Raw genomic sequence first — 226,700 nt, 5'->3', positions numbered from 1 at the left:
GCCGCGAGCGAGGGCAGGGCCGCGACGCGCACGCGACCCTTTCGGCGCTCCACATGGTCGGCCAGATCGCCCATGGCGCTGCCCATGTCGTCGAGCAGGCGGCGCGCCGAACTCTCGAAGAGCCGGCCTTCGGGCGTGAGCTGCACGCTGCGCGTGTCGCGGTCGAACAGGCGCGTGCCGATGGCGTCTTCGAGCGTGCGGATCAGCGCACTGAATGCGGGCTGCGACAGGTGGCTGGTCTGCGCCGCGCGCGTGAAGTTGCGGTGCTCGGCCAGCGCGAGAAAGGCGCGCAGTTGCCGCGTGGAGAGGTCCGGCATCTTTCTCATGTCTCTTGGCCTTGTTATTTGAAAAGCAGATCAATCGATCCGAATTTCCGATTTTACGGATCACATCCGTTTGCCTACATTGCACCTCGATGAATGCCCAATCACTGCCTCCTTTGCTGATCGGCTGCGCAGCTGGTTTCTCCGGCGACCGCACCGATGCGGCCGGGCCGGTGGTCGACACGCTGATCGCGCGGCTCGCCGATGGACCCACGGGGCAGCGCGGTTTCCTGATCTTCGAGACGCTGGCCGAGCGCACGCTGGCGCTGGCGCAACTGCGCCGCCGCGACAACCCCGAGGCCGGCTACGAGCCGCTGCTCGATGCGATGCTGCGGCCGGTGCTGGCGCGGTGCCTGGCGCACGGCATTCGCATCGTGAGCAACTTCGGCGCGGCCAATCCGCGCGCCGCGGCACGCCACATCGCCCGCATGGCGCGCGAGCTCGGTGCCGATGCGCCGCGCGTCGCGGTGGTGGAGGGCGATGACCTCTCCGGTGAAGAACACCGCGCGCTGCTCAGGGATGCCCTTGGCGTGCAGGTCGAAGGCCTGCGCATCGTCAGCGCCAACGCATACATCGGCGCCGAGCCGATCGCCGCCGCGCTGGATGCGGGCGCGCAGATCGTGGTGTGCGGCCGCGTCGCAGACCCGTCGCTCACCGTCGGCCCGGCCCTGTCGCACTTCGGCTGGCGCGCCGACGACTGGCATCGCCTCGGCCGCGCGACGATGGCGGGCCATCTGCTCGAATGCGGCGCGCAGGTCTGCGGCGGCTATTTCGCCGACCCCGGCTACAAGGACGTGCCGGGGCTCGAGGCCGTGGGCTTCCCCATTGCCGAGATCGATGCCGATGGCCACTGCACCATCGGCAAGGCAGACCACACCGGCGGCCTCGTCAGCGAAGCCACGGTGAAAGAGCAACTGCTCTACGAAGTGCACGACCCGAGCGCCTACCTCACGCCCGACGTGATCGCCGACATCGCCGAGGCCGAGGTGCGCGCGCTGCCCGGCAAGGACCGCGTGGAGCTTTCGGGCGTGCGCGGCCATGCGCGGCCGAGCCACTACAAGGTGAACGTCTGCCACGAAGGCGGCTGGCTGGCCGAAGGCGAAATCTCCTATGCCGGCCCGCGCGCCGAAGCCCGCGCCCGGCTCGCGGCCGACGTGCTTCGCAAGCGGCTCGACGGCCTCGCGTTGCGCGTCGACCTGGTCGGCGTGCTGAGCATCTTCGGCGACGACGCAGGCCGCGCACTCGCAGACACGCCTGACGCCGGCCTGCGCGATGTGCGATTGCGTGTCGCCGCCACGCACGAAGACCGCGCCCAGGCCGAGCGCCTGGCGCGCGAAGTGACGGCGCTCTACACCTGCGGCCCCGCGGGCGGCGGCGGCGTTCGGACGGCGCTCACGCCGCGTCTCAACACGCTCTCGTGCCTGCTGCCGCGCGAGGCGGTGCCGGTGCGATTCGAACTGCTCGACGCAAAGGTGCTCGCATGAACACGGCCGACATGATCGAAGTCCCCCTCTACCGCGCGGCCCACGGCCGCACCGGCGACAAGGGCGACCGCTCCAACATCAGCGTGATCGCCTGGCGCGCCGAGTTCTACCCGCTGCTGCTCGAACAATTCACGCCCGCGCGCGTGGCCGCGCAGTTTCGCCACCGCGCGCCGTCGCACGTGGAGCGCTTCGAGCTGCCGAGATTGCACGCGATGAACTTCGTGCTCGATGCGGTGCTCGATGGCGGCGTGAACGATGCGCTGAACCTCGATGCGCACGGAAAGGCGCTCTCGTTCCTGCTGCTCGACATGCCGATCCTGATACCGCGCGCGCTCGAGCCACTGCTTGCAGGGCCGTAGCGGCGGCGTCCTCCTTTTCCTTACCCATCCATCCGGAGACAAAACAATGAAACGACTTCCCCTCGCCGTCGCAGCCACGGCACTCGCGCTGGCCCCTCTGCTGGGCCACGCGCAGGCCTTTCCCGAGAAGTCGATCACCTTCGTCGTGCCCTTTGCGGCCGGCACGGCCACCGACCAGATCGCGCGAGCGCTGGGCAACAGCATCACGGCCGAGACCAGGCAGCCCGTCATCATCGACAACAAGGCAGGCGCGAGCGGCTTCATCGCCTCGCAGAACGTGGCCAAGGCGCCGGCCGATGGCTACACGGTGCTCATCACCACCAACACCACGCACGCCGCCAACGAGCACCTGTTCAAGAAGTTGCCCTACGACCCGGTGAAAGACTTCGCCCCGGTCGCCGCGCTCGGCAAGGGCGGGCAGATCATGGTGGTGAATCCGTCGTTCCCCGCCAAGACCGTGGCGGAGTTCGTCGCGCTGGCGAAGAAGGAGCCGGGCAAGTACAGCTTCGGCAGCGGCAGTTCGTCCAGCCGGATGGCGGGCGAGTTGCTGCAGCAGATGGCCGACATCAAGCTCCTGCACGTGCCCTACAAGAGCAACACGCTGGCCGTGACCGACCTGCTCGGCGGGCAGATCCAAATGATGATCACCGACACCGCCACGGGCCTGCCGCAGGTCAAGGGCGGCAAGCTGCGCGCGCTGGGCATGTCCAGCGCCAGCCGCTCGCCGCTCGCGCCCGACGTGCCAACCATCGCCGAGGCAGGCGTGAAAGGCTACGAGATGGGCTACTGGTTCGCCGCCTACGCGCCCGCCAAGACGCCGCCCGCCGTCGTCAAGCGCCTGAACGAACTGCTCGTGAAGGCCGCGAAGAGCGAGTCGGCCAAGACTGCGTTCTACGAACCGACCGGCACCGAGGTGTTCACCACCTCGCCCGAGGAGCTGGCGAAGTTCCAGGCCGGTGAGTCGCAGAAGTGGGGCCGCATCGTGAAGGCCGCCGGCATCGAAGCCGAGTGACCCGCGCGGCCTGCGCGCCCAGTCCCATGACAGACAACTGCTTCTGAAAAAGCACATCCGTTCACGCTGAGCTTGTCGAAGCGCTGCGCAAAGCTTCGAGAAGCTCAGCCCGAACGGTGCTGATTTGATCGACCCCTAAAAACACAGGAGACAAACCATGAAACGCTGGAGCCTTGCGGCTGCCACGGTGGCTTCAGCCGCCCTTTTTCTGAGTGCCTGCGGCGGAAGCGGCGGCGGAGGCGGGGGTTTCGTGCTGCCGCCGACCGGTGGCACACCGCCACCCGTGACCCAACCACCGGCCGCCACCGCGCCGAAGTTCAGGCTCGCGATCGCCAAGACCGAAGACGTGCCCGGCACCTTCGGCAGCGTGGGCGCCTACGAGAAGATCAGCGGGACCTTCACCGGCGAGGTCGACCCGAAGGACGCGCGCAACGCGATCATTCAAGACCTTTCGCTCGCGCCGCTCAATGCCAACGGCAAGGTCGAATACACGTCGGATTTCGTGCTCTTCAAGCCCAAGGACATGACCAAGGCCAGCGGCGTGCTGCGCTACGACGCGCCCAACCGCGGCAACATCGTGAACCTCGATCCGTACTTCGCCTCGCGCGGCTACGTGTTCCTCACGGCCGCATGGCAGGGCGACGTGCCCGCGGCCGCCGGCAAGCTCACGCTCAATGTGCCGGTCGCGAAGAACGCCGATGGCAGCAGCATCACCGGCACCTACCGCGCCGAGCTGCTGCCCACGGTGGCGACGAACGATTCGCTGCCGCTGCCCGGTGGCCCCTTCAACGCCGCGATGCAGGCCTACGCGACCGCCAGCCTGGACAACACTCGGCCCGGCTACGTGCTCACCCGCCGCATCAACGAGGGCGATGCGCGCCAGCTCATTCCCGCAAGCGAGTGGAAGTTCGCCAAATGCGGCGCGGGTGCACCGTTCCCCGGCACGCCCGACGAAACCAGCGTGTGCCTGAAGGACAAATGGGACCCGGCCTACATGTACGAGCTGGTCTACATCGCGAAGGACCCGAAGGTGATGGGCCTCGGCCTCGCCGCGCTGCGCGACATGATCACCTTCTTCCATCGCGATGCGAGCGATGCCGCGGGCACGGCCAACCCTGTGGCCGCGGCCGTCAAGAACACCATCGCCTCCGGTGTCTCGCAGTGCGGCAACTTCATGAAGACCTTCGTGCACCTGGGCTTCAACGAGGACCGTGCGGGGCAGAAGGTGTTCGACGGCGTGTTCGCGCAGATCGCGGCGCGGCAGACCAACATCAACATGCGCTTCTCGATCCCCGGTGGCGGCGGCGGTGTGCGCAGCGACCACACGGCCTTCGGCCAGGCCGGCACGCGCGGCCTCTCGAAGGACTACGTGGACGACGTGGCCCAGCGCCGCGGCGGCATCCTCTCGCGCTGCGAGGCGAGCGGCACCTGCCCCAAGCTCTTCATCGGTTTCAGCGGCACGGAGTTCTATGTGCTGCAGGGTTCGCCGCTGCTCACCGATGCGTGGGGCACCGCCGACCTCGTACAGCCGGGCAATGCGCGCATCTACTACTACGCGAGCACGCATCACCTGCTGGGCCTTGCGTCAATGCCGGGCGCCAACGCGGGCGCGCTCTACACGACCAACGCAAACACGGGCGTCATACCCGTCGTGCGCGCGCTGTACCAGAACCTCGAGGAATGGGTCGTGAAGGGAACGACGCCGCCCGACAGCCAGGTGCCCAGGCTCGCCGACGCCACGCTCGTGCGCCCGGCGCAGGTCAAGTTCCCGGCCATTCCGGGCGCGAGCTACACCGGCCTGGTCAACACCTTCTCGTTGCTCGACTGGGGTCCTGGCTACCGCCCGCAGGACGAGACCGGCATTGCCACCCAGGTACCGCCCGCGTACCTGGGCCGCGACTACGCGATCCTCGTGCCGCAGGTCGATGCGGACGGCAACGACATCGCCGGCATCCGCAGCCTCGACGTGGCTGTGCCCGTGGGCACCAACACCGGCTGGAACTACACGAACAAGCCGGCCACCGTCGACCAGGCCGGTCTCTTCGGCGCGTACTTCCCGTTCGTGAAGACGGCCGCGTTGCGCGCCGGCACCGCCGACCCGAGGCTCTCGCTGCAGGAGCGCTACACGGACCAGGCTGGCTACCTCGCCGCGGTGACCAGCGCGGCCAACGACCTCGTGGCCAGGCGCTTCATGCTGCGCGTCGATGCCGACGCGGCGATTGCGAACGCAGCCGCCAACCCCGTGCTGCCCTAGTCAATCTGCAATGTGCGCCGCGAACCCGGTGCGGCCCGGCGCAACCTCGGGCCGCAGCGTGAGGGCAGGGATCTCGTAGTCGCCCGCGTTCTGCGGCCGGAACGCGATGGGCGCCGTCGTCCACAGCGCATCGAGCCGATCGCCGAGGTCTTCGATGATCCGCGCATAGGCCGCGCCATCGACCTTCCCCGTGCGGTGCACCACGAAAGGCGGCAGCACGTCGAAGCCCGGGTAGTAGAGGATGCCGTGGTGGATGGGAAAGAGCAGCTCGTCCATCGGCCCGTTGATGCCGCGCGGGCTGTAGTGCGGCGCCCAGCCGCCGGTGGTGACCACCAGCATCGCGCGCTTGCCCGCCATCACGCCCTGGCCGAAGCGGTCGCCCCAGTGCGTGTCGGAGTGCTCGCCCACGCCGTAGGCAAAGCCATAGGCGTACACCCGCTCGACCCAGCCCTTGAGGATGGCGGGCATCGAATACCACCAGAGCGGAAACTGAAAGATCACCGCATCGGCCCACAGCAGCTTGGCCTGCTCGCCGGCGATGTCGGCGGGCTGCGTGCCGGCCTCGTAGGCGCGCTGCGAATCGAGCACCGGATCGAAGTGCGCCCCGGGCTCGACATGCGCGAAGTCCGCCGCATCGAGCGGCGCCTTCCATTGCATGGCGTAGAGATCGGACACGCGCACCTCGTGCCCGGCTTGCGTGAGGCGATCGACCATGAAGCTTTTGAGCGAGCCGTTGAGCGAACGGGCTTCGGGGTGGGCGTGGACGAGGAGGACTTTCACGATTGAATTGCCTGTTGAATGAAGGACATGCGCGCAGGTTAGAAGCGGTGGCGATATATTGGAAATGAATAGTTCGAATTCCAGCCATTGCCATGAACAATTTCAGCCGTCTCGACCTCAACCTGCTCCTCACGCTCGACGTGTTGCTCGCCGAGCGCAACGTCACCCGCGCCGCCGAGCGCCTGAACCTATCGCAGCCGTCGGTGAGCGTGCAGCTTGCCAAGCTGCGCGAGGCCTTCGCCGATCCGCTGCTGGTGCCCGCGCAACGCGGCATGCGGCCGACGGCGCGCGCCGACGAACTGCGCGAGCCGCTGCGCGAAGCGCTGGAGTCGCTGGGCCGCGCGGTGGCGCCCACCAAGCCCTTCGACCCCGCCGAGGCGACCACCACCTGGCGCGTGGCCGCGGCCGACTATGCCGAGTCGGCGATCCTGCTGCCGGCGCTCGCGGGGCTGCGCAAGGCCGCGCCGAACACGCGGCTGGCCGTGGTGGAGGCCGTGCCCTCGCGCATGGCGCGGCAGCTGGAGCACGGGGAGATCGACCTCTTCTTTCACACGAGCGTGGGGGCGCCGCAGGGGCTGCATCGGCGGGTGTTGTTCAACGAGCGCTATGTGCTGGCGGGGAGGGCGGAGCATCCGCGGCTCAAGCGCCGGCCGACGCTCGCGCAGTTCTGCGCGATGGAGCATGTGGTGGTGTCGCTGGCCGGCGGCGGCTTCGCCGGGCCAACGGACGATGCGCTGGCGCAGATGGGTCTGACGCGGCGCGTGGCGCTGTCGGTGCCGCACTTTCTTTTCATGATGTCGGTGCTGGCGCAGACCGACATGGTCGCGATGCTGCCCGAGCGGCTGGCGCGCGGCGCGTCGGGGTTACGGGTGGTGGAGGCTCCGCTGGAGGTGCCGGGGTACGAGATGGCGATGCTGTGGCATGAGCGGAGGCATCGGGATGCGGCGCATCGGTGGGTGAGGGAGTGGATTGCAGCGAGTTGTGACGGGGCGAGGTGATCGCGATTGGGCAGACGCTGCGGTTCGGCTTGCGCTGAATCGGTCCTGGCCACCTGGGAATTTCGGGGCATCGGACCGATTGCGTTCCGCATGAATCACCGCATGCTACCTGGCACCGCGCATCGACGTCTCGAGGCGCGGCGCAGTCGAAGTGAGCCAACGATCAGGCCGGGCCGCGCTTGAACGACTCTTTCCGCTCCTGACGCTCCGCGTTGAACGAATCGCTCAGCGTTGCGCTGAGGTCTTCCCGTCGCATCTCCTTGCCGCATTCCTTGCACATCGGACCCAATCCCGGATCCTTTCCGCACGGAGCGTGCCTGTAGCGTATGGCCACCTCCTGCTTTTCGGACTTGCACCAAGTCTCGCCCCAGGCGCGAAATGCCAGGAAGACGGGGTAGAACCCGTTGCCCATCTCGGTGAGGTAGTACTCGTTCCGCAGCGGCCTTGTGCTGTACGGCCGGCGTTCGATCATCCCGTCCGACTCAAGCTTCTTGAGCCGACCCGCCAGCATCTGCGGCGTGGCCTGTATCTGCGCCTGAATCTCCTCGAAGCGATGGCTCCCGAGAAACAACTCGCGCAGGACCAGAACGGTCCAGCGATCACCGACGATCTTTTGGGCCAACGCCACAGGGCAGACGGTGTCCTGTGCCCCCGACGGCAACGCACTTTCAGCCATTGTTTTCCTCAAATATCACGTGACTATGATAATCATAGGTATAGTCGCCGTGTTCGCGACAGGGCCTCGCAACCGGTCGCGAACCGCGGAATCAGCCGATGCACCGCGAATGGAAGCTATGCAGAAAGGTTTTCGAAATGTCTGAAGCTACAAAGCTGAATCTTGCCGCAGTCGCCGACCGCTACGCTGCGGCGTGGCTCTCTCACGATCCGCAAGCGATTGTCGCGCTCCATGCACCTGACTCCACCTTCCAGGCGCATGGCCGCAGCGGGCAGGTCAAGGGCGAGGCTGCGCTGCTCAAGGAGTTCGCGGGGGTGTTCGAGCTCTATCCCAATTTCGGCGTCGAGATACGCCGGCTTCTTCTTGGCGACAGGCACTGGACCCTCGATTGGGACCTGACATTCCAACCGCCCGGCAAGGAGCCCAGAAAGTTCCACGCGCTCGACGTCGTGGAAGTAGACGACGCCGGTCTCGTCACAAGAAAGGACACCTTCTTCGATTTCGCGCAAGTCAAAGCGGCGCTCGAAGCGAAGTGAGGAACAGAGCATGACGAACCCGACGATCTCCGTCGCCGCACCCGTGACGCCGCTCTTCGCGCGGCCCTTGGTCGGCGCGTTGCCGGTCGAACATCTGTGCGACCTCAGCATCGACCTCGAAGTGGGCCAGGTGATCAAGACCCACCTCGGGACCCGCCTGACCTTCGTGGTCACGGGAGGACGCTTCGAAGGTCCGCGCTTCCGCGGCGAGATGCTGCCGGGAGGCGGCGATTGGGTCCACGTCGGTGCCGACGGGATCAGCCGCATGGATGTTCGCGCGACATTGCGCACCCACGACGGCGTGCTCATTCACTATGACTCGCAAGGCCTCCTCAGGTACCCGGCAGATGGCCGTGCGCGTCTGGCCAAGGGCGAGCGTCTGTCGTTCGATGAAACATACATCCGTCCCACGCCCCGGTTCGAGACGTCCGACGAGCGCTACGCATGGCTCTCCGGAATGGTCACTGTCGGCTACGGCGAATACGGGCCTGGCCGGATCGACCATCGGATGTACTGCATCCTTTGATACGTGACCTGCAAAGACGCGACGAGCAATGCTTCGCCTGACGCCTCGCTGCATCAGGATGCTTGCCGGGGTGCCGCGAGGGCGCTCGGAGCATCCCCTTGCGCGCCTGGATCGGATCGGAGGACCCGGAAGCGTCCGGCATCGGCAGGATCGCGGTCGGCGACCTGCACCGGGGCCGATGCCCATTGCCAGACGCTGATCCCTGGCACACGAGAAAACCGGATGGTTCCGCGGGTACCTTCGACGACGACCAGCGGCCACGCGTCTGCAATTCGCGCCCGATCTTCGCCGCAGGTCTGAATCATGCGGGCGAGGACCGCGACGGTGTCGTAGCCCTCGAATGCCACGAAGGAGGGAGGTCCGCCAAGGCGTTCCTGCAGTGCCACTTCCGTCCGTTGGCCGAGCGGGCTCAGCCGCTCGGGGAGGTAGCGCAAGAACGGTACGGCAGCGCCTTGGTCTCCCAGCAACTCCGCCCACTGCGCAAGCTCGGGCTGCCCCGCCGGCGCGCCCATCCACAGCCCAGCCAGTCGTGCGTCCTGTCGGACCGCCTGGACGAGCGACACGGCCGGTTCGGGATACCCGACCAAGAGAAGAAGGGCAGTGGCCTCGCTGCCAGCGAGTTCGTTGCAGGCGCTCAGGGGCTCCAGACTTCCCAATTCCACGAGGGTGGCACCTCGCTGGCTCAAGTGATCGTGCAGGATGCCGATGCCCGCTGCCCAGTAGACGCTCGGCTGGCTCGCAACGGCAATCCGCTGGTGACCCGCTTCGAGCAGATGGTCCGCGTAGATCCGCCAGCCGCGGGATTGCGGAGGGGCAAGGCGCGCAACCCATCGGCTGGGCTGTTCGGTCAGCGCATCAAGTACTGCGGAAGAACAGAGAAACGGAAGGCCGATCGCTTCGGCGCGGGCAGCCGCAGTTCGGGCAACCACGCTGTGGTATTCCCCTGCCAAGGCCACCACGCCCAGGGCAGCCAGCTCGTCCACGGCGCCGGAAGCCTTCTGGGGATCGGCCGCAGTGTCGCGAACGATCAATTCGAGACGCCTGCCATCGATGCCGCCGGCGTCATTGACATCGGCGACCGCCAGCTCGAGCCCGGCCAGCAGGTGCTGGCCGGCTTCAACCCAACCGGGCCGTGTCAGGGGCACCAGCGCACCTATCCGGACTGCAGACGAATCTGCGGGCTCGATATCAAGAAGGGTTGTCACAGGCTCACTTCCTTGCGTTGGTTGCGCCAACGACCGTTGGCGCTTTTCGAGGATTTACGTGCCCCGGCATCTGAGGCGGCACGGGCGCCGCATTCCAATGCAAAACGAAGGGCAGACGTCGACATCGGTGTGGAGGATAGCTTTAGAGGGGCTCATCCGGAACTGCTGAACGCAGCCTCCGCGCGGACGACAACGGCGTTCCGGGAACGGCGACACAGCTTCGCAGAACCTCGTACTACTCCGCAACCCACAAGCCACATAGAGTCCAACGGCGCCGTCAATCGAACCAACAAAGAGATGGCTTGGGAGGGGCCCAACGGCGATCTCGGTGGCGAGCGGTCTCGTGAGAGCCGCCCTCGTCGTGGCCAGCCTGCTCAGCCACCCGCAAAAACGATCGGTGACTGCGCCGGATCGAGAGGGCTGCGCCCTGCGCATTCGGCACACGCTGCTGCGGAGTTCGGCGCGCTGCGCAAGACCGACACAAGTGGTGTTCTACAAATCTATCGAACGGAGAGTGGCAGTGAAGTTGATATTCCTGATCGGATTCATGGTGGCGAACGGCTTGGCCAACGCGCATGCGCAAGCCAGGCCGGAGGCACCGGGCGCGGACCTCATCGTGCACAACGCCAGGATCTTCACCGGCAATCTTGCACAGCCCGAGGCATCCGCGCTGGCGGTCAAAAGCGGGCGCATCTACTCGGTGGGCACGGATGCAGAAGTGCTGGCCTTGAAGAAGGCCGACACCCGGGTGATCGACTCCCGCGGCCGGCGGCTCATACCGGGCATCATCGATGCGCACACCCATGTGCTCAACGAGGGCGGCTACAACTACACCTTGCGGTGGGAAGGCGTGCCGACGCTGCGTCGGGCGCTGGCAATGCTGAGCGAGCAGGCCGGACGAACACCGGAGGGCCACTGGGTCAAGGTGATCGGGGGCTGGTCTCCTTACCAGTTCGAAGAGAAGCGCTTCCCCACCCTGGACGAACTGCGCCAGGCCGTCCCACATCGCCCGCTTATCGTGCAGTACGCCTACAACCGCGCATTCATGAACCAGAAGGCGATGGATGCCCTGGGCGTGGGAACCGACAAGTTTCCCAAGGTGCCGGGCACCGAGTTGGAGAAGGACGAGCAGGGCAGGTACACCGGCCTCGTTCATGGCTACACCTTCCTGTTCATCGCGCTGGAGACCATGGTTCCCCAGCTTTCCTTCGACGAAGAGGTGAGCTCGCTGGTGCAGACGATCCACAGCGTGAACCGCTTCGGGGTCACGTCCATCGTCGATGCCGGCACGGGCTTTCGCGGGTATCCCAAGGCACTGCCCACCGTGAACGCACTGGCCCGGGACAACCGCCTCAACATCCGCATGCCGTTCGTGGACATCCAGTTCGCAGAAAGCGGCGTGGTGGATGCGCAGCTCGAAGCAATCACGCGGACTGCGCCGATCAGCCCCGGGCACAACCTGCACCCGCAATTGGCACACGGCCATGTCTACCGGGGCGCCGGCGAGTTGCTTTCGGTGGATGTCCACGATCACGAGAACTTCGATCGTCCGGCGGTCATCGTCCCGCCGGAAAAGATGCGCGAACTCGTGGAGCGGGATGTCGCCAAGCTGGTTGCGCGGCGAATTCCTTTCCGCGAGCACATCAGCTACGACGAGAACATCACGCCTTTCCTCGATGCGCTCGAGAAGCTCAATCAGAAGATGCCGCTCGATGGCCTGCGCTGGAGCATCGAACACGCCGAGACCATCAGTCCCGCGAACATCGCCCGGGTCAAGGCGCTGGGCGGCGGCATCGCACTTGACACCAAGATGGCGCTGCACGGCGACGCCTTCGTCAGGACCCACGGCCGCGACAAGGCATTGCTGACACCGCGCCTGCGCCAGCTCGTCGACAGCGGTATCCCCCTGGCCATGACCACCGACGCCTTCCGCGCGGCCTCGTTCAACCCGTGGGTCGGCATCAGCTGGATGGTGTCGGGCAAGTCGGTCGCCGGAACCGAAGTGCTCGCCAAGGACAACCGTCTTTCACGCGCCGAGGCGCTGAAGCTCTTCACTCGCAACGCAGCGTGGTTCATGAATGCCGAATCGGAGCTGGGCATGATCGCGCCGGGCCACCTTGCCGACTTCGTGTTGCTGGACAGGGACTATTTCGCGGTTCCGGAATCCGAGATCAGGTCCATCTCCTCGATGTTGACCGTCATGGATGGCCGGGTGGTCTACGGCGCGCAGGACTATCGCTCGCTCTCGCCCTCATTGCCCGAGATCCTGCCCACCTGGTCACCGATCAAGCACTACGGTGGCTACTTCCAGCCCCGATGAGGTCAGCCTCCAACGGTGTTCCTTGTCCTGCAACTCTGCTTCCCTCCTTGTGGCGCTAGCGGACCGGAGGCAGCGAACCTACGATCGACCAATACAAGGAGTGAACCATGCAAGCCATCGATACCCGGAACAGAAGCATCGTCTATCGCACCCGTGGACAAGGCCATGGCGGGATCACGCGCCTGATGAGCCCGTCCGACCTCGGCGAGAGCCTGAAGCCATTCGTCTTCCTGGACATCTTCAACATGGAAAAGCCGCTGCTCGATGCGATGCGCGCCGGCGCCGGCATGTCGATCCATCCGCACTCGGGCATCGCGACGGTGACCGTGCTGACCGAAGGCCAGATGAAGTTCGACGACCCGGCCGCGGGCACCGGGACGCTGGCGTACGGGGGTGTCGAATGGCTGCGTGCAGGCAGCGGCGTGTGGCATGGCAAGGAGCTCACGCCGCAGAGCGAGTCGTTCGTGCAGGGTTTCCAGCTGTGGGTCGCACTGCCTCCTGAACTGGAGAACGGCGAGCCCGAAAGCCGCTACATCGAGTCGAAAGACGTGCCATCCGCGGGGCCTGCCCGGGTCATTCTGGGAGAGCACGCGGGTGTGCGCAGCCCGACGCCTGCGCCCGCAGGCATGAACTACCTGCTAGCGACCTTGCAGGCCGGCGAGTCATGGACCTACCAGCCGCCGACCGGCCACACGGTCGGCTGGCTGGCGGTGGCAAAGGGAACCCTGCAAACCGAGACGTCCGTGCACGCCGGCGACATGGTGATCTTCGAAGACTCGGAAGATGCGATCACCGTGCAGGCGGGACCGGATGGCGATGCGGTATTCGTGCTGGCATCGGCTGTTCCGCATCCGCATGAACTGCATCTGGGCAACTACTCGGTCCATACCTCCGCACAGGCGCTGGAGACCGGTGAGCGTCGCATCGAAGAGCTTCGCCAGCGCCTGGTCGCCGCAGGAAACCGACGCACCAGCACCGGGAACGTGCCGGTGTTTCGCTGACCTGGCACGGTGAGCCCCGGATTGCCGGGGCTCATCTTGAACAAGGTTGGGAGCCCACCTGTTTCGTCGTCAACTCCGGCTGGTGTTCACCGGGCGAGATCGCCGATCAGTCCTTGAGGCAAGGCCAACTCGTTGGCAGCCGGCGACTGATCGCAATACTCGACCAGGAGTTCGATCAGGACGCGGATCTTCTTGGCAGGATGCTGTCCCGGCGGCCGGATGACATAAGCGCCAGCGGGCGGCGGTGGATGGCGTTCCATGACCGGCACGAGTGCGCCCGCGGCGATGTAGTCCTTGGTGAGCCAGTCGGGCACGTACGCGATGCCGAGCCCCGCGACTGCGGCGGCGACCAACGCCGTGCCGTTGTCGGCCTTGAACCGCCCTTGCGGTCGCACAGTGATGACCCGGCCGCCATCGGTCAGTTGCCAGGCTTCGGTGCCCTGCATCAAGGCTTCGTGGGCACCCAGTTCATCCGGTGTCTCTGGCGCGCCATGCACGGCGACATAGCCGGGGCTCGCAACGAGCTTTCCGTTGATCGCACCGACACGTCTGGCAATCAGGTTGGAGTCCTCCAGATAGCCAACCCGTATCGCACAGTCGAATCCCTCCGCAATGAGATCGACAAAGCGATCGCTGTAGCAGGTCTGGACCTGAAGCTGAGGATGGCGCCGCGCCAACTCAGCGAGCATGGGAGCGAAGTGCGTCGGGCCGAACGTCAGCGGCGCGGCGATTCTCAGGCGGCCGCGAAGGTCCCCATCGGGCAGGATCGTTTCGCTGCCCACGTCGAGCTCGGCGCACGCCCTGGCTGCGAAGTCACGGTACGTGGTGCCCGCTTCAGTCAGTGCGGCGCCGCGCGTGGATCGCGCAAGGAGCTGGACACCCAGTTCCGTTTCGAGCCGCAGCAGGCGTCGGCTCACCATCGACTTGGAAATGCCCAGCCGGACGGCAGCAGCCGAGACACCTCCCGCATGAGCGACTTCCACAAAAGTGCGCAGGTCTTCGATGTCCAAACAGGTGTTCCTCGTAGTGCGACAGAGCTCGCCCGAGGATGGTACTACCGGGTAACGCGCGCGATCGGAATACTCCTGCGAGGCGCCAGCGCCAGAGGCGAATCTTCGCAAGCAACCATCCCGCGAGAGCGGCAATACAGGAATCAGCAATGACTTTACGCAACGGTCTTTCCTCACTACTCCGGCCCGAAGATTCGGTACTGGTCTTGATCGACCATCAGCCTTACCAGCTCGCGAATCTGAACAGCCACGAACCGCAGATGGTCATCAACAACGTGGTGGGACTGGCAAAGGCCGCCAAGGCCTTCGGCGTTCCGACCATCCTGACCAGCGTGATCGCCGAACGGGGAGGGCTCCTCTTTCCCCAGATAACCGACGTGTTCCCCGGCCAGGAGGTCATCGACCGGACCTTCATCAACACCTGGCAGGACAAGAAGACAGTGGACGCGGTGAAGGCGACAGGCCGCAAGCAGCTGATCATCGCCGGCCTGTGGACCGAGGTGTGCGTTGCGATGCCGACGATTCAGGCGCTCGGCGAGGGCTGGGACGTGACCGTCGTCACCGATGCGTCCGGCGGCGTTTCCGTGGAGTCGCATCAGGTGGCCATCCAGCGGATGGTCGCGGCCGGCGCGAACGTCATGACCTGGCTCGCGGTGGCTTCCGAATGGCAGCGCGACTGGGCCCGGGCCGACAGCGCTGCCGAGATAACGAAGGTGGTCGTGCAACACGCTGGCGGCAGCGGCATCGCGTTCCTGTGGGAGCAGCAACTGCTCAACACCCCGGTGCCCGCCAAGGCGTGATGCGTGAGAGGCCGCTCGAGGCCATTTCTTCGAGCGGCCTTTAACGCTCCTGTATTGGCGCATCCGCCGGCTCAGAGCTGATCAACGGACTAAAGCGCCCTGAACGTTCCGTGCACGCCCAGCGGAAGGGCATAAGGAAGCCGGACTTGCGCAACCGGCCCATCACCGACGTGATGCACATTGAACACGGAGAGCACCGTCTGCCTGGCCACGGTATCCAGCGCAGTGCCGACGGCCCATTGCGAATTCCTGCCCGCGTACACATGCTCCTCGGCAATCCAGTCGTCGCCGAAACCGTAGGACTGGATGGTTCCTTGCTTCACGTTGAAGCTTGCCAGGTCTCCCCAGTCGGGCATTCCGCTCGATCGCGTGCGGTTGCGAGCCACGCAAAGCACCTGCTCGTAGTCGCGCCCGGAAAGCGCGGGGTCGATGACCGGATATTCGCCTTCCAACGCATCGAATCGGGTGACCTGCGGCAACTTGCCCGCGCGCAGCTCGACCAGCGTCATCACCGGCCCCTGCACATGCACGTACTTCCCGCGCATGACGTTCCAGCCAGTGGCCATCGCCTGCGGCTCCGCGTTGGCAAAGACGTCGAAGCGAATCACCTCGTCGGCGTCTTCCCAGGCGTTGCCCACGTGGTGAATGATCCATGGCGGAAGCTGGTACCAGGTCTGGCTCCAGCTTCGCTTGTCGATCACCAGCACGCGGGTGCCGAGTTCCGGCGCCCAGTTCACCGAGAGCCCGAACGCCTTTCCGGCGATCAGCTTTTCCCTGTCGAACAATGCGGGAGGAAGCAGAAAGATCAGATGGTTCTGGGTGACCGCAAAGTCGTGCATCGGCGGCAAGTCCTTCACCGCGAACCGGCGGCATACCTCCACCGCTCCCGTGGCCGACAGCTTGTAGACGCTCAACTCCGATGCGATGGGGTCCGATCCAAAATTCCACAGGTCGCCATCGCCATTGGTGCCGACCTTCGGGTGCGCCGAAAAAGGCCTGAGCAGTTCGGCGCTGTCCGCGCGATAGATGCCCTTCGTCTCGAGCGTCTCGGGGTCCAGCTCGTGGGGCGACCCGGGTTCCCACAGCGCCAGCAGCCGGCCCGCGTGATAGACCGCGCTCAGGTTGGCGGAGTTCATCTCGTCGATGTCGGTATTGAGCTCGGTTTTTCCGGGCACTGCCGAACCGAATGCGCTGAGCAGGTATTCGCCGGCAGCTTCCTCGGCCTGGAACTTCTTCGTGCGCACGAAGCGGCCGGTGTGGGTCACGGTGCCATCCGCAAAGCGAAAGGCCTGGATCATGCCGTCGCCGTCCCATTTGTGGGCATAGCGGCCCGCGCCGCGGTCGTGCATGGCGGGGCCGTTTCGGTACAGCACGCCATGCAGGTCCTTCGGCAACTTGCCGGTGACCTCGAGCGGTCCGGTCTGCATGTCGGCGCTGACGGGTGTTTCATAGCCCACCGTCCAGGGCTTGTGCCGCCGGGCCTGAAACGCCTTCCTGATGTCACCGTCTTGCCAGCTCATTGTTCCGCCTCACTTCTTGTTGGCTCAGTGTGGAGTGTCCGTTCTTTGCTGCCCGACACGGTTTCGATTCTGCGCCGTCAGGCGCCGATGCGTTCGGCTTGTTGCGCGATGAAGGTGCGACGCGGCGCACGGGCACCGAATCGCCGCCAGCAGATGCCAAACTGATCCTCGCTTGCGAGGGCAGAGCCGAGGGGCGATGGCTGCTTTCCGACGTCAATAAAATGACCGTTAAGCGGCTTAAGAGTCACTTTATTGCGTATTTCAGATGTGGCGAGAGCGCCTATCCAGGTAGCCCCGTCCTGCGCACATCGCGCTGCGCCAGCACCGCAAGATCGCTCTCGTCCTTGAGCCCCACGCCGGTCAGCCCGCGCTTGAGGGATTCGCGCATCAGCCACGCCAGCTTGAACGCCGCGGCTTCATACGGCAGGCCCTCTGGGCGCACGTTGGAGATGCAGTTGCGCGCCGCATCGTTCAGCCCGCGCTTGGGCGAGTGGGTCAGGTAGATGCCCAGGCTGTCCGGCGAGCTCAGGCCCGGGCGCTCGCCGATCAGCATCACCGAGAGCATCGCGCCGAACAGCTCGCCCACCTCGTCGGCGAGCGCCACGCGCGCCTGCGTGGCGATGACCACGGGCGAGAAGCGCGTGTCCGCCGGCAACTGCGAGCGCAGGGCGGCGAGCAGCGGTGCGGCGTGACGTGCGACGGCAAGCGAGGAGAGTCCGTCGCCGATGACCACGCAGACATCGCAGCCGTAGCGCCCGATGCCGCGCAGGCGCCCGTCGTCCTTGTCGTCGAGCTGGCGGCCCAGGTCGGGGCGGCGCAGGTAGGTGGTGCGGTCTGCGGCGCGGCTGCGGGCGCGGGCGACTTCCCAGTGCTGCGAGGTCAGCGTGCTTTCGAGCGCATCGACATCGAGCGCCGAATGGATCGCATCGCGCGCCATCGCATGCGCCCAGCCGAAGCGCAGCGTCTCGTCGGTGGGCATGCCGGCACCGGCACGGCCGAGTGCCAGGCGCGCCGGTGTGGCCGAGCGCCATTGCGACCAGGGATTGGGTGTGACGGCGTCGCTCATGATCCGAGAGCCTTGAGCCCGCCCATGTCGGCCAGCAGGCGGTTGGAAGAGGGGGGCGCAAGCTGCCCCGCGGCATCGGTGATCTGCATGCGCTGCAGCCACGCCTCGAATTCGGGCGCGCGCTTCAGGCCCAGCGTCTGGCGCAGGAACAGGGCGTCGTGGAACGAGGTGCTCTGGTAGTTGAGCATGACGTCGTCCGCACCCGGGATGCCCATGATGAAGTTGATGCCTGCGGTGCCCAGCAGCACGAGCAGGGTGTCCATGTCGTCCTGGTCGGCTTCGGCGTGGTTCGTGTAGCAGATGTCGCAGCCTATGGGCAGGCCGAGCAGCTTGCCGCTGAAGTGGTCTTCCAGGCCCGCGCGGATGATCTGCTTGCCGTCGTAGAGGTACTCCGGCCCGATGAAGCCGACCACCGTGTTGATGAGCAGCGGCTTGTAGCGCCGCGCCAGCGCATAGGCGCGCACCTCGCAGGTCTGCTGGTCGACGCCGAAGTTGGCATTGGCCGAGAGCGCGCTGCCCTGGCCCGTCTCGAAGTACATGACGTTGTCGCCGACGGTGCCGCGCTTCAATGCGAGCGCGGCGGCATGGGCCTCGTCGAGCAGCTCAGGCGTGACGCCGAACGAGAGGTTCGCCTTCTCGGTGCCCGCGATCGACTGGAAGACCAGGTCCACCGGCGCGCCGGCTTCCGCGAGCTTGAGCGTGTTGGTCACGTGCGTGAGCACGCAGCTCTGCGTGGGAATCCCGAAGCGCTGGATCACCTCGTCGAGCATGTGCAGCAGTTGGCCCAGCACCGGCATGCTGTCGGAGGCGGGGTTCAGGCCGATCACCGCATCGCCCGCGCCGTAGAGCAGGCCATCCAGCGTGGACGCGGCCACGCCGCGCAGGTCGTCGGTCGGGTGGTTGGGTTGAAGCCGCACCGACAGATGGCCCGGCAGGCCGATGGTGTTGCGAAAGCGGGTGACCACGCTGCACTTCTTCGCGACCGAGACGAGGTCCTGGTTGCGCATGAGCTTGGACACAGCCGCGACCATCTCGGGTGTGAGGCCGGGCGCGAGCGCAGTGAGCGTGGCGGTCGTGGCTTCGTCCGACAGCAGCCAGTTGCGGAAGTCGCCGACCGTGAGGTGCGACACCGGCGCGAAGGCCTCTGCGTCATGCCCGTCGATGATGAGCCGCGTGATGTTGTCGCTCTCGTAGGGTATGAGCGCTTCGTTGAGGAACTGCTTGAGCGGCGTGTCGGCCAGCACATGGCGCGCGGCCATGCGCTGCTGCGCCGTGGCGGCGCCGACGCCCGCGAGGTAGTCGCCGGAGCGCGCGGGGCTGGCGAAGGCCATGACTTGCTTGAGGTCGTCGAAGGCGAAGACCTGTTCTGCGATGGTGGTGCGGTAGCGCATCGTCTTTCAGCGTGGGGGTTCAGGCGTTGGTGGCCGTGGAAGAAAGCATCTCGTCGGGCGCGGCCGCCTTCCGCTGTGAAGAGGTGAGCAGAAAGTAGCCGTAGGCCGCAGCCATCAGCACCAGGAACAGCACCGTGAGCATGAAGTTGAACCACACCATCGCGCCGAGGCACACCACGCCGAGGCCGAGCGCGATCGCAGGGAAGACCGGATAGAAGGGCGCGCGGTAGGTGCGCAGCAGGTCGGGCTCGCTCCTGCGCAGCTTGAAGAGCGCGGCCATCGAGATGAGGTACATCACGATCGCGCCGAGCACCGCCATGGTCACGATGTTGGCGGTGAGCGTTTGCCCGCCGAACTGCACCCACTCGTCGCTGAAGATCGCGACGACGCCCACCACGCCGCCGGCCAGCAGCGCGCGGTGCGGCGTGTCGAAGCGCGGGCTCAGGCCCGCGAAGTAGGCCGGCAGGTAGCCGGCGCGCGCCAGCGCGAAGATCTGCCGCGAGTAGCCCATGATGATTCCGTGGAACGAGGCGATGAGCCCGAAGAGCCCGATCCACACCAGCATGTGCAGCCAGCCGCTGTTGTCGCCCACCACTGCTTTCATCGCCTGCGGCAGCGGGTCGTTGATGTTGGCGAGCTTGCGCCAGTCACCCACCCCGCCCGCGAAGATCATCACGCCGAAGGCCAGCACCACCAGCGTGACGATGCCCGTGGTGTAGGCGATGGGAATGGTGCGGTGCGGATCGCGCGCTTCTTCGGCCGCCATGGCCGCGCCCTCGATGGCCAGGAAGAACCAGATCGCGAACGGAATCGACGCGAAGATGCCCGAGATCGCCGCGCCGTTGAGCACATCGCCGCCGGCCCAGCCGTTGGCGACGAAGTTGGCCATTGTCCAGCCCGGCGTGACCACGCCCATGAACACCAGCAGCTCGAAGATGGCGAGCACGGTCACGAAGAGTTCGAAGGCCGCCGCGATACCGATGCCGATCCAGTTGAGGCCGATGAAGATCACGTACGCCCCGAGCGCGAACCACTTCGGGTTGATGCCGGGGAACTGCACGTTGAGGTATGCGCCGATGGCCAGTGCGATGGCCGGCGGCGCGAAGACGAATTCGATCAGCGTCGCAAAGCCCGCAACGAAGCCGCCGGTCGGCCCGAACGCGCGCCGCGCATAGGCGAAGGGACCGCCCGCATGCGGAATGGCGGTGGAGAGTTCGGTGAAGCTGAAGATGAAGGTGGTGTACATCGTGGCCACCAGCACCGTGGCGACCAGGAAGCCGAGCGTGCCGGCGGTGTTCCAGCCGTAGCTCCAACCAAAGTACTCACCGGAGATGACGAGACCCACCGCGATGCCCCAGAGCTGGATGGGGCCGAGCACCTTCTTCAGGTGGCCCGTGCCGGAGTGAACAGCGGCTCCGGCCGGCGAGGCTTCGGTGGAATGCATGGGGCTTCCTCTCTGCGTGAATGTTGACAGTGCGCATTCAGCAAAGCAAGGGCCGTTCCACTACATACATCGCCCTACATGACGGTGCGCAGGCGCTGGCCATAATCGAGGTCTTTCAATCCCCGAGGTGTTTCGTGAAGTCTCTTTTCTGTGCCGCACTCGTGTCCGTCTTCGCCATCCCCGCAGCGTTCGCGCAATCCGCGCCGGTGACCACGCCCAGCGGGCTCGTCTACCAATCGCTCAAGGAAGGCACCGGCGCATCGCCCGCCGCCACCGACACCGTGAAGGTCCACTACCGCGGCACCTTCCCCGACACCGGCAAGGAATTCGACAGCTCCTACAAGCGCGGTGAACCGACCGAGTTCCCGCTCAACGGCGTGATCCCGTGCTGGACCGAAGGCGTGCAGAAGATGAAGCCGGGCGGCAAGGCCAAGCTCACCTGCCCGCCCTCGATCGCCTACGGTTCGCGCGGCGCAGGCGGCGTGATTCCGCCGAACGCCACGCTGAATTTCGAAGTCGAGCTGGTGTCGGTCACCAAGCGCTGAGTTCGAGGGTCTTGATCGTGAGACACCGCGGAACCGGCCTTGCCGGGCCGCTGGTGTCGCCCCCGGCGAGGGGGAGGGCAAAGCGACACGAAGTGCGCCAAGCCTGGCGGCTTGCTTATATCTGCGCAGAGCCGCCGTCGACGAAGAGTTCCGTGCCGTTCACGAAGCTGCTGTCGTCGGAAGCAAGAAACACAACGGCCTTCGCGATCTCGTCGGGTGTGCCGACCCGGCCCAGCGGGATCGTCTGTGCCTGCATTTCGATGAAGCCCTTGACCTGTTCCGGCGTAAGCCCCAGCAGTTCATAGGCCGGGGTCGGCACCACGCCGGGACTGACCGCATTGACACGGATGCCGACATCCTTCAGGTCCACCGCCCAGCTGCGCGCGAAGCTGCGCACCGCCGCCTTGGTCGCGCTGTAGACGCTGAAGGCCGGCGTGCCCTTGATGCTGGTGATCGATGCGTTGAGCACGATCGATGCACCCTTGGGCATCAGCGGCAGCGCCTTCTGCACGGTGAAGAGCAGGCCGCGCACGTTGGTGCCGAAGGTCTTGTCGAAATGCTCCTCGGTGATCTGGCCCAGCGGCACGAGGCTGCCGCCGCCGGCGTTGGCGAACAGTACATCGAGCCGGCCTTTCTGTTCCTTGATCGTGGCGTAGAGGCGGTCGAGGTCGGCGAGCTTCGAGACATCGCCGAGCACGCCGGTCACGTTGCGGCCGATGGTCGTCACCGCCGCATCGAGTTCCGCCTGGCGGCGGCCCGTGATGAACACGTGGGCGCCTTCGGCCACGAAGCGTTGCGCGGTGGCCAGGCCGATGCCGCTGGTGCCGCCGGTGACGAGGGCGACTTTGTCGTTGAGCTTGAGTTGGGACATGACTTCTTCCTTGGGAGTTGCTGCAATGCAGCGTTGACGATGAAGCGAAGTTTGGGCGCGCCCCCGTCCAAGACCAAGAGGCCGCCCGGTACATGTTTATTTCCGAATCACTAATAATCCGGCGATGGACCAGATCGCCGCCATGCGCGTCTTCGCCCGGGTGGTAGAGGCCGGCACCTTCACCCGCGCGGCCGACTCGCTGCAGTTGCCCAAGCCCACCGTGACGAAGATGGTTCAGCAGCTCGAGACGCACCTGCGCGTGAAGCTCTTGCAGCGCACGACCCGGCGCGTGACCGTCACGCCCGAAGGCGCGGCCTACTACGAACGCACGGCGCGCGTGCTGGCCGAGCTCGAAGACATCGAGTCGGACCTCACCAACGCGCAGGCCAATCCGCGCGGACGGCTGCGGGTGGACGTGGGCTCGTCGTTCGCGAACATGATCCTGATTCCGCAGCTGCCTGCGTTCTACGCGCGCTATCCGGAGATCGAGCTGGAGATCGGCGTGAGCGATCGGCCGGTGAACCTCGTCGGCGATGCGGTGGACTGCGTCATCCGTGCCGGCGAATTGGTGGACCAGTCGCTGGTGGCGCGCCGCATCGCGAACCTGCGCTTCGTGACCTGCGCCACGCCCGCCTACCTCGCGCGCCACGGCATTCCGACGACGCCTGCGGACCTGGGCGACGGCACGCATCGGGTGGTGGGCTATTTCTCGTCGCTGAGCAACCGCCCGATTCCGCTGCGCTATGCGCATGGCGAGGAGCGCATCGAGATCCACGGCCGCACCGTGGTGGGCGTGAACGAGAGCACCGCTCACCTCACGGCGGTGCTCACCGGGATGGGCGTGGCGCAGACCTTCGACGTGATGGCGGAGCCGCACCTCGCGAGCGGCGCGCTGGTCGAGGTGCTGCAGGCCTGGGCGCCGCCGACCTATCCGCTGCATGTGGTGTACCCGACCAACCGCCACCTGAGCGCGAAGCTGCGGGTGTTCGTCGATTGGGCGGTGGAGCTCTTCGCTCCCTATAACGACGCCAGCAGGCGCTGAAGCGCCTGCGGCTTCAACGTCTTCATCCCGGCTGGTATTGGTACAGCCAGGTCTCCGTCAACGTCTGGTCGCCGTTCTTCAGGTAGAGCCGCATGTCGATGGGCTCGTTGCCTTCGGGCGTGAAGTCGAACTGCGCCCGCCAGTGGCCGGGCACGCCGTTGGGCACGGCCTCGGCGAAGACGTACGAGAACTTGCCGCGCGCCGCCGTGAGCACCAGCTCGGGCTTGACGCCGAAGGGCACGGTGGTGAGCGGCTGGCCGATGAACTCGACCATGAACTTGCGCACGCCCTGCGGACGCGGCTGGCCGGGCTGGCCGCCGCGTCCGATGCGCGTGGCCACGCAGCGCGCGAGCGGCGAAGGAAAGGGCTCCTGGTCGGTCCAGTGCAGCCGGTACTGCAGGCTGTAGCTCGCGCCCGCCTTCGCATCGGCCTTGGGCACCCAGAAGGCGACGACGTTGTCGTGAATCTCGTCGTCGGTCGGAATCTCGATGAGCTGCACCGAGCCTTCGCCCCAGTCGCCCAGCGGCTCGATCCAGAGGCTGGGGCGCTTTTCGTAGTTCACGCCGTCCTGGTAGTGGTCGAACGAGCGGTCGCGTTGCAAGAGCCCGAAGCCGCGCGGCCTGGTGTCGGCGAAGGCGGAGGCGCGCGTTTGCGTCGGGTTGTTGAGCGGGCGCCAGATGCGCTCGCCCGCGCCGTTCCAGATCGCGAGGCCGTCGGAATCGTGCACCTCGGGTCGCCAGTCGATGGCGGTGGGCTTGATGGTCTCGGAGTACCAGTACATCGAGGTCAGCGGAACGAGCCCCAGGCGCGCCACATCGCGGCGCAGGAACAGGCGCGAATCGATGTCCATGATCACCGCCTTGCCGCGCTGCATCACGAACTTGAAGACGCCCGTCACGCTCGGCCCTTCGAGGAGGGCGTAGACCGTCATCGAAGTGGTGTTGTTCGCGGCCGGCGTCTCGAAGTAGAAGCGGGTGAAGGTGGGGAATTCCTCGGGCTTGTCGGGCACCGCGACGTCGAGCGCGAGGCCGCGCGCCGAAAGGCCGTACTGGTAGAGCTCGCCGATCGCGCGGAAATACGAAGCGCCGAGGAAGGCGACCCAGTCGTTCTTCTGCCAGTCGAGCTTGCCTTGGTCGCCCAGGCGGCTTTCCTGCAGGCGAAAGCCCGCGAAGCCCGCGCCTGGCGGCAGCGCGCGCGCGGGGCTGTCGGGCGGCATCGAGAAGTAGTCGGGGCTGTAGAGCACCTCGCGGGCGAAGGCGTCGCCGTCGGTGTTTTCCAGAACGTGCATGCGCACCGGCGTCTGGAAGAAGCGGCCCAGGTGGAAGAAAGTGACGGGGAACGCGCCGGGGCCTTCGCGGAAGAGGGCGTTGGCCGGATCGAACTTGATCTTGCCGTGCGCGTCGTAGTCGATCTTCTCTAGCACGTCGGGGGCGAGCGGCGTGGCGGCGACGTAGGGCTGCGCGGCCAGCCGCTTGGCCTGTGCGACAAGCCGATCGAACGAGAAGGGCGACGGCTGGCTCAGTTGCAGGCCGTTGGCGGCCAGCGCCTCTTCGGGCAGTCCAAGGGCGGCGAGTGCGGCGGCGGCACCACCTGCGGCAAGGAAGGAGCGGCGATCAAGCATGTGTTTCTTGAGGGTTTCGGTTCTTTGGGGGGAAGGAAAAACGAAGCGAGGCGCGGAATTTATTTTCCGCGATGGGACAGCCGCCAGCATGCCGCATTTGCAGGTCGCCCCGCGTCAGCCATTCCGCGCAACGCAGGCCGGACAAAGCCGCCGATTCGAAAAATTGTGCGTTTATGTATCGGCGACCTTCAGGATGTCCACGGCGCTCAGCGCGTACACCGCATAGAGCGGCACGCCGAAGACCATCCGGAACACCGGGCCGAGCAGCGTGTAGGCCAGGCCCAGGCCCTCCATCACGCGGTAAGTGCCGGTCAGACGCAGGCGCGGGTGCGGCTCGGTCAGGTCCGCGGGGCGGCGCAGGCCCCAGAGAAACTCGGCGCCCGTCGGCCGCACCGACGGATGGTTGCGCGCGCGCCCCGTGGCGATCCAGCACATGGCGTCGAACGCCAGCACAGAGCCCGCGGGTGCCCGCTCGCCGAAGGCCGCGAGCACCGCTTGCACGGTCTCGGGCTTGAGATACATGAACACGCCCTCAGTGAAGAGGAAGACCGGCTGCGCATTGCGCTTCTTCGGCAGGCCCAGCTGCTCCCACCAGTTGGGAGAGGTCAGGTCGAGCTCGCGCAGGTCGTGGCGCGGATGGGTCTCGGGAATGAGTTCGCGGCGCAGCGCGAGCACCTCGGGCAGGTCGGCATCGGTCATGCGCGACTTGTCGTCGTCCAGCCACTGGAAGTAGTGGCTCAGGCCGCAGCCCATGTTCACCACGCGCGCACCGGGATGGCGTTTCAGAAAATCCTGCGCGAGGCTGCGAAAGCGCCGCGTGCGCGCCAGGATGCCGTAGATGGTCGCCCGGTCTTCGGGCAGGGCCTGCCCGTCGTCGCGGATCTTCTCGAGGATGGCCGCGGCATAGGCGTCGCGCACGGCCACCTGAGGAAAGATGGCGTCGCCCGACGCACGCGCCGCCAGGGGAATCCGCAAGGTGGAGGGAACAGCCGACAGGCGCCGAGCGAGCTTGCTGGTCGTCATGAATGCAGGAGCGGAGTCATGCGCGAAGTCTCACGGCTCCTGCGCGCCCGGGCAAGTCAGTCTTTCGTACCGCCTTGCCGGCCGGGGGCGGTTACCTCTTCGCCTTACTTGGCGGTCGGCATCACGAACTCGGCACCCTTGGGCGTGCTCTCGGGCCAGCGCTGCATGATCGACTTCTGCTTGGTGTAGAAGCGCACGCCTTCTTCGCCGTAGGCATGCATGTCGCCGAACAGGCTCTTCTTCCAGCCGCCGAAGCCGTGCCAGGCCATCGGCACCGGGATCGGCACGTTGATGCCCACCATGCCCACCTGGATGCGGCGGCTGAACTCGCGCGCCACGTTGCCGTCGCGGGTGAAGCAGCTCACGCCGTTGCCGAACTCGTGGTCGTTGATGAGGTCCACCGCGTCCTTGAAGTTGGCCACGCGCACGCAGCTGAGCACCGGGCCGAAGATTTCTTCCTTGTAGATGCGCATCTCGGGCGTGACGTGGTCGAACAGCGTGCCGCCCATCCAGAAACCGTCGCCGCAACCCTCGCCGGCCTTGCTGCCGTCGAATGAACGGCCGTCGACCAAGAGCTTCGCGCCTTCCTTCTCGCCCTGTGCGATGTAGCCGGTGATGCGCTCGTGCGCCGCGCGCGTGACGATCGGGCCCATCTCGGCCGCGAGGTTGGTGCCGTTGAGCACCTTCAGCGTCTTGGTGCGCTCGATGAGCTTCGGAATGATCTTGTCGGCCACGTCGCCCACCAGCACCGCCACGCTGATCGCCATGCAGCGCTCGCCGGCCGAGCCGTAGCCCGCGCCGATCAGTGCGTCGACGGTCTGGTCGATGTCGGCGTCGGGCATGACCACCATGTGGTTCTTCGCGCCGCCCAGGGCTTGCACGCGCTTGCCGTGTCGCGCGCCGGTTTCGTAGATGTAGTTGGCGATGGGTGTGGAGCCGACGAAGCTCACGGCCTTGACGTCGGGGTGCTCGATCAGGGCATCGACCGCGACCTTGTCGCCCTGCACGACGTTGAACACGCCGTCGGGAAGGCCCGCTTCCTTGAACAGCTCGGCGATGCGCAGCGACGGGGTCGGGTCGGTCGGGCTGGGCTTGAGCACGAAGGTGTTGCCCGCGGCAATGGCCACCGGGAACATCCACATCGGCACCATCACCGGAAAGTTGAAGGGCGTGATGCCGGCGACCACGCCCAGGGGCTGGCGCAGCGTCCAGTTGTCGATGCCGGTGCTCACCTGGTCGGTGAAGTCGCCCTTGAGCAGTTGCGGGATGCCGCAGGCGAACTCGACGATGTCGATGCCGCGCGAGACCTCGCCTTGCGCATCGGTGAAGACCTTGCCGTGCTCGGCGGTGATGAGGTGGGCGAGCTCGTCCTTGTGCTCGTTGAGCAGCTGCAGGAACTTGAACATCACGCGCGCGCGGCGGATCGGCGGGGTGTCGGCCCAGGCCGGGAACGCGGCCTGTGCAGCGGCGACCGCGGCATCGACCTCGGCACTGGCGGCCAGGTGGACGTTGCCGGTGACCACGCCGGTCGCCGGATTCGTCACTGCCTGCGTGCGGCCCGACTGGCCGGGCGCGTGCTGGCCTGCGATGAAGTGGGCGATCGATCCGGGCTTTGAGGATGCAGAGGTCATGGGAGGGCCAAGAAGTGGTGAGGAAGGCGCCAAGTCTAGGAAGGCGAGGGGTGCCTGCCTATACTCCAGCGCTGAATTGTTTGTTCGCCAAACTGAACAATGGAACCATGGATACCAAAAAAGCCGAGTCGCTCTGGGCCCATCTGCACTGGCTGATCGTGCTCGGCCAGCAGGGCAGCTACACCGCCGCGGCTGCACGGCTGGGCGTGAGCAAGGCGGCGATGAGCCAGCGCATCACCGAGCTGGAGCGGGCGGTGGGCGTGACGCTGGTGCGCCGGACCACGCGCAGCATGCGGCTCACCGAGGCCGGTCAGCGCCTGGTGGACCAGACCCGCGAGCCCTTCGAGCAGATCGCGCATAGTTTCCTCAACGCGCGAGACCTGGCGGGCGAGCCGCGCGGGCTGATCCGGGTCACGGTGCCGGTGGCCCTGGGGCGGCAGCAACTGGTGCCGAGGCTGACCGACTTTCTCCTGGCCCATCCGTCGATCCGCATCGAGATGGAGTTCTCGGACCGGCTCAGTTCGCTGGCAATGGAGGGCTTCGATCTCGCGATCCGGCATGCGGCCGCGCCGCCCGACACGCACGTGGCCTGGCGGCTGTGCGCCACGCGCTCGGTGCTGGTGGCCAGCCGCGCGTACCTGCGCCGCAAGGGAACGCCGCTCACGCCGCACATGTTGGCCGCGCACGACTGCCTTCACTATCCGCGCGGGCAGGAGACGAACGTGTGGTCCTTCGAGCGGCGCGGCGGCCGCGCACGCCAGGCCGAGCGCATGACCGTGCCCATCGACGGGCCGCTGGCAGCGAACAACAGCGAGGCGCTTCGTGATGCCGCCCAGGCGGGCCTGGGCATCGCGCTGCTGCCGGACTTCAGCGCGCAAGCGGGCCTGCAGGCAGGCAAGCTGGTGGAAGTGCTGCCCGAATGGCGGCCCACCGGGGCTTTCGCGGATGAGATCTACGCCATCCGCCCGTATTCGCTGCACATACCGCGGGCCGTGACCCTGTTCGTCGAACACCTGCGCGAGGCGCTGAAGGCGGGGTTCGAGGTGTGAGCGTACGGCTCAGAGTTTCTTTTTCATCGAGGCGAGATAGAAGCCTTTGACGTAATCATCGATGCGGCCGTACTCCTCGTAGCCCTGCTTGAGATAGAAGCCGCGGGCCTGCCACTCGAAGGTTTCGAGAGCCGCGCCGTGCGCACCGAGCTCCGTGGCGCGCCGCTCGGCTTCTGCGAGGAGGCGCGTGCCCAGTCGCTGGCCGCGTGAGGCCTCGGCCACCCAGAGCACGTCGATGCGCAGCCAGTTGAGGAAGACGTAGGCGCGCAGTCCGCCCACGAGTTCTCCATTCGCGTCCCATGCGTTGAGGCACACCGGCTGTGCCTGCGGGTATTCGCCGACGAAGCCGTAGTTGAACTGCCGCAGGTGCCGGCCGAGCACGCCGCTCCGGACTTCTTCTTCGGTGGCGGTCGAGATGGTCGCCGGTGTCTGCCTGGTCATCGCCGGATCATGAATCGCACCAGTGCCGAAAGTCATGGGTCGGCGAAAAGAAAATTTTTGACATGTTATGTCGGCACACATATAGTGATCCCATCGAAGCACCGCTCGCTTCCAACGGTACGCAACCACAAGGAGAGGTATGCAATCACTGCTCGATCAACTCAAGGGCCTCGATGCGCTGGCGGGCGCCGCAATGGGTGGGCTGCCGGTGCAGCTGCAGCCCATTCCGGGCAGCACGCCCGTGGTCCAGGTGAGCATCGAGGGGCGCGACGAGCTGCCTATCTTCATTACCAGTTCCGACATGCAGATCATCTGCATCTGCTACCTCTGGACCGAGGATGAAGTGAAGCCGGAGCGGCGCACCGAGCTGCTCGAATCGCTGCTCGACCTGAACCCGTCCGTGCCGCTGTCGTCGTTCGGCCGCGTCGATGGCCGCTACGTGCTCACCGGTGCACTGGGGCGCAATGCGAGCGTGGAAGACGTCGCACGCGAAGTGGCCGTGCTCAGCGACAACGCGCTCGATGCGCTCGACGCCCTGTCCGAATTCCTGAATTAAGCGGAGATCCACATGACCGTCATCAAGAAGCTTGTCACCCTGCTGCGCGGCAGCGCGCGCGAAATCGGCGAGAGCGTGGTCGACAGCAACGCCACGCGCATCTACGAGCAGGAAATCATCGACGCCAAGCACAGCATCGAGAAGGCCAAGGGCGACCTCACCGGCGTGATGGCCAAGGAGATGCAGTCGGCCCGCCAGATCGAGCGGCTGAAGAACGAGATCGCGCGCTACGAAGGCCTCGCGGTGGAGGCGCTCAACAAGACGCAAGAGGGCCTTGCGCTCGACGTGGCCGCCAAGGTCGGCACCATCGAGCAGGAACTCGAGGAGCAGGCCAAGGCCCACGCTTCGTATGCGCTGCAGGTCTCCAGGCTCAAGGAGCTGATCAAGTCGGCCGAGGCGCGCATCCGCGAGCACGAGCGCGAGATCGGCATCGCCAAGACCACCGAGAGCGTCTACCGCGCCACGCAGTCGATCTCCGAGAACATCGGCAGCGGCGGCTCGCGCCTGGCCAATGCGCGCGAATCGCTCGAACGCATCCGCGCCCGCCACGAAGACCTGGCCGACCGCATGACCGCCAGCCAGGCGCTCGAGAACGAACTGGGCCACCAGGCGCTCGAGAAGAAGCTGGCCGCCGCGGGCATCGGCAACGACGCAGACCGCACCGGCAAGGTGATGGAGCGCATCCGCGCCCGCCAGGCCAACCCGGGCGGGACCGCTTCGGAATGAACGTGCGGGTCAAGCCGGTTCGCTGGCAGGGCTCGGACGAGGCGATACGCGCCGTCCAGGTGGCGTTCGACGTGGAGGAGGCCGTGCTGGAGGCGGTGCGCACGGCGGCGTTCGAGCAGCACGTGTCCACCTCCGACCAAATCCGCCAGCTGCTGGGCCTGGCGACCACGTCCAAGCCCAAGCGGCCGCGCCTGACGGTGTCGCTCAGTGGGGCAGACTACGAATTTCTGGCCAGGCGCTACGGCCTGGCCGCCGACGATCGGCTGGCCATCAAGGAGAGGGCCACGCGCGACCTGATTGCATTTGCAAGTGGTGGAAAGAAGGGCGCCGGCGCGGGGAAGCCGGGCCGCAAGTAGAACAACGAACAACAACCCGCACGCGGGAGGATCAATGGGCAATTTCATGGATGCGGTGACGGGGTACCCCACCGCGATCTACACGGTGCTGCTGGGCGTCGTGGTGATCTATTGGGTGCTCGCGGTGCTCGGCATGGTCGACATCGAACACAGCGGCATCGACGTCGACCTGCATACGCATGCCGACGGCGACTCCAGCGACGTAGGCCAGCTCGCAAGCTACGTCGTGGCCTTCGGCCTGAACGGCGTGCCGTTCTCGGTGGCCGTGAGCCTGCTGGTGCTGGTGGCGTGGACGGTCTCGTGCCTGGGCGGCGAGTGGCTCATGCCGCTGGTGCCCACGATGCTGCTCAAGCTTGTGGCCGGCACGGTGCTGCTGGTGGCCAGCGCGGCCATCGCCATTCCCGTCACGGCCGTCGCCATCCGGCCGCTGCGCGGCCTTTTCGTGAGCCACACGGCCGTGAGCAATGCCGGGCTGGTCGGCCAGGCCTGCCGCGTGGTCACCGGCGTGGTGAACGAGAAGGACGGCCGCGCCGAAATTTCCCGCCGCGGCGCGAGCCTGAACATCCGCGTCTGGGCTCCCACGCCCAACACGCTCAAGCGCGGCTCGCACGCGCTCATCCTCGAATACGACGAGGTGGCGGGGCGCTACCTCATCGCGGCGCACGAAGACATCGTCTGATCACGCGCACCCCTTACTGTTCGTCCGCTCTCAAAGCAAATCTGGAGAAAAAATGGAGCCCATCATCTTTGCCGTGGTCATACTGGCCGTCGTCATCCTCGGCCTGTTCGCGATGTTCGCCAAGTTCTATCGCAAGATCGAACAGGGCCACGCGCTCATCGTGAACACGCTGCGCGCCGAGCCCGAGGTGACCTTCACCGGGCGGATGGTCTACCCGATCATCCACAAGGCCGAGCTGATGGACATCTCGGTCAAGACCATCGAGATCGACCGCTCGGGCAACGAAGGCCTCATCTGCCGCGACAACATCCGCGCGGACATCAAGGTGAAGTTCTTCGTGCGCGTGAACAAGACCGCCGACGACGTGCTGAAGGTGGCGCAGGGCATCGGCTGTGCGCGGGCTTCCAACCACGAGACGCTCGAGGAATTGTTCTCCGCCAAGTTCTCCGAGGCGCTCAAGACGGTCGGCAAGTCGATGGACTTCGTGGACCTCTACCAGGCGCGCGACGGCTTCCGCGACCAGATCATCAGCCAGATCGGCAACGACCTCTCGGGCTACGTGCTGGAAGACGCGGCCATCGACTACCTCGAGCAGACGCCGCTGTCGGAGCTGGACGCCAACAACATCCTCGATGCACAGGGCATCAAGAAGATCACCGAACTCACGGCGGTCGAGCATGTGCGCACCAACGAACTGCGCCGCAACGAGGAAATGCAGATCAAGAAGAAGAACGTCGAGACGCAGGAAGCGCTGCTCGAACTCGAACGCCAGCAGGCCGACGCCACCTCGCGCCAGCACCGCGAGATCGCCAGCGTGCGTGCCCGCGAGGAGGCCGAGACCGCCAAGATCCAGTCCGAGGAGCGCACGAAGTCCGAGACCGCGCGCCTGCTCTCGGAGCAGACCGTGGCCGTGCAGCAGGAGAACGTGCAGCGCGAGAAGGAAGTGGCCGAAAACAATCGCAAGCGTGCGGTGGCCGTCGAGGAAGAAAAGGTCACGCGCGCCCGCGACCTGGAAATCGTCGACCGCGAGAAGGAAGTGACGCTGCAGCGCATCGAGAAGGACAAGGCCGTCGAAGTGCAGAAGAAGGCCATTGCCGACGTGATCCGCGAGCGCATCGTGGTCGAGCGCACGGTGGCCGAGCAGGAAGAAGCCATCAAGGAACTGCGCGTGGTGGCCGAGGCCGAGCGCACGAAGAAGTCGGTCGTGATCATGGCCGAGGGCCAGGCCGACGAGAAGATGGTGATCGACGTGAAGGCGGCCGAAACCCAGGAAAAGCGCGCACGCCACAAGGCGGCCGAAGAGCTGACGCTGGCCGATGCCAAGCTGAAGGTCGCCGAGCGCGATGCCGAGTCGAAGAAGCGCGAGGCCGAGGGCATGGAAGCCCTGTCCGCCGCGCCGGGCCTGGCGGCTGCCAAGGTCGAGATCGCCACCGCGCAGGCGCGCCTGGCCACCTTCGAGGCCGAAGCCTCGGGCAAGGAAAAGCTGGGCCTGGCCGACGTGCACGTGCGCCAGGCCGATGCCGACGCGATCCTCAAGGCCGGCCAGGCCGACGCGCAGGTGATCGAGGCGCGCTCGCAGGCCGAAGCCGCCGGCATGCGCGCCAAGTTCGATGCCGAAGCCTCGGGCAAGGAAAAGCTCGGCCTCGCCGACGTGAGCGTGCGCACGGCCGATGCCGAAGCCACGCTGAAGTCCGGCCAGGCCGATGCGCAGGTGATCGAAGCCCGCTTCAACGCCGAGGCCAAGGGCCTGCACGAGAAGTTCGAAGCCATGAAGTCGATGAGCCCCGAAACCCGCGACCACGAAGAGTTCCGCATGCGCCTGGAAAAGTCGCACATCGAGACCCTGAAGGGCATCGATGCGCAAACCTCCATCGCCAAGGAACAGGCCGATGTGCTGGGCACCGCGCTCGCGAACGCCAAGATCGACATCGTGGGCGGCTCGGGCGACTACTTCGACAGCTTCGTGCGCTCGCTCTCGGTGGGCAAGGGGATCGACGGCGTCATCTCCAAGAGCCAGGCGGTGCAGGTCGCCTTCAAGGACCAGCTCTCGGGCGAACGCGACGTGGTGAAGGACCTGCGCGACATCGTCGGCGCCCTCGGCAATTCGTCGGGCGAGATCCAGAACCTCAGCGTGGCCTCGCTGATGAGCCGCATTGCCGCAGACGGCACCGAGAGCCAGAAGTCGGCGCTGCAGAACCTGATCTCCACCTTTCGCCCGTTGAACGGAAGCGCGCAATGAACCCGAGCCTGAAGTGCAGCTGCACCGGGCACGCATCGATGCAGCCGGTGGCGCTGGCCGAGGCCCTGCTGGGCGTGCAGTGCGTCGACTGCAGCGGCATGGTGATGGCCATGGACGACTGGCGCGCCTGGAAGGCCGCCGACCCGAGCCGCGTGCCGCATGCGGTCGACGACGAAGTCATCGAGGTGTTCGACATCGCGGCCGTGCGGCATTGCCCCGAATGCGACCGGCTGATGCAGCGCCTGCGCGTGAGCGCCGGGCCCGACTTCCGCATCGACCGCTGCGTGTCGTGCCAGAACCTGTGGTTCGACGCGGGCGAGTGGCGCGCCATCGTGAGCCGCGGCCTTGCCGGCCGGCTCGACGAGTTGCTGTCCGACGGATGGCAGCGGCGCCTGCAGACCGAGGAGGTGCGCGAAGCGCGCCTGGCCGCGCTGCGCCGCCGCTATGGCGACGACTGCATCGACGAGCTGGACCGCATCCGCGCCTGGCTCGACACCCAGCCTCACCGCGACGAACTGCTCGCACTGTTGCGCGCGGACTGATCGCGCCGATCCATGCAATCCACTGACGAAACGGGAGCGCCGCCCGGCGCCCAGGCGCAGACCCCCGCCGACCAGACCGAAGCCCTGGTGTCCGGCAGCGGCAGCTACGACCTGCTGAAAAAGCGGCTCGAGACCCAGGGCGAGGGCCTGCTCAAGAAGACTCAGGCGCTCAACGAGCAGCGCCTGGCCGAGTTCGGCCGCTCCGACCAGACGCTGATCCTGCGCACGCGCGCGCGCACCGAGAACAACGCCGTGGCGCGCGACATCGTGCGCATCGGCGACCTGCTGCTGTTCGGCTACAACGTGTTCATCGGCCTTCGCAAGGAAACGGCCGTGGGCGACGTGTTCGGCCTCTACCGGCTCGCGACGCCGGGCGAAGCCGCCACGGAAAACGACGAGCTGCAGCCCGTGCCGCTGGCCGGTAGCTTCCTGGAGGACACGCGCTTCGTCTCCGACTTCCGCGAGCTCTACGCCTACTACAAGCAGGCCACGCTGCTGCAGCTGCGCGTGACGCAGGACAAGCTGCTGGCCGCGTTCCAGATCGGCCAGCAACTGCATGACGTGCGCGTGTTCCGCTGGGCCATCGAGCGCGACGGCAGCATCCACTACATCGACAACCGCGGCGAGCGCGACATCGCCTTGCCCGCGAGCCACGATTTCGAATGGACCGTCGCCACGCGCGAAGACCATGTGGGCGGCAAGCACCCGCACGTGAACGTGCTCGATACGGTGTTCGTCGAAACGCTGGGCGGCGACCTCACGATCAAGATCGAGAACAACACCGAGACGGGCCTCGGGATCTACAGCGAACCGGTGGAGGACAAGAGCCAGTCGCTCACCGACGCCGAAATCGCCTGGGCCAAGCTCGGCATGCTGATCCTCTTGCGCGTGAAGCCCTACCGCGAGCAGGTCACGCGCTACCTGGTGTTCAACATCCGCACGCAGCAGGTCGAGCGCATCGATGCCGTCGGCGGCTCCTGCGTGCAGCTGCCCGAAGACCACGGCATCATTTTCCCGGGCGGCTATTACCTGCAGTCGGGCGAGTACAAGCGCTTCGACCTGCCAGCCGAGGTGGTGGAGCACCTGCGCTTCAAGCGCATGCTTCGCTCGCCCAATGGCGAGGACGTGGCCTATGTCTTCTACGACCCGAAGCCGGGGCGCTACGCGCTCTTCAACTACAACCTGATCGACAAGAAGCTCGCCACGCCGATCATCGCCAACGGCTACGCGCGCTTTGCCGACGGCCGCATCCTCGTGTTCCACGACAACGACGGCGAGCCGTCGCGCGTGCACCCGATGCAGCTGTGGCAAACGCCGTTCGCCAGCGACGAGCATGTGAGTGCGCAGCCGCCGGCCACCGGCTTCTTCGGAAAGATCGGCAACGCCGAACTGGTGCGCGGCGTGAGCGACCTCATGGGCATCGCCCGCGCGGTGCGGGAGCAGGCACCCACGCGCGCCGCCTACGAAGACCTGATCCGCCAGTGCACCCGGGTGAGCGACGCCTACTTCTGGCTCGACGCGCCCGAAGCCGCCGGCCTCATGGGCGAGCTGCGCAGCATTGCCGACGTGGCGCGCAGCACGCTGGCCGAGTTCGAGAAGGTCGACACCATCCGGCGCGAAACCGCGCGCGCACTGGCCCGCGCCGAAGACGCGCAGCATGCGCTGCTGGTCGACATCGCCAGCACCATCTGGCGTGCGCCCGACGATTTCGTGAAGGCGCTCGGGCGCCTGCGCGAGCGGCGCGGCGCGCTGCAGATGCTCAAGGAGCTGCGCTACGCCGACCTGCCGCGCATCGCCGCGATGGACGCTGCGCTCGAGGTGGAGCAGCAACGCATCGGCGAGCGCGCGATGCAGTTCCTGGCGGCCGACACCGCATTCAACGGCCAGCGCCAGGCGCTGGACAAGCTTGCGCTCGAGCTGCCCAACTTGGCTACCTCGCCCGCGCTCGGGCAGATGCTCGCGACGCTCGACGAGCAGGCCGCAGGCCTCGATCTGCTGACCGAGCAGCTGGGGAGCCTGCCGGGCGGCGATGCCGTGATACGCACCTCGATCCTGGACCGCATCTCGCTGATCTATGCCGACATCAACCGCATGCGCGCCGATGCGCGCGTGCGGCGCAAGTCGCTGGGCGCGACCGAGGCGCGCGCGGAGTTCGGCGCGCAGTTCAAGCTCTTCAGCCAGGCGGTCGAGAACGCGCTGGAATTCGCCGACACGCCCGAGAAGTGCGACGACGCGCTCACGCGCCTCCTGGCTCAGCTCGAAGAAATCGAAGGCCGCTTCGCCGAGCAGGAAGATTTCCTGGCCGACATTGCCGAGAAGCGCGAGACCGTGTACGAGGCGCTCTCGGCGCGCCGCCAGAGCCTGGTGGAAGCCCGGCAGCGCCGCGCCCAGGGCGTGGTCGATGCGGCGGGACGAATCCTCGACGGCATCCCGCGCCGCATCGCGCAACTGGCCGACCTGACGCAGGTGCACAGCTATTTCGCGGCGGACCCGATGATCGGCAAGCTGCGCACGCTGATCGTGGACCTGCGCACGCTGGGTGCCGCGGTGCCGGCCGACGAGCTCGACACGCGCCTGAAGACCGCCCGCGACCAGGCCCTGCGCTCCATCCGCGACAAGCGCGAGCTGGTGAGCGAGGGCGGCGACACGCTGCGCCTGGGCCGCCACGCCTTCACCGTGCATCGCCAGCCGGTGGACCTCACGCTGGTGGCCCGCGACGAGGGCATGGCCTACCAGGTGACGGGCACCGACTACCAGAGCCCTGTGGACGAGCCCCGCCTGCTGCCGCTGCAGCGCTACTGGAACCAGTCGCTGGTGTCCGAGACGCCGGAGCTCTCGCGCGCCGAGTACCTTGCCGGCCGGCTGCTGGAGGCGCTGCTCGACGGCAAGGCTGAGCGCACCTGGGCCGAGGTGCTCACGCTGCTGGCCGAAGACCCGCTGCATCCCCAGCTGCTCGACATGGTCCGCCGCTTCGCTGCCGCGCGGTACCAAGAGGGCTACCAGAAGGGCATCCACGACGACGACGCGCTGCGCCTGCTGGGCGCGCTCGTCGGCATGCAGGACCAGGCGGGCCTGCTGGCCTGGGGGCCGACCGAGCGTGCGTTGGCCTTGCTGTACTGGCAGCACGGGCACCTGATCGCGCACCGCGAATCGCTGCTGCGCCGCGCGCGGGCCGCGATGCAGATGCAGACCCTGTTCGGCCGGCGCGATGCGCTGGAGCAGCTCGAAGCCGACACCGCGCGCGCGTTGAAGCACTTCGCGCACGACGTGGTGCCCGACATGCTGCCGCTGGCGCAGGACGCGAGCGAAGAAGAGCGCGATGCGCACGACGGCCGCGTGTCCACCTTGTGCGACCAGGCCGCCGCCTACCTCGTGCGCGAGCTGGCCGGTGAGCGCGGGGGCGAAACCTGGGCCGTCTCGGGTGCAGGCGAAGACCTCGCCGCCGCGCTGCTGCGCGAACTCGAACGCAGCGGCCGGCGCGACGCCTGGCAGCACGACCTCGATGCCGCGCCGCCCGCGGAGCGCTGGCGCCTCGCGCGCGACTGGGTGCGCGCCTACGCCGTGCACCAGGCGCCGCAGTCGATCGACTGGGTGGACGACGCGGCCAGCGTGCTGGCCATTCCGCTGCAGCGCACACGCATCAATGCGGCGCTCGACCGCACGGTAGAGGGTTTGCGCGGCGAGCATCCGCGCGTGGCCGAAGGCCGCCTCACGCTGAACCTCAACGACTTCTGGCGCCGCTTCCTGTTCCACACGATGCACGCGGTGCCGGGCTACGAGGCGCTGCACCGGCTGCGCCACGAGCTGCTCGAGCGCGAAAAGGCACGGCTCAAGCTCAGCCAGTTCCAGGCCAAGCCGCTCTCGACGTTCGTGCGCAACCAGCTGATCGACGAGCTCTACCTGCCCATCATCGGCGACAACCTCGCCAAGCAGATCGGCTCGGCGGGCGAGGGCAGCCGCACCGACCGCATGGGCCTCCTGCTGCTGATCTCGCCGCCCGGCTACGGCAAGACGACGCTGATGGAGTACGTGGCGGACCGGCTCGGGCTGATCTTCGTGCGAATCAACTGCCCGGCGCTCGGCCATGGCGTGACCGCCATCGACCCGGCCAACGCGCCCAACAGCGCGGCGCGGCAGGAGTTGGAAAGGCTCAACCTGGGCCTCGCGATGGGCAGCAACGTGATGCTGTACCTGGACGACATCCAGCACACGAGCCCCGAATTCCTGCAGAAGTTCATCGCGCTGGCCGACGGCACGCGACGCATTGAGGGCGTGTGGAACGGCGAGCCGCGCAGCTACGACATGCGCGGCAAGCGCTTCGCGATCGTGATGGCGGGCAACCCCTACACCGAGTCGGGCGACGTGTTCAAGATCCCGGACATGCTTGCCAACCGCGCCGACATCTACAACCTGGGCGACGTGCTCTCGGGCCGCGAGGCGGCGTTCGCGCTCTCGTACATCGAGAACAGCCTGACCTCCAACCCCACGCTGATGCCGCTGGCCTCGCGCGACCCGAAGGACGTGCAGCTGCTGGTGAAGATGGCGCAGGGCCACGACGTGCCGAGCAGCGCGCTCTCGCATGCCTACAGCGCGGTCGAGCTGGAGGAAATCAAGGCGCTGCTGCAGCGGCTGTTCCGGGCGCGCGACCTGCTGCTGAAGGTGAACCTCGCGTACATCGAATCGGCCGCGCAGCAGGAGGCCTACCGCGCAGCGCCGCCGTTCAAGCTGCAGGGCAGCTACCGCAACATGACCAAGCTCGCGGGCAAGATCACGCCGCTGATGCGCGACGACGAGCTCGATGCGCTGCTGCGCGACCACTACCGCGGCGAGGCCCAGACGCTGACCACCGGCGCCGAGGAAAACCTGCTGCGCCTCGCGCAGCTGCTGGGCAGCCCGACGCCGGAAGAAAGCGCGCGCTGGACCGCCATCTGCGACGAATTCGTGCGGCAGCGCAAGCTTGGCGGCGCCGACGTGGACGGCAGCCAGCGCATCGCGAGCAGCATGCTCGACGTGGCGCGCGCGGTCGATGCGCTCAAGCCTGTGCCCCCGCCGGTCGCCGAAGGGCCGAGCGAAGGCCAGCGCCTGGCCGACGCGATGCTGCAGATCGCGGTGACCTACCGCGAGTTGATCCTGCCGCTGGTGACCGCCACCGAACGACGGCTCGAGCTCGACCGCTCGATCAAGCAGGACATGGAGCGGCTGGCGGCCGAGGTGCAGGCCACGCGAGCGCCCAAGCGCGCACCCCCGACCAAACCGGACAAGGACCACTGAGACATGCAGGCCAACGCCACTTTTGCACCCGCGTCCGGCGAGCCGCAGGCCGCATTGCCCGAACTGCTCGCGCAACTCGACGCCACCATGGCCGACGCACGCCTGAGCGACGACGAGCGCCGCGTGCTGGTGCACACCCTGCGCGAAGCCTCGCCGCCCGAGGACGGCCTGCGCCAGCTGCGCAACCGCGCCTTCGACCTGGTGCGCGCGCGCACGGCCGACCCCGAGCAGCTGTCGCTGCTCAAGTGGCTCGAAGGCGTGGTGCGCGCGATCGACACCGGCCGCTCGCCCGATGCCGTGGCGGTGCGCTCGCAAGCCTTCTTCAGCCCGGGCACCGCCTGCCTGCAGGCCATCAACCAACAGCTGAAGGCTGCGAAGCGCTCGGTGGACCTGTGCGTCTTCACGCTGTCGGACGACCGCATCACCGCCGAGGTGCTGGCTGCTCAGCGGCGCGGCGTGGCGGTGCGCTTCATCACCGACAACGACAAGGAGTTCGACCGCGGCAGCGACGTCGGCCAGCTGCGCGCGGCCGGCATCCCGGTCGCGGTGGACCGCACCGAGGCGCACATGCACCACAAGTTTGCCATCTTCGACGGCGCGCGGCTCATCAATGGCAGCTACAACTGGACGCGCAGCGCCTGCGACTACAACGAGGAAAACGTGATCCTGAGCAACGACCCGACGCTCGTTCGCCGCTTCGCGGACGAATTCGACACCTTGTGGAAAGAACTGCAGGCCGACTGATGGCGAGACGAATCGACTACGACTGGGAGCTGCCTCCCGAGATCCAGCAGCGGCTGGGCGGCACGACGTACGGCGCGCAGCGCATCATCCACGAGCAGGGGCACCTGATGGTGATCCTGCACGAGCCGCCTGCCGGCACCGGCGCCGAGCGCAAGCCTTCGGTGTTCCTGCGCAAACCCGACGGCGCGTGGCTGCACAAGGGCAACAACCCCGGCGAACGGGCGCTTGCCAAGCTGCTCGAGAGCTACCGCGCGGCGTTCAGCACCTTCGAGATCCGCCATCAGTCGGCCGAGACCTCGGAAGACCTGTTCCAGATCCTCGGCCCGCTGATGCCGCTCACCCGTGCCGCGCGGAACATGCAGGACACGCTGCAGGCAGCCCGCGAGGCCGTCAAGGACGACCAGATGCTCGTCGACCTGCGCGACCTGGCCGTCGAGATATCGCGCGGCTTCGAGCTGCTGCTGGCGGACACGCGCATGTCGCTGGACTACCGTCTCGCGCATGCCGCGGAGGCGCAGGCGCGCTCGGCCATGGAAATGAACCGCGCGCAGCACAAGCTCAACACCATCGCGGCGCTGACCTTTCCGCTGATGGCCATCGGCGCGGCCTTCGGCATGAACCTGCACAGCGGCGCGGAGAACCTGCCCGGCTGGGTGTACTGGGTGATCTTCGCGGCAGGCATCTGGCTGGGCGTGATGCTGCGCGGCTGGGTCAAGGCGCCGGTGGCGCCGGCGGTCGTGCCAAGGCCGGCGTCCGCGCTGAAGAAGAAGTAAGCGAAGAGGGCGGTGAACGGGTGGCCTTGCCGGCCCTCGCGATTCGCGAGGGCTCGTTGCCAAACGGGCACTTCTCTTCATCTCGGTCTGATCCTAGAGTCGCCCGTGTCCGCACAACGAGAAAGCTTCCCATGATCGACCACCTGGATCACCTGGTGCTCACGACCGCCGACGAGGAGGCCTGCGTGCGCTTCTACGTCGACGCGCTGGGCATGACGCTGGAGACCTTCGGCGCAGGCCGCAAGGCCTTTCGCTTCGGCAACCAGAAGATCAACCTGCACGTGAAGGGGCACGAGTTCGAGCCGAAGGCCGATGTGCCCACGCCCGGTGCGCTGGACCTCTGCTTCATCGCGAGCGTGCCGCTCGAAGCGGTCGTCGAGCGCCTGGGCGAGAAGGGCGTGTCGATCATCGAAGGGCCCGTGATGCGCACGGGCGCCACCTCGCGCATTCGCTCGGTCTACATGCGCGACCCCGACTTGAATCTCATCGAGATTTCAGAGCTCGCGCCCTGAATTTCTCGTCCGATGAAGTCGTGCCCGGGCTACGCCTTGACGCCGAGCACCGACAGGATGATCGCGGCCAGCGTCAGGATCACCGGCAGGCGGTGCGTGGCGATGGTGTGGACCTGGGCGACCGACAGCCGGGTTTGCTGAAGGAGGTTCTTTTCGGAATGAAGCGCTGTGGACATATCGAGTACTCCTGAGTGACTGCGAACGTCTTGTTCGCATGTGTTCGAAGATAGGCCTGCGGGCGGGAAACGGCACAGCGCTTTCGACGATGCGGCGTTTCCGTTTTCGCAACGATCGGGCGTTCAGGTCCTGGAACTTCCCGCCGCCTCCAGGATCAGGTTGGCGATCCGGTCCGGGTGCGAAATCAGTGAAAGATGGCTGGAATCGATTTCGATCGTCCTGGCCTTCATGCGCTGGGCCAGGAAGCGCTCCAGCTCGGGCGAAGTGGTGCGGTCCCTGGTCGACACCGCGTACCACGAGGGCTTGGTGCGCCAGGCGGCCTGCGTGGTACGCGAGGCGAAGAGCGTGTCGGAGATGCGGCCCTGCACGGCGTACAGCACGCGCGCCCTGGCCGGATCGAGATCGCCTGCGAAGTCGCGCAGGAACGCTTCTTCGTTCAATTGCGCAAAGCCGTTCGCCTTGACGAGGCCGGCGCTGGCCGGCGGCGTGGGGAACTTCGCGGCGAGCGCGCCGTAGTCCTCGCCGGCATCGGGGGCGCGCGCGGCCACGTACACCAGCGCCGACACCTTGGGGTCGACACCGGCTTCGCTGATCACCGTGCCGGCCCACGAATGGCCCACCAGCACCGTCGGGCCATCCTGCAGGGCCAGGATGCGCCGCGTGGCCTCCACGTCGTCGGCCAGCGAGGTCAGCGGGTTCTGCACCGCGGTGGCCTTCAGGCCCGCCTGCTGCAGCCGCCCGATCACGTCGGACCAGCACGAGCCGTCGGCGTAGGCGCCATGCACCAGCACCACGTTGCGCACGCCCGGTGCCAGCGTCTGCGCAAGGCCGCGGGTGGAGAGGGTGGATGCGGCAACGCCTGCGACGATGGCGGCGGAGAAAGAGCGGCGGTTCATGGGTCTGGGTCCTTGTGCGGAGAGCTTGGTGAAGGGGAGTCGATGTCCCGTACTCTCGGCGCCGTGCGTTCCGCGCGCATTGCGGCGGCCCGGCCTTCGATGCAGATGAAGCGGGCGCGGATTACAGACGAAACATGAAAGCCATGAAGGCCGGCCGCCGCCCTAGCCTGCTATGAGCTTCTGCACCAGCTCCGCGGTGGTCGCCGCCGCGTACTTGCGCATCAGCCGCGCACGATGCAGCTCGACCGTGCGGTGGCTGATGCCGAGCGCCTTGCCGATCTCCTTGGAGGTCAGCCCCTGCATCACCTGCGCGGCCACCTCGCGCTCTCGCGGCGTGAGCTCGGCCTTCACCGCGCGGCGCGAGCCCAGGTCCTCGAAGGTCCAGATGCCGGCCTCGTGGGGCGCCGCGCGGTTCATCGCGTGGCCGGTGACGTGGCACCAGAAGGTCTCGCCGGCCATCGCGCCGTGCAGGCCGCCCAGGCGCTTCATCATGCGGTTGTCGGCGTAGTTGCCGTTGGCGTTGAGGAACGGCTCCATGCGCTTGCCGATGCGCTCGAACTCGGCCACGCTCGGGTACAGGATGCTGAACGAATGCCCCACCAGCGCGGAGGGCGTTGCGCCGAAGATCTCGCACACCCGCTGGTTGCACGCCACGATGGTGCGGTTGCTCGAGACGACCATGCCGACGGGTGCATGCTCAAACGCCAGCCTGTAATCGATCTCGGGCATCGGGGGTCACCATTACGAAATACTACGTATGCGGGTACGTAGTATCGTTGACGGCTTCCCACCCAATCACCTACCCACTTCACCATCCATCAAGGAGCCCGAGTGAACAAGATTTATCCCTCCGCAGACGCGGCACTCAAAGGGGTCGTGGCCGACGGGCAGACGCTCGCGGTCGGCGGCTTCGGCCTGTGCGGCATTCCCGAAGCGCTGATCGAGGCGCTGAAGGACTCCGGCGTGCAGAACCTCACCGTCATCTCGAACAACGCGGGCGTCGACGGCTTCGGCCTCGGCAAGCTCCTGGAGACGCGCCAGATCAAGAAGATGATCGCCTCGTACGTGGGCGAGAACAAGGAGTTCGAGCGCCAATACCTCGCAGGCGAGCTGGCTCTCGAATTCACGCCGCAGGGCACGCTGGCCGAAAAGCTGCGCGCGGGCGGCGCGGGCATCCCGGCCTTCTTCACCAAGACCGGCGTCGGCACCCAGGTGGCCGAGGGCAAGGAACTGCGCGAGTTCGACGGCGAGACCTACGTCATGGAGCGTTCGCTGGTGCCCGACGTGGCACTGGTCAAGGCCGACGTGGCCGACAAGTCGGGCAACCTGCGCTTTCGCCTCACGGCGCGCAACTTCAACCCGGCCGCCGCCATGGCCGGCAAGCTCTGCATCGTCGAGGTCGAGAAGATCGTCGAAGTGGGCGAACTGGCCCCCGACGACATCCACCTGCCGGGCATCTACGTGCATCGCATCGTGCTGAACGCAACGCCCGAGAAGCGCATCGAGAAGCGCACCGTGAGCGCCGCGGCGCCGGTCGATGCGGCCGCCGCCAAGGTCGAGGCACAGGCCGCCATCGCGCAGGCCGCGGCCGGCAGCGAGCAGCCCGTGCCGACGGTGCCCGTCAACAAGAAAGAAGGAGCCTGATATGCCCTGGACCCAAGACCAGATGGCGGCCCGTGCCGCGCAAGAACTCGAAGACGGCTTCTACGTGAACCTGGGCATCGGCATCCCGACGCTGGTGGCCAACCACACCGGCACCAAGGAAGTGTGGCTGCAGAGCGAAAACGGCATGCTGGGCATCGGCGCCTTCCCGACGGAAGACAACGTCGACGCCGACCTCATCAACGCCGGCAAGCAGACCGTGACCACCATCCCCGGCTCGGCCATCTTCGGCAGCCACGACAGCTTCGCGATGATCCGTGGCGGCAAGATCAACCTGTCGATCCTCGGCGCCATGCAGGTCAGCACCGAAGGCGACCTCGCCAACTGGATGATCCCCGGCAAGATGGTCAAGGGCATGGGCGGCGCGATGGACCTGGTGGCCGGCGTCAAGCGCGTGATCGTTCTGATGGAGCACGTGGCCAAGAAGAAGGACGGCACCGAGGACTTCAAGATCCTCGAGAAGTGCACGCTGCCGCTGACCGGCGTGGGCGTGGTCGACCGCATCATCACCGACCTCGCGGTGATGGACGTGGTGCCTGAAGGCCTGAAGGTGATCGAGCTGGCGCCCGGCGTGAGCTTCGATGCGCTGCAGGCGAAGACGGGTGCCAAGCTGATCCAGTAAGGTCCGGAGCACGTCGCACGTCGCTGCATGACACGACAAGGGCCGCCGATGCGGCCCTTTGTCATTGATGGATGAGAAACTGCGCGCATGGCCTACCTCGACACCGACAACCTCCGGACCATCTTCCTCGACGACGAGGCCCTGCGCGTGCGGCGCCTGCAGCGACAGCCGTGCGGGATGCTCCGTATCACGAGCGGTCGCATCGTGGCCTGCGATCCGCTTGTGCAGCCCGAGCGCGAGCCGTTCATCCGCAGCGTGAACGGACGGGGCGCATTTCCGGTCGAGGTGCTGCAGCACGAAGGACGCCATGCGCTGGCGGTGCTCTGGCTGCGCGAGCGGGGCGGGTCGACGGTCGCCGACCTGCGCTGGGAGCCGGCGCTGCTCGACGGGCAGTCGCAGGACGAGCTGGGCGACGACGAGTTCTACGGCTACCCCGTCGATGCCGGCGTCGGCTGCTTCATGGATGCGGAATGCGCCGCGGCCATCGCCGAGCGCGAGGCGCGCGAGTCCGCCAACCCCGACTACGTCAGCTACTACGACGACGTGCTCGACACCGAACTGGGCGTCAAGGACATGGCGGACCATTACCCGCTGGGCGAGGGCAGCGCGAACAACGTGCTCATCTTCAGCTCAGGCTGGGGCGACGGCAGCTATCCGAGCTTCTGGGCACTCGACGCCTCGGGCGAGCCCGTGGCGCTGGTGACCGACTTCATGACGATGCAGGGCGGCGATGCGCGCAGCGAGGACGAAAAGCGCGACGACGCCTATGCGGCCAGCCTTTCCCCCGAGCGACTGGCGGCGCTGGAGGCCTTGGGTGCCGCTGCGGTGAATGGCGACGCGGCCGCCATCCGGCCATTGCTCGACGCCGGGCTTGCCGGTGCGAACGACATCGTTCCGTCGCTCGGCGAAACCGCGCTCCTGAGCGCGATTCGCATGAACCGGCTCGAAGCCTTGCGCGTGCTGCTTGGCGCAGCGCCATGCCCTGCCATGCCCGAGCAGTTGCGCATCGAAGGCAAGGCGGAAACCTACCTGGCCTTTGCGCAATGGCTCAAGAAGCCGCGCGTACCGGGCCTAGTCGAACTGCTTGAAAAGTCCGAGGCCATCGCCGCAGAGCCCGCTGCTGGCAGGAGCATCTGGAAACGCCTCTTCTCGTGAGCGGCTAGGTGCCGAGCGCGGCACGCACCTTGTCGCCGAGCCCGCGAAGCCGTTCGACCGGCTCGTTCGAAAACACGAAGCGCAGGTACTGCGCACCGTGCACGTCGCCCCAGCCTTTCATCGCCGTCGCGCAGACGCGCGCTTTCAGGAGCCGCTCCGACAGCGTCTGCCCGTCGATGCCGAAATCGCTGGTTCGCAGCAGCAGCGACCATCCGCCCGCCGGAACGCCGACCGGCAGGCCCTTGAGTTCACCCAGCACCGTGTCGCGCCGTCGCTCCAACTCGGCCACGTACGGCGCGAGCGTGCGAGCCGATTGTTCCAGCGCCGTCGCCACCGCGTCCTGCGCGATGCCCACCGGCACGACCACGTTGGCGAGCGACACGGCCACCAGATCGGGCATGTAGCTCTCGGGCGCGATGGTCCAGCCCACCCGCCAGCCGATCATGCGCAGTTCCTTGGCCGACGAGCCGACGGTGATCGTGCGCTCGGCCATGCCGGGGAGGCTCGCCGGGTGAATCACTTGGCGGCCGTCGTAGAGCAGGCGCTCCATGGCCGTGTCGAGGATCAAGGTCAGGTCGTGCTGCACGCACAGCGCTGCTATGGCGCGCCAGTCGTCCTCGTCGAAGAAGCCGCCGGACGGCATCGACGGCGACATCAGCAGCATCACGCGCACACGCGGTCCGATGGCGGCTTGCAGTGCCGCGCGATCGAGCTTCCATTCGCCGCCGGGCGTGAACTGGAAGGGCACGTACTTAGGCGTGCCTCCCGCCAGCCGGATGCGATTGAGCAGGCCCGCGTAGGTCGGGTCGGTCACCAGCACCTCGTCGCCCACCTCGACCGTTGCGAGCAGCGCGTTGAGGATGCCCGAGAGCCCGCCCGCGGAGATCACGCAATGGCGCGGGCCGTAGTCCACGCCCGAGACCGCAGACACATGCCGCGCGGCGATCTCGCGCAACCGCGACTGGCCGACGAAGGGCAGGTAGCTGTTGTCCGAATCCTCCGAGGCGGCGCGCACGGTACGTGCGATGGCTTCAGGGTCCGGAGGGATGTCGACGTCGAGGTTTTCTAGGCGGAGAAAGGGTGGGCCGTCTGCATCGTCCGCGATGGCGCCCATGCGGTCGACGCCGATGCCTGCGATGTGTTCGAGCCGGGCGGGGCGATGGCGGGGCATGCGTGTCTCCTCGATGGCTACAGAGTCGATTTGCGCGGACGCGGCTGCCGCTGCTGCGCGACTGCCTTGTCCTCCGGTTTTTCCGCATTCTGCGGCAGCAGCACCGGTTGCTGCGCCTGCGCTGTCTCGCGCAGGAAGTTCCACACGGCCTGCATGCGCACGAGGTGCTTGGTCTCCGCGGGCATCGACATCCAGAACGTGCGCGTGAAGTTCGCCTCGCCCCGCAGCACCGGTTTCAGCGCGCCGTCCTTCTCTGCGATGAACGCCGGCAGCACCGCGATCCCCGCGCCCGCCGCCACCGCCCGGTGCTGCGCGAGCACGCTGGTGCTGCGCAGCGCAAACGCGTCGGGCCGGTGCAACTCGTCCAGGTACTGCAACTCCTTGCTGAACAGCAGGTCGTCCACGTAGCTGATGAAGGTGTGGCCGCGCAGGTCTTCGCGCGTCCTGATCGGGTTGTGTCCGGCGAGGTATTGCTTTGACGCATAGAGCCGCAGCGTGTAGTCGGTGAGCTTGCTCACCACCACCGGGCCGCGCGCCGGGCGCTCCAGCGAGATCACGATGTCGGCCTCGCGCCGCGACAGGTGTACCAGCCGCGGCATCGCGAGCAAGTCGATGGTGAGCTTGGGGTGCTGCGCCGCGAAGAGCGCGAGCTGCGGCGCCAGCACCACCGTGCCGAAGCCTTCGGTGGCGCCGATGCGCACGAGGCCCGAGAGGCCTTCCTGCGAGGCCGGCGCAGTGCTCTCGACGGCCTGGAAGGCGCTCTCCATCGCCTCGACCTGCGGCTGCAGCCGGCGGCCCGCTTCGGTGAGCCGGTGGCCGCCCGATTCGCGCGAGAAGAGCGGTGCGCCGACTTCCTTTTCGAGCGACTGGATGCGCCGCGCTACCGTGGTGTGGTCCACCTCGAGCCGGCGCGCCGCGCTCATCAACGTGCCGGAACGGGCCAGCTCCAGGAAGTAGCGCAGATTGTCCCAGTCCATGGATGTGCGTCTCCTCGTGTTCGCTTGTAATCGCCTGTGACGGCTCGCACCAGGACTCTGCATTTTTGCAAAGCCGTGGCGCATATTTGTCTATTGTCATGGCAAATCTGCAAAGCTAGGATGCGGGTTGCACCGGCACCGACCGGTATCGCCTTTTCAGATTTCGCAGAGATTCACAGGAGACAAAACCATGGACGCCACCACCACACCCTCGACCGAAGTCGCCACCGTCAAGCTCTTGATCGGCGGCAAGCTGGTCGAGTCCAAGACCACCGAATGGCGCGACATCGTCAACCCGGCCACCCAGCAGGTGCTGGCCCGCGTGCCGTTCGCCACGCAGGCCGAGCTCGACGCCGCCGTGGCTTCCGCCAAGGAAGCCTTCAAGACCTGGCGCAAGACCCCCATCGGCACGCGCGCGCGCATCTTCCTGAAGCTGCAGCAGCTCATCCGCGAGAACATGGGCGAGCTGGCCGCGATCCTCACGGCCGAGCAGGGCAAGACGCTGCCGGACGCCGAAGGCGACGTGTTCCGCGGCCTCGAAGTGGTCGAGCACGCATCGAACATCGGCAACTTGCAGCTGGGCGAGCTGGCCAACAACGTGGCCAACGGCGTCGATACCTACACGCTGCTGCAGCCGCTGGGCGTGTGCGCCGGCATCACGCCGTTCAACTTCCCCGCGATGATTCCGCTGTGGATGTTCCCGATGGCCATCGTCACGGGCAACACCTTCGTGCTGAAGCCCTCCGAACAAGACCCGATGGTCACCATGCGTCTGTGCGAACTGGCGCTCGAAGCCGGCATCCCGCCGGGCGTGCTGAACGTGATTCACGGCGGCGAAGCCATCGTCAACCTCATCTGCGACCACAAGGACATCAAGGCGATCAGCTTCGTCGGCTCGACGAAGGTCGGCACGCACGTCTACAACCGCGCCACGCTGGCCGGCAAGCGCGTGCAATGCATGATGGGCGCGAAGAACCACGCCATCGTGATGCCCGACGCGAACAAGGAGCAGACCCTCAACGCATTGGCAGGCGCCAGCTTCGGCGCCGCTGGCCAGCGCTGCATGGCGGTGTCGGTGGCGGTGCTGGTGGGCGATGCGCGCACGTGGGTGCCGGAGCTCATCGCCAAGGCCAAGACGCTGAAGATCGGCGCCGGCACCGAGAAAGGCGTGGACGTGGGCCCGCTGGTTTCGTGCGCCGCGTACGACCGCGTCAACAATCTCATCGAACGCGGACTGGCCGATGGCGCCAAGCTCGAGCTCGACGGCCGCAAGCCGACCGTGCCCGGCTACGAGAAGGGCAACTTCGTCGGCCCGACGATCTTCACCGGCGTCAAGCCCGGCATGACGATCTATGACCAGGAAATCTTCGGCCCCGTGCTGTGCGTGGCCGATGCAGAGACCATCGACGAAGCGATCGAGCTGATCAACAGCAACCCCAACGGCAACGGCACGGCGATCTTCACGCAGTCGGGCGCCGCGGCGCGCCGCTTCCAGGAAGACATCGACGTGGGCCAGGTCGGCATCAACGTGCCGATTCCGGTGCCGGTCCCGATGTTCTCGTTCACCGGTTCGCGCGCCTCCAAGCTCGGCGACCTGGGCCCGTACGGCAAGCAGGTCATCATGTTCTACACGCAGACCAAGACCGTGACCGCACGCTGGTTCGACGACAGCACCGTCTCGCACGGCGTCAACACCACGATCAGCCTCAAATGAGGCGCGGGTTTCGCGTCGCGGCCTGGGGTGCGGTGGCGGCGCTCGCCTTGTTCGCCGGCAGCGCGCAGGCCGCTGGCGATGCCGGGCCGGACGACTGCAATCCCAATGGGGACCAGCAGCAGATGAACGCCTGCGCGGCGCGCGACTTCCGTGCGGCCGATGCCGCGCTGAACATCCGCTACGGCGAGGTGATGAAGACGCTCTCGCCGCAGATGCGCGTCGCACTGCGCAACGAACAGCGCACCTGGCTCAAGGGCCGCGACCCCGCGTGCAAGCGGGCTTCGAAAGCGAGCGAAGGCGGCTCGATCTGGCCGCTGGTGTTCAGTTCATGCCTGGAGAAATCGACCCGGAAACGGACCGCCGAACTGGACCGCTGGAAGGGACGCGAACAATGAACTTCGAACTGTCCGAAGAACAAAACGCCTTTGCGCAGACCGCGCGCGATTTCGCACAGGCCGAATTCGCGCCGCATGCGGCGCAGTGGGATGCGGAGGCCATCTTCCCGAAGGAGGCCATCGCCAAGGCCGGCGAGCTGGGCTTCTGCGGCCTGTACGCGCCCGAGCGCGTCGGCGGCCTCGGGCTGCCCCGGCTCGATGCGGCGCTGGTGTTCGAGGAAATGGCCGCGGTCGACCCCTCGACCACGGCCTTCATCACGATCCACAACATGGCGACGTGGATGCTGGGCACCTGGGCGACCGACGCGGTGGCCGCGCAGTGGGGCGAAGACCTGACCAGCGGACGCAAGCTCGCGTCGTATTGCCTGACCGAACCGGGCGCGGGCTCGGATGCCGGTTCGCTCAAGACGCGCGCCGAGCTGCAGGGCAGCGAGTACGTCATCAACGGCGGCAAGGCCTTCATCTCTGGCGCCGGTTCCACCGACGTGCTGGTGCTGATGGCGCGCACCGGCGGCGCGGGCGCGAGCGGCATCTCGGCCTTCGCGGTGCCGGCCGACGCGCCCGGCGTGAGCTACGGCAAGAAGGAACACAAGATGGGCTGGAACAGCCAGCCCACGCGCACCATCAACTTCGACAACGTGCGCATCCCGGCCGACAACCTGCTGGGCAAGGAAGGCGAAGGCTTTCGCATCGCGATGAAGGGGCTCGACGGCGGGCGCATCAACATCGCGACCTGCTCGGTGGGCGCCGCGCAAGGCGCGCTCGATGCAGCACGCCGCTACCTGCACGAGCGCCAGCAGTTCGGCAAGCCGATCGCGAGCTTCCAGGCGCTGCAGTTCAAGCTGGCCGACATGGCGACCGAACTGGTCGCCGCGCGGCAGATGGTGCGGCTCGCCGCATCGAAGCTCGATGCGGGCCATGCCGACGCCAGCACCTACTGCGCGATGGCCAAGCGCTTCGCGACCGATGCGGGCTTCAATGTCTGCAACGACGCGCTGCAACTGCACGGCGGCTACGGCTACCTGAGCGAATTCCCTCTGGAGCGCCTGGTGCGCGACACCCGCGTGCACCAGATCCTGGAAGGCACCAACGAGATCATGCGCGTGATCGTTGCGCGAAAATTGCTGGAAGGGGACAGCGATATCCGCTGACGCCCCGCATCCGGAACCCCTCAAGACAATGACCGACTCCGTAGTTCTCTTCGACGAAATCAAGACCGCCGGCGGCAAGCGCTTCGGCGTTGCCACGCTCAACGCACCGGCCTCGCTCAACGCGCTCTCCGTGGACATGGTGCGCCTGCTCACGCCCAAGCTGCGCGAATGGGCCACGGACGACGGCATCGTCGGCGTGCTGATGCAGGCAGCCGGCGAGAAGGCCTTCTGCGCGGGCGGCGACCTGCGCCAGCTCTACCAGACGCTGCTGGAATGCGGCCCCGCGCGCAACACCTACGCCGAAGACTTCTTCCGCGAAGAGTACGAGCTCGACTACCTGATCCACACCTTCCCCAAGCCCTTTCTCTGCTGGGGCCACGGCATCGTGATGGGCGGCGGCGTGGGCCTCATGTCGGGCTGCTCGCACCGCGTGGTGACGACGCAGAGCCGCATCGCGATGCCCGAGATCGCCATCGGCCTGTACCCCGATGTGGGCGGCAGCTGGTTCCTGCGCCGCACGCCCGGCCGCACCGGGTTGTTCCTGGCGCTCACGGCCGCGAACCTCAACGCGTCCGATGCCATCTTCTGTGGTCTCGCCGATGTGCTGGTGCCGCAGGAGCGCAAGGGCCAGGTGATCGACGCCATCGCCGCCGCCGCTTGGGCCGGCGAGGGCAAGGCCGACCGCGCCACGCTCTCGCGCATCCTCGCGAAGGCGGGCGAGGGCGCCGAGCTGCCGGCCTCGAAGGTGCGCGAGCACTACGACGCCATCAACGCGCTGATGGCCGGCGACGACCTGCTGGACATCGCCAATCGGCTGCGCGACCTGCAGAGCGACGACCCGTGGCTGCAGTCCGCCTCCAAGACGTTCGTGAAGGGCGCGCCGAGTTCGGCCGCGCTGAGCTTCGAGCTCTGGCAACGCGTGCATCGCATGTCGCTGGCCGAGGTGTTCCGGCTCGAATACTGGGCGTCGCTCGGCTTCTGCGCGCACAAGGACTTCGCCGAGGGCATCCGCGCAGTGCTGATCGACAAGGACCGCAACCCGCGCTGGAACCCCGCAACCATCGAAGAGATCACGCCCGCTTTCATCGACGACCATCTGCGCCCGCGCGGCGAGATGCCGGCGGAGTTGGCCTCGCTCGTCTGACACCGCATTCCATAAAGACAACGGAGACAAACGCATGAAGATCGCATTCATAGGCCTCGGCAACATGGGCGGGCCGATGGCCCTGAACCTGCTCAAGGCCGGCCACACGCTCAGCGCCTTCGACCTCTCGGCCGACGCCTGCAGGAAGCTCGGCGCCGAGGGGCTGCCGATTGCCAAGTCGGCCGCGGAATCCGTGGCCGACGCCGAAGTCGTCATCAGCATGCTGCCGGCCAGCGCGCACGTCGAGGGCCTGTTCCTCGGCGGCGGGGGCAAGCCCGGCCTGCTCGACAGCATCCGCGCCGGCACCCTCGTGATCGACAGCAGCACCATCGCCGCCGCCACGTCGCGCAAGGTGGCCGAAGCGGCGCAAGCCAAGGGCATCGCGATGATCGATGCGCCCGTCTCGGGCGGCACCGGCGGCGCGATCGCCGGCACGCTGACCTTCATGGTCGGCGGCGAGACGCGCGACCTGGAGCGTGCGCGCCCGGTGCTCGAGAAGATGGGCGCCAACATCTTCCACGCCGGCGCAGCGGGCGCGGGTCAGACCGCCAAGATCTGCAACAACATGCTGCTCGGCATTTTGATGATCGGCACGTCCGAGGCGCTGGCGCTGGGCGTGGCCAACGGGCTCGATCCGAAGGTGCTCTCCGAAATCATGCGGCGCAGTTCGGGCGGCAATTGGGCACTGGAGAAGTACAACCCGATGCCGGGCGTGATGGAGACCTCGCCCGCCTCGAAGAACTACGCGGGCGGCTTCGGCACGGACCTGATGCTCAAGGACCTGGGCCTGGCCCAGGAAAACGCGGCTGCCGTGCGCGCCGCCACGCCCCTTGGCGGCCTCGCGCGCAGCCTGTATGCGGCCCACAGCCTGGCCGGCCACGGCGCGCTGGACTTCTCCAGCGTGCTGAAGCTGGTGCAGAAGCCTTCCTGATCGTGTGAAACCTGAGTGAGGCCCCGTCCTTCAGACGAAGTAGGCCTTCACGGCCCACAGGACGCCCAGCACGACGGCGACCAGCACGACGAAGAGCAGCCAGGCCCGGGTGAATGCCTGGGCCTCCGTGACGGGGGCGGAGGCAGCCGCTGGTGGCGGGCTAGGGACGGCGGGCGGTTGTGGGTTCATTCCCGACTGTACCCCGCGCTGCGCCCGCCGCGGCCGGTTTCACCGGGGCATCGAGCCGGGCCATCGCCAGCAGGATGCCGGCCGCGACGAGGTTCGCGCCGATGCTGGCCACGATCGGCAGCAGGTAGCTGCGGCTGATGTCGAAGGCGAAGCCCGCCGCGCTCGGCCCCACCAGGGTGCCCACGGCCACGCTCGTGTAGAGCACGCCGATGATCGCGCCGATGTTGCGTCCTCCGAAGTAGTCCATCACCAGCGCCGGCAGCAGCGCGACGAAGCCGCCGTAGAACACGCCGTAGGCGAACGCGAACACGGCCAGCCCCCAGAACCCGCCGGACACGGCCCACACCACCAGTGAGAGCGCCATGCCCGCTGACATCAGCGGCAATGCGAACTGGCGGCCGATGCGGTCGGCCAGCCCGCCGAGGAAGAAACGGCCCGCCGTGCTGCCGACGCCGATGGCGCCCAGCAGCAGCACCGCGGAGGTCGAGGGCACGCCGTGGTCGAGCGCATAGGGCACGAGGTGGACGAAGGGAACGAACAGGCCGAACGAGCTGATGAGGCATGCCGCAAAGAGGCAGGCGAAGCCCCGCGACATGACCGCCTCCCGCACCGTCGTGCCCGCCGGCTTGGCCGACGGGGCTTGCGGCTGCGGCGGATCGCCGTCGGGCCCGAGCCCGCGGTCGCGCGGGTCGTTCTCGATCAGCAGCGCCATGCCCACGCCCACCACCGCGGCGAGCGCGCCGAGCGCCAGGTAGGCGTGGCGCCATCCGATGACGTCGATGAGGACCGAGGCCAATGGCGGCATCACCAGCGTGCCCACGCCGATGCCGCTGACCGCAAGCCCCGACGCGAACCCGCGCCGCCTGACGAACCAGCGCTGCACCGCGCCGAGCACTGGCACATACGACGCGCCGACGCCCAGGCCCACGCCGAGCCCGTAGGCAAGGTAGATCTGCGTGAGGCTCTGCGCCTGCCCCGCGAGGGCCAGGCCCAGCCCGACCAGCACCATGCCCGCGACGGCGAGACGCCGCGAACCCCAGCGGTCCGCCAGCGGGCCGCTGATGACGCCCAGGCCGAAGTAGAGAAAGCCCGCGAGTGAGAACACCAGCGAGACCGAGCCGCGCGAGGCGCCGAAGTCGCGCTGCAGCGATTCGAGAAAGGCGCTGAAGGTGTAGGCGCTGCCGAAGCCCACGAGGGTCACGGCGAACGCGCCCGCGACCACGAGCCAGCCGCGGAAGATGCGCGGGCGCGGCGAGGTGGATGAAGGGGTCAAGGGGGAGGTCTCCATGGTCTTCTTCAGTCCAGCGGACGGCGGCGGTGCCATGCGGTCACGCCCTGGAACGCCGCGCCGGCGCGCACCAGCGTGGCTTCGTCCATGTGCGCCGCGACGAGCTGGAAGCCAAGCGGCATGCCCGCATCGGTGAACCCGCCGGGAAGTGTGATCGTGGGGTGGCCGGTCATGTCGAAGGGCGCGGTGTAGCGCAGCAGCGCGGACACCAGTGCCGGCGTTTCGCCGAGGGCCTGCATGGCCGCGACGGTGGGCGATGCGAAGGGATGCACGGGAACCAGCAGCAGGTCGATGCCGGCGAAGAGGGCCGAGACGCGGCCGCGCAGCGCCATGCGGCGCAGGCGGATTTTCTGGAGCTTGGTTCCGCTCACGGCATGGCCGGCTTCGATGACCGAGGCGAGCACGGGGCCGTAGGCGTCCTTGTGCGACGGGTAGGTCGCTTCGTGCGCCACCGCGGCTTCCACCGCGCAAAGCGGAAACCAGTCGGCCACCGCTTGCGTCACATCGGGAAAACGCAGGTCGACGAGGCGGGCGCCGAGCGCGCGCAAGGTCTCCGCGGCGTCTTTCAGCATGGCTTGTGTCTCGGGGTCTGCGCCACCGGTGTTCCATGCGGCGTCGATGCCGATGCGCAGGCCCCGCACGCCCTGGTCCGCTGTCGCAAGGTAGTCGGGCACGGCGCCGAGCGCGGCGGTCGGGTCGTTCCCGTCACTGCCCGCGATCGCGCCGAGCAGCACGCCGGCATCGACCGCGCTGCGCGCCATCGGGCCGATGTGGTCCAGCGAGGCCGCGAGTTCAAACACGCCGTGCCGGCTCACGCGGCCCCAGCTCGGCTTGATGCCGGTCACGCCGTTGGCCGCAGAGGGAAAGCGGATCGACCCGCCCGTGTCGGAACCCAGCGAGCCGTAGCAGAGCCCCGCCGCGGTTGCCACGCCGGAGCCGCTGGACGACATGCCGGGCCAGTGGTCCGCATGCCACGGATTGCGCGGCGGCACGATGGACGGATGGTGGTCGGAATACGCGCCCTCGGTCAGCTGCAGCTTGCCGAGCAGCACCGCGCCGGCTTCCTTCAGGCGGCGCACCACGGTCGCATCTTGGGCAGGGACGTGGTGCTTGTGGATCGCCATGCCGCCCGCGGTGGCGAAGCCTGCGCTGAAGCAAAGGTCCTTCACCGCAATGAGCACGCCGTGCAGCGGGCCGCGGTACCGGCCCGCGGCGATCTCCGCCTGCGCCGCTTCGGCCTGCGCCGCTTCGGCCTGCGCCATTGCAGCGTCGGCCATCACCAGCGCGTAGCTGCGGAGGGCACCGTCCAGCGCGGAGATGCGATCGAGCTGGGCGCGCAGCACCGCGACCGGAGAGACCTGGCGCCTGCGGATGCGCGTGGCCAGTTCCGTGAGCTCCAGATAGTGGAGGGGGTCGCCTGATTGATCAGAATATCTAAGCTCAGGCAGATCGTTTGTGTGCAGCAACGTGGTTTCCTGTTCGACTCTGTTGTGCCAATATTCCCCTTAAAGCAGCTGACCCGCAAACCAGAATTTCTGAATCTTTCGAATCAGATTAACTAAATGACAGAGCACCAACTTCCCCCGCTCAACGCGCTGCGCGCCTTCGAGGCCACTGCCCGCCATCTCTCGGTCAAGAATGCGGCTGACGAGCTGTGCGTGACGCCCGGCGCGGTGAGCCAGCTGATCAAGACACTGGAGGTGCACCTGGGCGTTCCGCTTTTTCGTCGCGTGAACCGCGGCATCTTCCTCACCGATGTCGGCCAGGCCTATCTGCCGCCGGTGCGCAATGCCTTCCGGCAGATCAGCGATGCCACGCGCCGTGTCGCGGTGCCCGAGGACACGGGCATCCTCACCGTGAGCGCCACGCCGTTCTTCGCTTCCGCATGGCTGGTGCCGCGGCTCAAGGGCTTCCAGGATGCGCATCCGGAGATCGACCTGCAGGTGGTCAGCAGCACCGCGCTTGCCGACTTCTCGCGCGATGGCGTGGATGTCGCGATCCGCCACGGCCTGGGCCGCTATCCGGGCTTGAGCAGCCAACGGGTGCTGACGGTGGAGATCGTGCCGGTCGCGGCGCCTGCGCTGGTCGAGCGCCTGGGCATGCCCGAAACGCCGGCCGATCTTGCGCGCTGGCCGCGCGTGAACGATGCCGAACGCAAGGCGTGGGCGCTGTGGTTCGAGGCGCAGGGCATCGAGGCCGCGCGCCCGGCGCGCGGTCCGTCGTTCGACGATTCGGGCCTGCTCCTGAAGGCTGTGCTGGCGGGGCAGGGCGCGGCCTTGCTGCCCGCTGCAGTGGTGGCCGACGACCTCGCAGAGGGCCGGCTCGTGCAGCTCTCGGAGGTGAGCTGGCTTGAAGACTTCGCCTACTACCTCGTCTGCCCGGAGAACAACCACGACCGCCCGAAGGTCGCGGCCTTTCGCGGATGGATCCTTGTGGAGGCGAACCGGAAGATCGCTCGGTCGCGGAAGAAGGCGCCCGCTACAGCAACTCGATCCCGGGCAGGCTCTTGAAGCAGCTCTCGCGCGTGATGCGCACGAAGTCGGCGAGCCACGGCTGTTCGGATGTGCCCTCGGTGCAGGCCATGTAGAGCCGCCCAGTCAGCCCCTTGCTGCCGACGCGGCGCGCGGTGACGTAGCCGCGGTCCAGGTAGTTCTGCACCGCCCAGAGCGGAAGGGTCGCGACGCCGCGCCCGCTCGCCACCAGTTGCAGCATCGCCACCGTGAGCTCGGTCGTGCGCCGGTGCGCGGGCTCCACGCCAGCGGGGGCGAGCACCTGCCGCACGATGTCGAGCATGTCGTCGGGCACCGGGTAGGTGATGAGCGTCTGGTCGGCAAAGTGCCGGGCCGTGAGGTGCGCCTTGGCCGTGAGCGCATGGTCGTTGGCGAGCAGCGCGACGATCTCGAAGCGGAAGAGCGCGTGGTAGTCGACCGATTCATCGGGGTCTTCCTCGGAGACGATGGCAACTTCGGCGCGGTTCTGCATCACCAGCGCGATCGGGTCGGGGTGGAAGCCCGAGACGATGTCCAGCTCGATTTCGGGCCAACGCTGGCGGAAGGCGTCCATCGCAGGCATCAGCCAGTCGAAGCAGGTGTGGCACTCGACCACGATGCGCAACTGGCCGCTGCGCCCGAGCGCGAGCCGCGCCACATCGCGCTCGGCTTCCTCGATCAAGGGCAGCGCGGTGTCCGCCAGTTGCAGCAGCCGCAGGCCCGTGGTGCTGAACTGCGGCGGCACCGACTTGCGCTCGAAGAGCTGCGCGCCATAGCGGTCTTCGAGCAGCTTGATCTGGTGCGACAGCGCCGACTGCGTGAGGTTGAGCAACTGCGCCGCACGCACCAGGCTGCCGGTGTCGCGCAGCGCGATGAGCGTGCGCAGGTGGCGGATTTCGAGAATGGACTGCAACATGAATGAATTTCAAGCGAAAGAGCAAAAGGTTTCGTTTGAATCATATGCCTCAAAGCTCGACCATTGCGGATTCCCAAGATTCACGCGACCTGATGACTGCAATGACCACCCGTACCCACACCCTCGGCTTTCCGCGCATGGGCGCCAACCGCGAACTGAAGTTCGCCCTCGAAAAGCACTGGCGCGGCGAGATCGACCGCGCCGCGCTGGAGGCCGTCGGCGAGGAGCTGCGCGCGCGCCACTGGCAGGCCCAGCGCGATGCGGGGCTCGACTTTGTGACCGTCGGCGACTTTGCCTACTACGACCAGGTGGCCAACCACATCCAGTTGCTCGGCTGCGAGCCGGCGCGCTTCGACTTCTCCGGCGACGAGCCCGAGCTTTCGCGCTACTTCAAGATGGCGCGCGGCGTCGAAGATGAGGTCGGTCATGTGCACGACGAGCACTGCAGCCACGGCGCGGAAGGCACTTTCGCGCTGGAGATGACCAAGTGGTTCGACACCAACTACCACTACCTCGTGCCCGAATTCACCGCGGCCACGCAGTTCGCGTTGTCCTCGGCGCGGCTCTTCGACGAAGTGGCGCAGGCGCAGCAGGCCGGGCATGCGGTCAAGGCCGTGCTGCTCGGGCCGCTGAGCTTCCTGTACCTGGGCAAGGAGAAAGAGGTCGGGTTCGACCGCTTCTCGCTGCTCGATTCGCTGCTGCCCGTGTACGAGCAGGTGCTCGCGCGCCTGAAGCAGCAGGGCGTGGAGTGGGTGCAGATCGACGAGCCCATCCTCGGCCTGGACCTGCCCGACGCCTGGCGCAACGCGTTCGAGCGTTCGTATTGGCAATTGGCGCGCAGCGCGCCCAAGCTGCTGGTGGCGACGTACTTCTCTGCGCTCTCGGACAACCTGCGCCTGGCCTGCCAGCTGCCCGTGGCCGGCCTGCATGTGGACGCGGTGCGTTCTCCGCAGGAGCTGACGGGCGTGACCGACTGGCTTCCTGCGCACAAGGTGCTGTCGGTGGGCATCGTCGACGGTCGCAACATCTGGCGCACCGACCCCGATGCCGCGCTCGCCACGCTGCGCCCGGTGGTCGACAGGAACCGCGGCGAACTGTGGATCGCGCCGTCGTGCTCGCTGCTGCACGTGCCGTTCAGCCTCGCGGCCGAGACAAGGCTCGATGCCGAGCTCAAGTCGTGGCTCGCGTTCGCCGTCGAAAAGCTCGATGAGCTGCGCGTGCTGCGGGCCGTGCTCGACGGCGGTGAAGCCTCCGTCGCGAACGAACTCAAGACGGCTCGTGCCGCCGTTGCTGCGCGCCGCAGCAGCCCACGCGTGCACCGTGCCGACGTGGCGCTGCGTCTTGCGCGCAGCGTGGCCGGCGACGAAGCCCGTACCTCGGTCTTTCGGCAGCGTCAGTCGGTGCAGCGCACGCGCTTCGCCTTGCCCGCGCTGCCGACCACCACCATCGGCTCGTTCCCGCAGACCTCGGACATCCGCGCCGCGCGCGCCGCCTTCAAGCGCGGCGAGCTCGATGCGGCCGGCTACCGCGAGAAGATGCGGGCCGAGATCGCGCTGGCCGTGCGCAAGCAAGAAGAACTCGGCATCGACGTGCTGGTGCATGGCGAGGCCGAGCGCAACGACATGGTCGAGTACTTCGGCGAGCAACTCGACGGCTTCGCCTTCACCGCCAACGGATGGGTGCAGTCGTACGGCTCGCGCTGCGTGAAGCCGCCGGTGATCTTCGGCGACGTGGCGCGACCGGCTGCCATGACGGTCGAATGGACCGCCTACGCGCAGAGCCTCACCAGGCTGCCGATGAAGGGCATGCTGACCGGCCCGGTCACGATCCTGCAGTGGTCCTTCGTGCGCGACGACCAGCCGCGCGCGACCACTTGCGAGCAGATCGCCTGGGCGATCCGCGACGAGGTGGTGGACCTCGAAGGTGCGGGCATCGGCATCATCCAGATCGACGAGCCTGCGATCCGCGAAGGCCTGCCGCTGCGCCGCGCGGGGTGGCCCGCGTACCTGAAGTCGGCCACGCGCGCCTTCCGCATCAGCGCCTCGGGCGTGCGCGACGAGACGCAGATCCACACCCACATGTGCTATTCGGAATTCAACGACATCCTGCCGGAGATCGCGGCGATGGATGCCGACGTGATCACCATAGAGACCAGCCGATCCGACATGGAGCTGCTGCGCGGCTTCGGCGGCGAGAAGGACGCCGGGGGCTTTCGCTACCCGAACGAGATCGGCCCGGGCGTGTACGACATCCACTCGCCACGCGTGCCCTCGGTGGACGAGATCGTGCGCCTCATGCGCAAGGCCGCGGTCGTGGTGCCGCACGAGAACCTCTGGATCAACCCCGACTGCGGCCTGAAGACCCGGGGTTGGCCTGAGACCGAGGCGGCGCTGTCGAACATGGTCACGGCCGCGAAGCTGCTGCGCAAGGAACTGGCGGCGGGCTGAAGCCCCGGGGAAGGAGGGTGGTCGTGGCGAGCGCCAATAATGGGGCCATGACCGTCTCTCCCCTCGCAGCCAAACGTCTCGTCCTCGTCTTTTCGCTGCTGCTCGCGCCGGCCATGGCCTGGGCGCAGGGCCGCGCGGAGGCACTGCTGCAGTTCGAAGGCGTGCAGGCGCGCTACCAGGCCGCGTATGCGACCGGCGCCGTATCGCGCGATGCGCGGCAGTTGCTGGACCCGCCGGATCAGGCCATCGCCGACAAGGCGCTAGCGGCGCTGGACACGGCCGCATCGCGCTCGTTCGATGTGAAGGCTTCGGTGGCTGCCATCCAGCAGGAGGTGGCCGCGGCAGGCAAGGGCGCCGCCGCGCCGAGCCCGCAGGTTCAGCAGGCCGTGGCGCGTTTCGCGAAGCTGCGCACCGATTACGCGGCGATGGACGACGCAGCCAAGGTCGAGTTTTTCAACCGCGAGCGTGCGAAGCCGGCCGACCCGGCGCGCACCGAACTGCTCGAGCGCATGGCCGTGGCCGACACGCGCGAAGTCGATTTCTCCAGCCAGTTGCTGCTCAGTTCCGTCGTCAAGCAACTGGCCCGCGGCAATGCCGGCCAGTTCACCTCGCTGCCCGACCGCACGCTCGACATGGCGATCGACACGCTGTGGTCGCGCGGCATCACGTCGCCGCGTCCGCGCAACCTGTTGACGGTGGCGCGCGAATTCGAGAAACAGGTCACGCAGGCGCTGCTCGCGGCCTTGCCCGATGCGGACGTCGCGGCCTTGCTCGCCTGGCGCAACGACCAGCAGGCCGCTGCCGAGCGCGAGGCGCTGGTGGGCGCCTACCGCGCCGAGGTCAAGGGGAGCGGCGCCGTGGCGATCCGGACGCTGGTGCGCGGCTGGCCCCGCTCTTGAGTGCGGCGCGCGCGGCGCCGTACCTGTCCGGCGCCGCGGCATAGGGCATGAAGCGGCTCTGGTTCTCGTCCACATCGAGCGGCCGGCCCACGAACGGGAAGGCGCGTTGCGGGCAAGCCTCGCGCTCGCACACCTTGCAGCCCGCGCCGATGGGCGTCGGAACCTCGGGATCGCGCAGGTCCATGCCCTTGGAGTAGACGAGCCGCGTCGCGTGGCTCACGTCGCAGCCCAGGCCGATCGAGAAAGTCTTGTTGGGCGAGCCGTACCCGCGATAGCCGTGCGACACGGTGCGCGCGATCCAGAGGTAAGCGCGGCCGTCGGGCATGCGTGCGAGTTGCGTGAGCACCCGGCCCGGCTGCGCGAAGGCCTCGTACACGTTCCAGAGCGGGCAGGTGCCGCCGGTTTTCGAGAAGTGGAAATGCGTGGCCGACTGGCGCTTGGAGATGTTGCCGGCGCGGTCGACGCGGATGAGAAAGAAGGGCACGCCGCGCGCCTCGGGCCGCTGCAGCGAACTCAGGCGGTGGCAGATGGTTTCGAAGCCGACGCCGAAGCGGCGCGCGAGCTGGTCGATGTCGTAGCGCAGCAGTTCGGCCGCTTCGAGGAACACGCCGTAGGGCAGCAGCAGCGCGGCAGCGAAATAGTTCGCAAGGCCGATGCGCGCGAGCGACCGCGCGGTGTCGCTCGACAGGGGCGCTTCGGCGACCAGGGTATCGATCGCGTCGCCGAGTTCGAGAAAGGCCAGTTGCGTCGCGAGCTGGAAGGCGTGCTGGCCCGGTTCCAGGTAGCGCGAGAGCCTGAGCACGCGCGTGGCCGGATCGAAGCGGCGTTGCGCGCCGCCTTCGTCGTCTTCGGCCGGAATCACCTGCACGCCGTGCGCTTCCAGCAGGCGCTGCGCCAGTCGGTCGCCGGGGTTGCCTTCGCGCAGCCGCCAATCGGCGGAGAACGCCTCGGCGGCGTTGTCGAGCGGGGCGATGTGGTTCTGGTGCGCAAAGAAGAAGTCGCGCACTTCCTCGAAGGGCATCGGCCGTGCCTGCGGCATGCGCGCGAGGTCGCCGCGGCCATCGCCCAATTCGCCGGCAAGTGCCTCGAGGCGTTCCATCGCGTCGCGATGCCGCTGGTGCAGCGCGACCAGTGCGCGGCCCACCGCGGGCATCTGCGTGGCGACTTCGCGCAGCTCGGCGAGCGCGACCGCGTCGCCGCCCGGGTTGTCGGCCAGCGCCTCGCGCAGGCTCGCGACGAGGCGCGCTTCCTCGTCCTCCGAGAAGGCCTGGATATCGACACCCAGCGTGGCGTGCAGGCGCAGCAGCACGGGCACGGTGAGGGGCCGCTGGTTCTGCTCGATCTGGTTGAGATAGCTCGGCGACAGGCCCAGTTGCTGCGCGAGCGCGAGCTGGCTCAGGCCGCGCTCTTCGCGCAGGCTGCGCAGCCGCACGCCCATGAAGGTCTTCTTCATCGTTCGATCCGTTCTTCGATATGCACGTGGTTCGCGTGGTTCGCCGAATTCGCAAGATTCGCAAATTCGCGGTGCCGCGTTCGCAATCATTCGCCAATTTAGCCCTTCATTATGGACAGCATCTTGCGTAAATTGCGAATCATGCAAAACGCTCGCGGCACGGTCCGGTTGATCGAGGTGGTGTTCCCGGAACACACCAACCACTACGGCACGCTGTTCGGCGGGCAGGCGCTGCAGCTGCTGTCGAAGGCGGCATTCCTCAGTGGCCGCGGGTTCGTGCGCGGCGACGTGGTGATGGCCCGATGCGGAGAGGTGGTGTTCCATGCGCCGGTGCGGCTGGGCAGCACGCTGGTGCTCGATGCGCACGTCTCGCGCGTGGGCCGCAGCTCGCTCAGCGTGCGCGTGGCGGGCAGGGTGCAGGACGTGGCCACCGAGGCGCTCACCCGCGTGCTCGACGGCGAATTCGAGATGGTGGCCGTGGATGCCGCCGGACGCCCGGTGCGGCTGGCAAATACGCCGCGCCTTCATGAACAGACATTCGAGGAGACCGTATGACCCTGACCGCAGACAGCCAGAAAGCCACTAGCTTCAAGCCCAAGAAATCCGTCGCGCTTTCGGGCGTGACCGCGGGCAACACGGCGCTGTGCACCGTGGGCCGAACGGGCAACGACCTGCACTACCGCGGCTACGACATCCTGGACATCGCCGACGTTTGCGAGTTCGAGGAAATCGCGCACCTGCTGGTGCACGGCAAGCTTCCGACCGGCGCCGAACTGCGCGCCTACAAGGGGCGCCTGAAAGCGATGCGCGGCCTGCCCGCGAGCGTGAAGGAGGCGCTGGAGCGCCTGCCCGCGAGCGCGCATCCGATGGACGTGATGCGCACCGGCGTCTCGGCGCTCGGCTGCGTGCTGCCCGAGAAGGACGACCATTCGCTGCCGGGCGCGCGCGACATCGCCGACCGCCTCCTAGCTTCGCTCGGCTCGATGCTGCTGTACTGGTACCACTGGTCCACGCAGGGCCGGCGCATCGAGGTGGAGACCGACGATGACTCGATCGGCGCGCACTTCCTGCACCTCTTGCATGGCCGCGCGCCTTCTGCGAGCTGGGAGCGCGCGATGCACACCTCGCTCAACCTCTACGCCGAGCACGAGTTCAACGCCTCGACCTTCACCGCGCGCGTGGTGGCGGGCACGGGCTCCGATGTGTACTCGGCCATCACCGGCGCCATCGGCGCGCTGCGCGGCCCCAAGCACGGCGGCGCCAACGAGGTGGCCTTCGAGATCCAGAAGCGCTACGACACGCCCGACGAAGCCGACGCGGACATCCGCCGCCGCGTGGAGGCCAAGGAGGTCGTCATCGGCTTCGGCCACCCGGTCTACACCGTCTCGGACCCGCGCAACGTGGTCATCAAGCGCGTGGCGAAAAAGCTCTCGGAAGAGGCCGGCTCCACCCGCATGTACGACATTGCCGAACGGCTCGAAACTGTCATGTGGGACGCCAAGAAGATGTTCCCGAACCTCGACTGGTTCAGCGCCGTGAGCTATCACATGCTGGGCGTGCCGACCGCGATGTTCACGCCGCTCTTCGTGATCGCGCGCACCAGCGGCTGGGCGGCGCACATCATCGAGCAGAGGCAGGACAACAAGATCATCCGGCCCAGCGCCAACTACACCGGCCCGGAAGACCTGGTCTTCGTGCCCATCTCGGACCGCCGCTAGCGCCTCCGCACCGCTTCGCATCGTTTACTGCAACAGAGAAGAACCATGTCCGCTCCCATCAGCAACGTCCGCCCCGAACCCGACCAGGTGCTGGTCGACATCGTCGACTACGTGCTCGCGCACCGGCAGATCACCAGTGCTCTGGCCTATGAAAGCGCGCGCCACTGCCTGATCGACACGCTGGGCTGCGGTCTCGAGGCGCTCGAATATCCGGCCTGCACCAAGCTGCTCGGACCGGTCGTGCCCGGCACGGTGGTGCCCCATGGCGCGAAGGTGCCCGGCACGCCGCACCAGCTCGATCCGATCCAGGCCGCATTCAACATCGGCACGATGATCCGCTGGCTCGATTTCAACGACACCTGGCTCGCGGCGGAGTGGGGTCATCCGAGCGACAACCTCGGGGGCATCCTGGCCACGGCCGACTGGCTGAGCCGCAATGCCGTAGCCGCAGGGCGTGCGCCGCTCACGATGCGCGACGTGCTCACCGGGCTGATCCAGGCGCACGAGATCCAGGGGTGCCTGGCGCTGGAGAACTCGTTCAACAAGGTCGGGCTCGATCACGTCGTGCTGGTCAAGGTGGCATCGACCGCGGTGGTGGCGCGCCTCATGGGCCTCTCGCGCGACGAGATCGTCAATGCTGTGTCGCTCGCGTGGGTCGATGGCCAGAGCCTGCGCACCTACCGCCATGCGCCCAACACCGGCAGCCGCAAGAGCTGGGCCGCGGGCGATGCGACGAGCCGCGCGGTGCGCCTGGCGCTGATCGCCAGGACCGGCGAGATGGGCTACCCGAGCGTGCTCACCGCCAAGACCTGGGGCTTCTACGACGTGCTGTTCAAGGGCCAGCCCTTCAAGTTCCAGCGCCCCGCATCCGAATGGGGAAGCTACGTGATGGAGAACGTGCTGTTCAAGATCAGCTTCCCGGCTGAGTTCCACAGCCAGACGGCGGTGGAGGCGGGGATGGCGCTGCATGCGCAACTGCAGAAGTCCGGCAAGACGGTGGACGACATCCGCCGCGTGACGATCCGCACGCACGAGGCCTGCATCCGCATCATCGACAAGAAGGGACCGCTGAACAATCCGGCAGACCGCGACCACTGCATCCAGTACATGGTGGCGGTCCCGATGATCTTCGGTCGCCTGACGGCCGGCGACTATGAAGACAGCGTGGCGAACGACCCGTGCATCGACGCGCTGCGCGACAGGATCGTCTGCGTGGAAGACCCGAAGTTCACCGCTGATTACCACGACCCCGACAAGCGCAGCATCGCCAACGCGCTGACCGTCGAGTTCAAGGACGGCACCAGCTTCCCGGAGATCGTCGTCGAGTACCCGATCGGCCACAAGCGCCGCCGCGCGGACGGCATCCCGCTGCTCGAAGCGAAGTTCCGGACCAACCTCGCGCGCCGTTTCGCGCAGAAGCAGCAGCAGGCGATCCTGGACGTGTCGCTCAATGCGAGGAAGCTCGAGGCGATGCCGGTGCACGAGTACGTCGACCTGTACGCATCGGCCGCCTGATTCGCCCTGTGGGAGGCCCCGGAAAGAGGGGCGTGGCATCATGAAAAAGCCCGGTCCGCCGGGCTTCTTCATACCCCACTACAACACAGGAGAACCACATGATTCCATTCCGCCTCGCTTCACTGGCCATCGGGCTCGCGGCATCGGTACTGGCCCAGGGCGCTTGTGCACAGGCGTGGCCGACCAAGCCGATCCGCCTCGTCGTTCCGTTCTCGGCCGGCGGAGCCAACGACCTGATGGCGCGCGCCGCGGCCGAGGGCGCATCCAAGCAACTCGGCCAGCCGGTCGTCATCGACAACAAGCCCGGCGCGGGCGCCATCCTCGGCGCCGACGTGGTCGCCAAGAGCGCGCCCGATGGCTACACCTTCCTGGTGAGCGCGGCGGGCGTGGTGTCCAACAGCATGATCAAGAAGAACATGCCCTACAAGGACGACGCGCTGGTGCCGGTGGCCATGATCGCGCTCGCACCGTCGGTGGTGGTCGTGCCCGCCAACGCGCCCTACAAGGACCTCAAGGAGTTCGTGGCCGCATCGAAGAAGTCGGCCAACGGCTTCCATTGGGCGACGGCAGGCACCGGCAGCACGCCGCATTTCGTCGAGGGCATCCTGGAGACGAAGTACGGCGGCAAGCTCGACGTGGTGCCCTACAAGAGCGGCTCCGAATCGATCACCGCGGTGCTGGGCAACCAGGTCGAGGCGACGTCGGAGGCCAGCATCGTGGTGCTGCCGTACATCAAGAGCGGCAAGCTGCGGGCGCTCGCGGGCACGTGGACGCAGCGCATCTCGGCGTATCCGCAACTGCCAACGGCCGCGGAAGAGGGCTTCCCCGAGATCCGCATCGCGCACTGGGCGGGCGTCCACGCGCCGCGCGGCACGCCCGATGCCATCCTCGACAAGATGGCCGCGGCCATCGACGCCGCCATGAAGACGCCGGCCACCGCGGAGCACTTGAAGGGCATGGGCATCGAGCCCATCGGCGGCACGCGCGCCTCGTTCACCAAGTTCGTCGACGAAGAGCGTGCGCGGCTGGGCGGCGTGGTCAAGGCCACGGGCATGAAGGAAGACTAGGAACCCAATGAGCACGAACACCAACGAATCCACCCGGAAAACCCTGCGCAAGCTGGCCGAGGCGCGCCGCGGCGTGCTGGTGCCGGGCGCGTTCAACGCGATGTCGGCCCGCGTGATCGAAGACCTCGGCTTCGAGGCGATCTACATCACGGGTGCGGGCGTGACCAACATGTATCTCGGGCTGCCCGACCAGGCCTTCATGGGGCTGCATGAAATCGCCGAGCACACCGCGCGCATCCGCGATGCGGTGAGCCTGCCGTTGCTGGTCGATGCCGACACGGGCTTCGGCAATGCGCTCAACGTGCGGCACGCGGTGCGCGTGCTCGAGCGGGCGGGGGCCGACTGCATCCAGCTCGAAGACCAGGTGAGCCCCAAGCGCTGCGGCCATTTCTCGGGCAAGGCGGTGATCGACACCGACGAGATGCTGGGCAAGATCAAGGCGGCGGTCGATGCGCGGCAGGACAGCGATCTGCTCATCATGGCGCGCACCGATGCGGCCGCCGTGCATGGCTTCGAGGCCGCGATCGAGCGGGCGCAGAAGTTCAGTGAGGCTGGTGCGGACATCCTCTTCGTCGAGGCCGTCACCCTGGCCGACGAAGTGCGCGCGATGCCGAAGCGGCTGGGCAAGCCGCAGCTCATGAACATGGTGATCGGCGGCAAGACGCCGACTTTCGGCGCCGAGGAACTCGGCCAATTGGGCTACGGCTTCGTGCTGTACGCCAATGCCGCATTGCAGGGCGCGGTGGCTGGCATGCAACGTGCATTGACTGTTCTGCGCGACACCCGGCGCCTCGATGAAGACCCGGCGTTGGTTGCGCCGTTTGCGGAGCGGCAGCGTCTGGTTGGCAAGCCGCTGCTTGACGAGCTAGAGAAAAAGTACGCAAACTAGCCGGGTTTTTAGCGACGAAACGGCCACTTGACTTAGCCTCGTCACAAAGTTCCCGGTCATTGTTTCAGTTTCATGAACACTGCGATTCGATTGGATAGGGTTTTCCCTTGGAATCGTGGTGCAAACTTCAGGGCATCCAAAGCCCAATCAAGAAGGAAATTGAAATGAAGACCTCGAACATCCTCGCCGCCGCCGCTCTCTCCCTGCTCGCCGCCGCTGGCGCCCATGCAGAAACCTATGAAGGCGTGCAACCCCTGACCTCCGGCTACAGCCGCGCCGACGTGGCGCCCCAGGCTGCTGCTGCCGCCCGCGCCGGCAACGAATACAGCGATGCTGCTTCGTCCGCCGTGGCTCCCACGCTGACCGCTTCGACCACCGACCGCGCCGCAGTTCGCGCCCAGGCTGTTGCCGCAGCGCACGCACCGGGCCAGAACCTGCGCCCCGAAACCTTCGCTGGAAGCGTGATCCCCTCGCAAGCCAAGAGCCTGACCTTCACGCGTCAAGCCGGTCTGTAATCCGTCGCGTCGCAAGCCGCTTCAGGTCACAAGCCAAACAGAAAACCGGACCGTGCGAAAGCGCGGCCCGGTTTTTTTCATTGGTGCTTATTTCTTCTTCGATCCGTGCCGGTGGCAATCCGGCGCATGGTCGTCCACGATGCCCGTGGCCTGCATCCATGCATAGACGATCACCGGGCCGACGAACTTGAAGCCGCGCTTCTTGAGCGCCTTCGAAATCTCTTCCGAGAGTGGCGTCTGCGTGGGGACCTTGCCAGTCTTGTTGACGATGGGCTTGCCGCCCGCCATGCCCCAGATGAACTCCGAGAAATCCTCGCCAGCGGCTTGCATCGCGAGGTAGGCGCGCGCATTGCCGATGGTCGCTTCGATCTTGGCGCGCGCTCGCACGATGCCCGCGTCCTGCATCAGCCGCTCGACATCGTCGGCGGTGAATCTGGCGACCTTCTCGGGCACGAAGCCCTTGAAGGCCTTGCGGAACGCATCGCGCTTGCGCAGGATGGTGATCCACGCGAGCCCCGCCTGGAAGCCGTCGAGCATCAGCTTTTCCCACAGCGCGCGGCTGTCGTATTCGGGCACGCCCCATTCGGCATCGTGGTAGTCGGCCAGCAGCGGATCGGTCTGGGCCCAGGCGCAGCGGACGGCGGTGGTCTTGTTGGTAGGGGTCGTGGTGCTGTTCATTGTTCGATGTGTCGCTCGGCTATCGTCGGGAGATGTTTTCAGAATGAGGAAGTCACCCTGATGCAGCAATTTCGATTTTCATTGTCGGCCCTTTCGCTAGGCATCGCGCTCGGTCTCGGTGCACCGGCGCTTGCCGACACGCTCCAGAAACCGGCGCTTGACCAGTTGGCCGCGGCATGGAAAAGCGGTGGCAAGGCGCCTGCCGATTTCAATGCCTTCCTGTCCCAGGCCGTCAAGACGAATGCCGCATTGCAGCCGGTCGCTGCAGCCTATCGCAGCAAAGCGCCAATGGCAGGCGACGACCTCGTCAACATCGCGCGCCTGCTCGGCCTCTACAACCGCCTGCAGAACCAGCAGGCCGTGATCGCGAGCATCGGCACGATGGTGGCAATCCCCACGGTGCGCAACGTGCAGGTGCCGCCGCACGAGAGCCCACAGATCATCGATTTCGGCAAGCTCGTGGAGAAGATGGCGAAGGACTTCGGCCTGGTCTACCGCAATGTCGACAACCGCATCTTCGAGGTGAGCCTCAAGGGCAAGGGCAGCGAGGAGTTCGGCATCCTCACGCACGCCGACGTGGTGCCTGCAGTGCTCTCCGAATGGGTACTGGACGACGGCACGAAGCTCGACCCCTTCACGATGACCCGCGTGGGCGACTTCCTCTACGGTCGCGGCACCATCGACGACAAGGGCTCCATCGCCGCCGTGCTCTTTGCGATGAAGGCCGTGAAGGACAGCGGCCTGTCCATCGACCGCAGCATCCGCCTGATGATCGAGACCACCGAAGAAACCGGCGGTGACGCGATGGTGTACTACCGCAGCAAGACGCAGCTTCCGGCCTACAACATCGTGCTCGACAGCAAGTACCCCGCGGTCGTCGCGGAAAAGGGCTCGGGCGCGCTGAAGGTGTCGTTCCCCGCGGAGACCGTGAACGGCGCCTCGACCGCGATCACCGCGATGAGCGGCGCGGCTTCCGCCAACGCGATCTCGCAAACGGCAACAGCCACGTTGAAGGGTGGCGACCTCGCCGCAGTGGCCGCAAAGCTCGAAGCGGCAAAGCCAGCCTTCCTGCAGAAGTACGAACCGAAGGGCGGCAAGTTCGCCATCGACATCGCACGCGGTGCCGACAGCATCGACATCAAGGTGACCGGCACCTCGGCGCACGGCTCGCGACCGGAAGAGGGCGTGAACCCGCTGCCGCGCCTGGCGCTCTTCCTGCAGGAATCGGGTGCGCCACTCGCCGCCAACCACTACCTGAAGGCCGTGAAATACATCGATGCGCTCTACGGCACGGGGTACCTCGGCGAGAAGATGGGCCTGGGCTACAAGGACGACTTCATGGGCCCGCTGACCTTCTCGCCCAACCTCATCCGCATGGGAACGGACGGCAAGCTCGAAATGACGACCAACGTGCGCATGCCGCGCGGCCGCACGCCCGACGAATTGAAGTCGCAGGTCACGGCGAAGGTCGATGCATGGGCTGCGGCGAACCAGGTGAAGCTCGACGTCAACTACGACCAAGGCAACTGGATGGCCCGCGACCCCAAGGGCGCATGGCTCTCGACGCTGCTCGACATCTATGGCAGCACCACCGGTCTCGAAGCCAAGCCGGTGCCCACGGCGGGCAGCACGACCGCCAAGCTGATGCCCAACGCGATCAACTTCGGCCCCGCGATGCCGGGCAAGAAATACACCGCGCACAACGCCAAGGAGTACAAGGAGGTGCCGGACCTCGACGCCGACATGCAGATGTTCACCGAGATGCTCGTGCGCATCGGCAACCTGCAGCAGATGCAGTGACGGCACGCGGTCTGCAAACCTAAAGCTGCACCCTGCGCCTCATCCGCTACGTTTCTTCGTAGCGCGATGCGGCATGCCGCAAGCATGGCTCGGGGTATCGTCAAAGGCTCCATTTTTCGTGAACAGGGAGTCACCCTCATGCAGCAATTTCGCGTCTCGTTGTCGGCCCTTACCCTGGGCCTCACGGCAGTTGGCCTCACCGCACCGGCCTTCGCAGACACGCTCAAGAAACCCGCACTCGACCAGTTCGCGGCGGCCTGGCAGGGCGGCAAGACCCCGTCCAGTTTCAATGCATTTCTCGCCCAGGCCGAGAAGGCCGATCCCACGCTCAAACCCGCGGTGGCCGCCTACCGCAAGAAGGCGACGCTGGCCGGCGACGACCTCACCAACATCGGCCGCCTGCTCGGCCTCTACAACCGCTTGCACAACCAGAAGGCGGTGATCGCGAGCCTCGGCACCATGGTGGCGCTGCCGACGGCGCGCAACGTGCAGATCCCGCCGCACGAGAACCCGGCGATCGTCGACTTCGGCAAGCTCGTCGAGAAGATGGCAAAGGATTTCGGACTGGCCTACCGCAACGTCGACAACCGCATCTTCGAGGTAAGCCTCAAGGGCAAGGGCAGCGAGGAGTTCGGCATCCTCACGCATTCGGACGTGGTGCCCGCGGTGCTCTCCGAATGGGTGCTGGACGACGGCACGACGCTCGACCCCTTCACGATGAAGCGCGTGGGCGACCGCCTCTACGGCCGCGGCACCATCGACGACAAGGGCTCCATCGCGGCCGTGCTCTACGCCATGAAGACGGTCAAGGAAAGCGGCATCCCGATCCAGCGCACCATGCGCCTGATGATCGAGACCACCGAGGAAACCGGCGGCGATGCCATGGAGTACTACCGCGGCAAGACCAAGCTGCCCGAATACAACATCGTGCTCGACAGCGGCTATCCGGCCGTCGTGGCCGAGAAGGGCGCGGGCTCGCTGAGCGTGTTCTTCCCGGCGGAAAAAACCGATGGCAACGTGACCGCGATCACCGACATGGGGGCGGCCGCCGCGGTCAACGCGATCTCGCAGACCGCCACCGCCACGCTCAAGGGCGGCGACCTCGCTGCGGTGCAGGCCAAGCTCGAAGCTGCCAAGTCCGGCTTCCTGCAGAAGTACGAGCCGCAGGGCAAGTTCGCGATCGCCATCACGCGCGGCACGGACGGCATCGACATCAAGGTCACCGGCACCTCGGCCCACGGCTCGGAGCCGCAGAACGGCGTGAATCCGCTGCCGCGCCTGGGCCTGTTCCTGCAGGAGTCGGGTGTCGCGTTGGCCGACAACCAGTTCCTCAAGGCCGTGAAGTACATCGATACGCTCTACGGAACCGGCTACCTGGGCGAGAAGATGGGCGTGGGCTACAAGGACGACTTCATGGGCCCGCTGACGTTCTCGCCGAACCTGATCCGCACCGGCGCCGACGGCCGGCTGGTGATGGCGGTCAACACGCGCATGCCGCGCGGCCGCACGCCCGAGGAGCTCAAAGCCCAGGTGGAAGCCAAAATCAACGAATGGGCCGCGGAGAACAAGGCCAAGGTCGAGATCAAGTACGACCAAGGCAACTGGATGGCGCGCGACCCCTCGGGCCAGTGGCTGTCGACATTGCTCAACATCTACGGCGACACCACCGGACTCGAGGCCAAGCCCGTGTCCGCGGCCGGCGCCACCACGGCCAAGCAGATGCCCAACGCGATCAGCTTCGGCCCCGGCATGCCCGGCAAGAAGTACACGGGCCACAACGCCAAGGAATACAAGGAAGTGCCCGACCTCGACGCCGACCTGCAGATGTTCACAGAAATGCTGGTGCGCATCGGCAACCTGCAGCAGATGCGGTGAGCCGGGCGGGGTGAGGCGGCCTCGGTCTTCGCTTCAGCGCACGCCGTGCGCCTGCAGCACGGCCTTGAGCCGCCGCACCTCGTGCTGAAGGTCCAGGATCAACGCTGCGGCATCCAGGCCCACGCCGAAGTCGCGCTCCAGCCTGCGTGCCTCGAGCGCGCATTGCAGGTCGGTGCTGGAGAACTGCCAGCGTTCGGGCGGCGCCTCGGCCGTGGTGACCTGCACGATGCCGACCTCGACCAACTGCACCACCCAGGCGGTGTCGGCGCCCACGGCATGGGCCAGATCGTTCATCGCGAGCGGTTGCGAGGCGCTGATCGCGGTAGCGGTTGTGACGGAAACAGTCGCCATGCTCAGACTCCCAGGTGCTGGCGCGGGTTGAACGAAGAGGCGGCCTGCGCGAGCTGCTCGTAGGCCGCGCGCGCGGCGTCGCTGTCTGCAGGCGGCAGCGCGATCTCGATCAGCAGGTACAGGTCCCCGGGCGTCTTGCCCTTCAGGCCCCGGCCCTTCAGGCGCAGCTTCATGCCGCCGCGCGCATTGCGCGGCACCGTGACCTCGACCACGCCGCCGCCCGGTGTCGGCACCTCGACCTGCGCGCTGAGCGCGGCCTCTGTGGGCGTGACGGGCAGCGTCATGTAGATGTCGCGCTCTTCCACGCGGTAGAGCTTGTGCGGCGCGATGCGCACTTCGAGGTACAGGTCGCCGGCCGCTTCGCCGCCATGGCCGGGCATGCCCTGTCCCGCGAGGCGGATGAACTGGCCGGGGTGCACACCCGGCGGGATCTTCACGCTGAGCGTGCGGTTTTCCCACTGCGGATGGCCCTGTGCATCGACAGTCTGCGCACGCAGCGTGATCTCGCGCTCGGCGCCGTTGAGCGCGTCTTCGAGTGCGATCTCGATGGCCGCGTGGTGGTCTTCGCCGCGCGCGCGGTAGTTCTGGCGCGCGGCGCCGCGCCGCTCGGCCTCGCCGAACATCGACGAGAAGAACTCGCTGAAGTCCGCATGGTCGGCGGGCCCTTGGCGCGGCCCGCGGTGGAACTCGAAGCCCGAGTCCCAGCCCGGCGGCGGCTGGAAGTCGCCCTCGGGGCTGCCGCCGCGCGCGACGCGATCGGCCAGCGCGTCGTAGGAGGCGCGCTTTTCCTTGTCGCCCAGTACGTCCTTGGCCTCGTTGATCTCGCGCATGCGCTTCTCGGCGTCGGGCTCCTTGCTGACGTCGGGGTGGTATTTGCGTGCGAGCTTCCGATAGGCCTTGCGCACCTCGTCGTCCGACGCGGTGCGCTCGATGCCCAGTGCGCTGTAGTAGTCCTTGAATTCCATGGTGCCTGTGGTTTCGATGGACGGCGTACCGGGCGGTCCGGCTATGCCAGGGCTGCCTCGCCGCCCGCATGCCGCAACAGCGGCGTTATGGCCCATGTGGGGCCGCTGCGCGAAAAACGCAATGGCTGCGCGTTGCCGAGCACTGTGACATCGATGGGAACGCCCAAGAGCGCAGCCAGCGCGTAGAGCGTGCCGCCGTGCGCGACCACCAGCACCGGCGCGGGTTGCTTCAGCGCCGCGTCGAGAGCGGCGCGCTTGCGGGCGACGAACTGCGTGAGCGTCTCGCCGCCTTCGGGCTCGCAGGCCCAGTCGATGTTGGCGGACGAGGTGCCGATCAGCGCGCCGAAGTTGCGCTCGCGCAGTTCCGCCCGCGCGGTCGGCGCGAGCCGCAGCGCGGCGGCCACCGTGTGGGCGGTGTCGAAGGCGCGGCGCGCATCGCTGCAGACGATGGTGCGGATGGGCTCGCCCGCCAGCAGCTCGGCGGCGCGTGCCGCCTGCTGCAGGCCGAGCTCGCTCAACGGTTCATCGACCGCCTGGAAGATGCGCAGCGCATTGCGGCCCGTCTGCCCGTGGCGCAGGAAGTAGAAGTGGTCGCAGTCCGGCGCGAGCGGTTGGGTGGCGGCGATCCGCACCAGCGCATCGAGGCCGCCGGCGGCGGTGTGAGGGGAGGGCGTGGCTTGTGACATGCGATCGATGCTCATCGGGCCTCAGCCGAATTTCATGCCCTTGGGGCGTGCCTGAAGGCGGTCGGCGTAGGCGTCCAGCTTCGGGCGGTTGAGCTTGCCGCCGAAGGTGCGGTACCAGATGAGCATCGAGCCGATCATCACGTCGGCCGCGGTGAACTGCTTGCCGAAGAGGTATGGGCCGTAGCCCAGCTCGCGCTCGACCGCGTTCTTGGCCTCCTCGAAGTTGGTCCAGCCGCGCGCGCTGTTGTTGCTGCGGATGTGCAGCAAGCTGTCGCCCATCGAGGGCTCCAGCTGCGCGGTCGAATAGACCATCAGCGAGAGATAGCGACCGTGCTCGGGCGTGCCGGCAAAAGGTGCGAGCCGCTTGCCGGGAAACTTCTCGGCGATGTACATGCAGATGGCGGCGTTCTCGAAGATGCGCGTGCGCCCGTCGACCAGCGCGGGCAGCTTGCCGGCCGGATTGATCTTCAGGTATTCGGGGCGCTTGTGCGCCTTGTCCTTGATGAGGGTGGTCACGATCTCGTAGTCGACGCCGGCTTCGTCGAGCATCCACTTGGCCACTTGCGAGCGGCTTTGCGGGTCGAAATAGAGCTTCATGGTCATGGCGTGTCTCCTTCTGCTTGACGTGAGGTCAGAACTTGGGAATGCGCAGGGTCTTGCTGATCATCAACGTGCCCGACAGCGCGAACAGCAGCGCGAGCGGATGCAGCAGCCACGGGCCGAGGGTCCAGGCCCCGCCCCAGACTGCATCGCCGATGCGGCCCTGCCACGCCGCACAGGCCAGCACGCCCACCAGCACCACGCTGGTCGGGATCGGCGTGCCTTCGAAATACTTCACCTTGTCGGCGCCTTCGGACAACGCCTCGGCCGTGACGTTGTAGCGCGCGAGCCGGCTCACGCCGCAACACACGAAATAAATGAGGATGAGGCAGTCCCATCCGCCGCTCAGGCCGGCCGCGAAGGCCAGCGCGGCGGGTGCGACGCCGAAGGAGATCACGTCGGCCAGCGAGTCGAGTTCGCGGCCGAGCGCGGAATGCGTCTGGCGCCAGCGAGCGATGCGCCCGTCGAACACGTCGAAGATGAAAGCCGCCGGCGCGAGTGCCGCCGCCCAGAGGAACTGCGCGAGCGACTGGCTCGCCATGTACGCCATCGCCAGGAACACCGCGCCGACCCCGCAGGCCGCATTGCCCAGCGTGAACACGTCGGCCAGGTGGAAGCCGCGGATCATCGAGAAATGCTTGCGGGCCGGAACGGGGGAGGGGGTGGTCATGAAGAGGCTTCGGTATCGACGATGGACCGCACCTTAACCCAAGCGCGGGACCGTTCTTGTAGTCGCGCTCCGACGCCGTGACGGCGCCTGTTGCCTGCCTGCGCCCTCAGCCGCCGGCCTGGCGCGCCTCGACGATCCGGGCGAAGCGGCCCAGCAGCGCCGCGGCCGTTTCGGTGTCGCCCACGCCGCCCCGCAACGCGGCGGCGTCGGTGCCCCCGGCCTTCAGCTCCCCCGCCAGCATGTCGATGTAGCCGCGCATCGTCTCGGCGTCGAATTCGGGGTGGAACTGCACGCCCCAGGCGCTGTCGCCCACGCGGAAGGCCTGCACCGGCTCGTGCGCGTTGCCGGCCAGCCGCACGGCGCCTTCGGGCAGCCGCAGCGCACTTTGCAGGTGGACCACGTGCGCCGGGAATTCGGCCGGCAGGCCCTGCAGCAGCGGGTCGGTGGCGGCGGCTTCGTCGAGCGTGACGGTCACCGTGCCGATCTCGATGCCCCGCGGATGGTCGCCCGCCTCGCCGCCGAGCGCATGGGCGAGAAGCTGGTGGCCGTAGCAGATGCCGAGCACGGGTGTGTTCTGCGCCACGAGCCGGGCGAGCCACTCGGCGGTGCGCTCGCTCCAGGGCTCGCGGTGCGACACCATCGCATGCGAGCCGGTGACCACCACGCCGGACACCGTGTCCGGTGCGGGCAGCGTGTCGCCGCGGCGCGGGTCGACCACGAGGAGGGGCAGGGCCGGCGCATCGAGGCCGTCGGCGATCCAGTATTCGAAATCGCCGCGGCGTTCGCGCAGCGTGGCATGGGTGTCGCCGAGCTTGACGATGACGAGCGGGTGAGGGCGGTGATTGTCCATGCCGGGATCATGCCGCAGGCGAAATGCGCGGGTGGATGCTCAGGGAATGCCGGCCTCGTAGGCCTTCTCGACCGCTTCGAGGTTCGTCCAGAATCCGTGCGGCGTGCGCCCGTTCAGCACATCGTCGAGCACGTCGAGATGGGCATGCCACCCGCTCGAGACGCTGACCGTTTCCTTGCGGTCGGGCAGGCGCCGGTGCGTGAGCACGAGCCGTGTGCCGTCGCCCGTCGGCGTGAGCTCGAAGGTGACTTCGGAGGCGGCGTCGCTTTCGCTGCCCCAGCTGATCGTCAGGAGCTTGGGCGGCTCGATGCGCACCACGCGCGACGTCTGGACGTGCGTCTTGCGGTAGGCCGCATAGTGCTCAGGCGCTTCCTCGCCGGAGAGTTCGGTGTGCTGGAAGCGCAGCTCGAATATGCCGCCCGGCGCCGCGGCCATGGTGCCGCCGGCCAGCCAGGTCCTGCGCTTCTCCGGATCGACGAGGTAGGCCCAAACGCGTTCGATCGGTGCGGGGAAGATGCGCTCCACGCGAAGGGTGGCGGGTTCGATCAACGTGCCGAGGCTCTGCTTGGGGGTCATGGAATTGCGCTCCTTGAGGGTGTCGTTCACTTGCCGGATGTCTCGCGCCGCAGCTCCTCTGCCAGCGCGTCGAGATGGGTGTTCCAGAAGCCTTCGTAGTGACGCAGCCAGGCGTCGGCCGTGGCCAGCGCCGCCGGCTCGAGCCTGCAGACGTGTGCCCTGCCGTGCACGGTGCGCGAGACCAGTCCCGCGCGCTCCAGCGTCTTGACATGTTTGGAGGCGCCCGCAAAGGACATGCGAAACGGCGCGCCGAGCTCGCCCACGCTGCAGTCGCCCTGAGCCAGCAGTTGCAGCATCGTGCGGCGCGTGCTGTCCGCCAGGGCGTGGAACACGGCGTCGAGCCGTTCGTCGTCTAGTTCAACCATGAAGTTGAATATAGACGGCTTTCGAGGATTGTTCAACCACATGGTTGAATGTAAAAACCTGGCCGTTACACCCGATACACGCGAGACGCCGACGCACTGCGGCGCGCTTGGGTCTGCGCGATGGCGCTCCTACGATGAGGGCTCGTTCCATTCACTCGCCATACAACCCATGAATCTTCTCGTACATCGCCGCACCCTGTTGCTCGCCGCTTCCGTTCTTCCGCTCGCGAGCGCCTGTACCGCGTGGTCCGCCAAGGGCGGGCAGCAGGATGCGTCGGCGCAACTGGCCGCGCTCGAAGCCGCATCGGGCGGGCGGCTCGGCGTCGTCGGTTTCAACACCGCCACCGGAGCGCGCGTGCAGCATCGCGCGGACGAGCGCTTTGCGTTCTGCAGCACCTTCAAGCTCATGCTCGCCGCAGCCGTCCTGGAGCGCAGCGCAAAGGAGGGCGGCCTGCTCGCGCGGCGCGTCAACTACAGCAAGGGCGACATCATCGCCAACTCGCCCATCACCGAAAAGAACGTCGCGACTGGCATGACGGTGGCCGACCTGTGCGCGGCCACGATCCAGTACAGCGACAACGCCGCGGCCAACCTGCTCATGAAGGTCATCGGCGGCCCGCCCGCGGTGACGGCCTTTGCGCGCTCGTCGGGCGACGATGCCTTCAGGCTCGACCGCTGGGAGACGGAGCTCAACACCGCCATCCCCGGCGACCTGCGCGACACCACCACGCCTGCGGCCATGGCGGCCAGCGTCGAGCGGCTGGTGCTTGGCAACGCGCTCGGCACCTCGCAGCGCGAGCAGCTCAAGACCTGGCTGCTGGGCAACACCACCAGCAAGGAGCGCTTCGTCGCGGGCGTGCCCGCGGGCTGGAAGGTCGGCGACAAGACCGGCGCGGGCTCCTACGGCACGAACAACGACGTCGGCGTGCTCTGGCCACCGGCCGGCGCACCCCTGGTGCTGGCTGTCTACCTGACGTTTCCGGAGAAGGATGCGAAGGTGCGCAACGATGTCGTGGCCTCGGCGACGCGCATCGCGGTGGGCGCGCTGGCCTGATCCGCGCTGCTACAGCACGAACCAACCCACGGCCACATAGTGGCTTGCCGTTCCCGCCAGCACGAACAGGTGCCACGCGCCGTGCGCATGCCGCAAGCCGAACTGGTTGCGATAGAAAAAGGTGCCGGCGGTGTACAGCACGCCGCCGATCAGCAGCCACGCGAGCCCGCCGCCCTCGAGCCGCGCGGCGAGCGGCACGGCCGCCAGCACGCCCAGCCAGCCCATGCCGATGTACAGCGCGAGCGGCGGCTTCTGCGGTGTGTCGCTCTTTGGCGGCTGGAGCTCGCGCCAGATGCCGTAGAACGCGGCACCCCAGATCGTCGCGAGCAGCAGCCAACCCCAGAAGCCCTGCAGCGTGACGAGCGCGAAGGGCGTGTAAGTGCCGGCAATCAGCAGGTAGATCGCGCAGTGATCGGCGCGCTCCCACACGCGCTTGAAGCGGCCGCGCGTGCTGTGGAACAGCGTGGAGGCCGCATACAGCGCCACGGCCGAGAGCGAGAACACCAGCGCCCCCGCGATGCGCGCGGGGTCGCCGGTGGGCACGGTCTTGGCGAGCAGCAGGGCGGCCGCGGGCAGCGCGAGCAACAGCCCCAGAAGGTGGCTGTATCCGTTGAGCCGTTCGCCCGGATACATGCGTGCCGCCTGCCTTTCCCGGCCTCAGCGGCCGGTTTCCTTCAGGTACGCCTGGCGTGCCGCGAAGGCCGTGTTCGCGAAGTCCGAGAACACGCCGTCGATGCCCGCGCGGAAGTACGCGAGGTACTCGGCTGCCGGGTCGCCCTTGTCGACGCCCGCCAGGTACTTGGCTTCGTTGCGGAAGGTGTAGCTGTGCACGATGAGGCCGGCCTTGTGCGCATCGGCGATCAGCGCGGTGGGCTTGACGGTGTTCACGTCGGCCAGCGTGCCCTTGTCCTTGAAAGGCACGATGGTGTGCGCCATGACCTGCGGCTTCCACGGGCCGATGCCGTCGGCGTAGGTCTTGACCTCGGCCAGGCCCGCGGGCGTGAGCATCTCGCCGAACCACTTGGGGTTGCCGGCCAGCGTCCAGCTGTAGGGGCGGCCGTCCACGAAGGTGTAGACGTCGTTGGTGACGTAGATCATCTCGCCGGTCTTGAAGTCGATGGCGTTGCCGTCCACCAGCTGCACCGCGCGGGCCTTCAGGCCGGCCGAGCGCAGGTACTTCAGGCTCTCGGGCTCGAAGCTCTGCACGAAGATCGGCGCGTCCTTCCGGTTCAGGTCGTTGGCGTTCATGATCTTCAGGAGCGCGTCTTCCAGCGGGTGGCTGCCGGCGGCGCCGCAGCCGTTGGCGATGGCCTGCGCGTTGTTCCAGATGGGGTTCTTGGTTTCCGGGTACACGGTGAGCGTGCGGCCGGTGGACTTGGACTTGGCCTTCGCGATGTCGATCACTTCCTGGAAGCTCAGGATCGGCAGCTTGCCGTTGAGCTCGGTGGGGCGCTGGTCGGCGGCGTCGTAGGTGGTGCCGGCGATCCACTGCTTGAGCTCTGCCATCGTGAAGTCGGTGATCGACCAGTCGTTGGTGTGGTCCTCGCCGTCGACGATCAGCGACTTGAGCACCGACTTCGGGTCCTTGGGGTCGGTCAGGTCGCTCAGGTATTGCGGCGGGCCGTTTGCGGCCACCGGCGGGTACGTCACGTCGACCAGCACGCCCGGCACGGTGCGCTTGCGGCCGGCCACGGTGGGGTTGGTCTTGGCGACCTCGGCCACGTTCGTGTTGTCGCTCAGCCAGGGGTTGTGGCGCGCGACGAGCACGCAGTCCTTGGTGAGGTGCAGGTCGGTCTCGAGCGAATCGGCGCCGGCATCGGCCGCGGCCTCGTAGGCCTTCTGCGTCTCTTCGGGGAACAGGCCCGGCAGGCCGCGATGGCCGATGACCAGGGGAACGGAGCCGTCGAGCGTGCCCAGCGGCGAGGGCTGCGGAGCCGGGACCGGAGCGGGCGCAGGCGCGGGTGCCGGCGGAATGATCGGGAACACCGGCCCGTCGTTGCCACCGCCGCCGCAGGCTGCGATGACCAGGCTGCCGCCGAGGGCGACGAGGGCCGCGCGCAGCGGACGGGGAGCGGGCGCAGGAAGGTTCTTTGTCATTTTGGTTTTCGATTGTTTTGAGGGACGAAGGCCGGCGGATGCTAGGTTTGGCCCGTGACGGCACGGTGACCGCCGCCGGCCCGCGCCTCAGATGGCGTGTGCGTCGATCGTGCGCCGGACCTGCGCGAGCGCATCGTGCAGCGTGTCGAGACCGACCGACCCGAGCGCGAGGCGAATCGCATGCGGCACCTGCGCGGAGGTCGCGAAAGGTTCGGCCGTCGACACCGAGATCCCGTCGCGCATCAGCGCCTGGGCCACCTGGTCGGCGCGCACCTCTTCCGCGAGCGGTAGCCAAACGAAATAAGACGACGGGTGTCGTATGCACCGCATGCCGGCGAAGGCGTCGGCGGCAATCGCCTGCCGGGCCATCGCATCGCTGCGCTTGTCCGCCTCGAGGCGCGTCACGGTGCCGTCCTCGAGCCAGCCGCAGGCGATGGCCGTCATCACGCTGGGCGTGTTCCAGGTGGTTGCGCGGATCGCGCGTTCGATCGCCGGCACCCACGCGTTGGGCGCGGCGACGAATCCGACGCGCAGCCCGGTCGCGATGCTCTTGGAAATCCCCGAGATGTACACCGTCGATTCCGGCGCCAGCGCGGCCAGCGGCGGGGGCGCGTCTTCGGCGAGAAAGGCGTAGGCCGCGTCCTCGATGATGAGCAGCCCGTGCCGCCGCGCGATCGCCACCAGCTGCCGCCGACGGCTCGCGCTCATCACCCAGCCGAGCGGGTTGTGCAGCGTGGGCATCGCATAGATGGCGCGCACGCGGCGGCTCTTGCACAGCCGCTCCAGCGCGTCGAGGTCGGGGCCATGGCCGGATGCGGGAACCGGCGCCAGCTCCAGGCGGTGCGCTTCGGCCAGCACCTTGAAACCCGGGTAGGTGAGCGCATCGGTCGCGACCACGTCGCCTGGCTGCAGCAGCCCCATGACAGTCGTGGCGAGCCCGTGCTGCGCGCCGCTCACGATCATCACGTTGTCCGCATGCACGGCAAGGCCGCGCGATGAGAGGTGCCCGGCGACGATCGCGCGTTCGTGTGGGCGCCCGCCGTGCGGCTGGTAGCGCAGCAGCGCTTCCAGGTCACCCGAGGCGGCGAGCTGGCGCAGGCCCGCGCGCAGCATCTCGGCCTGCCCCGGCAGCGACGGGTAGTTGAAATTGAGATCGACCATGCCCGTTGCCGCGGCGTGCTGGTCGATGCCCAGGCCCCGGGGCAAGAGGCTCTCCCGCACGAAGGTGCCGCGGCCGGTTTCGCCGCTCACGAGGCCCATCGCCTGCAGCTCTGCATAGACGCGGCCTGCGGTCACGAGGGCCAGGCCCTTCTGCGCCGCAAGTTTGCGAACCGTGGGCAGGCGCGTGCCCGGCGGCAGGCTGCCCTCGCGAATTTGCGCGGCGAGCGCATCGACCAACTGCTTGTAGCGGGCTTGGGGCATGCGGCAATGTATCCATGACAATTTTTTGATTGTATTGATCGACATGCCTACGATGCGGCCCATGCACATCGCCATCCTCACCTTCGAAGGCTTCAACGAGCTCGACTCGCTCATCGCGCTCGGCATCCTCAACCGCATCAAGACGCCGGGCTGGCGCGTGTCGATCGCGAGCCCGACCGCGCGCGTGCGTTCGATGAACGGCGTGGTGATCGAGGCGCAGGCGTCGCTTCGCGAGGCGAGCGAGGCCGACGTGGTCATCGTCGGCAGCGGCATGCAGACGCGCGAGGTCGTCGCCGATGCGGGCTTGATGGCGCAGTTGCAGCTCGACCCGTCGCGGCAGCTTCTGGGCGCGCAGTGCTCCGGCGCGCTGGTGCTGGCCAAGCTCGGGTTGCTCGACGGCGTGACGGCCTGCACGGACCTGACGACCAGGCCGTGGGTCCAGGCTGCGGGCGTTGCCGTGCTGAACCAGCCTTTCGTTGCCAACGGCAACGTGGCGACCGCGGGCGGCTGCCTCGCGTCGCAGTACCTCGCCGCCTGGGTCATCGCTCGCCTCGTGAGCGCAGAAGAGGCCCGCAGCGCGATGCACTATGTGGCGCCCGTCGGAGAAAAGGAAGATTACGTCGAGCGCGCGATGCGAAACATCGCGCCGTTCATGGCACCGGTGCCCGCCGCCGCCTGAGGCGAGGGCACAGCAGCCAACCTTCGCTCAGCGCGGCACCTTGCCGACCGTGTTCGGCGCGCGCAGGAAATCGAAGTCCACGCCCTTGTCCGCCTGCGTCACCGTCTGCAGGAAGAGCTTCTTGTAGCCCCGGTCGGCGGTCGGCTCTGCCACCGGCGTTTCCTTCGCGCGGCGCGCGAGTTCTTCATCTGACACCAGCAGCGAGATGTCGCGGTTCGCCACGCTGAGCCGGATGCGGTCGCCGCTCTGCACATAGGCCAGCGGCCCGCCGACGGCCGACTCCGGCGTGACGTGCAGCACGATGGTGCCGAAGGCGGTGCCGCTCATGCGGCCATCGGAGATGCGCACGATGTCCTTCACGCCCGCCCGCGCGAGCTTGCGCGGAATGGGGATGTAGCCGGCCTCGGGCATGCCCGGCGCGCCCTTGGGGCCGATGTTCTTGAGCACGAGGATGTCGTCGGCCGTCACGTCGAGCGCGTCGCTGTCGATGCGGGTCACCAGGTCCTCGGCGTTCTCGAACACCACCGCGCGGCCTTCGTGCTCCATGAGCTTCGCATCGGCGGCCGACTGCTTGATGATCGCGCCGCCCGGCGCGAGGTTGCCCCACAGCACCGCGATGCCGCCCTGCGGATAGATCGGCTGGCTCGCGGGCCGCACCACGTCTTGCCTGAAGCCCGGTCCGGCGCGTTCGATCTCCTCGCCGAGCGTGCGACCGGTGACCGTGAGCGCGTCCAGGTGCAGCAGCGGCTTGAGTTCGCGCAGCAGCGTGGCCATGCCGCCCGCGGCGTGAAAGTCTTCCATGTAGTGCTGGCCCGAGGGCTTCAGGTCGAGCAGCACCGGCGTCTCGCGGCCCATGCGGTCGAGCGCGTGCAGGTCGATGTCCAGCCCCATGCGCCCCGCGATGGCGGCCAGGTGCACGATGCCGTTGGTCGAGCCGCCGATGGCCAGCAGCACGCGCATCGCGTTCTCGAATGCGGCCGGCGTCAGCACTTTGTCGATGGTGAGCCGGTCGCGCGCGATCTGCACCGCCTGGGCGCCGGTCTCTTCGGCGATGCGGATGCGGTCGGCCGTCACGGCTGGCGGCGAGGCGCCGCCCGGCATCGTCATGCCCAGCGCCTCGGCGATGCAGGCCATGGTGCTGGCCGTGCCCATCACCGAGCAGGTGCCCACGCTCGCCACGAGCTGGTTGTTGACGTCGGCGGTTTCCTCGATGTCGATCTCGCCGGCGCGGTACTTGCCCCAGTAGCGCCGGCAGTCGGTGCAGGCGCCCACGCGCTCGCCGCGATGGCTGCCGGTGAGCATCGAGCCGGTGATGAGCTGGATCGACGGCAGCCCTGCCGAAGCCGCACCCATCAGCTGCGCGGGCACGGTCTTGTCGCAGCCGCCGATGAGCACCACCGCGTCCATGGGCTGTGCGCGCACCATCTCTTCGGTGTCCATCGACATCAGGTTGCGCAGGTACATGCTGGTCGGCGCGGCGAAGCTCTCGTGCACCGAGATCGTCGGAAAGTCCATCGGCAGGCCACCCGCGAGCATCACGCCGCGCTTGACCGCCTCGATGAGCTGCGGCGCGTTGCCGTGGCACGGGTTGTAGGCGCTGCCGGTGTTGGCGATGCCGACCACGGGCCGGTCGAGCGCCGCGTCGGTGTAGCCCGCGCCCTTGATGAAGGCCTTGCGCAAAAACAGGGAGAAGCCGCGGTCGCCGTAGTTGGTCAGGCCCTTGCGCATGCCTGCGTTGCTGTCGGGGGCGCTGTCGTCGGGCTCGAAGGGGGAATCTGGCATGGGTGGTCGTGGGTTGTCTGTTGTTCGTCGGACCTGGAGGCTAGCCGCCGGGGGCGCTCGCATCGCCGAGTGCCGCTTCGTACACCGCCAGGTCGGCCGGCGAGAAGCAGCAGAAGACGACTTCGCGCACGGACGGCGCTTCGCTCGCGGCGGCACGCACCGTGGCAACGGCGGTTTTCGCGGCCAGTTCGATCGGGTAGCCGTAGATGCCGGTGCTGATGCTCGGAAAGGCGAGGCTTTGCACCGCGTGCGCCTGTGCAATCGCCATCGCGCGTCGGTAGCAGGACGCCAGCAGCTCGGGCTCGCCCGAAGTGCCGCCGCGCCATACCGGTCCTACCGTGTGAATGATGAATCTGGCCGGCAGCCGGTAGCCCTTGGTCAGCTTGGCGTCGCCTGTCTTGCAGCCGCCGAGCAGGCGGCATTCGTGCACGAGGTCCGGCCCGGCGGCGCGATGGATCGCGCCATCCACGCCGCCGCCGCCGAGCAGCGAGGAGTTCGCGGCGTTGACGATGGCATCGACCTGCAGGGTGGTGATGTCGGCGCGGAGCGCGCGCAGCAGGATGCTCATGGTGCGGCGATCACTTGCGTGGCGACACGGCAAGTGCTTCGAGAAGCGCGGTAGCCGCCCGGCGGTTCGAAGTGCCCGAGCCTTGGGTGATTCCCCTGGGTGATCTGCATGTCGGTCGCTCGTGGTGGTGTCGGTGCGAGCACGCATCCTAAATCCGATGGGCATTCCGAGCCTTGCGGCATGTCGCAGTCGGGCAAACCCCGGTTACCACCTTTGTTTCAAATCCTTACGATCCGTTCGCCGGGCCGATTCCGGCGGCAGACCTTGCACTGGCGCGCAATTTGCACGGGTCTGGCCTTCTCAACCAAGGGAGAGTTCATGAAAAGCTTCTTGCCGTGGCGCCGGGCGGGCGTCCTGCTGATGGCATTGGGTGGCGTTGTCGCGAGCGCGGCCGCCCAGGCCCAGGTGCTGCAATTCAAATGGGGCCACGTCTTCGAGCCCGGCAGCATCTTTCACCAGCAGGCGGAGCTGGCGGCACGCAAGATCGGCGAGCAGTCCGAGGGCAAGATCAAGATCGAGGTCGTGCCCTCGTCCAGGCTGGGGCAGGAGGGCGACTTCGCCCTGATGCTCGCGAACGATTCCATGCAGATCGCCTACGTCGGTCAGGCCACGCTGGCCGAGGGCTATCCGCCGCTGCGGCTGGGCAGCTACCCCTTTGCCTTCAAGGACCTTGCCCACATGCGCAAGTACCTCGCGAGCCCGCTGCTCGCCGAGCTGATGAAGGGCTACGACGAGAAGAGCGGCAACCACATGGTCGCCCCGGTGTACTACGGCGCGCGGCAGGTCACCTCGAGCAAGCCGTTGCAGAAGCCCGAGGACTTCCGCGACCTGCGCCTCTACGTGCCCGATGCCTCGGCCTACCAGCTCTTTGCCACCGCGCTGGACGCCAAGCCGGTCACGCTGCCCTTCATGAGCCTCTACGGCTCGCTCAAGAAGGGCGAGGTGGAAGCGCAGGAAAACCCGCTGGGCACCGTGAAGGACAAGCGCCTCTACGAGGTGCAGAAATACGTGCAGCTGACCGGGCACATCTACGACACGCTGGGCATCGTCATCGGCAAGGCCGCGTGGGCGAAGCTGACGCCGGCGCAGCAGGCGATGGTCGAGAAGACGCTCGTGGAAACCGCCAAGTGGACCAACGTCGGCGTGATCGCCGGCGAGCTCGAAGACGAGCAGTTCCTGCGCGGCAAGGGCATGACGGTCTCGCCGGTCAACCGGCAGGCGTTTCTCGAGCGCATCGCCAAGCGCTCGACGCCCGAGCAGTTCGGTGCGCGGCCGGGCGACTACGCCAAGCTGCAGGCGCTGGGCGGCGGCGCGAACTAGGGCCTCTGAACAGAAAGCGGCCCAGCCGCTACCTGAGCGCGCCGAAGCGGTCCACGTACACCTGCGTCACCCAGTCGATGAACACCCGCACCCGCGGCGAGAGCTGCCGGTGGTGCGGGTACAGCACCGAGTGCGGCATCGGCGGGCACGGCGTGTGCGCGAGGATCTCCACCAGCGTGCCCTCGCGCAGCTGCCGCTCGATGCCGTAGCGCGGCACCTGGATGATTCCGCAGCCCTGCTCGGCGCAGAGCTTGTAGCTGTCGGCGCTGTTGACGCTGATCCAGCCCTTGAGCGTGTGCTCCTGGACCTTGCCCTTGACCTCGAAGCAGTACGGGAACACATCGGGCCGTGACGCCGAGAAGAAGTTGACGCCGATGTGCTGCGCGAGGTCGGCCGGCTGCAGCGGCGTGCCGTGCGCCGCGAGGTAGCCCGGGCTCGCGCACGTGACCTGCGGCACCAGCGCGAGCCGCCGCGTCACCAGCGACGAATCGCGCGGCTCGCCGGCGCGCACCACGCAATCCACGCCTTCGCGCACGAGGTCCACCAGCCGGTCGCCGCTGCCCATCGCGAGTTCGATGTGCGGATAGCGCGCATGGAACTCCTCGATGCGCGGCAGCAGCAGGTCGTTGGCGGGGGCGCCGTGGATGTCGATGCGAAGCCGCCCGCGCGGGTTCACGGCCAGTTGCGCGAGCGAGGACTCCGCGTCTTCCAGGTCACGCAGCAGGAGGCGGCAGCGTTCGTAGAAGGCCTGCCCGTCGGCCGTGGTGCGCACCTGCCGCGTGGTGCGCTCGAGCAGCCGAACCTGCAAGCGGGCCTCCAGCTCCTTGATGGCGTGAGTGGCTGTGGCGCGCGGAATGTCGAGCGTGGTGGCGGCCTGCGTGAAGCTGCCCAGCTCGACGATGCGGGTGAAGAGCCGCATGGCGTCGAAGCGGTCCATCTGGCGTCCGTCCTCGGTCTTGATTGTTGAGTTCCGTTGGATTGTATTGACAGCTTTTCCGTCTTTATTCAATGGAAGGGAATAGAGAGACTCGCTCTCGAACACAAGAGGAGCGACTTCATGCCACTGATCTTTCCGCGTCTGCGGGGCGTCTACGACCGCCTCGAACCCCTGGGCTACCTGCTGCTGCGCATCGCCTTCGGGCTGATGCTCATGACGCACGGCGTGCCCAAGCTGCTGGGCCGCAGCCACGGCTCCATGGCTGACCCGATGGCAGGCTCGGTCAACCTGATCGCCAATGTGCTGCACCTGCCCGCGGCGCCGCTGATCGGCTGGTTCATCGCGCTGCTCGAAGGCTTGGGCGGGCTGATGCTGGCGGTGGGCTTTCTCACGCGCCTTGTCGCGCCGATGGTGACGGTGCAGATGCTGGTCATCAGCTGGCTGCTGGCGCCGACCTTCCCCTGGATCGACCGCGGCTTCGAGTACCCGCTGATGCTGGTCTTCGTGGCGTTCTTCATCACCGCGCGCGGCAGCGGCCGGGGCTCGGTCGATGCATGGCGCGGCCGCGAACTCTGACGGCCGCTCTCCCGATTCCTTCCCAAGAAGAAAGCCCACGATGAACGACACCCCGACACTGCGCGCGGCGGCCGGCAAGCCCGCCCTCAGCCGGCGCACTTTCATGATGACCACCGCGGCAGGCGCCGGCGTGGCCGCCACCTGCGGCGCTGTTGCCGCAACACCCGCTGAAGCCCCGGCCAATCCGCACGCCGGCTCGCAGTCCACCCGCGTGACCATCAACGGCAAGCCGTACGAGTTGGCGCTCGAGCCGCGCGCCTCGCTGCTCGACGTGCTGCGGGAGCAACTGGGCCTCACCGGCGCCAAGAAAGGCTGCGACCACGGCCAGTGCGGCGCCTGCACGGTGCACGTGGACGGCCGCCGCGTGGCCTCGTGCCTCACGCTCGCGGTAAAGACCGATGGCTGCGCCGTCACCACCATCGAAGGCATCGAGTCGCCCGACGGCACGCTGCACCCAATGCAGCAGTCCTTCATCGACCACGACGCGCTGCAGTGCGGCTACTGCACGCCGGGCCAGGTGATGGCGGCGATCGCCTGCGTGCGCGAAGGCCACGCCACCAGCGACGCGCAGATCCGCGAATACATGAGCGGCAACATCTGCCGGTGCGGCGCCTACGCGGGCATCCTCGAAGCCATTCGCGAAGCGGCGCCGCAGATGCAGCGCAGCGAGGGAATCCGCCATGCATGACTTCGCCTACCTTCGCCCCCGCAGTACCGGCGAGGCCGTGCAACTGCTCGTGCGCCACCAGCCTGGCGCGCGCTACTTCGCGGGCGGCACCACGCTGTTCGACCTGATGAAGCTCGGCGTGGAGGCGCCCGCCACGGTGATCGACATCACCCGCATCGAAGGGCTCGGGCGCATCGACGCGAGCGATCGCACGGAGCTGCGCATCGGCGCGCTGGCGGCGATGAGCGACGTGGCCGAGCACGCGGTGGTACTGCGCGAATTCCCGGCGCTCTCCGAGTCGCTCTGGAAAGCGGCCTCGCAGCAACTGCGCAACATGGCGACCGTGGGCGGCAACCTGCTGCAGCGCACGCGCTGCGCGTACTTTCGCGGCGGCCCCGAATTCGCCTGCAACAAGCGCGTGCCCGGCAGCGGCTGCGCGGCCATCGGCGGGGCGAACCGCGGACACGCGGTGCTCGGCGGCAGCGAGGCCTGCGTGGCGATCTACCCCGGCGACATGGCGATCGCGCTCGCCGCCTTCGATGCGGTGGTCGACACCGTGAGCCCGCGCGGCGAGCGAACGGTGGCGGTGCGCGAGTTGCACCGCGAACCCGGGGCCACGCCGCACCTGGAGACGGTGCTGGCGACCGACGAGCTGATCGTGCGCATCCGCATTCCGCGCGGGCCCGTCGGGCGCGCCTCGACTTACCACAAGATCCGCGACCGCGAGTCGTATGCCTTCGCGCTCGCCTCGGCCGCCGTGGCGCTGCACATCCGCGGCAACCGCGTGGCCGATGCGCGCATCGCGCTCGGCGGCGTCGCGACCCGGCCGTGGCGTGCGACGGAAGCCGAGCGCAGCCTGGTCGGCCTGCCGCTCACGCGGGCCGCCGCACGGCGCGCGGCCGAGTTGGCATTCGCGGGTGCGAAGCCGCTCGAACACAACGCGTTCAAGGTGGCGCTCGGCATCGAGACGGTGACCGATGCGCTCATGCTGGCCAAGGACAGGAACTGAAGATGGCGAACCCCACGATCACGACGAAGAAGAACACGCCCCGCGCAGGCGCGGAGCGCGTGGACGCGCACGACAAGGTGCGCGGCGCCACGCGCTACGCGGCCGACGACGCACGCCCCGGCCTGCTGCATGCCGCGCTGGTGCCTTCGCGCATCGCGCGCGGCAGCATCGCGCGCATCGACACCTCGGCCGCGCAGCGCCTGCGCGGCGTGCGTACGGTGCTCACGCACGAGAACGTCGGCGCCTTCGACACGGGCGGCTTCCTCATGGGCGGCGGCTTCGGCTTCCAGAGCTTCTACCCGCTGCGCTCGGCGCAGATCGCCTACCGCGGCCAGAGCGTCGCGATGGTGGTGGCCGACACGCTCGAAGCGGCGCGAGAGGCGGCCGCGCTGGTGGTGGTGACGTACGAGGCGACGCCGTTCGTCGCGACCCTCGATGCGCCCGACGCCGAGCCGCTCGCGCAAACGGCGGTGCTGCCGCAACCCATGTTCGCCGACCGGCGCGTAGGCGATGCGGAGGCTGCGCTCGCCAGCGCTGCCGTGACGGTGGACCTGCGCTACACGTTGCCCGCCCAGCACCAGAACCCGATGGAGATCATCGCCACCGTGGCCGAGTGGAACGACGGCGTGCTCACCATCCGCGAGCCGACGCAGAACGCCGAGGGCGTGCGCCACGGCCTGGCCAGGCAGCTGGGCATCGAGCCCGCGAAGGTGCGCGTGCTGTCGCCCACGCTGGGCGGCGGCTTCGGGCAGAAGAACTCGCTGCAGTCGCACACCGCGCTCGTCGCCATCGCGGCGCGCGCGCTGCAGCGGCCGGTGAAGCTGGTGATGACGCGCGCGCAACTCTTTCACAACGCGAGCTTCCGCCCCGCGAGCCGCCACCACGTGCGGCTCGGCGCGGACCGCGAGGGCCGCCTGGTCGCGGCGGTCCACGAGATAGACCAGCAGACCTCGCGCCACGACCTGTTTCCCTCGTTCGGCACCGAGATCACGTCCAGGCTCTACGGCATCGCCAACTACCAGGGCCGGGAGCGCCTGGTGCGCACCGACGTGCAGACGCCCGGCTACATGCGCGCGCCGTTCGAGCACCCGGCGGCCTTCGCCTTCGAGAGCGCGATCGACGAGATGGCCTATGCGCTCGGGCGCGACCCGGTGGCCTTCAGGCTCGCCAACGACGCCACGGCCGATCCGCTCACCGGCAAGCCTTTTTCCTCGCGCCATGTGGCCGAGTGCCTCATCAAGGGCAGCGAAACCTTCGGCTGGGCGCGCCGCACGATGGCGCCGGGTTCCATGCGCGCACCCGACGGCAGCCTCGTCGGCTGGGGCGTGGCGATCGGCACCTACAAGGCGGCCGTCGCGCCGGCCATCGCGACTGTGCGGCTGAACACCGACGGCACGGTGCGCGTGGCGGTCGGCGGGCACGAGATGGGGCAGGGCATGCGCACGGCAATTGCCGTCACGGTGGCGCGCGCGCTCGGCGCGCCGGTGGCTGCGATCGAGATCGCGCTCGGCGACACGACGGCCGCGCCGCAACACCTGACCGCAGGCTCCTGGGGCACGGCCACGGCTTTGCCGCCGGTTCTGGAAGCCGCGCAACGGCTGATGGAAGACCTGCGCAAGAACGCGGGCAGCGCGGCTGGCGAAAGCGGCGGCACCGCGCTCGCATTGCTGCGCGCCTCGGGCCGGCCGTTTGCCGAAGCCGAGAGCCGGCGCCGCGCGCCGGGCCAGCCCGAGCAGGTGTTCGGCCGCCTGACCGGCGGGCTGCCGGCCGCCGCGGGGCCGGTGTACCCGGACTTCGTCGCCTTCAGCTTCATCGCGCACTTCGTCGAGGTGCGCATCGAGCCCACCACGCGGCGCATCCGCGTGCCGCGCGTGGTGAGCGTGGCGGACTGCGGCGCCGTCGCGAGCCCGCGCACCGCGCGCAGCCAGGTCGAAGGCGGCGTGGTGTGGGGCATCGGTGCCGCGCTGCGCGAGGTGAGCGAGGTCGATGCGCGCTACGGCGGTTTCCTCAACGCCGACCTCGCCGAATATGTGATGCCGGTGGCGGCGGACATCGGCCGCATCGAGGTCGATTTCGTCGGCAAGCCCGACACGCGGCTCAACGCCCTGGGCGTCAAGGGCCTCGGCGAAGTCGCGATGGTGGGCGTGGCGCCGGCCATCGTGAACGCGGTGTTCCACGCGACCGGCAAGCGGCTGCGGCGGCTGCCGCTGATGCTCGAAGACCTGCTGGAGCGCTGAGCGTCCTCAGCGGTTGCTGCTGCCGAACGAATTGACGTGCACCTCGACGATGTCGACGTATTCGGGCAGCTCCAGCAGGAACTCCGCGTCGCGCGCGAGCGGCGCCACGCGCAGCGGATCGCCGCCGCGCCTGGTGTGCATCGCCTGCATCTCGTCGATCGACCGCCAGAACGACACGGTGCGAAATTGCGCCACGTTGCCGTCGAGCTTGCGGAAGTACTGCACGCCGAGGCAATCGGGCTTCTTCGCGATCTCCGCGATGCCGTGCTCGACGCTGTAGCGCAGGTACTCATCGGCCCGCGCGATGGGTGTGCGGCCTTCCCAGATGCGACCGATGAGCGGAGTGGACAAGAGCTTGCATTCGACGGCCATGAGGTGCTCCTTTCGATGTGCCTGTGAACATCGTCGGAAAGCTGGACCGTTTGCCGCGCCCGGTGCGTAGGAGCCGGCCAACGCCGGCTGCAAGCCAAGCCCGGCGTCAGGCGTCGAACGCGGGCAGCAGGGTGCGCGAAATGTCCGCAATGAGTGCTTCGCGCTGCGGTGAGGGACGCCAGAAGCTGCGCGTCGCGATGCCGGTCGATTCCCACTCGGGGTGGTTGCGCGCCGGCTGCGCGCCGCGCACCGCGGCCGCGGCGGCGCGCGTGGGCGCATCGCCGTCTTGGGGGCTTTGGGCTGTGATGCGCTGCGTGGCGGCATGGCCGCGTTGCTCCAGCGCCTGCGTGAGCTTGAGCTGCCAGGCGACCAGCGTGAAGAGCACGCCGTCTTCGACCGTGACCTCGTGCACGTCGCGCAGCTTGTTGGCCAGCTTGCGGCCGAGCGGCCCCCAGCCCTGCGACATCGCGCCGCCGATGGCGCCTCCCAATGCCGCGCCCGCGCCCAGCGAAATGCCCGCCACCGCGAGATCGGCCACCACGCCCACGGCGGCGCCGATGACTGCGCCCTTGCCGAGGCGCAGGCCCGCGTCCTTCATCGCTTCGGGGCTGAAGAAATCGAGCGTCCAGCGGCCTTCGACGATCGGAAGCGGCGCCTCGTCGGCATCGCCCTGGCGAAATCCGTAGAGCGCGAGCAGGTCGTCGGTGCAGCGCTGGGCCTTGTCGAACACGGTCTTGCGAAGGGCGGTGACGAGCGCTTCGCGCCGCGCAGCGTCGGCGAATTCGGTGGCCGACACGGTGCGGCGGATCGCGGCGGCGTCGACCAGCAATCCGGCGATGCGGGTGCAGGCGGCCTGGCGCCGCTCCGCGGCCTCGGTGTCGAGGAAATCGGCCACGCCGCGCAACTGGTCGCGGCGATCGCGCAGCAGCGTGGCCAGGTCGTTGTAAAGGTCGCGCTCGGCACCGACGAACGGCGCGGCTGCATCGAAGCGCACCTGCACATGCAGGCCGTAGGCCGAGAGCAGCTCTTTCCACGCGGGCTCACGGCTGGCCGCGTCGCGCACGAAGTTCAGCACTGGCAGCACGGGGCGCGCGCAGGAGTTGAGCAGCTCGATCTCGTCGCGGAACTTAGGCAGCACCGGCTCGCGCACGTCGATGACCAGAAAGGCTGCGTCGATGTCGAGCATGGTGCGCAGCACCTTGGCCTCCTGCTCGAACACGCCGTGGGCTTCCGGGCCCTGCAGGAACTGGCGTATGCGTTCGGGCGGCGTGGCGCCTGCAACGAAGCCTGCGAGGTGCTCGCGCAGCGCCACCGCGTCTTCCAGGCCCGGCGTGTCGAAGAAGCGTACGGCGGCCTCGCCGTTCACGTCGAGGTCGACGGATTCGACATGGCGCGTGGTGCCGGGGCGCTGCGACACCTCGCCGAAGGTGACGCGGCGCGTGAGCGTGCGCAGCAGCGAGGTCTTGCCCGCGTTGGTGTGGCCGACGACGGCGATGCGGATGGCGGCTTCTGGCGTCATGGCGTGGGGTGCAGTTCCTGCAAGGCGGCGTCGAGCCGGTCGCTGGCTGCGATGCGTTCGAGGCCGGTATCGCGCAGCCAGTCGGTCCAGCGGCCGGCCGCGCCATCGGCGGCTGCGCCGGCCAGCCAGAGCCGGCATTCGCCGCAATGCGCGAGCACCTCGCGCAAGAACCGTTCGGTGCCGCGGTCGGGGCTCGAAGCGGCATGGCACACCAGCAGCACGGCGCGCGGGCGGGCCTGCGCCAGCTGGTCGAGCAGCGTGCGGCGGGCGGGCGCGCTGCCGTCGATGCGCTGCACCTGCGCAGCGTCGGCGGGCAGGCCGGCGGGCGGCCAGGGCATGTCGGGCGGCAGCTCGAAGCCGATGACGAAAAGCGCGTCCTGCAGTTCGGCGGGCGCGAGCCGGGCAGGCGCGGCGCCGCGCGTACGGCCCGGGTCGGCATCGACGATGGCGGCCGGCGCGAGCGCGGCGAAGCGCGCGAGCAGCTTGCGGTAGTAGGGCTCGCTCCAGTCGGGCTGCAGCGCCTTGCGGCGGCTCTGCCAGACGGCTGCGCTCAGCAGCAACAGGGCAAGGCGCGGCAGCAGGCCGTAGACCACGATGCAACCGGTCAGCCACATCGCCCAGGTGCGCTGGCCCGCGGCGCCCGGCGCGGCCGAGAGGACGGTGGCCGCATCGGGCACCGGAAAGCCCAGTTGCGAAGGCGCCCAGCCCAGCATTTGCACCGCGCGCACGAAGAAGGCGGGATCGAGGATCGTCGTCTCCCAGCTCAGCGTGTAGCTGCGGAAGGCCAGCGCGAACAGCATCGCGGCCAGCACTACGGCGAACGACAGCGACCAGATGCCGTGGCTCACGAGCCCGAAGGCCCAGGGCAGCAAGCGGGCGCGGGTCAGCAACCCGGTGGTCGCGCGCATCAGCAGCGGCGCCTGGCCTCGCTTGCCGCCCGCCACGCGCGCGGTGAGCGACAGCCAGATCCAGCCGAGCGACGCTGTGCCGAACGATGCAGCCGGCAGCCACAGGCCAAACAGCCAGAGCAGAAGCGTGAGCGCATGCAGGCCCAGGAGGCTCACGAGCGCGACGATCACGTTGATGTGGCGCTCGCCGCCGCCCACCACGTTGCCCGCGAGCGCGAGCCCCGCCATGACGATCAGCGCCACGAGCCCGAGCAGCACCCACGGCGCCCACTGGCGGGCGCGCGACATTTCAGATTGGAGCCCGAGGCGCTCGCCCAGTTGAAGGGCGCGCTCGGTGATGCGGGCATGGCCGTCGTTCGCACGCGAGGCGGCGGTGCGCAGGGCCTGCGCGTCGTCCAGCGGCCCCGCCTGTTCGGTCCATCGGATCGCCTCGGTGATCACCGCTTCCGGAAAGGCAGGTTCGCGCAACGCGGTGTCGGTCAACAGGGTCCCTTCGCTGGTCGTGCCCTGCGGAGTGCCGGGGCGCCGGAATTATGCCCGGCGCCTTGCGAGCGCCCATGAGAAACGGGGCCGCATGCGGCCCCGTTCTCGAAGGGATGTCGGGTCAGGAAGCGCGGTGCGTTCTCAGCGCAGGCCGAAGAACGACAACACGGCGACAACGACCACGACCAGACCGACGATATAGATGATGGAATTCACGCGAGGACTCCTCGTTGTTTGGGATGAATCAAGGATCGGGCTTTGGCGGGGTCGGCGATGTCGGCGAGGGGCGGCCAGTGCTGTAGGACTTGCGAAGTGCGATGCCCATGACAAATCCCCGCTTTGGGTGGGCTTTGTCAGCGCATGCCGGCAGATGTGACCATTGTTTGCAATGCGCGCCCCGCATCCACGCAAGACTCTGGCCCTTCCAAGAAAGGCCCAGCCCATGCGACCTGCCGATCCGTCTTCCTTCGCCGGCACCCACCCCGCGCACCCCGGCGCCCGTGCGCTCCGCCCGGCCGATGCCTCGACCTTGCATCCCAACGCGCAGTTGCTGCCCACGCTGTTCGACCGCCTGCGCGACGAAGCTCCGAGCCGCGAGAGCGAACTGCCCGCCGAGTACGCGGTAACGCCCGCGCAGATGCGCAACATCGTGCAGCGCGACCTGGCCTACCTGCTCAACACGACCAATGCCGAAGACCTGATCGACCGCGCGCGCCATGCCGATGCGGCGTCCTCCACGATCAACTTCGGCGTGCCGCCGCTGGCGGGCAGCTACCTCTCGGAGCGCAAGTGGGCGGACATCGAACGCATCATCCGCCGCGCTATCCAGGACTTCGAGCCGCGGCTGATGCCCGAGACGGTGACGGTGGTGCCGCTCATGAAGGAGGGCGGCGCGGCCGGTGAATACAACGTGCTGATGTTCGAGATCCGCGCGCTGATCCACCTGAGCCCGTACCCGCTGGCCTTCACCGTGCAGAGCGCGGTCGACCTCGAAACCAACCGCATGCGCGTGATTTCTTCCGCGCGCTGATCTTCATCACCACGACAAGACTTCAAGACTTCATTCAGGGAAAAACATCGCCATGGACCCGCAACTTCTCGACTACTACAACAAGGAGCTCGTCTACATGCGCGAAGCCGCGAGCGAGTTCGCCGCTTCGCACCCGAAGATCGCGCGGCGCCTGGGCATGCACGGCATCGAGGTGGCCGACCCGTACGTGGAGCGCCTTATCGAGTCGTTCAGCTTTCTCTCGGCGCGCATGCAGATCAAGCTGGATGCCGAATTCCCGCGCTTCACGCAACGGCTGCTCGAAGTGCTGTACCCCAACTACCTGAGCCCCACGCCCTCGATGGCGGTGGCGCAACTGCACCCGAGCGTGAAGGAGGGCGACTTCACACGCGGCTTCGCGGTGCCGCGCGGCACGGCCTTCCATGCGCGCGTGCCGGCGGGCGAGGAAACGCCGTGCGAGTTCCGCTCCAGCCAGGACGTGACGCTGTGGCCCATCGAGATCGCCGAAGCGAAGCTCACCGGCGCGCCGCCCGACATTCCCGCGCTGGAGCGCTACCTGCCGCCGCATGTGCAGGTGACGGGCGCGCTGCGCGTGCGGCTGCGCACCGTGGGCGAAATGGGCTTCGGTGCGCTGGTCGGGCTCGACCGGCTGCCCATCTACCTGCGCGGCAACGAGCACGTGGCCTCGCATCTTTTCGAGCTGCTGCACACCTCGGCGGTCGCCACCTTCGTCGGCGAGCCGGGCAAGCTGATGGAGCGGCCGCACGTGGTGATCGACGGGGCGCTGGTGCACGAAGGGCTCGCGCCGGGGCAGGGGCTTCTTCCGCTGGCGTGGAACACATTTCATGGACACAACCTGCTGCACGAGTACTTCGCCTGTCCCGAGCGCTTCTACTTCTTCACGCTGACCCAGCTGGCACCGGGCCTCGCGCGGGCGCAGGGCAAGGAGGTCGAGATCGTCGTACTGCTGAACAAGCCGCCGGGGTCGCTGGGGGCGCTGGTCGATGCCGGGCAGTTCGCGCTTTTCAGCACGCCGGTGGTCAACCTCTTCGAGCGGCGCACCGATCGAGTCGAGCTCAATGCGGCGCAGCCCGAGTTCCACCTGGTGCCCGACCGCTCGCGCCCGCTCGACTTCGAGGTCTATTCGGTCCAGCGCATCGCGGGCCAGCAGGCGCAGACCACGGCCGAGATGGAATTCCGCCCGCTCTACCAGACGCTCAATGAAGACGAGGGCAACTACGGGCGCTACTTCTCGGTGCGCCGCGAGCCGCGGCTCGTGTCCGACACGGCGCGCAAGTACGGCACGCGCACGCCGTACATCGGCACCGAGGTGTTTCTTTCGCTGGTCGACCAGCACGAGGCGCCGTATCCGGAGAGCCTTCGCTACCTGTCGGTGAAGGCGATGCTCACGAACCGCGACCTGCCGTGCCTGGTGCCGCGCAACGGGCATTCCGATCTCGCGGTGTCCGACTCGATCCCGGTTTCGGCGGTGGGCCTGATCCGCCCGCCGAGCACGCCGAAGTCGCCGTTCGCGCAGCGCGAGATCGCATGGCGGCTGATTCGCCAGCTGGGCTTCAACCACCTGCCGCTGGCCGACATGCCGCATCGCGAGGGCGCGCAGGCGCTGCGCGACATGTTGCGGCTGTTCGTCTCGGCCGACAGCGACGTGCTGCGCCGGCAGATCGACAGCCTCGTGGGCTCGCGCATCGAGCCGGTGACGCGGCGCCTGCCGGGACCGGGTCCGTTGATCTACGGGCGAGGCGTGCAATGCACCCTGAGCGTGGACGAGGAAGGCTTCTCGGGCACGAGCCCGTACCTGCTGGGCGTGGTGCTGGAGCACTACCTCGCGCGGCACGTGAGCATCAACGTGTTCACGCAGACGACGCTCGAATCGATGCAGCGCGGCACGGTCGCCCGGTGGCCGGTGCGCATGGGCGGGCGCGGGATCGTCTGAGGGCCAGGGCCTGAACAGGCCCTAGCGTTTCCTGACGGGGCCCAGCGCCTGCTCGATCAGCCAGCGCATGGCCGCGCGGACCTCTGCGGCGTCGGCGCCTGCATCGATCTCCAGTGCGGCGCGGTCGAAGGCTGCCGACAGCAACTGCGACAGCGCATCGATCGAAACTTCGCCGCGCCCCATGCCGGCCCGTTTCAAGCCCTCGCGCAGCGACTGCGCCGCGTTGGCATCGTCGATCGCCATGGCCTCGGCCATGCCCAGCACCGCAGGGCCATCGACCAGCAGCAGCCGCGTGCGGCCTGGCACGGTCATGGCGTCCAGGTAGGCCTCGCTGCCCTGGAGCAGCGCTTCGCGCGGGCCGAGCCGCTCCGGCGTGGCGGCCTCGATGTCGGCCGCAACCGCCATCGCCTCGCGCGCCAGCACCTGCCGGAACAGGTCGCGCTTGTCCGCGAAGTGGTGGTACAGCGCGCCTCGCGTGATGCCCGCGGCCTGCGCGATTTCGGGGGTGGAAGTGTCGCCATAGCCCTTGCTGACGAAGAGCGCGCGGGCGGCTTCGATCAGGGCGAGCTGGGTGCTTTCGGTGCGTTCGCGGTTGGTGGCCATGGAAGGTAATTTACATGCAGGCTGTCTGTAGGTTAGTATTTAACGTACGTACAGCCTGTATGTTTTATGAAAGGACCTGTCCCATGCTTCCCATGAAAGTCACGAGCTACTACCCCGTCGTCATGACCGAAGACGTGGCCGGCACCGCCGCCTTCTATCAGTCGCATTTCGGTTTCGTGCCGCTCTTCACCAGCGACTGGTATGTGCACCTCCAGCTGGAGGGCGAGCCGTCGGTGAACCTCGCCGTGCTCGACGGCCGCCACGAGACCATTCCGGCGCCCGCGCGCGGCCAGGTGGTGGGCGGGCTGCTGCTGAACTTCGAGGTGGACGACCCCGATGCCGTTCACGACCGCCTGAAGGCGGCCGGCCTGCCGATTCTTCTGCCGCTGCGCGACGAGGCCTTCGGCCAGCGCCACTTCATCACGCGCGACCCGAACGGGGTGCTGATCGACATCATCAAGCCGATTCCGCCGAGCGGGGAGTTCGCGGCGCAGTACGAGGCCGGCGCGCTGCCGACCTGACCGCGATCAGGCCCTGAGCGCCTCGTCTTCGTCGAGCGAATCGCCGAGGAACCCGCCGCTCTGGTGCGCCCACAGCCGCGCATAGAGGCCGCCCTGGGCCATCAGCGTGCGGTGGTCGCCTTCTTCCACGACGCGGCCTTCGTCGAGCACGATGAGCCGGTCCATCGCCGCGATGGTCGAGAGCCGGTGCGCGATGGCGATCACGGTCTTGCCTTCCATCAGCGTGTAGAGGCTCTGCTGGATCGCGGCTTCCACTTCGGAGTCGAGCGCGCTGGTCGCCTCGTCGAGCAGGAGGATCGGCGCGTCCTTGAGCATGACGCGCGCGATCGCCACGCGCTGCCGTTGGCCGCCCGAGAGCTTCACGCCGCGCTCGCCCACGTGCGCCTCGTAGCCGCGCCGTCCGCTCGCATCGCCCAGCGTCTGGATGAAGTCGTGCGCTTCGGCGCGCCGGGCGGCGGCCTCGATCTGCGCGTGCGTCGCATCGGGCCGGCCGTAGGCGATGTTGTCGGCCACCGAGCGGTGCATGAGCGAGGTGTCCTGCGTGACCATGCCGATGTGGCTGCGCAGCGAATCCTGGGTGACGTGCGCGATGTCCTGCCCGTCGACGAGGATGCGGCCGCTCTCAAGGTCGTGAAAGCGCAGCAGCAGGTTCACCAGCGTCGACTTGCCGGCGCCCGAGCGGCCGACAAGGCCGATCTTCTCGCCGGGCTTCACCGTGAGGTTCAGGTCGTCGATCACGCGCCGGCCCGCGTCGGCGTAGCGGAAGCTCGCGTGGTCGAAGCGCACTTCGCCGCGCGGCACCTCGAGCACGCCGGCGTCGGCCGCATCGAGCACGGTGCGCGGGCGCGAGAGCGTCTTCATGCCGTCCTGCACCGTGCCGATGTTCTCGAACAGGCTGGTCATCTCCCACATGATCCAGTGCGACATGCCCTGCAGCCGCAGCGCCATCGCGGTGGCCGCGGCCACCGCGCCCACGCCCACCGTCCCGTGCGACCAGAGCCACAGGGCGGTGCCCGCCATGCCGGCCGTGAGACCCATGCTCAGCGTGTGGTTGACGATCTCGAAGGCGCTCACCAGGCGCATCTGGCCGTAGCCCGTGTGCATGAACTCGCGCATCGCATCGCGCGCGAAGCCCGCCTCGCGCTGCGTGTGCGAGAAGAGCTTGACGGTCGCGATGTTGGTGTAGGCGTCGGTCACGCGGCCGGTCATGAGCGCGCGCGCATCGGCCTGCGCCTTGCCGACCTTGCCCAGGCGCGGCACGAAGTACACGAGCGATGCGATGTAGAGCGCCAGCCAGATGACGAAGGGCCATACCAGCTGCGCGTCGAGCACGCCCACCAGGATGATCATGGTCGCGACATACACGCCCATGGCCACCAGCACGTCGGCCAGCACGAAGATGGTGTCGCGCACCGCGAGCGCGGTCTGCATCACCTTGGCCGTGATGCGGCCCGCGAACTCGTCCTGGTAGAAGGCCATGCTTTGGCCCAGCATCAGCCGGTGGAAATTCCATCGCAGGCGCATCGGCAGGTTCACCGCCAGCGTCTGGTGCTTGACGATGGTCTGCAGCGCCACCACCAGGATGCTGACCACCAGCACCGCCGCCATCCACAGCAGCATGTCGCCGCGCTCGGCCCACAGCCGCGCGGGCACCTGGCCGCCGAGCCAGTCGACGATGCGCCCGAGGATTGCGAACAGCGCCGCCTCGAAGATCGACATGACGGCCGTGAGCACCGCCATGACGGCGATCTTGCCGCGCACGCCGTGCGTGCAGGCCCACAGGAAGGCGAAGAAGCCTTGCGGCGGCAGTGGCGGTTCGGCGGCGGGGTAGGGGTGGAGGAGTTTTTCGAAGAAGCGGAACAAGGACACGGTCTCCCAGAGAGCCCTGGACTTTAGCCTCGCCCGCAAATCCTTGCCCTGAAAAGGTGCGTTGCGCTAGCGCCTGCGCGGCTTCGCGGTGTCGGGCGGCGTTGCCTTTGGTTCCAGTGCGCCGAGCCGCTCGCCCAGGAAGTCGATGAAAGTACGCAGCTTGGGCGCCATGTACTGCCGGCTCGTGTACACCGCAAAGAGCGTGACCGGCTCGGCCTCGTACTCCGGAAGCAGCCGCACGAGGCGGCCCTCTGCGAGGTCGTCGTCGATGAGCCACAGCGGCATGAACGCGATGCCCATGCCCGCATGCACCGCGTGCAGCGTGAGCGTGGTGTCGTCGGAGCGCATGGCCGGCGCGAGGCGCAGCGGCAGCATCCGCCCGCCCGGCCCCTTGAGCGCGAGGTTGTCTAGGTTCACGTAGCTCGGCACGATCGCGCCCAGCCGCGACAGGTCGGCCGGCAGCGCGGGGCAGCCGCCCATGCGCTTCAAATAATCAGGCGTGCCCGCGAGGTGAAAGGGCACGCGGCACAGCGGCCGCGCAATCAATGCGGGCGAGGGCTCCTGCGTGGCGCGCAACGCGAGGTCGTAGCCGTCGGCCGCGAGATCGACCTTGCGGTTCTCCAGGTGCATGTCGACCAGCACTTCCGGAAATCGCTCGCGATAGTCGGCGAGCACGCGCGCGAAACGCGGCGTGGCGCACCACACGGGCGCGCTCACCTTGAGCTGGCCCCGCGGCGCCTCGCTCGTCTGGCCGATCGCGGCCTCGGCTGCATCGAGCAGGTCGAGCGCGCGGCGGCTCTGCTCGTACCAGGCGGTGCCGGCCTCGGTCAGGCTCAGGTGGCGGCTGGAGCGGTGCAGGAGGCGCGCGCCGAGCGACTTCTCCAACTGCGCGACGTGCTTGCTCGCCATGGGGGGCGACATCGAAAGCCGCTCGGCCGCGGCCGTGAAGCTGCCGGCTTCGACGACCTCGCGGAACACGCGCAGGCTGGTCATGCGGTCCATCGATGGTTTCCTCAGGAGAAATGATTCGATGCATCGTAGCCGGTCGATTTCTTTTCAGGAAATGTCTACAGTCGATCCAACGCCTTCAAGGAGCATCGACTTGGCCCACGACAACACAACTTCCCGCCTCCCTACGTACTTCATCTCCCACGGCGGCGGCCCCTGGCCCTGGATGAAGAAGGAGATGGGCGCCACCTACGACCAGCTGGCCGCCTCGCTCGCCGACATGCCGCGGCAGATCGGGCGCACGCCCAAGGCCATCCTCATGGTGTCGGCGCATTGGGAGGCCCCGGCTTTCACGGTGCAGGGCAACCCCAGGCCGCCCATGATCTACGACTACGGCGGCTTCCCGCCCCACACCTACGAAGTGCGCTACGACGCGCCGGGCTCGCCCGAACTCGCGCAGCGCGTGCAGTCGCTCATCGCGGCGGCCGGCCTGCCGGTGCAGATCGACCCCGAGCGCGGCTACGACCACGGCATGTTCTCGCCGATGGCCGCGATCTACCCGAAGGCCGATGTGCCGGTGGTGCAGCTGTCGCTGCGTCGCGGTCTCGATCCGGCCGAGCACCTGGCGCTGGGACGTGCGCTCGCGCCGCTGCGCGACGAGGACGTGCTGATCGTCGGTAGCGGATTGAGCTATCACAACCTGCGCAACTTCGGCCCGCAGGCGCACGGCGTGTCCAAGGCTTTCGACGACTGGCTCGACGCCGCGGTGGTGAAGGGCGCGCCGGCCGAACGCGCCGCGCATCTGCAGGCGTGGGAAGCGGCGCCCGCCGCGCGCATGGCGCATCCGCGCGAGGAGCACCTGATTCCGCTGATGGTCGCGGTCGGCGCGGCCGAGGGCGAGGCCGGCGAGCGCGTCTACCACGAGGACGCCTTCATGGGCGGCCTGGTGGTCTCGAGCTATCGCTTCGGCGCGGTCTGACGGAGCGCGAGCCGGGTTGCGGCGCAGGTCAGGGCCGGGGGCCGTGGCGCCCGGCGCCTTCGGCATCGACGAGCCCGACGCGGGTTTGCTGCCCCCAGGTGCCGCGGCCGGTCAGGAAGGTCCACCAGCCCCACGCGGCGCCGGTGTGCCGAAGGATCTGGAAGGTGAAGGGCTCTACCAGCGCGGCCAGGAAGGCCTGCGCCATGTGGGCTTCGCCGGGTCGGCCGACCCAGCGCCTGTAAAGGTGCACCGACCACAAGTGAAAGGCCAGGTCGAGCACGATCTTCGCGCCGATCACCCCCGCCACCGGCGCGAGCACGCCGAAGTCGCCGCGCACCAGGTACATCAGCAAGAGACCGAAGGCGGCCAGCCCGTAGAGCGGCTGCAGCGTGTCGATGGCTTTCACCGGCAGCATCAGCGTGCCCAGCCAGCCGTAGCGCCGGTCGCCCACCATCGCGCGGTACCAGTACTGCGTTTGCAGGAAGCCTCCGAACCAGCGGCGGCGTTGCCGCAGGAAGGCGCCGGTGCTGCTGGGCGCATCGGTGTGGGCCTGCGCGTCGCCGAGCACGCGCACGGTCCAGGCGAGGCCGTGTGCCTCCGAGTGCCGGTGCAGCCGGTGGATGAGCTCGTAGTCTTCGACCAGGCAGTCGGTGTCGAAACCGCCCACCGCGCGCACCGCGTCGAGCCGGAAGCCGGCAAAGGCGCCCGAGATCAGCAGCAGCCCGTTGACCCGCATCCACGCATAGCGCGAGAGAAAGTTGCGGATGTACTCGTAGGTCTGGAACCACTGGAAGCAGCGTCCGGCCAGCGTGCGGCTGCACACGGGGGTGATGACGCCGGTGGCCGCCACCAGGTTCGGCTCCGCGGCGAACGCGCGGCGCACCGCGCCGATGGCCTCCTTGTCGAGCAGCGTGTCGCCGTCCACGGTGAGCACGGTGTCGGTGTCGATGCACTGCATGGCCGCATTGAGCGCCACCGCCTTGCCGCCGTGGGGCAGGCGCAGCCAGTAGAGCCCGGGGTGCAGGGTGCTGGCCTCGCTCAGCGCGCTCGGTGCACCTGGCGCCGGTGCCGTGAGGCCGTAGCGGGATGTGAGCAGCTCGGCGGTGGCGTCGGTGGAGCCGTCGTCCGCGATCACGATGCGGTCGGGCCTGTCGCTTTGCCCGAGCAGCGCGGCGAGCGTGACCGGCAGCACCGCGGCCTCGTTGTGCGAGGCGACGATCACGCCCAGCGTGGTGCGGCGCGCGTTGCCTTCCGGAGCGCCGATGGGGGCGGGTGGCGGGCGCTGCACGGTCCGCAGGATCGGCAAGGTCTTCCAGCCCACGAACAGCAGCAGCACGGTGTCGTACAGCACGTAGGCCACGCCCACCGACCAGGCACGCACGTTGCCGATGCGAAACGCCATGGCGAACAGCAGCGCCCAGAGCGCGAGCACGCCGCCGTGGATCAGCCAGCTTCGCAGCGGCGTGGCGGGCGGGGAGAGCCGCGGCGATGCGGCCACGAACGCGCGTTGGAGTGAATCGTTCAAGAGAAAGCTGCGGAAACTGAAGAGGCGCCGTGTGAGCGGCACGGCAAACGGAGTACGCAAGAACCCGACCAGCGGTTTCAAGGCGCCCGGAAGGCCCGGGGCAATGCCGGGACAATCGGGCGCGCCGAAGACTGAGTGCGTCCAGCCCCGAAAATTCCCCCATGCCCGAACAAAACAACCGCTACACCCGAACCGCCATCGCGCTGCACTGGGTGATTGCGCTGCTCATGGCGATCAACATCGCCCTCATCCTCCTGGTGAACCAATACCCCGACGAGTGGGTGCGGCCCGCCATCGACACCCACAAGTCGACCGGCATCACGGTGCTGGGGCTGGTGATCCTGCGCATCCTGTGGCGCGCAACGCACCGGCCGCCGGCCATGCCTGGCTCGTACGGACGCATCGAGCGTTTCGGCGCGCATGCCGCGCACGGGGTGCTCTACCTGCTGATGGTGCTGCTGCCGCTGTCCGGCTGGATGCACGATTCGGCCTGGAAAGACGCGGCCACGCACCCCATGCAGCTCTTCGGCCTCTTCGAATGGCCGCGCATCGGGTGGATCTCGGGCATCGAGCCGGCGCTCAAGGAGACCTGGCACACGGTGCTGGGCGGCGTGCACACCTGGGCCGGCTACGTGTTCTATGTGCTCTTTGCCCTGCACGTGCTGGGGGCGCTGAAGCACCAGTTCCTCGACGGCGAAGCCGAACTCCAGCGGATGCTCCCATGACCGACACCCAGACCCCCGCCGAATGCATTGCCCGCATCGACGCGCTCTCCACCCATCACGACCCCGTGCACGAAGGCGTGCGCGTGCGCTGGCGCCGCTTCGGCACCGACACCACGCAGCCGCCCATCGTGCTGCTGCACGGCGGCCACGGCAGCTGGATGCACTGGCTGCGCAATGCCGAGGCCCTGTCGGCCCAACGCACGCTGCTCCTGCCCGACATGCCGGGCTTCCACGATTCCGATGGGTTGCCGCGCGTGGCGCCCGGCGAAGACTCGCTGCTGCCCTTGCTGAACGCGCTCGGCGGCACGCTCGATGCGCTCGTCGGCGCGGGCACGCCCATCGACCTGGGCGGCTTCTCCTTCGGCGGCCTCACCGCCGCGCGCTTCGCGGTGCAGCGCGGCGTAGTGCGCAAGCTCGCGCTCCTGGGCAGCGGCGGCCACGGCACGCTGCGCCGCATGACGGCCCAGATGATCAACTGGCGCGCCGCCCCCGACCGCGAAGCCGAGCGCGCCGCGCTGCTGCACAACCTGGGCGCGCTGATGCTGCACGACACCGCGGCCATCGACCCGCTGGCCTTCGAGATCCACGACGTCTCGTGCCACGGCACGCGTTTTCGCAGCAAGGAGGTGTCGCAGGCCGGTGGCCTGCGCAAAGCGCTCGACACGCTGGGCGTGCCGACGCTTCTGCTCTGGGGCGAGTACGACGTGACGGCCGATCCGCGTCCGCTCGTGGCGCTGCTCGCGAGCGAGGGGCCGAACCGCGAAGGCGTGGTCGTCGACGGCGCGGGGCACTGGGTGCAGTACGAGCGCGCCGCCGAGACCAATGCGCAGCTGCGCAATTTCTTCGGCTGAACTTCGCCCTCGCTACTGCTTCGTGAGGCCGAGCTTGCGAATGGTCTCGGCCCACTGGTCGTAGGTCGTGCGCGTCAGCTCGGCCAGTTGCTGCGGCGTGGACGACTCGGCTTCGTAGGCACCCTGGCGGAAGAAGTCGCGCGTGGCCGGCATCGCCAGCACCTGCGCGAGCGCCGCGTTGAGCTTCGCGACCACCGGTGCCGGCATGCGCGCAGGCCCGTAGAAGCCGAGCCAGCTCGCCATGTCGACACCGCTCACGCCTTGCTCGGTCATCGTGGGCACGTCGGGCAGCATCGCGCTGCGCCTGGGCGCCGCCACCGCCAGCATGCGCACCTTGCCGGTGGCCGTGTTCTGGATGGCGTTGGGCGCCGCGTCGAAGTAGTACTGCACGCGGCCCGCGAGAAAGTCCTTCGCCGCATCCGCGCCGCCCTTGTAGGGCACGTGCACCACGTCGAGCCCGGCCTGCCGCGCAAAGGCCTCGCCGTAGATGTGCGACGAGGTGCCGGTGCCGAACGAGGCGTAGCTCATCTTTCCGGGGTTGGCCTTGATGTAGGCGACCAGCTCCTGCACGTTGCGCGCCGGCACGCTGGTGTGCACCGTCAGCACAAGAGGCCCACGCGCGCCGAGCGAGATGGGCGTCAGGTCCTTGAACGGGTCGTAGCGCACCTGCGCCAGCGTCTGCGGGTTCTGCGCGACCACGGAAGAGGGCGCGTACATGAAGGTGTAGCCGTCGGGCGCCGCGCGGATCACCTCCTCGGTCGCGAGGATGAAGCTCGCGCCCGGCCGGTTCTCGACGATGACAGGCGTCTGCAGCACCTCGCCGAGTTTGTTGGCGACGAAGCGCACCTGCGAATCGGAGGCGCCGCCCGCCGCGAGGCCAAGCACGATGCGGATGCTGCGGCCCTTTTCCGGAAAGTCCGCGGGCGAGGCGGCGGGCGAAGCGAGCGGCAAGGCGACCGCGCCCAGCGCGAGCCACGCGGCGATGCGGCGCCGGGAGAAAACGAAAGCGGTGGTCATTGCTTGGCCAAGCCTACCTGCTGAACCATGGCGCCCCAGCGCTCGTAGGTCGTGCGGGTGATGCCTGCAAATTCTTCCGGCGTCGTCGCGCCGGCTTCGTACCCGCCCGTTCGATAGAACTCGCGCACCTGCGGCATCGCCAGCACCTGCGTGAGCGCCGCATTGAGCCGGGCGACCACCGGCGCGGGCATGTGCGCCGGCCCGTAGAAGCCGAGCCAGCTCGGCAGGTCCAGGCCCGCGATGCCTTGCTCGGCGAAGGTGGGCACGTCGGGCAGCGCCGGGATGCGCGCGTTCGCCGCGATCGCGAGGATCTTCACCTTGCCCGAGGCCGAGGTGATGACGGCCGACGAGGCCGAATCGAACATGTACTGCACGCGCCCGCCGATCAGGTCCTTGGCCGCGTCCGAGCCGCCCTTGTAGGGGATGTGCACCGCATCGACGCCGGTCTTCTTCACGAAGGCCTCGCCGTAGATGTGCGAGGAGGTGCCCGCGCCGAACGAGGCATAGCTCACCTTGCCGGGGTTGGCCTTCACGTAGGCCACCAGTTCCTTCACGTTGTTGGCGGGCACCGTGGTGCTCACCGACAGCACCAGCGGCCCGCGCCCGCCCATCGAGATGGCGGTGAAGTCCTTGAACGGGTCGTAGGGCACCTGCGCGAAGGTGTGCGGGTTCTGCGCCATGGTGGAGGAGGGCGCGTACAGCAGCGTGTAGCCGTCGGGCAGCGCGCGCGACACCTCGTTGGCCGCGAGCATGGTGCTCGCGCCGGGGCGGTTGTCCACGATCACGCTGGTGCCCAGCACCTCGCCGAGCTTCTGCGCCACGATGCGCGCCTGCGCGTCGGTGCCGCCGCCGGCGGTGAAGCCCACGACGATGCGGATCGGTTTGCTGCGCGACGGAAAGTCCTGCGCGAACGCGAGCGGCGCCAGACCCAGCAAGGCCGCGGCGCCGAGGGCCGCGCCGAATGCACGGCGGGTGCCGTTGAGTTTCTTCATCGATGTCTCCGTTGGAATGTCCTTCTTATATTGATTTAGAAAATCATAAAAATCCATATTGACTAGGGAATACCCCAAACAAACGGCTTTCAAGGCCATTTTTGTTTGACAAAATGAACATTGAAATCAAAATACGACGAAACAGCCCATCCAAGACACCTATCCATGAAAACTGTCGTCCGCACCGACGAGCGCATCCTGTCCTCCGACATCTTCGACCGCGACAGCCGCGTCAAGCGGCCTGACCATGGCAGCTGGGCCGAGCCTGGCAAGAACATCCCGGTCTATCACCGCTGCGGCGTGCTGGTGGTCGGCGGCGGACCCTCGGGCACCGCGGCCGCCGCTGCCGCGGCCCGCGCCGGCGCCGACGTGGCGCTGCTCGAGCGCTACAACCACCTGGGCGGCCTCTCCACCGGCGGCCTCGTGATCTGGATCGACCGCATGACCGACTGGGAAGGCAAGCTGGTGATCCGCGGCTTCGCCGAAGAACTGTTCGACCGCCTGCCCGCAGACGCCATCGCCGGCCCGCAGCGCGAGGACTGGGGCTCTCAAGACGCGGCCAAGGCCGCGCACTGGTCGCAGCGCACGGCCGCGTACCACGGCGTGGTCACCTGGTCGCCCACCATCGACCCCGAGCGCCTGAAGCTGCTCTCGCAGGAGATCGTGCTGGAGCGCAAGGTCAAGCTCATCTACCACTCGTGGGCCGCAATCCCGATCGTGCAGGACGGCGCGGTGAAGGGCGTGGTCTTCGAGAGCAAGGAGGGCCGCATGGCCATCATGGCCGACGTGGTGGTCGATGCCACCGGCGACGGCGACCTCTTCGCCCGCGCCGGCGCCGCCTACGTGAACGACATCGAAGAAGCCGACGTGCACCACTGCATGAACACCTCGTGGCTCTTCGGCGGCGTGGACATGAACCGCTGGATCGAATTCAAGGCCGGCCAGCCCGAGGCCTTCGCCGGCTTCATGGCGCGCGGGCGCGAGCAGCTCGGCCTTTTCGAGCGGCCCTTCGTCTCGTGGCGCAACGACGTGGCGCTCTTCATGGGGCCGCGCCAGTCGGGCTACTCGGCGCTCGACGTGGACGACCTCACGGCCGTGGAAGTGCGCTCGCACCGCGCCATGGCCGCGCACCTCGATTACTTCAAGGCGCACGCGCCCGGCTTCGAGGACGCCTACCTGATGCTGAGCGCACCGCAGATCGGCGTGCGCCATGCGCGGCGCCTCTCCGGCGTGGGCGCGGTGCTGCGCAGCCAGTGGCCCGACGGCGTGGCGCTGGCGGACGAGATCGGCGTAACGCCTGCGGTGTCGCCGAAATTCCCGAACATCTCCATTCCCTACGGCGCGCTGGTGCCGCAGCAGCTCGACGGCCTCCTGGCCTGCGGTCGTCACATCTCGTGCGACCGCAATTCGCACGGTTTCATGCGCGAGATTCCGCAGTGCTGGATCACCGGGCAGGCGGCCGGCGTGGCGGCGGCGCTGGCCTCGCGCGGCGGCATCGCGCCGCGCCGCGTGGACATCGGCGCACTGCAGTCCGAATTGCTGGCGCAGGGCGTGTACCTGCGTGGCGGCGGCGACGCCGGCGAAGGCGCTACAGCAACTCCGGCCGAAGCCAGCGCCTGACCCCACCCCTCGTCGCCATGAACCCGGCCGACCTCCTTTCGCGAGCCTCTACATTGCAGAGTCTTGCAAAGCGTTCAAAGGGTCCCTTCATGTCCACCGACAAAAACGACAGCTCTCTTTCTGCGGCAGATGCCTCCGATTCGCGCGGCGAGCGCTCCGACACCGTGAGCGCGCTGGAGCGCGGCATCTCGGTGCTGCGCTGCTTCAGCGAAGAGCGCCCGGTGCTCGGCCACGCCGACGTGGCGCGCATCACCGGCATTCCGCGTCCCACGGTCAACCGGCTGGTCGCAACGCTGCTCTCGCTGGGCATGCTCAAGCCCGCGCAGGCGCCCGACCGCTTCATGCTCGGGCCGGGCGTGGTGTCGCTTTCGCGCGTGTTCCTCGGCAGCCTCGATGTGCGCGCCGCCGCACGGCCCAGCATGCAGGCCATGGCCGAGGAGGTGGGCGCCTCCGTCTACCTCGCGGTGCGCGACGGCATGGAGATGGTGCTGATCGAGGCCTGCCGCCCGCGCTCGTCGATGCTGTCGGCGCGGCTGGACGTCGGCTCGCGCGCGCCGCTGCCGAACTCGGCGCTCGGCCGCGCGTACCTCTCGGCGCTGCCCGATGCGCAGCGCAACCAGTTGGTGGATTCGATGCGACTCCTGCGCGGCCCCGAGTGGGACGGCATCGCCGCGCCCATGACGCGCGCCATCGGCGAGGCCAGGCGGCTGGGCTACTGCCTCTCGCTCGGCGAATTCCACCGCGAGATCAACTCGGTGTCGGTGCCGCTCATCGGCCCCGACGGCGAAGTGATGGCGCTCAACGGCGGCGGCGCCGCCTTCGTGTTCACCGAAGACAGATTGCGCAACGAACTCGCACCGCGGCTGCACGACATCGCGCTCACCATCGCGCGCGACATCGGCGGGCACGTGCCTTCACCCTCGCCGGGCTAGCCGCCCGGCCGGGGTTCATTCCCCCACGACACAGAAGAACGGAGACACAGGTCATGCACCTGAGCAACGAAGAAAAAGCCATGTACGACGGCCGCGACGGACCGGCCGTGCAGAAGGCGATGGACCTCCTGATGCGCTACGGCGAAGCCCTGGGCGCCGAGCGACTGGTCGAGACGCGCAACGTCTGCGCCACCATCACCTCGACCACGCCCTTCCAGCGCGACTTCGCGCTCGCCAAGGGCGGCGGCATGGACGCGGTGTTCTCCGAATTCAGCCTCGACAGCCAGGAGACCGTCGAGATCCCGAAGTTCAAGGTCTTCACGAGCCACCTGCAACTGGGCTTCGACCCCGGGCAGCCCGAGCGCATGGGCGTGAGCGAAGAGATCGTGCAGTTCTACAACCGCAGCGAGCGCCATGCGGCCGGCCTCGGCGCGCAGATCATGAACACCTGCACGCCCTACCAGGTCGGCAACATCCCCACGCGCGGCGAACACTGCGCGTGGATGGAATCGTCGGCGGTGGTGTATTGCAATTCGGTGCTGGGCGCGCGCACCAACACCGAAGGCCGCGAGAGCACGGGCGCGGCGATGCTCACCGGGCGCATTCCGTACTGGGGCTACCACCTCGACGAGAACCGCCGTGCGACGCACGTGATCGAGCTCGACATCGACGTGGAGTCGGTGCAGGACTGGGGCCTGCTCGGCTACTACATCGGCGAACACGTGCAGGAGCGCGTGCCGGTGGTGCACAGCAAGCGCGGCATCGGCCGCGTGCCGAACCTGCCGCGGCTCAAGCACTTCGGCGCGGCCGCGTCGTCGTCCGGGGGCGTGGAGATGTACCACATTGCCGGCATCACGCCCGAGGCGCTGACGCTGGAGCAGGCGCTCGGCGGCAAGGCGCCCGTCGAGGTGCTGCGCTACGGCGAGGCCGAGCGCCGCACGACCTACGAGAAGATCAATGTGACGGGCAAGGATGCGGAGGTGCAGTACGTGATGCTCGGCTGCCCGCACTACACGATCGAGCAGATCTGGGAGGCCGCGCAGCTCATCGAGGGGCGCAAGGTCCATCCCGATTGCGAGCTGTGGATCTTCACGCCGCGCGCCATCAAGTCGCTGGCCGACCGCAACGGCTACACCAAGATCATCGAGGACGCGGGCGGCATCCTCATGACCGACAGCTGCTCGGCCATGAGCCGCGCCGTGCCCAAGGGCACGAAGACGGTGGCGCTCGATTCCGCCAAGCAGGCGCACTACCTGCCCGCCATCCTCGGCGTGCAGGCGTGGTTCGGCAGCACGGCCGAATGCGTCGATGCAGCCTGCACCGGCCGCTGGAACGGGGGGTATGCATGAACGCCGCCGTCATGACTGAAAGCACCATCGTGATCCGTGGCCGCAAGGTGGTCGGCGGCGTTGCGGAAGGCGAGGCGCTCGTCACGCGCGACCGCATCTCGGGCTGGGGCGGCATCGACCCGCGCACCGGTACCGTCGTCGAGACGCGCCACGAGCTGCGCGGCCAGAGCTTCGCCGGCAAGGTGCTGGTGTTCCCTGGAGCCAAGGGCTCGTCGGGCTGGTCCGCGATGTTCCACATGACGCGGCTCATGAACTCCGCGCCCGCGGCGTTCCTGTTCAACGAGATGACGACCAAGATGGCGCTGGGCGCCGTGGTCACGCACTCGCCGTCGATGACCGATTTCGAGCGCGATCCGCTCGAATGCATCGAGACGGGCGACTGGGTGCGCGTGGACGCCGACCGCGGCGTGATCGAGATCACCAAAAATAAGAACGGAGACCGCCCATGACCCGCCCCCTGCGCAGCAACTTCCCGCGCGGCTCCTACCTCTGGTCGGTGCGCAATGCGCACTGGCGCGCGCTCGGCATTCCGGAAGAGGATTGCGAGAAGCCCAAGATCGCCATCGTCAACAGCTCCTCGGAGCTGGCCGCGTGCTTCAGCCACCTGGACAAGGTGGCGGCGGAGATCAAGACCGCGATCCGCGCGGCGGGCGGCGTGCCGTTCGAGATCCGCACCGCGGCGCCCAGCGACTTCATCACCGGTGCGGGCGCGCGCGGCGCCTACATGCTCGGCGCGCGCGACCTCGTGACCAACGACATCGAAGTGGCCGTCGAAGGCGCGCAGCTCGACGGCATGGTCTGCCTCACCTCGTGCGACAAGACCGTGCCGGGGCAACTCATGGCGGCCGCGCGGCTCAACATCCCGGCGCTGCTCGTGCCCTGCGGCTACCAGCCCAGCGGCGAGTACCGCGGCAAGCACATGGACATCGAGGAAGTGTTCATCGGCGCGATGCACGCCGTCACCGGCAACCTGCCGGTGGAAGAGCTGGTCGGCATGAGCCGCGAGGCGATCCGCGGGCCTGGCGTGTGCTCGGGCCTGGGCACGGCCAACTCGATGCACATCGTCTGCGAGGCGCTGGGCATGGCCTTGCCCGGCAGCGCGCCGGTGGCCGCGCTGAGCCCAAAGATGATGGCCGACGTGCGCGCGGCCGGCACGCGCATCGTGCAGATGGTGCTGGACGACCTGAAGCCGCGCGACATCCTCTCGCCCGGCGCCTTCGCCAACGCGGTGCGCGCGGTGCTGTCGGTCGGCGGCTCGCTCAACACGGCCAAGCACCTGCAGGCGATATCGACCGAAGGCGAGTGCGGCGTCGACGTGTACGGCCTCTTCGAAAGCCTCGGCCCCACGACCCCTGTGCTGGCCGGCGTGCGGCCCATCGGCGAGCATTCGATCGAAGCCTTCGAGGCGGCCGGTGGTTGCCGCGCGTTGATGAAGCAGCTCGCGCCGCTGCTCGATACGGGCGCGCTCACGGTGACCGGCGGCACGGTCGCCGACAACCTGCGCCATGCCCAAGTGATGGACGCCGAAGTGATCCGACCCATCTACCGCCCGGTCGCGCCTCTGCCGGCCATCGTGCTGCTGCGCGGCAATCTCGCGCCCGAGTCGGGCCTCATCAAGACCGGCATCGCCGAGCGCAAGGTGCGTCGTTTTACCGGCCCGGCCGGGTGCTTCTGGACCTCGGACGCCGCCATCGCGGCGCTGAAGAACAACGAGATCGTCCCCGGCCAGGTGGTCGTGATGCGCGGCGCCGGCGCGTGCGGCGGACCGGCCATGGGCGGCGGCGCGTCGCGCGTGGTGTTCGCGGTCGATGGCGCGGGCCTGGGCGACCAGGTCGCGCTGCTGACCGATGGGCATCTCTCGGGCCTGGTGTGCAAGGGGCTAGTGGTGGCCGAGGTGTCGCCCGAGGCCGCGCTCGGCGGGCCGCTCGGCCTCGTGCGCGACGGCGACGTGATCACCATCGACCTGGATGCGCGACGCCTGGACATCGCACTGACCGACGCCGAACTTGCCGCCCGCCGCGCCGACTGGCAGGCGCCGCCGCCGGCCTTCGACACCGGCTGGCTGCAGCAGTACCGGCGCAATGTGAGCCCGCTGTCCAAGGGCGCGGTGCTCGTGCGCACCGAGCGCCCGCAGCCCGCCAGCTAGGCCTTTTCCATCCCCGGCTTCGCCAACCGGTGCGCACCCCCGTGCGCACCCGGTGGCGCAGCCCTGCGCGCGATTTCCGGGATTGCAGAGTTTTCAACCCAAAAAAGAGCAGGAGACAAGAAACCATGAAGAGACTTTTGATGTGGTCGGCCATCGGCCTTGCCAGCAGCGGCGCAGCGCATGCGCAATCGAGCGTCACGCTGTTCGGCGTGATGGACCTGGGCGTGCAGTACACCAAGGGCGAGGGCGGCGGCTCGGTCAAGGCGCTGTCGAACGGCGGGCTCTCGACGAGCCGGATCGGCTTTCGCGGCACCGAGGACCTGGGCGGCGGCCTGCGCGCAGGCTTCTGGCTCGAAGGCAGCCTGAACCCGGACTTGGGCACCGGCCGCCCGAGCAACAGCAACAACCAGACGAGCGGGGCGGGCACTGCGGGGCCGATCACCTTCGACCGCATGTCCTTCGTGAGCCTCTCGCACGATTCGCTGGGCGAGGTGCGGCTGGGCCACGACTTCATTCCGACGCACTACAACAGCATCTACTTCGACCCCTTCAATGCCAACGGCGTGGCGCGCGCGGGCAACCTCACTTTCGCGGGCGCGGGCACCGGACCGCTGCCCACGGCCATCACCGGCAGCAACACGGTGAGCTACTGGCTGCCGGCCGGGCTGGGCGGCTTCTACGGCATGGCGATGATCGGCACCGGCGAGAACGACTCCACCGCGCCGAACCGCGACGACGGCAACTTCGGCGGCGCGCGCTTCGGTTTCGCCTCGGGCGCTTTCGACATCGCGGCAGCCGTGACGCGATCGCACTTCAACGCCACCTCCACCATCGGCAACTACACGCACGCCAACATCGGCGGCACCTGGGACGCGGGCTTCGCGAAGTTCTTCGCGCTCTACAACAAGGTGACGGTGAAGCTCGCGGGCGGCACGGTGCGCAAGAACACCGCCGAGATCGGCGCGCACATCCCGGCCTTCGAGGTCGGCCGCATCCGCGTGAGCTACGCCTACCTGGACGACCGCAGCGACGAGAGCCTGCGCAACGCCAACGGCATGCCGCGCAACCGCGACGACGCGCGCCAGTTCGGCATCGGCTACGTGCACAACCTCTCCAAGCGCACCGCGCTCTACGGCACCTACGCGCGCCTCATGAACAGCGGGCAGGCGCGCTACGTGGTGAGCGGCGGCGTGGCACCGGCGGGCGGCAAGCGCTCGTCGGGGTGGGAGTTCGGTGTGCGGCACCTCTTCTGATCTTCCGATCTTCTGAACCAAGGAGGCTTTCATGCGACGCAGAAACCTGGCCCTGGCGGCCCTTGCAACGACGGTGCTGCCCGGTGCGGCGGCCTGGAGCGCCGACGCCTATCCGAACAAGCCGCTGCGGCTGATCGTCGGCTTCGCGCCCGGCGGCGGCGCCGATTCGCTCACGCGGATCATCGCGGAGGGGTTGTCCAAGCAGCTCGGCCAACAGGTGATCGTGGAGAACCGCCCGGGCGCCGACGGCGTGCTCGCGGCGCAGGCCACCTCGTCGGCCAAACCCGACGGCTACACGCTGCTGATGGGCACCAACACCGCGATGGTCGCCGCGCCCACGCTGCGGCCGACTTCGCCCTACGACCCGTTCAAGGCCTTCACGCCGATCAGCTCGGCGGGGCAGTTCTCGATGTTCCTCGTGGTGCCGTCGAGCCTGCCCGTCAAAAGCGTGAACGAGCTGCTGGCGATGGTGGCGGCCAAGCCCGGTGCCTACAACTCCGCATCGAGCAACAGCGCCTCGGAGCTCGCGATGCTGCAACTGCTGGGCGACCGCAAGGTCGTCAACGCGCGCTACAAGGGCGACATGCAGGCCATGACCGACCTGCTGGGCGGGCAGATCCACATGATGTTCACCACCGGCACGCTGGCGCCGGGCTTCGTGAAGGAAGGGCGCATCCGCGCGCTGGTCACGCTGCTGCCGCAGCGCAGCGGCCTCTTGCCCGATGTGCCGACGGGCGGCGAACTCGGGCTGGGCAAGCTCACGATCACGCCGTGGGCCGGCTTTTTCGGGCCGCCGGGACTGCCGAAGGAGATCACCGGCAGGCTCTCGCAGGAACTGCAGAACACGCTCAAGCGGCCGGACGTGCACGCGCAATTGGTGCAGCAGGGCTTCGAGGGCTACGGCATGAGCCCCGAGAAGTTTGCCGGGTTCTTCCGCACGCAGTACGACGCCTTCGGCGCGACGGTGCGGGAGCACAACGTCAAGTTCGAATAGCGGCGGCTTCGCGGCGCCAGAAGGCCGCATCGGGAAAGGTGCCTGCACCGGCCGCCGCGTTGTCGGCCATGTGCTCGGCGCGGCTCGTGCCGGGGATCGCGCAGGTCACGGCCGGGTGGCTCAGCACGAACTTCAGGAGCACCTGCGCCCAGCTCGTGCAGCCGATCTCGCCGGCCCAGGCGGGCAGCGGCTTGTCGCGCAGGCGCCGCAGCAGGCCGCCGCCGCCGAAGGGCATGTTGACGATCACCGCCACGCCGCGCTCGGCCGCGAGCGGCAGCAGGCGCTCTTCGGCATCGCGCGCATCGAGCGAATAGTTGATCTGCAGGAAGTCGAGCTTCTCGGCGCGCAGCACGGCCTCGACCTCGCCGTAGGCCGAGGCGGTGTAGTGCGTGATGCCGATGTAGCGCACGCGGCCCTTGTCCTTCCAGCCGCGCAGGGTGGCCAGGTGGGTGCGCCAGTCGACCAGGTTGTGCACCTGCATCAGGTCCATCTGCTTCGTGCGAAGCCGCGCGAAGGACTGCTCCATCTGCGCGATGCCGGCCTCGCGGCCCGAGGTCCAGACCTTGGTGGCGAGGAAGGGCTTGGCGCGTGGCTTCGATGCGACCAGGAGTTCGCCGGTGGTTTCCTCGGAGCGGCCGTACATCGGCGAGCTGTCGATCACCGTGCCGCCGGTCGCGAAGAGCGCATCGAGCACGCCGGGCAGGCGCTTGTATTCGTCGGTGCCGGGGCGCTGGTCGAAGCCGATCCAGGTGCCGCAGCCGACGACCGGCAGGGCTTCCTTGGTGGAAGGGATGGGGCGGGTGGTCATCTGCATCGCGGGCCTGCCTTGCTGCTGGGCGAACGAGGGGAGCGCGGCACCCGCGCAGAGTGCGGCGCCCAGTCGGAGCAACCGGGCGCGGGTGAGGGCGGGGATGGCGGAGAGAGGGGGCGTGTTCGTGGAGGGCGTCACGAACGAAATTCTGCGCCTGTCCGCTACGTTTCAGCGCAGGTAGCGCCCGTCGGCCTTGAGCATCGAGAGCTCGGAGAAGGTCAGCCCGCGGTGTTCGCCCGGCCGGTACGACACGGCGATGCCGCCGATGTCCAGCGTCTTGAACGACTCCAGGCCCTTCTGCAGCGACTCGGGCGTCGGGTTCGCGCCCGCGCGCTTCAGGCCCTCGACCATGACCTTGGCCGTAACGTAGCCCTCCAGGCTCGCATAGCTGAAGTCGTTCACGCCGATCTTCTTCATCGCCGCTTGGTACTCGGCGATGACGGGCATTGCGCTGTTCCACGGATAGGGCACGACCTGCGAGATGACCACGCCGGCCGCGTCCTTCCTGATGTCCTGGAAGAGCTTCTGCCCGTTCAGGAAGGAGAACGAATAGAAGGCCGTCTCGCCGCCCGCCGCGCGGTAGGCGGTGATGAACTTGGCGGCCACGTCGTTGGTGGTCGACAGCACCACCGCCTTCGGCTTGAGCTTGACCAGTTCGGCCGCGCGCTCGGCGGCGTCGGAGCCGTCGTTCTTGATGGCGACGCTGCCGACCATCTTGTCGCCGCGCTCGGCAATGAATTTCTGCGTGCTCTCCATCGCCGAGCGCGCGCCGGGGTTGTCGTTGTGCGCGAAGGCGATGCGCGAGAGGCCGATGGTGAACAGGTGGTTCACGATGCGGCTGTATTCCTCGTCGAAGCTGATGCGCACCGGAAAGCCGTATTCGGTGAACTTCACGACCGGGCCCGCGCCCGTGTACGGGCCCACGATGGGCAGCTTGAGCTCGTTGGCCGCCTTGATCGCCCCCACCGCCGACGAAGTGCCGATGGGCATCAGCACGCCGATGGCGCCGTCCCTGGCGAAGGTCTTGACGTTCTCGGCGCCCTTGGCCGGGTCGTAGGCGTCGTCCAGCTGGCGCAACTCGACCGGCCGGCCGTTGATGCCGCCGTTCGCGTTCAGTGTGGTGAACATGGCACGGATGCCGAGCAGCGGCTCGGTCGACAGCGACGCGAGCGGGCCGGTCTGCACGTAGGTCTGGCCGATGAGCAGGGGTTTGCCGCTCTGCGCATGCGCCGAAGCAGACAGTCCGAGGACGAAGGCGGCGAAGGCGGAAGCCAGGAATTGAATCTTTTTGTGTGTCATGGTCACAAACTGTTAACTGATCCATCTTAAGGCGCGGGCCCTTCCAGGTAAATCGATCTCCGGTTGCGGCCCGGGAAATACTGTATAAAAATACAGTTAACAGTTGCATCATGGGCCTCCCTTTCCTCGACTCCTTTTCCGCCGCCGCCGGCCGTGGCGTCTGGCATGCCGACGAACTCGGCCTGGCCGACGCGCAGGTCGTCGCGACCGGCCACGCCACGCTCGACGCGGAGTTGCCCGGCGGCGGCTGGCCGGTCGGCGCGATGACGGAGCTGCTGCAAGGCGCGCCCGAGGCGCATGTCTGGCGGCTGCTGCTGCCCGCGCTGGCGCAGGCGGTGCAGGCGCGCGGCGGGCCGGTGGTGCTGATCGGCGCGCCCTACGAGCCCTGCGGGCCCTCGCTCGCGGCGCAGGGGCTGCCGGTGGAGGCGCTGATGTGGGTCAAGAGCGATGCGCCGGCCGCGCGCCTGTGGGCCTGCGAACAGGCGCTGCGCTGCGCGGACGTGGCCGCCGTGCTGGCCTGGCTGCCGCAGGCGCGGGTGGGCGAATTGCGGCGGCTGCAGCTGGCGGCCGCACAGCATGACGTGATGCTTTTCGTGTGCCGGCCCGAGTCGGCCGCGCAGGGGGCTTCGCCTGCGCGGCTTCGTCTCCAGGTGGAGCGCTGCGCGGCCGATGCATCGCAGATCGAGCTGAGCATCCTCAAGCGCCGCGGTCCGCCGCTGGCTTCGCCCGTGATGCTGCCGGCGCGCAACGAGCGCATGACCGCGCTGCTCGCAGCGGCCCGGCTGCGCCGCAAGCTGCGCCTGCAACAGCAGGGCACGGTGCTGGCTGGCGACACGGCGACGACCGCGACTGTGGTGCGCATCGACGCGTGGAAGGGAGGCCCCAATGCACTGGATCGCATTGCGGTGGTCGCTTGAAGCCTACGCGCCCGACGCTCCGCAGCTGCCCACGCCCGAAGCCCTCGGCTGGTGGGCGCTGGAATACACGCCGCACGTCGCTTGGCAGGACGAGGCGCTCATGCTCGAAGTCTCGGCCTGCGAGCGCCTGTGGGGCGGGCGACTCCAGCTGATGCGCCAGCTGGTCGCCGTCAATCCCGCGCCCGATGTGCGCATGCTGGGCGCGCAGGGCGCCACCAGCCTGATCGCGCTCGCGCGGCTTCGCATGTTCGAGCGGCAGGAAGAGCGCCCGAAGGACATACCGTCCGGCCTGCCGCTGGACACGCTGACCGCCGCGCATCCCCACCTGGACCTGCTCGCCCGCCTGGGCTGCCGCACCTGGGGCGACGTGGCCGCCTTGCCGCGCGGCGGCCTCACGCGGCGCTTCGGCGCCGGACTGCGCGCGGCGCTCGATGCGGCCTGGGGCCTGCGTCCCGAGAGCCACGACTGGCTCACGCTGCCCGACGTGTTCGAGCAGAAGCTGGAACTGCCCGCGCTCGCCGAGACCGCGCCCGAACTCATGTGGTCGGCCAACCGCCTGCTCTCTGCGCTGCAGATCTGGCTGCGCGCCCGCCAGCGCGGCGCGCGCGCGCTCGAGCTGCAATGGACGCTCGACCTCAAGCGCTTCAACGGCGTGAACCTGCCGCCGCACCAGCAGGTCACCGTGCGCACCGCCGAGCCCACGCAGGACATGGCCCACCTGCGCCGGCTGCTCTCGGAAAAGCTCGCCCTCACCACGCTCGCCGCGCCCGCGAGCTGGCTCAGGCTGCGCACGCTCGAGACCGATCCGTGGGCCGGTGCCAGCACCAGCTTCCTGCCCGAGGACAACCGCAAGGGCGACAAGCTGCACGAGATGGTCGAGCGCCTGAGCGTGCGGCTCGGCGCACACCAGGTGGTGGTACCTTGCGCGAAGGCCGACCACCGGCCCGAGCGCAAGCAGGCATGGCGGCCCGCGTTGCAGAAGGAGAAGGCGCCGGACAGGACCCGCAAAGAGACGAAAGAAGCGAAGGAGGCGGCTTCGCAGTCGCAGCAGCCCGATGCGATCTACCCGCCGTGGCTGTTGCCCCAACCGCTCCTGCTCGAGATGGACGGCGAGCGCCCCTGCTACCGCGGCCCGCTGAGCAAGCTGATCGGGCCGCAGCGCGTCGAGGCCGGCTGGTGGGGCGGCAAGGAAGACGGAGGCCAGCCGGCGATGCGCGATTACTACGTGGCGGAAAGCCCGGAAGCGGGGCTCGTGTGGATCTTTCGCGAGCGGCCCTCGGCGCGCTTTTCTTCGGGCGAGGTGCGCTGGTACCTGCAGGGGTTCTATGCCTGAACTGAGCGACAAGCAGGAGCGCAAGCGCCAGCCGGCCAAGGTGCATGCGCTGCCGGTCGCGCTGCGCAAGAAAACCGCGGCGACGTTGCCCGACTACGCCGAGCTGCACTGCCTGACCAACTTCAGCTTCCAGCGCGGTGCGTCGACGCCCGAGGAGGTGGTCGAGCGCGCCTACCAGCTGGGGTATGCCGCGCTGGCGATCACCGACGAGTGCTCGGTGGCCGGCATTGTGCGCGCCTACGTCTGCAGGCGCGACATGGAACGCACGCTCGACGAATACGAAAAGGAGCACCCCGACGAGCCGCCGATCCCGCGCAACTTCGATTTCCGTTTGCTGTTCGGCAGCGAGTTCCGCTTCGAGCGCTTCAGGCTCGTGGTAATCGCGAACGACACCGAGGGCTGGGGCAACCTGTGCGAATTCATCACCGCCGCACGCAACACCGAGTTGCCCAAGGGCGAGTACCGCGTGAGCTGGGAGGGCAGCGACGTGGCTTCGCTGCAGCGCTGCCAGGTGCTCTTCGTGCCGCAACGCAACCCGGGCGGCGCGATGGATGCCGCCACGCTGCACGAAGACCTGCTGGCCGCCAAGGCGCTGTATGGCGACAACCTCTGGCTGGCCGTGGAGATGCTCAACGAGCTCGACGACGACCTGTGGTTCGTCACGCTCATGCAGGCGGGCGAGCAGACCGGCGTGCCTCTGGTGGCGGCGGGCGACGTGCACATGCATGCGCGTGCCCGCAAGCCGCTGCACGACGTGCTGACGGCGGTGCGCGAAGGCAAGACCGTGGCCGAGTGCGGCTTTGCGCTGCAGTCCAACGCCGAGCGGCATCTGCGGCAGCGGGTGCGCTTGGCCGAGCTTTACCTGCCCGGGATGCTGGCCAATACGCTGGTGGTGGCCGATCGGTGCAGGTTCGATCCGGAGGTGATCCGGGAGAACTACAAGTACCCGCTGGAAATGCTGGGCAGCAACGAGACGGCGACGCAGACGCTGGCGCGCAAGACGTGGGAAGGCGCGCAGGTGCGTTACCCGAACGGCATTCCCGATGGAGTGCGTACACAGCTGCAAAAAGAGCTGGACCTGATCCGCGAGCTCGAATACGAGATGTTCTTCCTTACCGTGGAGAACATCGTGCGCTTCGCCCGCTCACGGGAAATTCTTTGCCAGGGCCGCGGCTCCTCGGCCAATTCCGCCGTCTGCTACTGCCTCGGCATCACCGCGATCAACCCCGCGAAGGGCCACCTGCTGTTCGAGCGATTCCTCAGCCGCCATCGCAAGGAACCTCCGGACATCGACGTCGACTTCGAGCACCAGCGCCGCGAAGAAGTCATCCAGTACATCTACGAGAAATACGGCCGCGAACGCGCCGCCATCGCGGCCGTCGTCATCTGCTATCGCTCGCGCAGTGCGTTGCGCGACGTGGGCAAGGCCATCGGCATCGACGAGCGGCTGGTCGACGAATTCGCCAAGGACCATTACTGGTTCGACGACGCCGTGCTCGGCGAGCAGTTGAATGCCGCCTGCGCGCGGGCCGGCGTGAAGGAAGACGAACTCAAGCTCGTCCAGTGGATCGAGATGACGCAGCGCCTGAAGGGCTTTCCGCGCCACCTGAGCCAGCACGTCGGCGGCTTCGTGCTCACGCACACCAGGCTCACGCGGCTGGTGCCGGTCGAGAAGGCGTCGATGAAAGACCGCTCCGTCATCCAGTGGGAAAAAGACGACCTCGAAGCCATGGGCATGCTCAAGGTCGACGTGCTCGCGCTCGGCATGCTGAGCGCCATCCGCCGCGGGCTCGATCACATGAACCGCTGGCGCGGCTCGATGGTGCGGATGCACCACGTCCCCAACGACGACGAAAAGGTGTTCGACATGATCTGCGACGCCGACACCGTCGGCGTGTTCCAGATCGAGAGCCGGGCGCAGATGTCGATGCTGCCGCGCCTGAAGCCGCGCACCTACGAAGACCTGGTGATCGAGGTGGCGATCGTGCGGCCGGGGCCCATCCAGGGCGGCATGGTGCATCCGTATCTCAAGCAGCGCGAGCGGGTGAGCAAAGGCTTGCCTGTCTTCTACGAGAAAGACGAACTGAAGATTGCGCTCGAACGCACGTTGGGCATTCCGATCTTCCAGGAGCAGGTGATGCAGATCGCCATGATCGCCGCCAAGTTCAGTGCCGACGAGGCCGATCAGTTGCGGCGCGCGATGGCGGCCTGGAAGCGCAAGGGCGGCCTGGGCAAGTTCCACGACAAGCTGGTCAAGGGCATGACCGACAACGGCTACAAGGCCGAGTTCGCCGAAGCCATCTTCAAGCAGATCCTCGGCTTCGGCGACTACGGCTTTCCCGAGAGCCACGCCGCGAGCTTCGCGCTGCTGGTCACCGTGAGCTGCTGGCTCAAGAACTACGAGCCCGCCTGCTTCCTCGCCGCGCTGCTCGACTCCCAGCCCATGGGCTTCTACAGCCCCTCGCAGCTGGTGCAGGACGCGCGACGGCACGGCGTGGAAGTGCGCCCGGTCGATGTCACCTGCAGCGACCTGGACACCACGCTCGAACCCCGCGCCCCCGATGCGCCGCGCATGCCGCCAGGCACCGACGCGCGCTACGCCGAGCGCCTGGGCAACGAGAACCAGCCCGCGGTGCGGCTCGGCCTGAACCGCATTTCCGGCCTCAGCAAGGCCGGCGTCGAACGACTGCTGAAAGCGCGCGAACAGGCGCCTTTCACGAGCACCGAAGACCTCGCCCTGCGTGCCGAACTCGACGGCAAGGACATGGCCGCGCTCGCCGCAGCCGATGCGCTGATGTCGCTCTCGGGCCATCGGCGCCAGCAGGTGTGGGACGCCACCGCGCAGCGCTCCTCGCCGGCCCTGCTCAAGGGCGTGCCGATCAACGAGCAGGTGCTGTTGCTGCCCGCGGCGCCCGAGGGCGAGGAGATCGTCGGCGACTACGCCGCGCTCGGCCTCACGCTGCGCCGCCATCCGCTCGCGCTGCTGCGCCCGCGCCTGGCGCGCATGAAGCTCATGAGCGCGGAGGAGCTGCGCGCGCAGCCCACCGGCCGCACCGTGCGAGCCTGCGGCATCGTCAAGTTGCGCCAGCGGCCCGGTACGGCCAACGGCACGATCTTCGTCACGCTGGAGGACGAGACCGGCAACGTCAACGTAATCGTCTGGAACCACGTCATCGACGCGTGGCGCGAGCCGCTCTTGAAGTCGCACCTGCTCGCGGTGCAGGGCACCTGGCAGCGCGACGACGACAGCGGCGGCAAGGTTCAGAACCTGATCGCTACCGGCTTCAAGGACCTGACGCCGCTCATGGGCCGGCTCGCGCAGAGCAACTCCAGCCGGGATTTCCATTGATCGGGCGGGCGAGGGCGATGGATGCAACCGATCGTTCCACGTCTCGCGCGTCCCACGACTTTTCGCTAACCTGTTCTCCCATGTCCGCACTCGCACTCGCCCCCCTTGTCGCCGCGCCGATCGGTCCGCCGCCGCCCGCGCCGGATGTGCCCAATCCGGTGCCACAGCCACCCCCGCCGCCACCGCCCGAAGGTGATCCGCCGCCGGCCCTGCCGCCGGTCACCGATCCGGGATTTCCGCCCCCCGTGGTCGAACCGCCGCCGATGCAGACCGCGGCGCCCGAGGCGACCGTGCCCTTCGGCAAGCTGCACGCGCGGCGCCTGCGCGAGATCTACCGCTCGGCCGGCTGGCCGTGCTGCGACGGCATCGAGGTCGAGCTGCTGGCCGGCGGCTTTCTCGAACGGGTGCGCACGTCGCACGGCCACGAAACCCTGCGCGTGACAGATACCGGCATCGCCCGCATCGCCACCACGCTCACCATCAACCGCGCGGCGCTGACGCCGCACGAGGCGCTGGTCGAACGCGTGGCGCGCGAGATGACGCGCGGCGGCCGCATCGCATGGCGGGGCCTGGGCCTGCGCGCACGCCTGCCGCCGCTGGAAGAGGGCGGCAAGCCGCGCTGGTGCATGGCGCGGCCCGATGTGTTTTCGATCCGCAACACCAGCGTCGAGGCCTATGCGCACCCGATCGTCCACGAGGTGAAGGTCAGCCGCGCCGACCTGCTGGGCGACCTGCGCAAGCCCGACAAGCGCGCGGCTTATCTGGACCTGGGAGGCGAGTGCTGGTACGTGCTGGGCAACGATGCGCGTGGCCGCTGCATCGCCACGCCCGAGGAAATTCCCGCGGAGTGCGGCGTGCTGGTGCTCGAAGCCGAGCGCCTCGTGGTGGCGCGTGCCGCGGTGCACCGGCCGATCGAGCGCATTCCGTTCGCGGTGTGGCTCGCGCTGGCCAAGGCGCAGCCGATTTCGGGCTTCGACGAGGACGTGCAGGACATGCTGATCTAGCGGACCAGCGACGGATCAGGTGACGGCTTCGTAGCTTCGGTGCGCAATGGCGACGACGTCGCCGGGCTGGAACTGGCTCGCCATCTGGCGCATGGCTTCTTCGCGGTCTTCGGTGCTGGCGGATGCATCGAAGACCTGGTCGCTGATCTCCAGGATGTCGCGCACGATGCGCTCGTGGCGGTAGTAGGCGAGCGCGACCGCATCGATGTCCGCGGCGCCGTAGCCCTTGTAGAACTCCGACTCTTCCTGCGGCTGGTTCCACAGGTGGCCGACACCGCCTCCGACGAACATCAGGTCGCGCTCCTTGGGCGCAAGGACCAGCGTGTCCCAGTCGACGATGGCCAGCCGGTCGTCGTCGCCCAGGAGCACGTTGCCCGCGTGGATGTCGGCGTGGCACACGACCTGCGGCAATGCTTTTTCGAGAAGGATCGACGCGAGCTGCTCGCTGCGATAGACGATCGTGTCGATCTCCTCGTCGTGCTGCGCCCAGAAAGTCTGGAAGCGCTGGACGATGGCGTCGCCGCCGAAGCCGTTGATGAAGCGGCGCTGGTAGCGTCTGACGCCTTCGCGCCACTGGTGCGCGTAGGTTTCCTTGGGAATGCCCGCCAGCAGGGCGGGAGGCAACTCGGTGCGATGAACCGCGCCCAGGGCCGCGCCGAGGGCGGTCCATTGCGCGGCGGTCAACGCGCGTTCGAATCCGTTGCGGCCTTCGAAGAAGGGGTAGAGCATCCATTCGAAGCCGTCGCGCTGCACGCTGAGCTGGCGGTCCGTTGTCGGCAACGGTGCCATCACCGCGGCGATGCCTTTGTCGTGATGGAGAAAGGCCGGCACGGCGACGGCGGTCTGGTCGAAATCGCCGCTGCGCAGCTTCAGGAAGTACGCCGCGCCGTCGTTCGCCTGCACGCGAAAAACCGCGGAATGGACATCGGCGCCCAGGGGAAGAAATTCGGTGTGCGTCGCCTGGAGGCCGTAGGTTTCGGCGAGGCACTCCTGAATGGTGTCGGGGGCGATGTCGGGTAGTGTCAGCATGCGGGGGACGGGGCGTTGGTTCGATGGACGCCAAAAATTGTCTCACCCGATAAGGCCACGAAAGCTGACTTCTCGGTGTCGGACGCGGGCGTCTTCGTCGTCTTCGACGGAATCGCAGGTGGCCGGCGCCTGGTGCTCGACGGAGATGGCAGTCACCGGCAAGGATGAAGTGAAAGGCTGGTTCAGGGCTCGGGCGGCCACCAATGCTCGGCCGTCGTCCGGATGACGCGCGCCGCCTGGACGCGGACGTCATCCCTCTCACTGCTGTCGCCGTGGCCGTGATCCCTGACCACTCGGAAGGGCCACGTGGAGATCCGGCCTGCACGCTGCCGCGGCTGCATCGGATGCAGGCGGGCGGAAGAGAAAAAAAGAACCTGCGCAGAGGGCGCAGGCGGATTGGCGGTGGTCATGGAGTCGCCTCGAAGTTGTTCTTGGAGACGAGCCATTCTAGAGAAAATACTGTATTTATGTACAGTATATTTGCGCCCTATTTTGGATCGTTACCCAGCAGGGCATCGAGGTCGATCGCGGCCGCCATCGCCTTGTAGCCGGCATCGCCCGGATGCAGGTGATCACCCGAGTCCATCGCTGCCTTCAGGCGGATCGGGCGCGCCGGATCGCGCAGCAGCGCGTCGAAGTCCACCACCGCATCGAACGCGCCGCTTTCGCGGATCCAGCGGTTCACGGCCTGGCGCACCTTGTCCTTCTCGGTCGAATGGTGGCCTTCGAGCGGCGTGCCTTCCAGCGCGCGCTCGTTGGGCGTGATGGTGCCGGCCACGAGGCGCACGTTGTGGGCGCGGGCCATCGCGACCAGCTGGCGGAATCCCTGGATGAGGTCTTCCGCGCGCATCGCCGGCTCCTGCGGCGCGAATGGGCCGCCGGGCCAGCCGATGTCGTTGGTGCCCAGCAGCACGATCACGGCGCGCACGCCCGGCTGCGCGAACGCGTCGCGCCCGGCGCGCTCGAGCCCGGCGCGGCCCATGCCGTCTTTCAGCAGGCGGCCGCCGGAGATGCCGGCATTGAGCACGCCGACGCCGCGCGGGGCGAGGCGCTCGGCCAGGGCATCGGGCCAACGGGTGTTGGCGCCCGACGTGGAGCCGTTGCCGTCGGTGATCGAATCGCCGAGCGCAACGACGGTGGCCGGCGGCGTGGGCGTTTCGACGATCAGGCCGCTGACGTAGACGCGCGTGCCCCACTGCGAGGCGCTAGCCGGCAGCCGCGCCGCGCCGGTCAGGTCGCCATCGGCGACATATGACGTCTCGCGCGCATCGAAGTGAAAGCCCGCAGGCTGGCTCGGCTTCGGCAGATAGAGCGACACCGCGACTTCGCCGAGCGCGGGCAGCGGCAGGTCGACCGGATCGCTGACCAGCCTCGCGCCAGGGGGCACGGTCACGTCGGCCTGGCCGCCGAAGTGCAGCGCACGGTCCGTGCCCTCGACGATCGCCGAGCCCTCGCCATGCCGCGCCACCCGTGCCGCACCGATGTACAGCGGCGCCGTGCCGCCTTCGTTGCTGATCACCACGCGCAGCTTCGCGCCGCCGATGCTCAGGCGCGCCACCTGCCGGATGGTCTGCCGGTTGAACTGGAAGGGCAGGCCGCTCGGCAGCACGAAGTCGCCGCTCCAGATCGGCTGGGTGCTGGCCATCCAGCTGGGGCTCCAATAGGCCCGCGCAGGCGGTGCCGTCTGTGCCGCCGATACCGCGGCGAGGCCCGCGATTGTCAGCGCCGCGGCGCCGTGTTTGAGGATCGATCCGAAGGTCGATGCATTCATGTTCGTGTCCTTGAGAGTGAAGCGAGGCCTCGACTTTCTGCCATGCGAGTTCGGATGGGTAGATGGCAAAATCGCATCCAGACCATTCTTGAATCGAATACATCATGGACACCTTGCGCGCGCTCTCGGCCTTCGTGCACAGCGTCGAACTCGGGAGCCTCTCGGGCGCGGCCCGCGCGCTGGACACCACGCAGCCCACCGTCAGCAAGCTGGTCGCGGGCCTGGAGCGTTCGCTGGGCGTTCGCCTGCTGCGCCGCGCCGCAACGGGCTTGAGCCTCACGGAAGAAGGGCAGCGCTTCCACGAGCGCGCCCGCCGCGTGCTGGAGGATTACGGCGACGCCGTCGCCGATGCGCGCGAGCAGGTGCAGCAGCCGCAGGGCCTCTTGCGCGTGAGCGCGCCGGTCACCATGGGACAGCGGCATCTCAACGCGATGGCGGTCGAATTCCTGCGGCGCTACCCCGACATCGAACTCGAACTGGTGCTGGACGACCGCTTCGTCGATCCGCGCGAGGAGCGCATCGACGTGTCGCTGCGCGTCGGCGGCGCGCTGCCGCCAGACCTCGTTGCAAGGCACCTCGGCTCATGGCCGCGCGTGCTGGTGGCCTCACCGGACTACGTGGCCGCGCGCGGCAAGCCCCGCAAGCCCCAGGACCTGCTCTCGCACGACTACATCCGATATGCCGCGGGCGACGACGGCGTGCTGCTGCAAGGCCCGGAAGGCGCGGTGACGGTGCCGGTGCGCAGCCGCTACCGAGTGAACAACGCGGTGGCCATGCTCGACAGCGTGCTCGGCGGCGCCGGCATTTCGCTGCAACCCACGTGGATGGTGACCGATCAGCTCGCCGATGGGCGCCTGGTGCGCGTGCTCGCGCGCCACACGGGGCCGGCGCAGGAAGTGCACCTGCTCTACGCCCCGCGCCGCCACCAGCCGCTGCGCGTGCGGGTGCTGGTGGACTTCCTGGCAGAGCGCGTGGCGCAACTGCCAGGCGCGCATCGTCAATCGAGCGGCAAGCGCAGGTAAGTGCCGCGCAGCGGTTCCTGGCCCGCGCCGGGCTTGCTCCAGTCGCACACGCCGCTCGGGAAGATCGTCTGCAGGCGCGCGAGGTCGGCGCCGGCAATCGTCACCGCATAGTCGGCGGCGTTCACCGGCTTGAGCTGGCACTTGAGCACGTCGTTCACCATCGGCGAGCCGGCCTGGAGGCGCGGCGTCGTGAAGCGCGGGTACACCACGTTGCAGCTGGCGGCCGGGTCCATCGATGCGGCCTCGTCGATGCGCGTGCCGGTCTTGTTCCAGCAGGCGTCGTTGGCGCCGGCGGGCTTGTTGCGCACCACCTTGTCGATCGAGGCGGGCGCGGGGTCGGCCGCCATGTTGTCCAGCCACTTGTTCAGGAGGTCGATCGAGCCGCTCATGTAGTCGTAGCCCGAGGTGGAGCCCAGCGTCCAGATGATCTGGTTGTCGCTGCGGCCGTTGGCGCGCTGCAGGCGGGCCCGGATGATCAGGTCCTGCGTCGTGTCGTGGATGTCGCCCACCGCATCGGCATTGCCGCGCTGCGTGATGATCGGGATGTTCGCCAGGCCCGGTCCGCGGAAGCTGTTCTTGAAGCCGCCGGCGTAGGTGAGCTTGAGCGCATCGGGGTCGGCCTCGGAGCGCGCGGCCTGGGGGTTGCCGTCGCCGTCGAAGCCGCCGACCTTCTCGTTCAGATCGAGGAATTCCTTCACCGAGATCGCACCGCTGTTCAGCGCCGCCAGGCCGTACTGCAGGCCGATGTTGTCCAGCGGCCGGCGTGCCTCCTGCGTGCCGGGGCGCTTGCCCAGGAGGTTCACGTTGGTCTGGAAGAGGTCGCAGCGGATGCCCGTCGGGTTCGTCGCGCGGTTGAAGACGTTCGCCGCGTTGGCCGGGTCGGTGAAGCCGCAGCCCGCCGCGTTGTCCGACTTGATGATGCTCGCGAACGCCAGGTCCCACGAGGTGCAGGTGTTGGTGTTGAAGCCGTTCACCGCGTTCTGCTTGGCGGTGGTCCAGGTGCCCGCGTCGAGCTTGTAGACGTTGTTGAGCAGCCGGCACTCCATCACCTCGGGCATCAGCGTCTCGGGGAACGACACGATGGGCTGGATGCCGTCGAGCAGACCCGGGTAGAGCTGCGCGATCAGGTATTGCTGGATCGCGCCGCCCGAGCCGCCGAAGCCGGCGGTCCACTTGGGCACTTCGCCGAATTCCTCGATGACGTGCTCCTTCATCATCATCAGCGTCTCGCCCTGCAGGTGCGGGTTGGCGTGCTGGTTGTTCCAGAGCTCGGTCGAGTTCATGAAGGCGAAGCCGCGCGAGAGCTGGATGTGGCCGACGTCGCCCAGGATCGTCTCGATCGGGTGCACGCCCTGGTTGTACTGGGCCGAGCCGCAGCAGTCGAAGTAGGCGACGAGCTTCCTGTTCCAGCCCGGGCCGGGCTTCCAGGTGGCGGGTGCGTCCTTTGTCGGGTTGTCGAGCACCGCGAGGCGGTACACGCCGCGGTTGATGGTGCCCGACTCCACGCGCACGATGTAGGGCACGGTGGTGCCGTCGTTGGTGGTGGTGGTCGCGAGGTCGGCCGGGCGCGCGCCCGTGGGGTCCGCCAGCGGCTTGAAGACGTTGGTGTTGCTGCGGTAGTACCAGACCACCTGCGTCGCGGCCGAGCAGTTGGCGTCGAGCGCGGTGCCCAGGCCGTTCTGCACCGTGCGGCATTCGTAGGGCGAGATGTGCGGGCCCGAGAGGATCGGACCGGTGATCGGATAGTTGACCAGCTTCGTCTCGGTGCGCTGCGCCGCCACGTCGGCGTTGCTCACCACCAGCGTGTTGACGCTGCCGGTGGTGCTGGCCGCATCGGTCGTGAGGCCGGTGACAAGGCCGCGCAGCACGCGCGTCGTGCTGTTGACCACGGGCACCTGCGAGGTCACGTCTTTTCCGTTCAGGCTCACGCGCACCTTGTCGAGCGAAACGCCCACGGGCGCGGTCACTTCGATCAGCGTGTCGCCGCCGCTCACCATGTCGGGCGCGGAAGAGAGCGTCTTGACCTGGAACGCGGCCGGTGTCGGCGTGACGGGCGGCGGGCTCGCGCCCGGAATGAACGGAAACACCGAGCCGCCGTCGGACCCTCCGCCGCAGCCTGCGACGAGCAGTGCGCCGGCCATCGCGATGCCTGCGGCGGCAACCTGGACACGGGGCCACGGAGAAACCCGCTTGTGCGGGCGGCGAGGTGTAGCGAGCATGGATGTCTCCTTCTGTTATGTGTATTGGAAGATTAAGGATGGACGTTCCACGCTGCGGTCGTCGCGACGACACATGAGGCGCCAATCGATAGAGGTAATCCCTGATTCCGCACCCGCGCCGGCTGCGCATGCGATGGAAGACATGGTCCGGCACTCGCGCTGGGCGGCGGGCCTCTCGCCCGCCGACGTCGAGCACGTGCTCGGCAGCATGCAGGAGCGGCAGTTCGCGCGCGGTGCCTGCATCGCGCGGGCGGGTCAGATGGTCGAGCACTGGATGGGGCTCATCGACGGCTTCGCCAAGATGTCGGTGGCCTCGGAGGACGGGCGGGTGTCCACGCTCACCGGCGTCTCAGCCGGCGTGTGGTGGGGCGAAGGCTCGCTCTTCAAGCACGAGGCGCGCCGCTACGACGTGATGGCGCTGCGGCCCACGCGGGTGGCCCTGATGCCGCGCCGCACCTTCGAGTGGCTGCGCGGCACCAGCGTGCCGTTCAACCACTACCTGCAGGACCTGCTGAACGCGCGGTTGAGTCTCTTCATCGGCGCGCTCGCGCACGAGCGGCTGCTCGACACCGATGCGCGCGTGGCCAACTGCCTCGCGAGCCTCTTCAACCCCGACCTGTACCCGGACGCGCCGCGCTTCCTGGAAGTGGGTCAGGTCGAGATCGGGCTCCTGGCCAACGTGTCGCGGCAGCGCGTGAACGTGGCACTGCAGCGACTGCAGGCGCTGCAGCTCATTCGCCTGGAGAAGCGCGGCCTCACGGTGCTCGACCTGGGCGGGCTGGTCAACTACAAGGCCATCGACACCGGCGCGCCGCCCGTGCGCTGCGCCTGAAGCGCAACCGGCTCACTCCACGCGGACTTCGAAGTACGCCTCGTCGGCCTCGCCGAGCGCGCGGAAGCCCGCCGTCTTGGCCGCTTCGTAGGCCTTGGCCCAGCTCGCGGCCAGCGCGATCTCGTCCTTGGTGAGTTCGTCGGCGCTGGATTCGCTGGCGTTCTCGAACGCCTTCAGCGCCTGCTCGACGATGTCGCCCAGCAGCTTGTCGAGCTCGCGGCGAAAGCGCGTCTCGGCGGTGGCGATGACGTCGGGCGGTGCGTCGGGGAAGTCGATCAGTTTCACGGTGTAGCTCATGGGGCGCGATGCTAAGTGATGCCCGTGACCGTGCCCCTCAGCCTGTGCGGTACTCCTTGAGCCGGCCTTCGGCCGCCAGCGGCAGCGTGCGCAGGCGCCGTCCGGTGGCATCGGCGATCGCGTTGGCCATCGCTGCCGGCGCCGGCCCTTGCGAGGCTTCGCCGGTCCCGAGAAAAGGCGCGCCGGGGCGGTCGATGAGGTGCACCTCCACCTTTCGCGGCACTTCGGAGAACCGCATGATCGGGTAGCCGCTCCAGTCGTGGCTGCGGATGCGCTGGGTGTCGTACTGCACCTCTTCGAACAGCGCCCAGCTCGTCGATTGCAGGATGCCGCCCTCGACCTGGTTGCGCACGCCGTCGGGGTTGACCACCTGCCCGCAGTCGATGGCCGCCACCGCGCGCTCGATGCGCACCTCGCCGGTCTCCGGCACGATCGAGATCTCGACCGCGAGCGCGAGATAGCTCATGAGGTTCTTGTACTGCGCGAACGAGAAGCCCACGCCGCGGTGGGGCACGCGCTTTCGCTTCGCATCCCAGCCGAAGCGCTGCGCGGCCAGGTTGACCACGTCGCGCGCGCGCGGATCGTCCAGGTGCTTCAACCGGAACGCGACTGGGTCGGCGCCCGCGGCCGCGGCCAGCTCGTCCATGAAGCTCTCGATGGTGAAGACGTTCATGAACGCGCCCAGGCCTCGCATCGCCGAGACGCGCACCGGCATGTCGGGCAGGAAGTGGTGCTGCACCTCGTAGTTCGCAAAGTTGTACAGCGGCAGGCTGTTGCGGTCGCCGCCGCCCTCGGGCATCGGGATCGGCTTGGGCGGCGCGGGCACGAAGGGCTTGGCCAGGTACTGCGCGGAAATGAAGCGCCCGGCGTTGTCCAGGCGCTGGTTGTGCGAGTTGCTCCAGATCTCGTACTGCCAATCGACCACGCGCCCGTCGGCATCGAGCGAGGCCTTCACGTCGGTGACCATCGCGGGGCCGAAGGGCTCCCAGGTGAACTCGTCCTCGCGCATCCACTGCACGCGCACCGGCTTGCCGGGCAGGGCGCGCGCGATGAGCGCGGCCTCGGCGCCCGCATCGTCGGCGGCGTTGTGGCCGTAGCAGCCCGAGCCTTCGACGTGGATGCAGCGGATGTCCTCGGGCTTCATCGACAGCAGCTCGGCCAGCGCCGCGCGCATCGGGAACACGCCCTGCGAATGGGTCCAGACGCTGAGCCTTGCACCTTGCGCATCGAACTGCGCCACCGCGCACGAAGGTCCGATCGAGGCGTGCGCGAGGTAGGGCTTGGTGAAGCGGGCGTGCAGCGTCTTCGCGGCGGGCGCCGCGGCGCCGTGCCGGTCGCCGACATGGATCTCGCGGGCCGGCAGCTTCATCAACGTGTCGGCGATGGTGGCGGGCGTGGGCAGCGGCGCGGCCTGCGGCTGCCAGCGCGCGGCGCCGGTCAATGCGCGCATCGCCTGGATGGCCTGCCACTCGTCCTCCGCAACCACTGCGACGAAGCTGCCGTCGCGCACCACCTTCAGCACGCCCGGCATCTTCTCGACGGCTGCGCTGTCGAGCGCCGTGAGCGTGGCGCCATACGACGGCGGGCGCACGATGCGCGCATGCACCATGCCCGGCAGGCGCATGTCCTGCACGTAGCTCGCGCCGCCCGTGACCTTGCCCGGAATGTCCACGCGGCGCAGCGACTGGCCGATGACGCGGTGCTTCGCAGGCTCGACAAGTTCGGAGCGCGGCTCTGCACGGCGGTGCAGGTCGAGGCCGCTGACCGCATCGCCGTAGCTCAGCGAGCGCCCATCGGCTGCCGAGATCTTGCCGTCGCGTGCCGTGAGCTGATCGGCCGCCACGCCGAGCTTCGCGGCGGCCGTGCCCAGCAGCAAGGTGCGCACCTGCGCAGCCGCATGCAGGATGGCCGTGCCGCTGTCGGCCGTCGAATGGCTGCCGGCGGTGTAGCCCTCGTTGGGCGTGGCGCCGGTGTCCGCGGTGACGAGGTGGATGGCCGGCGGCAGCACGCCCAGTTGCTCGGCGGCGATCTGGATGAATGCGGTGCGGATGCCCGTGCCGAGCTCGGCCTTGCCGGTGAACACGGTGATCGCGCCTTTCTCGTCGATGCGAATCCACGCATCGAGCATCGGCGTGCTGCCGAGGTCGCCCGGCAACCTGGCCGCGCCGCCGTCGACCGCGACCGGGGCCGCGGCTTCGGTGGCCTGCTGCGCCAATGCGGAGGCGGAGGGCCAGAGCGCGAAGCTCACCGTCAGCGAGCCGGCCGTGAGGAAGTGGCGGCGCGAAGGATCGCGAAGCTGCGCGCTCATACGGCCGCTCCCTTGCCCGCCATCGTCTGCGAGGCCTGCACGATCGCGGCGACGATGCGCATGTGCGTGCCGCATCGGCAGAGGTTGGGCTGCATGTGGCGGCGGATTTCTTCTTCGTTCGCACCGGGCCGCTCGTCGAGCAGCGCCTGCGCGCGCATCACCATGCCGGCGATGCAGTAGCCGCACTGCGCGGCCTGCTGGTCCATGAAGGCCTTCTGGATCGGCGCCGGCTTCTCGGCACTGCCCAGGCCCTCGATGGTGCGCACCGCGCGCTTGCCCACGGCCGACACCGGCACGAGGCACGAGAACACCGGGCGCTTGTCGACGATGACGGTGCAGGCGCCGCACTGGCCGAGGCCGCAGCCGTACTTCGCGCCATTGAGCTTCAGGTGGTTACGCAGCGCGTAGAGCAGCGGCATCGAGGGGTCGATGTCCAGTGCGTGGTCGGTGCCGTTGACGGTCAGGGTGATCATTTCGGCGATGCCTCGTTGCGGATGTGGGCGACTTCCTTCTCCAGGTCGGGCCAGGCGGGCCGTGGCGTGGAACTGGCGCGCACGTAGGCCAGGACTTCGGCGATCTGCGCATCGGTCAATGCATCGGCAAAAGGCGGCATGAAATGCGCCGGCGTGGAGCCGTTCCACGGATTGCCGCCGAGCACCGTGCGGATCGCGTTGCGCGCGCTGTCTGCGTTGATGGCGGTGCTCAGGGCCAGAGAGGGCCGCTCGCCGATCGTGCCCATCGGGGCGGTGGCGGCGTGGCAGCCGGCGCAGGCGCCGGCGAACAGGACCGCGCCGCTGTCGATGCGTTGGCCCGCAGCTGCGACAGCCGGTGGGGGTGTGGGCGTGGGTGCAGTTGCAGTCGGTGCGGACGGCGGCGGCGCCTTGGTGTCGAGCGAGAGGATGTACGTCGCGATCGCGCGCACGTCGGCTTCGGGCACGTCGGCCATGTGCTGCGTTACCGGGCGCATCGGGCCGGAGGCGGCGCCGTGCTCGCCCGAGAGGCCGGTGCGCAGGTAGGCCACGAGCTGCTCGCGCGTCCACGGCTTCGGCGATTTCGATGCCAGCGCGTTCAGCGGCGGTGCCTCCCAGCCATCGATCAGGTTGCCCGCGAAGGCCTGGCCGCTCTTCTCGGCGCCGAGCATGTTCATTGGCGTGTGGCAGGCCGCGCAGTGCCCCGCGCCCTCGACGAGGTACTGCCCGCGCAGCCATTCGGCCGACTGCGGCGTGGCCGGTGCATCGGGCGTGGACAGCGGCCCCTTCTGCAGGAACAGCAAATTCCATCCCGCTACCAGCGGCCTGAAGCCGAGCGGAAACACGAGATCGTTCTCCGGCGGCCTGGATTCGGCGGGCGTGCGCGCCATCAGGTAGGCGTAGAGCGCGCCGACGTCTTCCTCTGTCATCCGCGCGTGAAGTGCGCGTAGGGAAAGGCCGGGTACAAGAGGTGCCCGTCGCGCGAGACGCCCGAGCGCATCGCGCGCTCGAAGGCCGCGAGCGACCAGCTGCCGATGCCGGTGGCCGTGTCGGGCGTGATGTTGGTGCTGTAGATGGTGCCGAAGGGCGTCTTCAGCGGCAGGCCGCCGGCGTAGGGCTTGCCGTGGGCACTCGTGTGGCAGACCATGCAGTCGCCCTGCGCCGCGATGCGCGCGCCTTGTGCGAGCTGCGCCTGGTTGACGGCCGGGACGGGGCGCTCGGGCAGGGCGTCGATGGACGGTTGCCATGCATACGCCCCCGCGCCTGCGGCCGCTGCCGCGATGACGGCCAGCGTCGCCATCCATAACCTGGTTTTCATGCGTGGTCTCGTTGCGCCTCGCGGCGTTGGGGCGCGATCTTACGGATCGCCCTCCGGTGCGTTTTCGCCTGCTGCAATAACCAGGCACGGTGCTCAGTCGCTCATTCGGGCCTAAGAAAGGCAAGTGCAAAAAGGGAAACCGTCGAGCGCGCGACCACGTTCCGGCGCGCACAATGGCCCCGTTTTCATTTCGATTCCAAGCGCCGCACGCAGCCGTGAACCTGCACCGCCTCGACCTCGTCTCGCTCTCGCTCTTCAACCTCGTGGTGCGCACCGGCAGCATCAGCAAGGGCGCCGAGCTTGCGCACCTGGCGGTGGGCGCGGCGAGCAAGCGCATCTCCGACCTGGAGGGCGCGGTCGGCACCGAACTCTTCGAGCGCCATTCGCGCGGCGTCACGCTCACCGTCGCGGGCGACGCACTGCACCGGCACGCGCAGCGCATCCTGAACGACGTCGACCAGCTCGCGGCCGACCTGTCCGACTACGCCTCGGGCGTGGTGGGCGTGGTGCGCCTGTGGGTCAACACCTCGGCCGTGACGCAGTTCCTGCCGCGCGAGCTCGCGAGCTTCGTGGCCGCCAACCCGGGCATCCGCATCGAGCTGGAAGAGCAGAACAGCAGCGAGATCGTGCTGGCCGTGCTCGAAGGCCGCGCCGACGTCGGCATCTTCGCGGACCGCACGCCCACGCTGGGCCTGGACATCGTCAACTACCGCGAAGACCGCCTGGTGCTGGTGGTGCCGCGCGTCCATCCGCTCGCGCGCCGCAAGAGCGTGCATTTCGAAGAGGCCTGCGACTTCGACTTCGTCACCCTCTCGGGCGCCACCTCGCTCGCGCAGCGGCTGCACGCCGCGAGCGAGACGCTGGGGCGGCGCCTGAAGCTGCGCATCCAGGTGCGCAGCTTCGATGCGATGTGCCAGATGGTCGCCGCGGGCATGGGCGTGGCGGTGCTGCCGCGCGAGGCGATCCAGCCGCACCTGCGCTCGATGAACCTGCGCGAGATCACGCTCGAGGACGACTGGACGCATCGGCGCCTGGTGATCGGCCTGCGCGATGCGGGTGCGGTGCCGCGCCACGTGCGCACCCTCATCGACCACCTCTGCGCGGGTTAACCCCTTCGGGCTTTCGCGATCCGCGAAAGCTGGGTGCGTGCCTTTGTCGTTCCCTCCAAGGGGCCGGCTGACCAGAATCCGGGCATCGGGTGCAGCACATCGCTTGCACTCCACGGAGACAACACATGGCTTCCACTCTACCCACCCCCAGCGCCTTGCAAGGCGTGCGCGTCATCGAGATGGGCCAGCTCATCGCAGGCCCCTTCGCAGGCAAGACGCTCGGCGAATTCGGCGCCGACGTCGTCAAGATCGAACCGCCCGGCAGCGGCGACCCGCTGCGCAACTGGCGGCTGATCCAGGAGGGCACCTCGGTCTGGTGGCAGGTGCAGTCGCGCAACAAGCGCTCGATCGCGCTCGACCTGCGCAGCACCGAAGGCCAGGACATCGCGCGCAAGCTCATCGCCGAGGCCGACGTGCTGATCGAGAACTTCCGCCCCGGCACGCTCGAGGGCTGGGGCATGGGCTACGACGTGCTCTCTGCGCTGAACCCCGGCCTCGTGATGCTGCGCATCTCGGGCTACGGGCAGACCGGCCCGTACCGCGACCTGCCGGGCTTCGGCGCCATCGGCGAGGCGATGGGCGGGCTGCGCCACCTCACCGGCGAGCCGGGCCAGGTGCCGGTGCGCTGCGGCATCTCCATCGGCGACACGCTGGCCGCGCTGCACGGCACCATCGGCGTGCTCACGGCGCTCTATCACCGCAAGGTGAATGGCGGCAAGGGGCAGGTGATCGACGTCGCGCTCAACGAGGCGGTGTTCAACGTCATGGAAAGCCTGGTGCCGGAGTACAGCGCGTTCGGCGCGGTGCGCGAACCCGCCGGGAGCGCGCTGCCCGGCATCGCGCCGTCGAACGCCTACCGCTGCAGCGACGGCTTCGTGCTGATCGCGGGCAACGGCGACAGCATCTTCAAGCGGCTGATGCAGACCATCGGGCGCGACGACCTCGGTGCCGACGCGGCGCTCGCCGACAACGCGGGCCGCGTGGCCCGCGTGGAAGAACTCGACCGCGCCATCGAGGCCTGGACGCTTGTGCGACCGGTGACCGAGGTGCTCGACGTGCTCGGCGCGGCGCGCGTGCCGGCCGGTAAGGTCTACACCGCCAGGGACATCTGCGAAGACCCGCACTACCGCGCGCGCGACATGCTGCTGCAACAGCGCACGCGCGACGGCCACGACATCGAGGTGCCCGGCGTGGTGCCCAAGCTCATGGGCACGCCGGGCACGGTGCGCTCCTCGGCGCCGGGCCTGGGCGACGACACGGATTCGGTCCTGGACGAACTCGGCTTTACCGCCGACGACATTGCCGCTTTGCGCGGCAGAAAGGTGGTTGCATGAACAACACGGTATGGAATGGCGCCTCGCAGCGCATCAGGATGTTCGAGGTCGGCACGCGCGACGGGCTGCAGGCCGAGGCGGCGTTCGTGCCGACGGAGGACAAGATCGCGCTGGTCAATGCGCTCTCGCGCGCCGGCATGGCGAAGATCGAAGTCACGGCCTTCGTTTCGCCGAAGGCGATTCCCGCGCTGTCCGATGCCGAGATCGTGCTGCGCGAGATCGAGCGCGTGCCCGGCGTGGCCTACAGCGCGCTGGTGCCCAACGTGCGCGGCGCCGAGCGCGCCATCGATGCGCGGGCCGACGAAATGAACCTCGTGATGTCGGCCAGCGAAAGCCACAACCTCGCCAACCTGCGCATGACGCGCGAGCAATCGCTGCGCGGCCTGTCCGAAGTGGCGTCGCTCGCACGGCAGGCCGGCGTGGCGGTGAACGTGTCGCTCTCGTGCAGCTTCGGCTGCCCGATCGAAGGCGACCTCGCCGAGAGCGACGTGTTCGCATGGTGCGGGCGCTTCGTCGACGAAGTCGGCGCGACCGGCATCACGCTGTGCGACACCACGGGCATGGCCTACCCGGGGCAGGTCGCGCGCATGGTGTGCGAATTCATCGCACGCTGGCCCGGCACCGACCTGACCCTGCACTTCCACAACACGCGCGGCATGGGCCTGGCGAACGTGCTCGCGTCCATCGATGCGGGGGCGCGCTGCTTCGACGCCTCGATCGGCGGCATCGGCGGCTGCCCCTATGCGCCGGGCGCCTCGGGCAACGTGTGCAGCGAGGACATCGCGCACGCGCTGGAGCTCATGGGCTACGACACCGGCATCGACACGCCGGCGCTGATGGCCGCCGCGCGGCGCCTGCCGGCGCTCATCGGCCACGACACGCCCAGCCAGATCGCGAAGGCCGGCCGCCGGCTCGACCTGCATCCGGTGCCGGCCGACTTCGAAGCCACGCGCGCGCGGGCGCTTGCGCGCGATCACTGATTCGCATCGATTCGACTTCAACAGAAAACCAGGAGACAACGACATGAGACAGCATCCGAATCCCTCGTCGCCGGCACGCCGCAGCCTCTGCGCGCTGACCGCATTCGCCGCCTTGATCGGCACCGGCGCCTTCGCGCAGACCTATCCCACGCGCCCCGTCACGATGGTGGTGGGAGCCGCGGCGGGCGGCACGACCGACATCGCGGGGCGCATGCTGGCCGATCCGCTCGGCAAGGCGCTGGGCCAGTCGGTCATTGTGGACAACAAGTCGGGCGCCAGCGGCGTGATCGCGGCCGTGCAGGTCAAGCGCGCCGAGCCCGACGGCCAGACGCTCCTGATGCAGTACTCGGGCTACCACGTCATTTCCCCGCACGTGGTCAAGCAGAAGCAGTGGGCGCCCGAAGACCTGCGCGCGGTGGCCAACGTGCTGAGCGCGCCGCAGGTGGTGGTGGTGCGCGCGGACGTGCCGGTCAAGAACATGTCCGAGCTGATCGCCTACGCCAAGGCGCACCCGGGCAAGCTCACCTTCGCATCGTCGGGCCCCGGCTCGCTGCAGCACGTGACGGGCGCCATGCTCGAGCAGCAGGCCGGCATCAGCATCACGCACATTCCCTACAAAGGCACGGGCCCGGCGCTGCAGGACCTGCTCGGCGGCCAGGTCGACATGACCTTCGGCACGCCGCCGCCCTTCATGCCGTTCATCCAGTCGGGCAAGCTGCGCGCCATCGCCGTGACCGGCAAGACGCGCGTGGCTTCGCTGCCGGGCGTGCCGACGGCCGCGGAGGTGGGCCTGCCGAACCTCGACGCGACCTCGTGGTTCGCGGTGTTTGCGCCGGCCAAGACGCCGCAGCCCGTGATCGACCGGCTCAATGCCGAGATCTCGAAGATCGTGGCGACACCGGCCTTCCAGCAGAAGGCGGCCGAGCTGGGGGCGACGGCCGACTACATGAATGCCAGGCAACTCGCCGACTTCAGCAAGGCCGAGTTCGTGCGCTGGGGCAAGGTGGTGGAGGCCGCGAAGATCGAGGCGGAGTGAATCGAAGCCATCGGGCGCCGTAGCCGCCCGATGGCAGAAAATCGGGCGATGGACATCGCCTCACTCGAAATCCTCGTGGCTGCCATCGAGGAGAAAAGCCTCTCGCGTGCGGCCGACAGGGTGCATGTCGTCACCTCCGCCGCGAGCAAGCGCATCACCGAGCTGGAGCGCCAGCTGGGCACGCGCCTCCTGCGCCGCCATGGCCGGGGCGTGGAGGCCACGCCCGCGGGCGCGATGCTCTACCAGCAGGCCAAGGCGATCCTGCGCACGCTCGCGCAGGTGCAGACATCGCTCGGCGCGTACTCGGCCAGCGGCGTGCCCAAGATCCGGCTGGTCGCCAATTCGTCGGCGGTGCAGCAGTTCCTGCCTTCGGAGATCAGCAGCTTCTCGCGCAAGGCGCCGGGCTCGCGGGTCGATCTGATGGAAGCCTTCAGCTACGACGTGCCGCGCATCGTGGCCGACGGCGAGGCGGACATCGGCGTCTATCACGCGGCGCATCCGGCGGCCGGCGTGGTGTCGATGCCCTACCGCACCGACCGCGTCGGGCTCGTCGTGCCGGTCGGCCATCCGCTTTCCCGGCGGGAAACGCTGCGGCTCGAAGACGCGCTCGACTACGACTTCCTCGGCTACTTCCCGCGCCACAGCGTGGAGGAGTTCATGCAGCTGATCGCGCCCGCGCTGACGCGTCCGCTGCGGGTGCGCGCGCAGGTGTCCAACCCCGAGGCCCGCTGCGAGCTCGTGCGCGAGGGCCTGGGGCTGGCGATCGTGCCGGTGGGGATCGCGCGCAACTACGAGGCGCGCATGGGCCTGGTCGTGCTGCCGCTGGAAGACGACTGGGCGCACCGGCAGCTGTGGGTGTGCGTGGGCGACCGGGCGGCGCTGTCGCCGGCGGCGCAGGAATTCCTTGCGCACCTGGTGTCCGGCGAGGGCCGGGGCACCTAGGCGCCGGAAAAGGAGCTTTGCCGAATCGTCAAAGCAGGGCGCGCCTGCGTTCCTAGACTTCCTGTTCGCCGCGATGCCTTTTCACGAGGGCGTTGCCAGACAGAACAAGGAGACGATCTTGAAATTTCCCAGCCTGCAGCGCCGCGCCGTGCTGCGCATGGCCACGGCCGGCACGGCCCTCGCCGGCGCCCCGGCCCTCTTCATCGGCACCACGGCACGCGCCGCCGATGCCTTTCCGTCGCGACCGTTGCGCGTGGTAATTCCCTTCACCGCCGGCGGCGGTACCGACGTGGTCGGCCGCGTGCTCGGCCAGGCGCTCGCGGTCGAACTGGGGCAGCCGGTCGTCATCGACAACCGGGCCGGCGCCGGCACCGTGATCGGCTCGGACATCGTCTCCAAGGCGCCCGCCGATGGCTACACGCTGCTCCTGACCACCTCGGCGCTCGCGATCAACGCCTCGCTGGTCAAGAGCCTGCCCTACGACACCGAGAAGGGCTTCACCGAAGTGGGCCTCATCTGCCACGGCCCCAACGTGCTGGTCACGCGGCCCAACAGCCCCTACAAGACGATCGCCGACGTCGTCAAGGCGGCCAAGGCCAATCCGGCCAAGCTGAACTACGGGTCCTCCGGCAACGGCTCGGCCGTGCACCTGGCCGGCGAGTTGTTCAAGAACATGGCGCAGGTCGACATCACGCACGTGCCTTACCGCGGCGCGGGCCCGGCCTACACCGACCTGCTCGGCGGGCAGATCGACATGGTGTTCGGCACGGCCGGCGGCGTGGCCAAGTTCGTCGAGAGCGGAAAGATGCGCGCTGTGGCGGTGACCTCGCCGCAGCGCTCGGCCGCCTACAAGAACGTGCCGGCCATCGCGGAGACGATTCCCGGCTACAGCGCGGAGGTCTGGTACGCGATCTTCGCGCCGGGCGGCACGCCGCCGGCCGTCCTCGAGCGCCTGAACGCGGCGCTGCGCAAGGCCGCCGAAGCGCCGGCCTACCGCGAGCGACTCGCGGGCGAGGGCCTGACCGTGGCGGTCAACTCGCCGCAGGAGATGACGAAGTTCATGCGCGCGGAAGAGGCACGCTGGCGCAAGGTCGTCACCGACGGGCACATCACGATCGATTGAGCTCGACAACGAATCACACACAGGAACAACGGAACCGACATGGGCACAGGAAGACTGGAAGGCAAGATCGCCATCATCGTGGGCGCGGGGCAGCAGCCGGGCGACACGGTGGGCAACGGGCGCGCGACCGCCGAGCGCTTCGCACAGGAGGGCGCGACGCTGCTGCTGGTGGACATCAACGAAGAATGGGCCGCAAGCACCCGCGATGCCGTTGCCGCACTCGGCGGCAGCGCCTCGGTGCTGCGCGCGGACATCACGCGCGAGGCCGACTGCGCGGCGATCGCTGCCGCCTGCATCGAGCGGCATGGCCGCATCGACATCCTGCACAACAACGTGGGCCGCTCCAAGGGCGACCGCAAGACGGTCGAGATGGACGCCGACGCTTGGGACAACATCATGGCCATGAACCTCAAGGGCATGTTCATGACCTGCAAGCACGTGCTGCCGCACATGATCGAGCGGCAGTCGGGCTGCATCGTCAACATCTCCTCGACCTCGTCGCTGGCGGCGCGCCCGAGCATCACCTACAAGACCAGCAAGGGCGCGGTCAACACGATGACGCAGCACATCGCGATGGAGAACGCCCGCCACGGCATCCGCGCCAACGTGATCCTGCCGGGGCTGATCGATACGCCCATGGCCATCGAGCGCCGCGCGCAGGAGCGCGGCGTCTCGCGCGACGTGATCCGCGCCGAGCGCGAGGCGCTGGTGCCGATGGGCCGCATGGGCACGGCCTGGGACGTGGCCAACGCGGCGCTGTTCCTCGCCTCCGACGAGGCACGCTACATCACGGGCGTGATCCTGCCGGTCGACGGCGGGCTGCTCGAAAAGCGGGGCTGAGCGCGGTGGACCTCGGACTTGCCGGGCGCCACGTGCTCGTGACCGGTGCCAGCCGTGGCATCGGCTTCGCGTGCGCGCAGGCCTTTCTGGCCGAAGGCGCGCGGGTGACGATGCTGTCGCGCGACGACGCGGCCTTGCGCACGGCTGCGCAGTCGTTGAATGCAGAAGGCAGCGTCGCCTGGCATGCCGCCGACCTGCGCGACTCCGCATCGGCGCTTGCCGCGCTCGATGCGATCGAGGCCGCGTCGGGCCCGCTCGACGTGCTGGTCAACTGCGCGGGCGCCGCCAGGCGCAGGCCGCCGGACGAGCTCGATGCCGCGGCGTGGAGCGACGCGATGCAGGCCAAGTTCTTCAGCTACATCCACGTCATGGCGCCGGCCGTGCAGCGCATGGCCGCGCGCGGCGCAGGCAGCGTGGTCAACATCGTCGGCGCGGGCGGCAAGGTCGCCAACCCGACGCACCTGGCGGGCGGTGCCGCCAATGCCGCGCTGCTTCTTGCAAGCGCCGGCATGGCGGCTGCCTATGCGCGGCAGGGCGTGCGCATCAACGCGCTCAATCCGGGCCAGGTGGCCACCGAGCGGCTGCGCCAGAGGCAGGAAGCCGAAGCCCGGCTCGCCGCGCTCGAAGGCCGGCCCGCACCGGCCGCACCAGGCGCCACGCTTCCCATCGGCCGTCCCGCCGAGCCGCGCGAGATTGCCGACATGGTGGTCTTTCTCGCCTCGGACCGCGCGAGCTACGTGACCGGCGCCACCATTGCCATGGACGGTGCAGCGACGCCCATGATCTGAGCGCAGACCTTTTTTCCTTTTCATCTTCGAACCGAAACCATCATGCGAATCTCCCCCGTCGAACCCGGAAGCCGCCCCGAACTCGCCACGCTCGAAGCGGAAATCGCGAAGCAGCGCGGCCGCGTCTCGCCGCTCTACCAGGTGCTGCTCAACAGCCCGCCCATGGCGCATGGCTGGGAGCAACTGCTGACGGCCGTGCGCCGCCACAACAGCCTGCCCGAGGCGGCGCGCGAGCTGGTCATCCTGCGTGTGGCGGTGCTCAACAGGGCACGCTACGAATACGACGCGCATGTGCCCATCGCGCTGCAGGCGGGCGCCTCGCAGGCGGCGGTCGATGCGCTGTCGGACCCGGCGAGCATCGGGGCGGGCCTGTCGGACGACGAGGCGCTGCTCATCGAACTGACCGATGCCATGACGAACGGCATCGAGGTGCCGGCGGCCCTCTACCTGCGGGTCAGCGCGCGCTTCACGCCGCAGCAGGTGGTCGATGCGATGGTCACGGTCGGCGCCTACAACATGGTGTCGCGCTTTCTCGTGGCGCTCGAGATCGGGCACTGAACGTCATTCGGCCTTGGCGCTTCCGTAGTGCTCCAGTGCCAGTTCGCGCAGCACCTGCGCGGCCCAGCGGCTCGGCCGCGTCGCAGGCCGGGCCTTCGGAATGGCGAGAACGATGCGGTTGCGGATGGCCGGCGCATGGATCGCCGCACGGTGCAGCGGCTTGTCGTACGTCCACAGCCGCACCGCGCTCTGCGGCAGCACCGTGTACGAGACGCCGCGCGCCACCAGCGACAGCACGGTCTGCACCGAGTCGACCTCCGCGACGATCGACAGCGGCATGCCGCGCGGCTTGGTTTCGCGTTCGAGCAGCTGGCGCAGCGCGTTCGGACCGCTCGGCATCACCAGCGGCAGCGCCGCGACGTCGGCCAGCTTCATGCGGCGCGGCAGCGGCTCGGGGCCGATCACGATCAGCGGCTCGCGCGCCAGCGTTTCCTCCTGCATCTGGGGCGAGGGCGGCGGATCGAACAGGATCGCAAGATCCAGCTTGCCCGCGACCAGCCACTCGCGCAGGCGAATGCTCAGGCCCTCGACCACGCTGATGACCGCATCGGGAAACTTCGCGCGAAAGCGCTCCACCAGGTCGGCCGCGAGCACGTGCGCCACGCGCGGCGGCAGGCCCACCACGACGCGGCCGTGCGGGCTGGCACGCCGCTCCTGCATGTCCGCGCGCGCCCGGTCGGCCATCTCGAGGATCGCCCGCGCATGCGCGAGCAACGCGAGGCCCGACTCGGTGGCCTCGACCCCGCGGCCCGTGCGCACCAGCAGCGGCTGGCCGGCTTCTTCTTCGAGCAGGAGGATCTGCCGGCTCAGCGCCGGCTGCGACATGTGCAGCGATGCGGCGCCCCGGCTGAAGCTGCCCGCCTCGACGACGGCGACGAAATAGTTGAGGCGCGTGAGGTCCATGGGCGATGCATTTTACGGATAGCTGATATCCGGAAAAAGCAAATTCCAGCCCACAGGCACAGCCACACAATTCCATCGAGAGAGACAACGACATGCCAAGCACCTTGACCTACAACCCGCGGCCCTCGGCGCCGCGTCTGCGGCTGCCGCCCGGCGCCTGCGACGCGCATGTGCACATCTTCGGGCCGGCCGCGCGGTTCCCGCTTTCCGACGCGCTGAACTGGACGCCGGCCGACGCGCCGAAGGAGGCACTCTTCGCCTTGCACGAGCACCTGGGCATCGACCGCTGCGTGATCGTGCAGTCGCTGGTGCACGGCTTCGACAACCGCGTGATCGAGGACGCGATCGCCGCGGGCGGCGGGCGCTACCTGGGCGTGGCGCTGGTGCCGCTTGCCGTTGCCGACGCCGAGCTCGCGCGCCTGGCCGCAGCCGGCTTTCGCGGCGTGCGCTTCAACTTCATGAAACACCTGGGCGCCTCGGCCAGCGTGGACGAGATCGTCGCCTTCACGCGCCGGCTGGCGCCGCTGGGCATGCACCTGCAGGTGCATTTCGAGAGCAGCCTGGTGCACGCGCTGGCCGCGCCGCTCGCGCGCAGCGCGGTGCCGGTGGTCATCGATCACATGGGGCGCGTCGATGCCTCGCTTGGCGCAGGGCATGCCGACTTCGCGGCGCTGCGCGCGCTGCTTCGCAACCCTCTCTTTCGCGTGAAGCTCAGCGGCATCGACCGCATCTCGGCCGGCGCGGACTACGCCAACGGCATCGCGCTCGCGCACCTGCTGGCCCACGAGTTCCCCGAGCGCTGCCTCTGGGGCAGCGACTGGCCGCATCCCAACCATCACCACGTGCCGGACGACGGCGTGCTTGTCGATGCGCTGGCGCAGATCGCGCCGGACGCAGCGCTGCGCGAGCAGATCCTGGTGCGCAATCCCCTCGACTTCTACCGGTTCGACGCATGACGACTACAGCAGCAGATTTCTTTCAACCCACCGTGCGCCGCCTCGGCGGCAAGGTCGTGCTCGTCACCGGCGCGGGCTCGGTCGGGCCCGGCTGGGGCAACGGCCGCGCGATCGCAGTGCGCTTTGCGCAGGAGGGCGCGCAGGTGTTCGGCGTGGACCGCGACGTGGACCGCATGCGCGAGACCGCCGAACTCATCACGCAGGCCGGCGGCGTCTTCGCGAGCGCGGCCTGCGACGTGACGCAGGCCGCATCGATCGAGGCGATGGTCGCGCAGTGCATCGAGCGCTTCGGCCGCATCGACGTGCTGGTCAACAACGTGGGCGGCTCGGCCAAGGGCGGGCCGGTCGAGATGTCCGAAGAGGTGTGGGACGCGCAGGTCGACCACAACCTGAAAAGCGTGTTCCTCACCTGCAAGCACGTGCTGCCGCACATGCTGGCCCAGGGCGGCGGCGCCATCGTCAACCTTGCATCGACCTCGGCCACGCGCTGGACCGGTGCCGCCCAGATCGCCTACGCCTCCACCAAGGCGGCGGTGATGCAGTTCTCCCGCGTGCTCGCGGTGCAGTACGCGGGGCAGGGCATTCGCGTGAACACGGTGGTGCCGGGGCAGCTTCACACGCCGATGGTCGAGACGCGGCTGGCCGGCCAGCGCGCCGGTGGCGACGTCCAGGCGCTGCTCTCGCAACGCCAGGCGCGCATTCCGCTGCCCTTCATGGGCGATGGGCGCGACACCGCCGCGGCGGCGCTCTTTCTGGCGTCCGACGAGGCGCGCTTCGTCACGGGCACCGAGATCGTGGTGGACGGCGGCATGTCCGTGCGCTGCGACTGACCGACCGGCTTTCGCACAAGAACCATCAAGGAGACTCTGGATGAAGAACATGCTCGTTCACAGGCGCCACTGCCTGCATGGCCTGGCCGCCGCCGCGCTCGCGGCCGCTGGCCTTCCATCCGCCCAGGCGCAGGACAGGATCACGCGCATCGTGGTCGCATTCCCGCCGGGCGGTCCGGTCGATTTCGTGGCCCGCGCGATCGCCGAGCAGCTCGGCAAGGAAATCGGACACCAGGTCATCGTCGAGAACAAGGCGGGCGCCAACGGCGGCATCGCGGCGGAGTACGTGTCGCGCTCGGCGCCCGATGCGCAGACGCTGTGGCTCACCAGCGTGGGCGCGGTCGCGATCAATCCGTCGCTGTACGAGAAGCTCATGTACGACCCGGCGAAGGACCTGGCACCCATCTCGCTGGTGGTGCGCAACGTCGAGGTGCTGGTGGTCGGGGCGAACGCGCCGTACAACACCGGCGCCGAGTTCGTGGCCGCCGCGAAGAAGAGCAAGCAGCCTCTGACGCTCGCCTCGTCGGGCACCGGCAGCGTGCCGCACCTGGCGATGGAACTGCTCTCGGACGCCGCGAAGACGCCGCTGCTGCACGTGCCCTACAAGGGCGCTGCACCCGCCATCACCGACGTGCTCGCGGGGCATGTGGACGGCTTCTTCGGCGACATCCCGGGGCTGCTGCCGTTCATCACCAGCCGCAAGCTCAAGCCCATCGGCATTGCGGCCTCGAAGCGGCATCCGCTGCTGCCCGAGGTCAAGACCTTCCTGGAGATGGGCATTCCCGGCGTCGATTCGGACAACTGGTATGCGTTGTTCGCGGCCAAGGGAACGCCGGCCGGCGTGGCCGACGCGATGAACCAGGCGCTGCGCCGCACGCTCGCCAACGAGGGCGTGAAGAGCCGGCTCATGGCCTCGGGCGCCGAGCCCGCGCCCTCCAGCCCCGCCGAACTGAGCGCGCTGCTGGCGCGCGACAGCGCCAAGTGGTCGGCCGTGGTTCGCGCCAAGAAGATCAAGCCCGATTGACGCCGATGCAAGAACACGCCGCACCCCGTTTCGTTCTTTTGCAGATGCGCACCGCGCCGTCTGCGGCCTTGCGCATCGGCGCGGATGCCCGCGCGTTCTGTCGCGGCAACGACGCCGCGCTCGTGCTGCATCGCGCGGCATCCAGCCTCGATGGCTCGCAGGCCTACGTCTACCTGAAGTCGCATGCGATCGAAGCGCCCGATGGCGATGCGATCGCCGCGGCATTCCAGGCGCGATGCGATTGGGCGAGCGAGCTACGTGCATCGCCGCTCGAAGCGATGCGCGATTTCGCGGGCGCCTCCGCCGGCGAGCGCGCGCGCTTTCACTACGTCGTCGAAACCGACCCCGAGGCGGGTTGGCTCGACGAGATCTCGCGCTGGTACGACACCGAGCACATGCCCGGCCTTGCGGCGGTGCCCGGCTGCGTGCGGGCGATGCGCTTCCTCAATCGCGGCGCCGGCCCGCTGTCGCTGGCCTGCTACGACCTGCTGCGCGACGACGTGCTGGGCTCGCCGCCCTGGCTGGCGGTGCGCGCCACCGCGTGGAGCGACATCGCGCGGCCTCACTTCACGAACACGAAGCGGACCATGTTCCGCGTGGTTGCCGAAGCGGACGAAGACGCGCAGCGCGGCATCGCCCCATGAACGCTGCGCCCGCATCGGCCGGACAGGATGCCGGCCGACGCGCGGCGGCTACTGCAACGTGATCGCCTTGGCCGTCAACGAGGCGTCGAAGTTCAGCATCGCCGGGTACTGCGGCCAGTTCACGCCCAGCGCCGCGTTGTTGGGATCGCCGCTGCGGGCGAACGCCGCGAGGCTCTTCATCATCGCGTCCGAGAGCTCCAGCCGGCCCGGCTCGTTCGCCTTCGAGTTCGCGAACTTCGAATAGAGCGACGGCCCGAAGTTGCCGAACACGAACGGCAGGTCGAAGGTGTGGGCGGCACCGAAGATGTCGTTGAACGGCGCAGGCGACTTGTCCCAGTTGAACTGGTACCACCAGAGCGGCACGTTCTGCGACTGCAGCACCGGGAAGATCTGCTTGCGCAGCGCAATGAAGAAGTACTGGTTGTACAGGTCGGTCCTCGCGTTGAAGCCGGTCACCGGCGTCGTGACGGGCAGGTACTGGCCGGGGATCCATTGCTCGAGCGACGTGGTGGGCGCGGCGTTCGGGTCGTAGCTGTAGGCCATCGAGAACACGGTCGGGTCGTCGAGCAGCCGGCCGCTGATGCCGCCGAATGCGGGCGAGGTGGCCAGGTTCTGCGGGAAGAGCTTGGTCTCGTCGCGCGTGTAGCCCGCCAGCACCGGCACCTTCAGGAACTTGCCGGCATTGATCGCCGCGATCGGATCGACCGGGACCACCGTGCCGTCGTTCAGCGGGTTGGAGGCCGAGAGGCCCAGCGGCACCAGCTTCTTGAGCACCGTCTGCAGCAGGGTGTCGGCGCTCTTGGACCGCAGGTAGGCGGCCAGATCGGCGTTGCTCTGGCCGGCGATGTAGGTCGCGGCCGCGGCATCGTCCGCCACGGTGCCGTCGGCGACCAGCAGGGCGCGCAGGAGCGCATTGACCTGGTTCGGCTGCGTCGAGGCCGTAGCGACGCCGCCGCTCAGCGGAACCAGCCGATGGAAGAGGGCCGGCTTGGCATTGGCCACCAGCGGCGAGACCATCAGCGCGTAGATGTTGACGGCGCCGGCCGACTGGCCCATCAGCGTGACGTTGCCGGGGTCGCCGCCGAAGGCCGTGATGTTCGCGTTGACGAACTTCATGCCCTTGATGAGGTCCAGGATCGCGTAGTTGCCGGAATCGTCGTTCGCATCGGCGCCGGTCTTGAGCTGCGGCGAGGCGAGGAAGCCCATGATCCCGAGGCGGTAGTTCACCGTGACGACGACCGCGTTGGCCGCCTTGGCGAGCGCCGCGCCGTCGTACACCGGGTCGCCCGTGTAGCCGGTGATGTTGCTGCCGCCGTAGACGAAGACGATGACGGGCAGCTTGTCGGTCGCCTTGGCTGTCGACGGCGCCCAGATGTTGAGGTAGAGGCAGTCTTCGGCGCCCGTGGTCTTGCCGATGGAGGTGCCGATGGTCGCGTCGTACTGGTTGTTCTGGCCCGGGCCGTAGAGGCGGCCGGTCTGCACGCAGGCGTTGCCGAGCTTCTGCGTCGTCTTGACGGCGGCCCAGGGCTCCGGGTCGACCGGCGCCTTCCAGCGCAGGTCGCCAACCGGCGGCTTGGCGAAGGGCACGCCCTTCCAGCTGTAGGTGCCGGTCGCAGCTGAATCGTCGTTGCCCAGCACGCTGCCGTAGACGGTGGCGCGCTGCAGCGGAGAGGTGACCACCGGAGGCGGTTCGCTGGGTGGCGGGTCGGTCGCAGGCGGCGTCGTGGCCGGGGGGATGGGCGTGAACACGGGGTTGTTGCTTCCCCCGCCGCCGCAGGCGCTCAGCTGCAGCAGGGCAAGGACTGCGCAGGCGGTGCCGGCGCGCAAGTGGCGAATCATGATGGTGAAGTCTCCGTTTGTCTCTGTTGTCGTGGCCGTCAGCGCGGCTGCCGGCCGTCTTTGACCCGACATCCAAGGCAATGGCGGCGGGCGACCACAGTCTGGGCAGACCGGAGCCCGAATCCAATGTGGGGCGCGCACATCGTTCGGGGAGGTTCTATGTGAGCCCGAAGGCCCGGCTGCTGCGGGATTTCACCAAGGTGGTGCAGCCGCCAGTGCGGCGCATACTGCGCCAAACCCACATGACGGCCCCTTCGGGGCCAGGGCGACTGTCAGGAGAAACGCATTGCAGCGAACCGACATTGCCAACCCGGCCTATTTCCACAAGGTCGTCGATTGCCAGTACGCCTGTCCGGCGCACACCCCCGTCCCGGAGTACATCCGCATGATCGCGCAGCGCCGCTACGGCGACGCGTACATGATCAACTGGGCGTCCAACGTTTTCCCGGGCATCCTGGGGCGCACCTGCGACCGGCCGTGCGAGCCGGCCTGCCGGCGCGGGCGGGTGGAAGAAAGCAACGCCCAGGCGCCCGAGCCGGTGGCCATCTGCCGGCTCAAGCGCGTGGCCGCCGACATGAAGGAGGACGTGCGCGAGCGCATGCCCAAGCCCGCGCCGAAGAACGGCAAGCGCGTCGCCTGCGTCGGCGCGGGGCCGGCCTCGCTCACGGTCGCGCGCGACCTGGCGCCGCTGGGCTACGAGGTGACGGTGTTCGACGGCGAGGCCAAGGCCGGCGGTTTCATCCGCACGCAGATCCCGCGCTTTCGACTGCCTGAATCGGTGATCGACGAGGAGACCGGCTACGTGCTGGACCTAAGCGTCGAATTCCGCGGCGGCGAACGCATCGACTCGATGAAGGCGCTGATGGGCCAGGGGTGGGACGCCATCTTCATCGGCTGCGGCGCACCGCGCGGGCGCGACCTCGACGTGCCCGGCCGGAAGGAAGCGGCTGCCAGCATCCACATCGGCATCGACTGGCTCAACTCCGTGTCGTTCGGCCACATCACGAGCATCGGCCAACGCGTGATCGTGCTGGGCGGCGGCAACACGGCCATGGACTGCTGCCGGTCGGCCCGGCGCCTGGGCGGCACCGACGTGAAGGTCATCGTGCGCAGCGGCTTCGACGAAATGAAGGCCTCGCCCTGGGAGAAGGAAGACGCGCAGCACGAGGGCATTCCGATCGTCAACTTCCACGTGCCCAAGGCCTTCGTGCACGACCAAGGCCAGCTGAAGGGAATGACCTTCGAGGTGGTCCGCGCCGAGTACGACGACAAGGGCCGCCGCACGCTGGTGCCCACCGGCGAGCCGGACGCCTTCTTCGAATGCGACGAAGTGCTGGTCGCGGTGGGCCAGGAAAACGCCTTCCCGTGGATCGAGCGCGACAGCGGCATCGAATTCGACAAGTGGGGCCTGCCCACGCTCGACAAGGACACCTTCCAATCGACGGTGCCCCACGTGTTCTTCGGCGGCGATGCGGCCTTCGGCCCCAAGAACATCATCACCGCCGTTGCCCACGGGCATGAGGCGGCCGTGTCGATCGACAAGCTGCTGCGTGCCGAGCCGGTGTACGAGCGCCCCGCGCCGATGACCAACCTGGTGTCGCAGAAGATGGGCATCCACGAGTGGAGCTACGACAACGACACCTCCAACGACCTGCGCTACAAGGTGCCGTGGGCGAAGGCCGAGACGGCGCTCGCGAGCATCCGCGTCGAAGTGGAGCTGGGCTTCGACGCCGCCACCGCATTCAAGGAGGCCGAGCGGTGCCTCAACTGCGACGTGCAGACGGTGTTCAACGAACCCGCCTGCATCGAGTGCGATGCCTGCGTGGACATCTGCCCGATGGACTGCATCAGTTTCACCGCCAACGGCGAAGAGGCCGAACTGCGAACGCGGTTGAAAGCGCCCGCGCTGAACCTGACGCAAGACCTGTACGTGTCCGGCGGCCTCAAGACGGGCCGCGTGATGGTCAAGGACGAAGACGTCTGCCTGCACTGCGGCCTGTGCGCCGAGCGCTGCCCGACGGGCGCGTGGGACATGCAGAAGTTCCTGCTGAAGATGACGCCGGCGGGGCACAGGCAAGAACTGGAGGTAACGGCATGAGCGCCGCGCCGGGCCGCCCCAAGCAAGCTCGCACCGCAGTGCGAAGCACGGAGGTACTCCAATGAGCGCCGTACGGCCGCCCGAAGGCGCGAACGCCTTCCCGGGAGACGACGAAGCACGCGATGCGGCGAGGAGCGTGGCGCCCATCGTTCCGCAGATCGAAGGCATCAACGACTTCGTCATCAAGTTCGCCAACGTCAACGGCTCGGGCTCGGCCTCGGCCAACGAACTCTTCGCCAAGGCCATCCTGCGCATGGGCGTGCCGGTAAGCCCGCGCAACATCTTCCCGAGCAACATCCAGGGCCTGCCGACCTGGTACGAGGTGCGGGTGACCGAGGCTGGCCACCTCGGGCGGCGCGGCGGCACCGACATGATGGTGGCGATGAATCCGCAGACGTGGGATGCCGACGTGGCCGAGCTGGAACCCGGCGGCTACCTCTTCTACGACAGCACGCGGCCGCTGCCGCCCTCGAAGTTTCGCGACGACATCCGCGTCATCGGCATGCCGCTCACCGAGATCTGCAACGCGGTCTATCAGGACCCGCGGCAGCGTCAGCTCTTCAAGAACATCGTCTATGTGGGTGCGCTGGCCATCCTCCTGGGCATCGAGCCCGAGGTGGTCGAGAAGCTCTTTGGCGAGCAGTACAAGGGCAAGGAGAAGCTGCTGGCCTCCAACGTGCAGGCGCTGCACCTGGGCTGCGACTTCGCGCGCGAGAACCTGCGCGAGCCGCTGGGCATCAAGGTGCGGCGTGCCGACCGCGTCGGCAACCGCATCTTCGTGGACGGCAACAGCGCCGCGGCGCTGGGCTGCGTGTACGGCGGCGCAACGGTTGCGGCCTGGTACCCGATCACGCCCTCGTCGTCGGTGGCCGAGGCGTTCCAGAAGTACTGCACCAAGTTCCGCGTGGACCCCGCCACCGGCCAGCACCGCTTCGCCATCGTGCAGGCCGAGGACGAGCTCGCCTCCATCGGCATGGTGGTGGGCGCCGGATGGAACGGCGCGCGCGCCTTCACGCCGACCTCGGGGCCAGGCATCTCGCTGATGACCGAGTTCATCGGCCTCGCGTACTTCGCGGAGATCCCGGTCACGCTCATCAACGTCCAGCGCGGCGGACCCTCGACGGGCATGCCCACGCGCACGCAGCAGGCCGACATCCTCTCGTGCGCCTACGCCTCGCACGGCGACACCAAGCACGTGCTGCTGTTTCCCGAAGACCCGCACGAGTGCTTCGAGCACGCGGCGGCCGCGCTGGACCTGGCCGACCGCCTGCAGACGCCTGTGTTCCTCATGACCGACCTGGACATCGGCATGAACCAGCGCCTGTGCGAGCCTTTCGTGTGGGACGACGCCAAGGCCTACGACCGCGGCAAGGTCATGACCGCCGAAGAGCTCGAGGCGGGCCGCGACTTCGGCCGCTACAAGGACGTGGACGGCGACGGCATCCCCTGGCGCACGCTGCCGGGCACCCACCCGACCAAGGGCAGCTACTTCACCCGCGGTACCACGCGCGATGCGTACGCGCGGTATTCGGAGCGCGGGCCGGACTACATCTACAACGTCGAGCGGCTCCTGAAGAAGTTCGCGACCGCGGCCACGATGGTGCCGCAGCCTGTGCTGCGGCCCGCGGCAGAAAAGACCGACCTGGGCGTGATCTATTTCGGCTCGACCAGCCCCTCGATGCACGAGGCGCTCGAGGCGCTGGAAGAAGAGGGCATCCACCTCGATGCGATGCGGCTGCGCGCGTTTCCGTTTCCCGACAGCGTGGCGCAGTTCCTCGCCGACCACCGGCAGGTGTTCGTGGTCGAGCAGAACCGCGATGCGCAGATGCGCAGCCTGCTGGTCAACGAGCTGGACTTCGACCCCGCCCGACTGGTGCGCGTGCTGCACTTCGACGGCACGCCGATCACGGCGCGCTTCATCGGCCAGGCGATCGTCGCGCATGTGCAGAAGTCGCAGGCCTTGCGCGCGGCCACAGATACGAAGGAGTCCGCATGACCTACCTCGCCAAGCCACGGCTGCACCACCCGACGCTGGCCACCAACAAGGTCGGCTACAAGCGGCGCGACTACGAAGGCAAGATCTCCACGCTGTGCGCCGGCTGCGGCCACGACTCGATTTCCGCCGCGATCATCGAGGCCTGCTGGGAGCTGGACATCGAGCCGCACCGCGTGGCCAAGCTCTCGGGCATCGGCTGCAGCTCGAAAACGCCGGACTACTTCCTCGGTGCCTCGCACGGCTTCAACACCGTGCACGGCCGCATGCCCAGCGTGCTGACCGGCGCCAACCTGGCCAACCGCGACCTGCTGTACCTCGGCGTCTCGGGCGACGGCGATTCGGCGTCCATCGGCCTCGGCCAGTTCGCGCATGCCATGCGGCGCGGCGTGCGCATGGCCTACATCGTGGAGAACAACGGCGTCTACGGTCTCACCAAGGGCCAGTTCTCGGCCACGGCCGACCAGGGCTCCAAGAGCAAGAAGGGCGTGGTCAACACCGACAGCCCGGTGGACCTGGTGGCATTGGCGCTGCAGCTGGGTGCGAGCTACGTGGGGCGCGGCTTCTCGGGCAACAAGGCGCAGCTGGTGCCGCTCATCAAGGGCGCGATCAGCCATGGCGGCTCGGCCTTCATCGACGTCATCAGCCCCTGCGTGGCCTTCAACAACCACCCCGGCAGCACCAAGAGCTACGACTACGTGCGCGAGCACAACGAGGCGGTGAGCCGCATCGACTTCATCAGCGGGCGAGAAGAAATCACTGCCGACATCGGCCCGGGCGAGGTGATGGACGTGCGCCAGCACGACGGCACGCTGCTGCGGCTGCGAAGCCTGCACCCAGACTACAACCCCGGCGACCGCTACGCCGCGATGGCCTACATGCAGCGCCACCACGCAATGGGGGAGGTGGTGACGGGGCTGCTCTACGTCGACCCGCTGGCCACCGACCTGCACACGGCGCTCAACACCTGCGACCGGCCGCTCAACACGCTGGAGACCGACGCGCTGTGCCCCGGTGCCCAGGCGCTCGAAAAGCTGAACGCCTCCTTGCGCTGAGCCGACGCCAGCGGCACCATTGACGACTCTTTTGGAGGGCGCACCATGGCCGAGCGCACCGTTTTCCAATCCGTCTCGCGCAAGCACGTGATCAGCCTGGGCCCCCAGGCCAGCGTGCGCGACGCCGCCTGCGTGATGACGCGCGCCAACTGCGGCAGCGTGCTCGTCATGGAGCTGCCCGACACGCTGCTGGGCATCCTCACCGAGCGCGACCTCATGACCCGCGTGCTCGCCAAGGGGCTCGACCCCGACCGCACGCCGGTGCGCGAGGTCATGACGCCCAACCCGATCTGCGTGCCGCCCGAGACGCTCGTGTCCGACGCCGTGGTGCTGATGCTGGAGCGCGGGTTCCGGCACCTGCCGCTGGTGTCGGGGGCGAAGATCCTGGGGGTGTTCTCGGTGCGCGATGCGCTGCCGCGTGAAATCGGCACGGCGCTCAGCCAGACCGAATTCAACGAGCAGGTGAACGACGCGCTGGGGTGAGAAGCGGCAACGGGCGGCGGCCTTGTACGCGCTGCGCTCATTCGATATGATGCGCGTCATGTCAAATGCGAAAATCAACGCCAGAAGTGCGGCCAAGGAGGCCTCGCACGATCGCATCGTGGCCGTTGCCGCCAAGGCCATTCGCCGCAGCGGTTACGACGGCACCGGCGTCGCCGACATCATGAAAGAGGCGGGCCTGACGCATGGCGCCTTCTACGCGCATTTCGCGTCGCGCGAAGCCATGCTGGCAGAGGCGGCCGTCCGGGCGTGCGCGGAGGCCGCCGATGCGGCGGCAGGTGCCGCAGCCAGCGTTCCCGCCGGGCAAGCCCTCGAGCGCATGCTTCGCGCCTATCTCTCGAAAGAGCACCAGGAACACGCGGACACCGGCTGCCCCTTGGCCGCATTGGGTTCGGAAACCCCGCGGCAGGAACCTGAAGTGCGCAGTGCGACCACCCGGCACATCAAGGCGATGGTCGATCTGGTCGCCCGCCAGTTGCCCGACTGGGGACAGCCCGGTGCCCACGAACAGGCACTCGTGACGATCGCCACGATGGTTGGCGCCTTGACGCTGGCTCGTGCGGTCGACGAGCCCGCGCTGTCCGAGCGCCTGCTCAAGACCGCGCTCGAGCGACTGCTCCCCGCCAAGGCCTGATTTCATCCCCGCAGAATGCCGCCCGTTCGCTCGCTCTTGAATATGATGTGCATCATGCGAAAGTCGATTTTTACTCCGGCCAACCCCAAGGAAGCACCATGAAGGCATTCGTTCTCGATCGATACGGCAAGAAAGGCGCGCTGCGATCGGCTGACATGCCGATGCCCGGCCTGCGCGACGACGAGGTCCTGGTCGAAGTCCACGCCGCGGGTGTGAACCTGCTGGACGCCAAGATCCGAAACGGCGAGTTCAAGCTCATCCTGCCGTACCGCCTGCCGCTCGTGTTGGGTCACGACGTGGCCGGCGTCGTGGTCAAGACCGGGCCGCAGGTGCGGCAGTTCAAGGTCGGCGACGAGGTCTATGCGCGGACCGACGATTTCCGCATCGGCACGTTCGCGCAGTTCGTGCCGGTGAAGGAAGCCTCGCTCGCGTTCAAGCCCGCAAACCTCACGATGGAAGAGGCCGCCTCCATTCCCCTGGTCGGCCTCACCGCATGGCAGGCGCTCGTCGAGAAGGCCGGGCTCGGCAAGGGGCAGCAGGTCTTCATCCAGGCGGGCTCCGGCGGCGTGGGAACCTTTGCGATCCAACTCGCGAGGCACCTGGGCGCCAGCGTCGCCACGACGACGGGAACGTCCAACGTCGAGTTCGTCAAGCGCCTGGGCGCGGACATCGTCGTCGACTATCGCAAGCAGGATTTCGAAGACATCCTGAGCGGCTGCGACGTCGTGCTGAACAGCCAGGACGGCAAGACGCTCGAGAAATCCCTGCGCGTGCTCAAGAGCGGCGGAAAGCTCATCTCCATTTCCGGGCCGCCCGATCCCGAATTCGGCAAGGCCATCGCCGCGCCCGGTTTCGCGCGGCTGGCCATGCGGATGCTGAGCGCCGGCATCCGGCGCCGGGCGCGCGCCCGTGGTGTGGGCTACTCGTTCCTCTTCATGCGGGCCAACGGCAGCCAGCTGCGCGAGATCACCCGGCTCATCGAGGCCGGTGCCATCCGCCCCGTGATCGATCGCGTCTTTCCGTTCGCTTCGACCAACGAGGCCCTGGCCTATGTCGAGGCCGGCCGTGCCAAGGGCAAGGTCGTCATCAAGGTCAAGTGAACCTGTCTTTCAACCCGCCCCGGGGACATCGTCCGTCGCGCGCTCGACGGGCTCGAAGCCGGCCAGGACGAAGTGCTTGGCGACGATCTCACTCAGCACGTCAAGCGGGGCATGGTGGCGTCGTGAAACAGGACCCGCAGCGCCCTTGAGGAACGTGCCGCTGCGCACGATCGCATCCGGCAGCGCTCGGTTCGCCCGGCGTGAGCTGGGCTTGCACAACCCGGGTCCGCCGGCGGTGTTTCTCGTTCGACTGGCGGGCTCGCCTCGCTGCTAGCCGACGTCCTTGTTCACGAGCGCCAGGACTTCCGCCAGCTTTGCCACCTGGTCCTTGTGCAGGGCCGCGAGCCGCTCCAGCTTCTTGCGCCCCGCGGCCAGCAGATGCACTTCGACCTGCCGCCGGTCGGTGCTGCTGGGCCTGCGCTTGACCAGGCCTGCCTCCTCGCAGCGCGACACCAGCGCGACCACGCCGTGGGGCTGGGCCTGCAGGCGCTCGGCGATCTCGCTGACCGTGGCCCATTCGCGGTCCGCGAATCCCTGGGTGTGCAGCATCAGCTGGTACTGAAGCACCGTGATGCCCTCGGCCCTCGCGGCGTCTTCGCTGAAGCGCAGGAAGCTGCGCAGCCTGAACCTGAAATCGGACAGGGCCTCCAAGTGCTGCTTTCCGATGCTTCCCCGTTGGCTGGCCATTGCGTTTCCAAGTGATGTGCGAACGGAGGGCAATGTAGCAGCGCGAGCCTGCGGGCCCCGGGCGCAATCGGCGATCGCCCGGAAGGCCGAGGCCCCTAATCAGGCCGCTAGGGCCGATCAATAGGTGCAACCCTTTGTTTTCACTTTTGGTAGCACTCCGGGTGGCGAGGGCGTGAGCAATTTGACAACGGGGCCAACTTTTACCGGCGCGTTGTCGCCCAAAGGACATTGCCTGGCCTGGCGGGGGCCGCAGCATCCGGCGCCTTCAACAAGAACGAGGAGACATTCATGACCCAGGAACCGGTGCGTCCGATCACCCGCCGCCGCGCGGCCACGTCCATTGCCGCCATGGCCTGCGCCGCGGCCGGCATTGGCGCACGGCCCGCTTTCGCCGCGACGGCCACTGCGGCCACCGCCGCGGCCCCCAAACCCGGCGGCGACATCGTCATCGGCCAGAGCGCCCACCTGAGCGGCCCGCTCGCGCCCACGCTGCGGGCCGTGCTGCGCGGCCAGGAGATGGCGCTGGCCGAGTTCAACCGCAAGGGCGGCGTCGAGGGCCGCAGCGTGAGCCTGGTCACGCTGGACGACGCCTACGACGCGCAGAAGACGGTGTCGAACGCGAAGGAACTGCTCGCGCGGCCCGACGTGGTCGCGCTCTTCGGCCTCACCAACACCGCCGGCGCGGGCGCCGTGCTGCCGCTGCTCGTCGAGAAGAAGGTGCCGCTCGTGGGCGTGTACAGCGGCTCGCCGGTGCTTCGCGCCAGGCACAACCCGTACTTCTTCACGACCATGGCGAGCTACCGCGACGAGGTGGTGCAGATGGTGCGCAACCTCGTCACGCTGCACCAGGCCGAGATCGGCCTCGTCTACCAGAACAGCCCGTTCGGGCAGTTGATGGCGCCGGTGGTCGAGGAAACCTGCAAGGAGCTGGGCGCCACGCTGGTGGCCAAGGTGCCGCTCGAAGTCAGCGGCAGCGATGCGACCGCCGCGGTCGCCACGCTGGCGGCGGCCAAGCCGCGGGCGCTGATCTTCATGTCCTTCGGGCCGTCGATGGTGCCGTTCGTCAAGGCGGCGCGGCAGAAGATCGCGGCGCCCATCTATTGCGTGAGCATCGCCAATTCCCGCACCCTGATCGAGGCGCTCGGCGACGAGGCCCGGGGCCTGGCCGTCGCGCAGATCGTGCCGTACCCCTTCCGCGCCACGAGCACGCTCACGCGCAACTACCACGCGGCCATGGCGGCCGCGGACCTGCCGGTCGACTACGACCACTTCTTCGGCTACCTGAACATCACCGTGCTGCTGGAGGGCCTCAAGCGTGCGGGCAAGGGCGTGACGCCGCAGAAGCTGGTCGCGGCAATGGAGGGCATGCGCATGGCCGATATCGGCGGCTACACGGTCGACTACAGCCCCCAGAACCACCACGGCTCGAACTTCGTCGAGCTGGTGATGGTGGCCCCGGGCGGGCGCTACCTGCGCTGATAGCCGCCACGCCCCCGCACCAAACGGGGCGATGCGTGCGCCACAACGGCGCACGCCGCCGCATGCCACGGCGACTGCAGCACCGGATTGGGTGCGATGCGGCATGAAAGCCGGCTGAAAGGCCTGGCACGGATGTTGCGCAGGGTCTAGCACTGTTCCGCGGCAACGCCGCCGCGGCACTCACAGTGCCTCCGCTAACGACGGCGGACCCGAGCGCACTGCAAGCTTTGTTCAACCAAGGCCGGCAGTACGTCCGTTCCAACCCGATTCGCATCCGTCCCTTGCGGGGGCTCGCCCTGACTGCCGTCTTTCCGACGCGGTCTGCGGCGGACTGACGCATGGTCGGCTGCACGCAGGATCCGACATGAAAATCGCAGTCATTGGCCACGGCATGGTGGGCCACAAGTTTCTAGAGCAGCTCCACGAACTCGGCGTCGCCGATGCAGAGGTCACGGTGTTCTGCGAAGAGCCCCGCGCGGCCTACGACCGGGTGCATCTTTCCGAATTCTTCGCGGGCAAGACCGCCGAAGACCTCTCGCTCGTGGAGCCCGGCTTCTTCGAGCGCAGCGGCTTCACGCTGCGCCTGGCGGCAAAGGCCGTGGCCATCGAGCGCCGCAACAACACGCTCACCACCGCCGATGGCGAGGTGGTGCCCTACGACAAGCTCGTGCTGGCCACCGGCTCCTCGCCGTTCGTGCCTGCCGTGCCCGGGCGCGACCGCGACAACTGCTTCGTCTATCGCACCATCGAAGACCTCGAAGCCATGAAGGAATGCGGCGCCCGCTCCACGAGCGGCGTGGTCGTCGGCGGTGGCTTGCTGGGCCTGGAATGCGCCAAGGCGCTGCGCGACATGGGCCTGGAGACGCACGTGGTCGAGTTCGCGCCGCGCCTCATGGCCGTGCAGGTCGACGAGGGCGGCGGCCGCGCGCTGCGCAGCAGCATCGAGGCGCTGGGCCTGCATGTGCACACCGGCCGCAATACGGTGGAAATTACCGACGGCGCCGCCGCGCGGCACCGCATGGTGTTCGCCGACGGCACGTACCTGGAGACCGACATGATCGTGTTCTCCGCCGGCATCCGCCCGCGCGACGAGCTGGCCCGCCAGTCGGTGATGGCCATCGGCCCGCGCGGCGGCGTGGCGATCGACAGGCACTGCCGCACGAGCGACCACGACGTGTATGCCATCGGCGAGTGCGCCTCGTGGAACGAGCAGACCTTCGGCCTCGTCGCGCCCGGCTACGACATGGCGCGCGTTGCCGCCAAACACATTGCCGGCCAGCAGGACGCCGCCTTCATCGGCGCGGACATGAGCACCAAGCTCAAGCTGATGGGTGTGGACGTCGCCAGCATCGGCGACGCCCACGGCAAGACGCCGCACGCGCGCGCCTACCAGTACATCAACGAGCACAAGCAGATCTACAAGAAGATCGTGGTGAGCGAAGACGGCAAGCAGCTGCTGGGCGCGGTGCTGGTCGGCGATGCGGCCGAATACGGCACGCTGCTGCAGATGGCGCTCAACGGCATCGCGCTGCCGGCGGACCCGGAGTTCTTGATCCTGCCCGCGAGCGACGGCAAGGCCCGCCCCGGCATCGGCGTCGATGCGCTGCCCGACACGGCCCAGATCTGCTCCTGCAACAACGTGACCAAGGGCCAGATCTGCGCGGCCGTGGGCGAGGGCGCCTGCACCGTCGCCGAGATGAAGGCCTGCACCAAGGCCGGCGCCACCTGCGGCGGCTGCGTCGCGCTGGTGGGGCAGGTGATGAAGGTCGAGATGGCCAAGCGCGGCATGGCCGTGAACAACCACCTGTGCGAGCACTTCGCGTACTCGCGCCAGGAGCTCTACCACCTCATCCGCGTGGGCGAGATCCGCAGCTTCGAAGACCTGCTCGCCAAGCACGGCAAGGGCCTGGGCTGCGACATCTGCAAGCCCACGGCGGCGAGCATCTTCGCCTCGTGCTGGAACGAGTTCGTGCTGAAGAAGAACCTCGCGAGCCTGCAGGACAGCAACGACTACTTCCTCGGCAACATCCAGAAAGACGGCACCTATTCGGTCGTGCCGCGCATGCCGGGCGGCGAGGTCACGCCCGACGGACTTATCGCCGTGGGGCAGGTCGCCAAGAAATACGGCCTTTACACCAAGGTCACCGGCGGTGCGCGGGTGGACATGTTCGGCGCGCGCGTGGAGCAACTGCCCTCGATCTGGGAAGAACTCATCGCCGCGGGCTTCGAATCGGGCCATGCCTACGGCAAGTCGCTGCGCACGGTGAAGAGCTGCGTGGGCTCGACCTGGTGCCGCTACGGCGTGGACGACAGCGTGGGCCTGGCCGTGGAGCTGGAGAACCGCTACAAGGGCCTGCGCGCGCCGCACAAGATCAAGTTCGGCGTCTCGGGCTGCACCCGCGAATGCGCCGAGGCGCAGGGCAAGGACGTCGGCATCATCGCCACCGAGAAGGGCTGGAACCTCTACGTTTGCGGCAACGGCGGCATGAAGCCGCGCCACGCGGAACTCTTCGCCTCCGACCTCACCAAGGCGCAGCTGATCCAGCTGATCGACCGCTTCCTGATGTTCTACGTGCGCACGGCCGACCGCCTGCAGCGCACCAGCACCTGGCGCGAGAACCTCGAGGGCGGGCTCGACTACCTGAAGGGCGTGCTGCTGCAGGACACCCTCGGCATCGCCAGCGAACTCGAAGCGCAGATGCAGGGCGTGGTCGACACCTACCAGTGCGAATGGAAGACCGCGGTGAACGACCCCGCCACGCGCCAGCGCTTCCGCTCCTTCGTCAACAGCGAGAAGCCCGACGAGCACATCGTGTTCGTGAAGGAACGCGGCCAGATCCGCCCGGCCCGCGCCGAAGAGCGCAGCACCGAAGCCGATGCAGAAACCGTCTGACGACAACCGAGGATCTCCACGATGACCACCGACGCCCTCCAATGGACCGCCGTGTGCGCGGCCACCGACATCCTCCCCGACACCGGCGTCTGCGCGCTGGTGGAGGGCGTGCATGTCGCGATCTTCAGCGTGGGCCGCGAACAGGCCCTGTACGCCATCGACAACGTGGACCCCAAGGCCAATGCCAGCGTGCTCTCGCGCGGCCTCGTGGGCAGCCTGGGCGACCGCATCGTCGTCGCCTCGCCGCTCTACAAGAACCACTTCGACCTGCGCAGCGGCGAGTGCCTGGAGGCGCCCGAGTACTCGGTGCGCGCCCATGCGGTGCGCGTAGACGACGGCCGCGTACTCGTCGCGCTGGGCTGAGCCGCGCACCTTCCACGCTTCAATCTTTTCTCTGCTTTCTCAAGGAATCCCGATGGCCTATCTAGCCCCCGCCGAGTTCGTGACCAAGATGGTCGATGCCGGCGAATCCAAGCTGCTGATGTCCACGCGCGACACGCTCATCCGCTCCTACATGGCCGGCGCCATCCTGGCGCTCGCCGCGGCCTTTGCCGTGTCCATCACCGTGAACACCGGCAATGCGCTGGTGGGCGCGATGCTGTTCCCGGTCGGCTTCATCATGCTGTACCTGCTGGGCTTCGACCTGCTGACCGGCGTGTTCACGCTCGCGCCGCTCGCCGTACTCGACAAGCGCCCCGGCGCCACCTGGGGCGGCGTCATGCGCAACTGGAGCCTGGTGTTCGTCGGCAACTTCGCGGGCGCGCTCACGGTGGCGGTGTTCATGGCGATCATCTTCACCTTCGGCTTCAGCGAGGCGCCCAACGCCATCGGCGAGAAGCTCGGCCACATCGGCGAAGGCCGCACCGTGGGCTATGCCGCGCACGGCGCCGCCGGCATGCTGACGCTGTTCATCCGCGGCGTGATGTGCAACTGGATGGTCTCCACCGGCGTGGTCGCGGCCATGATGTCCACCACCGTGTCGGGCAAGGCCATCGGCATGTGGATGCCCGTGATGGTGTTCTTCTACATGGGCTTCGAACACTCGATCGTCAACATGTTCCTGTTCCCCACCGGCCTCTTGCTGGGCGGCAAGTTCACGCTGATGGACTACCTGATCTGGAACGAGATTCCCACCGTCATCGGCAACCTCGTCGGCGGCCTGACCTTCGTGGGGCTGACGCTGTATTCGACGCACTACAAGACGGCGCCCAAGCGCAAGGCCAGCTGAGCGCCGGCCACTCGGACGCACACGCATCGCTTCGATGCCGATGCCCACGCAGAAGGCGCTGCGCGTTGCGCTCGGCCAGCACTCGCTGGCCAAGCCCGGTGCAGTGAACCAGGTCAACCAGGATTTTCACGGCGCGATGCTGCCCGAGGGAACGCTGCGCATGTCCAAGGGCATCGCGGTCGCGCTGGCCGACGGCATCGGCTCCAGCCGCGTGAGCCAGGTGGCGAGCGCGGCGGCGGTGCGGGGCTTTCTGGACGACTACTACGCCACCTCCGATGCGTGGTCGGTGCGCCGCGCGGCCCAGCGGGTGCTGAGCGCCACCAACTCGTGGCTGCACGCGCAGACCATGCGCAGCGATGCGCGCTTCGACAAGGACAGCGGCTACGTCTGCACCTTCAGCGCGCTCATCTTCAAGGGCCGCGACGTGCACATGCTGCACGTGGGGGATGCGCGCATCCACCGCCTGCATCCGAACGGGCTGGAGCAGCTCACTGAAGACCACCGCGTGCACCTGTCGTCGGTGGAGTCGTACCTCGGGCGCGCGCTGGGCGCGGGGCCGAACGTGGAGATCGACTACCGCTGCTGGGAGGCGGAGGTGGGCGAGATCTACCTGCTGGCCACCGACGGCGCCTATGCGTACCTCGATGCCGCCGCTGTGCACGATGCCATCGCGCGCTGCGGCGATGACTTCGACGAGGCAGCGCGCCTGCTCGTGGAGGCCGCGCGGTCCCGCGGCAGCGACGACGACTGCACGGTGCAGCTCGTGCGCATCGACGAACTGCCGCCAGCCGATGCCGCACAGCTTCCGATGCAACGCGAGGGCCTCGCCATCGCGCCGCCGCTCGCGCCCCGCGCGCGCTTCGAAGGCTTCACGCTCGTGCGCGAACTGCATGTGAGTTCGCGCAGCCACGTGCACCTGGCCGTGGACGATGCGAGCGGGCAGCAGGTCGTGCTGAAGCTGCCGTCGGTTGATTTACGCGACGACCCGGAGTACCTCGACCGCTTCGTGCTCGAGGAGTGGGTGGCGCGGCGCATCGACAACGTGCATGTGCTGAAGGCCAGCGCCATCGAACGCACGCGCGGCCACCTGTACGTCGTCATGGAATATGTCGATGGCCAGACGCTCGCGCAGTGGATGGTCGACAACCCCAAGCCGTCGCTCGACAGCGTGCGCCGCATCGCCGAGCAGCTCGCGAGCGGGCTGCAGGCGCTGCACGGCAAGGAGATGCTGCACCAGGACGTGCGCCCCGAGAACGTGATGATCGACCGCACCGGCACCGTGCGGATCATCGACCTCGCGACGACGCATGTGGCGGGGCTCGCCGATGGGGCGGGCGAGGGCAGGCCGCTCGCGATCACCGGCACGCTGCAGTACACGGCGCCCGAATACTTCACCGGCCATGGCGGCAGCGCGCGGTCCGACCTGTTCTCGATGGCGGTGATCGTCTACCAGATGCTCACGGGCCAGTTGCCGTATGGGCTGCAGGTCTCGCGGGTGCGGTCGCCTGCCGACGTGAACCGGCTGCGCTATGTGCCGGTGCGCCACCTGCGGCCCGACCTGCCCGAGTGGGTCGATGCGGTGCTGCAGAAGGCGCTGAATCCGAATCCGATGAAGCGGCAGGAGGCCGTGTCCGAACTCGCGCACGATCTGCGGGCTCCGGGGCAGGCGTTTCTTCGCCCACGCATGCCACCGCTGATGGAGCGGCACCCCGTGCGTTTCTGGCAGACGACCACAGCGTTGCTGGCCATCGTGTCGGCGGTGCTGCTCGGGGTGTTGGTCCTGGGGCGTTGAGGCTGCCGGGTTCAGCGAACGGATCGCAGCGGCGCGAAGCCGACGATCGAAGACCTCAGCACGGCGCCGCGCTGACTTTGTCTACCGCCAGACGCAGCGACTGCATCGTGGCCTCGGTCGTTTCGATGCGGCGCTGCAACTCCTCGTTCACCAGCCGCATCAGCGCGCTCAGTTCTGTGCGGATGGGGTGGACATCTTCCGAGTCGCCCGCATGCTGCGGAACGACGAGTTGTTCGATACACGCGTAGGCGAGTCGAACGTCGTGCAGGCTGTCGATGTTGTCGCACGCCTGAAGCGCGAGCGATGCGGCGCTATGGGTGTCGAAGGGTTCGGGGAACGGGGGAGTGTGAGCCATCAATGGCCTCCAAGGGTTTCGATTTACTGAAACCGACGCACCCGAGTCCAATCGAGGGCGGCGGCTCGACAGGTTGGACTACCGGGAAACCACTTGCGTGAAACCGGCCGGGCTTGCGCCCGCCCATCGAGCCGCCTAAAAAGGTTGCACGAATGAGAAAGCCGCAGTCCTTGCGGTAGCTGCGGCTTTCGTCGCAGTGATTTCAGCGGGAGTCCAATCCCGATCACGCCTGTTTTTGAAGTGACGGGGCGCAGTATAGCTACGCGAATGTGTTTGCCTTTGCAGCCCGCGTGCTCTCCGCCACGAACGGCGATTGAGATCAGGATGAACCCGCAATCCGTTCACCGAGCTTGTCGAAGCGCCGCGCGAGGATTCGGCAATGTCAGTGATGGGCGGGCTGTGCCACTCTAATGATCGAGATGAGCTGCTTCCGCGAGACTGGCAGTACACATCAGAGGCAGCTTGGCGCTCTAAAGCTGACCTTGGAAGATGGGGCGCGAGCGTTTGCTTTGCAGCGATAGCGCACTATCGTTGGTCGAGGCTAGACTTCCTATTTCGGCCGAGAGAAGACATTCCAGCGCCAGGGCCGTAACTACACTGGCACCCGACATGGCGAATACCTATCCAACGCAGGTGAGTTTCTTCCGAGCTGTCCGACTCTGTGTATTGCTCATCTTCTCTCCGAGTCGCTTTCAGGCGGCCGAGGCAGCAGACAACCGCGAGCTAAATTCCGCTGCTCCGCTCAACGAACCTCCTTCGCGCGCTACTACGGTTCGACGCGCACTTTTCCGTTCGGGATGCCTCGTTCTTTGTGCCGGTGCAGTCGGGTTCATTGCCGGACTCAGCTTGGGCAGCCTCCTGCAATGCGCAAGTTCGAAGCACATCGCGTGGTTGCAAATCGCTGGGACCTGTCTTTTGCTATGGGGAACACTATTCGTCCGCGGATGGGACATCCAAAGCTTTGGAGGTGTGACTCTTTCTGAGCGCGTTAACCAATGGTTCTACAGGTTCTTATATTTCACAGGAACTGCCACACTGGTTTCGTCCTTGTCCTGGATGCAGTGTGAGTGAGGCAGTGGCACGAATTCCCGTTGGGGCCAAAAGCTGATGTCTATATTCAACGCTCAAGCATAGTCTTCCTCGCCAGACCCAAACCCTAAATCAGAGCAACGATGGCTGACTCATTCTTCGACCTTGGAAAAAGATTGCCCAAAATTGACGGGCCCACGCTGGAGAGGCATCTCGTCAAAAATTCTGAGGTATTCGAGAAGGCGTACCTTCCTAGCTCCATACTGCAAGCATCCACTCCAAGAGATACACTTCAGTTTAAGGATAAGACTTTCAAGCGAATGCGCTTTTACGAGACCCACTTCATTCGAGTGGTCTTCACAAATTGCACATTTGATGAATGCCTTTTTCTTGGCGCTCATTTTGAAGACTGCGCTTTTTATCAATGCAATTTTATTCGCTGCAATACCAACAAATTTAAACTCTCAAGAACATATCTAGATCCCAGGTCTTTTCTTAAAGATATTTTTGACCGCAGACTATATCCCAATGTAGGCGTAGATCTTTTCCACACACTCCTTAAGAATTCGGTTGATGAAAGTCAACCCGAGTTTCGCGACATAGCGGAGTATCACTTTCGACTATGGCAACGCTACAACCGGTACGGATATTGGTCAGCAATGAAGGGCATAAAAAGGTGGGGGGACTTGCGGTTTTTCGCGTTCTGGTTCTGGAATGCTACTTATCAGATACTCTTTGGCTATGGCGTAAGGACTCGGAATATTCTTCTCTGGACTCCTGTGCTCTGCTCTGTAGTATGGGCGTACAACTACACTCATTGGGCTGAATATGGCATCGAATCTTCTAAGCTAAATACGGTCCCGTTGATAATTAAAACCGCATTTTTCACTATGGGCAATCTATCAACATTTGGCACTGCCGAAGTTACGCCGTCTACTTCGCTTGGTTTGATAGCTGTCTCTTGGCAGGTGATCTTAGGGATTACATGGATTGCACTCTCGACAGCAATGATAGTGAAAAGGTTTGTGCGATGAATCAGTCGATACACGTTGAGAGCTTGGCTATTTTCGGCTCTACATCTAGAGGTGATGCCGATCAGATTAGCGACAGAGATGTTTTGTTGGCCGGAATGGGACAAATCTCCCTCGTCGAACGTGAACTGATTGGTCGCGGGTATTCTCCAAGCGTATATAGTTGGCAGCAGCTGGAAGATTTGTCGCGAGACGGTTCCCTTTTCCTCCAGCATCTGAGGCAAGAATCCAAAATTCTTTTGGATCGTAACGGAAGATTGTGGGATTTGCTTGAAAAGTTTCGCCCCTTGAACAATTACAGTCATCGAATTGTCAAGAATGTCGAACTCTTTGAAATGACGAACGGTACTCCCCAATGTGATGCTCTCATTGGATGGGCATTTGATGTGCTTGCTGTAGGTTTTCGCAATCACGCAATTCTGCAGCTTGCAAATGCTGGTCGATACGTATTTTCGTACCCCGCCTTGGTTGCAATAATATCCAAAGCGCACAATTTGTCAGCCAATGAATCTCAGTTATTAATTGATCTTCGCCAGCGCAAGCGAGAATATCGTGAGCGTTGCTCAGCTAATAACGGAACACATGAAGTATTAAAGAGAACGCAGGCCGTAATCGAGCGAATTACTGGTGCCGACTGTAGTTCTCGCCGATTTTCCATCGAGGATTTTGTCGCGCATCAGGTTGGATTTGTCTCGACCAATCCCCACTGGTACTACCCGCTTCGTCGTCTTGAGGGAGCTTTTCGGGCAATGGGGTTTACGCCAGAACTAGCCTCATCGAAGGTGCTGGCAGAGATGGAATCAGTTTTTTCCAAGCCGTCCCCTTATGGCGACGCGGGCATGAGCTCGATTGAGTGGGTCCGCACCAATGTTGAAGCAATTTCGCTCGCTTGGTTCAAGGAAGCTAGGCTATGAGGTAGTCAGCGTGTCACGTCCAATCGCATCCTCCAGCATTTCCCTCAAAAACCCCCAAGGAAAAATCCCCCGGTCGTGCCCATCGCTGAACACGAACTGCACGCCATAAGCCCCGACCGGCTGTATGTCCGCGAGTTGCACGTCGTCACCCGCATGGCCATCGCCCCCAGCCGCACGTAGCACCTTGCAATCCGCACAAGGGCAACTGGCCCGCAGCATCCGGTACGTCGCCAGACACCTTTCCCCATCGCCCCAGCAAAACTCCAGCGCACCCCGCGCGCGGTGATCGACGATGGACTCAGGCGCCATGGGCCGCCTTGCCGATCTGCGCGATGGCCAGCCGGGCCGATTTGCGCACTTCGGGGTCCGGGTCGTCCGCGGCAAGTTCGAGTGCGGGCAGCGCCGCGGCATCGCCGATGTCGCCCAACGCCAGCGCCGCTTCCTTGCGCAGATTGCTGATGCTGTGGCCTAGCGCCGCGAGCAGCGGCGTGACGCTCTCGGCGCTGCGCAGCCGCCCCAGGCTGCGGGCCGCACGCAGGCGCACCTGCCAGTAGTCGTCGTCCAGCGCCACCAGCAGCGCGGCTGTCGCGGCGGGCTGCTGCAGCTTGCCGAGCGCGGTGGCGGCTTCTTCGCGCACCTGCCAGCTTGCATCGCGCAACGCGGTTTCCAGCGCGATGCGCGCATCGGCATCGCCTGCTGCGAAGGCGAGGGCGCCCACGGCCGCGCGGCGAACTTCGTCCACCGGGTCGGAAGCGGCAAGGCCGGCCAGCGCAGGCAGCGCGGGCGCGTGTTTCAGGTAACCGAGCACGCCGATGGCTTCGCGGCGCAGGGCGATGGCGTCGGCGGTGTCCTGCGCGGCGTGCGGCTCCTGCAGCACCGCCAATGCAGGTTCGGCGCTGGCGGGCACGCGCAGCTCTCGCAATGCGCGCAGTACGGCGGCGCGCACTCGCGCGGGGCCGGTGCCCGCATGCGGCAGCAGCCAGGCGGCCGAGGCGGGCTCCTTCAGCTCGGCCAGGCTGTGGGCGGCGGCTTCGCGCACCTGTGCGTCGGCATCGTCGAGCGCATCCGCCAGCCCTTCGACGGCGGTCTGGTTCTCCATGGTTTCGAGCGCCAGCGCGGCGGCGGCGCGCACGGCCGGCGTGTCGTCGCGCAGGGCCGCGACCAGCAGCGGCGTGTGCGCCTCGTCGGAGAGGTCGCCCAGGTCCATCACGGCGATGCGACGCACTTCGGCGTCGGGCGAGGCCAGGCGTTCGGCAATGGCCTGCAGTTCGGGGTCGTCGAGGGTCGAGGGGTTCATTCTTTTTCTAGATGGCAAAGCGCAGTTGCGAAGCCGTGGGCGCGCCCAGCGGCGTGAGGCGCTCGAGCGGCGCGCTGCTGGCCGCATGCGGATGCAGCAGTTGCAGGCAGTGCCGCTTGAGCGCGGTGAATTCCGGCGAGGTGACCAGCGACGGATCGCGCGGCCGGGCGAAGTCGAGCGCGAACTCGGCGACGATGCGGCCCGGCCGCGGCCCCATCACGAGCACGCGGTCGCCGAGGAACAGCGCCTCGTCGATGTCGTGCGTGATGAAGACGATGGTGGTGCGCACGCGCGCCCAGGCGTCGAGCAACTGGCGCTGCATCATCAGCCGCGTCTGCGCATCGAGCGCGCCGAAGGGCTCGTCCATCAGCATCACGCGCGGATGGTTGATGAGCACCCGCGCGATCTCGGCGCGCTGCTGCATGCCGCCGGAGAGTTGCGAGGGGTAGAAGTTGGCGAAGTCGTCCAGGCCCACGAGCCGCAGCATCTCGTGCGCGCGCGCATGGCGCTCGCGGCGGCCGACGCCCTGCATCTTCAGGCCGAAGGCGACGTTGTCGAGCACCTTCTTCCAGGGGAATAGCGTGTGGTGCTGGAAGACGAGGCCGCGGTCCGGGTGCGGTCCGCGCACGGGCTCGCCGTCCACGCGGATCGCGCCGCCCGCAGGTGTCAGGTGGCCGGCGAGCGCGCCGAGCAACGTCGACTTGCCGCACCCCGAAGGGCCGAGCAGGCAGACGAACTCGCCGGGCTCGACATGGAGAGTGATGTCCTGCACCGCATCGAAGGCCTGCGCGCCCTGGCCGAGCCGCACGCGCAGGTCGTCGATGGCGATGCGGCCGGTCTGCACGTCGGCCTTCATGCGCGTTTCTCCTGCACCGCGCGCCAAGGCATCAGCGACTGGCCGATCCACCGGACCAGCGCGCTGCTGCCCATGCCGAGCACGCCGATGAAGAGCATGCCGACGACGATGTCCGCGTAGTTCTGGATCGTGTACGACATCCACGTGTAGTAGCCGATGCCGAACTGGCCCGAGATCATCTCGGCCGTGACGAGGCAGAACCATGCGGTGCCCATGCCGATGGCAAGGCCGGTGACCACGCTCGGCAGCGCGCCCGGCAGGATCACTTCGCGGAACACCGCGAGGCGGCCCGCACCCAGGCTGCGCGCCGAGGCGACGAGGCGCGCATCCACCGCTTCCACGCCGTGCACGGTGTTGAGCAGCACGGGGAACAGCGCGCCGACGAAGGTGATGAAGACCATCGACGCCTCCGACGACGGAAACATCAGGATGGCCAGCGGAATCCACGCGACGGCGGGGATGGGGCGCAGCACTTCGAGCGGCGGCAGCAGCGTGTCTTCGGCCCAGCGGGCGCGGCCGATTGCGAGACCCAGCGCCACGCCAACGATGGCCGCAAGCCCGAAGCCGATGAACACGCGGCGCAGGCTCGCCGACAGGTGCTGCAGCACCAGCGGCGACTGCACCAGCGACCACGCTGATTCGGCGACCTCGCGCGGCGGCGGAACATTCTGGAAGGTGATGAAGCCCAGGTTCATGCGCTCGCGCGTGGCGAGGTGCCACGCGAGCACGCACAGGAGCAGCGCGGCGACGCGCCAGGTGGCGCGCGGCAGGGCGCGCAGGTTGCTATGGAGGGAGCTGGTCATTGGTGACCTTTTGAGCGTGGTTATGTTTCGCGACCAGCCAACACAAACCGTTCGGGCTGAGCCTGTCGAAGCCTTGCGCAGCGCTTCGACAAGCTCAGCGTGAACGGATTGTTTGTTCGCGGACGCAACTTGCAGGGCGGGTGGACGTCACGGCATGCTTTGCGACCAGGCAACACAAACCGCTCGGGCTGAGCCTGTCGAAGCCTTGCGCAGCGCTTCGACAGGCTCAGCGTGAACGGATTGCTTTTTCTCGGAAGCATTTTTTGTGGAGGTGAACGTCGCGAACGGACGAGGCGTCAGCCGGCCAGCGCGGCGCGCACGCCGGCGAAGTCCTGCACCTTGCCGCCGTTCTTCGCGGCCCAGCCCTCGGCCTGGTCCTTGAGCAGGAAGGCATCGACTTCGCCCTTGGCGCCGAGCACGAACCACGCGTCGGCAGCCAGCAGCTTGTTGCCGCTGTTGCGGTCCTGCGCATACACCACGCGCGCCTTCTTGCCGTTTTTCTCCAGCTTCTGCAGGTCGCCCAGCGCGTTCTCGGGCGAGGCGTAGTGGCGCACCAGCGGCTCGCCAGCCACCCAGACCTGCGCCACGCGGTTCACGTCGGTGATGGGCTTGCCGGTCGATGCGTCCTTGGCGACCAGCGGGGCACGGGCGTAGTTCTTCAGCTGCTTGTCGTAGTCCAGGCCCGCCTCCTGGAAGGCTGTGCGGATGTAGCCGTCCTGCACGAAGGCGTTGGCGTCGATGTCGTTGTCGGTGCGCTTCAAGAGGCGCAGCGTGTCGAGCGATGTCTTCACCGCCTGGCGGTACTCGGGCTTCCAGCTCAGGTCGCGCGTCTGCAGGCCGAGCGGGCCGTGAAAGAGGTAGTTGACCTCCGCCTCGATGCCCGTGACCTTGGCGATCAGCTCGCTGTACTTCTCGGGCTCGGCCGCCACGAGGCGGTCGGCCTCCAATGCGGCGCGCAGGTAGGCGGTAACGACCTCGGGGTACTTCTTCGCGTACTCCTCGTCGACCAGGCTGCCGTGGAAGGTGGGTGCGTTGGCTTGCGAGCCGTCGTAGATCTTGCGGGCGAAGCCGCGGTACGGAAAGAGTTCGGCGAAGGGCACGAAGTCCGCATGCGCCTCGACCTTGCCGGCCTGCAGCGCGGGGCCGGCCACCTCGGGCGCCTGCGTGGTGATGTTCACGTCCTTCAGCGGGTCCCAGCCCTGTGCCTGAATCGCGCGCAGCAGCATGCCGTGCGAGGTCGAGGCGAAGGGCACCGAGATGGTTTTGCCCTTGAGTTCGGCGAGCGACTGCACCTTCGAATCCTTCGGCACGACGATGCCGTTGCCGCTGCCGGTGGTGCTGCCAGAGAGCACGGTGATGAAGATGCTCTTGCGCCCCGCCTTCTGGAAGGCCGCGCCGTTGAAGCTGCCCGGAAAGTCGGCCATCGAGCCGAGGTCGAGCTTGCCCGCGACCATCTCGTTGGTGAGCGGTGCGCCGGAGGTGAAGTTCTTCCACTCGATCTGGTATTGCGCGTCCTTGTACTTGCCGGTGCGCGGCAGGTACTTGTCGAGCAGCTTCAGCTCGCGGATCAACAGGCCGCCGGTGGCGCAGTTGATGGTGGTGTCCTGCGTGCCGATGGCGATGCGGATGGTCTCGGCCTGCGCGGCCGGAAAGGCCAGCAGCAGGGCCAGGCTTGCGCCCCACAGGGCCAAGGTTTTCTGGGTCTTCATCGTGGTTGCTCCGGGTTGAAATGCGGGGAGGGCGCGCGGCTCAGCGCAGCAGGTAGGGGATGTCGACGGTGACTGCGCCCGTGGGGCAGTCCTTCTCGCAAGGCATGCAGTACCAGCACTCGTCGAACTTCATGTAGGCCTTGCCCTTGCTGAGGTCGATGGCGAGCACGTCGAGCGGGCAAACGTCCACGCAGACGGTGCAGCCCTTGTGGGCGATGCACTTGTCCTCGTCCACGCGCACGGGCACGCTGGTGGGGTTGAAGGCGAGGGGCATGTGGGGTTCTCTTTTTTTGTGGGGCGGGAGGTCTCAGGCCGCGACCGGCTCGCGCACCGCGGCGGGCACGCGCAGGTGCTGGTAGGCGGACATCTCGTGCGCATCGAGCGGCACGATGTACGGATCGACCGGTCGTTTGAAGCTCACCATCGCATCGCCTTGCTTTTGCAGCTGCGTGTGGCAGAACCAGTCGCGGTCGTTGCGCTCGGGAAAGTCCACGCGGTGGTGGTACAGGCCCCAGCGGCTTTCGGTGCGATAGAGCGAGGCGCGCGCGGCCATCTCGGCGCAGTCTCGGATCGCATGCACTTCCATCGCGCGCATCAGCTCGTGCGGGCCGGGGGCGGCGAGCTGTTCGAGGTCTTCGTGGATCTGCTCAAAGCGCGAGAGGCCGATCTCCATCTTGCGCGTGACCTTGGGCGGCTGCAGGTAGTCGTTGACCATGCGGCGCAGCTTGTATTCGACCTGCGCGGGCGGCAGGCCACCGCTGCGAAGGAGTGGGGCGCTGACGCGGGCGTGCTCGCGTGCGACCTGTTCTTCGTCGAGCGCGGGCAGCTCGGTCTCGGCGCAATGCCGCGCCGCGCTTTCGCCGGCGAGGCGGCCGTAGACGAAGGCACCCAGCATGTAGTTGTGCGGCACGCAGGCCAGGTCGCCCGCCGCGTGCAGGCCCGGCACTGTCGTGCGCGCATGCTCGTCCACCCACACGCCCGAGGCCGAGTGGCCGCTGCACAGGCCGATCTCGGAGATGTGCATCTCCACCATCTGCTCGCGGTAGTCGGTGCCGCGCCCTGCATGAAAGCGTCCGCGGCTCGGGCGCTCGTTGGTGTGCAGGATCTGCTCGATGGTAGCGATGGTCTCCTCGGCCAGGTGGCTCAGCTTGAGGAAGACCGGGCCGTTGCCGCCCTGGAGCTCGTTGTAGAACTCCATCATCATCTGGCCGCTCCAGTAGTCGCACTCGATGAAGCGCTCGCCCTTGTTGTTGGTGGTGTGGCCGCCGAAGGGGCCGGTCACGTAGGCGCAGGCGGGGCCGTTGTAGTCCTTGATGAGCGGGTTGATCCGGAAGCACTCGATGCCCGAGAGCTCCGCGCCCGCGTGGTACGCCATGCTGTAGCCGTCGCCCGCGTTGGTCGGGTTCTCGTAGGTGCCGAAGAGGTAGCCCGACGCCGGCAGCCCGAGCCGCCCGGCCGCGCCCGTGGCCAGGACCACCGACTTCGCGCGGATCACATGGAACTCGGCCGTGCGGCAGTCGAAGGCCATCGCGCCCGCGATGCTTCCGTCGGCCGCCGTCAGCAGGCGCGTGACCACCAGGCGCTGCGACATCTCCACGCGCGTGCGCTTCAGGCGCCGGTACAGCACGTTCTTGATGTTGTGGCCCTCGGGCATCGGCAGCACGTAGGTGCCCATGTGGTGGACCTTGCGCATCGCGTAGTCGCCGGTCTCGTCCTTCTCGAACTTCACGCCCCAGCGGTCGAGCTCCTCGATCATCGAATAGCTGTTGCGCGCATAGGCCATCACCGTCTTCTGGTTGACGATGCCGTCGTTGGCGGTGGTGATCTCTTTCACGTACTGCTCGGGCGTGGCGAAGCCGGGCACGACCGCGTTGTTCAGGCCGTCCATCCCCATCGAGATGGCGCCGCTGCGCTTGACGTTGGCTTTCTCCAGCAGAAGCACTTCGAGCTTGGGGTTGGCTTCCTTGGCCTTGACGGCGGCCATCGGGCCGGCGGTGCCGCCGCCGATGACCAGCACGTCGACGGTGCGGGTGAGGATGTTCATGGGGTGGCCTTCGTGGGGTGGCTGCGGGCGATGCGCAGGCGGTGCTGGAAGGCATCGCCGCGGAAATAGAGGTCTTCGAAATCGAGCGGCGCGCCATCGGCGGTGTGGGTGAGGCGCTCCACGCGCAGCACCGCGGTGCCTTCGGGCACGCTCAGGCCGCGGGAGAGCACCTCGTCGGCGAGCATCGCGTCGATCTGCAGGTCGGCATGGCCGAGCGCGATGCCGTAGTCGTTCTCCAGGATGAGGAAGATGTCGCGCCCCGCGAGGTCGGCCTGCCGCAGCCGCTCGCCGATGGCGTGGGGCAGGTAGGTCACCTCGTAGGACACCGGGGCGCGGTTCAGATGACGCACGCGCTTGATCTGCGCGACGGGCGCGCCCTCGGCCAGGCCGAGGCGCTGCGCCACGCGGGGCGAGGCGGGCACGGTCTTGTGGCTCGTGACCTGGTTGCGGATCTCGTAGCCCATGCGGCCCATCGACTCGGCAAAGCCTTCGAGCTGGCCCAGTTGCTGGAACGCCTTGGGCTTGGCAACGAAGGTGCCCTTGCCCGGAATCTTGAAGATCAGGTTCTCGCGCTGCAGGTCGCTCAGCGCCTGTCGCACCGTGATGCGGCTGACCTTGAAGAGCGCGACCATCTCGCTCTCGGAGGGCAGCTGCGCATGCGGCGCGTAGGTGCCGTCGAGGATGCGCTCGCGCAGGGACTCGCGCACCTGGGTGTAGAGCGGAACGGGTGAGAAGGCGATGGGTTCGAGCGCCTTGGCAGAAGACATGCGGCTGACCTGTTATGACCGGTTGAATGAGGCCGGATGCTAGTCAGGGGTTCTTCTTTCGCTAACGAACGAAAACGTGCTTCCATATGCGGAAAGCGAGGAGGGGCCGCCTCGCCCGACGGTGAAGCCAGGTGCCGGACGCCCATCGTTCCTCTGTAGAATCGCGCGCTTGGGTCGACAACGCGTTGGATCAACGGGTTGCAGATGCGGGTGTAGTTCAATGGCAGAACGGCAGCTTCCCAAGCTTCATACGAGGGTTCGATTCCCTTCACCCGCTCCAGATTTCCATGCCCCACGCGGGTTTGGGTGCAGCTGGTCTTCGCTGCGCAGCCCAACTATTCCCCCCAGCTACCAGTGACGACAGGCCGCTCGCCTGCAAAGCGGCCCGGCCCACTGAGCCAGCCAATGCTGCGCCCGCCGCATGGCGCCGGCGCATCTCGCTCAGCCCCCAGCGGCAGGGCGATGAGACCAATCACCCCGAAGTTCGAGGTCATCCAAGCGGGTCAAGAACGCGACATCAAGATCGGGTAGGGTGCGGGCGCGCGGGGCCGCTGTTTCTCCCGGTGGCCGGGGCCAAGCTTGCCGGGCCTGAACGTCGCCCCCTATATTCGACGCCACACACAACTTCGGCCCCCATGAAGCGGGCCCATCGCTCCATTGTCATGACGCTGGCCCGCCTCCCATTCAACATGCTCGACGGCCTGCAAAAGGCCGGTATCAATCTGGACGAGGTGGCGGCGCTGGCCGGGCTCGAAGCCGAAGACCTGAGGAAGCCGCTTACCAGCGAGCAGGCCGACCGTGTCTTCCTCGTGATGTACGAGAAAGCCGGCAATCCGGCAGCGGGGCTTGCCATCGGGCTCCAGCCGATGCGCTCGGAACTGTTCGGTGTGGTCGGGTTCGCCGGCATGCTGAGCTCGAACCTCGGTGCGGCCCTGGCCCGCATCGCACGCTACAACGCGCTGGTTTCGGCCTGCCAGATCGAGCTGCATCCGGTGGGCGACGAGTGCGAGGCCCGCATCCGCTACGACGGACCCCTGCGGCCCTACAGCCGTTCGCGGCTGGACATCCAGATGGGCACGCTGCTGATCTTCGGGCGCACCTTCACCGAGCGCCAGATCATGCCGGTGCGTGTGACCTTGAAGGAGCGGCCGTCCTATCACGCGCTGTATGCCGGCGCCTTCGGCTGTCCGGCGTTTTTCGACCAGCCGTACGACACGATCGTGTTCCGGTCTGCCGACCTCGAGCTGCCGCTGGTCAGCGCCAACCAGCGCGTGGCGGCGATGTTCGAGGATGCGGCCGAACGCGACCTGCAGACCTACGAGGCCGCGGGCAACGGCACCGCCGCGGCGGTGCGCGCGATCCTCGAGCGGCAGCTGCATGGCGACGTGCCCGACATCGAGAGCGTGTCGCGCGCGCTCTTTCTCAGTGCGCGCACGCTGCAGCGCCGCCTGGCGGAGGAGGGCGTTCGCTTCTCGACCTTGCTTGACGAGGTGCGCCTGGAAATGGCGCAGCGCTACCTTTCCGCGGGGCGCGCCACGCTGACCGAGATCGCCTATCTGCTCGGGTTCTCCGAGCCCAACTCCTTCTTCCGTTCGTTCAAGCGCTGGACCGGCAAGACGCCGGCGGATTTCAGGCAGGTGCGCTGAGGCGAGCCGGCCCGCCACGCGCTCGCCAGCGAGCCGCGTGGCCGTGGCGCGTATGGATAGTGGCGCTGTCGTGTTCGGTGCTTGTCGGTCTTCGAGGGCGCTTCTATCGTCCGCGGAAACCGATTTCAGGCAACCGAATCCATGCTTTTTCCTCTCTTGCGCGGCACCTTGTCGTCCGCGCCATGACCGTTGCGCGTCGCCGACTCACCGTCGCCCGCGCGATGGCTCGTCTCGTCTTGACGGGATGCGGGAGAGATGGCGGAAACGACAGCCGGGCCATGAGTCGGATGCTGCATCGATCGGTGCGGCGCGCCGTCTGCTGCGGCGTGGAGGTCTGCGCATGACCGGGCTGGCCGGCATGCAGGGCGCGCCGGCCGTCGCGGCAGCGCGCTACGCCTCGTGCCTGTTCGGCGAAGGGGTGAGCGACCGCTCGCGCGCGCCTGCGACAACCGCGTGGCACCTCGCACCGACAGGGGCGCGTGCGGAACCGATCGCAAGGCACAGCGAACGCTCGACCCGGCTTCCGGCGCCGATGAACCTGGAGATCGTTGCGGCGCATCCTTTTCGCGCCAAAGGCTTTTTCTGCGAGGGCCGCCGCGGCTGGGTGGGACACTGCGAAGTGCCGCCATCCGACATGCGCGCCGTGCCCGCGGCGAACGGCGTCGCAAGCGATGCCGGCGTCAGCATCTGGGTGATCGAGAAGGGCGACCTCGTCCTCGAACACCCGAGCGCGGGCCACACCCGTTTCGGCGCCGGCAGCGTCCTGCTTTGGGACGACATGCAGCCGCCCCGCGGTCACTGGGACCATGCCCGCTTCGGCTACGTCCGGCTGTCGCTTCCGCGGCGCAAGCAGGGCGTCGAGCACGCGGCACCCCCCGAAGCGGGCGCCGCGCGGCGTCTCGAACACCTCGGGCTCGCGCCGTTCCTTGCGGCACAGCTCAACACCTTCGCAACCCATGCCACCACGTTGACCGCCGCGGATCTCGGCGAGGTCGTCGGCGGCATCGTCCAGGTGGCCGAGGCGTTGCTCAAGGTGGTGTTCGCGCCGCCGGCAACCGTCGAGGCGAGCCCCGACACGGAACGGCTCCAGGCGGTGCATCGCTACATCGAGCACAACCTGCACCGCAATGACCTGAGCGTGGCGGACATCGCGCGCGGCACCAGCATGTCGCGCGCCCAGCTCTATCGCTTGTTCGCCGCGCAGGAAACCAGCGTGCACGGCACGTTGCGCGAGAAGCGGTTGCAGAAGAGCCTGAACTACCTGGCGCAGTCGGACAGCAAGCGCCAGAGCATCGGCGCGATCGGCCATGCATGCGGGTTCTCAGACCCGGCGGTCTTCAGCAAGCTGTTTCGCCAGCGATTCAATCTCGCGCCGCGCGATGTCCGCGCCGCCGCGGGCCTGGGGAAGTAGCCCCCTTATTTCAATCGCAATCTATTGCATTTGAAACATTTGGCCTCAACGGCAGGCCTGCCCTCGCAAAATCGAAATTCAACCTATCGATTGCTTGGTTCCTGGAGAAACTGGATGAACTTTTCAACAAACAACACGGCAAGAAAGGACGGCTTCGCGTTCTCTTTGCTCCGCGCCGGCACGCTCGCGGTCGCGGCCGCGGTGATTCTGTCCGCTTGCGGCGGTGGCGACGGCGGCGGCCCCGGCTACCCGACGGCTTTCCTGCCTGTCGTGCCTCCGGCGGACTCGGGCGGCAGCGGCGGCAACGGTGGCGGCGCATTGGGCAACGTCACGTGCAAGGACTTCGATGGCAACGACATGACCGTCAAGCCCAAGACGATCACGGTCTACAACAACTCCGACCGGGTCATCTATCCGGTCCTCTCGACGAGCGAGAACGCCAAGAACGAGTGGATTCGCGGCTGCTTCCGTGTCGATGACAAGCTCTATCCGACCACCAGCGTCTACAAGCTGTACGTCAACGAAGGAACCGGCATCCCGGCCAATTCGTCCGTGACGGTAACCCTTCCGTTGTACAGCGAGCTGTCGACCGAGAACTACATCACCTGGTGGAACGGCGGCCGGGTCGTGCTGGCGGACAGCAACGAGAGATTGCGCCAGGAGGAAGACAAGAAGCTGGACACGCCGGCGGCCGTCACCTGCACGGGCGACCACACGAACTGCGCGTTGAGCGTCTATTCGAGCAAGGTTCAATTCCCCGAGAACATCTACGCCCAGTTGTCGGAATACACATTCGGCGACGCCGTCATTCCGGTCGGCCAGAAGCCGCTGCTCAAGCCCGACAACGTGGGCTACAACATCTCGTACGTCGACCACGTCTATCTGCCGATCGGCATCGGCCCCAAGAACAACCCCTACATCGGCTACAGCGGTTCGGTGCAATCGCTGCCCACGTTTGCCGGTGCGCTGGGCGCGTTCATGGGCTCCGACGCAGGCAAGGGATGGCCGGTCTACAACCTGAATTCCCTGAAGCTGCCAGGGGGCTACAACATCTTCGCGCAGCGCGAAGGCGTCGTGCCTGCCATCGACAACGTGCCGGTCAAGCCCGCGAGCGGCGGCGTGCCGGTGCTGACCGTGCAGAAGTGCATTGCCGGCCAATGCACCGAGGACGAGAAGAAGAACTTGCACTACGGCGATGCGGTCCAGCGCATGCAGAACCTGTGGGGCTCGTGCGTCAATTGGGGCGCCGAAGACCTCAGCGCCTACGTGACGGAAACGATCAGCTGCCCGGCCGACCTGGCAACGAAGATGGACGCGGTCAAGCAGTTCTTCGCGCAGAACCACCAGAACTACCTGGCGCTGCACACCGGCAACACCTGCAAGACGTCGACGCCCGAGAAGCCGGTCTTCACGTACATGGAGGCGCTCAAGCACATCTACGGCTGGGTTCCGTTCAACGAGGGCTGCGGCGCGGGTGACAACAAGCTCGCCGACACGAGCATCCCCGGATGGACGCACGCAACGATCCAGCCGATGTACATCCACGACCTGCAATACAACTACAAGCAGGCCGCGGTCCAGGGCAATCCCAAGCTGAACTTCAATCCGTATGTCTCGTTGATCCACGAGAGCCTGCAGATGAATGCCTACGGCTTCTCGGTCGACGATGCCGTCGGCTTCATGAGCGAGTTGGGCGACGGCCTGGTGTTCGTGGTGGGCGGACCCCACGGACTGGAGAACTCCAAGCAGTTCAGTTATCTGGATGGCTTTGCGCTGGCGATCGGTGTACCGAGCACGTTGGGCGAAGGCACGCCGTTGATCAAGAAGTACGGCGTATGTGCGTTGGGCCAGGATGCGAAAGATCCGGGTTGCGCTGCCGACAAGCAGGACGTCACCATGCCGACCAACAGCCGGATCGCGGGCTTCCGGGTGGGCAGCGTTCCGAGCTATCCCGTGAAGGTGCGCTTCACCGACACGAAGGACAACCTGTACACCTTCCAGGTCATCGACAGGTTCTCGGCCTGCGCCGTGGGCGCTCCGGGAGATTGCCCGAGCAACAGGGATGCGATCAAGGCCGGCTTGGTCTGCAGCGTTACCCGCAGCGACGGCACGGTGCATCCAATGTCGAAGACATGGTGCGACGGGGCCAATCCGAACCAGAGCAGGGATGACAAGGACCCGCAGGTGACCAAGAACTTCATGAGCTTCCCCATGCCGGTCGATTTCCTGAAATGAAGAAAACACGGATGAATGGCCTGGCGGCCGTGGTGGCCTTGTGCGCTCTCGCCGCCTGCGGCGGCGGAAGCTCACCCATGTCGCTGGGCAGCACCGCCAATGCCCAGTCCAATGGCGTCGTGCCCTTCACCGTCACGCCGGTGGTGATGCATGTCAAGAACACGCCCGTGCCGGTGAAAGGCTCCGACGGCCTCTATCACCTGGTCTACGAGCTGAAGCTGGACAACTTCTCCGGCGATCCCGCAGCGATCAAGGGCATCGATGCGATCGACGCGGGCACGGGCGCCACCGTCGGCTCGCTGACGCCGGCGGACCTCGCGCAGCGCCTGGCGGTGAACGACAAGCGCACGGCGCCGGGCAGCCTCGGTCCGGCGCAGGGCGGGCTCGTCTACATGCACCTGAGCTTTAAGGACGCCGCCGCGGTTCCCAAGACCCTGGTGCATCGTCTGTCCATCGCTTTCGAGCGCGGGAATCCCTTCGTCGGGATCGTCGCGCGCACGGTGCCCGCCGCGCCGACCGCGCTCGTTCTGGAGCCGCCGCTGCGCGGTTCGCTCTACATCGCCGGCGACGCCTGCTGCGATTCCACGCGCCACGTGCGGGCGACCCTGCCGCTCGATGGGCAGCTCTTTACCTCGCAGCGTTTCGCCGTCGACTGGGAGCAGCTGGACAGCGCGGGGCGCATCTATGTCGGCGATCCGAAGAATGTCGACAGCTACAACGTCTATCGCAAGCCGATCCACGCGGTGGCGAGCGGCAAGGTCGTCGCGGCGCTCGACGGACTGGAAGACCAGACACCGGGTGCGCTGCCCGAGAACCTGCCTCCCGAGCATGCCGACGGCAATCACGTCGTGCTGGACCTGGGCGATGGCCGCTACGCGCTCTTCGCCCACATGCGTCCGGGATCGGTGGCCGTCTCTGTGGGGCAGACCGTGACCGCGGGCCAGGTGCTGGGGCTGGTCGGCAACTCGGGCAACTCGTCGGAGCCGCACCTGCACTTCCATGTGCACGACGGCCCGTCGCCGCTGGCATCCAACGGACTTCCGTACCTGATGAAGGGCTTCACGGCATTGCAGCGCGGCGTGTCCACCGCGGCGTTCGACAAGGCGATCGCCGATGGCAAGCCCATCGCCGTCGAGCCCGTGCCGACGCCCGGCGCATTCGTGAACGTGATGCCGATGGATCTCTGGATCGTCGATTTCCCGTCCTGAGATGGCTGCAGGCTGCCCCGGCACATGCGGCCGGTGGCGCCGGCTACCCCCCGGTCGCTGTGAGACGCATCGACCAAAACGTGAGACGAACAAGCTAACGCCGAAATGGCGTTCCCATAGAGACTCGTTGAGTCACAACCCTTGAGAACATTCATGAAGAGCCTGCGTCCAGTCTGCTGCGAGTCGCACCGACGTCATTTCTTGGGAACCTCCGTCGCGGCAGCATTGCTGGGCGTGGGGATGGCGACCGCGTCGTCGCGCACCGAGGCTGCATCGCTGAGCGAGGCACAGCGCAACGCCATGACGCCGGACCAGGTGATCAAGAGCATGCTCGACGGCAACGCGCGCTTCCTGTCGGGCGTGCACAAGGAGCGCAACTTCCTGGCCGAGATGCGCTCGAGCGCCACCGGCCAGTTCCCGGCTGCCATCGTGCTGTCGTGCATCGACTCGCGGGCGCCGATCGAGGTCGTCTGCGACCTGGGCATCGGCGACACCTTCAACGCGCGCGTTGCCGGCAACGCGGTGAACGACGACATCCTGGGTTCGATGGAATTCGCTTGCGCCGCGGCGGGAGCCAAGGTGGTGATGGTCGTGGGCCACACCGCGTGCGGCGCCACCAAGGGCGCCATCGACAACGTCGTGCTCGGCAACCTCACGCTGCTGCTGGCGCGCTTCAAGTCGGCCATCGACGCCACCGTCTACGAAGGCGCGCGCACTTCGAAGAACGCCGCCTTCGTCGATGCCGTGACCAAGACCCATGTGCAGCAGGCGCTGCCGCTCATCCGCGGGCGCAGCGCGGTGCTGTCGGGGCTGGAGGCCGAAGGCAAGATCAAGATCGTCGGCGCCATGTACGACATCGCGTCGGGCAAGGTCACGCTGGTCTAGCACGATGTGCGGAACGACCAGCGTGTGCCGGCATCCCCGCTTGCGCGCGCCGGCTGCATCCGCAGCCAGGTCGTTCCAAAGCACCTCCCACCCATCGGCCGCCCGCGTTCGGGCGGCCTTCAACCTTTTGTAATCCGATGACTGTCAAACCTATCTTCATGCGCCGCTCCATGCACGCGCTGTTCCTGACGGCGGGTGCCGCGTTGGCCGGCTGCGGTGGCGGTGGTGGCGGCGGCGGAGGTGGGGTGTTCCTGCCGCCCGCTTCGTCCAGCACGCCTGCGCCGTTCAACACGACCCCCGTCGCCTCGGCGCAGATCAACGCCGCCGTGGCCAAGCTCGACGGCGTGGCCGAAGAAGTCTTGCGCCGCACGAAGGTCCCGGGCATGGCGGTGGCCGTGGTGAAGGACGGCCAGGTCGTCTACGCCAAGGGCTTCGGCGTGCGCCGGCTCGGCTCGCCGGAACGCATCGATGCCGACACCGTGTTCCAGCTCGCGTCGATGTCCAAGCCGATCGCCGCGACCGTGGTGGCCGGGCTCATCGGAACCCAAGGCTTGTCGTGGGACACGCCTGCGGTGAGCCGGCTGCCCGGCTTCAACCTGTCGGACCCGGCGGTCACCTACCAGGTCACGATCGGCGACTTGTTTGCGCACCGCTCCGGTTTGCCGGGCGCCGCCGGCGACAAGCTCGAGGACCTGGGCTACGACCGCCAGCAGATCCTGCAGCGCATGCGCTACGTGCCGCTGCGTCCGTTTCGAACCAGCTACGCCTATGCCAACTTCGGCCTCACGGCGGGCGCGGAAGCTGCGGCCACCGTGTCCGGCACGGAGTGGGCCGAGCTGTCCCGGCGCGTGCTCTATGCGCCGCTGGGCATGAACGCCACGAGCTCCCGCTTCGTCGATTTCATCCAGCGCACCAACCGCGCGACGCCGCACGCGATGCAGGACGGCAGCTACCAGGCCCTGTACCAGCGCCAGCCCGATGAGCAATCGCCCGCGGGCGGTGTGAGCTCGAGCGTCAACGATGTTGCGCGCTGGATGACCCTGCTTCTGCAGAACGGCAGCTACAAGGGGCAAACCATCTACACGCCCGAGGCCCTGCGGCCCGCGATTTCCGAACAGATCGCGAACGGAGGCACGTCCGGTCCCCCGCCCGGACGTGCGAACCACTACGGCTACGGCTTCAACGTCGGCACCTCGACGGCGGGGCGCCTGAAGCTTTCGCATTCGGGCGCCTTCATGCTCGGCGCGGGCACCGCTTTCACGGCGATTCCCGCAGCGGGCGTCGCGATCGTCACGCTGACCAACGCGGCACCGATGGGCGCCGCCGAAGCCGTGAACCTGACGTTCGAGGAGCTCGTCGAATCGGGCAAGACCTCCACGGACTGGGTCGGGATCCTCGCGAAAGCGTTCGAACCGTTCTACACCCCCGAGGGCTCGCTGGCCGGACAGCAACCGCCGTCGCAGCCGGTCGCCCCGCTGGGCAGCAACGCCTACACCGGCACGTATGCCAACAGCTACTACGGCAACGCGGTGGTCGAAGCCAGCGGCAGCGGCCTGGTGCTGAAGATGGGGCCGACGGGCGCGCGGGCCTTCACGCTGCGCCACTGGAGCGGCAACACCTACGTCTACGACCTGTCGGGCGAGAACGCGCCGCAGGGATCCATCGCCAGGATCGACTTCACGCCCGATGCGTCAGGTGTCTCCGCCAGCCTGACGATGGACTACTACGCCGAGGACATCACGCACGGCACGTTCACGCGAGCGCGCTGATTCGAGCGGGGTTCGTCGCCGCGTGAGCGCGCCGAGCCCACGGCCGGCGTAGCGCCGATCGCCACGCACCCGACGAAGCGGACCGCTCAGCTCAGCGCGATCGCCCGCGCCGCGTCCAGCCGGGCGATGGCCGTCAGCGCCGCGTGGCGCTCCAGCGGATCCGCATCGTCCTGGTTCAGCACCGCGTGGGCCGCGACCCATCCCTCGACCGCCAATGCCGGGTCCCAGCGGTCCAGGTCGTGGTGCTGGATCTTCTCGACGAGCAGCCGCGCGAAGGGCAGCGGCACGCGGCCCTCGCGATGCAGGCTGAGCAACTGGCACAGCCGGATCTGCGCGCGCAGCCGCGTGGGTGCGTCCGCAGCGCGGGCGATGGCCTGCTGCAGCAGCGACACGGCCGCTTCGAGTTCGCCGTTGGCAGCGAGCCCGTTGGCCTGCGCCATCACGCTGCCGAGGCCGTCTCCCTTCGTGCCCGGCTCGGCGCCTCCGGCCGAGGCCGCAGAGCCGCCCAGGCTGGCGATCCATTCCAGCGTGAGCGCGCTCGCGAAGGGCATGCCGTTGCCGAAGCACAGGCTGTCCAGCCCGGGCAGGCGCTGCAGCAGAGCGACGGTGGCACGCTCCACCTCGGCCCGTGCGGCGGCGCCGGGATCGCCCAAGCGGGCGAGCGCACCGGCGCTGAGCGCCTGCAGGTCCAGCCAGAAGGGAAAGGCCGGGAACTGGGACTCGGCGAAACCGATGGCGTCCAGCGGCTCGGCGGTGTCGTCCTGCATGCGCCGCATCGCGTCGGCGACCTGCGAGATCGGCGCGCCGATCTGGGTCATGCCGCCTGTGGCCGGCGGCAGCGCATCCACGCCGGCCCAGTTGGCGAAGCGGCTGATGCGGTAGGCGCGGGCATCGCACGGGTCCGCGGCCATCAGGGCGTCGACCACCTGGTTCAGATGCGCGAAGGCGGGTGCCAGCGCGCCGACAAGATCGTCGCCGGGTACCGGCGCGGCGAGGGCCGCCAGCGTGGGCAGGCTGCCCGACGCCGGGGGCGATGAAGCAACAGGGGAGGGAGCGCCGGGCCGCGCAGCCGCAGGCGCGGGCGCGCTTTCCGGCGCGGCCGCCGGCTGTGCGTCTTCGGCCACCGGCACTTGATCGATCAACACGAGCAGCGCACGCATCGACGGCGCTTCCTCGTCCTTGCCGCGCAGCAGCGCATCGATGCGGCGGCTGGACGCGAGGAGTCCGGCGACCAGCGCGGGCGCCTGCGGCGCAAGCTCGCTCCATGGCCGTTCCTGGCCATTCAGCTCGGCCCGGTCGAGCAGCCACTGCAGCGCATTGCGGCGCGCGCGCAGGCGCGCAACGGGTGGCGACATGCTGTCCCAGAAATGCTCGATCAGGTCGCCGAGCACCTGCAGGCCCGCCGCCAGGCCGGGCAGGCCATCGGTCTGCAGCAGCGCCGCATTGAGGTAGCAGCCCACCAGAAAGTCCTTGCCGCCATCGGCCAGCAGCGGCGCGGCCAGCTGTGCCACGCGCGGCCAATCGGTCTGGCCGTCGGCACCCGGATTCGAGAGCTTGCCGATCTCCGCCTGCAGCGCGTCGAAGCGCGGGTCCTCCCGCACGTTGCCGCCCGCGGGCGCCAGGGCGTTGACGGGTTGGCGTCCGATACCGTCCAGCAGGGCGATGTCCACTTTGATCGTTCCTCGTGCTCTTGTCTTGTTGCGCCGCGCGCTCAGTCCCAGATGGCCTCGACCGACAGCGCGTCGAAGTAGTAGCCCGCTCCGCGCTCGGTGCGCAGCATCGCGGGGCGCTTCGGGTCGGCTTCGATCTTTCGGCGCAGGCGCAGCATCTGGACGTCGATCGAGCGGTCGAACACGTCGTCGAAGGCGCGCGTGCGCTCGATCAGTTGCTCGCGCGTCACGATCGTTCCGGGAGCGCCGAGAAACATCACCATCAGGTTGAACTGGCTCGGCGACAGCGCCACTTCGCGCCCGTCGCCCGCGCGCAGGCGCCGCGTGTTGAGGTTCAGCTCCCAGCCGTCGAAGCGGTAGGCGCGCGGGTGCTTGCCGCGCGTCACCGGGCTGCGGATCGCATCGGTGCGGCGCCACACCGCGCGCATGCGCGCCAGCATCTCGCGCAGGGAAAAGGGCTTGACCACGTAGTCGTCGGCGCCGAGCTCGAGTCCCATGACCCGGTCGGCTTCGTCCTCGCGCCCGCTCATGCAAATGATCGGGAACCGGTGTTCCTCGCGCCAGTGGCGCGTGAGGTCCACGCCGTCGCCGTCGGGGAGCCCGAGGTCGAGCAACACCATGGTGTAGTCGCGCTGCGCGACGGCTTCGAGCGACTCCTTCACGTTGCTGGTCACGTGGCTCTCGATGCCGTGGCCCGCCAGGTAGCTGCTCAGGAGCGTGGCCAGCGAACCGTCGTCGTCGACGATCAGCACGGGGCCGCGGGGTTGCGAATTTGCGGGTTCGATCTTCATGGTGATCGTCTCTCCAAGGGGGGCACGGCGCTGGCCGTATCGAACAAGGGCACTTCGAGCCGAAACAGGCTGCCGCGGCCCGGCGACGTGGCCATGCCGACGAAGCCGCCATGTCCGCTCGCCACGCCCGCCACGATCGCCAGGCCGAGGCCCGAGCCTCCCTGCGCCTGGCGGGTGGAATAGAACGGATCGAACAGGTGCGGCCAATGGGTGGCAGCGATGCCCTGGCCATCGTCCAGGACCTCGACCCAGCCGTGCGCGCCGCCGTCGCCGGCCCGCGGATCGCCCAGCACGACGTCGAAGCGTTCCTCGCGGTGGGCCGCGGCGCTGTGCATGCCGATCGTGAGCGTGACCTCCTGCCGCGCCGCCTGGACCGCGTTGCGCAACAGGTTCTGGACCGCGCGCAACAGCTGGCCGCGATGGGCGAGCACCACCGGGGCGTGAAGCGAACTGCCGCGCAAGGCGTGGGGCGCGCGCGCGATGCGGATGTGTGCGGGGCACAGCGGCCGCGCCATCTCGATCGCCTCGTCGACCAGCGCGCCGAGGTCGACGCCCTCGCGCGCCGGATCGCCCTGGCGCGCGGCCAGCAGGATCTGCTGGGTCATGTCGATGCCGCGGTCGGTGGCGCGCGCGAGTTGCGCCAGCTCGGCCTGGCCCGGACTGTCGGGCGGGATGCGCTCGCCGGCGATTTCCGCGCAGGCGCGGATCGTGCCCAGCACATTGTTGAAGTCGTGCGCCACACCGCCGGCAAGGAAGCCCAGCGACTCGAAGCGACGCGCCTGGTCGAGCCGCGCGGCCATGCGCTGGCGCTCGCCGATGGAGACCGCCAGCAGCAGCGACAGCACGGCAATGCCGATCAGGTCGACCTGCAGGGTCCACAGGCCGTAGCCGTATTCCACGTAGGGGCCGAAGCCCGCGAGCGTGAGGCAGACCATGCCGACGGCGATGGCCGCATTCAGCGGCGCGACCAGCGCGATGCCGCTGCGCACCGCGGCCCAGCACAGCGGCAGGGTGAGGGCGGTGCGCACCACCTCGTCGTGCATGCCGGGCACCAGCACCAGCGACAGGCATGCGAAGGTGACCGCGATCGGCGACCAGTTGCTGCGCTCGCGCAAGGCCGCGCCGAGCGCCGGCGTTCCCCAGGCAAGCAGCGCGGGCACGAGCGTCAGCATGGCCACGGCGTTGGCCACGTAGACGCCTCGCCAGGGTGCCAGCCAGTCGGCCGCGCTGCCCCACCACAGCACCGCGCCGGCCAGCGTCGCATGCAGCATCGACAGGCCCACCGGCAGCAGCAGCGTGAAGAGCAGGAGGCGCCGCGAGGAATCCAGGCGCCCGTCGCGCGCGATCCAGCGCCGTCCCAGCCAGGCGCCCAGCGCGACTTCGAGCAGGGTCAGCACCGACAGCATCATGTCGACCGCAGACCACGTAGAAGGCGCGCGCGTGCCCGGCAGCGGCACCGCCCCGGTCGCGAGCGCGAGGCCTCCCGCGGCCAGGAGCAGGTACAGCGGCCATTCGCGCACGCGGCGGCGCCAGAGCAACGCCACGCCCATGGCGGGCGCCGGCCAGGCGAGCGTCGACAGCGAAAGATCGGCGGCGATTCCCAGCCCGGCATGGGCCGGGAAATAGCACGAAAGACCGAGCAGGAAGGACAGGGCGGCGCACCCGGCCAGGGCGCCGGGCGGCCGCAACCAGCCGTCGGCCACCCCCGCCTCGCGGCCGGTCGCGGGCGCGTTCGAGGAGGCGCCGAATCGCAAATCCAAGGGCCCCGAATCTTTCATCTGTAACGGTTGCATTTTGGGCCGCGACTTTAACTGCACTCACGCAATCAATTGACGGTTGAGACGAATCGACAAAATTTTGAGATGCATCGACTAACGCGGAAATACTTTTTAACCTGAAACTTCACCGCTCCGGAGACCCACGGGTATCCGTGGCCTGTCGCGCACCGGATGCGTCGGGACATTCGCGTGAATTGCGCGGGTGGCGTTTCCCCGAATTCATTGCGATCGACGTCATCCAACTTATTTCAGGAGATTTCCATGGCCGCCGATGGATCAGTCGCTCCCAAGGAGCGCGTCAATATTGTTTATCGCCCCGCCGTCGGCGATGCGCAGTCGGAAGTCGAATTGCCGCTGAAATTGCTGGTGCTGGGCGACTTCACGCAGCGCGCCAGCGACCAGGCCGTGGAGGACACCAAGCCGGTGTCGGTCGACAAGGACAACTTCAACGACGTCCTGAAGGCCCAGAAGCTCGAACTGAGCATCGGCATCGACAGCAAGCTCGACCCGCAGGCCCCCGAGGGCACGCAGCTGCCGGTCAAGCTGAACTTCGAATCCATCGACGACTTCTCGCCCGACGCCCTCGTGGGGAAGGTGCCCGAGCTGCATCAGCTGCTGCTGCTGCGCGACGCGCTCAAGGCGCTGAAGGGCCCGATCGGCAACATCCCTGATTTCCGCAAGCGCGTGCAGGAGCTGGTGCAGGACGAACAGGTGCGCGCGCGTCTGCTCGGCGAACTCGGCATCGAAGAAAAGTAACGGAAAGCCCGACATGGAAGAAACACAAGCCCAGTCCGGCGCCGCGGCGCAAGCCGCCGATGCCGCCGCACCCTCGCTGCTGGACCAGCTGGTCGAGTCCGCGCGCGTCAAGCCCGGCGACGATGCCTATCCGATCACCCGCCAGGGCCTGCAGGCGTTCATCTCGCACCTGCTGGAGCCGCAGAACGCGGTCGAGCGCGTGACCCAGGCCACCGTCGACGACATGATCGCGGGGCTCGACAAGAAGCTCTGCGGCGCGGTCGACGCGATCCTGCACCACCCCGAATTCCAGGCCATGGAGTCGGCCTGGCGCTCGCTGAAGTTCCTGGTCGACCGGACCAACTTCCGCGAGAACGTGAAGATCCAGATCCTCAACGTCAGCAAGCAGGCGCTGCTGGAAGACTTCGAGGACGCCGCGGACGTGACCAAGTCGGGCCTCTACAAGAACCTCTACACGGCCGAGTACGGCCAGTTCGGCGGCCAGCCCTTCGGCGCCATCGTGGCCAACTACGAGTTCGGCCCGGGGGCGCAGGACGTCAAGCTCCTGCAGTACGCGGCCAGCACCGCCGCCATGGCGCACACGCCCTTCATCGCGTCGGCCGGGCCGCAGTTCTTCGGCATCGACACCTTCGAGCAGCTCCCGAACCTCAAGGACCTGTCCTCGGTGTTCGAGGGCCCGCAGTTCGTCAAGTGGAATGCCTTCCGCGAGAGCCAGGATGCGCGCTACGTGGGCCTGACCCTGCCGCACTTCCTGCTGCGCACGCCCTACGGCGCCGACACGGTGCCGAGCAAGAAATTCAACTACCAGGAGAGCGTGGCCGGCGGCAACAAGGACTTTCTCTGGGGCAACGCGGCCTTCGCGTTCGCCTCGCGACTGACCGAGAGCTTTGCCGACTACCGCTGGTGCGCCAACGTGATCGGGCCGCAAGGCGGCGGCACGGTGTCGGACCTGCCGATCTATTCGTACGAGTCGATGGGCGCGATCCAGAACAAGATCCCGACCGACATCCTCATCTCGGAGCGGCGCGAGTTCGAGCTGGCCGAGCAGGGCTTCATCGCCCTGACGATGCGCAAGAACAGCGACAACGCGGCCTTCTTCTCGGCCAACTCGGCGCAGAAGCCCAAGTTCTTCGGGCAGAGCAAGGAAGGCAAGGAGGCCGAGCTCAACTACAAGCTCAGCACCCAGCTGCCCTACATCTTCGTGGTGAGCCGGCTGGCGCACTACATCAAGGTGATCCAGCGCGAAAACATCGGGATGTGGAAGGAGCGCGCCGACCTGGAGAAGGAGCTCAACCTCTGGATCCGCCAGTACGTGGCCGACATGGACAACCCCGCGGCCGGCGTGCGCAGCCGCCGTCCGCTGCGCCAGGCGGAGATCAACGTGGTCGACGTCGAGGGCGAGCCGGGCTGGTACCGGGTCGACCTGAAGGTGCGGCCGCATTTCAAGTACATGGGCGCCTCTTTCACCCTGTCGCTGGTCGGCAAGCTCGAAAAGACCTAGCCCCGTTTATTACCGGATTGGCCGTTCAGGTTGCATGGGTAACTTGGACGGTTCAAAAGGAAATGTTGCGGTAACCGCGTCGCAACACAATTGAGGCCAACGCAGCCAATAGCTCTGCCCCAGGTTGCGATCAGGAATTCGAATTCCGCGGAATGCTTTATTCGAATTAAAGGGGTTTTTAACGTCGGCATGAATTGCCGAATAACGAAAGTACTCAAATGCCGATGCCGTGCTACCTCACCCTCGAAGGTCAAAACCAGGGAAAAATCGAAGGCTCCACCAAGGTCAAGGGCCATGACGGAAAAATTCTCGTGCAAGCCGTCGAGCACACGATCGAAATTCCCAAGAGCCCGCAAACCGGCCTGCCGACCGGCAAGCGCGTCCACGGCCCGACCACGCTGACCAAGGAAATCGACAAGTCCTCGCCCAAGCTGTTCCAGGCCCTCACTTCGGGCGAACAGATGAAGTCGGTGGAGCTCGAGTTCTACCGGATCTCGCCCAAGGGCACCGAAGAGAAGTACTACACGGTCAAGCTGGAGAACGCGATCCTCACGAGCATCCGCTCCTGGACGCCTAACTGCCTGAACCCCGAGAACAAGCAGATGGGGCACATGGAAGACGTGGCGTTCACCTACGAGAAGATCACCTGGACCTTCAATCCGGACGGCATCGAGGCCGAGGATTCCTGGCTCGCGCCGAAGTCCTGATCGGCCGCAGGCTGATCGCCCGCCGTGAGTGAATTCCGCCTGCTCGAACGCGTGGCCCGCTGGGAAAGCGGCATGGAGCGCCACGGTGCCGCGGGTGCGAGCCTCTTGATCGACTCGGTGATCGCGCACCTGCGCTGCATCCTGAACACCCGCCAGGGCAGCGTGCCGCTCGATCCGCAGTTCGGCGTTCCGGACTTCACCAACCTCGCGGGCGGCCTCTCGGCCGGCTCGGTGCGCGACATCGAAGTCGCCATCCGGCAGGTGATCCTGCGCTACGAGCCGCGCCTGGGTGCGCCCCAGGTCACGCTGCGCGCCGACCCGGGCGACCCGATGTCGCTGCGCTTCGATGTCGATGGCCGCCTCGAGGTGGACGGCCAGGAGATTCCGCTGCAGCTGTCGACCATCGTCGGCAGCAACGGCAAGGTCAGTGTTCCCGACCATGCATTGAGGCGCTGAGGCATCGAGCGCCTCGCGCGCACCGCGACCCCAGAGATGAGCAAAGCCACCTTTCTTCGCTACTACCAGGACCAGCTGCAGCAATTGCGCACGCTGTCGGTGGACTTCGCGCGCGCCAATCCGGCGCTGGCGCCGATGTTGGCCGAGCCCTCGGGCGACCCGGACGTGGAGCGGCTGCTCGAAGGCGTGGCTTTCCTCAATGGCCTCACCAGGCAAAAACTCGACGACGAGTTCCCGGAGCTTCTGCAGGAACTGGCCAACCAGCTGTTTCCGCACTATCTGCGGCCGGTGCCGGCGGCGACGCTCGTGATGTTCGAGCCCAGGGCGGCGCTTACCGAGGCGGTGCAGGTGCCCGCCGGCAGCGAGCTGGCGTCGCTGCCCGTGGACGGCACGCGCTGCCGCTTTCGCATCAGCCACGCGCTGCAGGTGGAGCCGCTCGCGCTGCGCGGCTTCGAGCTGGTTCACGATGCGGGCCGGGCGCCCGCGCTGCGGCTGGACTTCGTACTGCAGGGCATCGACCTGGCGCAATGGGGGCGGGGGCCGATCCGGCTCTTCCTGGGCGCGGGCTTTGCGCAGGCCAGCAACCTGCTGATGCTGCTGATGACCCGCGTGGCGCAGGTCGAGGTTGCCGCCGGAAGCCCGACGCAGGGCGGCGAACGCTTCGCGCTGGGCCGCCAGGCGCTGCGCTGCGCCGGCTTCGACCACGAGATGCTGGCCTATCCGCAGCACGCGTTCTCGGGTTTTCGGGTGATCCAGGAATATTTCGCGCTGCCCGAGAAGCTGCTGTTCGTCGAGCTCGACGGCTTCGAGCGCTGGGCAATCGCACGCGGCGGGCAGCAGTTCAGCGTGTGGCTCACGCTCACGGACCTGCCGCAGTGGGCGCCCGAGCTGCGCGAGCACAGCTTTCAACTCAATGTGGTGCCGGTGCTCAACCTGTTCGAGCACCCGGGCGAGCCCATCCAGCACGAACACCGCACGAGCGAGTACCGCGTGCGGCCCGAGAACGAGAAGAAAGGCCACTACCAGATCTTCTCGGTCGATCGCGTCGTCGGCTATTCGCAGGGCGCGAGCGAGGAGCGCGTGTACCTGCCCTTCGGCATGGCGGGCCTTCCGGGGCAGGCGAACCAGGTGAACCCGACGAGCCAGGCACCGGCGAGCTACTCGCTGTCTCGCCGCGCATCGGCCGTGGGCCGCGGCCAGGACCTGTTCGTGTCGATCGCGACCCCGCGCCAGCAGCCGCTGACGCCCGAGACGCTGTCGATCTCGCTGACCTGCACCAACCACGAACTGCCCGAGAGCCTGAAGCTGGGCGACATCAGCCAGCCCACCAGCAGTTCGCCCGAGCGGCTGTCCTTTCGCAACATCCGCCCGGTCACGCCGCAGCTCAATCCACCGGCCGACGAGCACCTGCTGTGGCGGATGATTTCGCACATCTCGCTGAACTTCCTGTCGCTGGCCGATGCGGCCAACCTCAAGATGATGCTGGGCCTGTACATCTTCTCCGAGCGCCAGGACCACGGCCGCGAGATTGCCAACCGGCATCGCATCGCGGGCATCGAGTCGCTGGTCGCCGAGCCCGAGACGCGGCTGATCGGGCGGCGCATGCTCAGCGGCCAGCGACTGCGCATGGGCTGCCGGAGCAGCCACTTCGCGAGCCTGGGCGGCCTCTATGTCTTCGGCTGCGTCATCGAGCGCTTCCTGGGCGACTACGCGGCGATCAACGCCTACACGCGGCTGGAGGTGCGTGACATCGACACGGGCGAGGTCTTCGATTGGCCGGCCAGGCTGGGGCGGCAATGCCTGCTCTGAAAGACGACCTGCGCGGGCGCGCCTCGAACTACGGCTACTTCCAGGCGATCCGCCTGCTGCGCCGCGCCGGGGTGACCAACATCCAGGTGCGGCCTCACCTGAGCCTCGGATTTCCCGACAACGACATCGAGCGCATCGAGCGGATGCGCGGTGCCGCCGCAGACGGCAGCGAAGACGCCTACCGCGTCACGGCCAGCTTCTTCGGCCTCTACGGCGTGTCCTCGCCGCTGCCGACCTTCTATACCGAAGACCTGCTCGACGACGAGCGCGAGGGCCGCCACGCGCGGCGCGACTTCTTCGACATCCTGCATGGCTCGCTCTATCCGCAGCTCTTCGATGCCTGGCGCAAGTACCGACTACAGATGCGCGTGGTCGAGGACCAGGACCCCGAGGCGCTCGACACCCTGTACGCCTTCGCCGGCCTGGGCTCGCCCGCGCAGCGCGAGAGCCTGGCGCCCGACGCTGCGAGCCTGCTGCGCCATCTGAACCTGTTCGCGCAGCGCACGCGCTCGGTGCTGGGGCTTCGCACGCTGCTGGCCGATGCTTTCGCGCCGGCCACGGTCGAGGTCGAATCGTGCGTGGCGCAGTGGGTGTCGATTCCTGAAGACCAGCGTCTGCGGCTCGGGCTGCAGGCGCACGCGCTGGGCGAGGCCTGCCCGCTCGGTGCGCAGGTCGAGGACTGCGACAACCTGCTGCGCCTGGTCATCGGCGAATTGCCCGAGGCGCTTTTCCAGCAGTTGCTGCCGGGCGCGCCGGGTCATCGGCGGCTGCAGTTCCTGGTGCGCTTCTATCTCACGCGGCCGCTGCAGGTGGCCGTCGAACTCAGGCTGCGCAAGGACCAGGGACGCAAGGCGCGCCTCGGCACGCCGGTCTGGTCGCGCCTGGGCCTGGACACCTGGCTGCCCGGCGATCGCGAAGGCGATGCGCCGGCCGTCGGCTTTCGCCTCGCGGCGCCCCTCACTTCCTCCACTAGGACCTCTCCCCATGTTGCTGGTTGACCTGAAGCCGCTCGTCGGCCGCCTCGGCGGCTATTGCAAATCGTCGCTCGAGAACGCGGCCGGGCTGTGCATCTCGCGCGGCCACTACGAGATCACGCTCGAACACCTGCTGCACCGGCTGCTCGACGAGCCGCAGGCGGACCTGTCGCTGCTGCTGCGCCAGAACGGCGTCGATGCCGGCGCGCTAAGGCAGGGCGTCGAGCGCGTGCTGGAGGAGATGCGCAGCGGCAATGCCGGCCGGCCGGCGTTCTCGCCGCTGTTGCTCGAATTGCTGCAGGACGCCTGGCTGCTCGGTTCGGTGGACCTCGGGCAGACGCTCATCCGCTCGGGCGCCGTGCTCGCCGCGTTGGTGGCGCGCTCGGGGTTCTACGCCGGCGGCGGCGTCGGGCCGCTGCTGGGCCCGCTGCGCAAGGAGACCTTGCTCGAGCAGTTCCCCAGCGTCTGCGCCGGATCGATCGAGGGCCAGCCCTCGGCAACCGGCGAGGGCGGTGCCGTCGAGGGCACGACGCCCGGCGCGCCTTCCGGTGCGATCGCCAGGTACTGCGAGAACTTCACCGACAAGGCGCGCGCCGGCAAGATCGATCCCGTGTTCGGCCGCGACGCCGAGATCCGCCAGATGGTGGACATCCTCGCGCGCCGGCGCAAGAACAACCCGATCTGCGTGGGCGACCCCGGCGTGGGCAAGACCGCCGTGGTCGAGGGCCTGGCGCTGCGCATCGTCGAGGGCGACGTTCCCGAGATGCTCAAGGAGGTGACGCTGCTGGGCCTGGACATGGGCATGCTGCAGGCGGGTGCCAGCGTGAAGGGCGAGTTCGAGAATCGCCTGAAGGGCGTCATCGAGGAGGTCAAGGCCTCGGCCACGCCGATCATCCTGTTCATCGACGAGGCGCACACGCTCATCGGCGCGGGCGGGCAGGCGGGCACCTCGGATGCGGCCAACCTGCTCAAGCCTGCGCTGGCGCGTGGCGAGCTGCGCACCATTGCCGCCACCACCTGGGCCGAATACAAGAAGTACTTCGAGAAGGACGCCGCGCTCGCGCGCCGCTTCCAGCTCGTGAAGCTCGACGAGCCCGATGTCGCCACCGCGGTGCAGATCCTGCGCGGGCTGCGCGAGCGCTACGAGGAAGTGCACCAGGTCGCCATCCGCGACGACGCGCTGGTGGCCGCGGCCGAACTCTCCAGCCGCTACATCACGGGCCGCCAGTTGCCCGACAAGGCCGTCGATCTGCTCGACACCGCGTGCGCGCGCGTCAAGGTGCTGCAGCACGCCAAGCCCGATCGGCTGGAGGACACCGAACGCCGCATGCAGGCGCTCGAACGCGAGGCGCGCGGCCTTCGGCAGGACGTGGATCATCGCCAGCCGGTGGATGCGCAGCGCTTCGCCGACATCGATGCGCAGATGGGCACGCTCGGCGCCGAAGCCGAGCAACTGCGCACGCGCTGGCAGGCGCAGCGGGCTGCCGCACAGGTGCTGCGCGATGCGCGCGCGGCCTTCGGCGCAGCGCGGCGCGCGCACGCCGATTCGCCCGATTCGCCCGATTCGCCCGAAGCGCAGGCACTGCAGCCGCTCGAAGCCGCGCTGATCGAGGCCGAGCAGGCCTTCGCCACGGCCCAGGGCGGCGAGGCGCTGGTGCGCATCGATGTCGATCCCGAGGTGGTGGCCAAGGTGGTGTCGGACTGGACCGGCGTGCCGGTGGGCAAGATGCAGAAGGACCGCGCAAGCACCGCGCTGGGCCTGGCCGATGCGCTCAAGCGCCGCATCCGCGGCCAGGACGCCGCGCTCGACCAGGTGGCCGAGATCGTCAAGACCGCGAGCTCGGGCCTGAACGATCCGCGCCAGCCGCTGGGCGTGTTCCTGCTGGTCGGCCCGTCGGGCGTGGGCAAGACCGAGACCGCGCTGGCCGTGGCGGACCTGCTGTTCGGCGACGAGAAGTCGACCGTGGTCGTGAACATGAGCGAGTTCCAGGAGCGCCACAACGTGAGCCGGCTGATCGGCTCGCCGCCGGGCTACGTGGGCTACGGCGAAGGCGGCCTGCTGACCGAGGCCGTGCGCCAGCGGCCTTACTCGGTGGTGCTGCTCGACGAGGTCGAGAAGGCCCACCTGGACGTGCTGAACCTGTTCTACCAGGTGTTCGACAAGGGGATGCTGTCGGACGGCGAGGGCAAGGAGATCGACTTTGCCAACACCGTCATCTTTCTCACCTCCAACCTCGCCACCGACGTCATCACCGAGATGACGCAGGGCGACGAGCCGGTCGATCCGGCGCTCCTGGCCACCGCGATCCGGCCGCTGCTGTCGAGCCACTTCAAGCCGGCGCTGCTCGCCCGCATGACCATCGTGCCCTACGTGACGCTCGGCGCCCAGGCGCTCGGCGGCATCGTGCGGCTGAAGCTCGAGCGCATCGCGCAGCGGCTGGCGCACAACAACAAGGTGCGCTTCAGCTTCGCCGACGCGGTGGTCGAGCGCATCGCGGCGCGCTGCACCGAGGTGGAGACCGGCGCGCGCAACATCGACTTCATCCTGCGCGGCAACGTGCTGCCGCTGATGTCGCAGCAGATGCTGCTGCGCATGGGCAGCGGCGAGCCGACCAGCGCCGTGCATCTGGACGTCGATGCAGCGGGCGAGTTCACCGTGCGCTTCGACGCCGAGGCCACGGCCTGATCCCCGGGCATCCGAGCCATGAGCAGCCTCTCCGATCGCCTTCCGGCCGACCATCGCTTCGAGTTCAGCAGCGACGCCTGCCCGGCCGACGCCTTCGCCGTGGTGAGGATGAGCGGCGTGGAGGCGATCTCCAGGCCGTACCGCTTCGAGCTCGTGCTGGTCTCGGACGATGCGGCGATCGACTTCGCGCAACTGGTCGGCGCCGGTGCGCAGCTGCGCATCCTGGCGCCCGACGACGCGACGCGCGCCACGCCCTACGCGGGGATGCTGGCCGAGTTCGACCAGCTGCACCAGGCGGGCGGCTTCACCTTCTATCGCGCGGTGCTGGTGCCGCGCCTGTGGCAGCTGTCGCTGTACCGGAATTCGGAGGTCTACCTCAACGAGCAGACGATCCCCGAGATCGTCGAGAGCCTGCTCGCCGGCGCCCGCTTCGGCGCCGGGCGGGACTACACGCTCAAGCTCAATGGCGCATACCGGGCGCACAGCTATGTCTGCCAGTATCAGGAAACACCGCTCGCGTTCATCTCGCGGTGGCTCGAGCGCGAAGGCATCTACTACTACTTCGAGCAGGCCGACGGCATCGACCGGCTGGTGCTGCTCGACGACATGGTGGCCCAGCCCGCTGAGGCGCTCGCGGTCAGCTACCGGCCGGCCGACGAGCTGGACGTCGGCCTCGCGCCCGATTCGGTCCAGGGCCTTGTGTGCCGCTCGCGCATGCTGCCGCGCAACCTGGTGCTGCAGGACTACAACCATCGCCGCGCCAGCGTGCCGCTGGAGGTGACGGCCGAGGTCTCGCCGCGCGGCCTGGGCGAGGAGATGCTCTACGGCGAGAACTTCCGCAGCGAGGAAGAAGGGCAGCGCTACGCGAAGATCCGCGCCGAGGAGCTGCGCTGCGGCGGGCGCGTGTTCAGCGGCGAGGCCACCGCGGTGGGGCTGCGCAGCGGCTATTTCATGGACCTGTCGCACCATTACCGCGACGACTTCAACGGCCGCTACCTGGTCACCGAGATCACGCACGAGGGCTCCCAGGCCGGCGCGCTGCTCGATGGACTGAAGACGCCCTTCAACGAAGGCGAGCGCCGGGGCACCACCAGCTACCGCAACAGCTTCGTCGCGCTGCCCGCGGCGACGCAGTTCCGGCCCGCGCGCACCACGCCCAAGCCGCGCGTGGCCGGCACCATGAGCGCCACGGTGGACGCCGAGGGCTCGGGCGAATACGCCGAGCTCGACGCCTACGGTCAGTACAAGGTGCAGATTCCTTTCGACCGCACCGAGAAGGGCGCGGCCAAGGGCTCGGCGCCGGTGCGCATGGCCTCGCCGTATGCGGGCAGCGACCACGGCATGCACTTTCCGCTGCACAAGGGCGCCGAGGTGCTGCTGTCGTTCACCGACGGCGACCCCGACCAGCCGGTGATCGTCGGCGCGGTGCCGAACTCGGACAACCCCAGCGTCGTCGATGCGCGCAATCCGCGCCTGAGCATGATCCACACGAAGGGCGGCAACGAGATCGGCTTCGACGACACCAAGGGCAAGGAAGCGCTGTGGCTGCGCTCGCCCCACCAGGACTCGGCGCTGGTGATCGGCGCGCCCCGGCCGGCGTTGGTGCAGGCGGCGTCCGCTTCGGCGGCGTCCGCGCCCGCCACGCCCGGCAACATCTTCCAGGCCACCAAGGGCGGCAGCGACAAGGTGAGCTTCGGCGTGGACAACACCATGAGCTTCGGCGGCAAGAACACGCTGTCGCTGGGCACCGAGGCGAGCCTGGCGGCCTCCTTCGCCAACAGGGTGACCATGGGCACCTCGCTGTCCATCAATTTCGCCACCGACGTGAAGTGGAACATGAACGCCGTGCCGTTCACCGACCTCTTCAGGAGCGTCACCATCGACGACACCGATTCGGTGACGCTGAAGAAGTCGTTCGTCAGCAGCGCGCTGGACACCGTCACGCTCACGGCCGGTGCGCGCACCGCGGCCGTGGACAACCTGGCGCTGACCACCGAGCTGAACATCTTGCGCGGTGCCGTTCTTGCCTACACCGGGCTCAACCTGGCGCAGTCCACCGTCTTCGGCATGGCGGTCAACGGCTCGGCCGGCGGCAAGTTGACGCCCGGCGCGCACGACGGCCAGGCGGCCGGCCCGTCCAGCCCGATGGCGACCGGCGGCTTCACCGGGTGGCCGGGCGTCGTGGCCAAGTTCGGCACCGACGCCATCACGAACGGCGTGGCGCTGCTGCTCATCCAGCAGCGCGCGCAGGACCTCGCGGAAAAGATCAAGGCACTCAAGAACCTGAGCCGCGTGACCATGAGCGACCAGGGCATCGTGCAGACATTCGGCGCAGACGACGACGAGGCACGGCTCGAAGTGAACGGCTACGGCGTCCAGGCCCACAGCGCGCGGTTCCAGGTGCAGAGCCGTCGCCTGGTGGACGTGGAGGCCGGCGACTGGATCGGAGTGCGCGCGCCGTTCATTGCGCTGGGGACGCCGGGTGCCGGTGCCGGGCCTGCGCTCGTCAAGATCGACGAGAAGAAGCAGACGGTGCGCGTGGAGACCTCGAATTCCGCACTGGAGCTCAAGGACGACACCACCACGCTGGTGGCGGACAAGATCAATGTCGGCCACGGGTTGATCGTTCCCAATCCGCTGGCAGTTTCATTGGAGCTCCAGGAGGCCGCCGCCAGGAAAAAGGTGGCAGCCGCAACGCTGTCCGCCGACAAGGGCTACGAGCGATTCGAAAAGGCGCCGGTAGGGGACGAAAGAAGCGCGGCACTGCGTGCCTGGTATGCCCTGGAAGACCTCAAGGACGAAAGCCAGGTGCAATGGGATGCGATCAAGGCCCAGCAGGCCCTGTGCGACGGACCCACCACCTTCATCAACGGCCTGGCGGTGGACGCCGCCGCCACCGCGCTCACGCACACCGGAACGTCGTTGAAGGTCATGCCCACGGGCGTGGTCATCGCATACGGCGAGAGCAAGCTCACCGTGGACGCCCTGGGCGTGGTGGGCGACGGACAGGTCATCCGACTCGGCTGAGACACCATGACATCGACCATCTTCCAGCGCCTTCCCTCCGACCGCCGCTTCGAGTTCACCAGCACGGCCTGCCCGCACGACACCTTCGCGGTGGTGCGCATGAGCGGCTTCGAGGCCATCTCCAGGCCCTACCGCTTCGAGCTGGTGTTGGTCTGCGACGACGCGCAGCTGGACCTCGCGCGCGTGCTGGCCGCCCGGGCCGAGCTGCGCATCCTCGCGCCGGACGGCAGCCGCCAGGCCACCCCCTATGCGGGCGTGCTGTCGGAGTTCGACCAGCTGCACCAGGCGGGCGGCTTCACCTTCTACCGCGCGGTGCTGGTGCCGCGGCTGTGGCAGCTGTCGCTGTACCGCAATTCGGAGGTCTACCTTCACGAGCAGACGATCCCCGAGATCGTCGAAAGCCTTCTGAAGGCCGCCAAGCTCAAGCCGGGCAGCGACTACACGCTCAAGCTCAGGGCCGACTACCGCCCGCGCAGCTATGTGTGCCAGTACCAGGAAACGCCGCTGGCCTTCATCTCGCGCTGGCTGGAGCGCGAGGGCATCTACTACTACTTCGAGCAGGCCGAGGGCACCGACCGGCTGGTGCTGCTCGACGACAGCACGGCCCAGCCGGCCCAGGCGCTGGCCGTCAACTACCGGCCGGCCGACGAGCTCGACGTGGGGCAGGCGCCCGATTCGGTGCAGGGCCTGGTGTGCCGCACGCGGCCGCTGCCGCGCAGCCTGGTGCTGCAGGACTACAACCACCGCCGCGCCGGCATGCCGCTGGTGACGCAGGTCGAGGTCTCGGCCGGCGGCGTGGGCGAGGAAATGCTCTATGGCGAGAACTTCCGCACCGAGGAAGAAGGGCAGCGCTACGCCAGGATCCGCGCCGAGGAGCTGCGCTGCGCCGCGCGCGTGTTCAGCGGCGAGGCCACCGCGGTGGGCCTGCGCAGCGGCTATTTCATGGACCTGTCGCACCACTACCGCGACGATTTCAACGGCCGATACCTGGTCACCGAGATCACGCACGAGGGCTCGCAGGCCGGCGCCTTGCTGGCCGGGTTGAAGACGCCCTTCAACGAGCGCGAGGAACAGACCCTCTACCGAAACACCTTCGTCGCGCTGGCCGCGGCCACGCAGTTCCGCCCCGCGCGCAGCACGCCCAAGCCGCGCGTGGCCGGCACCATGAGCGCCACGGTGGACGCCGAGGGCTCGGGCGAATATGCCGAGCTCGACGCGCACGGCCAGTACAAGGTGCAGATTCCGTTCGACCGCACCGAGAAGGGCGCGGCCAAGGGGTCGGCGCCGGTGCGCATGGCCTCGCCGTATGCGGGCAGCGAACACGGCATGCACTTTCCGCTGCACAAGGGCACCGAGGTGCTGCTGTCCTTCGCCGACGGCGACCCCGACCAGCCGGTGATCCTGGGGGCGGTGCCCAACTCGGTCACGCCGAACGTGGTCGACCAGCGCAACCCGCAGGACAACCTCATCAGCACCAAGGGCGGCAACCAGATGCTCATGGCCGACACCAAGGGCAAGGAAGTGATCTGGCTGCATTCGCCCTTCCACAAGAGCAGCCTGGGCATCGGATCGGTCCATCCCGAAGGCGGCGGCAGCATCTACGAGGCCACCACCGGCGGCAAGGACTCGGTGTCCTTCGGCAACAGCAACTCGATGAGCTTCGGTCCGGCGAATTCGCTGTCGCTGGGCACCAAGGCCTCGATCGGCGCGGCCTTCTCCAACGACGTGTCGATGGGCACCAAGATCGGCATCGACGCGTCCTCCAGCATCAGCTGGAAGGCGAACTTCGGCACGCTCCCGGGCATCGGCTCGTTCGAGGGCACGAGCGGGCTCAAGAACATCTCGATCGACGACTCCGACAGCCTGAGCCTCAAGCGCTCCTTCGGCGGCAAGTCGAACAAGAGCGCGAAGATTCAGGCCGGCGCCTTCGACGACGAGGCGAGCGCCGCCGCGCTCGAGATCTCCAAGCAGAAGCTGCGCGCGATGATCGCCGGCTACACGGCGCTGAACTTCACCCAGTCGACCATCTTCAGCATGGCGGTGAACGCGAGCGCCGACGGCGTCTTCCTGGCTCCCGATCAGAAGCAGGCCAAGAAGAACCAGGAGGCCGACGACCTGCGCTTTGCCGACGAGGAGGCCAAGGCCAAGGCAGCCGAGAAGGAAAAGCTCAAGGCCGAGGCGCCGCCGGCCGAGGTCACCCAGGAGGCCGCTCAGGGCACCAAGGACGCCGACGCATGGCGGGCGGCGGCAACGCAGCGGATCGACCAGAAGTACGCGAACGGCCCCCACGGGTCGGCGGCCGAGAAGGCCGAGCGCGACGAACTCGCCAAGGCCTCGCCGCCCGACGACATCGCCCGGCGCGCCGCCGCCGAGACGGTCTGGCGGGCCGCCAAGGAAAAGGAGATCGACGACCGCTACAAGAGCCGCGCCGCCGCGCAGGCCGCCCCGACGAATCCCGATCGCCGCACGCTGCAGGGCTGGCCCGGCATCATCGGCAAGTTCGGGCTGGATGCGGTTTCCAACGTGGCCGCGATGGCCCTGATGCAGGTCTATGCGCGCAAGCTGCAGGCCGAGATCGACGACCTGAAGCTGGTCAGCGAGATGAGCCTCGGGGTGGAGGGCATCGCGCAGTCGGTCAATGGCGACGATGCGCCCGACCTGACCGCGTGGAAGCTGCTCAACCCGTTGGCGGCCGACCCGTTGAAGCTGCGTGCGGGCTTCACCATGAGTCCGACCGACGGCGTGACCCTCAAGGTGGCGGACAAGACCGACGACTGGGCCGACGACACGGCATTGACGGACGGTGCCATCCACCTGATCGCCAGGCTCATCGACCTGCAAGGCGGCGACACGCTCAACGCCCAGGCGCCCGCGGGTGCCTTCGGCACGGTGCCGACCCCGGCCGGGGCCTATGCGGGCATGGCCTTCACGTCGGGCGCGGCGGGCGATGGCGCCACCTTCAGGAGCCTGGCCGGCGCGAAGGTGGCTGCCACGGGCGAGGCGCTGGAGCTGAGCGCCGAAGCGATCGAAGTGGGCTTCAGGATGCCCGCGCCCGAAGTCAACCTGGTGGCGGCGCTCGCGGCGAAGGAGGCCGCGGAAAGGGCGCTGACGGCGGCCAGGCGCGCGCGGGCCGCGACCCGTGCGGCGCTGGCCGAGGCCGACAAGGCGATCGCCCTGGCGGGCGTGCTGCCGGCCAACGCCCCGTTGAAGCTCGCGCGCGTGCCGCTGGCCAAGGCCGACCGCGAAGCCGTCAGCGCCGTCAGCAAGGCGGCGGCCCTGCTGGTGGCCGCCACCACGCGGGCCGCCAACGTCGCGACCGCCCCGACGACGCCGCTGTTGCACGGCCTGAGCATCAACCGGGACCAGGCCTCGCTCGCGTTCGGCCCCGCCGGCTGGAAGGCGACGCACACCGGCCTGCACGTCAATTTCGGCGATGCCAAGGCCGACTTCCAACCGCTGGGCGTCTCGCTCGACGGTGGCCTGATCAAGCTGGGTTGAGCGCCATGCCATCCACCCACCCCGCGGTCGATCCGTCATGAAGATCATCAAGCCCGACAGCATGGCGGTGGTCCATCGCGCGCTGCGATGGCAGCAACGCGACCGGCTGGCGGTCGGCCTGGTGGCGCTGTTTCCGCTGGCATCGGCGCGCTTCGATGCGCTGCGGCCCGAAACCGAGCTCTGGCAACTGCTGCCGCAGGCACCCGGCGCGCCGGCCGTGCTCGACGAGGGCTACCCCAAGCCGAAGGCCGAGTTCATGCTGTACGGCGAGGCTTGCGCGCCCGGCGCCACGCCCGTGACCCAGCTCGCGGTGCGTGCGCGCGTGGGCAGCCTGGACAAGCCCTTGCTCGTGCACGGCGACCGGCACTGGAGCGCGCTCGGCGCGCTGTCGTCGCCGGCGCCGTTCACGCGCATGCCGCTGGTCCCGGCCAACGCCTTCGGCGGCCCGGGCGACGAAGCCAACCCGCTCGGCAAGGCCGCACCGGCCCTGCCCAACGTGGAAGACCCGCGCCACCCGATCGTCTTCAAGGGCGACCGGCCGGCACCGGCCGGCTACTGGGGTGTGGACAGCAGCGCGCCGCAACGCCAGCGCCACCTGGGCGCCGTCGGCAAGGCCTGGCTGCAGAACACCTGGCCGCACCTGCCCGAGGACACCCAGGGCGACTACTTCCAGAGCGCGCCGCCCGACCAGCGCCTGGCCGGCTTCTTCACCGGCGACGAGGCGATCGAGCTGAGCCACCTGCATCCCGAGCAGCCGCGCATCGACAGCGCGCTGCCGGCCCTGCGCGGGCGCTGCTTCGCGGCGCTGCGTGGCGCGGACGCGCAGCCCGTGTTCAAGGAAGTCGCCACCCACGCCGAGACGGTCTGGCTGATGCCGGGCCTGGGCCTGGGCGCGGTGCTGTACCGCGGCACGCTGGAGGTCGCGGACGAGGAGGCGCAGGACGTGGCGTGCCTGGTCATGGGCTGGGAGCCGCTGCGCGCCGCGCCGCTGCCGGAAGCGCACTACCGCGACCAGTTGCCGCCACCTGGGGCCGCCGCCGCAGGTGCAGCCTCGGCGGCAGCAGCCGCTGGTGCGGCGTCGGCGGCAGCGGCCGCCGCGAAGGAGGCGGCATCCCTGGCCGCGTCCGCGGGCGCCGCAAGCCTGCCCGCCGCGGCAGCGAGCGCCGCAGCAGCAGCGGTTGCCGGTGCCCAGACCCCTTCGGCATCTTCGGGGAACGCCCGGAAGCAGGACGTCGCTGCACCGGTGCCCGCGGCGGTCACCGATCCGGCATTGGCGGAGATCGAACGCGTCACCGCCGAGATGAATGCACAGACCGACCGGCTGCTGGCCGAGCACGGCATCCCGCGGTCGCAGATCGACGCACTGATGCAGCCGCCGCCACCGGTGCGCGACGTCTCGCTGGCCGAGATCGAGACCATGACGCAGAAGCTCCAGGCCGAGCATGCGGCGCTGCTCGCCCAGAACGGCCTCACCCAGGCCGACGTGGACGCGTTCGTCCGTTCGCGGCAGGGAGAGTTGCCGCCGGCCGCCGTGAGCCTTGCGGACATCGAGGCACAGACGCAGCAGATGCGGCTGCAGACACAGCAGCTGATGCGCGACAACGGCATCGACCACAACGACGTGGCCGATGCGCTGAGCCGCAGTGGGGCCAGCAACGAAGCGGTCGCGTTCATGCGGCAGTTTCCGGCGCTGGCCGCCGGCGGCGCGGCACCGCTGGCGTTGTCGTCGCAGCCCGGCTCGGCGCCGGTCGCCGGCGCACCGGGCGCCAAGACGCCAGCGGCTGCGGTGGCGGCTCCGGCAGCGGCTTCCGTCGCGACCGCTGCGCTGGGGCCGGCGGCCTCGGCACTGGCCGCACCGGCCACGGCCGCCGCGGCGGCCCCAGCAGCCGCCCCACCCGCGGAGGCACCCGTCGCAGCGCCGCATCCGCCGACGACCCGCGAGGAAGTGATCGCATGGCAGGCCGAGGGCCGCAGCTTTGCCGGGTTGAAGCTGGACGGCCTGGACCTCAGCGACCTCGACCTGTCCAACGCCGACTTCAGCGCCGCGACGCTCGATAAGACGCGCTTCGATCGCGCACGCCTGGCCGGCACCCGCTTCGACAAGGCCATCCTGCAGGGAGCGAGTTTCGAGGGCGCCGATGCGACCAAGGCCAGCTTCCAGTCGGTGCGCGCGGCCGGCAGTCGGCTTGCCGGCGCCACGCTCGGCGGTGCCACATTGAAGGCAGCGGATTTCAGTCGCAGCGACTTCACCGGCGCCGGCTTGCAAGACGCCCAGTGCGCCCGGGCCGACTTCAGCGGCAGCCGCATGGCCGGCCTGCGCGGCGCGAAGCTGCAGGCCGGGCAGGCCAACTTCAGCGAGTGCGGCCTCGAGGGCGCGGACCTCGCGGGTGCCACGCTGACGGCGGCGCGCTTCGATGCCGCGCGTATGGATGGCGCTGCACTGGCATCCGTGCAGGCCGAGCGCTCGCAGTGGTACGGGACGCAGGCGCCGAAGGTGGACTTGAGCGGCGCCAATCTGCGTGGCGCGCGCGCCGGCGCCGGCACCGTGTTCGCGGGCACGAACCTGCGGGGTGTGAACCTCGATGGGGCGGCTTGGAGCGACGGCGTGGACCTGCGCGGCGCAGCGATGCAATCGGCTTCGCTGGAGCGCGCCGACTTCAGCGGCGCGCACGCGGCCGGGCTCCTGCTGGCCGGCGCCAATGCCAAGGGCGCCAATTTCTCCCGCAGCACGCTCGATGCCGCCGACGCCCGCGGTGCCAACCTGATGGGCGCCTCGCTGCGCCATGCACAGCTCGCCGGTGCGCAGTTGGGCGGCGCCAACCTGCATGCCAGCGACGTCTACGGCTCGGCGATCGTGCAGGCGCACACAGCAGGCGCACTGACCACCGGCACGCTCATGCAGATCCCCGGCCGGCCCGAGGCGCGAAAGGCATGAACATGAGCGCATCCGCCGCCTTCGCCGACGCCGATGCCGCCCTGGCGGCCATCGCGCAGCGCGGCCGCCAGCTGACCGGCGCCAGCGTCGCGGGGCTCGACTTCGCAGGGCGCGACCTTTCCAGGGTGCACTGGCGCGACGTCGACCTCCGGCAGGCGCGCCTCGAAGGGGCCAACCTGGAAGGCGCCGTGTTCGAGCGCTGCACGCTGTCCGATGCGGTGCTCGCGGAGGCGACGCTCACGGCCACGCAGTGGCACGCCTGCGACCTGCAGGGCGCTTCGCTGCGCGGTTCGCGCGGCGCGCGCATCTCGATGAGCGAATGCAGTCTGCGCGAGATCGATGCCGCGGGCGCGCAATGGACCCACGCCATGTTCGACCGATGCGACCTGTCGGCGGCGAGCTTCGCCGATGCCGCGCTGCCGCACACCGATGCGCACCAGTGCCGCTTCGACGCCACCGATTTCAGCCGTGCGCGGCTGCAACGCTTCACGGCCATGGATGCCGAACTGGGCAGCGCCCGCTTCGACGCCACCGACCTCACCCAGGCCTACCTGGCCGGGGCCAGGCTGGCGGGCCAGCGCCTGGGCAATTGCGTGCTGTCGATGGCGCAGTTCAACCGCGCCGATCTCTCGGGCGCCGATTTCTCGAAGGCGCAGTTGCAGCAGGCCCAGTTCCAGAACGCAACGCTCGAGGGCGCGGTGTTCAGCGGCGCAACGGGCCTGCATGTGCGCTTCGGCGATGCACGCCTGGCGCGCGCGCTGCTCGACGACGCGAGCTTCGAGATGTCGGACTTCGCGCGCGCCGATCTCGCGGCCGCGCGGCTCGTGCAGCTGCGCGCTTCCAGATCCAACTTCGCCGGCGCCCGCTGCCAGGGCGCGCAGATGGCGCGGGCGGTGTTCGTGCACAGCGACTTCTCGCATGCCGACCTGAGCGGCGCCGATTGCAGCCACGCCGACTTCAGCGGCGCAAACCTGCATCGCGTCATCGAGCGCGGCACCAACTGGAGTGACGCCGTGCGGCGCGGCAGTTTCGCCACCGATGCCGAGCGCGCCCGCGCCGAAGACTGGCGCCCGGCGCCGGCCACCCTTTCCTGAGAGCCCCCAGCCATGAGCAGCAACGATCCCTCCCTCGCCACCTTTGCGCCCTTCGTGCCCGACAGCGCAGCGGCCGGCCCCCGCCTGGTCACCGGCACCGTCTGCGGTCGCGCCGGGGCGTGGCTGTTCGTGCGCAGCAGCGAAGGCGAGCAACGCGCGCAGGTCGCGCCCAGTTGCCTGCTGGCGCCGGAAGACGGCGATGTCGTGCTGCTGTGCCTCACGCCCGACATGCCGCTGGCCGAGCCGCTGGACGGCGCGATGCGCGTGCTGCCCTGCCGCCAGCACGTGCTGGCCGTGCTGTCGCGCGCCGCGCCGTCGCAGGCGCAGGCGACGGTGCAACTGCCGGGTGGTGCCCGGTTCGTCACGCAGGAGGGAAGCGTTCGCATCGAAGGTCGCGAGGTGGACATCGCGGCATCGGCCGGCCTGCGTGCGCGCACGCCGCAGTTGACGCTGGAGGCGGCCCACGGCGACCTGCGCTTCGGCCACGCCAATGCCTCGGCCGGCAGCTTCACCGGCGTCGTCGGCGAGATGCAGCTGTTCGCGCGCAACCTGAGTTCGCAGGTCGGCCGCCTGGTGCAGAAGGTGCGCAGCAGCTTTCGCACCGTCGAGGAACTCGACGACCTGCGCGCCGGGCGCACGCGCTGGGAGGTCGAGGGCCATGCCCAACTGCATGCTCGGCAGGCCAGCGTGCTCGCCGAAGGCACCGTCAAGATCGACGGCCAACGCATCGACCTCGGTTGAAGGAGCACGACGCATGTTCGCAGTGACCCTTGCCGGCGGCCAGTGCATGGCCACGCCCGATGTCTGCGAGGTCCCCACGCCCGGGGGGCCGGTGGCCACGCCGTTTCCCAACATCGGCCTGCCGTCGATGGGCGATTCGCCCACCACCAAGGTGCTGGTGAGCGGCATGCCCGCGCTCACCAAGGCTTCGAAGATCCCGCTCACCAACGGAGACGAGCTCGGCAAGGTCGGCGGCGTGGTGTCCAAGAAGAGCCAGGGCGAAGTCGAATTCGTCGTCGGCAGCGCGAAGGTCAAGTTCGAGGGCCAGCCCGCCATCCGCCTGTCGACGCCCACCAGGCAGAACGCCGGCAACGCGCTCGGCACGGTGGTCGCGCCGAGCCAGTCCAAGGTCATGGTCATCAGTTGAAACGATTCAGAGGAACCCGAATGAACATCCATCCAGGCAAGAAATCCGTGACCGACATCCCTTCGCTGGCCGGCCGCCGGCACGCGCTTCGCAGCGCCGCCGCGGCCATCGCGGCGCCGGCCCTCGTGGCCTGCGGCGGCGGCACGAGCTTCAGCAGCTTTGCCCAAGGCGTGCCCACCGCCGTCAGCCAGGCGATCAACGAATTCACGGCGATGGCCCCCGACACCTCGGGCGCGCTGGTGCGCACGGACGTGTCGCCCATCCCCTGGTCCGCAGGGCAGGGCACGGAGCGCAAGCTCTTCGCCGCCAGCGCGGTCAAGACCTTCATCCTGGCGCAGTTCCTGCGCGAGGCCGAGGCGCCGGGCAGCAGCATCGGCCTGTCGACACGCTGCGAGGTGAGCGACGCGCAGCGCAGCATCAGCAGCTCGGTGCTGGGCGGGCTCACAGGCACCTCGAACTACGGCAACGTGCTGGACGCGATGATCGCGCGCAGCGACAACACCGCCACCGACATCGCGATGGCGGCGGCGGGGCCCGACCGGGTCCGGGCACTGATCGCGCAGGCGGGCCTCGCCAACACGCAGATCTTCGATTCCACCCGGCGCGTTTTCTCTTACCTGGCGGGCGCTCCCATCGGCGTCGACCTGGGCTGGCCCGGCATGCTGAAGATACTGAGCGGCGACAACGCCGGCCTGACCCCGCGCACCGACGTCATCAACCCCACCGAGTCGATGCTGAGCTCGGCCTCCGACCTGGTGGCCTGGTACGAGCAGGCGCTCACCGGCAAGTTCTTCGCCACCGCGGCCAGCCTGCGCGAGTTCAAGCGCATTTCCTCGCAGGCGACCGCGCTGTGGCAGGTGGTGCCCGCCGACGTCGTCTCCTACGGCAAGGGCGGCAGCATCGACTGGGAAGACTTCCATGCGCTGTCGCTGGCGGGGCAGATGCGGTTCAACAACGTGCCGGTCACCTTCGCCTTCGTGCTGAACTGGAAAGGCGGCGAAACCAGCAACGAACGCACGCCCGCATTCGGCGCGGCAGCGTCCAAGGTCTTGAACGCGGTGGCCGACGCGCTGCGCAAGGCATGAGCGCAATGACCATCGTCGCCGTCACCGCGCTCGCACCCGACCCGCAGCGCCTGTCCGACCTTGCCGGCACGCTCGCGCGCTACGGCCTCAAGGCGCTGGGGGGTGTGTGGGAGACCACGCCGCAGAAGGTGGTCGCGCTCGACTGGCGGCCAATGGTCGATGCGTTCGTCGCGCAGCGCGCCGCGCACTGGCTGGTGCTTGCCGATGCCAAGGCGCTGCAGGATCCGTCGGTCCGCTACGGCCTCAACCTGATCGCCGCGAGCCTGCGCAGTGCGTTGGGTGCCGACTTCGGCATTGCGGTGCTGTGGCCCGAAGCTCGCGGCGCGGGTGCTGGCGGTGGTGCCGAAGTCGCGCCGCGTCCCGCGCTCCCCGCGCAGTTGCGCGATGCGCTGGTGCTGGAGTCCGGGGCGGCCTGGCCCGCCAAGCTGGTCGCGCGCATGCATCGCGCACGCTCCGGTGCCGCGGCGGCCGCGGACCGGCTCTCGGTCCACGGCAACGAGCAGCTCGGCCAGTGGGTCGAACTCGCACCGGGTGCAGGCAGCTGGCAGGGCGTGATGTTCGCCGTGGCGGGCGAGGGCGCCTCGATCGACTTCCAGGCCACCGGGCCGAGCGGCGGCCTGCCGGAGACATCGACCATCGCCTACGGGCAATCGGGCCTGAAGCTCGAAAGCGCTGGGCGCACCTTCACCGGCTGGGCCTTGCGCAACGAGATCGGCGCGACGGCGAGCGGCCCGGTGTCGTACTACGCACGCGTGCGCGGACGCCCCGAGGCGTTGCTGTGGATGCCCTACACCGAGGAGGACGATGCCGATGCAACGCTGCTCGCACTCGACTGAGGTTCGTGCCGTCGCGCCGCTTCGCTCAGGGCAGCAGGGCGGGCCCGACCACGTGTCCGAGCGAATCCAGGCGCAGCGCGGCGCCGGGGTCGTAGCCGAGATCGACGTTGTACTCCTCGCCTTCGAAGCGGTAGGTGACGCGATAGCGTGCGGCCTGAAGGCGTTGCGCGGCGACCGTGTCACAGGCGGTCTCGGGCACGAAAGAAGGAGGCGGTATGTCGCCCTCGCCGGTGGGCTCGGAAGAGAACATCCGCGACCACAGCGATGCCTTGGGCGGCGGTGCGATCTGCACGCCGCAGCGCTCGCGCGTGCCGCGCTCGGCCACCTGCGTGCGATAGACGGCGAGCACCGCGGTGACGCTGAACGGGCCGATGGCGGCCGGTGCGGGCGCGGCGGCAGCCGGCGTGACCGCCGGGGCGACGGGCTCGGGCTTGGGCGCATGGGCGCAGCCGACGGCGATGGCGGCCGCGCAGAACACGGCGGCGATCAATGCGGGCTGGCGGGAACAGGGCAGGCGGTGCATGCGATGGCGAGGCGGAAGCGGTGCGCCATGGTACGGGCTCGAAGCCCGATGCGGCTTGCGAACAAGCACCGCTTCTGTTTCATCGGCAACATGGCCGGGGTGCGCGCGTGAGCCGCCGATGCACTGCCGCGCTGGCGCTGTGCGCCCTGGCGATCGCCGTGCTGCAAGGCTGCGCCGCGGCCAATTCCGCGATGGGCGGCAACACGGCCAAGCAGGCGCGCGCCGAGGTCAGCTGGGACGCGGGCAAAGACGGCGTGCTGATCGAGATCACCTCGGCCACCGACCTCAACCTCTACGAGAACGTGCCGCACACCCTGCTGCTGAGCGTGTTCCAGATGACCGACGCCGCAGCCTTCCAGAAGCTGAAGGCCGACCCGCAGCAGATGTCGCGCGTGCTCGCGAGCGGCCAGGCAGGCCCCGACTTCGTGCAGTTCAGCCGCTACGTCGTGGCGCCGGGCCGGCGCACGCTGCTCGCGCTCGACCGGGCCCAGCAAAGCCACTACGTCGGCTTCGTGGCCGGCTACTACCAGCTCGATGCCGAAGGCAATGCCCGGCTCTTCGAAGTGCCGCTCACCGTGAGCAGCAAGGGCTGGTTCTCGACCACCTACAGCGCCGAGCCGGTGCCGCTGGCGATCCGGCTGCACCTGGGTTCGCAAGGCATCGTCTCGGCGAGCAGGCTGAACGCCTATCCGATACCGAAGAAGGAGTCGGCATGGATTCCGCTGGACGGTGGAGGCCGCGAGATCGACCTCACGCCCCAGCCCGGGGAATCCGCCGATCCGTCCACCCGAAAACTCTGAGTACCGAATCCAATGAACGACAAGGCCGGCATCTATTGGCAGCAGGGCATGTTCCTGCAGCCGCAGCATTTCCAGCAGTCCGACCTGCACCAGCAGTTCCAGCGGAAGCCCGCGCTGGAGAGCGGCCAGCCGCATTTCTGGGGCGTGGGCGAACTCGCGATGGCCACCGCGGCCATCGCGAACCAGCGCATCGAACTGCAGTCGGCGCAGGTGCTCTTTCCCGACCGCACCTACGTGGAATATCCGGGCAACGCGGTGATCGCGGGCCGGGCCTTCACGACCGAGCATTTCGAGGGTGACAAGCCGCTCACCGTCTACCTGGGACTGCGCCGCCTGCATGCCACGGAGTCCAACGTCAGCACCGTCGGCGAGCTCGCCGAGGCAGCGCTCGCACCGACCCGGTTTGCGACCACCCACGCGAGCGACGAGGTGCCCGATCTCTATTCGAACGCCGCCCCCGCGCAGGTGCGCTCGCTGATGTTCGTGCTGCGCATCTTCCTGGAGAGCGAACTGGAGGCGCTGCAGGACTACGAGCTGGTGCCGATCGCCAGGCTGGTGCGCGACGGGGCCCTGGTGCGGCTGGTCGAGGACTACGTGCCGCCCTGCTATGTGCTGTCGGGCTCGCAATGGCTGCAGCAGCAGGTGCGGGACATCCGCGACGAACTCGCGGGGCGGGCCCGGCAGCTGCAGGCCTACAAGAGTCCGGGCGGCACCCGCGGCGCGGGGCTCGATGCCGCCGACGTGGTGCTGCTTCTGGCGCTGCGGACCATGAACCGTTTCAGCCCGCTGCTGCAGCACCTGAGCGAGGTCGAGAACCTGCACCCCTGGGCGGTCTACGGCGTGCTGCGACAGCTGGTGGGGGAGCTGAGTTCGTTTTCGGAGCGCTTCAACATGTTCGGCGAGGCCGAAGACGGCACCGCGGGCGTCCCGGCCTACGACCACCGGCAGATCGGCCGCTGCTTTGCACGCGCGCATGCCCTCATCACCCACATGCTCAACGAGATCACGGTGGGCGCCGAGTTCATCGTGCAGCTGCAGCCCGAGGGCGACCATCGCTACAACGGCGAACTGCCCAAGCGCCTCTTCGGCGAGCACAACCGCTTCTACCTGCTCCTTCGCAGCGATGCGATTTCCGCCGCCGTCGCGCAGGCGGTGCCGAACAATGCCCGGCTGGGCCCAACCGCCGAGATGCCCAAGCTGCTGTCGCTGGCGCTGCCGGGCCTGGAACTCATCCACCTGCCGGTGGCGCCGCAAGGCCTGCCGCGGCGCGCCGATTCGCACTACTTCCGCATCGAGCAGATCAGCCGGCAGTGGGAAGCGATCACGCGCGACGGCCTGGTCTCGCTGTCCTGGCTCGATGCGCCGGGCGACCTGCGCGCCGAGATCGCGGTCGTGAGAAGGTAGGCCGTGAAGCTGGTCGATGCCTTCATTCCCGTGCTGGCCGTGGTGCGCCAGTTCGCGCTCGCCCCGGACCAGGATGCCCCGGGGATGGCCGCGCGGCTGCAGCCGCTTCTGGTGCAGGCGCAGCATGACGCGCTGGCCATCGGCGCGACCGAGGACGACGTGCGCCACGCGTTGTTCGCGGTCGCCGCCTGGGTCGACGAGACGCTGTCCACCTGCGACTGGCCGCAGGCTGCAGGCTGGCAGCGCCATCTGCTGCAGCGGCAGTTCTTCAACCTGTCGAATGCGGGCGTCGCATTCTTCGACAGGCTCGCCCAGCTGGGCGACACGCAGGCCGATGTGCAGGAGGTCTACGTGCTGTGCCTCTCGATGGGCTTCACCGGCCGCTACGGCCACGGCGCGCACGACGGTCACGGCGACGCGGTGCGCGCGCTGGCCGACATCCGCCTGCGCGCGATGCGCCACGTGCTCGCCCAGGCGAGCGCGCGCGGATTGCCCGCGGCCGAAGCGGCCGCACTGGTGTTTCCGGGCGTCGAACTGAAGACGCCCGAGGGCGTGGGCACTGCGCCTCGCCGGCGGTTCGCGCTCTCGCGCCTGAGCGCGCTAGTGCTCACGGTGCCGGTGCTGGTGCTGTGCGGCCTCTACCTGGTCTTCTTCCTGGTGCTGCGGCATGAGGTCCACGCCATCCTGCCCCTGATCCGATGAAATTCCTGCGCAACCTGATCGTCTGGGCCTTGGTGCTGGTGCTGCTCGCGCTGGTCGGCTGGGGCGTCTCGCTCTACCTGGGGTGGCCGTGGTGGAGCGCCGTGGCCATCGTCTGCGGGGCGGTGGGCCTCTACCTGCTGTACCGCTTCGTGCGCCGCCTGCTGGTGGCCGCGCGCTCGCGCAGCGCCATCGCACGGCCCGACGCGGACCAGCGCCTGCGCACCGAGGCGATGTCGCCGCAGGCGGTGCTCAAGCGGCGCTGGAAGATGGCCGTGGACACGCTCCGCCGCTCGGGCCTGCGCCGCCACGGCAACCCGCTGAACGTGCTGCCCTGGTACATGCTGGTGGGCCGTTCGGGTGCCGGCAAGACGACCGCGCTCACGCGCTCGCGCCTGAGCCTGCCCCTGCAACAGGTCGACCGCAACGCGCCGATCGTGCAGACGGCCAATTGCGACTGGTGGTTCTTCGACGATGCCGTGCTGATCGACTGCGCCGGCCGTTATGTCGAAGCCGAAGGCTCGCGCGAGGACCGCGAGGAATGGAGCGTGGTGCTCGACCAGCTCGCGCGCTACCGGCCGCAAGAGGGCATCAACGGCCTGGTGCTCACCATCGACGTGCGGCGTTTGCAGAACCCCGATCGCGACGGGCTGGCCGAAGAGGGCCGGGTGCTGCGCGAGCGCATCGAGCAGCTGATCCGGCTGTTCGACAGGCGCTTTCCGATCTACCTGCTCGTGACCCAGTGCGACCACCTGTACGGCTGGGAGGATTGGTCGGCCCGGCTGGAGCCCGGCGCGCTCGACCATGCAATGGGTTATCTGGCGACCGACACCGAGCAGCGCTTCGTCGACCGCGCGTTCGCCCGCATCGGCGAGCGGCTGGGCCTGTTGCGCCTCCAGCTGGCGGCGCGCGCGCCCGGCGCCACGCCGGCACTCCTGATGTTTCCGAGCGAGCTCGCGCAGGTGAAGGCCGGGCTGCGCCTGTTCCTGGACGCCTGCTTCAGCGACCATCCGTACCTGGAGAGTCCTTTCCTGCGAGGACTTTTCTTCAGCAGCGGTGCCCAGGAGGGCGGGGCGGCCTCGACCCTGCTGCCCCAGCTGCTGGCGCCCGTGCCGGCGCATCGAACGACCCACACGGGGCTGTTCCTGCACGACTTCTTCGGCCGCATCCTGCCGCGCGACCGCCACGCGGGCCTGCCTGCCGCGCTGGTCAACCACTGGCGGCGTGCCACGCGCCACCTCGGACTGCTCGCGTGGCTGGCGCTGTGCCTGGCCGCCATGGTGCTCATGGCGGCGGCGTTCCAGCACAACCGCACGACGGTGGCGCTGGTGCGCGAGACCTACCCGCTGGACGTGCGTTTCGTGGGCAAGCTCGACGACGATGCGATCACGCTCGAACGCATCAGCGACGCGCTGGCCGTGGTCGACAAGCGCAACGACCGCTGGATCGGCGAATGGATGGTGGCGACCAGCGAGGTGGGCCTGCTGGAGCAGCAGCTGCAGCGCAGCTTCGTCTCCAACTTCCGCAACTACATCGAGAAGGGCAGCTACGCCACCTTCCAGGAGCTCGGCCCGGAGAGCAAGGTGCCGGTCCAGCAGCTTCGCGCGGGGCGCGCGTACAACCTGGTGCGCCGCATCCATCACATCCAGCGGCGCATCGCGGGCGATACGCGCAGCAAGCTCGACGGCATGCCGGGCTTGCTGCCGGTCGATCCGGCCAGCCGTGTCGATGCGCAGACGGTCCACCGCCTCGAGCGGCTCGGGCTCTCGTACATCGCATGGCACCCCGACGAGGACGGCTTTCTGGACGCGCGGCTTGCGTCTTCGCAGACGCAGCTGGATCACGAGGCCTATGCCGGCGCGCCGCCACTGGCCTGGCTGCTGGACCTCCCCGCCGATGCCTTGCTGGGCGACGACGTGACGCTGGCCTTGTTCTGGCAGCCGCTGGCCGGCACGGCCGGCGCGGCGAATGCGAAAGCGATCGCAACCGAGCTGACCGGCTCGCGCGTGCCCGTGGCCTTCACCCTCGAGGGCCAGCGCGCCATCGGCCACTTTCTCGACGACATGGCCACGGCGGTCAAGGACCGACCGAAGTTCGAGCGCGAGCGCCTGCAGTTCGAGGACTGGTACAGGTTGCAGCGTGCCAACGCCTGGTACCACTTCGCCACGGTCTTTCCGGCCGGCGAACAGCTGATCGCCAACGAAGCCGCATGGCGCAGCGCGTTGACGCGCGTGGCCAACGGACAGGACCCCTACACGCTGCTGATCGATCGGCTGCGGCACGAATTCGCGGGCCTCAAGGACGACGAGCTGCCGCGCTGGCTGCTGCTGGCGCGCACGCTCGCGCGACTGCAGGCCGAGACCCGGGCCGGCGCCATCCTGGCGGGCAACTCGACCGTGTCGCTGCTGAGCACGCTCAACGCGGTCGGCGGGCGGGCGTTGCAGGCAAGCACCGCCAGCCTGCCGCTCGGGCGCGAGACGGTGCGGCGGGACCTTGCGCTGCGCAAGCAGCTGAGGACATACGACGCCGGCCTCGATGCGGTCATGCGCGACGCGCTCGACGGCGAAGGCAAGGCCATGGCGCTGGCCACCGAATTCCATGCCTTCGGCAACGACCCGGCCGTGCCCTCGTCGCGACTGCGTGCAGTGGCCGACGCGATGCGCGAACTGCGGCAGGACTCGGGATTCGACGGCGGCGAGAGCGCCGTGGTGTGGAAGCTGGCCAGCGGCCCATTGCACCTCTTGTTGCGCTACGTCGAGCAGCAGGCCTCTTGCGTGCTGCAGAAGGATTGGGAAACCAGCGTCATGTGGCCGCTGCAAAGCGCCACCTCGATGACGCAGATCATGGACCAGCTGTTCGGCACACAAGGCACCGTCTGGGCTTTTGCCGACGGGCCCGCCAAGCCCTTCCTGCGGCGCGACGCCACGCGCTTCAGCACGGCCGAGACGCTGGGCTACAGCCTGCCGATGACGCCGGCCTTCCTGCCGGTGCTCAACGGTGCGGTGAACAAGCGCGTGGAGCAGCTGGTCGGCCAGCAGCAGCTCGAACTGGCGCAGCGCAAGCGCCAGGCCGATGCGGAGAAGCAGCAGCTCGAATCGAGCCAGGCGCTGCAGGCCGTCGAGTCGCGCCTGGCCGAAGCCCGGCAGCAGGCCGAGGCCCTGCGCGTGGCGCCGCTGCCGTTGACCATCACCGCGCAGCCCACGGGCGTGAACCCCGAGGCCACGGCCAAGCCCTACCTCACGACGCTCACGCTGCGTTGCGCCGCGGGTGCCAAGGTGATCAACAACTACAACTTCCCGGTGACCGAGCAGCTCGAGTGGAGCGCAGCGAAGTGCGGGGAAGCCACGCTGGAGATCCGGGTCGGCGATCTCACGCTGACGCGGCGCTACCCGGGTGCCACCGGCGTGGCCGACTTCGTCGGCGAATTCCGCGACGGCACGCACGACTTCGGCGTGCTGGACTTCCCGCGCAGCCGCGCGCGGCTGGAAGCCATGAAGGTCAGCAAGATCAGCGTGCGCTACGACCTGCAAGGCCAGGACGCGCTGCTGAAGGCGCAGGCGCAGCTCACCAAGCTCGCACGCGACCAGGTGGATGCGGCGGCCGAGAAGCAGCGCCTGGCGGCGCAGCAGCTCGGCCAGGCGCAGGCGCTGGTGGACCTGCGCGCACCGGGCGCTTCCGGCGAGCCGCTGATGCATGTCTCGGTGCCGCCGCGCGTCGGCGCCTGCTGGAGCGCGGAAAGCCGCAACAAGTCGCCGCAGACCTTGCAGGCGATGTTCGATGCGCTGATCGGCCCCGCGGCCGCGCGCTGAGGCGATAGCGCAATGGACTTGCACGAAATACCGAACATGTCTGCTACGCCTGTAATTTGGCCATCCGTCGCAACGCCAACAGAATCGCGCGCTGGAGTCTTGGGGTATCCGGGAGGATCTGGGAATTCGATGGTTGCAACTTCTTCCGCACGCTCAGGCGGACGGCGCTATTTCTCTGCCGACGGCCTGGGTGCTGCAAGGCATCGCAGCGAGGTCACGACGGGCATTCTCGGATCGATGAACCTGGAACTCGTCTCGGACGATCCCCTGCTCGGGCGGGGCGTTCTCTGCGAAGACACCAAGGGCACGATCGGGCACTGCGAGGTGCCGACATCGGAAATGCGCTCGACCTTGCCGGCCACCGGCGCCCCACGCGAGGCCGACATCTGCCTGTGGCTCATCGAGCGCGGCACGCTCACCGTCGAGCAGAACAACGGCATCCAGACCCGGTTCGGCCCGGGAAGCGCGTTGCTGTGCGACATGGCGCAGGCGTTGCGCGGGCGCTGGGATCGCGCGCGCTTCAGCTTCGTGCGACCCGCCAGGCAACGCCTGGTGCAACTGCTCGGCCATGTGCCGGCGGCACGGGCGCGCTCGGTCGAGGCCATCGACCATCTCGCGCTCGCACCCTTTCTCGCATCGCAACTGGGCACGCTGGCCAACCACGGGGTCGCGCTGGGTTCCGAAGAACTGGAGGCGGTCCTTGCGAGCATCTTCCAGACCGCCGAGGCCCTGCTCGGTTCGGTGTACGTGGCAGGGGCCGAACAGGGCGTCGATCGGCTGCAGCTGGTGCACCGGTACATCCAGAGCAACCTGCACCGGCACGACCTGAGCGTGGCCGACGTCGCGCGGGACACCGGCCTGTCGCGTGCACAGCTCTATCGCCTCTTCGCATCGCAGGACATGAGCGTGCATGCCACCTTGCGCGAGATGCGCCTGCTCAAGAGCCTGAGCTACCTGCACCAGCCTGGCAGCGGGTTGCTGAGCATCGGTGCCATTGCCTATGCCTGCGGCTTTTCCGACCAGGCGGTGTTCAGCAAGCTCTTTCGCCAGCGCTTCGGAATGCCCGCCCGCGAGGCGCGTCAGCGGATGGCACTCGACCAGCCGATCGATGTGTCGCGCGCGCCCAAGGCCATGGGCATCGGGCAAAAGGGCGCCTGAGGCGGCGCCCGCGATACCCAACACTCAGGAGATATCACCATGCGCTTCAATCCCTCACGCCGTCATCTCGTCCGCTGGACCGGTGCAGCGGCCCTGGTTCCGTGGCTCGCCTCGTGCGGTGGCGGCGGCTCCGGCAATTCGGGTGCCATCGTCATTCCGCCCGTTGCCCCGGAAGCGCCTTCCCGCGACGGCGCCTATGCGAAGACCGTCGAGGACTTCATGTCGACCTATCGCCCCCCGGGCGTTCTCGCAGGCGTGCGCCTGGCCGGCGCCGCGCCCTGGACGCGTGCGTTCGGGCAAGCCGACGTGGCCCAGGGCACGCCGCTGTCGCTGAACAGCACGTTCCCCCTGCGCAGCATCACCAAGTCGTTCACCGTGACGGCACTTCTTCAGCTGGTGAAGCTGGGGCGGATCGAGCTGGACGACAAGGTCGGGCGCTACATCGCGGGCGTGCCCAACGGCAGCCTGATCAGCCTGGCCGATCTCGCCGGCAACCAGAGCGGGTTGGCCGACTATTCGGTGCAGCCGGCTTTCATCGAAGTCTTCGTCAAGGACTTTCTGCGCGTGTGGACGCCACAGGAGCTGGTGGCCATTTCGTTCGCGGTGCCGCCTTCGTTTCTTCCGGGCGAGCAATACGAATACAGCAACACAAACACCGTGCTGCTGGGCCTCGTGATCGAAGCGGTCACCGGCCTGCCGCTGGGCGACGTGCTGACTGCGCAGATCTTCCGGCCGCTCGGGTTGACCGGCACCAGCTATCCGTTGACGGCCACGCTCCCGCCGCCGGCGCCCACGGGCTACGCGGTCGACGTCGTCACGGGTGCCATCGACGACCAGCCGCTGGTGAGCCCCACCTGTCTGGCCGGCTCCGGCGCCATGGCATCGACGCTGACCGACCTGCTCGCATGGGGCGATGCGCTCGGTCGCGGAACGCTCATCGGTGCCCAGCTGCAGGGCGTGCGCAAGTCGCGCGCGCGAGCCGTCACCAACGGACCGGAGTACGAACGCTACGGCCTTGGCATCGGACAGATCGGCAACTGGTGGGGCCACACCGGCAGCGGCGTCGGATTCCAGGTCGCGACCATGTACCTCGAATCGCGCAGCGCGACGGTGTCAGTCATGGTGAATGCCTCGCCCGAAGGCGACCGCCAGCACCTGAACCTGGCGCAGGAACTGTTCGAGAAGCTGGCGGCTGTGGTCGAGGCGGGCTGAACTCGCCTGCGTTATCGGGGCCTCCATCTGGGACTTGAAGCACCGCGCAAGTGCTCCATTCGCTCGAGTTGACATCCCTCCGCCAAACGCACGCCTCAGTAGCCAACGCCACGCACTCCGCCAGCCGCGCGGATGGACTCGCCCGTCACCCAGTGAGAGCCCTCGGAGGCGAGGAACACGGCAACCGGTGCAATGTCTTCCGGCTCGCCGAAGCGGCCGAGCGGCGTGCCCGCAACCAGCTTCACACCGAAGTCACCCTCGAAATTGCCGTTCGTGGCGGGTGTGTTCGTGTGGCCGGGCAGGATGGAGTTGACGCGAATGCCCCGCGGGCCGAGTTCGCGAGCGAGCGCGAGTGTCATCGTGTCAACGGCACCCTTGGTCGCCGCATAGACGCTGGAAGCCAGGTAGGGGTCGGTACTCAGTATCGAGCTGATGTTGATGATGCTGCCGCCGGCCTCGCCGAAATGCTTCACCGCTTCGCGGATCGCCAGGAAGTACCCCAGGACGTTCACATTGAACTGCTTGTGAAAGGCCGCTTCGGTCAGGTCGGCAACCATCTCGAACACTGCAACACCCGCGTTGTTCACCAGCACATCCAAGCGACCGTGTTCGGCCGCGATCGTGTCGAACAGGCGGACCACGTCGGCCGAATTGCTCATGTCCGCCTGGACGGCCACTGCCTTGCCACCGGCGCCCTCGATCGACGCGACGATCGCATCGGCTCCCGTCTTGCTGGTCGCGTAGTTGACGAGGACGGTTGCACCTTCGGCAGCCAGCGCCTTGGCAACGCCTGCTCCGATGCCGCTCGATGCGCCGGTGACCAGCGCGACTTTCTGCTTGAGTTTCATGATCTTGCTTCTTCCATATTGAGAGTTTTGCAACGACAGGCGGCGTGCCCTGGATCGCTGGCCACGGGGTCCGTCGATGCGTTCGAGTATTCGGTCCTCCCGGTCTCGGCGGTCGCCGGTTCTTCTCTCATCCTTGCCTATTTTTCTCATCGCGCTTGTGCCGGCTTCGGCACTCACCCATGATGCGAGGCATGGACAACGCAATGGTCGAGCTGCGCAGGTTTGTGATGCGCGCGGAAAACAAGTGGACCGACATCGGGGTGCCGCGGGTGGCCATCGTTCGTGCCGAGGCTTGTGCCGATCAGGTGTATCAGCCCATGCTGCACATGGTGCTTCAGGGCTCCAAGACGCTTTCGATCGGTGATCGCATGCTGAGCCTCGAGGCAGGGTCGTACTTCATCGTGCCCGTGGACGTCCCCGCCACCGGTCAGATCCGACCTGGCGGACCTGGCTTGCCTTATCTCGCCATCAGCCTGACCCTCGATCCCGAGGTCATCGCCGGCCTGACCATCGGGGACAACGCAAGGAGCGAGCAGGTCAACACGGTGTGCTTCTCGGCCGTGCAAGCACCCTCGGAGATGATCGACGCATGGCTGCGCATGTTGCGGCTCAGCGATCGTGCGCATGAAATCGCGACCCTCGCTCCGATGATCGAACGCGAAATTCTCTTTCGCGCATTGCAGGGGCCGCTGGGCGATCAACTGCGCGAGATCGCGCGACCTGACGGACGGCTTGCCCAGATTCGGCGCGCGGTCCAGTGGATTCGGGACCACTACGCCGAGCCATTTCGGGTCGAGAGCCTGGCGTCGATGGCCGACATGAGCGTCCCGTCTTTCTATCGTCACTTCCGTGCGGTGACTTCCATGACGCCGATCCAGTACCAGAAGCGGCTACGCCTGCTCAGGGCACGCTGGCTGCTGCTGTTCGAGCCGAGGGATGCCGCTTCGGTCGCCTTCGCCGTGGGGTACGAAAGCCCTTCGCAATTCACCCGCGAGTACGCGCGCATGTTCGGCCTGCCGCCCATTCGTGATATCGCCAGATTCAAGGCGCCTGCGATACCGGACGGCGCGGGTCCGGCAGGGCTCTCTCTTCAAGCGGCCTGAGCCACCGGTGTCGCCGCGCGAGGTGCGTACGTGGCGAGCAGCCGCTCCGAGTCGCGCGCCGGGGGCAACCCGAATGCGCGGGCGTATTCGCGGCTGAACTGGGTCGCGCTTTCGTAGCCGACCTCCAGGGCCGCCGAGGTGACGCTCTTGCCGCCCACCACCAGCAGCGTGCGGGCTTGCAGCAGGCGGATCCGCTTTTGGTACTGCAGCGGACTGAGGGACGTGACCGCCTTGAAGTGGCGGTGAAACGCCGACTCGCTCATCGCGGCCCTGTCGGCGAGCGCCGCGATCCGCAAGGGCTCCGCGAAATCGCGGCGGATCCATTGGATCGCAAGGCTGACCCGCGCCATGGCGCTGTCGGGCCGTGCGATCTCACGCAGCATTCCGCCCTGCGGACCTTGCAGCACCCGATAAAGAATCTCCCGTTCATAGGCCGGTGCCAATGCGGGGATGTCGTCGGGGTGGTTCATCAGTCGCAGCATGCGGACCCAACCATCCATCAGCTCCGGCGTCACCGCCGCAACCGAAAAACCGGTTTCCACTTTCTCCGCTTCGGCAAGTTTAGGCAGGTCGGCCAAGAGCGCTGCAATGACTGCGGGCTGCAGCGTCAGCGCCACCGCCAGGTAGGGCTCGCCGGACGCATCCGGCCACACCGTGCCCACAGCAGGCAGGTCGACCGACATGACGAAGTAATTGGCCGGACAGTAGTGCAAGGTCTGGTCGCCCACGGTCATCGACTTGCTCCCTCGGAGGATGAGGTTGACCATCGGGTCGTAGACGGCAGCCAGTTCGTGCTCCGGAATCTTGCCCTGCACCATCGCGACCCGGGGGATGCCGGTCTCCGTCATGCGGTTCTGCGCCTTGGCGGCAAGGGTCCGGAGTTCGGCGAGTTGTTCTTCCATGCGACGCATCAGACCGCATTGCCCATCGTCGCGCAAGAGAGAAAGCAGTTTTAGGCAGGATCGAGCCAGAAACGGGCAGGCTTGGAAACGGCACGCGACCTATCGTTCGTTCACTGTCAACCAACCTGAGAAACACATGAGCAAGCACA

At 67.9% G+C, this 226,700-nt stretch carries 197 protein-coding genes, 1 tRNA gene and 2 pseudogenes (2 of these 200 only partly in view); 125 read left to right on the top strand and 75 right to left on the bottom strand.

The window, feature by feature from the left end; genetic code table 11:
* Positions 1–326, bottom strand: partial view of a LysR family transcriptional regulator gene (locus RT97_RS13805; RefSeq protein WP_042579332.1) — the beginning only. Its footprint begins 586 nt before the window's first position; only the first 326 of its 912 coding nucleotides appear in the window; its start codon is at positions 324–326; its stop codon lies beyond the left edge, outside the window.
* An 89-nt stretch (positions 327–415) separates the two neighbouring features.
* On the opposite strand from RT97_RS13805, the gene RT97_RS13800 reads away from it, so the two are divergent.
* The 4 genes from RT97_RS13800 (at position 416) to RT97_RS13785 (ending at position 5,432) form a co-directional block, all read left to right on the top strand.
* The gene (locus RT97_RS13800) at positions 416–1,807 is read left to right on the top strand and encodes an acyclic terpene utilization AtuA family protein (RefSeq protein ID WP_042579331.1); all 1,392 of its coding nucleotides are present in this window, start codon (positions 416–418) and stop codon (positions 1,805–1,807) included.
* Positions 1,804–2,166 carry an AtuA-related protein gene (locus RT97_RS13795; RefSeq protein ID WP_042579330.1) on the top strand — a complete coding sequence of 121 codons (363 nt, stop codon included), beginning with the start codon at positions 1,804–1,806 and terminating at the stop codon, positions 2,164–2,166. The genes RT97_RS13800 and RT97_RS13795 overlap by 4 nt, the downstream gene beginning before the upstream one ends.
* Before the next feature lie 46 nt (positions 2,167–2,212).
* On the top strand, positions 2,213–3,178 hold the full coding sequence (locus RT97_RS13790; RefSeq protein ID WP_042579329.1) for a Bug family tripartite tricarboxylate transporter substrate binding protein: 966 nt from the start codon (positions 2,213–2,215) through the stop codon (positions 3,176–3,178).
* Between the two features lie 157 nt (positions 3,179–3,335).
* Positions 3,336–5,432 carry an alpha/beta hydrolase domain-containing protein gene (locus RT97_RS13785; RefSeq protein WP_042579328.1) on the top strand — a complete coding sequence of 699 codons (2,097 nt, stop codon included), beginning with the start codon at positions 3,336–3,338 and terminating at the stop codon, positions 5,430–5,432.
* Here RT97_RS13785 and RT97_RS13780 read toward each other — a convergent pair whose 3' ends face one another.
* Positions 5,433–6,212 (bottom strand): NAD(P)H-dependent oxidoreductase, encoded by a 780-nt coding sequence (locus RT97_RS13780; protein WP_042579327.1) that lies wholly within the window; start codon positions 6,210–6,212, stop codon positions 5,433–5,435. It abuts the gene before it with no gap.
* Between the two features lie 92 nt (positions 6,213–6,304).
* On the opposite strand from RT97_RS13780, the gene RT97_RS13775 reads away from it, so the two are divergent.
* A complete protein-coding gene (locus tag RT97_RS13775) occupies positions 6,305–7,210 on the top strand; it encodes a LysR family transcriptional regulator (RefSeq protein ID WP_042579326.1) in 906 nt (301 codons plus the stop codon).
* A 163-nt stretch (positions 7,211–7,373) separates the two neighbouring features.
* Here RT97_RS13775 and RT97_RS13770 read toward each other — a convergent pair whose 3' ends face one another.
* A complete protein-coding gene (locus RT97_RS13770; protein WP_042579325.1) occupies positions 7,374–7,886 on the bottom strand; it encodes a winged helix-turn-helix transcriptional regulator in 513 nt (170 codons plus the stop codon).
* A gap of 137 nt (positions 7,887–8,023) precedes the next feature.
* On the opposite strand from RT97_RS13770, the gene RT97_RS13765 reads away from it, so the two are divergent.
* Together RT97_RS13765 and RT97_RS13760 are read left to right on the top strand one after the other, a co-directional pair.
* Positions 8,024–8,422: a nuclear transport factor 2 family protein gene (locus RT97_RS13765; protein ID WP_042579324.1), complete on the top strand. Its 399-nt coding sequence runs from the start codon at positions 8,024–8,026 to the stop codon at positions 8,420–8,422.
* A 10-nt stretch (positions 8,423–8,432) separates the two neighbouring features.
* Positions 8,433–8,948 (top strand): DUF3237 domain-containing protein, encoded by a 516-nt coding sequence (locus tag RT97_RS13760; RefSeq protein WP_042579323.1) that lies wholly within the window; start codon positions 8,433–8,435, stop codon positions 8,946–8,948.
* A gap of 53 nt (positions 8,949–9,001) precedes the next feature.
* On the opposite strand, the gene RT97_RS13755 is transcribed toward RT97_RS13760, so the two are convergent.
* Positions 9,002–10,153: an ABC transporter substrate-binding protein gene (locus RT97_RS13755; protein ID WP_042579322.1), complete on the bottom strand. Its 1,152-nt coding sequence runs from the start codon at positions 10,151–10,153 to the stop codon at positions 9,002–9,004.
* Positions 10,154–10,514: 361 nt separating this feature from the next.
* On the opposite strand from RT97_RS13755, the gene RT97_RS13750 reads away from it, so the two are divergent.
* Positions 10,515–12,473: an amidohydrolase gene (locus RT97_RS13750; protein ID WP_253278231.1), complete on the top strand. Its 1,959-nt coding sequence runs from the start codon at positions 10,515–10,517 to the stop codon at positions 12,471–12,473.
* 107 nt (positions 12,474–12,580) lie between these two features.
* Entirely contained in the window at positions 12,581–13,474 is an 894-nt protein-coding gene (locus tag RT97_RS13745) for a pirin family protein (protein WP_042579321.1), read from the top strand.
* Positions 13,475–13,560: 86 nt separating this feature from the next.
* Here RT97_RS13745 and RT97_RS13740 read toward each other — a convergent pair whose 3' ends face one another.
* The gene (locus RT97_RS13740; RefSeq protein ID WP_042579320.1) at positions 13,561–14,484 is read right to left on the bottom strand and encodes a LysR family transcriptional regulator; all 924 of its coding nucleotides are present in this window, start codon (positions 14,482–14,484) and stop codon (positions 13,561–13,563) included.
* A gap of 149 nt (positions 14,485–14,633) precedes the next feature.
* Between RT97_RS13740 and RT97_RS13735 the strand changes: the two genes are divergently transcribed.
* On the top strand, positions 14,634–15,284 hold the full coding sequence (locus RT97_RS13735; protein WP_042579319.1) for a hydrolase: 651 nt from the start codon (positions 14,634–14,636) through the stop codon (positions 15,282–15,284).
* Between the two features lie 89 nt (positions 15,285–15,373).
* Here the strand turns inward: RT97_RS13735 and RT97_RS13730 are convergent, their stop codons facing one another.
* The 4 genes from RT97_RS13730 to eat all read right to left on the bottom strand — a co-directional run bounded on the left by RT97_RS13730 (position 15,374) and on the right by eat (position 20,705).
* Complete coding sequence (locus RT97_RS13730) at positions 15,374–16,804, bottom strand: carotenoid oxygenase family protein (RefSeq protein WP_052810650.1); 1,431 nt, start codon at positions 16,802–16,804, stop codon at positions 15,374–15,376.
* A 280-nt stretch (positions 16,805–17,084) separates the two neighbouring features.
* Positions 17,085–17,870: an ethanolamine ammonia-lyase subunit EutC gene (eutC, locus tag RT97_RS13725; protein WP_042579318.1), complete on the bottom strand. Its 786-nt coding sequence runs from the start codon at positions 17,868–17,870 to the stop codon at positions 17,085–17,087.
* A complete protein-coding gene (locus tag RT97_RS13720) occupies positions 17,867–19,261 on the bottom strand; it encodes an ethanolamine ammonia-lyase subunit EutB (protein ID WP_042579317.1) in 1,395 nt (464 codons plus the stop codon). The genes eutC and RT97_RS13720 overlap by 4 nt, the downstream gene beginning before the upstream one ends.
* Positions 19,262–19,280: 19 nt before the next feature.
* Positions 19,281–20,705 carry an ethanolamine permease gene (gene eat / locus RT97_RS13715; protein WP_042579316.1) on the bottom strand — a complete coding sequence of 475 codons (1,425 nt, stop codon included), beginning with the start codon at positions 20,703–20,705 and terminating at the stop codon, positions 19,281–19,283.
* 134 nt (positions 20,706–20,839) lie between these two features.
* Here eat and RT97_RS13710 point away from each other — a divergent pair, with 134 nt between their 5' ends.
* Positions 20,840–21,250 carry an FKBP-type peptidyl-prolyl cis-trans isomerase gene (locus RT97_RS13710; protein WP_042579315.1) on the top strand — a complete coding sequence of 137 codons (411 nt, stop codon included), beginning with the start codon at positions 20,840–20,842 and terminating at the stop codon, positions 21,248–21,250.
* A gap of 115 nt (positions 21,251–21,365) precedes the next feature.
* Here the strand turns inward: RT97_RS13710 and RT97_RS13705 are convergent, their stop codons facing one another.
* The gene (locus RT97_RS13705; protein WP_042579314.1) at positions 21,366–22,121 is read right to left on the bottom strand and encodes an SDR family NAD(P)-dependent oxidoreductase; all 756 of its coding nucleotides are present in this window, start codon (positions 22,119–22,121) and stop codon (positions 21,366–21,368) included.
* Positions 22,122–22,245: 124 nt separating this feature from the next.
* Here RT97_RS13705 and RT97_RS13700 point away from each other — a divergent pair, with 124 nt between their 5' ends.
* Positions 22,246–23,163, top strand: a complete 918-nt coding sequence (locus RT97_RS13700) for a LysR family transcriptional regulator (RefSeq protein ID WP_042579313.1) — start codon at positions 22,246–22,248, stop codon at positions 23,161–23,163.
* Between the two features lie 22 nt (positions 23,164–23,185).
* Here RT97_RS13700 and RT97_RS13695 read toward each other — a convergent pair whose 3' ends face one another.
* The 3 genes from RT97_RS13695 to RT97_RS13685 all read right to left on the bottom strand — a co-directional run bounded on the left by RT97_RS13695 (position 23,186) and on the right by RT97_RS13685 (position 27,438).
* Entirely contained in the window at positions 23,186–24,784 is a 1,599-nt protein-coding gene (locus tag RT97_RS13695; protein ID WP_042579312.1) for a glucan biosynthesis protein, read from the bottom strand.
* A gap of 171 nt (positions 24,785–24,955) precedes the next feature.
* Complete coding sequence (locus RT97_RS13690) at positions 24,956–25,807, bottom strand: class I SAM-dependent methyltransferase (RefSeq protein ID WP_042579311.1); 852 nt, start codon at positions 25,805–25,807, stop codon at positions 24,956–24,958.
* 104 nt (positions 25,808–25,911) lie between these two features.
* Positions 25,912–27,438 (bottom strand): CoA-acylating methylmalonate-semialdehyde dehydrogenase, encoded by a 1,527-nt coding sequence (locus RT97_RS13685; protein ID WP_042579310.1) that lies wholly within the window; start codon positions 27,436–27,438, stop codon positions 25,912–25,914.
* 107 nt (positions 27,439–27,545) lie between these two features.
* Here RT97_RS13685 and RT97_RS13680 point away from each other — a divergent pair, with 107 nt between their 5' ends.
* Positions 27,546–28,487 carry a LysR family transcriptional regulator gene (locus RT97_RS13680; RefSeq protein ID WP_042579309.1) on the top strand — a complete coding sequence of 314 codons (942 nt, stop codon included), beginning with the start codon at positions 27,546–27,548 and terminating at the stop codon, positions 28,485–28,487.
* Positions 28,488–28,496: 9 nt separating this feature from the next.
* On the opposite strand, the gene RT97_RS13675 is transcribed toward RT97_RS13680, so the two are convergent.
* Positions 28,497–28,928: a GNAT family N-acetyltransferase gene (locus RT97_RS13675; RefSeq protein WP_042579308.1), complete on the bottom strand. Its 432-nt coding sequence runs from the start codon at positions 28,926–28,928 to the stop codon at positions 28,497–28,499.
* 139 nt (positions 28,929–29,067) lie between these two features.
* Here RT97_RS13675 and RT97_RS13670 point away from each other — a divergent pair, with 139 nt between their 5' ends.
* The 10 genes from RT97_RS13670 (at position 29,068) to RT97_RS13625 (ending at position 41,326) form a co-directional block, all read left to right on the top strand.
* Positions 29,068–29,484, top strand: a complete 417-nt coding sequence (locus RT97_RS13670; RefSeq protein WP_052810649.1) for a YjfI family protein — start codon at positions 29,068–29,070, stop codon at positions 29,482–29,484.
* Between the two features lie 12 nt (positions 29,485–29,496).
* Positions 29,497–30,210 carry a PspA/IM30 family protein gene (locus RT97_RS13665; protein WP_042579307.1) on the top strand — a complete coding sequence of 238 codons (714 nt, stop codon included), beginning with the start codon at positions 29,497–29,499 and terminating at the stop codon, positions 30,208–30,210.
* Positions 30,207–30,566 (top strand): hypothetical protein, encoded by a 360-nt coding sequence (locus tag RT97_RS13660; RefSeq protein ID WP_042579306.1) that lies wholly within the window; start codon positions 30,207–30,209, stop codon positions 30,564–30,566. The genes RT97_RS13665 and RT97_RS13660 overlap by 4 nt, the downstream gene beginning before the upstream one ends.
* Positions 30,567–30,600: 34 nt before the next feature.
* Positions 30,601–31,245, top strand: coding sequence for a hypothetical protein (locus tag RT97_RS13655; protein WP_042579305.1), 645 nt, complete (start codon positions 30,601–30,603; stop codon positions 31,243–31,245).
* A gap of 52 nt (positions 31,246–31,297) precedes the next feature.
* Positions 31,298–33,484 (top strand): hypothetical protein, encoded by a 2,187-nt coding sequence (locus tag RT97_RS13650; protein WP_042579304.1) that lies wholly within the window; start codon positions 31,298–31,300, stop codon positions 33,482–33,484.
* Positions 33,481–34,026 carry a zf-TFIIB domain-containing protein gene (locus tag RT97_RS13645; RefSeq protein ID WP_042579303.1) on the top strand — a complete coding sequence of 182 codons (546 nt, stop codon included), beginning with the start codon at positions 33,481–33,483 and terminating at the stop codon, positions 34,024–34,026. Before RT97_RS13650 ends, RT97_RS13645 begins: the two co-directional genes overlap by 4 nt.
* A gap of 12 nt (positions 34,027–34,038) precedes the next feature.
* Positions 34,039–39,297 carry a DNA repair ATPase gene (locus RT97_RS13640; RefSeq protein ID WP_042579302.1) on the top strand — a complete coding sequence of 1,753 codons (5,259 nt, stop codon included), beginning with the start codon at positions 34,039–34,041 and terminating at the stop codon, positions 39,295–39,297.
* A 3-nt stretch (positions 39,298–39,300) separates the two neighbouring features.
* A complete protein-coding gene (locus RT97_RS13635; RefSeq protein ID WP_052810648.1) occupies positions 39,301–40,041 on the top strand; it encodes a phospholipase D-like domain-containing protein in 741 nt (246 codons plus the stop codon).
* Positions 40,041–40,814 (top strand): CorA family divalent cation transporter, encoded by a 774-nt coding sequence (locus tag RT97_RS13630; RefSeq protein ID WP_042579301.1) that lies wholly within the window; start codon positions 40,041–40,043, stop codon positions 40,812–40,814. The genes RT97_RS13635 and RT97_RS13630 overlap by 1 nt, the downstream gene beginning before the upstream one ends.
* 131 nt (positions 40,815–40,945) lie before the next feature.
* The gene (locus RT97_RS13625) at positions 40,946–41,326 is read left to right on the top strand and encodes a VOC family protein (protein WP_042579300.1); all 381 of its coding nucleotides are present in this window, start codon (positions 40,946–40,948) and stop codon (positions 41,324–41,326) included.
* Positions 41,327–41,355: 29 nt separating this feature from the next.
* Here the strand turns inward: RT97_RS13625 and RT97_RS33430 are convergent, their stop codons facing one another.
* The 3 genes from RT97_RS33430 to RT97_RS13615 form a co-directional block, all read right to left on the bottom strand.
* Entirely contained in the window at positions 41,356–41,502 is a 147-nt protein-coding gene (locus RT97_RS33430) for a hypothetical protein (RefSeq protein ID WP_172672201.1), read from the bottom strand.
* Positions 41,503–41,625: 123 nt separating this feature from the next.
* Positions 41,626–42,399, bottom strand: coding sequence for an alpha/beta fold hydrolase (locus tag RT97_RS13620; protein WP_042579299.1), 774 nt, complete (start codon positions 42,397–42,399; stop codon positions 41,626–41,628).
* Between the two features lie 162 nt (positions 42,400–42,561).
* Positions 42,562–43,128, bottom strand: a complete 567-nt coding sequence (locus RT97_RS13615; RefSeq protein WP_042579298.1) for a LuxR C-terminal-related transcriptional regulator — start codon at positions 43,126–43,128, stop codon at positions 42,562–42,564.
* Positions 43,129–43,230: 102 nt separating this feature from the next.
* Here RT97_RS13615 and RT97_RS13610 point away from each other — a divergent pair, with 102 nt between their 5' ends.
* The 3 genes from RT97_RS13610 to RT97_RS13600 all read left to right on the top strand — a co-directional run bounded on the left by RT97_RS13610 (position 43,231) and on the right by RT97_RS13600 (position 45,838).
* Positions 43,231–44,043, top strand: a complete 813-nt coding sequence (locus RT97_RS13610) for a CoA transferase subunit A (RefSeq protein WP_042579297.1) — start codon at positions 43,231–43,233, stop codon at positions 44,041–44,043.
* A gap of 1 nt (position 44,044) precedes the next feature.
* Complete coding sequence (locus RT97_RS13605) at positions 44,045–44,683, top strand: 3-oxoacid CoA-transferase subunit B (RefSeq protein WP_042579296.1); 639 nt, start codon at positions 44,045–44,047, stop codon at positions 44,681–44,683.
* Between the two features lie 87 nt (positions 44,684–44,770).
* Positions 44,771–45,838 (top strand): DUF4241 domain-containing protein, encoded by a 1,068-nt coding sequence (locus RT97_RS13600; RefSeq protein WP_042579295.1) that lies wholly within the window; start codon positions 44,771–44,773, stop codon positions 45,836–45,838.
* Positions 45,839–45,842: 4 nt separating this feature from the next.
* Here the strand turns inward: RT97_RS13600 and RT97_RS13595 are convergent, their stop codons facing one another.
* Both RT97_RS13595 and RT97_RS13590 read right to left on the bottom strand, forming a co-directional pair.
* Positions 45,843–47,009, bottom strand: coding sequence for a pyridoxal phosphate-dependent aminotransferase (locus RT97_RS13595; protein ID WP_042579294.1), 1,167 nt, complete (start codon positions 47,007–47,009; stop codon positions 45,843–45,845).
* 17 nt (positions 47,010–47,026) lie between these two features.
* The gene (locus RT97_RS13590) at positions 47,027–47,986 is read right to left on the bottom strand and encodes a LysR family transcriptional regulator (protein WP_042579293.1); all 960 of its coding nucleotides are present in this window, start codon (positions 47,984–47,986) and stop codon (positions 47,027–47,029) included.
* 190 nt (positions 47,987–48,176) lie between these two features.
* Between RT97_RS13590 and RT97_RS13585 the strand changes: the two genes are divergently transcribed.
* From RT97_RS13585 to mmsB, 5 genes are read left to right on the top strand one after another with little or no spacing between them, the layout of a single operon-like run.
* A complete protein-coding gene (locus RT97_RS13585) occupies positions 48,177–49,700 on the top strand; it encodes a CoA-acylating methylmalonate-semialdehyde dehydrogenase (RefSeq protein ID WP_042579292.1) in 1,524 nt (507 codons plus the stop codon).
* Positions 49,697–50,095, top strand: a complete 399-nt coding sequence (locus tag RT97_RS13580) for a lysozyme inhibitor LprI family protein (RefSeq protein WP_042579291.1) — start codon at positions 49,697–49,699, stop codon at positions 50,093–50,095. Before RT97_RS13585 ends, RT97_RS13580 begins: the two co-directional genes overlap by 4 nt.
* Entirely contained in the window at positions 50,092–51,246 is a 1,155-nt protein-coding gene (locus RT97_RS13575) for an acyl-CoA dehydrogenase family protein (protein ID WP_042579290.1), read from the top strand. Before RT97_RS13580 ends, RT97_RS13575 begins: the two co-directional genes overlap by 4 nt.
* Before the next feature lie 28 nt (positions 51,247–51,274).
* Positions 51,275–52,390 (top strand): enoyl-CoA hydratase/isomerase family protein, encoded by a 1,116-nt coding sequence (locus tag RT97_RS13570; protein WP_042579289.1) that lies wholly within the window; start codon positions 51,275–51,277, stop codon positions 52,388–52,390.
* Positions 52,391–52,424: 34 nt separating this feature from the next.
* The gene (gene mmsB / locus RT97_RS13565; RefSeq protein WP_042579288.1) at positions 52,425–53,321 is read left to right on the top strand and encodes a 3-hydroxyisobutyrate dehydrogenase; all 897 of its coding nucleotides are present in this window, start codon (positions 52,425–52,427) and stop codon (positions 53,319–53,321) included.
* 160 nt (positions 53,322–53,481) lie between these two features.
* Here mmsB and RT97_RS13560 read toward each other — a convergent pair whose 3' ends face one another.
* Both RT97_RS13560 and RT97_RS13555 read right to left on the bottom strand, forming a co-directional pair.
* Entirely contained in the window at positions 53,482–54,798 is a 1,317-nt protein-coding gene (locus RT97_RS13560; RefSeq protein ID WP_042579287.1) for an MFS transporter, read from the bottom strand.
* 8 nt (positions 54,799–54,806) lie between these two features.
* Complete coding sequence (locus tag RT97_RS13555; RefSeq protein ID WP_042579286.1) at positions 54,807–56,264, bottom strand: amidase; 1,458 nt, start codon at positions 56,262–56,264, stop codon at positions 54,807–54,809.
* A gap of 96 nt (positions 56,265–56,360) precedes the next feature.
* On the opposite strand from RT97_RS13555, the gene gcvA reads away from it, so the two are divergent.
* Entirely contained in the window at positions 56,361–57,308 is a 948-nt protein-coding gene (gene gcvA, locus RT97_RS13550; protein WP_042579285.1) for a transcriptional regulator GcvA, read from the top strand.
* Here the strand turns inward: gcvA and RT97_RS13545 are convergent.
* Positions 57,277–58,203, bottom strand: coding sequence for a LysR family transcriptional regulator (locus RT97_RS13545; protein ID WP_042579284.1), 927 nt, complete (start codon positions 58,201–58,203; stop codon positions 57,277–57,279). The two genes, gcvA and RT97_RS13545, sit on opposite strands and share 32 nt — an antisense overlap.
* A gap of 101 nt (positions 58,204–58,304) precedes the next feature.
* On the opposite strand from RT97_RS13545, the gene metE reads away from it, so the two are divergent.
* Positions 58,305–60,650, top strand: coding sequence for a 5-methyltetrahydropteroyltriglutamate--homocysteine S-methyltransferase (metE, locus tag RT97_RS13540; RefSeq protein WP_042579283.1), 2,346 nt, complete (start codon positions 58,305–58,307; stop codon positions 60,648–60,650).
* Between the two features lie 47 nt (positions 60,651–60,697).
* On the top strand, positions 60,698–61,549 hold the full coding sequence (locus RT97_RS13535; RefSeq protein WP_042579282.1) for a hypothetical protein: 852 nt from the start codon (positions 60,698–60,700) through the stop codon (positions 61,547–61,549).
* Here the strand turns inward: RT97_RS13535 and RT97_RS13530 are convergent.
* The gene (locus RT97_RS13530; protein WP_042579281.1) at positions 61,491–63,002 is read right to left on the bottom strand and encodes a short-chain fatty acyl-CoA regulator family protein; all 1,512 of its coding nucleotides are present in this window, start codon (positions 63,000–63,002) and stop codon (positions 61,491–61,493) included. The genes RT97_RS13535 and RT97_RS13530 overlap by 59 nt on opposite strands.
* Positions 63,003–63,143: 141 nt before the next feature.
* Here RT97_RS13530 and RT97_RS13525 point away from each other — a divergent pair, with 141 nt between their 5' ends.
* The 6 genes from RT97_RS13525 (at position 63,144) to RT97_RS13500 (ending at position 68,706) form a co-directional block, all read left to right on the top strand.
* Positions 63,144–63,557, top strand: a complete 414-nt coding sequence (locus RT97_RS13525) for an acyl-CoA thioesterase (protein ID WP_042579280.1) — start codon at positions 63,144–63,146, stop codon at positions 63,555–63,557.
* Positions 63,554–64,720: a bifunctional 2-methylcitrate synthase/citrate synthase gene (prpC, locus tag RT97_RS13520; RefSeq protein WP_042579279.1), complete on the top strand. Its 1,167-nt coding sequence runs from the start codon at positions 63,554–63,556 to the stop codon at positions 64,718–64,720. The genes RT97_RS13525 and prpC overlap by 4 nt, the downstream gene beginning before the upstream one ends.
* Positions 64,721–64,765: 45 nt before the next feature.
* Complete coding sequence (locus tag RT97_RS13515) at positions 64,766–66,235, top strand: bifunctional 2-methylcitrate dehydratase/aconitate hydratase (protein WP_042579278.1); 1,470 nt, start codon at positions 64,766–64,768, stop codon at positions 66,233–66,235.
* A gap of 98 nt (positions 66,236–66,333) precedes the next feature.
* The gene (locus RT97_RS13510) at positions 66,334–67,302 is read left to right on the top strand and encodes a Bug family tripartite tricarboxylate transporter substrate binding protein (protein WP_155403806.1); all 969 of its coding nucleotides are present in this window, start codon (positions 66,334–66,336) and stop codon (positions 67,300–67,302) included.
* A 7-nt stretch (positions 67,303–67,309) separates the two neighbouring features.
* On the top strand, positions 67,310–68,191 hold the full coding sequence (locus RT97_RS13505) for an isocitrate lyase/PEP mutase family protein (RefSeq protein ID WP_042579277.1): 882 nt from the start codon (positions 67,310–67,312) through the stop codon (positions 68,189–68,191).
* A gap of 164 nt (positions 68,192–68,355) precedes the next feature.
* Positions 68,356–68,706: a hypothetical protein gene (locus RT97_RS13500; RefSeq protein ID WP_042579276.1), complete on the top strand. Its 351-nt coding sequence runs from the start codon at positions 68,356–68,358 to the stop codon at positions 68,704–68,706.
* A gap of 87 nt (positions 68,707–68,793) precedes the next feature.
* Here RT97_RS13500 and RT97_RS13495 read toward each other — a convergent pair whose 3' ends face one another.
* The gene (locus RT97_RS13495; RefSeq protein ID WP_042579275.1) at positions 68,794–69,384 is read right to left on the bottom strand and encodes a DNA-3-methyladenine glycosylase I; all 591 of its coding nucleotides are present in this window, start codon (positions 69,382–69,384) and stop codon (positions 68,794–68,796) included.
* A 60-nt stretch (positions 69,385–69,444) separates the two neighbouring features.
* On the opposite strand from RT97_RS13495, the gene RT97_RS13490 reads away from it, so the two are divergent.
* Positions 69,445–71,184 (top strand): dipeptidase, encoded by a 1,740-nt coding sequence (locus RT97_RS13490; RefSeq protein ID WP_042579274.1) that lies wholly within the window; start codon positions 69,445–69,447, stop codon positions 71,182–71,184.
* Between the two features lie 138 nt (positions 71,185–71,322).
* Positions 71,323–73,059, top strand: a complete 1,737-nt coding sequence (locus tag RT97_RS13485; RefSeq protein ID WP_042579273.1) for a dipeptidase — start codon at positions 71,323–71,325, stop codon at positions 73,057–73,059.
* A gap of 33 nt (positions 73,060–73,092) precedes the next feature.
* On the opposite strand, the gene RT97_RS13480 is transcribed toward RT97_RS13485, so the two are convergent.
* The 8 genes from RT97_RS13480 to RT97_RS13445 form a co-directional block, all read right to left on the bottom strand.
* The gene (locus RT97_RS13480) at positions 73,093–73,410 is read right to left on the bottom strand and encodes a chaperone modulator CbpM (RefSeq protein ID WP_042579272.1); all 318 of its coding nucleotides are present in this window, start codon (positions 73,408–73,410) and stop codon (positions 73,093–73,095) included.
* Positions 73,411–73,412: 2 nt separating this feature from the next.
* Positions 73,413–74,375, bottom strand: a complete 963-nt coding sequence (locus tag RT97_RS13475) for a DnaJ C-terminal domain-containing protein (protein WP_042579271.1) — start codon at positions 74,373–74,375, stop codon at positions 73,413–73,415.
* Positions 74,376–74,416: 41 nt separating this feature from the next.
* A complete protein-coding gene (locus tag RT97_RS13470; protein WP_253278230.1) occupies positions 74,417–75,076 on the bottom strand; it encodes a histidine phosphatase family protein in 660 nt (219 codons plus the stop codon).
* A 6-nt stretch (positions 75,077–75,082) separates the two neighbouring features.
* Entirely contained in the window at positions 75,083–75,664 is a 582-nt protein-coding gene (locus RT97_RS13465) for a glutathione S-transferase family protein (protein ID WP_042579270.1), read from the bottom strand.
* A 28-nt stretch (positions 75,665–75,692) separates the two neighbouring features.
* Complete coding sequence (locus RT97_RS13460) at positions 75,693–76,331, bottom strand: CDP-alcohol phosphatidyltransferase family protein (protein WP_042579269.1); 639 nt, start codon at positions 76,329–76,331, stop codon at positions 75,693–75,695.
* Positions 76,332–76,437: 106 nt separating this feature from the next.
* Positions 76,438–77,181 (bottom strand): glutamine amidotransferase, encoded by a 744-nt coding sequence (locus tag RT97_RS13455; RefSeq protein ID WP_042579268.1) that lies wholly within the window; start codon positions 77,179–77,181, stop codon positions 76,438–76,440.
* A 39-nt stretch (positions 77,182–77,220) separates the two neighbouring features.
* Complete coding sequence (locus RT97_RS13450; protein WP_042579412.1) at positions 77,221–77,757, bottom strand: SRPBCC family protein; 537 nt, start codon at positions 77,755–77,757, stop codon at positions 77,221–77,223.
* 26 nt (positions 77,758–77,783) lie between these two features.
* Complete coding sequence (locus RT97_RS13445; RefSeq protein ID WP_042579267.1) at positions 77,784–78,122, bottom strand: ArsR/SmtB family transcription factor; 339 nt, start codon at positions 78,120–78,122, stop codon at positions 77,784–77,786.
* 169 nt (positions 78,123–78,291) lie between these two features.
* On the opposite strand from RT97_RS13445, the gene bla reads away from it, so the two are divergent.
* Positions 78,292–79,176 carry a class A beta-lactamase gene (gene bla, locus RT97_RS13440; protein WP_042579266.1) on the top strand — a complete coding sequence of 295 codons (885 nt, stop codon included), beginning with the start codon at positions 78,292–78,294 and terminating at the stop codon, positions 79,174–79,176.
* 9 nt (positions 79,177–79,185) lie between these two features.
* Here bla and trhA read toward each other — a convergent pair whose 3' ends face one another.
* The 3 genes from trhA to RT97_RS13425 form a co-directional block, all read right to left on the bottom strand.
* A complete protein-coding gene (gene trhA / locus RT97_RS13435; RefSeq protein ID WP_042579265.1) occupies positions 79,186–79,809 on the bottom strand; it encodes a PAQR family membrane homeostasis protein TrhA in 624 nt (207 codons plus the stop codon).
* Positions 79,810–79,833: 24 nt separating this feature from the next.
* Positions 79,834–81,273 carry a glycerophosphodiester phosphodiesterase family protein gene (locus RT97_RS13430; protein WP_042579264.1) on the bottom strand — a complete coding sequence of 480 codons (1,440 nt, stop codon included), beginning with the start codon at positions 81,271–81,273 and terminating at the stop codon, positions 79,834–79,836.
* A gap of 87 nt (positions 81,274–81,360) precedes the next feature.
* Complete coding sequence (locus RT97_RS13425; RefSeq protein ID WP_042579263.1) at positions 81,361–82,695, bottom strand: PLP-dependent aminotransferase family protein; 1,335 nt, start codon at positions 82,693–82,695, stop codon at positions 81,361–81,363.
* Positions 82,696–82,756: 61 nt separating this feature from the next.
* Here RT97_RS13425 and RT97_RS13420 point away from each other — a divergent pair, with 61 nt between their 5' ends.
* Positions 82,757–83,374 carry a DJ-1/PfpI family protein gene (locus RT97_RS13420; RefSeq protein WP_042579411.1) on the top strand — a complete coding sequence of 206 codons (618 nt, stop codon included), beginning with the start codon at positions 82,757–82,759 and terminating at the stop codon, positions 83,372–83,374.
* Between the two features lie 27 nt (positions 83,375–83,401).
* Here RT97_RS13420 and RT97_RS13415 read toward each other — a convergent pair whose 3' ends face one another.
* Together RT97_RS13415 and RT97_RS13410 are read right to left on the bottom strand one after the other, a co-directional pair.
* The gene (locus RT97_RS13415; protein WP_042579262.1) at positions 83,402–85,156 is read right to left on the bottom strand and encodes an IlvD/Edd family dehydratase; all 1,755 of its coding nucleotides are present in this window, start codon (positions 85,154–85,156) and stop codon (positions 83,402–83,404) included.
* 40 nt (positions 85,157–85,196) lie between these two features.
* Positions 85,197–85,724 (bottom strand): O-acetyl-ADP-ribose deacetylase, encoded by a 528-nt coding sequence (locus RT97_RS13410; protein ID WP_042579261.1) that lies wholly within the window; start codon positions 85,722–85,724, stop codon positions 85,197–85,199.
* Between the two features lie 318 nt (positions 85,725–86,042).
* On the opposite strand from RT97_RS13410, the gene RT97_RS13405 reads away from it, so the two are divergent.
* Complete coding sequence (locus RT97_RS13405) at positions 86,043–87,044, top strand: sialic acid TRAP transporter substrate-binding protein SiaP (protein WP_042579260.1); 1,002 nt, start codon at positions 86,043–86,045, stop codon at positions 87,042–87,044.
* Between the two features lie 28 nt (positions 87,045–87,072).
* Here the strand turns inward: RT97_RS13405 and RT97_RS13400 are convergent, their stop codons facing one another.
* Entirely contained in the window at positions 87,073–87,981 is a 909-nt protein-coding gene (locus tag RT97_RS13400; protein ID WP_042579259.1) for a LysR family transcriptional regulator, read from the bottom strand.
* Between the two features lie 120 nt (positions 87,982–88,101).
* On the opposite strand from RT97_RS13400, the gene RT97_RS13395 reads away from it, so the two are divergent.
* From RT97_RS13395 to RT97_RS13380, 4 genes are read left to right on the top strand one after another with little or no spacing between them, the layout of a single operon-like run.
* Entirely contained in the window at positions 88,102–88,557 is a 456-nt protein-coding gene (locus tag RT97_RS13395; RefSeq protein ID WP_042579258.1) for a DoxX family protein, read from the top strand.
* A 40-nt stretch (positions 88,558–88,597) separates the two neighbouring features.
* Entirely contained in the window at positions 88,598–89,245 is a 648-nt protein-coding gene (locus RT97_RS13390) for a (2Fe-2S)-binding protein (RefSeq protein ID WP_042579257.1), read from the top strand.
* Positions 89,238–90,233, top strand: coding sequence for an FAD binding domain-containing protein (locus RT97_RS13385; RefSeq protein ID WP_042579256.1), 996 nt, complete (start codon positions 89,238–89,240; stop codon positions 90,231–90,233). The genes RT97_RS13390 and RT97_RS13385 overlap by 8 nt, the downstream gene beginning before the upstream one ends.
* A 2-nt stretch (positions 90,234–90,235) precedes the next feature.
* Positions 90,236–92,470, top strand: coding sequence for a xanthine dehydrogenase family protein molybdopterin-binding subunit (locus RT97_RS13380; RefSeq protein WP_042579255.1), 2,235 nt, complete (start codon positions 90,236–90,238; stop codon positions 92,468–92,470).
* Between the two features lie 6 nt (positions 92,471–92,476).
* Here RT97_RS13380 and RT97_RS13375 read toward each other — a convergent pair whose 3' ends face one another.
* The 3 genes from RT97_RS13375 to RT97_RS13365 all read right to left on the bottom strand — a co-directional run bounded on the left by RT97_RS13375 (position 92,477) and on the right by RT97_RS13365 (position 95,752).
* Entirely contained in the window at positions 92,477–92,842 is a 366-nt protein-coding gene (locus RT97_RS13375) for a hypothetical protein (protein ID WP_042579254.1), read from the bottom strand.
* A gap of 106 nt (positions 92,843–92,948) precedes the next feature.
* Positions 92,949–94,361, bottom strand: a complete 1,413-nt coding sequence (locus tag RT97_RS13370; protein ID WP_042579253.1) for a GTPase/DUF3482 domain-containing protein — start codon at positions 94,359–94,361, stop codon at positions 92,949–92,951.
* Entirely contained in the window at positions 94,358–95,752 is a 1,395-nt protein-coding gene (locus tag RT97_RS13365) for a DUF2868 domain-containing protein (RefSeq protein WP_042579252.1), read from the bottom strand. The genes RT97_RS13370 and RT97_RS13365 overlap by 4 nt, the downstream gene beginning before the upstream one ends.
* A 442-nt stretch (positions 95,753–96,194) precedes the next feature.
* On the opposite strand from RT97_RS13365, the gene tssE (RT97_RS13360) reads away from it, so the two are divergent.
* Both tssE (RT97_RS13360) and tssF (RT97_RS13355) read left to right on the top strand, forming a co-directional pair.
* Entirely contained in the window at positions 96,195–96,782 is a 588-nt protein-coding gene (gene tssE / locus RT97_RS13360) for a type VI secretion system baseplate subunit TssE (RefSeq protein ID WP_253278229.1), read from the top strand.
* A 52-nt stretch (positions 96,783–96,834) separates the two neighbouring features.
* Positions 96,835–98,715, top strand: a complete 1,881-nt coding sequence (gene tssF / locus RT97_RS13355; protein WP_042579251.1) for a type VI secretion system baseplate subunit TssF — start codon at positions 96,835–96,837, stop codon at positions 98,713–98,715.
* A 21-nt stretch (positions 98,716–98,736) separates the two neighbouring features.
* On the opposite strand, the gene RT97_RS13350 is transcribed toward tssF (RT97_RS13355), so the two are convergent.
* Positions 98,737–99,318, bottom strand: coding sequence for a TetR/AcrR family transcriptional regulator (locus RT97_RS13350; RefSeq protein WP_042579250.1), 582 nt, complete (start codon positions 99,316–99,318; stop codon positions 98,737–98,739).
* Positions 99,319–99,410: 92 nt separating this feature from the next.
* Between RT97_RS13350 and RT97_RS13345 the strand changes: the two genes are divergently transcribed.
* Complete coding sequence (locus RT97_RS13345) at positions 99,411–99,839, top strand: VOC family protein (protein WP_042579409.1); 429 nt, start codon at positions 99,411–99,413, stop codon at positions 99,837–99,839.
* Positions 99,840–99,845: 6 nt separating this feature from the next.
* On the opposite strand, the gene RT97_RS13340 is transcribed toward RT97_RS13345, so the two are convergent.
* Together RT97_RS13340 and RT97_RS13335 are read right to left on the bottom strand one after the other, a co-directional pair.
* Positions 99,846–101,702: an ABC transporter ATP-binding protein gene (locus RT97_RS13340; RefSeq protein ID WP_042579249.1), complete on the bottom strand. Its 1,857-nt coding sequence runs from the start codon at positions 101,700–101,702 to the stop codon at positions 99,846–99,848.
* 72 nt (positions 101,703–101,774) lie between these two features.
* Entirely contained in the window at positions 101,775–102,710 is a 936-nt protein-coding gene (locus RT97_RS13335; RefSeq protein ID WP_042579248.1) for a LysR family transcriptional regulator, read from the bottom strand.
* A gap of 100 nt (positions 102,711–102,810) precedes the next feature.
* Here RT97_RS13335 and RT97_RS13330 point away from each other — a divergent pair, with 100 nt between their 5' ends.
* Complete coding sequence (locus tag RT97_RS13330) at positions 102,811–103,635, top strand: DODA-type extradiol aromatic ring-opening family dioxygenase (RefSeq protein ID WP_042579247.1); 825 nt, start codon at positions 102,811–102,813, stop codon at positions 103,633–103,635.
* A gap of 28 nt (positions 103,636–103,663) precedes the next feature.
* On the opposite strand, the gene RT97_RS13325 is transcribed toward RT97_RS13330, so the two are convergent.
* Positions 103,664–105,160, bottom strand: coding sequence for a glycosyltransferase family 2 protein (locus RT97_RS13325; RefSeq protein WP_042579408.1), 1,497 nt, complete (start codon positions 105,158–105,160; stop codon positions 103,664–103,666).
* Positions 105,161–105,321: 161 nt separating this feature from the next.
* Between RT97_RS13325 and RT97_RS13320 the strand changes: the two genes are divergently transcribed.
* Positions 105,322–105,885, top strand: a complete 564-nt coding sequence (locus tag RT97_RS13320) for a cytochrome b (RefSeq protein ID WP_042579246.1) — start codon at positions 105,322–105,324, stop codon at positions 105,883–105,885.
* Positions 105,882–106,736, top strand: coding sequence for an alpha/beta fold hydrolase (locus tag RT97_RS13315; protein ID WP_042579245.1), 855 nt, complete (start codon positions 105,882–105,884; stop codon positions 106,734–106,736). The genes RT97_RS13320 and RT97_RS13315 overlap by 4 nt, the downstream gene beginning before the upstream one ends.
* A 12-nt stretch (positions 106,737–106,748) precedes the next feature.
* Here RT97_RS13315 and RT97_RS13310 read toward each other — a convergent pair whose 3' ends face one another.
* Complete coding sequence (locus RT97_RS13310; RefSeq protein ID WP_042579244.1) at positions 106,749–107,753, bottom strand: Bug family tripartite tricarboxylate transporter substrate binding protein; 1,005 nt, start codon at positions 107,751–107,753, stop codon at positions 106,749–106,751.
* Positions 107,750–108,745 (bottom strand): Bug family tripartite tricarboxylate transporter substrate binding protein, encoded by a 996-nt coding sequence (locus RT97_RS13305; RefSeq protein ID WP_042579243.1) that lies wholly within the window; start codon positions 108,743–108,745, stop codon positions 107,750–107,752. Before RT97_RS13305 ends, RT97_RS13310 begins: the two co-directional genes overlap by 4 nt.
* A 165-nt stretch (positions 108,746–108,910) precedes the next feature.
* On the opposite strand from RT97_RS13305, the gene RT97_RS13300 reads away from it, so the two are divergent.
* The 7 genes from RT97_RS13300 (at position 108,911) to RT97_RS13270 (ending at position 117,039) form a co-directional block, all read left to right on the top strand.
* On the top strand, positions 108,911–110,365 hold the full coding sequence (locus RT97_RS13300; protein WP_042579242.1) for an FAD-dependent oxidoreductase: 1,455 nt from the start codon (positions 108,911–108,913) through the stop codon (positions 110,363–110,365).
* Positions 110,366–110,454: 89 nt separating this feature from the next.
* Positions 110,455–111,297: an IclR family transcriptional regulator gene (locus RT97_RS13295; RefSeq protein ID WP_042579241.1), complete on the top strand. Its 843-nt coding sequence runs from the start codon at positions 110,455–110,457 to the stop codon at positions 111,295–111,297.
* Between the two features lie 53 nt (positions 111,298–111,350).
* Positions 111,351–112,646, top strand: a complete 1,296-nt coding sequence (locus RT97_RS13290) for an aconitase X (RefSeq protein WP_042579240.1) — start codon at positions 111,351–111,353, stop codon at positions 112,644–112,646.
* Positions 112,643–113,095, top strand: coding sequence for an aconitase X swivel domain-containing protein (locus RT97_RS13285; RefSeq protein ID WP_042579239.1), 453 nt, complete (start codon positions 112,643–112,645; stop codon positions 113,093–113,095). Before RT97_RS13290 ends, RT97_RS13285 begins: the two co-directional genes overlap by 4 nt.
* Complete coding sequence (locus tag RT97_RS13280; protein WP_042579238.1) at positions 113,092–114,792, top strand: dihydroxy-acid dehydratase; 1,701 nt, start codon at positions 113,092–113,094, stop codon at positions 114,790–114,792. The genes RT97_RS13285 and RT97_RS13280 overlap by 4 nt, the downstream gene beginning before the upstream one ends.
* A gap of 125 nt (positions 114,793–114,917) precedes the next feature.
* Entirely contained in the window at positions 114,918–116,045 is a 1,128-nt protein-coding gene (locus RT97_RS13275) for a porin (RefSeq protein WP_042579237.1), read from the top strand.
* A 31-nt stretch (positions 116,046–116,076) separates the two neighbouring features.
* On the top strand, positions 116,077–117,039 hold the full coding sequence (locus RT97_RS13270; RefSeq protein ID WP_042579236.1) for a Bug family tripartite tricarboxylate transporter substrate binding protein: 963 nt from the start codon (positions 116,077–116,079) through the stop codon (positions 117,037–117,039).
* Here RT97_RS13270 and RT97_RS13265 read toward each other — a convergent pair.
* On the bottom strand, positions 117,026–117,853 hold the full coding sequence (locus RT97_RS13265) for an aldo/keto reductase (RefSeq protein WP_253278233.1): 828 nt from the start codon (positions 117,851–117,853) through the stop codon (positions 117,026–117,028). The genes RT97_RS13270 and RT97_RS13265 overlap by 14 nt on opposite strands.
* A gap of 165 nt (positions 117,854–118,018) precedes the next feature.
* Complete coding sequence (locus tag RT97_RS13260; protein ID WP_042579234.1) at positions 118,019–119,149, bottom strand: ABC transporter substrate-binding protein; 1,131 nt, start codon at positions 119,147–119,149, stop codon at positions 118,019–118,021.
* Positions 119,150–119,259: 110 nt separating this feature from the next.
* On the opposite strand from RT97_RS13260, the gene imuA reads away from it, so the two are divergent.
* The 4 genes from imuA (at position 119,260) to RT97_RS13240 (ending at position 125,752) form a co-directional block, all read left to right on the top strand.
* Positions 119,260–120,066, top strand: a complete 807-nt coding sequence (gene imuA / locus RT97_RS13255; protein ID WP_042579233.1) for a translesion DNA synthesis-associated protein ImuA — start codon at positions 119,260–119,262, stop codon at positions 120,064–120,066.
* Positions 120,035–121,399, top strand: coding sequence for a Y-family DNA polymerase (locus RT97_RS13250; protein ID WP_042579232.1), 1,365 nt, complete (start codon positions 120,035–120,037; stop codon positions 121,397–121,399). The genes imuA and RT97_RS13250 overlap by 32 nt, the downstream gene beginning before the upstream one ends.
* Positions 121,392–124,748 carry an error-prone DNA polymerase gene (locus tag RT97_RS13245; RefSeq protein ID WP_042579231.1) on the top strand — a complete coding sequence of 1,119 codons (3,357 nt, stop codon included), beginning with the start codon at positions 121,392–121,394 and terminating at the stop codon, positions 124,746–124,748. Before RT97_RS13250 ends, RT97_RS13245 begins: the two co-directional genes overlap by 8 nt.
* An 80-nt stretch (positions 124,749–124,828) precedes the next feature.
* Complete coding sequence (locus tag RT97_RS13240) at positions 124,829–125,752, top strand: hypothetical protein (protein WP_042579230.1); 924 nt, start codon at positions 124,829–124,831, stop codon at positions 125,750–125,752.
* Positions 125,753–125,767: 15 nt separating this feature from the next.
* Here the strand turns inward: RT97_RS13240 and RT97_RS13235 are convergent, their stop codons facing one another.
* The 3 genes from RT97_RS13235 to RT97_RS13225 form a co-directional block, all read right to left on the bottom strand.
* Positions 125,768–126,781, bottom strand: coding sequence for an aminoglycoside phosphotransferase family protein (locus RT97_RS13235; protein ID WP_042579229.1), 1,014 nt, complete (start codon positions 126,779–126,781; stop codon positions 125,768–125,770).
* A 182-nt stretch (positions 126,782–126,963) separates the two neighbouring features.
* Positions 126,964–127,191, bottom strand: a complete 228-nt coding sequence (locus RT97_RS13230) for a hypothetical protein (RefSeq protein ID WP_042579228.1) — start codon at positions 127,189–127,191, stop codon at positions 126,964–126,966.
* 77 nt (positions 127,192–127,268) lie between these two features.
* On the bottom strand, positions 127,269–128,552 hold the full coding sequence (locus RT97_RS13225) for an SGNH/GDSL hydrolase family protein (protein WP_042579227.1): 1,284 nt from the start codon (positions 128,550–128,552) through the stop codon (positions 127,269–127,271).
* 104 nt (positions 128,553–128,656) lie between these two features.
* Between RT97_RS13225 and RT97_RS13220 the strand changes: the two genes are divergently transcribed.
* The gene (locus tag RT97_RS13220) at positions 128,657–129,574 is read left to right on the top strand and encodes a LysR family transcriptional regulator (RefSeq protein WP_042579226.1); all 918 of its coding nucleotides are present in this window, start codon (positions 128,657–128,659) and stop codon (positions 129,572–129,574) included.
* Here the strand turns inward: RT97_RS13220 and RT97_RS13215 are convergent.
* Entirely contained in the window at positions 129,550–131,793 is a 2,244-nt protein-coding gene (locus RT97_RS13215; RefSeq protein ID WP_155403805.1) for a DUF6351 family protein, read from the bottom strand. The two genes, RT97_RS13220 and RT97_RS13215, sit on opposite strands and share 25 nt — an antisense overlap.
* A gap of 133 nt (positions 131,794–131,926) precedes the next feature.
* Between RT97_RS13215 and RT97_RS13210 the strand changes: the two genes are divergently transcribed.
* Positions 131,927–132,625, top strand: a complete 699-nt coding sequence (locus RT97_RS13210; protein ID WP_241027249.1) for a Crp/Fnr family transcriptional regulator — start codon at positions 131,927–131,929, stop codon at positions 132,623–132,625.
* Positions 132,626–132,637: 12 nt separating this feature from the next.
* Here the strand turns inward: RT97_RS13210 and RT97_RS13205 are convergent, their stop codons facing one another.
* The 4 genes and pseudogenes from RT97_RS13205 to RT97_RS13190 all read right to left on the bottom strand — a co-directional run bounded on the left by RT97_RS13205 (position 132,638) and on the right by RT97_RS13190 (position 137,018).
* Positions 132,638–132,922 (bottom strand): hypothetical protein, encoded by a 285-nt coding sequence (locus tag RT97_RS13205; protein WP_042579224.1) that lies wholly within the window; start codon positions 132,920–132,922, stop codon positions 132,638–132,640.
* Positions 132,923–132,959: 37 nt separating this feature from the next.
* On the bottom strand, positions 132,960–135,230 hold the full coding sequence (locus RT97_RS13200; RefSeq protein WP_042579223.1) for a xanthine dehydrogenase family protein molybdopterin-binding subunit: 2,271 nt from the start codon (positions 135,228–135,230) through the stop codon (positions 132,960–132,962).
* Positions 135,227–135,703 (bottom strand): (2Fe-2S)-binding protein, encoded by a 477-nt coding sequence (locus tag RT97_RS13195; RefSeq protein ID WP_042579222.1) that lies wholly within the window; start codon positions 135,701–135,703, stop codon positions 135,227–135,229. Before RT97_RS13195 ends, RT97_RS13200 begins: the two co-directional genes overlap by 4 nt.
* A pseudogene (locus RT97_RS13190) lies at positions 135,700–137,018 on the bottom strand (c-type cytochrome). Before RT97_RS13190 ends, RT97_RS13195 begins: the two are co-directional and overlap by 4 nt.
* Positions 137,019–137,233: 215 nt before the next feature.
* Here RT97_RS13190 and RT97_RS13185 point away from each other — a divergent pair.
* The 9 genes from RT97_RS13185 (at position 137,234) to RT97_RS13145 (ending at position 145,728) form a co-directional block, all read left to right on the top strand.
* A complete protein-coding gene (locus RT97_RS13185; protein ID WP_042579221.1) occupies positions 137,234–138,127 on the top strand; it encodes a LysR substrate-binding domain-containing protein in 894 nt (297 codons plus the stop codon).
* 125 nt (positions 138,128–138,252) lie between these two features.
* Positions 138,253–139,461, top strand: coding sequence for a CaiB/BaiF CoA transferase family protein (locus tag RT97_RS13180; protein ID WP_042579220.1), 1,209 nt, complete (start codon positions 138,253–138,255; stop codon positions 139,459–139,461).
* Positions 139,458–140,441 carry a hydroxymethylglutaryl-CoA lyase gene (locus RT97_RS13175; protein WP_042579219.1) on the top strand — a complete coding sequence of 328 codons (984 nt, stop codon included), beginning with the start codon at positions 139,458–139,460 and terminating at the stop codon, positions 140,439–140,441. The genes RT97_RS13180 and RT97_RS13175 overlap by 4 nt, the downstream gene beginning before the upstream one ends.
* 43 nt (positions 140,442–140,484) lie before the next feature.
* On the top strand, positions 140,485–141,477 hold the full coding sequence (locus RT97_RS13170; RefSeq protein ID WP_042579218.1) for a Bug family tripartite tricarboxylate transporter substrate binding protein: 993 nt from the start codon (positions 140,485–140,487) through the stop codon (positions 141,475–141,477).
* Between the two features lie 48 nt (positions 141,478–141,525).
* The gene (locus RT97_RS13165) at positions 141,526–142,419 is read left to right on the top strand and encodes a LysR family transcriptional regulator (RefSeq protein ID WP_042579217.1); all 894 of its coding nucleotides are present in this window, start codon (positions 141,526–141,528) and stop codon (positions 142,417–142,419) included.
* A 118-nt stretch (positions 142,420–142,537) separates the two neighbouring features.
* Positions 142,538–143,542, top strand: coding sequence for a tripartite tricarboxylate transporter substrate binding protein (locus RT97_RS13160; protein WP_253278226.1), 1,005 nt, complete (start codon positions 142,538–142,540; stop codon positions 143,540–143,542).
* A 39-nt stretch (positions 143,543–143,581) separates the two neighbouring features.
* Positions 143,582–144,382: an SDR family NAD(P)-dependent oxidoreductase gene (locus RT97_RS13155; RefSeq protein ID WP_042579216.1), complete on the top strand. Its 801-nt coding sequence runs from the start codon at positions 143,582–143,584 to the stop codon at positions 144,380–144,382.
* Positions 144,383–144,387: 5 nt separating this feature from the next.
* Positions 144,388–145,170 (top strand): SDR family NAD(P)-dependent oxidoreductase, encoded by a 783-nt coding sequence (locus RT97_RS13150; RefSeq protein WP_042579215.1) that lies wholly within the window; start codon positions 144,388–144,390, stop codon positions 145,168–145,170.
* A 42-nt stretch (positions 145,171–145,212) separates the two neighbouring features.
* Positions 145,213–145,728: a carboxymuconolactone decarboxylase family protein gene (locus tag RT97_RS13145; RefSeq protein ID WP_042579214.1), complete on the top strand. Its 516-nt coding sequence runs from the start codon at positions 145,213–145,215 to the stop codon at positions 145,726–145,728.
* 3 nt (positions 145,729–145,731) lie between these two features.
* On the opposite strand, the gene RT97_RS13140 is transcribed toward RT97_RS13145, so the two are convergent.
* Positions 145,732–146,631, bottom strand: coding sequence for a LysR family transcriptional regulator (locus RT97_RS13140; protein ID WP_042579213.1), 900 nt, complete (start codon positions 146,629–146,631; stop codon positions 145,732–145,734).
* Positions 146,632–146,723: 92 nt separating this feature from the next.
* Here RT97_RS13140 and RT97_RS13135 point away from each other — a divergent pair, with 92 nt between their 5' ends.
* Genes RT97_RS13135 through RT97_RS13120 form a run of 4 tightly spaced genes read left to right on the top strand, consistent with a single transcriptional unit; the run spans position 146,724 to position 150,085 of the window.
* The gene (locus RT97_RS13135) at positions 146,724–147,587 is read left to right on the top strand and encodes an amidohydrolase family protein (protein ID WP_042579212.1); all 864 of its coding nucleotides are present in this window, start codon (positions 146,724–146,726) and stop codon (positions 147,585–147,587) included.
* The gene (locus tag RT97_RS13130; protein WP_042579211.1) at positions 147,584–148,417 is read left to right on the top strand and encodes an SDR family NAD(P)-dependent oxidoreductase; all 834 of its coding nucleotides are present in this window, start codon (positions 147,584–147,586) and stop codon (positions 148,415–148,417) included. Before RT97_RS13135 ends, RT97_RS13130 begins: the two co-directional genes overlap by 4 nt.
* 40 nt (positions 148,418–148,457) lie before the next feature.
* Entirely contained in the window at positions 148,458–149,441 is a 984-nt protein-coding gene (locus RT97_RS13125; RefSeq protein WP_042579210.1) for a Bug family tripartite tricarboxylate transporter substrate binding protein, read from the top strand.
* 5 nt (positions 149,442–149,446) lie between these two features.
* Complete coding sequence (locus RT97_RS13120) at positions 149,447–150,085, top strand: hypothetical protein (RefSeq protein ID WP_155403804.1); 639 nt, start codon at positions 149,447–149,449, stop codon at positions 150,083–150,085.
* 48 nt (positions 150,086–150,133) lie between these two features.
* On the opposite strand, the gene RT97_RS13115 is transcribed toward RT97_RS13120, so the two are convergent.
* Positions 150,134–151,924, bottom strand: a complete 1,791-nt coding sequence (locus RT97_RS13115; protein WP_042579209.1) for a carboxylesterase/lipase family protein — start codon at positions 151,922–151,924, stop codon at positions 150,134–150,136.
* Positions 151,925–152,210: 286 nt separating this feature from the next.
* Between RT97_RS13115 and RT97_RS13110 the strand changes: the two genes are divergently transcribed.
* From RT97_RS13110 to RT97_RS33815, 7 genes and pseudogenes are all read left to right on the top strand, one after another.
* Positions 152,211–154,022: an FAD-dependent oxidoreductase gene (locus RT97_RS13110; protein ID WP_042579208.1), complete on the top strand. Its 1,812-nt coding sequence runs from the start codon at positions 152,211–152,213 to the stop codon at positions 154,020–154,022.
* A 61-nt stretch (positions 154,023–154,083) separates the two neighbouring features.
* Entirely contained in the window at positions 154,084–156,018 is a 1,935-nt protein-coding gene (locus RT97_RS13105) for a 2-oxoacid:acceptor oxidoreductase subunit alpha (protein ID WP_253278225.1), read from the top strand.
* The gene (locus tag RT97_RS13100; protein ID WP_042579207.1) at positions 156,015–157,070 is read left to right on the top strand and encodes a 2-oxoacid:ferredoxin oxidoreductase subunit beta; all 1,056 of its coding nucleotides are present in this window, start codon (positions 156,015–156,017) and stop codon (positions 157,068–157,070) included. Before RT97_RS13105 ends, RT97_RS13100 begins: the two co-directional genes overlap by 4 nt.
* 45 nt (positions 157,071–157,115) lie before the next feature.
* Positions 157,116–157,553: a CBS domain-containing protein gene (locus RT97_RS13095; RefSeq protein WP_042579206.1), complete on the top strand. Its 438-nt coding sequence runs from the start codon at positions 157,116–157,118 to the stop codon at positions 157,551–157,553.
* A 46-nt stretch (positions 157,554–157,599) separates the two neighbouring features.
* Positions 157,600–158,205 carry a TetR/AcrR family transcriptional regulator gene (locus tag RT97_RS13090; RefSeq protein WP_042579403.1) on the top strand — a complete coding sequence of 202 codons (606 nt, stop codon included), beginning with the start codon at positions 157,600–157,602 and terminating at the stop codon, positions 158,203–158,205.
* A gap of 98 nt (positions 158,206–158,303) precedes the next feature.
* Positions 158,304–159,305 (top strand): NADP-dependent oxidoreductase, encoded by a 1,002-nt coding sequence (locus RT97_RS13085; protein WP_042579205.1) that lies wholly within the window; start codon positions 158,304–158,306, stop codon positions 159,303–159,305.
* Between the two features lie 18 nt (positions 159,306–159,323).
* Positions 159,324–159,431 (top strand): annotated as a pseudogene (locus RT97_RS33815) (short-chain dehydrogenase); the annotation flags it as partial.
* 144 nt (positions 159,432–159,575) lie between these two features.
* On the opposite strand, the gene RT97_RS13075 reads toward RT97_RS33815, so the two are convergent.
* On the bottom strand, positions 159,576–159,992 hold the full coding sequence (locus RT97_RS13075) for a MarR family winged helix-turn-helix transcriptional regulator (RefSeq protein WP_042579203.1): 417 nt from the start codon (positions 159,990–159,992) through the stop codon (positions 159,576–159,578).
* 288 nt (positions 159,993–160,280) lie between these two features.
* On the opposite strand from RT97_RS13075, the gene RT97_RS13070 reads away from it, so the two are divergent.
* The 5 genes from RT97_RS13070 (at position 160,281) to RT97_RS13050 (ending at position 167,384) form a co-directional block, all read left to right on the top strand.
* Positions 160,281–161,471, top strand: coding sequence for an ABC transporter substrate-binding protein (locus tag RT97_RS13070; RefSeq protein WP_042579402.1), 1,191 nt, complete (start codon positions 160,281–160,283; stop codon positions 161,469–161,471).
* Positions 161,472–161,835: 364 nt separating this feature from the next.
* Complete coding sequence (gene nirB, locus RT97_RS13065; RefSeq protein ID WP_042579202.1) at positions 161,836–164,364, top strand: nitrite reductase large subunit NirB; 2,529 nt, start codon at positions 161,836–161,838, stop codon at positions 164,362–164,364.
* A gap of 21 nt (positions 164,365–164,385) precedes the next feature.
* Entirely contained in the window at positions 164,386–164,727 is a 342-nt protein-coding gene (gene nirD / locus RT97_RS13060) for a nitrite reductase small subunit NirD (protein WP_042579201.1), read from the top strand.
* 52 nt (positions 164,728–164,779) lie between these two features.
* Complete coding sequence (locus tag RT97_RS13055; RefSeq protein WP_013540903.1) at positions 164,780–165,592, top strand: formate/nitrite transporter family protein; 813 nt, start codon at positions 164,780–164,782, stop codon at positions 165,590–165,592.
* A gap of 34 nt (positions 165,593–165,626) precedes the next feature.
* Positions 165,627–167,384 (top strand): bifunctional protein-serine/threonine kinase/phosphatase, encoded by a 1,758-nt coding sequence (locus tag RT97_RS13050; protein ID WP_080898283.1) that lies wholly within the window; start codon positions 165,627–165,629, stop codon positions 167,382–167,384.
* Positions 167,385–167,439: 55 nt separating this feature from the next.
* Here RT97_RS13050 and RT97_RS13045 read toward each other — a convergent pair whose 3' ends face one another.
* Positions 167,440–167,739, bottom strand: coding sequence for a hypothetical protein (locus RT97_RS13045; RefSeq protein WP_042579200.1), 300 nt, complete (start codon positions 167,737–167,739; stop codon positions 167,440–167,442).
* Positions 167,740–168,911: 1,172 nt separating this feature from the next.
* Here RT97_RS13045 and RT97_RS33130 point away from each other — a divergent pair.
* Both RT97_RS33130 and RT97_RS33125 read left to right on the top strand, forming a co-directional pair.
* Positions 168,912–169,802: a pentapeptide repeat-containing protein gene (locus tag RT97_RS33130; RefSeq protein ID WP_155403803.1), complete on the top strand. Its 891-nt coding sequence runs from the start codon at positions 168,912–168,914 to the stop codon at positions 169,800–169,802.
* On the top strand, positions 169,799–170,713 hold the full coding sequence (locus tag RT97_RS33125) for a hypothetical protein (protein WP_155403802.1): 915 nt from the start codon (positions 169,799–169,801) through the stop codon (positions 170,711–170,713). Before RT97_RS33130 ends, RT97_RS33125 begins: the two co-directional genes overlap by 4 nt.
* Here the strand turns inward: RT97_RS33125 and RT97_RS13040 are convergent.
* From RT97_RS13040 to RT97_RS13005, 8 genes are all read right to left on the bottom strand, one after another.
* Positions 170,708–171,022 carry a gamma-butyrobetaine hydroxylase-like domain-containing protein gene (locus tag RT97_RS13040; protein WP_052810645.1) on the bottom strand — a complete coding sequence of 105 codons (315 nt, stop codon included), beginning with the start codon at positions 171,020–171,022 and terminating at the stop codon, positions 170,708–170,710. The two genes, RT97_RS33125 and RT97_RS13040, sit on opposite strands and share 6 nt — an antisense overlap.
* Positions 171,012–172,010 (bottom strand): HEAT repeat domain-containing protein, encoded by a 999-nt coding sequence (locus RT97_RS13035; RefSeq protein WP_042579199.1) that lies wholly within the window; start codon positions 172,008–172,010, stop codon positions 171,012–171,014. Before RT97_RS13035 ends, RT97_RS13040 begins: the two co-directional genes overlap by 11 nt.
* Before the next feature lie 7 nt (positions 172,011–172,017).
* Positions 172,018–172,866 carry an ABC transporter ATP-binding protein gene (locus RT97_RS13030; RefSeq protein WP_042579198.1) on the bottom strand — a complete coding sequence of 283 codons (849 nt, stop codon included), beginning with the start codon at positions 172,864–172,866 and terminating at the stop codon, positions 172,018–172,020.
* Complete coding sequence (locus tag RT97_RS13025) at positions 172,863–173,669, bottom strand: ABC transporter permease (RefSeq protein ID WP_042579197.1); 807 nt, start codon at positions 173,667–173,669, stop codon at positions 172,863–172,865. The genes RT97_RS13030 and RT97_RS13025 overlap by 4 nt, the downstream gene beginning before the upstream one ends.
* Positions 173,670–173,965: 296 nt before the next feature.
* Positions 173,966–175,378 (bottom strand): ABC transporter substrate-binding protein, encoded by a 1,413-nt coding sequence (locus RT97_RS13020; protein ID WP_042579196.1) that lies wholly within the window; start codon positions 175,376–175,378, stop codon positions 173,966–173,968.
* A gap of 40 nt (positions 175,379–175,418) precedes the next feature.
* The gene (locus RT97_RS13015) at positions 175,419–175,652 is read right to left on the bottom strand and encodes a 4Fe-4S dicluster domain-containing protein (protein WP_018904228.1); all 234 of its coding nucleotides are present in this window, start codon (positions 175,650–175,652) and stop codon (positions 175,419–175,421) included.
* 33 nt (positions 175,653–175,685) lie between these two features.
* Complete coding sequence (locus RT97_RS13010) at positions 175,686–177,422, bottom strand: fumarate reductase/succinate dehydrogenase flavoprotein subunit (RefSeq protein WP_042579195.1); 1,737 nt, start codon at positions 177,420–177,422, stop codon at positions 175,686–175,688.
* Positions 177,419–178,189 carry a GntR family transcriptional regulator gene (locus tag RT97_RS13005; RefSeq protein ID WP_042579194.1) on the bottom strand — a complete coding sequence of 257 codons (771 nt, stop codon included), beginning with the start codon at positions 178,187–178,189 and terminating at the stop codon, positions 177,419–177,421. The genes RT97_RS13010 and RT97_RS13005 overlap by 4 nt, the downstream gene beginning before the upstream one ends.
* 206 nt (positions 178,190–178,395) lie before the next feature.
* Here RT97_RS13005 and RT97_RS13000 point away from each other — a divergent pair.
* The 7 genes from RT97_RS13000 (at position 178,396) to RT97_RS12970 (ending at position 187,343) form a co-directional block, all read left to right on the top strand.
* Positions 178,396–178,469: transfer RNA gene (locus RT97_RS13000), tRNA-Gly, on the top strand.
* A 382-nt stretch (positions 178,470–178,851) separates the two neighbouring features.
* Positions 178,852–179,835 (top strand): AraC family transcriptional regulator, encoded by a 984-nt coding sequence (locus RT97_RS12995; protein ID WP_042579193.1) that lies wholly within the window; start codon positions 178,852–178,854, stop codon positions 179,833–179,835.
* A 340-nt stretch (positions 179,836–180,175) separates the two neighbouring features.
* A complete protein-coding gene (locus RT97_RS12990; protein ID WP_042579192.1) occupies positions 180,176–181,246 on the top strand; it encodes a helix-turn-helix transcriptional regulator in 1,071 nt (356 codons plus the stop codon).
* A 114-nt stretch (positions 181,247–181,360) separates the two neighbouring features.
* Positions 181,361–183,481: a hypothetical protein gene (locus RT97_RS12985; RefSeq protein ID WP_052810644.1), complete on the top strand. Its 2,121-nt coding sequence runs from the start codon at positions 181,361–181,363 to the stop codon at positions 183,479–183,481.
* Positions 183,478–184,689 carry a M23 family metallopeptidase gene (locus RT97_RS12980; RefSeq protein WP_042579191.1) on the top strand — a complete coding sequence of 404 codons (1,212 nt, stop codon included), beginning with the start codon at positions 183,478–183,480 and terminating at the stop codon, positions 184,687–184,689. Before RT97_RS12985 ends, RT97_RS12980 begins: the two co-directional genes overlap by 4 nt.
* 153 nt (positions 184,690–184,842) lie before the next feature.
* A complete protein-coding gene (locus tag RT97_RS12975; RefSeq protein WP_042579190.1) occupies positions 184,843–185,574 on the top strand; it encodes a carbonic anhydrase family protein in 732 nt (243 codons plus the stop codon).
* A gap of 137 nt (positions 185,575–185,711) precedes the next feature.
* Complete coding sequence (locus RT97_RS12970; RefSeq protein WP_253278223.1) at positions 185,712–187,343, top strand: serine hydrolase; 1,632 nt, start codon at positions 185,712–185,714, stop codon at positions 187,341–187,343.
* Between the two features lie 86 nt (positions 187,344–187,429).
* Here RT97_RS12970 and tssA read toward each other — a convergent pair whose 3' ends face one another.
* The 3 genes from tssA to RT97_RS12955 are packed head-to-tail and all read right to left on the bottom strand — an operon-like array spanning position 187,430 to position 191,564.
* A complete protein-coding gene (tssA, locus tag RT97_RS12965) occupies positions 187,430–189,013 on the bottom strand; it encodes a type VI secretion system protein TssA (RefSeq protein WP_052810642.1) in 1,584 nt (527 codons plus the stop codon).
* Between the two features lie 41 nt (positions 189,014–189,054).
* Complete coding sequence (locus RT97_RS12960) at positions 189,055–189,804, bottom strand: response regulator transcription factor (RefSeq protein ID WP_042579189.1); 750 nt, start codon at positions 189,802–189,804, stop codon at positions 189,055–189,057.
* Entirely contained in the window at positions 189,801–191,564 is a 1,764-nt protein-coding gene (locus RT97_RS12955; protein ID WP_172672198.1) for an ATP-binding protein, read from the bottom strand. The genes RT97_RS12960 and RT97_RS12955 overlap by 4 nt, the downstream gene beginning before the upstream one ends.
* 279 nt (positions 191,565–191,843) lie before the next feature.
* Between RT97_RS12955 and tssB the strand changes: the two genes are divergently transcribed.
* From tssB to RT97_RS12875, 15 genes are all read left to right on the top strand, one after another.
* Positions 191,844–192,338, top strand: coding sequence for a type VI secretion system contractile sheath small subunit (gene tssB, locus RT97_RS12950; RefSeq protein ID WP_042579188.1), 495 nt, complete (start codon positions 191,844–191,846; stop codon positions 192,336–192,338).
* A gap of 13 nt (positions 192,339–192,351) precedes the next feature.
* Positions 192,352–193,839 (top strand): type VI secretion system contractile sheath large subunit, encoded by a 1,488-nt coding sequence (tssC, locus tag RT97_RS12945; protein WP_042579187.1) that lies wholly within the window; start codon positions 192,352–192,354, stop codon positions 193,837–193,839.
* Positions 193,840–194,057: 218 nt separating this feature from the next.
* The gene (locus RT97_RS12940) at positions 194,058–194,546 is read left to right on the top strand and encodes an Hcp family type VI secretion system effector (protein WP_042579186.1); all 489 of its coding nucleotides are present in this window, start codon (positions 194,058–194,060) and stop codon (positions 194,544–194,546) included.
* A 24-nt stretch (positions 194,547–194,570) separates the two neighbouring features.
* The gene (gene tssE, locus RT97_RS12935; RefSeq protein WP_042579185.1) at positions 194,571–195,002 is read left to right on the top strand and encodes a type VI secretion system baseplate subunit TssE; all 432 of its coding nucleotides are present in this window, start codon (positions 194,571–194,573) and stop codon (positions 195,000–195,002) included.
* 36 nt (positions 195,003–195,038) lie between these two features.
* Positions 195,039–196,811 carry a type VI secretion system baseplate subunit TssF gene (gene tssF, locus RT97_RS12930; RefSeq protein ID WP_042579184.1) on the top strand — a complete coding sequence of 591 codons (1,773 nt, stop codon included), beginning with the start codon at positions 195,039–195,041 and terminating at the stop codon, positions 196,809–196,811.
* Positions 196,799–197,809: a type VI secretion system baseplate subunit TssG gene (tssG, locus tag RT97_RS12925; RefSeq protein WP_253278222.1), complete on the top strand. Its 1,011-nt coding sequence runs from the start codon at positions 196,799–196,801 to the stop codon at positions 197,807–197,809. The genes tssF (RT97_RS12930) and tssG overlap by 13 nt, the downstream gene beginning before the upstream one ends.
* A complete protein-coding gene (gene tssH / locus RT97_RS12920) occupies positions 197,796–200,471 on the top strand; it encodes a type VI secretion system ATPase TssH (protein WP_042579183.1) in 2,676 nt (891 codons plus the stop codon). Before tssG ends, tssH begins: the two co-directional genes overlap by 14 nt.
* An 18-nt stretch (positions 200,472–200,489) precedes the next feature.
* Positions 200,490–203,498 carry a type VI secretion system Vgr family protein gene (locus RT97_RS12915; protein ID WP_052810640.1) on the top strand — a complete coding sequence of 1,003 codons (3,009 nt, stop codon included), beginning with the start codon at positions 200,490–200,492 and terminating at the stop codon, positions 203,496–203,498.
* A 6-nt stretch (positions 203,499–203,504) separates the two neighbouring features.
* Positions 203,505–206,996, top strand: a complete 3,492-nt coding sequence (locus RT97_RS32110; RefSeq protein ID WP_052810639.1) for a type VI secretion system Vgr family protein — start codon at positions 203,505–203,507, stop codon at positions 206,994–206,996.
* A gap of 37 nt (positions 206,997–207,033) precedes the next feature.
* On the top strand, positions 207,034–209,931 hold the full coding sequence (locus tag RT97_RS12900) for a DUF2169 family type VI secretion system accessory protein (protein WP_042579182.1): 2,898 nt from the start codon (positions 207,034–207,036) through the stop codon (positions 209,929–209,931).
* 2 nt (positions 209,932–209,933) lie between these two features.
* Positions 209,934–211,025, top strand: a complete 1,092-nt coding sequence (locus tag RT97_RS12895; RefSeq protein WP_042579181.1) for a pentapeptide repeat-containing protein — start codon at positions 209,934–209,936, stop codon at positions 211,023–211,025.
* 12 nt (positions 211,026–211,037) lie between these two features.
* On the top strand, positions 211,038–211,766 hold the full coding sequence (locus RT97_RS12890) for a DUF3540 domain-containing protein (protein WP_052810638.1): 729 nt from the start codon (positions 211,038–211,040) through the stop codon (positions 211,764–211,766).
* A gap of 13 nt (positions 211,767–211,779) precedes the next feature.
* Positions 211,780–212,172: a DUF4150 domain-containing protein gene (locus RT97_RS12885; RefSeq protein ID WP_042579180.1), complete on the top strand. Its 393-nt coding sequence runs from the start codon at positions 211,780–211,782 to the stop codon at positions 212,170–212,172.
* Between the two features lie 20 nt (positions 212,173–212,192).
* Positions 212,193–213,257, top strand: coding sequence for a serine hydrolase (locus RT97_RS12880; RefSeq protein WP_042579179.1), 1,065 nt, complete (start codon positions 212,193–212,195; stop codon positions 213,255–213,257).
* A 5-nt stretch (positions 213,258–213,262) separates the two neighbouring features.
* Entirely contained in the window at positions 213,263–214,093 is an 831-nt protein-coding gene (locus tag RT97_RS12875; protein ID WP_042579178.1) for a hypothetical protein, read from the top strand.
* A gap of 25 nt (positions 214,094–214,118) precedes the next feature.
* Here RT97_RS12875 and RT97_RS12870 read toward each other — a convergent pair whose 3' ends face one another.
* Complete coding sequence (locus tag RT97_RS12870; RefSeq protein ID WP_155403801.1) at positions 214,119–214,616, bottom strand: hypothetical protein; 498 nt, start codon at positions 214,614–214,616, stop codon at positions 214,119–214,121.
* Between the two features lie 107 nt (positions 214,617–214,723).
* Here RT97_RS12870 and tssJ point away from each other — a divergent pair, with 107 nt between their 5' ends.
* The 6 genes from tssJ (at position 214,724) to RT97_RS12840 (ending at position 223,698) form a co-directional block, all read left to right on the top strand.
* Positions 214,724–215,416 carry a type VI secretion system lipoprotein TssJ gene (gene tssJ / locus RT97_RS12865; RefSeq protein ID WP_052810637.1) on the top strand — a complete coding sequence of 231 codons (693 nt, stop codon included), beginning with the start codon at positions 214,724–214,726 and terminating at the stop codon, positions 215,414–215,416.
* 12 nt (positions 215,417–215,428) lie between these two features.
* Positions 215,429–216,820 carry a type VI secretion system baseplate subunit TssK gene (tssK, locus tag RT97_RS12860; RefSeq protein WP_042579176.1) on the top strand — a complete coding sequence of 464 codons (1,392 nt, stop codon included), beginning with the start codon at positions 215,429–215,431 and terminating at the stop codon, positions 216,818–216,820.
* Positions 216,821–216,823: 3 nt separating this feature from the next.
* Positions 216,824–217,522 carry a DotU family type IV/VI secretion system protein gene (locus tag RT97_RS12855; protein WP_042579175.1) on the top strand — a complete coding sequence of 233 codons (699 nt, stop codon included), beginning with the start codon at positions 216,824–216,826 and terminating at the stop codon, positions 217,520–217,522.
* Entirely contained in the window at positions 217,519–221,328 is a 3,810-nt protein-coding gene (locus RT97_RS12850) for a type VI secretion protein IcmF/TssM N-terminal domain-containing protein (protein ID WP_042579174.1), read from the top strand. The genes RT97_RS12855 and RT97_RS12850 overlap by 4 nt, the downstream gene beginning before the upstream one ends.
* Before the next feature lie 129 nt (positions 221,329–221,457).
* Positions 221,458–222,486, top strand: a complete 1,029-nt coding sequence (locus RT97_RS32105; RefSeq protein WP_155403800.1) for a helix-turn-helix domain-containing protein — start codon at positions 221,458–221,460, stop codon at positions 222,484–222,486.
* Between the two features lie 39 nt (positions 222,487–222,525).
* A complete protein-coding gene (locus tag RT97_RS12840) occupies positions 222,526–223,698 on the top strand; it encodes a serine hydrolase domain-containing protein (RefSeq protein WP_052810635.1) in 1,173 nt (390 codons plus the stop codon).
* Positions 223,699–223,793: 95 nt separating this feature from the next.
* Here RT97_RS12840 and RT97_RS12835 read toward each other — a convergent pair whose 3' ends face one another.
* A complete protein-coding gene (locus RT97_RS12835; protein ID WP_216595168.1) occupies positions 223,794–224,549 on the bottom strand; it encodes an SDR family NAD(P)-dependent oxidoreductase in 756 nt (251 codons plus the stop codon).
* Between the two features lie 188 nt (positions 224,550–224,737).
* Between RT97_RS12835 and RT97_RS12830 the strand changes: the two genes are divergently transcribed.
* On the top strand, positions 224,738–225,649 hold the full coding sequence (locus RT97_RS12830) for an AraC family transcriptional regulator (RefSeq protein ID WP_042579172.1): 912 nt from the start codon (positions 224,738–224,740) through the stop codon (positions 225,647–225,649).
* On the opposite strand, the gene RT97_RS12825 is transcribed toward RT97_RS12830, so the two are convergent.
* On the bottom strand, positions 225,637–226,551 hold the full coding sequence (locus RT97_RS12825) for an AraC family transcriptional regulator (protein WP_042579171.1): 915 nt from the start codon (positions 226,549–226,551) through the stop codon (positions 225,637–225,639). The two genes, RT97_RS12830 and RT97_RS12825, sit on opposite strands and share 13 nt — an antisense overlap.
* Positions 226,552–226,687: 136 nt before the next feature.
* Between RT97_RS12825 and RT97_RS12820 the strand changes: the two genes are divergently transcribed.
* A protein-coding gene (locus RT97_RS12820) for an SDR family NAD(P)-dependent oxidoreductase (RefSeq protein WP_042579170.1) crosses the window boundary here: on the top strand, positions 226,688–226,700 show its start. 752 nt of this gene lie beyond the right edge of the window; 13 of the gene's 765 nt are visible here — the first part of the coding sequence; its start codon is at positions 226,688–226,690; its stop codon lies beyond the right edge, outside the window.

It is taken from the genome of Variovorax paradoxus (genome assembly GCF_000834655.1).
In the GTDB taxonomy this organism is placed as follows: domain Bacteria; phylum Pseudomonadota; class Gammaproteobacteria; order Burkholderiales; family Burkholderiaceae_C; genus Variovorax; species Variovorax paradoxus_F.
This window is presented reverse-complemented; position numbering and strand designations above follow the sequence as displayed.

Bases quoted from the DNA above. Each gene is read 5' to 3' on its own strand.
- RT97_RS13800 (WP_042579331.1), top strand. From the start codon at position 416: ATGAATGCCCAATCACTGCCTCCTTTGCTGATCGGCTGCGCAGCTGGT.
- RT97_RS13795 (WP_042579330.1), top strand. From the start codon at position 1,804: ATGAACACGGCCGACATGATCGAAGTCCCCCTCTACCGCGCGGCCCAC.
- RT97_RS13790 (WP_042579329.1), top strand. From the start codon at position 2,213: ATGAAACGACTTCCCCTCGCCGTCGCAGCCACGGCACTCGCGCTGGCC.
- RT97_RS13785 (WP_042579328.1), top strand. From the start codon at position 3,336: ATGAAACGCTGGAGCCTTGCGGCTGCCACGGTGGCTTCAGCCGCCCTT.
- RT97_RS13775 (WP_042579326.1), top strand. From the start codon at position 6,305: ATGAACAATTTCAGCCGTCTCGACCTCAACCTGCTCCTCACGCTCGAC.
- RT97_RS13770 (WP_042579325.1), bottom strand. From the start codon at position 7,886: ATGGCTGAAAGTGCGTTGCCGTCGGGGGCACAGGACACCGTCTGCCCT.
- RT97_RS13765 (WP_042579324.1), top strand. From the start codon at position 8,024: ATGTCTGAAGCTACAAAGCTGAATCTTGCCGCAGTCGCCGACCGCTAC.
- RT97_RS13760 (WP_042579323.1), top strand. From the start codon at position 8,433: ATGACGAACCCGACGATCTCCGTCGCCGCACCCGTGACGCCGCTCTTC.
- RT97_RS13745 (WP_042579321.1), top strand. From the start codon at position 12,581: ATGCAAGCCATCGATACCCGGAACAGAAGCATCGTCTATCGCACCCGT.
- RT97_RS13735 (WP_042579319.1), top strand. From the start codon at position 14,634: ATGACTTTACGCAACGGTCTTTCCTCACTACTCCGGCCCGAAGATTCG.
- RT97_RS13730 (WP_052810650.1), bottom strand. From the start codon at position 16,804: ATGAGCTGGCAAGACGGTGACATCAGGAAGGCGTTTCAGGCCCGGCGG.
- eutC (WP_042579318.1), bottom strand. From the start codon at position 17,870: ATGAGCGACGCCGTCACACCCAATCCCTGGTCGCAATGGCGCTCGGCC.
- RT97_RS13720 (WP_042579317.1), bottom strand. From the start codon at position 19,261: ATGCGCTACCGCACCACCATCGCAGAACAGGTCTTCGCCTTCGACGAC.
- eat (WP_042579316.1), bottom strand. From the start codon at position 20,705: ATGCATTCCACCGAAGCCTCGCCGGCCGGAGCCGCTGTTCACTCCGGC.
- RT97_RS13705 (WP_042579314.1), bottom strand. From the start codon at position 22,121: ATGTCCCAACTCAAGCTCAACGACAAAGTCGCCCTCGTCACCGGCGGC.
- RT97_RS13700 (WP_042579313.1), top strand. From the start codon at position 22,246: ATGGACCAGATCGCCGCCATGCGCGTCTTCGCCCGGGTGGTAGAGGCC.
- RT97_RS13695 (WP_042579312.1), bottom strand. From the start codon at position 24,784: ATGCTTGATCGCCGCTCCTTCCTTGCCGCAGGTGGTGCCGCCGCCGCA.
- RT97_RS13690 (WP_042579311.1), bottom strand. From the start codon at position 25,807: ATGACGACCAGCAAGCTCGCTCGGCGCCTGTCGGCTGTTCCCTCCACC.
- RT97_RS13685 (WP_042579310.1), bottom strand. From the start codon at position 27,438: ATGACCTCTGCATCCTCAAAGCCCGGATCGATCGCCCACTTCATCGCA.
- RT97_RS13680 (WP_042579309.1), top strand. From the start codon at position 27,546: ATGGATACCAAAAAAGCCGAGTCGCTCTGGGCCCATCTGCACTGGCTG.
- RT97_RS13675 (WP_042579308.1), bottom strand. From the start codon at position 28,928: ATGACCAGGCAGACACCGGCGACCATCTCGACCGCCACCGAAGAAGAA.
- RT97_RS13670 (WP_052810649.1), top strand. From the start codon at position 29,068: ATGCAATCACTGCTCGATCAACTCAAGGGCCTCGATGCGCTGGCGGGC.
- RT97_RS13665 (WP_042579307.1), top strand. From the start codon at position 29,497: ATGACCGTCATCAAGAAGCTTGTCACCCTGCTGCGCGGCAGCGCGCGC.
- RT97_RS13660 (WP_042579306.1), top strand. From the start codon at position 30,207: ATGAACGTGCGGGTCAAGCCGGTTCGCTGGCAGGGCTCGGACGAGGCG.
- RT97_RS13655 (WP_042579305.1), top strand. From the start codon at position 30,601: ATGGGCAATTTCATGGATGCGGTGACGGGGTACCCCACCGCGATCTAC.
- RT97_RS13650 (WP_042579304.1), top strand. From the start codon at position 31,298: ATGGAGCCCATCATCTTTGCCGTGGTCATACTGGCCGTCGTCATCCTC.
- RT97_RS13645 (WP_042579303.1), top strand. From the start codon at position 33,481: ATGAACCCGAGCCTGAAGTGCAGCTGCACCGGGCACGCATCGATGCAG.
- RT97_RS13640 (WP_042579302.1), top strand. From the start codon at position 34,039: ATGCAATCCACTGACGAAACGGGAGCGCCGCCCGGCGCCCAGGCGCAG.
- RT97_RS13635 (WP_052810648.1), top strand. From the start codon at position 39,301: ATGCAGGCCAACGCCACTTTTGCACCCGCGTCCGGCGAGCCGCAGGCC.
- RT97_RS13630 (WP_042579301.1), top strand. From the start codon at position 40,041: ATGGCGAGACGAATCGACTACGACTGGGAGCTGCCTCCCGAGATCCAG.
- RT97_RS13625 (WP_042579300.1), top strand. From the start codon at position 40,946: ATGATCGACCACCTGGATCACCTGGTGCTCACGACCGCCGACGAGGAG.
- RT97_RS33430 (WP_172672201.1), bottom strand. From the start codon at position 41,502: ATGTCCACAGCGCTTCATTCCGAAAAGAACCTCCTTCAGCAAACCCGG.
- RT97_RS13620 (WP_042579299.1), bottom strand. From the start codon at position 42,399: ATGAACCGCCGCTCTTTCTCCGCCGCCATCGTCGCAGGCGTTGCCGCA.
- RT97_RS13615 (WP_042579298.1), bottom strand. From the start codon at position 43,128: ATGCCCGAGATCGATTACAGGCTGGCGTTTGAGCATGCACCCGTCGGC.
- RT97_RS13605 (WP_042579296.1), top strand. From the start codon at position 44,045: ATGCCCTGGACCCAAGACCAGATGGCGGCCCGTGCCGCGCAAGAACTC.
- RT97_RS13600 (WP_042579295.1), top strand. From the start codon at position 44,771: ATGGCCTACCTCGACACCGACAACCTCCGGACCATCTTCCTCGACGAC.
- RT97_RS13595 (WP_042579294.1), bottom strand. From the start codon at position 47,009: ATGCCCCGCCATCGCCCCGCCCGGCTCGAACACATCGCAGGCATCGGC.
- RT97_RS13590 (WP_042579293.1), bottom strand. From the start codon at position 47,986: ATGGACTGGGACAATCTGCGCTACTTCCTGGAGCTGGCCCGTTCCGGC.
- RT97_RS13585 (WP_042579292.1), top strand. From the start codon at position 48,177: ATGGACGCCACCACCACACCCTCGACCGAAGTCGCCACCGTCAAGCTC.
- RT97_RS13580 (WP_042579291.1), top strand. From the start codon at position 49,697: ATGAGGCGCGGGTTTCGCGTCGCGGCCTGGGGTGCGGTGGCGGCGCTC.
- RT97_RS13575 (WP_042579290.1), top strand. From the start codon at position 50,092: ATGAACTTCGAACTGTCCGAAGAACAAAACGCCTTTGCGCAGACCGCG.
- RT97_RS13570 (WP_042579289.1), top strand. From the start codon at position 51,275: ATGACCGACTCCGTAGTTCTCTTCGACGAAATCAAGACCGCCGGCGGC.
- mmsB (WP_042579288.1), top strand. From the start codon at position 52,425: ATGAAGATCGCATTCATAGGCCTCGGCAACATGGGCGGGCCGATGGCC.
- RT97_RS13560 (WP_042579287.1), bottom strand. From the start codon at position 54,798: ATGGAGACCTCCCCCTTGACCCCTTCATCCACCTCGCCGCGCCCGCGC.
- gcvA (WP_042579285.1), top strand. From the start codon at position 56,361: ATGACAGAGCACCAACTTCCCCCGCTCAACGCGCTGCGCGCCTTCGAG.
- RT97_RS13545 (WP_042579284.1), bottom strand. From the start codon at position 58,203: ATGTTGCAGTCCATTCTCGAAATCCGCCACCTGCGCACGCTCATCGCG.
- metE (WP_042579283.1), top strand. From the start codon at position 58,305: ATGACCACCCGTACCCACACCCTCGGCTTTCCGCGCATGGGCGCCAAC.
- RT97_RS13535 (WP_042579282.1), top strand. From the start codon at position 60,698: ATGACCGTCTCTCCCCTCGCAGCCAAACGTCTCGTCCTCGTCTTTTCG.
- RT97_RS13530 (WP_042579281.1), bottom strand. From the start codon at position 63,002: ATGAAGAAGACCTTCATGGGCGTGCGGCTGCGCAGCCTGCGCGAAGAG.
- RT97_RS13525 (WP_042579280.1), top strand. From the start codon at position 63,144: ATGCAAAACGCTCGCGGCACGGTCCGGTTGATCGAGGTGGTGTTCCCG.
- prpC (WP_042579279.1), top strand. From the start codon at position 63,554: ATGACCCTGACCGCAGACAGCCAGAAAGCCACTAGCTTCAAGCCCAAG.
- RT97_RS13515 (WP_042579278.1), top strand. From the start codon at position 64,766: ATGTCCGCTCCCATCAGCAACGTCCGCCCCGAACCCGACCAGGTGCTG.
- RT97_RS13510 (WP_155403806.1), top strand. From the start codon at position 66,334: ATGATTCCATTCCGCCTCGCTTCACTGGCCATCGGGCTCGCGGCATCG.
- RT97_RS13505 (WP_042579277.1), top strand. From the start codon at position 67,310: ATGAGCACGAACACCAACGAATCCACCCGGAAAACCCTGCGCAAGCTG.
- RT97_RS13500 (WP_042579276.1), top strand. From the start codon at position 68,356: ATGAAGACCTCGAACATCCTCGCCGCCGCCGCTCTCTCCCTGCTCGCC.
- RT97_RS13495 (WP_042579275.1), bottom strand. From the start codon at position 69,384: ATGAACAGCACCACGACCCCTACCAACAAGACCACCGCCGTCCGCTGC.
- RT97_RS13490 (WP_042579274.1), top strand. From the start codon at position 69,445: ATGCAGCAATTTCGATTTTCATTGTCGGCCCTTTCGCTAGGCATCGCG.
- RT97_RS13485 (WP_042579273.1), top strand. From the start codon at position 71,323: ATGCAGCAATTTCGCGTCTCGTTGTCGGCCCTTACCCTGGGCCTCACG.
- RT97_RS13480 (WP_042579272.1), bottom strand. From the start codon at position 73,410: ATGGCGACTGTTTCCGTCACAACCGCTACCGCGATCAGCGCCTCGCAA.
- RT97_RS13475 (WP_042579271.1), bottom strand. From the start codon at position 74,375: ATGGAATTCAAGGACTACTACAGCGCACTGGGCATCGAGCGCACCGCG.
- RT97_RS13470 (WP_253278230.1), bottom strand. From the start codon at position 75,076: ATGAGCATCGATCGCATGTCACAAGCCACGCCCTCCCCTCACACCGCC.
- RT97_RS13465 (WP_042579270.1), bottom strand. From the start codon at position 75,664: ATGACCATGAAGCTCTATTTCGACCCGCAAAGCCGCTCGCAAGTGGCC.
- RT97_RS13460 (WP_042579269.1), bottom strand. From the start codon at position 76,331: ATGACCACCCCCTCCCCCGTTCCGGCCCGCAAGCATTTCTCGATGATC.
- RT97_RS13455 (WP_042579268.1), bottom strand. From the start codon at position 77,181: ATGGACAATCACCGCCCTCACCCGCTCGTCATCGTCAAGCTCGGCGAC.
- RT97_RS13450 (WP_042579412.1), bottom strand. From the start codon at position 77,757: ATGACCCCCAAGCAGAGCCTCGGCACGTTGATCGAACCCGCCACCCTT.
- RT97_RS13445 (WP_042579267.1), bottom strand. From the start codon at position 78,122: ATGGTTGAACTAGACGACGAACGGCTCGACGCCGTGTTCCACGCCCTG.
- bla (WP_042579266.1), top strand. From the start codon at position 78,292: ATGAATCTTCTCGTACATCGCCGCACCCTGTTGCTCGCCGCTTCCGTT.
- trhA (WP_042579265.1), bottom strand. From the start codon at position 79,809: ATGTATCCGGGCGAACGGCTCAACGGATACAGCCACCTTCTGGGGCTG.
- RT97_RS13430 (WP_042579264.1), bottom strand. From the start codon at position 81,273: ATGACAAAGAACCTTCCTGCGCCCGCTCCCCGTCCGCTGCGCGCGGCC.
- RT97_RS13425 (WP_042579263.1), bottom strand. From the start codon at position 82,695: ATGCCCCAAGCCCGCTACAAGCAGTTGGTCGATGCGCTCGCCGCGCAA.
- RT97_RS13420 (WP_042579411.1), top strand. From the start codon at position 82,757: ATGCACATCGCCATCCTCACCTTCGAAGGCTTCAACGAGCTCGACTCG.
- RT97_RS13415 (WP_042579262.1), bottom strand. From the start codon at position 85,156: ATGCCAGATTCCCCCTTCGAGCCCGACGACAGCGCCCCCGACAGCAAC.
- RT97_RS13410 (WP_042579261.1), bottom strand. From the start codon at position 85,724: ATGAGCATCCTGCTGCGCGCGCTCCGCGCCGACATCACCACCCTGCAG.
- RT97_RS13405 (WP_042579260.1), top strand. From the start codon at position 86,043: ATGAAAAGCTTCTTGCCGTGGCGCCGGGCGGGCGTCCTGCTGATGGCA.
- RT97_RS13400 (WP_042579259.1), bottom strand. From the start codon at position 87,981: ATGGACCGCTTCGACGCCATGCGGCTCTTCACCCGCATCGTCGAGCTG.
- RT97_RS13395 (WP_042579258.1), top strand. From the start codon at position 88,102: ATGCCACTGATCTTTCCGCGTCTGCGGGGCGTCTACGACCGCCTCGAA.
- RT97_RS13390 (WP_042579257.1), top strand. From the start codon at position 88,598: ATGAACGACACCCCGACACTGCGCGCGGCGGCCGGCAAGCCCGCCCTC.
- RT97_RS13385 (WP_042579256.1), top strand. From the start codon at position 89,238: ATGCATGACTTCGCCTACCTTCGCCCCCGCAGTACCGGCGAGGCCGTG.
- RT97_RS13380 (WP_042579255.1), top strand. From the start codon at position 90,236: ATGGCGAACCCCACGATCACGACGAAGAAGAACACGCCCCGCGCAGGC.
- RT97_RS13375 (WP_042579254.1), bottom strand. From the start codon at position 92,842: ATGGCCGTCGAATGCAAGCTCTTGTCCACTCCGCTCATCGGTCGCATC.
- RT97_RS13370 (WP_042579253.1), bottom strand. From the start codon at position 94,361: ATGACGCCAGAAGCCGCCATCCGCATCGCCGTCGTCGGCCACACCAAC.
- tssE (WP_253278229.1), top strand. From the start codon at position 96,195: ATGCGACCTGCCGATCCGTCTTCCTTCGCCGGCACCCACCCCGCGCAC.
- tssF (WP_042579251.1), top strand. From the start codon at position 96,835: ATGGACCCGCAACTTCTCGACTACTACAACAAGGAGCTCGTCTACATG.
- RT97_RS13350 (WP_042579250.1), bottom strand. From the start codon at position 99,318: ATGGCCACCAACCGCGAACGCACCGAAAGCACCCAGCTCGCCCTGATC.
- RT97_RS13345 (WP_042579409.1), top strand. From the start codon at position 99,411: ATGAAAGTCACGAGCTACTACCCCGTCGTCATGACCGAAGACGTGGCC.
- RT97_RS13335 (WP_042579248.1), bottom strand. From the start codon at position 102,710: ATGGACCGCATGACCAGCCTGCGCGTGTTCCGCGAGGTCGTCGAAGCC.
- RT97_RS13320 (WP_042579246.1), top strand. From the start codon at position 105,322: ATGCCCGAACAAAACAACCGCTACACCCGAACCGCCATCGCGCTGCAC.
- RT97_RS13315 (WP_042579245.1), top strand. From the start codon at position 105,882: ATGACCGACACCCAGACCCCCGCCGAATGCATTGCCCGCATCGACGCG.
- RT97_RS13310 (WP_042579244.1), bottom strand. From the start codon at position 107,753: ATGACCACCGCTTTCGTTTTCTCCCGGCGCCGCATCGCCGCGTGGCTC.
- RT97_RS13305 (WP_042579243.1), bottom strand. From the start codon at position 108,745: ATGAAGAAACTCAACGGCACCCGCCGTGCATTCGGCGCGGCCCTCGGC.
- RT97_RS13300 (WP_042579242.1), top strand. From the start codon at position 108,911: ATGAAAACTGTCGTCCGCACCGACGAGCGCATCCTGTCCTCCGACATC.
- RT97_RS13295 (WP_042579241.1), top strand. From the start codon at position 110,455: ATGTCCACCGACAAAAACGACAGCTCTCTTTCTGCGGCAGATGCCTCC.
- RT97_RS13290 (WP_042579240.1), top strand. From the start codon at position 111,351: ATGCACCTGAGCAACGAAGAAAAAGCCATGTACGACGGCCGCGACGGA.
- RT97_RS13285 (WP_042579239.1), top strand. From the start codon at position 112,643: ATGAACGCCGCCGTCATGACTGAAAGCACCATCGTGATCCGTGGCCGC.
- RT97_RS13280 (WP_042579238.1), top strand. From the start codon at position 113,092: ATGACCCGCCCCCTGCGCAGCAACTTCCCGCGCGGCTCCTACCTCTGG.
- RT97_RS13275 (WP_042579237.1), top strand. From the start codon at position 114,918: ATGAAGAGACTTTTGATGTGGTCGGCCATCGGCCTTGCCAGCAGCGGC.
- RT97_RS13270 (WP_042579236.1), top strand. From the start codon at position 116,077: ATGCGACGCAGAAACCTGGCCCTGGCGGCCCTTGCAACGACGGTGCTG.
- RT97_RS13265 (WP_253278233.1), bottom strand. From the start codon at position 117,853: ATGCAGATGACCACCCGCCCCATCCCTTCCACCAAGGAAGCCCTGCCG.
- RT97_RS13260 (WP_042579234.1), bottom strand. From the start codon at position 119,149: ATGACACACAAAAAGATTCAATTCCTGGCTTCCGCCTTCGCCGCCTTC.
- imuA (WP_042579233.1), top strand. From the start codon at position 119,260: ATGGGCCTCCCTTTCCTCGACTCCTTTTCCGCCGCCGCCGGCCGTGGC.
- RT97_RS13250 (WP_042579232.1), top strand. From the start codon at position 120,035: ATGCACTGGATCGCATTGCGGTGGTCGCTTGAAGCCTACGCGCCCGAC.
- RT97_RS13245 (WP_042579231.1), top strand. From the start codon at position 121,392: ATGCCTGAACTGAGCGACAAGCAGGAGCGCAAGCGCCAGCCGGCCAAG.
- RT97_RS13240 (WP_042579230.1), top strand. From the start codon at position 124,829: ATGTCCGCACTCGCACTCGCCCCCCTTGTCGCCGCGCCGATCGGTCCG.
- RT97_RS13235 (WP_042579229.1), bottom strand. From the start codon at position 126,781: ATGCTGACACTACCCGACATCGCCCCCGACACCATTCAGGAGTGCCTC.
- RT97_RS13230 (WP_042579228.1), bottom strand. From the start codon at position 127,191: ATGACCACCGCCAATCCGCCTGCGCCCTCTGCGCAGGTTCTTTTTTTC.
- RT97_RS13225 (WP_042579227.1), bottom strand. From the start codon at position 128,552: ATGAATGCATCGACCTTCGGATCGATCCTCAAACACGGCGCCGCGGCG.
- RT97_RS13220 (WP_042579226.1), top strand. From the start codon at position 128,657: ATGGACACCTTGCGCGCGCTCTCGGCCTTCGTGCACAGCGTCGAACTC.
- RT97_RS13215 (WP_155403805.1), bottom strand. From the start codon at position 131,793: ATGCTCGCTACACCTCGCCGCCCGCACAAGCGGGTTTCTCCGTGGCCC.
- RT97_RS13210 (WP_241027249.1), top strand. From the start codon at position 131,927: ATGGAAGACATGGTCCGGCACTCGCGCTGGGCGGCGGGCCTCTCGCCC.
- RT97_RS13205 (WP_042579224.1), bottom strand. From the start codon at position 132,922: ATGAGCTACACCGTGAAACTGATCGACTTCCCCGACGCACCGCCCGAC.
- RT97_RS13200 (WP_042579223.1), bottom strand. From the start codon at position 135,230: ATGAGCGCGCAGCTTCGCGATCCTTCGCGCCGCCACTTCCTCACGGCC.
- RT97_RS13195 (WP_042579222.1), bottom strand. From the start codon at position 135,703: ATGATCACCCTGACCGTCAACGGCACCGACCACGCACTGGACATCGAC.
- RT97_RS13180 (WP_042579220.1), top strand. From the start codon at position 138,253: ATGGCTTCCACTCTACCCACCCCCAGCGCCTTGCAAGGCGTGCGCGTC.
- RT97_RS13175 (WP_042579219.1), top strand. From the start codon at position 139,458: ATGAACAACACGGTATGGAATGGCGCCTCGCAGCGCATCAGGATGTTC.
- RT97_RS13170 (WP_042579218.1), top strand. From the start codon at position 140,485: ATGAGACAGCATCCGAATCCCTCGTCGCCGGCACGCCGCAGCCTCTGC.
- RT97_RS13165 (WP_042579217.1), top strand. From the start codon at position 141,526: ATGGACATCGCCTCACTCGAAATCCTCGTGGCTGCCATCGAGGAGAAA.
- RT97_RS13155 (WP_042579216.1), top strand. From the start codon at position 143,582: ATGGGCACAGGAAGACTGGAAGGCAAGATCGCCATCATCGTGGGCGCG.
- RT97_RS13145 (WP_042579214.1), top strand. From the start codon at position 145,213: ATGCGAATCTCCCCCGTCGAACCCGGAAGCCGCCCCGAACTCGCCACG.
- RT97_RS13140 (WP_042579213.1), bottom strand. From the start codon at position 146,631: ATGGACCTCACGCGCCTCAACTATTTCGTCGCCGTCGTCGAGGCGGGC.
- RT97_RS13135 (WP_042579212.1), top strand. From the start codon at position 146,724: ATGCCAAGCACCTTGACCTACAACCCGCGGCCCTCGGCGCCGCGTCTG.
- RT97_RS13130 (WP_042579211.1), top strand. From the start codon at position 147,584: ATGACGACTACAGCAGCAGATTTCTTTCAACCCACCGTGCGCCGCCTC.
- RT97_RS13125 (WP_042579210.1), top strand. From the start codon at position 148,458: ATGAAGAACATGCTCGTTCACAGGCGCCACTGCCTGCATGGCCTGGCC.
- RT97_RS13120 (WP_155403804.1), top strand. From the start codon at position 149,447: ATGCAAGAACACGCCGCACCCCGTTTCGTTCTTTTGCAGATGCGCACC.
- RT97_RS13115 (WP_042579209.1), bottom strand. From the start codon at position 151,924: ATGATTCGCCACTTGCGCGCCGGCACCGCCTGCGCAGTCCTTGCCCTG.
- RT97_RS13105 (WP_253278225.1), top strand. From the start codon at position 154,084: ATGAGCGCCGTACGGCCGCCCGAAGGCGCGAACGCCTTCCCGGGAGAC.
- RT97_RS13100 (WP_042579207.1), top strand. From the start codon at position 156,015: ATGACCTACCTCGCCAAGCCACGGCTGCACCACCCGACGCTGGCCACC.
- RT97_RS13095 (WP_042579206.1), top strand. From the start codon at position 157,116: ATGGCCGAGCGCACCGTTTTCCAATCCGTCTCGCGCAAGCACGTGATC.
- RT97_RS13090 (WP_042579403.1), top strand. From the start codon at position 157,600: ATGATGCGCGTCATGTCAAATGCGAAAATCAACGCCAGAAGTGCGGCC.
- RT97_RS13085 (WP_042579205.1), top strand. From the start codon at position 158,304: ATGAAGGCATTCGTTCTCGATCGATACGGCAAGAAAGGCGCGCTGCGA.
- RT97_RS13075 (WP_042579203.1), bottom strand. From the start codon at position 159,992: ATGGCCAGCCAACGGGGAAGCATCGGAAAGCAGCACTTGGAGGCCCTG.
- RT97_RS13070 (WP_042579402.1), top strand. From the start codon at position 160,281: ATGACCCAGGAACCGGTGCGTCCGATCACCCGCCGCCGCGCGGCCACG.
- nirB (WP_042579202.1), top strand. From the start codon at position 161,836: ATGAAAATCGCAGTCATTGGCCACGGCATGGTGGGCCACAAGTTTCTA.
- nirD (WP_042579201.1), top strand. From the start codon at position 164,386: ATGACCACCGACGCCCTCCAATGGACCGCCGTGTGCGCGGCCACCGAC.
- RT97_RS13055 (WP_013540903.1), top strand. From the start codon at position 164,780: ATGGCCTATCTAGCCCCCGCCGAGTTCGTGACCAAGATGGTCGATGCC.
- RT97_RS13050 (WP_080898283.1), top strand. From the start codon at position 165,627: ATGCCGATGCCCACGCAGAAGGCGCTGCGCGTTGCGCTCGGCCAGCAC.
- RT97_RS13045 (WP_042579200.1), bottom strand. From the start codon at position 167,739: ATGGCTCACACTCCCCCGTTCCCCGAACCCTTCGACACCCATAGCGCC.
- RT97_RS33130 (WP_155403803.1), top strand. From the start codon at position 168,912: ATGGCTGACTCATTCTTCGACCTTGGAAAAAGATTGCCCAAAATTGAC.
- RT97_RS33125 (WP_155403802.1), top strand. From the start codon at position 169,799: ATGAATCAGTCGATACACGTTGAGAGCTTGGCTATTTTCGGCTCTACA.
- RT97_RS13040 (WP_052810645.1), bottom strand. From the start codon at position 171,022: ATGGCGCCTGAGTCCATCGTCGATCACCGCGCGCGGGGTGCGCTGGAG.
- RT97_RS13035 (WP_042579199.1), bottom strand. From the start codon at position 172,010: ATGAACCCCTCGACCCTCGACGACCCCGAACTGCAGGCCATTGCCGAA.
- RT97_RS13030 (WP_042579198.1), bottom strand. From the start codon at position 172,866: ATGAAGGCCGACGTGCAGACCGGCCGCATCGCCATCGACGACCTGCGC.
- RT97_RS13025 (WP_042579197.1), bottom strand. From the start codon at position 173,669: ATGACCAGCTCCCTCCATAGCAACCTGCGCGCCCTGCCGCGCGCCACC.
- RT97_RS13020 (WP_042579196.1), bottom strand. From the start codon at position 175,378: ATGAAGACCCAGAAAACCTTGGCCCTGTGGGGCGCAAGCCTGGCCCTG.
- RT97_RS13015 (WP_018904228.1), bottom strand. From the start codon at position 175,652: ATGCCCCTCGCCTTCAACCCCACCAGCGTGCCCGTGCGCGTGGACGAG.
- RT97_RS13010 (WP_042579195.1), bottom strand. From the start codon at position 177,422: ATGAACATCCTCACCCGCACCGTCGACGTGCTGGTCATCGGCGGCGGC.
- RT97_RS13005 (WP_042579194.1), bottom strand. From the start codon at position 178,189: ATGTCTTCTGCCAAGGCGCTCGAACCCATCGCCTTCTCACCCGTTCCG.
- RT97_RS12995 (WP_042579193.1), top strand. From the start codon at position 178,852: ATGACGCTGGCCCGCCTCCCATTCAACATGCTCGACGGCCTGCAAAAG.
- RT97_RS12990 (WP_042579192.1), top strand. From the start codon at position 180,176: ATGACCGGGCTGGCCGGCATGCAGGGCGCGCCGGCCGTCGCGGCAGCG.
- RT97_RS12985 (WP_052810644.1), top strand. From the start codon at position 181,361: ATGAACTTTTCAACAAACAACACGGCAAGAAAGGACGGCTTCGCGTTC.
- RT97_RS12980 (WP_042579191.1), top strand. From the start codon at position 183,478: ATGAAGAAAACACGGATGAATGGCCTGGCGGCCGTGGTGGCCTTGTGC.
- RT97_RS12975 (WP_042579190.1), top strand. From the start codon at position 184,843: ATGAAGAGCCTGCGTCCAGTCTGCTGCGAGTCGCACCGACGTCATTTC.
- RT97_RS12970 (WP_253278223.1), top strand. From the start codon at position 185,712: ATGACTGTCAAACCTATCTTCATGCGCCGCTCCATGCACGCGCTGTTC.
- RT97_RS12960 (WP_042579189.1), bottom strand. From the start codon at position 189,804: ATGAAGATCGAACCCGCAAATTCGCAACCCCGCGGCCCCGTGCTGATC.
- tssB (WP_042579188.1), top strand. From the start codon at position 191,844: ATGGCCGCCGATGGATCAGTCGCTCCCAAGGAGCGCGTCAATATTGTT.
- tssC (WP_042579187.1), top strand. From the start codon at position 192,352: ATGGAAGAAACACAAGCCCAGTCCGGCGCCGCGGCGCAAGCCGCCGAT.
- RT97_RS12940 (WP_042579186.1), top strand. From the start codon at position 194,058: ATGCCGATGCCGTGCTACCTCACCCTCGAAGGTCAAAACCAGGGAAAA.
- tssF (WP_042579184.1), top strand. From the start codon at position 195,039: ATGAGCAAAGCCACCTTTCTTCGCTACTACCAGGACCAGCTGCAGCAA.
- tssG (WP_253278222.1), top strand. From the start codon at position 196,799: ATGCCTGCTCTGAAAGACGACCTGCGCGGGCGCGCCTCGAACTACGGC.
- tssH (WP_042579183.1), top strand. From the start codon at position 197,796: ATGTTGCTGGTTGACCTGAAGCCGCTCGTCGGCCGCCTCGGCGGCTAT.
- RT97_RS12915 (WP_052810640.1), top strand. From the start codon at position 200,490: ATGAGCAGCCTCTCCGATCGCCTTCCGGCCGACCATCGCTTCGAGTTC.
- RT97_RS32110 (WP_052810639.1), top strand. From the start codon at position 203,505: ATGACATCGACCATCTTCCAGCGCCTTCCCTCCGACCGCCGCTTCGAG.
- RT97_RS12900 (WP_042579182.1), top strand. From the start codon at position 207,034: ATGAAGATCATCAAGCCCGACAGCATGGCGGTGGTCCATCGCGCGCTG.
- RT97_RS12895 (WP_042579181.1), top strand. From the start codon at position 209,934: ATGAGCGCATCCGCCGCCTTCGCCGACGCCGATGCCGCCCTGGCGGCC.
- RT97_RS12890 (WP_052810638.1), top strand. From the start codon at position 211,038: ATGAGCAGCAACGATCCCTCCCTCGCCACCTTTGCGCCCTTCGTGCCC.
- RT97_RS12885 (WP_042579180.1), top strand. From the start codon at position 211,780: ATGTTCGCAGTGACCCTTGCCGGCGGCCAGTGCATGGCCACGCCCGAT.
- RT97_RS12880 (WP_042579179.1), top strand. From the start codon at position 212,193: ATGAACATCCATCCAGGCAAGAAATCCGTGACCGACATCCCTTCGCTG.
- RT97_RS12875 (WP_042579178.1), top strand. From the start codon at position 213,263: ATGACCATCGTCGCCGTCACCGCGCTCGCACCCGACCCGCAGCGCCTG.
- RT97_RS12870 (WP_155403801.1), bottom strand. From the start codon at position 214,616: ATGCACCGCCTGCCCTGTTCCCGCCAGCCCGCATTGATCGCCGCCGTG.
- tssK (WP_042579176.1), top strand. From the start codon at position 215,429: ATGAACGACAAGGCCGGCATCTATTGGCAGCAGGGCATGTTCCTGCAG.
- RT97_RS12850 (WP_042579174.1), top strand. From the start codon at position 217,519: ATGAAATTCCTGCGCAACCTGATCGTCTGGGCCTTGGTGCTGGTGCTG.
- RT97_RS32105 (WP_155403800.1), top strand. From the start codon at position 221,458: ATGGTTGCAACTTCTTCCGCACGCTCAGGCGGACGGCGCTATTTCTCT.
- RT97_RS12840 (WP_052810635.1), top strand. From the start codon at position 222,526: ATGCGCTTCAATCCCTCACGCCGTCATCTCGTCCGCTGGACCGGTGCA.
- RT97_RS12830 (WP_042579172.1), top strand. From the start codon at position 224,738: ATGGACAACGCAATGGTCGAGCTGCGCAGGTTTGTGATGCGCGCGGAA.
- RT97_RS12825 (WP_042579171.1), bottom strand. From the start codon at position 226,551: ATGGAAGAACAACTCGCCGAACTCCGGACCCTTGCCGCCAAGGCGCAG.